Here is a 230,686-nt window from a genome sequence, read left to right as displayed (position 1 = left end):
CGAAGTCTACGAACACATTTACCTCAACGACCAGTTCTACTCGTGGCAGTGCCTCAAGGGCGTTGAGCAAGGCCTGTGCGACACCGATCGCTGCGACACCTACAAGATCGCCGATCAGTTGTACCTGTTCGTGTGGCGGGAAAAGATCATCCCGACCCTGGGCCTGGTGCTGATCGATCTGCAACAGCACCGCAGCGACGGCAAAATCTTCGGCTACGCTGGTGAATCCTTCGATGAGTTTTCCAACTTCCCGATCAGTTCCTACTGCCAGGTGCTCAATCGGACGGAGTACCCCGATGCCTGAATCACGCACCGTGGTGATCACCGGTGCCGGCACCGGCATCGGTGCGGCCTGTGCCCGCCTGTATGCCGCCGAAGGCGCCAATCTGGTGCTGATCGGTCGCCGTCGCGCGCCCCTGGAAGCACTCGCCAAGGACATCGGCGGCTTGGTACTGGTGGGTGATGCGGCCTGTCCAAACACCTGGGACGGCTTCGCCGAGCAGATTCGCACGCATTATGGCCGTCTCGACGTACTGCTGGCCTGTGCCGGTGGCCTGGGCATGGGCAGCGCCACCGAGACTCAGCCATCGGCCTGGGAAGCGGCCCTGCGCAGCAACCTCGACAGCGCCTTCTACAGCGCCCGGGCGTGTCTGCCACTGCTGCTGGAAAGCGCTGGCAACATCGTGCTGATCGCCTCCATCGCGTCATTGGCGGCAGGCCCGCACGTGTGCGGCTACACCACCGCCAAACATGCGTTGCTGGGTCTCAACCGCTCCCTGGCAAGGGATTACGGGCCTCACGGCGTACGGGTCAATGCGGTCTGCCCAGGTTGGGTCCGCACACCCATGGCCGATGAAGAAATGCAGGTGTTGATGCAGTTCCATGGCGAAACGTTGCAGCAGGCCTATGACCGGGTCTGCGTCGACGTGCCGTTGCGCAGGCCGGCCAGTGCGGAGGAAATCGCCAACGTCTGCCGCTTCCTGGCCTCGCCTGATGCGTCGATCATCACCGGAGCGACGCTGGTGGCTGATGGTGGCTCCAGCATCGTCGACGTGCCAACACTGGCCTACAGCCGGATGGAGGCCAGCGATGTCTGAGGATCTGGATTTCACCGGCCAGACCGTACTGGTCACGGGCGGCGCCCAGGGCATTGGCCGTGCCATCGTCGAAGCGTTTGCCTTGCGCGGGGCCCAGGTGGTCATCGCCGACGTGGGCCTGGCCCGGGCCGAGGCAGTGGCCGACGAATTGGCCGCCGTGGGCTGTCGGGTGCAAGCCGTAGGGGTTGACCTGGCCGACGCGACGGCGATCTTCGACATGATGGCTGTGCTGGAGCAACGCTTGGGCCGGCTGGATATCCTGGTGCACAACGCCGGGTATTTTCCGCTGACGCCGTTCGCCGAGATCACCCCGGCGATACTTGAACGAACGCTGGCGGTGAACCTGTCGGCGCTGTTCTGGCTGACCCAGGCGGCGCTGCCGATGTTCCGGCGCCAGGGCCGAGGCTGCGTGCTGGTGACCTCCTCGGTCACCGGCCCGCGGGTGGCGTATCCGGGGCTCAGCCACTACGCAGCCTCCAAGGCCGGGGTCAGTGGTTTCATTCGCAACGCCGCGCTTGAACTGGCGGCGGAGAATGTCCGCGTCAACGGGGTCGAACCGGGCATGATCGCCACGCCGGCCATGGCAAATCTGGGGGACGATGAGGTCAATCAGGACATCGCCCGCCGGGTGCCGCTGGGTCGACTGGGTCAACCGAGCGACATCGCTGGCGCCATGCTGTTCCTGGCATCGAGCCTGGCCGGCTATGTAACCGGGCAGACCTTGGTGGTCGACGGTGGTTCGACCTTGCCGGAGGTGTAAACCTACGGGAGCGGTGCCTAGCTGACGATGGTGGTGAATCTACCGCCGCCTTCGCGAGCAGGCCCGCTCCCACACTTTCCAATGTCATTCAAAAAAAATCATGCTCATCACAAATCCCTTTGTGGGAGCAGGCTTGCTCGCGAAAGCGGTGGTTCAGACTGCAAAGCTATTGGATATATCCACTCAAGCCACACCCTGCCCCACCTGCAAACGGCTGGAGCGAAACTCCTTGGGCGACAGCTCGAACTGCTTCTTGAATGAACGGCTGAAATGCGCCGAATCGGTGAAGCCCCATTTGTAGGCGATCGAGGTAATGGACTCGTCCCGCAGGAACGGGTTGCTCAGGTCATCGGCGCTGCGCTTGAGCCGGGCCCGCTGGATGTAGCGGCAAACGCTGTCGTCCTGCTCCTCGAACAAGCGATACAGATGCCGCACCGAAATATTCAACCGATTCGCCAGGCCCACCGGGGTGAGACCCGGCTGGGTGAGTGATTCGTCGATGACTTTCTGCACATAGCTACGCAAGTGACTGCCCTGCAAGGCCACCCCTTCGTCACAGCCATCGCTACCCTGTTCCAGGGCCGAGCCCAACAGCGAAACGAAGGCACTCTGCAAGGCTTCACCCTCACCCGTCACGCCCTCGCCGTCCGGTGTGCCCTTGCACAGTTGGTCCATCAACACATGCAACATCCGTCCACACGCCTTACGGGACGACACCTTGCCGAAGGTCTTGGTTTCCCCGCCCAGTTGCCGCGACACTTTCTGGCGAGACAAGGACAGCACCGCGTGCTCGATCAGGCCGAACGGGGTAATCTCAAGCGCCCCTACGGAATCCATCAGCAACAATTCACCGGGTGCCAACTGGATGCTCCGGCCGTTCTGGGTGATGCGGCAGTAGCCGCTGCGCTGACTGACCAGGAGGCAATCCTGGTCATCATCATGATCTGCGTTGGATGAGTGACGCTTGATGCTACCGGCGTTGGTCCGCAGATTCGCGAGGGCAAGGCCTCCCCGATGGACATTCGACACCTCACCAATGAACAGCGCGCGATTGAAGGCCAACTCGGTATCGAAGTGGCCGCAAGTCGCCCGCAGATCCCGGTTCCAGGTGTCCAGCCCGTCCTGCCCAACCTGTTGCATGCTCATGGCGTTCTCCGCAGTGGCTTTTTGTTTTTGTACGGCAATAGTTAACATGTTATCTATATGCGCGCAACAAGTACCTGATCGCCAGAGCAGTAGCAGGAATGATGCCAGGACAGCACAACAGAATCAGAGCGTTGCCAACACCCGCTGCAGGCCGCTCAAGGTCGCCAGCAAGACGCCGCGCTGTTCGCGGCTCAACGGGATATAGCGACGAAAGGCCGGCATGCGATTGACTACTTCGCTACCGCCCATGTGTTCCAGGCGCACGCACCACTGGTGCCCCTGCAGGTCAATGCGCAGCCGTTTGAAATCCAGCGTCATAAGGGCCTGATACAGCGCAGGATCCTTCTCCACAGCCGCCTGCACTCTGGCCGCCAGATCACTGCGCCCATCCCGCTGCCGGCAGCGAATGCCAGTGCGCCGCACAGCCCCGCCGTGGTGCAACTCCAGGTGTGCCGTGCCCTCTCGGGAAGCAGGCACGCGCAGCACGAACTCGGTCATCACCAGGTGCATCAGCAGCTGCGACTCGGTGCGCTCGACAATATCCAAGTGCAGGTTGCCGTCGTCGCTGACAGCCGTCGCCATCGCCGGGCCGGTGACCTCGAATCGCGCCAGTGCGAGGTTGCGTCGCAGGTGTTCCAGGGTTACCCCGGGCCGATAACCGGCCGGGGCGCGCTGGGTGCTGAACAACTCAGACAGTTTTTGCAGCAGGCTCGACAAACTCGTCCGCAGGTTGCCCTGGCTCATGGGAAAACTCCTTGGCCAATACGTCTTCCACTGACGCTGGCTTGAATGGATTGACCTTCTGTACCACCAGGGTCCAGAACAAGGCATACGCTGCGGTGCCACCGAGCATCACCGCGAATGGAATGTAGATGTCCGCCGGGTTCATGCCGGGCGGTGTGATGAACCACATGCCCAGGACAATGCCGACACTGGACACGATTTGTGGCAACGGGAACCACGGCGAGCGATAGGCCCGCCGCAGATCAGGACGACGAATGCGCAGGCTGACCACCGACACGGTCACCAGCAGGTAGGCAAAGCTCCAGGCACACACCGCAGCCAGCACCAGGTGCATGATGTTGTCGGTATTGCCGCCCAGCCACAACGCATGCAGGCAGGGAATCAGCATCGCCACCAGGATGCACAGCAGCGGCGTCTTGAAGCGCGGGTGCAGATACGTGAAAACCTTCGGCAACGCGCCATCCACCGCCATGCCGTAGAGAATCCGCGGCACGCCGGCCATCAAGGTATTGATGGTCGCCGCGCCCGCAAACAGAAAGCCGACGCCCAGCCACATCGGGCCGATATCGCCCATGACCTGTTGGGCGAACCGTGGAATCGCCATGGGTGTGTCCAGCAGATGCACGCCGCTGGTGGCATCGAGCAGCACGTTTTCCACCTGGCGCTTCATCGCCGCGCCGTAGATGAACATGCAGGTGGCGACGCTGAACAAGCCCAGCATCATGGCCCGGGGCATGGTCCGGGCGGAGTGACGCAGGTCCGGCGCCAGCGGCGTGACGAATTCGCAGCCGACAAACATGAACATGGCCATGCCCACCAGAGACAGCACCGTGACCAGATCGGTGCCCACCACAGACGCGCCGAACCAGCCCTCCAGCTCCACCGCCGGCGCGGCGATCAGGCCCAACACGCCGAACACCATCAAGGTGGTCCACATGCCGAACGTCAGGATGATTTCGGCCCGGCCGAACGCACTGACACCGAACGCATTGAGCACGCCAAAGACCACCACGAACCCCACGCCCAGCAACCAGGAGCCGCCTGCCGATTCGGCCAGGGTGTTGAGGTGTTCGAAATTCACCAGGGCCATGACACCAGCCAGGATGGTCTCGGCGGTGCCGGCAAACACATGGACAATCAGATAGGCCGACAAGGTACCGGTAATCGCGAAGAAGCGTCCCATGCCACAGTTGATGTAGTCATAGACCGAGCCGGTGGTAGGCAGAATCGACGCTGCCTCGGCAAACGTCGTCGCCTGGGCCAGCATCATTACTACGGCGATCAGCATCGCCACGGCAAAGGCGCTGCCGCCGATGCCAAAGCCCATGGTCGCGGTGAGAATCACGGGGCTCGCCATGATCAGGCCAATGGTGCTGGCCAACGCAGTGGGAAAACCCACCGAACCCCGGTTCAAGTGCTCGGTGAGCCTGTCATTGATCGACATGGTGCAAGATCCTCGAAAGCGGATTTTTAGTATGAATGCCACAGCCGTCCAGGAACCGGCGATCATGCCTTCCCCAACCGGTCCCTGATCGAAACGGCGTTGCGTGCAGCATTACTCTGCGCGCCCCCGCCCCGGGCGTCTTGCCCATGTCTGCCGCCGGTTTTGTTGCTGCCTGCCAACACCGCCACGCTGGCGGCCTGAGACAATTCCCTGGCAGGCAGGTGAAAGACTTCCCCAGGTGTCACTCCCCTTAATGCCCGCTCTGCTGTCCTATCACACTGGGGGAATCCATCATGGAGCACACACGTCGTCCACCTTTGCTGCACAACGCCATCGGCCTGGGCATCGCCCTACTGGTCGCCGATTCATCGGCCCAGGCCTATGAGCTTTACACCGACGAAGACACCACCGTCACCGGTAACTTCCTGGCGGTCTACGGGCTGTTCAACAGCCGCAAGAACTATGACGGCACCACCGGCGGTTCGAGCTGGCGCGAAGGCTTCATCAAGTATGGCCTGAGTATCGACCAGACACTCGGCGACCTGGGTAGCGTCTATGGGACGGCCAATCTGGTCAGCTCCGGCACCTGGGGCGATGGCGATGCGGCCGGCCTGAGCAACGGCTCCGAGCGCACCACCAAGTTCGATGAAGCCTTTGCCGGCTGGCGTTCGGGGGACCTGTTCCCGGCACTGGGCAAGGACGGCGTCGACCTGTCCTACGGCCGCCAAGTGATCACCCTCGGCGACGGTTTCATCATCAACGACGATGGCCTGAACCTGGGCAAAGGTGTGGCCGACGGCGAGCTCAACCGCGGCGGCGCCTACTATCTGGCGGCCCGTCATGCCTTCGACAAGACCGCCGTAGTACGCCTGGGCGGCAAGGACGGCGTGCATGGCAGCCTGATGTGGATCAAGTCCGACAACCCTGCCCAGGCCAATACCGAGATGGCCGCCAGCACCCTGGAATACACCACCGCGCCTGGCACCCTGGGGTTGACCTATATCCATGGCATCGATGTCGATGACCGCTACGCCAGTGACTTCCAGAAGCAGCGTGAAGGCATGGACATCTACAGCCTGCGCGGCGCCGGGAATGCCGGCATCGAAAATGCCCACTTCTCCTTCGAATACGCCTGGCAGGACAAGGATGCGGGCCCGGAAAAAGCCTGGTACGCCGAAGCCGGCTACACCTTCGCCGACCTGCCCTGGACGCCGGACCTGACCTATCGCTACAGCCGCTACTCCAAGGACTGGGACTCGATGTTCAACGGCCAGAACCGTGGTTATGGCACCTGGTTCCAGGGTGAAGTGGCGGGCAACTATGCCGGCCCGTTCAACAGCAATACCGCCATCCAGCACGTAGGCCTCAAACTCAAGCCGGCGGAAAGCGTGACCATCGGTGCGCTGTTCTTCGACTACCAGACCCTGCACACCCGTGAGGCGCTGAACCTCGACGCGCAGGAGCTGGACCTGTACGTGGAATGGGCGGTGAACGAACACCTGATCGTCACGCCGCTGCTGGGCCTGTACAAGCCAGAGAAGGATGCGGACAACGGTGGTAATCAGGTCGGCGGCAACGGCACCAACGTCTACAGTCAGTTGGTGGTGGCGGTTCCGTTCTGAACGTATCGGGAGCTGCCCCAACGGCAGTTCCCGGTCGGTCTATTGTCTGTGCTGATGCAGCATGGTCTGGATCTGATGGGTCGCCTGCCGGGTGCTTTGCGCCAGCTTGCGCACCTCATCGGCCACCACCGAAAAACCCCGCCCGACCTCACCGGCCCGGGCGGCTTCAATCGCGGCATTCAAGGCGAGCAGGTTGGTCTGGTCGGCGATGCCCTTGATCACCCCCACCACCGTGGCAATCTGAGCGTAGGTCACCTGGTTCTGTTCGAGCATGCGCTGATGGGTGGACTGGGCCGAGCGCTCGTCACTGATATCCCGTACCGCACCGATGACCCGGACCAGTTGCCCGTTTGGGTCGCGTACCGCCCGACCGCGCTCACGGCACCAGATGTAATCGCGGCTCTTGTGGCGCATGCGGTATTCGAAGACGTATTCGCCGCTGCCCTGGGGGCCGAGGATTTCCCGGTCGAAAATAGCCATGATCTTCGGCAGGTCGTCCGGGTGGGTGATACCAACCTGGGCATCCCAGCCGTCGGGCAAGTCGTCAGGCCCATAACCCAACAGCGAGCGGAACTGGCTGGAAAAACGCATGCCACTGGCCGGGTGCTGGAGATCACCGTTGACGACCGTGATATCCCAGCAGCCTTCAGTCAGGGTCGATTGCAGCAACTCCCAGATCTGCGCGTCCTGGCGTTGTCGCTGCACCTGCTGGTTGATTTCGTCCAAGCGAATTTCAAGCGCCTGCTCGCGCTCGCGGGTTTGCTCCAACTGCTGGCGTACCCCGTGCAGTTCGTGCTCACTTTGCTGCCATCGCAGGGTTTGCGCCTCCACTTGCGCTTCGGCCTGACGCAGGTGCGCAGCAGCGCTCGCCATCTGCCGCGCGTGCAGCTCAAGGAGGGGCCGCAGTTGCGGATACGCATCGAGCATCGGCGTGCCTTCCATTTCGCCGGCCAGCACGCGCTGCACCTGTACGGTCAACGCCAGTTTCTGTTTGTTGGTCTGGAGAAACATCGCCCGCCCCTATGCCATCAAGTCGAAACCCGGATCTGATCGCAAACCGGCCAGGCTGGCTTGTCCCTGCCTGCACAGGGCCTTGCTCCTGGCTGCCAACGCGCAGGCTGGCAGCCACAGACATACGACGCGGCAGGCACAGTCAAGCTGGACAGCTCTGCCGGCATTACTCTCGGGGCTTTCCCTTGTTCGCGATCAGGAAACCCTCATGAGCGATATTGCCCTGCTGCCTCAGGTTCAAGCCTTCCTCGATAGACATCACGCCCTGTTCATCGACGGTGGCTACGTCGAAAGCCAGGGCAGCCAGACACTGAACGTCGTCAACCCTGCCACCGGCCAGGTCATCGCCCAGGTCAGCGACGCCACTGCCGGCGATATCGATGTGGCGGTGCAATCGTCCCGTCGCGGCTTCAAGCAGTGGTCTCAAACCGCGCCGGCGGTGCGCGGTCATGTGCTGCTCAAGCTGGCGGACCTGTTGGAGCGCAACCGCGAAGAGCTGGCGCAGATCGAAACCTGCCAGTCGGGGAAGATCATCCACATCTCCCGAGCCTTCGAAGTCGACCAGGCCGCCCACTTCCTGCGCTATTACGCTGGCTGGGCGACCAAGATCAACGGCCAGACGATCACCCCATCGTTGCCCTCCTTCGCAGGCGAACGCTACACCGCCTTCACCTTGCGCGAACCGGTCGGGGTGGTGGTCGGTATCGTGCCGTGGAATTTTTCCACCATGATCGCCATCTGGAAACTGGCTTCAGCCCTGGTGACCGGTTGCAGCGTCATCATCAAGCCCAGCGAGTTCACCCCGCTGACCATCCTGCGCATCGCGGAACTGGCCATCGAGGCTGGCCTGCCTTCCGGTGCCCTGAATGTGCTGACCGGCGGCGGCCAGGTGGGCAAGGGGCTGATCGAGCATCCGGGCACCAACAAGGTTTCATTCACCGGCTCCATACCCACCGGCCTGGCAGTGGGCCAGGCGGCCATGGGCGCCGGGTTGACCCGTACGACCCTGGAACTGGGTGGGAAGAATGCAGCGGGCTTCCTGCCTGATATCGACCCCGAGGTCGCGGTCAACGGCATCATCGAGGCGGGCTTTCTGCATTCGGGACAGATCTGCGCGGCGGCGGAACGGTTCTTCGTCCATCGCTCGCAGATCGAGTCGATCATGGACAAACTGGCCCAGCGCCTGGGCAAACTCACCATCGGCTCACCCCTGGACGAACGCACCGAGTTCGGCCCGGTGACCAACCGCCAGCACCAGCACAAACTCGCGGAGTTCTTCGCCAAGGCCCGTGCGCAGAACAACACCATCGTCCACGGCGGCAAGCTGATCGATGGGCCGGGTTGCTACGTCGAGCCGACCATCATCCTCGCCAATCGCCGCGACGACAGCCTGCTCCACGAAGAAACCTTCGGCCCGGTCGCCACGTTCTTTCCTTACGACACCGAGGAGGAACTGCTGGAACTGATGAACGACACGCCCTACGGCCTGAGCGCCAGCCTCTGGACCAACGACCTGGGCCAGGCCCTGCGCATGGTTCCCGCCATCGAGGCTGGTACGGTATGGGTGAACATGCACACCTTGCTCGACCCGGCCGTGCCTTTTGGCGGCAGCAAGTCTTCCGGGATGGGCCGTGAGTTCGGCAGTGCATTCATCGACGACTACACCGAACTGAAGTCGGTGATGATCCGCTACTGAGTAACAAAGGGCTCTGGAGCAACACCCCAGGGCCCTCCCCCCCAAAAATCCCCCCTGTGGGAGCGAGCCCGCTCGCGATAGCGGAATGTCAGCCAACATTTATACCGCTGATACACCGCAATCGTGAGCAGGCTCGCTCCCACACTTTTACCGCCGGCAGGCGTTGACCGGTGGGACTCGGCCGCGCCATGGTTGGGCGCGCTCCAGTTGCGCGGCCAGGGCCAGCAACGTGTGTTCCTCGCCGAAACGACCGGCAAAATGCGCACCCATCGGCAGGCCATTGGCACTCCAGGACAATGGCACGGACATCGCCGGCTGGCCGCTGGCATTGAACAGCGCGGTGAACGGCGAATAGCTGTGGTAGCGCTCGATCAGTTGATCCAGGCTCATGCACACGTCCTGCAGATCCAGCTCGCCAATAGGCACCGGCTCACGGGTCAGGACCGGGGTCAGGATCACGTCGTAATCCTGCATGAACACCGCCAACTGCCGGCCGAGGGCATGAATCCAAGCCACCGCCGCGGCATACTGGGCGCCGCTGACGCTGCCCTTGTCCCGCAAGATGATCCGCGTGCGCACCTCCAGCTCTTCGGCCTGCACGGCGAACCCACGCATCTGGCCCAGCAGGTCGACATAGTGACGAGAGCTGGCGCCAATGATGGTGAACACGTGATCGAGAAACTCCAGCAGCCCCACCGGCAGGCTCACCGATTCGACGCGATGCCCCAAGGACTCGCACAACCGCGCGGCCTCGCCCACCGCCTGAAGGCTCTGTGGTGACGTAGGCCAAGGACCGAGCTGCTCGACCAGGGCTATGCGCAGCGGCTTGGGATCGGCCTGCACTGCCATTGCATACGGCAACGCCTGGATCGGCGCGGCGTAAGGCGCGCCCAGGTCCATCCCGGAGGTGGCATCCAGCAACGCCGCACTGTCACGCACCGACAAGGTGATCGCATGAGGCGTGCCCATCCCCGCCCAGCCCTCGCCCACTATTGGTCCCGACGGCATCAGGCCGCGGCTGGGCTTGAACCCGAACACACCACAGCAAGACGCCGGCACGCGTAATGAACCGCCACCGTCGTTGCCGTGGGCGAATGGCACCACGCGAGCTGCCACCAGTGCCGCCGCGCCTCCGCTGGAACCACCGGCACTGTGCTCGGTGCACCAAGGGTTGCGTGTGGCACCGAAGCGCGCGGACTCGGTGGAGTACGAAGTGCCGAACTCAGGCGAAGTACTGGTGCCCATCACCTGGCATCCGGCACGCCGCAAACGCGTCACGATTTCCGATTCGAAATCCGCACGAAAGTCGCCCAGTGCGCGAGAACCGTTGGTCATCGCCGCACCATGAACTGGCGAAAACAGATCTTTGATCAAGGTCGGCACCCCGGCCAGCAGGCCTTGGCCAACCTGTGGCGTGCACGCCGCCTGCCGGGCCGAATCGTACAAGCGCTCGGCCACCGCATTGAGCTGCGGCTCGACCCGCTCCAGGCGTTCGATGGCGGTTTCCAGCAATTCACCTGGCTGGACCTCGCCACGCCTGACCCATTCGGCCAGCGCCGTGGCATCTTCAATGTCCATCAAGTGGTGGATGTCTTGCATACCCATGTTTCAGATTCCTTGTGTCATGACGATTGGTGTGATCCGAAGGTGCTCGCCTGCCCCTGGCCCCGTGCCCGCAAGCCGGCAATGGCCCAGAGCAGCGCCAAGGCAAAACTGGTCAGGGCCAACCACTGGATGGCGTGACGCAGGTCACCGGCGAAGACAACCACCAAGGCCACCACCAGCGGACTGAGGAACTGGCCGATGTACAGGCACGAGGTGAACCCACCCAAGCCTCGGCCGCGGGTGCTGGCGGTCAACGCATTCATGACCGGCGCCATCACATTGGGCACCAGCAACCCGGCCCCCAGGCCCTGGATGAACACCGCCACCAGCACTTCGTTGTAGCTTTGCCCGCGCATCAACAGCCACAGCCCCAGGCCCATCAGGCCGAGCAGCAGCGCGTTGCAACCGGCGATGCCGAAGCGACGGCGCAGCAACGGCCACATCAGCGAACCACCCAAGGTCGCCAACAGGCTCAGCCCCGCCGCCAGGCCGATCATCGTGCTGGAGGTGACGCCCAGGCTGACCAACAGCGTGGGCGCCTGGATCGGCATGATGAACGTCAGGACCATGCCACCGAGGATCATCAGGTAGCCGACCAGCAGTTGCGGCACGGCGACCTTGGCCGGCCCCGACGCCTCGACATGCGGCTCGACCCTCTGCGGCTTCAAAACCGGTGGTTCCCAGAGCACCTTCATCATGGCTGGCACCAGCAACAATGGCAGCAAGTACAAGAGGAACGGCGCACGCCATGAGTGTTCCCCAAGCGCACCTCCCACCACGAAAAACAGCGCCCCCACCAGGCCGATGGTCACCACTTGCCGGTTGACGTAGCGCAGCCGCTCCTCACCGTGCCAATAGTCCGCGATCAACGTCGCGCAACAGGTCATCACCGCCGCTTCCATGCAACCGAACAACAGACGCACACCGACAATCGAGGGCAGGCTATCGAGCACGGCCGGCAGCGCGCCGAGCAAGGCATAGAGAATCGTCGCAAGCACCAGCAAGGCCTTGCGCCCGACCCTGTCGGCCAGCCAGCCGGCCAATGGCGCGCACAGGGCAATCGCCAGGGCCGGCCCGGTGACCGCCAACGGCACCAACAGATCGGCGCGTGGCTCCAGAGGCCCGAACTCAGCGCCCAACCTGGGCAGAACGGGCGTGACCATCACCGAGCCCATGATTGTCAGGCTGCTGCCCAGCATCAGCACCAGTCCTTCACGCCAACTGGCCTGGCGCGCCGGGATGGCCGCCGTTGAAACGGAACTTGATTGGTTCATGGCGAGCCCCTTCTAGAAACTGTGAGAAATGCGCAGCGCCGTGGTGTAGCCCTCTGCGCGGTTTCGCGCGTCGAGCTCCTTGTAGACATGCAGCCATACCGGTGGCATGCCAGGCTCGAAATAGCTCACCGCCGGCCCGACAGCCAGCACCCGGGCGCGATTGCCTGCTTCCAGGCCCGGCGCATCGTCATCGGTGAATTGCCGGTAGTAATAGCCACCCATGCCCACGGTCCACGGGCCGATGTGCTGGCCCACGGCGAACTCGTGGCGGTACTCGACGCCATTCTTGTAGTCGGTGGCGTGGTTGCGCGTGTTGATGTCGGCCTCAAAGCTTGAAGACACTTCGAAGCCACTGTCGGAGATGTAGGTGGCGTTGAGAATCGGCGAGAAGGTCCAGTGGTTCAGGCCCGGCGAGATCAAGCGATTCTTGTCGTAGTCGCCCGTGGGGGCCTGGATCTGGAACTGGGCATTGACGAACAGGTTCGGAGAAAGGGTCCACTGCAGGATCACCGGCAGCAACTGCATATCGGCCATGCGAAACGGATCGGCTTGCAGATCCAACGGACCGACAGGTGTCTGCACCTGTATCGAGGCATCCATCTGGAAGAACGGCACGACTGTGCCGAAACCATACTTGGCGCCCAGCACGGTGTAATCGGTCATGCGCATGTAGGCGACGCCGATGGACAAGACATCCAGGGAGAAATTGTTGTCCACGGATTTGCCGTGGCGATCCTTCTGCACATTGGCCGAATAGAACGCGGTACGCAGGCCGACGGTGCCAAAGGGCGTGGCCGGCGGCATCATGCCCGCGCCGAAATCATAGACCCCGACCGCCGTGGTCGGCGCACCGTTTTCGGTGCCATGAGCAGCGCTACAGAGACCGATCAGCCCCAAGGTCAGCCATGTACGGTGCCAGATGTTGGTTTTTTTATTTTGGTACATCGAATGCCCCTTCGACCATGTGGTGTTGGGGTCATCCTAGGGAGCCGCTCCGTCAGCGGTTATCCGTTTTCAGCACAGTTGAGTGCGACGCAAGGTTTGTGACGGGGTTTCGCCAAACAGGATCCGATAGTCAGCGGAAAACCGGCTCAAATGCCAGAACCCCCAGCGCGCCGCCACCTCTTGGACTCCCAGTGCCCGATCGCCATTGCGCAGTTCACGACGCACGGCATTGAGGCGCAACGCCCGTAAATAGGCCACGGGGTTGATCCCCAGTGTCTCCTGAAAGCAATACTGCAATTTGCGTCGGCTGGCACCGATGTGGTTGCACAGGTCGAGGATCGACAGCGGCTCATCGACGTGGGACAGGGCGTATTCCCGAGCCCGGTCGACCATGCGCTTGCGCGCCGTGGGGTTGAGCGGCGGCGCCTCATCCGGTGCCACCAGTTCCAGTATGTGCAGCATCACCGTGTCACGCAGGCCACGGCGGATCGACTCGTACCCCAGCAATGAGTCACCCCCCTGCTCGCCGCCCTCGAGCTCATCGAACAACGCCGCAAGCTCGGCAGGCAGCGTCGAGTTGCCAAGGCGGTAACACTTGGGAAGATCGGTAATTCGAAAGCGACTGCCTTGACGCTCCAGCACATGCTCCAAGGCCTGCTCCTCGATGGCGACACCGAGCAGATCGAGATGTTGAGGGGTGCGCAGCTCGGGCAAGTTATGCCCACAGGCGACCAACAGGCTGGGCTCGATAATCGGATGCCCGGAACAAAATACCGGCCCGTCCGCACTCAGCGGCACGCTGAAGGTGATGGCGCCCTCCCAGGCCATGCCCCGTTTGGTCAGTGCCTGATTAGAGCGGTCGCGTACCAGTTGCATCCAGTCCGAGCGGAACTCGATCAACTCGCCGTCGAAGCGTCCGGGGGTCAACTGGTCATAGCAAACCTGCCAGCCGCCCATGTTCCGGGCGTGCTCGTCGATGTCTGTGGTGCGGAACCGATTGATCGGCAGCGTCGGCAAAAGGTCCGACGAAACCACCGGCTGCGCCATGTTGGAGTTGTTCATTGACCCGACCTTTGGTGATTCCAGGGCTTACGGGTCAAAGCTCAGGCAAGTTCCATTCCGCCCCGTGGACCGGTCGTTCAATTGTGCCGAAAACGGATAATCGGCCAGGGCTCAACTGCCCGCGCCGGCATGGGCCTCTTCAAAGAAATAATCCTTCCAGCTGTCGGCCTTGTTTTTCAGCACGCCCAGTTCATGCAGTTTCTCGGCATAGATGTAGGTGCGTTGCGGGACGACGGTGAAGTCGATTTCAGGGTCGGTGACGATTTTCTCCACCAGCGACAGCGGCAACTTGGACTGCTCCACGCGGATGTAGGTCTGGGCAGCCGCCGGCTTGTCGGCCTGGATAATGCCTTGCGCCTCCACCAGCGCGTCGTAGAACGCCTTGTAGGTCTTGGGGTTTTCGTCGTGGAATTTTTCCGTGGTGTAGAGCACATTGAACGTCGCCGGCCCACCCAGCACATCGTAGGAACTGAGCACCTTGTGCACGTTGGGGCTTTGCAGTGCCTGGTACTGGAAGGGCGGACTGGAGAAGTGCGAATTGATTTCCGATTGGCCGGCGATCAACGCCGCCGTCGCATCCGGGTGCGGGAGGCTGACCGAGATATCGTCGAACTTCTTGAAGTGATCGTTCCCGAACACCTTGGCGGTTTCGATCTGCAACGTGCGCGACTGGAACCCGACACCCGCCGCCGGAACGGCGATCCGGTCCTTGTCGGTGAAGTCCTTGAGGCTCTTCACGTTCGGATTGTTGGTCAACAGATAATTGGGCATCGACCCCAGCGAGGCGATGGCCTTGACGTTCTGCTTGCCGCGGGTCCGATCCCAGATCGTCAGCATCGGCGGAACCCCCGCCGACACCACATCCAGGGCACCGGTCAGCAAGGCCTCGTTCATCGCCGTGGCACCGGAAATGCTGTTCCAATCCACCTTGATATCCAGGCCCTGGGCCTTGCCATGCTTCTCGATGAGCTGCTGGTCGCGCACCACATCGAGGATCAGGTAGCCGATACCGAATTGCTGGGCGATGCTGATCTTGCCTTCGGCGTGGGCCAAGGGATTGAGCAGCGCAGTGGCCGCCAGGGAAACCAACAAGGTGAGCGCAGAACGCTTGAAAGCCATGGTCTGGTGAACCTCACAGTAAGTTGAAAAGACTGAAGGTCACGACTTTAAAGCTATAAGAAAATTAATTTAAATACCTAGATTGCATAACAATAGCACCTAAATGTTCGCACCAGAGCCCATGCGTCTCGCACTCACCGGCGCGATCGCTTGATAGTCTTTGGAGACCTGCACCAAAGCGATACAGTAGCGGTGCCTGCTCCCCCAACCGTCCCGACGAATACCAAGCGCGAAGCAATCATGAACGAGATGACCCTGGATGTCGGGATCGCCACCGAGTCCATTTCCCAGCCGCGCACACTGGTGTTCCTGGCTTACCCACAGATGGGCCTGTTGGACCTGACCGGTGCCCAGACCGTTTTCTGGGCTGCCACCAAAGCCATGACCGAACGCGACCTGCCCGGCTACACAATGCACACCGCGAGCCTGGAAGGTGGGTTGATGCGAACTGCCGAAGGCTTGGTGGTAGATACCCGGGCCCTGCATGAGCTCGACGAAACGCTCATCGACACACTGATCGTGCCTGGCGCACCGGACATACGGCAGGCGATGATCGACTGTGTCGACCTGGTGCAGTGGCTACGCAAGGCCTCGGTCAAGGCCAGGCGCACCGCATCGGTATGCAGCGGCACCTTCCTCATGGCCCAGGCCGGCTTGCTGGACGGACGCCGGGCCGCCACCCACTGGGCCATGTGCGAGATGCTCAAGAGCGGTTTCCCGTCGATTGAAGTGGACCTCGACGCGATCTTCATCCAGCAGGACAGCGTATGGACCTCGGCCGGTGTCAGCGCCGGCATCGACATGGCCTTGGCATTGGTCGAAGCCGATTGCGGTCGCGACGTGGCCCTGCAGGTGGCCCGTGAGCTGGTGGTGTTTCTCAAGCGCCCCGGCGGACAGGCGCAGTTCAGCCAACTGCTGCAGTCGCAAATGCAGGACAGCGCCGGGTTCGACGAACTGCATGCCTGGATTACCGAACACCTGGACGACAACAACCTCACCGTCGAACGGCTGGCCCGCCAGGCCAGGATGAGCCCGCGCAATTTTGCCCGAGTCTACAAACGCCAGACCGGCCGAACCCCGGCCAAAGCCATCGAGATGTTCCGCTTGGAAGCCGCGCGTCGAATGCTGGAAGACTCCCAGCGCAACATCGACCAGATCGCCCGGTCCTGCGGTTTCGGTGACGAGGAACGAATGCGCCACACCTTCCAGCGCCACCTGTCGATTTCTCCTCGGGAGTATCGCCTGCGCTTTTCCCGCTAAGCGCGAATCCCTCGCGGCACCGTCCCGTCAGGCTACCTTCCTGGATCGCTTTGGCGGGTCAGCCTGCTCGGCCAGGAGCGCGCTGCACATGAACGCACTTCGGCATGAACCCAGGCTCCGTGGCGACCACCGACTTTTGTGGCAAAGGTGCTTTCTCGCGCGGGGCTGCGCGGCGGTCCCTCCTCTTCAGGACGGCTTGGCGGGATTTCAGGGTTTTATGTCCTACCTCAGGCAAAGCGGCGCTTCGTAAGATACGAACCGATGCTCTGTCCCCGCCAATCCAGAGCGAGACCATGTAAAAAACAAAAGGTCTGCCAACGTGCCCCTACCCTCCGCAGTGCTCAAGAACGTCTATGACAGCCTTCGATACAGCCCGAGCCAGAGCGGGCCTCGGCCGTCGATGGGAATCAGCACCCACCCACTGGTCAACGCACTCGGCTGGGTGGTGGGCCTGGTGGTGGCCTGCGGGATTATCATCATCAACTCCGAAACCCATTCCGACCTGGCTCCGACCCTGCTGTACATCACCTTGTTGTTGATGGCGGCCAACCTGTTCTCCATCAATCTGGTGATCACCGTCGCGCTGATGTGCATGTGCTTGCTCACCGCGATGTTCTTGTACAACGGCGGCTATCACCGCTGGGAATCGACCACCGGCTTCTTCCGCTGCCTGACCGCGTTGTCGGCTATCGCCTTCCTGGCGTTGCGCAGCAAGCAGGCTTCCGACAGCCTGCGGCACAACGAGGCTTACCTGACCGGCGCCCAGCGCCTGAGCCAGACCGGCAGCGTGGGCTTTCGCGGTGATCGACAAGCGTTGTCCTGGTCGGAGGAATCGGCACGGATTTTCGAGTACCCACCCAGCAAGACGCCGACGGTGTCGATGATGCTGGAGCGCACCCACCCTGAGGACCTGGAGTTGGCACGCGGGGTTTTCCAACAGGCCGCCGCCGGCGAACCGCAGATCGAGGTCAAGCTGCGGCTACTGATGCCTGATGGGCGCATCAAACACATCCACATGATCGCCAGCCCCCTGCTCGTCCAGCATGGTCGCTTCCAGTACCTCGGCGCACTCAGGGACATCACTGCCAGCAAGCAGGCCGAAGAAGCGTTGTTTCGCGCCCAGAGCCAACTGGCCCACGTCACGCGCTTGACCTCCCTGGGGGAAATGGCCGCCTCCATTGCCCACGAGGTCAACCAGCCACTGACGGCCATCACCAGCAGCGGCGAGGCCTGCCGCCGCTGGCTCAAACGTCCGGAACCCGATCTCGGGGAAGCCTTGGATTGCCTCGACCGAATCGTCGCCAACGGCTGTCGCGCCAGCGAAGTCATCAGCGGTATCAGGGCGCTGTCGCGCAAGTGCGACCCGTTGCGCCAGCCCGAGCGACTGGACGACATCGTCCGCGAGACCCTGAATCTGGTCCAGCAACAACTGGCTCATCATAGAGTCCGGACCAAGGTGGACCTGACAACGACCGACAGCCAGGTCAGCGCAGACCGGGTGCAACTGCAGCAAGTGATCATCAACCTGATCATCAATGCCTGTCACGCCATGGACGGGGTCAAGGTACACGAACGAACCCTGCACATACGCACCTGGACGGAGAATGACGAAGCGCTGCTGGAGGTGACCGACCACGGAATCGGCATTGCCCCCGAGGTACTGCCGTCTTTGTTCAATGCGTTTTTTACCACCAAGGAAAACGGCCTGGGCATGGGCCTTTCCATCTGCCGGTCCATCATCGACTTCCATGACGGCAGGATCTGGGCAACCAGCGAGGCCGGCCAAGGCACCTCGTTCCGGTTTGCGTTGCCGCAGCTCACTGGCACCGCTCTATCGGGGAGCGAGCAATGACCTCCCTGCAGTCCTCAAGCCCGGTCATCGACAGCGCCCCCATCGTCTACATCGTTGACGACGACGCACCGCTGCGCCAATCCCTCGGCAGCCTGCTGCGCTCCATCGGCCTGCAGGTCCATCTGTTCGGTTCGGTCGCCCAGTTCATGAACCATCCCAGGCCCGACCAGCCCAGTTGCCTGGTACTGGATGTGCGGCTGCAAGGCACCAGCGGCCTGGATTGCCAACGGGAGCTGGCCGCGGCCAACGTTCAACTGCCGATCGTGTTCATGACCGGTCACGGTGACATCGCCATGACCGTGCGGGCAATGAAGGCCGGAGCGGTGGATTTCCTCGCCAAACCGTTCCGCGAACAAGACCTGCTCGACGCCGTGACCGCCGCCCATCACCAGGACCGCCAGCGGCGCGAGTCCGAACGCGGCCATCAGCAAGTGCTTGGCCGCTACGCCACATTGACGCCCCGGGAGCAACAGGTCATGGCGCTGGCGGTGTCAGGCCTGATGAACAAGCAGATCGCCGGGGAGCTGGGTTTGAGTGAAATCACCGTAAAGATTCACCGCGGCCAGGCCATGCGCAAGATGTGCGCACGCTCGTTTGCCGATCTGGTACGCATGGCCCAGGTGCTGGAATAGCGTAAGCGTCTGGCTAATACAGTTCGATAGCCTCTTGCACTGGGCGGCCGCGCCCCGTCATCGAGCATTTCGGCACCTTTGTCGAGCGTTTCGGCACAGTAACCCGTCTTCGTTCAACCTAGACTCGAACTTCCTTAAGACCCAGATGGAGTCGCGATGAAATTCAGATTAATACCGCCCGCACTTTCCATGGCAGTGGCACTCAGTGGTTACGCTGCCGACTTCTCACTGACCAGCCGGGATATTGCCGACAACCGCCCGCTGACCAGTCGCGAAGTGTTCCAGGGCTTCGGTTGCGAAGGTGGCAACACGTCTCCTGAGCTTTCCTGGACAAACGCCCCCGCAGGTACCAAAAGCTACGCGATCACGGTCTACGATCCCGATGCACCGACCGGTAGCGGTTGGTGGCATTGGACAGTGGTTAACCTACCCACTTCTACCACCAGCTTGCCAAGAGGCGTGGGAGCGAACCTGCCTGCCGGCGCAGTACAAGGGCGAACCGATTATGGCCAGCCGGGATTTGGCGGGGCTTGCCCACCTGTAGGGGATAAACCCCATCGCTATCAATTCACCGTATGGGCATTGAAAGTAGATAAGCTACCACTCGACGGTGAAGCCAGTGGCGCCTTGGTCGGGTACATGCTCAATGCCAACGCCCTGGCCAAAGCGACCATTACTTCAACTTACGGACGTTAAGAACGATGCGCCCTTGTGACGGCATACAGCACCGGGAAAACATTATCGATGCGTGTGTCATACGGGCGCGACAGCCCCTTACCTTGCCAAGGGTGCCGGTGTTCGTGACCACCTTGTGTCGAGTGCGCCAGGGGGAAAAACTGTTGCAATGGGATGACCGGGAGATGCGCGCGGGGCCGCAACATCTGATTCTGATGCCGGCCGGACGCGAGCTTGGTATCTCAAACTTCCCCGGACCTCACGGTCACTACATCGCCGATGCGGTAACCTTTCCCACCTCGACACTGCGTAACTTCAGCAGCCGATATAGCCAGCAGATCATGAGCCGTCGCGGTGTGCTGAAGAGCGATCTATGCGTTCCTCTGGACAGGCACACAACACAGGCATGGGATCAGTTGTTGGTCTCTATCAATGCGAACTCCCCGGACGCATTACGCACGCTCTATGGGGAAGCGGTTCTTCTGAGCCTGTGCCTTAGTGGCCAGGTCGGACCTCTGCTGATGGGTCGCAACGATCCAATTTGCGAACGTGTGCAGCAGATAGTAATGGGCAGCCCGGAGAAAGACTGGACGGTTGCGAGCGTTGCACGACACCTTAACCTGGGTGAATCGACGTTGCGTCGCCAACTGGCGAATGAGGGGGACAGTTTCAGGGACATTCTGGAGAGCGTCCGACTGGCGGCAGCGTTGCAATGGTTGCAAACAACGTCTCGCCCTATTGGTGAAATTGCCGGTGCCTGCGGTTACGCCTCGGCCTCACGTTTTGCGGTGCGCTTTCGCTCACACTATGGCCTGTCACCACGTGAATTGCGGGCAACGATCTAAGCATTCCAGTGAGGTCCCCTCCTTATTGTTGCCCCAATTGTTGCTCCACGACGCCCTTGACCCTCGCACTCGCCATAACCTGGCCAACCGTCGATATCTCCGAGGGAGCAAGGCTGTGCGGGAGAATGGCGTAGCAAGCAATAGAAAGTTCATACACACGTATACTTGGCGGGACTATTGGACGGCGTATCTTGCGCTGATACGGGTGCCTTTATGGCGACCTGATATCACCCCCGGGTATCGACATGTCCAACACTGCAATTATTTCAATCATTGATGACGATGAGTCAGTTCGAATTGCACTGGATGGCTTGTTACGTTCCCACGGATATCGGGTTAGAACATACCCGGGCGCCTTGGACTTTTTATCTTCCTGCGAACTTGAAAACACCACGTGCCTGATATCGGATATTCAAATGCCTGGCATGACAGGCATTCAGATGTGCGATCGATTGTCGACCCTGGGCATTCATATCCCGATCATCTTCATCACCGGATACCCTGGTGTACCACCCCGTGTCAGCGCGGGTACGCCCCAGCCGGTGGCGTTTTTCCCGAAACCCTTCGACTGCGCTGAATTGATCGCCTGCATCGAATCGGTACTTGCCCGACCTTCCTGACTGCGTCGCGGCCTCATACCTTCGTATAGATATCCCCTACTCAGGCATAAACCTGACGACCTTATGTAGAAGTGTTAAACACCGCGCCCGCCAATAAGCTTCCCTGCAGCGAACCGAAACTGAATGCGCTCGATGACCATTCATTGCAGCCTGGCGTTTTTGGAGTACTTCGCGACGGTCACGCTGAAACAGTCAAACAATTCAACGTATCGATTTTGTCTTCGGGAGCTCATCATGAAACAACATATTCTGGTGGTTGGCGCAGGTTTCGGCGGGGTCTGGAGCGCATTGAGCGCGGCCCGGCTGTTGGACCAACACGATCGTCATGACGTGCAGATCAGCGTCCTGGCCCCCCAGGCTGAGCTGCGCATTCGTCCTCGCTTCTACGAGCCGGACGTTCACACCATGGCCGCGCCGCTGAGTGGTCTGTTCGAGGCGGTGGGGGTGAATTTCGTGCAGGGCTCGGCGAGCAGTATCGATGTCGACAATAAGCGGGTCAGCTACGTGGACGTATTCGGTACCCAGGGCACCCTGGGCTATGACCGCCTGGTGCTCGCGGCGGGCAGCCAGCTGGTTCGTCCCGACCTTGAGGGCATGATCGAGCATGCCTTCGACGTTGATGAAATCGAACAGGCCACCCGCCTCGAAGCCCATATCAAATCCCTGGAAAACCTGCCGGACAGCCCGGCCCGCAACACCGTGGTGGTGGCCGGCGGCGGCTTTACCGGAATCGAAACCGCCACCGAAATGCCTGCACGCCTGCGCACGGTCCTGGGTGAAGACGCGAACATCCGCGTCATCGTGGTGGATCGCGGGCCGCAGATCGGCGCAGCGTTGGGCGACGGCATTCGTCCGTCCATTGTCCAAGCCTCCGAGCACCTGGGGATCGAGTGGGTCCTCAACGCCTCGGTCGAATCGGTGGATGCCGGTGGCGTCACTCTGTCGAGCGGCCAGCGTATCGAGTCCCATACCGTGATCTGGACCGTGGGTTTCCGTGCCAGCCCGTTGACCCAGCATGTGCCGGGCACTCGTGATCGCCAGGGTCGCCTGCACGTCGACGGTCATTTGAAAGTGTTGGGACAAAACGACATATTCGCCGCCGGTGACGTGGCCTATGCCGCCACCGACACATTGGGCAATTACGCGGTGATGTCCTGCCAGCACGCCATCGCCCTGGGTCGCTATGCCGGCAACAACGTCGCGGCCGACTTGCTCGGCGTGGCGCCGATGGCCTACAGCCAACCCAAGTATGTGACCTGCCTGGACCTGGGTGCCTGGGGCGCGGTGTATACCGAAGGCTGGGACCGCCAGCTCAAGTTGGTCGGGCAGGAAGCCAAGGACCTCAAGACCCAGATCAACACCGTGTGGATCTACCCGCCCGCAGCTGATCGCGCGACCGCCCTGGCCGCCGCCGACCCGCTGATCCCGGTGGCCTGAGCCCGTTCCCGCCCCCGGCCAGTCCCTCCTTTCTGCGCCGGTCTTTCCCAGACGCCCGCCACTGATACTTGGGCAGGCGTTTTTTTTCAGGCGCTCGTCCCCAAGCCAGCCAGAATATCGTCACTGCCCAGCAAAATCCGTATCAATGCCCACCCCTTACTCCTTGTGCACAAGGTAAGGTAGGCAGAAACCATCCGGATCGAGGTGTGCCCGTGGCGTCCTATTCCTTGCGTCAGCTGAAATACTTCGTCACCACCGTCGAATGTGGCAGCGTCGCTGAAGCGTCCCGCAAGCTGTACATCGCCCAGCCGTCGATCGCCACCGCCATCAAGGGCTTGGAAGACAGTTTCGGCGTGCAGTTGCTCATTCGTCATCACGCCCAGGGGGTAACGTTGACGCCCGGCGGCGCGCGTTTCTATCGCAAGGCCCAGGAGCTGTTGCGCATGGCCCGGGAGTTCGAGCAGAACGCCCTGGCCGATAACGATGTGGTCAGCGGGCAGATCGACATCGGCTGCTTTGAAACGGTCGCCCCGCTTTACCTGCCACGGTTGATCGCCGGTTTCCGTGAGCGCTTTCCCGGGGTGGAAATCCGCGTGCAGGACGGCGAACAGCAGGAACTGGTGCAAGGCTTGACGGGTGGGCGTTTCGACCTGGCGATTTTCTATGAGCACGACCTGGACAGCACCATCGAGACCGAAGCATTGACCGCCCCACAGCGCCCCTACGCGTTGTTGCCGGCGGGGCACCGCTTTGCCAACCAGGCGCAAGTGTCGCTGCGCGACCTGGCGCTGGAGCCGATGATCCTGCTGGACGTGCAGCCCAGCCGGACTTACTTCGTGAGCATCTTCGAGGAGTTGGGCCTGACCCCGAACATTGTGTTCAGCTCGCCGTCCATCGAGATGGTGCGTGGCATGGTCGGCCAGGCGTTCGGCTTTGCGGTGCTGGTAACCCGGCCGCATTCCACCTGCACCTACGATGGCCAGCAAGTGGTCTGCGTCAATATCGCCGAAGACGTGACCGGCTCGGCGTTGGTGGCCGGTTGGCTCAAGCGCGCGCACCTGACCAAACCAGCGCAGTTATTCGTGGACTACTGCAAGGAACAGTTCAGGCAATGGCTGGCCTGAACTAGCCCTGCTAAACACTAACTCTTGTGGCGAGGGGATTAATCCCCGCTGGGCTGCGCAGCAGCCCCCAAACCCGTCAGCTCTATCTGCCTGACACTCTAAGTTTGTCGATATTTGGGGCCGCTTCGCGCCCCAGCGGGGATAAATCCCTCGCCACAGGTCCTTAACTTACAATTGATGGGACGTTCGGTGCCTAGCGAGCCGCCCAGGCGTTGAAGCGTTGCTCAAGCTCCTCGCCATGGTCGACCCAGAACTCGGCATCCACGGCCCGGGCTTCAGCCAGGTTGGCCTCGGCGGTGGGCAACTGTTCCTGTACCGCCGCCGGCAACAACGCGAGTGTCTTGCGGTGCACCGGCCCATAAGGGATGTTTTCCGAGAACACTTTCTGCGTCTGAGGCTGGCTGGCAAAGGCAATGAACTGCTCGGCCAAGGCCTTGTTCGGCGTGCCCTTGACCACGGCCCAGTACTCCGGGTCGTACAGGCTCTGCGGCCAGACAATGCTCAGCTTCATGCCTTCCTTTTGTGCCGACGCGATGCGCCCGTTATAGGCCGCACTCATCGCCACATCCCCCGCCACCAACCATTGCGCCGGTTGGGCGCCAGCTTCCCACCATTGGATGTTCGGCTTGATCTGGTCCAGCTTGGCGAAGGCCCGGGACACACCTTCCGGTGTGCTCAATACCTTGTACAAGTCCTGGGCCTTGACTCCATCGGCCAGCAAGGCGATTTCCAGGGTGTACTTGGCCCCTTTGCGCAAACCGCGTTTGCCCGGGTAATCGGCCACATTCCAAAAGTCCGCCCAGGATTTGGGCGCCTTGGCGAGCTTGCTCTGGTCATAGGCCAGGACCATCGACCAGACATAGGTGGCCACGCCACATTCGGTCAGTGCCCCCGGGACAAAATTCGCCGGGTCGCCCAGGGCCGTCTGGTCGAGCTTCTCAAACAAGCCCTCCTCACAACCACGCAGCAACTCGGGGCTTTCCACTTCAACCACATCCCAACTGGTGTGGCCGGCCGCGACCATGGCCTTGATCTTCGACAGTTCACCGTTGTATTCGCCGGCCACGATGTTTCCCGCACCGCTGGCGTTGAAGGGTTGGAAGTAGGCCTTGTCCTGGGCCTGCTTGGTGGCGCCGCCAAAGGAAATCACGGTCAAGCTCTGGGGCGCGGCCATGACGCTGGTACTCAACAACGCCAGTGCACACGCAATATTGCAACGCAAGGATCTGGACATGAAGCGGTTCCTCGAAATGCCGGCTCGCCCGCACGAGCCGGTGACGGGACTCAAAGGTGACCGTAAACACGGGCGGTATGGTCTACAGCAAAGGCTCTTGTCGGCCTGTTCGTTGTCGCCTGGCTGACCACCAGGAATCTCCGTCCATTGAAATCGTTCTCCTCAGGCACCCTTGCGGTCAGCAATCATTGGGTTCACAGAGATAGCTCGCCAGCCGATCCATCAAGCGATCGCAGGCGGCCATTTGTTCAACACTCACGTACTCATCGGGCTTGTGCCCCTGGTCCATGCTGCCGGGACCACAGACCACCGTCGGCACGCCGGCCTGGTGAAACAGGCCGCCTTCGGTGCCAAAGGCGACGGTGCCGAAAGCGTCGCTGCCGCACAGTCGCGCAACCAGTTGGGCGGCGGCGCTGTCAGGCGCGGTCGCCAGGCCCGGGTAGGCGGACAGCGCCTCAAAACGGATCGCGGTATCGCCTGCCACCGCCTGCATCGCCGGCAGCAGGGTCTGTTCGGCATATTCCTGCAATTGCTCGGCCACCACTTGCGGGGCGAAATCCGGCAAGGCGCGCACTTCGAAATCGAAGCGGCAATCGGCTGGAACGATGTTCAACGCCGTACCGCCCTGGATCACGCCGACCTGCACCGTCGAATAAGCCGGATCGAAGCGCGCGTCATGCAACGAGGGATCGGCCAGTGCTGCGCCGATCTCGCCCAACCGGCCAATCAGGCGCGCCGCCTGCTCGATGGCATTTACGCCGTAAGGTGCGTAGGCCGAATGACAGGCGGCCCCTTTGACGTGGCAACGCATCGCCAACTTGCCTTTATGCCCCAGTACCGGTTGGAGTTGGGTGGGTTCGCCAATCAGGCACAAGGCCGGTGGGGGAACTCGCCGAACCAACACGTCCAACAGGCTGTGAACGCCCAGGCAACCCACCTCTTCGTCATAGGAGAACGCCAGATGCACCGGGCGCCGAAGCGCGCTGGCGAGGAACACCGGCACCGCTGCCAGAACCGAAGCCAGATACCCCTTCATGTCCGCCGTACCACGCCCGAACAATTTGCCGTCCATCTCGCTCAGGCAGAACGGCTCGACCGTCCAGGCCTGTCCATCCACCGGCACCACGTCGGTATGCCCGGACAACACCACGCCATCGGGCACCGACGGGCCGATGCTCGCCAGCAGGTTGGCCTTGGTTCGCTCGGCGTTGTAGATCAGCTCGCTGTCCACACCCAGCCCCTGCAAGTAGTCGCGCACGAACTCGATCAAGGCCAGGTTCGACTCGCGGCTGACCGTGGCAAAACCCACCAACCGTTCGAGCAACGCGCGGCTACGCAGCTCACTCATCGCCCGGCACCCCATAACTCGGCGCCTGGGTCGGGTCGAGCGCACGGGTCAGGTAATCCTGCAGTTGCGGCTGATAGGCGAGCCAGAGTCTTTCCAGTTCGCCGATGGGATTTTCCTCGGCCCAATCCACCCGCAGATCGACGATGGGCCAGGTCAGGTCATCGACCACCGACAGCGCCGCCGAATGCACCGGCCCGGCTTCACCGCCCGCCGCCTGCCCGGCCTGCAACGCATTCATCAACCGTGCGGCAAGACAGCCACCGCTGTGCTCGAAGGCCACGACCATGGCCTCGATCACCCCGGCATTGGCCAACAGATTGCCGGCCGCCACGCATTGCTCACCGGCCACTGCGTTGTGGGTGCCCAGGGTATGCTCGCCGCTGAAAATCGCCGTGCGACCCTCGGCATCGAGCACCGCCACCTGGCGGTATTGGCTGTAGCCATTGCGTGCCAGGGTTCGCTCCAGTGCTGCCTGCGCCACCAGGCCGCCAGCCAGCTCATCAAGAATCTGCGGTCCCAGGGCCGGCAGGGTAATGTTCTGGCTCGACACCGCACCGACGCCCGCCCGCAACCACGGGCAACGGGCGCCGACGGCAATGCTCGAGGAACTGATGGCGATGCCCAACTGGCCGGTTTCGGCACAGCGCCCTACGATGGAGAAAGTCATGCTCCGCTCCTTATTCAGGGATCACCGCGATCACATCGATTTCCATCAGCCACTGCGGCTGGCCCAGGGCACTGACCACCAACCCGGTGGAGATCGGAAACACGCCCTTGAGCCACTTGCCGACCTCCTGGTACACCGGCTCGCGGTAACGCGGGTCGATCAGGTAAGTCGTGGTCTTGACGATATGGCTCAGGTCGCTGCCGGCTTCTTCCAGCAACTGCTTGACGTTGCGCATGGCTTGCTCGGCCTGGGCGCGTGGATCGCCAAGCCCCACCAGTTGGCCATCGAAATCGGTGCCAACCTGGCCGCGCACATAGACGGTGTTGCCGGCGCGCACGGCCTGGCACAAGTCGTTGTCCAGCGTCTGGTTCGGGTAGGTGTCCTTGGTGTTGAACATGCGAATACGTGTGTGGGTAGGCATCAACGGACTCCCGTGAGACTGGTTTGCGAACGATACGAATCGCTGTCCAGCGCCGAGGCCTGGCGCTGGGCAGCATCTTGGTAGGCGAGATAAATGCGTTGTTTCACGATGTGGTCGGCAATATGCCGGGCGTCATGCCAGACGCCCCAGATGAATGCCGAACCGCGCCGCGACAACCAGGGCAAGCCGACGAAATACAGGCCCGGCTCGCTGGAAACACCACGCTGATGCCGAGGCTTGCCATTGGCGCCGAGGGCGTCGACCTTCAGCCAGCTGTAATCCACCGAGTAGCCGGTGGCCCAGATGACGCTGGTTACGCCGGCGGCGACCAGATCCAGCTCCAGGATCGGCTGGGTCAGGCACTGCGGATCGGGCAGCAGGTCGCGGGCTTCCGGTTCAAGGGGCAGGTCCAGGCCGTTGCGGGCGATATAGGCATCAGCGGCATCCAGCAGTGCCAGGTAGTTTTCGTCGCCGCGGGCGATGTTTTCGGCAAGATTCGACTCAAAGGTCACCACACTGCCGTTGAACGACTTCGTCAGGCCCACCAGGGTGATGCCCTCTTGGGCCAACCGGCGAAAATCCACGGTATGGCCGCCACGGGCACCGCTCACCGCGATGGTGACGTGTTCTTTACCAGGCTGGACCGCCTCGGCGTCCCACTCGCCCAGCACCCCCAGCCACCAGCAGAAATCGCGGTTGCGGTAGGCCCGTGGCGGACGATCATGGGCCCCCACCGAGAGGTAGACCTGCTTGCCGGCGCGCTGCAACTCATCGGCGATCTGCACCCCCGACGATCCGGCGCCCACCACCAGCACCGCCCCCTCGGGCAACTGCTGCGGATTGCGATACTGCGCGGAGTGAATCTGGGTGACCGTCGCCATCTCAGATGCGATGGGCGGAATCACCGGTCGCTGGAATGGCCCGGTGGCAACGACCACATGGATGGCTTCGATCAGGCCCTCGGACGTTTCAATGGTGAACCCCGGGCGGCCGACATTGCGCTCGACTTTCCTCACCTCCACGCCGGTACGGATCGGCGCATTGAACTTGCGCGCATAGGCCTCGAAGTAATCGGCCACTTGATCCTTGGCGGCGAAGGCATCAGGGTCAAGCCCCTCGAATTCCAAGCCAGGAAAACGGTCATGCCAGGCCGGGCCGTTGGCGACCAGCGAATCCCAACGCGCAGTGCGCCAGGCCTCGGCAATCCGATTGCGCTCCACGACCAGGTGAGGCACACCTTGTCTGCTCAAGTGTTCACTCATGGCCACGCCGGCCTGGCCGGCGCCTATAACAAGCGTATCGATGCGTAGGGTTTCAACGGGCATGTCTGTGCACTTCCGGCAGAGGGTTGGTTCAGGCCGGCATGGCGCCGCCTCGGGTTCTGATTTTTTGTTCTGCGATTGCGACCATCGAAATGAGGTGTCGAGGCGATTGTGTTGGCAGGCGCGGATTTGCGAAACGAGGGTTTTTGTCGTTGCTAGGAAGGAAAAAAATGGGCTACTGCCCGAGCGTGATGATCACTGGGACAAGGCGAGTCACTGTGGCGAGGGGATTTATTCCCGCTGGGACGCGGAGCGGCCCTAATACCGACAACCCGGTGTGTCAGGCAGATTGAGTTGACTGCTTAGAAGGGCTGCTGCGCAGCCCAACGGGGATAAATCCCCTCGCCACAATATCCGGTGCGGCACAAAAATGTGCTTATCCAGCCACGACACCGCCCTGCAAAACGGCAGGAACGGACAAATGCTGATCGCATTGGCCGGCTCACTGTATCCGCGCCGGAAACGCCTTGAGCTCAAGCTTCTCCATCACCAACCCAATGAAGGCCGAAACCGCCAGCGGCAACTGTCGCCGGCTCGGATAGAGCACATTCAGGCCGAAGCCGATGCGTTGGTATTGTGGCAGCACACGCACCAGCCTTCCGGCTTCCAGGTCGAGGGCGCTCAGCGCCCCTGGCAACACGGCGATGCCCAGGCCGGCGACGGTCGCCCTGCGCAACGCTTGGGCGGTGTTGGCGTGGAACCGGCAGGCGATCTGCACGTGCTCCTCGATGCCGTCCGGGCCGACGAGTCGCCAGTCGGTCAAGCCACTGGGATGGGCGAAACTCACGCCGTCGTGGTGCGCCAGGTCCTGCAGCGAAACCGGAGCGCCGCGTGCGGCAATGTACGCGGGGCTGGCAACCATGCCGTCGCCGTCGTTCTGGAGCAGTTGACGACCGACATATCCCGAATCCTGCAATGGACCGCCGCGAAAAGCGACATCGATGCGATCGGCAATCAGGTCGACGCGGGCATCGCTGAGCACGAAATCGAGTTGCACCCGAGGATGCGCGGCTAAAAAGTCGGCCACCCATTCCATGGGGAAGAAGTCGAAAAAATCCGCCATCGCCGCGATGCGCACCAGGCCACTCGGCTCTTCGCTGCCCAGCATCAGTTCCTGCCCGGCATCCATCAGGCCATCCACCGCCTCCACGCAGCGCTCATAAAACCCCTGGCCCACATGGGTCAGCGTGAGTTTGCGAGTCGAGCGTTGCAGCAGTCGCGATTTTAACTGCGCCTCCAACTGCTGGACCCGCCGGCTGACGGTGTTGGAAGGCATGCCCAACCGCCTGGCGGCTTCGGCGAAGCTGCCACTGCGGACCACCTGGACAAACAGCGCAATGTCGTTGAGATCGAGCATGGCGGCGGCATTCCTTCGTTTATTGGATGAGTTCAATCCGATTGTATCGACTAATCAATCTATTGGCAGGCACTTATCCTCTCTCGCATCGGGCTCCCAAACGCTCAAGCATCCGAGGCTCACCATGAACAGCATCGTCAAAGCACCGCCACGCGCCATCGTCCACCGTACCTCCGGCAGCAGCCACGGGCCGATCACCCGGCTCATGAGCCCCGGCGACCTGGGCCAGCTCTGCAAGCCGTTCGTGTTTCTCGATCGCTTCGCATTCAACGCCGATGCCATGCAGAGGGGGTTCGGCATGCACCCTCATTCCGGGATCGCCACGCTGACCTACATGATCGAAGGCCAAGTGATCTACGAAGACACCACGGGCCAGTCAGGTACGTTGCCCAGCGGCGGCATGGAGTGGATGCAGGCCGGCAACGGTGTTTGGCACACCGCCCGGCCGGTCGGTGGCTCGCCGATCCAAGGTTTCCAGCTCTGGGTGGCGCTGCCGGCGGCAGAAGAAAATGCCCCGGCCCACAGCCTCTACCTGGCGCCCGCCGAGATCCCTCGGGAAGGTCCGGCGCTGGTACTGCTCGGCCAATACGGCGCAGCTCGCAGCCGCGTCGCCTCCCCAGCGGGCATGAACTACCTCGCCGTGCAGTTACAGGAAAACGAACGCTGGCGCTACACGCCACCGGCCGGGCACACCGTCGCCTGGCTGGCGGTCAACAGCGGCGGCCTCGACGCTGGCGGCAACGTCAATGCCGGAGAAATGGTGATATTCGAAGAGTCCGGCGCAGCCATCGACATCGTTGCCCGAGGCGCGACGTCCTTCGTGCTGGGCTCGGCAGTCAAACATCCCCACGACCTGGTGATGGGCTATTACTCCGTGCACACCAGCCAGGCCGCCCTGGAAAAAGGTGAGAACGAGATCCAGCGCATCGGCGCCCAGTTGCAACTGGAGGGCCGGTTGGCCTGACCGCCCCTCTATCCAACCCCTGCTCATACCTGACCCCTTAGAGGTGAATCATGACTGACATCGGTCTCGATCTTCTGTTGTCCCGTACTCAAGTCGGCAAGCTGTCCCTGAAAAACCGCATGGTCATGGCACCGATGACCCGCAGCCGCGCAGGAGCAGGCGATGCGGCCACGCCCCTGATGGCCGAGTACTACAGCCAACGCGCCAGTGCGGGCCTGATCATCAGCGAAGGCTCCCAGGTGTCGACCCAGGGCAAGGGTTACCTGCGTACGCCAGGGATCTTTACCCGCGAACAAATCGCCGGCTGGAAACAAGTGACCGACGCAGTGCATGCCCAGGGCGGACAGATCTTCCTGCAGCTCTGGCACGTAGGCCGTCTTTCCCATCCGCTGGTGCAGATCAACGGCGCCCTGCCCGTGGCCCCTTCGGCGATCAAGGCCGATGGCGAGATCTACACGCCCGAGGGCCTCAAGCCCTACGAACTGCCACGGGCATTGGAGCTCGATGAAATGCCAGGCGTGGTCGCCGACTTCCGCCAGGCTGCGACCAACGCGAAACTGGCCGGGTTCGACGGCGTGGAGATCCATGGCGCCAATGGCTACCTGATCGACCAGTTCCTGCGCGACGGCACCAACCAACGTACCGATGCCTACGGCGGCTCGATCGAAAACCGCGCGCGTTTGCTCAAGGAAGTCGTCGAATCGGTGATCGAAGTCTTCGGCGCCAGCCGTGTCGGCGTTCGCCTGTCGCCAATCTTCAGCTACTTCTCGATGAGCGACAGCAACCCACAGGCAACTTTTGAATACGTCGCCAGGATGCTCAGCCGTTATGGCCTGGCTTACCTGCACATCGTGGAACTGGGCGAAGGCCCGTTCGACTTCCAGGAACTCAAGCGCCGCTTCGGCGGGCCCTACATTGCCAACGGCGGCTACAGCGCCGAACGCGCAGCCGCTGCCATCAGCCGTGGTGAAGCAGACCTGGTAGCGTTCGGCACGCCGTTTCTGGCGAACCCGGACCTGGTGGAGCGTTTCAAACTGGGTAAGGCCCTGAACACCCCTGACGCAGCGACGTTCTACCAGGGTGACGAGCGGGGTTATACGGATTATCCGACCCTGGCCGACGTCCAGGACCGCTAAGCGCTGGCGCAGACAAAGCCCGCTCCCACAAGGAATCTGTGTCGAACACCCAACCTGGGACCGACACAAAACCAGTGTGGGAGCGGGCTTGCTCGCGAAAGCGGTGGGTCAGTTTGCAGTGATGTTGGCCATGCCGACGTCTTCGCGAGCAAGCCCGCTCCCACAGGATTTTGCGCGGCAGGTGCTGACTGCGGTCCCTGGCGGGTTCAGATGCTCTCAGGCACATCGATCTGCAGCGGCACCACCCGCTTCGGCGCCGGTCCGGGTGGCGAGGCTGTCGCAGCTTCGACCAGCGCATCGACAGCCTGCTCCGCCAGCGCCACGACCGGATGCGACAGCACGGCCTGAACCAGCCCGGTCTTCAACGCGTCACGCGTCAGTGGTGTCAGGTCATGACACACCACGATGGGCAAGCGAAGCTGTTGTTCCTTGAAGCCCCGCAAAGCCCGCAACACCCCCGCTATGCCGCCCCCGGCCACATAAAGCCCGACAAGATCAGGCTCTGCCGTGAGCAAGTCCAACGTGTTGCCGTAAGCGAATTCATCGTCTTCCAGCGTCAGGCGCGAGGCGAGCAGTTCCCATTCGCTGGAGTGATCCGCCAGATAACTGCGAAAGCTCAGCTCACACAACTCCTGGCACTGGAAACGCTGGCTGCTGAGCATGACGGCCGCAGGCCCGGGTTGGCCGGCAAGGCGGCTGACGAACCAGCCCGCCGTGCGCCCGGTCAGGCGATTGTCCAGGCCTGCGTAACCGGTACCGGCGGCGCTGGACAGCTCCGACAGCAGCGCCACCACCGCAACACCGGTCTCGCGCAACTGCGCAACCGCCTCCCGGACCCGGGGATGATCCACCGCCACCACGCCCAGGCCGTCCACTTGATCGCGTAAGGCCAGGATGCGTTGCGCCACGACGACCGGGTCGAGATCGTCCAGATAACCGATGACCACGCGAATCCGTGCTCGTGTGCAGGTCGCGGCGGCGTTCGACAACGCGTGGGCGAGCCCCTGGTAAAAAGGCACGCCGCTTTTCTGCAACAGGAAGCCCAGCCGCAAGGTCGGTCGGTCGTTGAGCACCCGCTGCTCGATAACGCCCTTGGCATGGAACCCCAACCGCGCAGCCGCCGCAGCGATGCGCTGGGCGGTGTCGGCGCGCACGTCGGCACGCAGGTTCAGCACCCGGTCGACGGTGGACAGGCTGACTCCGGCTTCTCGAGCGACATCGGCCATCGTGGGACGCAGTTTACGACGTGGTTTTTCTGACATGTTTTGACACCTCCGCGAGGCATCATGATGGGTTTTGACAGATTAAACCATCACCCCATGGCCCCCTCTGCGGCAACCCAATAGCATCAGGCCAAGCACATAAAAACAAACACAGCCGGAGTGCCCCATGACCATCCACATTTGCACCGCGCCTTGCTGCTGGGGCGTCGACGACGTCAAGAACCCTTTCCTGCCGCCGTGGCGCCGAGTGCTTGGCGAAGCGGCCGAGGCCGGCTATCGCGGCATCGAGCTGGGCCCCTACGGTTACCTGCCGCTCGACGCCGAAACCGTCAGTCCCGTCTTGTCCGAACTTGATCTGCATGTGGTCGCCGGGACGATCTTCGACGACCTCGTCAGCCCCGCCAACCTGCCCGAACTGCTGCGCCAGACCCATGACATCTGCACGCTGCTCAAACAGCTGCCGCCCATGGAACAGCAAACCGGCCAACGTCATGCAGGGCCCTACCTGGTGATCATCGATTGGGGCCACGAGGAGCGCGACTACGCCGCCGGCCACTCGGACCGCGCGCCACGCCTGGACGATGCACGCTGGAACACCATGATGACGCACATCCGCGCCATCGCCGACCTCGCCTGGCACACCTACGGCATCCGCGCCGTTATCCATCCCCACGCTGGCGGCTACATCGAGTTCGCCGATGAGCTGGCGCGCCTGGTGGACGACATTCCCGATGAAGTTGCCGGGCTGTGCCTGGACACCGGGCATCTCTACTACGCCGGCATGGATCCCCTCGCCTCGCTGCGCACCTACGCTCATCGCCTGGACTATCTGCACTTCAAGGACATCGACCCGGTGGTTTTCGACCAGGTGCTGAACGAACACATCCGTTTCTTCGCCGCCTGCGCCCGAGGCGTGATGTGCCCTATCGGGCGCGGTGTCATCGACTACCCAGCGCTGCACAGCCTCGTGCATGAATTGGGTTACCAGGGCTGCATCACCGTCGAACAGGAACGCGACCCGCGCAACGCCGGGACCAGCCTGGACGACGTAGCGGCCAGCCGCGCCTACCTGGCCCGAATCGGTTTCTGATCAGCACAAGGACAAAACCCATGATCAACGGCAGCAAAACCCTTACACGTCCCATCCGCTGGGCCATGGTCGGTGGCGGCGAACACAGCCAGATCGGCTACATCCACCGCTCGGCCGCCCTGCGCGACCGGAATTTCGAATTGGTCGCCGCAGCGCTGGATATCGACCCTGCGCGCGGCCGGACCTTTGGCGAGCAATTGGGCATCGACCCCGCGCGCTGCTATTCGGACTACCTGAGCCTGTTCGAACTGGAAGCGCAACGGGCCGATGGGATCGAGGCAGTGTCGATCGCCACACCCAACGGCACACACTACGCCATCACCCGGGCCGCCCTGGAAGCCGGGCTGCATGTGATCTGCGAAAAGCCACTGTGTTTCACCCTCGAACAGGCTGAGGCGCTGCGAACCCTGGCGCAAACCAAGGGCCGCATCGTCGGCCTGACCTACGGCTACGCCGGGCACCAGTTGGTCGAACAGGCCCGGGCGATGATCGCGGCGGGAGAACTGGGGGACGTGCGTATGGTGCACATGCAGTTCGCCCATGGTTTCCATAGTGCACCGGTCGAGGCGCAGAACCAGGCCACCCAGTGGCGCGTCGACCCGCGCCAGGCCGGTCCCAGCTACGTGCTGGGGGATGTCGGCACCCACCCGTTGTACCTGGCCAAAGTGATGCTGCCCGAGCTCAAGATCAAACGGCTGATGTGCAGCCGGCAAAGCTTCGTCGCCAGCCGCGCCCCGTTGGAGGACAACGCCTACACCTTGATGGAATACGAAGGCGGCGCCATGGGCATGGTCTGGTCCAGCGCGGTGAACGCCGGGTCCATGCACGGGCAGAAGATCCGCGTGATCGGCTCCCGGGCCAGCCTTGAATGGTGGGACGAACGGCCCAACCAACTGAGTTTCGAAATCCAGGGCCAACCAGCGCAGGTCCTGGAGCGCGGCATGGGCTACCTGCACCCCGACGCGCTGCAGGACGACCGCATCGGTGGCGGGCACCCCGAAGGGTTGTTCGAAGCCTGGTCCAATCTCTATCGCCGCTTCGCCTTGGCCATGGATGCGGCCAACCGTGGCGACAGCGAGGCACTGGCCGCCCTGCGCTACCCCGACATCAATGCCGGCGTGGAAGGCGTGCGCTGGGTCGAACGCTGCGTGGAATCAGCCAACCGGGATTCAACCTGGGTCGCCTATTGACCCCCGTGGCGAGGGGATAAATCCCCTCGCCACAGCAAGCTCCCTCGCCACGGTAATGAGCGTTTCCTAAGGAGAACAACAATGAAAATCGCCCTTGACCCCTACATGCACCGCCACCTGAGCCTGCCGGATCTGTGCCGCAAGACCGCCGAGCTTGGCTACGAATACCTGGAACTGTCGCCACGGGAAGACTTCCTGCCCTGGTGGGTACGCCCCCGCGCCCACAAGGAACGCATCGCCGAGTTCAAGAAAGCCCTGCGCGACCATAACCTGCAACTGGCCTCGCTGTTGCCGATGTATCGTTGGGCCAGCCCCCACGAAGACGAACGCCGGGCAGCGGTGAATTACTGGAAGGAAGCCATCCAGGTCGCGGTGGAGATGGGCTGCACGACCATGAATTCGGAGTTCGGTCGCGGGCCTTCACCGGATCGCGGGCACAAAGTCAGCTGCTGCGGTGGCGTGCATAGCCATGAGTCCAGCGAAGCGGCCTGGTGGCGCTCGATGGAGGAACTGGTGCCGATCCTGGAAAACGAGGGCGTCACGCTGAACGTCGAACCGCATCCGGAGGACTGGTGCGAAACCCTGCACCCGGCCCTCGACATGCTCAAGACCATCGGCTCGGACAACGTCAAGTTCCTTTACTGCACGCCGCACACCTTCTACTTCGGCGATGACATGAAGGCCATGATCGCCGAGGCCGGGTCGATGATCGCCCATGTCCACATCGCCGACACCTACAACCACAAGGCCTCCTCCGGCCTGCGCTACATCGTCAACCCACCTGGTGCCAAGGTCACCGTCCACCAGCACATGGACATGCACCAGGGCGAGATCGACTGGGACCTGTTCTTCAGCGAACTGGCCAAGACCGGCTTCGACGGCATCGTCACCGCCTGCGTGTTCGGCTGGGAAGAACGGGCGGATGACTCCGGGCGCTTCATGCGCAAGGAAATCCAGGCCTACGTCGACAAGTACTTCAGGTAGACGGGTTCATTCCAACAACCCGACCAGCCGCGGCTCGATCGCCTGTTCACTCACCTCAAGCAGCGCCAACGTCACCGGTAACTTGAACCGCCGCCGGCCGGCGCTGCCAGGGTTGAGATAAAGCCGCTCGCCACGCCATTCGATCAGCGGTTTATGGGAATGGCCGGTGATCACCAGCCTCACGCCCGGGTCGAGTGCTGCCGGCACATCCGCGAGGTCATGGACCAATAAGACCTGCCACCCCCCCAGGTCGAATTGCAGGCAGTCGGCAAGGTGCCCTGCCCACTCGGCCTCCAGGTCGTTGTTTCCGCGCACCACGTGCAGCTCGCCGATGGCAGCCAGGGCGTCGAGGATTTCCGGGCTGCCGATATCGCCGGCATGAATAATCCGCTCACAGCCTTGCAGCGCGGCAAGCGCTTCGGGGCGCAGCAGGCCGTGGGTATCGGAAATGACGCCAACTTTCATGAAACCTTTCTCCCCAATCGTGTGTCGCCGGTTATACCTGCCTCGCCGCAGCTAGCTAACGTGCTGAAATCGAATAAGATAGGCTTCGCATCAATAGTGCGCAGACCCGTCGTAAAAGGAAATGTTGATGCTCGGACGCAAACGGCCGGAGCCAAAGATCGAAAGCTCTGATGAAGCCTTTTCCCCCCAAGCAGTCCGGGCCGGAGCGGCATTGCGCCTGACCGTGAGCTTCATGCTGGTAGTCATCATCGCCTTCCTGGCCGTCGAAGGCTGGCGGACCTGGCGCGACTACCGCGCCGCTTTTGCGTCTGCCCGGGATTCGGTGACGAACCTGGCACGGGCGACGGCCCAGCACGCCGAAGATACCATTCGACAAGTGGATGTGGTCACCGCTGCCCTCGCCGAACGCGTAGAGGGCGACGGCCTGCAGAACCTGGACGTGCCGCGCATCCATAAGCTATTGGTGCAGCAGGCCGCGATCATGCCGCAACTGCACGGGTTGTTTATCTATGGCCCGGACGGTCAGTGGCTGGTAACGGACAAGGAAAACATTCCGGAGCCGGCGAACAATGCCGACCGCGACTACTTCCAGTATCACCGTACCCACGAAGACCGAAGCGTGCGCATCGGCACAGTGATCAAGAGTCGGTCCACCGACGACCTGATCATCCCTGTCTCCCGGCGCTTGAACAATCCCGACGGCTCGTTCGCCGGTGTGCTGCTCGGAACGGTCAAGGTCAGCTATTTCGTCGATTACTACGGTGACTTCAAGATCGATGACAAAGGGGCGCTGGTCCTGGCGACACGCAGCGGAACGATTCTGGTGCGCCGTCCTTTCGTCGCCTCGGTGATTGGCAAGAGCCTGGTCAATAGCGTGATCTTCAGGAACTACTTGCCCACGTCGAATCAGGGCATCGCGGAGGCCAGGGCCGTCGTCGACGATACCGAGCGGCTGTATGGCTATCGCGCCTTGACCACCTATCCGCTGGTGGTGGAAGCCGGCTTGTCCCGCGAATCGATCATCGCGCCCTGGCGCCGCGACTTGCTCAAGACCGGTCTGGTGCTGATTTTCCTGATCGCGGTACTGGTGGGCTTCGGGCTCATCGTATTGAGCCAACTGCGCTACCGCATGACCATGGAGAAGCAGATTCGCAGCGCCCACCAGGCCATGCGCGACATGGCGCTGACCGACAGCCTGACCGGGCTGGGCAACCGCAGGCGGCTGGACATCGCGTTGGCCGACGAGATTCGCCTGGCCAGGCGCCAGGGCTCTTCCTTGGCGCTGATCATGCTCGACGTCGATTACTTCAAACGTTTCAACGACCGGTACGGCCATGCCGCCGGCGATGATTGCCTGCGGGCGATTGCCGCCGCGATCGGGCAGACCATCAAAAGGCCGGCCGACCTGGCGGTCCGCTATGGCGGTGAAGAGTTCACCGTGTTGCTGCCAAACACCGACAGCGCCGGTGCCGCCAAGGTCGCCCAGCAAATCCTCGAAGCCGTCAGGGCCTTGAACATTGAACACGGCGATCATCCGTTGGGCCTGGTGACTGTCAGCGCGGGCGTCACCACCAGCCAGCCGAGCGGCGAGGACGTCACCCCGGCCATGCTGATCAAGGCTGCCGACGCCTTCTTGTACCTGGCCAAGAACACCGGGCGAAACCACTGGTGCAGCGCCGGCTCGACGCCGGAGTGAGCCCCGCGGGAGCGCCGCGCATCGGTCAGGATCGTGCAAACCCAAGTCCACAGGTGCCGACCAGTCGCCTGGCGGCTACAATGCTCGCTTCGTCCGTGACCAGCCTGATAAAAAATACATGTCCTTGCCCAAACATCATCTGGAATTGCTCAGCCCCGCCCGCGACGTGACCATCGCCCGCGAGGCCATCCTGCATGGCGCCGACGCCGTGTACATCGGTGGCCCGAGTTTCGGCGCGCGTCATAACGCCTGCAACGAGGTGGGCGATATTGCCCGGCTGGTGGAGTTCGCCCATCGCTACCACGCCCGGGTGTTCACCACGATCAACACCATCCTGCACGACAATGAACTGGAGCCGGCCCGCCAGCTGATCCACCAGTTGTACGATGCCGGCGTCGATGCGCTGATCGTCCAGGACCTGGGGGTGATGGAGCTGGATATCCCGCCCATCGAGCTGCACGCCAGCACCCAGACCGACATCCGCACCCTGGCACGGGCCAAGTTCCTCGACCAGGCCGGTTTCTCGCAACTGGTGCTGGCCCGCGAGTTGAACCTGCAGGAAATCCGCGCCATCGCCGACGAAACCGAAGCGGCCATCGAGTTCTTCATCCACGGCGCGCTGTGCGTGGCGTTTTCCGGCCAGTGCAACATCTCCCACGCCCAGAACGGCCGCAGCGCCAACCGTGGCGACTGCTCCCAGGCCTGTCGCCTGCCCTACACCCTCAAGGATGACCAGGGTCGGGTGGTCGCCTACGAAAAACACCTGCTGTCGATGAAGGACAACAACCAGAGCGCCAACATCCGCGCCCTGGTGGAAGCCGGCGTGCGTTCGTTCAAGATCGAAGGACGCTACAAGGACATGGGTTATGTGAAGAACATCACCGCCTATTACCGCCAGCGCCTGGACGACGTTCTCGAGGACCGCCCGGACCTGGCCCGCGCCTCCAGTGGCCGCACCGCACACTTCTTCGTGCCGGATCCGGACAAGACGTTCCATCGCGGCAGCACCGACTATTTCGTCAGCGAACGCAAGATCGACATCGGTGCCTTCGACTCCCCGACCTTTACCGGCGTGCCGGTGGGCGTGGTGGAGAAAGTCGGCAAGCGCGACCTGCAAGTGGTGACCTTCGACCCACTGTCCAACGGCGACGGCCTGAATGTGCTGGTCAAGCGCGAAGTGCTGGGGTTCCGGGCCAACATCGCCGAGCCCAAGGGCGAATTCGAAGAGGACGGCCAGAAACGCTATCGCTACCGCGTCGAGCCCAACGAGATGCCGGCCGGAATGTACCAATTGCGCCCCAACCATCCGCTGAGCCGCAACCTGGACCACAACTGGCAGCAAGCGCTGCTCAAGACTTCCTCCGAGCGCCGTGTGGGCCTGTCCTGGGTGGCGCGCCTGCGCGAAGACCGCCTGGAACTGACCGCCACCAGTGAGGAAGGCGTCAGCGCCAGCGTGGCCCTGGATGGACCGTTCGGCCTGGCCAACAAGCCGGAGCAAGCGCTGGAGCAGTTGCATGACCTGCTCGGGCAATTGGGCACCACTGAGTATCACGCCACCTCGACCAGGCTGGATGCGCCCCAGGTGTACTTCATTCCCAACTCGCAGCTCAAGGCATTGCGTCGTGAAGTCATCGAAGCCTTGACCGCCGCCCGCATCGAGGCCCACCCGCGCGGTGGCCGCAAGGCCGAGACCAGCCCGCCACCGGTGTACCCGGAGTCGCACCTGTCGTTCCTCGCCAACGTCTACAACCAGAAGGCCCGGGATTTCTATCACCGCCACGGCGTCAAGCTGATCGACGCCGCGTTCGAGGCCCATGAAGAGACCGGTGAAGTGCCGGTGATGATCACCAAGCACTGCCTGCGCTTCTCGTTCAACCTTTGCCCCAAGCAGGCCAAGGGCGTCACCGGCGTGCGCACCAAGGTCGCGCCAATGCAACTGATCCACGGTGATGAAGTACTGACGCTGAAGTTCGACTGCAAACCCTGCGAGATGCACGTGGTCGGCAAGATCAAGGGCCACATCCTTGACCTGCCGCTACCGGGCAGCACGGCGCAGCCCGTGGTCGGCTACATCAGCCCTGAAGACCTGCTCAAGACGATCCCCCGCGCACCGCATTGAGCAATGTGGGAGCTTGCTCCCACATTGGACTGAGGGTGTTCACTACACTTATGAACAGATCCCTTGTGGGAGCGAGCCTGCTCGCGATAGCAGTGGTCCAGCTTGTAGAGAAACTGACCGGACCACCGTCATCGCGAGCAGGCTCGCTCCCACAGGTCCAACATTCAACTCAGACCAGATGGGTGCCAGCTCTCCCACACTGTTTTTCATTTCTGCGCCGTTTTTGCCTCACTGTGCGACAGATTCCCCCGCAAGACTCCCCTACCCCGCACTCGCCTGTTAGGTTGTAAATGTTTGTGTCACAAATCAGACACTTAACCCCTACAGCCTGCAAAGGAATGCCCAGCAATGGACTTCTCGCTCAAACACCTGGCCATGGCCACCCTGATGCTGTCCAGCCTCGCATCGATGACCACGCCGGCCTTCGCCAACATCACCGCCCAACAAAGCGCGGCCATCGTCAAAACCTTCTCTGACACCTCAGTCACGGATTTCCGGCAGTTCCTGGCAAGCGTGGCCAAGAGCGACCTGGCCAAGACCGCCAACCTCGGCCCGGCCATCGATGCCTTCGTCGCTAACAAAACCCTTTCGGCGGAACAGCAGAACGAAATCCATCGCCTGCTGGGCCTCTATGCCCGAGTGAAGTACGGCAACGCAGCCACCGAGACGCTGAAGGAACTGGTCGCCATCCCGACCTTTCGCAAGGACGGCGTAGCCCAGCACGAGAACCCGGAGTTCCTCGAGATCGCCGCCAAGATCAAAAACCTGGCCGAGTCTTTCAACCTGAACTTCCGCAACGTCGATAACCGCGTCTATGAGATTTCCCTCGACGGCAGCGGCGACGAAGTCGTGGGCATTCACGCCCATGCCGATGTGGTGCCGGTGACGCCGGAAAACTGGGTGCTCAAGGACGGCACCCGTCTCGATCCGTTCAAGGTCACCCTGGTGGGCGACCGCATGTATGGCCGCGGCACCGAGGATGACAAGAACGGTATCGTCGTGGCGCTCTACGCCATGAAAATCATCAAGGAAGAGAAACTGCCGCTGGCGCGCAATTTCAAGCTGCTGGTCGACACCACCGAGGAAACCACTGGCGACGCGATCCCCTATTACTTCGAACGCAACCCGACGCCCAGCTACAACCTGGCGCTGGATGGCGGCTACCCCGTGATCATTGCCGAGAAAGGCTACGGTACCGTCATGGCGAACTTCACCCGGCGTGCCGCACAGGGCAAGGGAGCAGAAATTACCGCGCTGACGGGCGGTCTGGCGACCAATCAGATTCCGTCGACCTCCGTTGCCACCTTCGCCAGCGACAAGCCCGCCGAACTGGCCGCCAGCCTGCTCAAAGCCGCGACCGACTATGCCAAGCGTAACGGTGGCAACTTCGAAGTGAGCACCCAGGTCGTCGGCAAGGACGTCAAGCTGACCTTCACCGGCGTTTCCGCGCACTCCTCCGAACCCGAATCCGGCGTCAACCCGGTGGCGAGGATGCTGGACTTCATCAACAGCCTCGACGGCAAGGTCGCACTCAAGCACAACCACATCACCGACGCCGCTCGCTACGCCGCCGACAACTGGGGCCTGGACTACCTGGGTAGCAAACTGGGGATTGGCTTTTCCGATGCCTTCATGGGCCCGCTGACCGCGTCCCTGACCTACGTTGGCATGGATGAAAAAACCTTCAAGCTGGCGGTCAACCTGCGAGTGCCAGTCGGCAAGACCCCCGAGGCCCTCAAGACTGAAATTGCCGACAAGCTGACCGCCTGGAGCAAGAAGTCCCTCGTTGCGGTGGCCTTCGACTGTTCCGTTGACGCGCCGATGTACCGCAACCCCGAGGGTGAATGGGTCAAGGCCCTGTTGGCCGTCGCCACTGAGAATCTCGGCATGGAACACAAATACGGCACCTCCGCTGGCGCCACATCGGTCCACGACTTGCCCAACGGCGTGCAGTTCGGCCTGGCCATGCCCGACGTCAAGTACACCGGCCACAACGACAACGAGTTCAAGACGGTCGAGCAGTTCCTGTTGGACTTGCAGATCGTGACTGAGATGATGGGACGGATCGGGCAGTTGCCGAAGCTCTGATCGGCCCAGCACGGGACCGTTGTCAAGGTCTGTTGGTTTTCATTGTGGCGAGGGGATTTATCCCCGTTGGGCTGCGCAGCAGCCCCAGGATGTTGCGGTCGCTGCGCAACCGAACGGGAAAGTCCCCTCGCCACAGCTTTATTTCATTCCTTCAGGTGGGTTGCGCTTGGGTCAATGACCTTGGCGGTAATGTCCACCAGCTCCAGCCCCCAATCCCCATGCAGGTACCAGTCTTCCCCGATCATCTCGGCCGGGTGCATCGTGCGATCGGCACCGTTGCCACAGGCCAAGGCACTGGTCGGACAGTAACGATCACAGCCCCAGCAAATGCGCTCGGGATGCTTGGGACTGATGGGAAAGGGCTTTGCCATGACGACCCCTTGTGACCGATGGGTGTACCCGCACCCTAGCGCGTCGGGGCCCTGCCTCCCTTGATCCCGATCAAGAACAGCCGCACGACAGCGAACCGACGTTCGCCGATCAAAAATTCGCGCTGAAAATTGACAAGAATCATTATTATTCGCAGCAAAGCTTCCTAGACTCGGCCATCTCTAACGTCGTCCAGGAAGTCACCATGCGTACCCTTGCTCCGCTGTCTCTCGCCCTGCTGTTTCTCGCACCGCTGGCCCAGGCCAAGGAATACCCCATCGGCGAACCGCAAATGTGCCCGGGGCTGGAGGTCGGTGCGGTGTATCTGCAGCCGATTGAAATGGCACCGGCCGGGATGATGCGGGCCACGGCCGATTCCGACGTCCACCTGGAAGCCGACATCCGCGCCACGGCGGACAACAAGCAGGGCTTCCAGGAAGGCAGTTTCGTGCCCTATCTCAATGTGTCGTTCCAACTGAAGAAACAAGGCAACGACACCGAGCTCAAGGGTGACTTCCACGCCATGGTCGCCAACGACGGGCCGCACTATGGCGACAATGTCAAACTGCTCGGCCCTGGCAAATATCAACTGACCTTCACCGTCCTGCCACCTGGCGGCCACGGCTCCCTCGGTCGTCATACCGACAAGGAAACCGGCGTGGCACCCTGGTTCGACCGCTGCGAACTGCATTACGAATTCGTCTACGCCGGGATCGGTAAAAAAGGCGGGTACTGAGCATGGGCCGCTCCTTCTGCCCCCGGCACATCGCGGCTCATCGACGCCTGGCCTGGTTGACGCTGGCCGGCTTGATGCTGCCCTCGATCGCCCATGCCGAACTGCCGACCTACGAGTTGAGCATCCGCGACGGGCATTTCACGCCGCCGCAACTGGAAGTGCCAGCCGGGCAACGCTTCAAGATCGTGCTGAAGAACGTCGGCCAGGGCCCGGCGGAGTTCGAAAGCACGCCATTGCGCGTAGAGAAAGTGCTCTCGCCCGGCGTCACCACCTTCGTGGTGATCCACCCGTTGCGCCCGGGGCACTATCCGTTTTTCGATGAATTCAATCCGCAACTGCCCGAGGGCGGGATTCTCGCCCGGTAATCGGCCAGCAAGAGGCATTTGCATGACTCAATCGATGTTTATTGTCTGGCGCGAAAGCGTCGAGGCGTTGTTGGTGATCGGGATTCTCCAGGCCTGGGTCAGCCGGCAGCAACAAGCCAGCCAACTGCTGCGCTACGTATGGGCCGGCGCGGCGATGGGCTTGCTGCTTTCCGGCGTGCTGGCCGGGCTGATCCTGCTGGCCGGCGAAGCCATGAGCGGTACCGCCAATGAATGGTTCCAGGCGGCCTTGGCCCTGGTCGCCAGCCTGCTGATCGTGCAGATGGTAGGCTGGATGCACCGGAACGCGCGGACGCTCAAGCATGACCTGACGCGCCACGCCGACCAGCGCCTGAGCCGCCAGGGCGGCCTCGGGCTGTTGCTGCTGGCGTTACTCGCCGTGAGCCGCGAAGGCAGTGAAACCGTGGTTTTCCTGTACGGTGCCGGCGCGCGCCTGCAAGGGCCGCAACTGGGCCTGTTCGCCGTCGGTGCGCTGGCCGGGCTGGTACTGTCGTTGCTGACCGTCTCCTTGTTGCACAGCAGTCGCCGGTTCATCTCATGGCCGCGGTTCTTTGCCGTCAGCGAAGCGATCCTGCTGCTGTTGGGCGCGGCGTTGCTGGTCAGCGGTATCGAGCGGGTCGGCGGGCAACTGCTCGCGATGGATTGGCCCGAGGCGGTGTATCGCGGCATTGGCGACGCATTGTGGGACAGCAGCGCGATACTCGACGACGGTCATGGTTTCGGCGGGTTCCTGGCGGACTTCACCGGGTATCGGGCCAGCCCGAGCGCGATGACACTGCTGGTGTGGCTGGGCTATTGGGGCTTCGTCGCGGGCTGGCTGCGCCCACGCAAGGCGGAAAACCTGCCATGCCCGACCTGAACCCCTGGCTCCAGCGCCTGGGCGACGGCATGCGGCGCCACGGTGCAACCATTCGTGCCGTGCAATGGGCGGTGGTGCTGTTCTACGCGGTGCTGCTGGTGGTGCCGGCCCTGTCGGCGCTGCCCAGCAGCCAGGCGCGTCTGTTCGACAACCTCACGCTGCTGGCGCAGTTTCTGTTCTGGGGCCTATGGTGGCCGTTCGTGCTGCTGTCGATCGTGCTGTTCGGTCGCCTCTGGTGTGGCGTGCTGTGCCCGGAAGGCGCCCTGAGCGAATGGGCCAGCCACTACGGCAAGGGCCTCGGGGTGCCGCGCGGGTTGCGCTGGGCCGGCTGGCCGACCCTGGCGTTCTGCCTGACCACGGTCTACGGCCAGTTGATCAGCGTGTACGACTATGCCCAGGCGGCGCTGCTGATCCTGGGGGGCTCGACCGTCGCCGCAGTGATCGTCGGCCTGTTATTCGCCCGGGGCAAGCGGGTGTGGTGCCGTTACCTGTGCCCGGTCAGTGGTGTCTTTTCCCTGCTGGCTCGCTTGGCGCCGGTGCACTTCCAGGTGGACGAACAACGCTGGCTGGAGAACCCGCCGCCGCGTCGCCCTCCTCCCAATTGCGCACCGCTGCTGGACATCCGTCGCCTGCGCGGCGCCGCCGATTGCCACGCCTGTGGTCGCTGCAGCGGCCAGCGCGACGCGGTGCGGCTGATTGCCCGCTCCAGCAGCGAGGAAATCCTTCATTCGACGGCTAACACGCTTTCAGCCTGGGATGCTCGCTTGCTGCTGTTCGGTGTGATCGGCCTGGCCATGGGCGCCTTCCAGTGGACCGTCAGCCCTTGGTTCATTGACTTCAAGCAGAGCCTGGCCCAGTGGCTGGTCAGTCACGATTGGCTGTGGGCACTCCAGGACAACGCACCTTGGTGGCTGCTGACGCACTATCCGCAGCTCAATGACAGCTTCAGTTGGCTCGATGGTTTTTGCATTGTTGCGTACCTGGGCACGAGTGCGCTGCTGATAGGCACTTCGCTGATGCTGCTGATGCGTCTGGCGGCGCGACTCACGGGTGACAGCGCACAATATTGGCCCTTGGCCATCACCCTGACGCCCCTCGGCGGTGCAGGGTTGTTCCTCGGCTTGTCGGCCACCACGGTCAAGCTGCTGCGTTATGAAGGGCTGCTGCTGGAATGGGTACAGCCGGCTCGGGTTGGGTTGCTGGTGCTGGCGACCGCATGGAGCCTGTGGCTGGGCTGCAAACGCCTGGAGCAGATGACTGCATCACCGATTCAACGACTGCCAGCCATGGCCTGCCTGGTCCTGGCCAGCGGCTTGGTGGGCTATGGCTGGTGGTTGCAGTTCTGGGGTTGGTGATCGCCGCTCCAACACCTGGATTCAAAAAAAAACCTGTGGGAGCGAGCCTGCTCGCGATGACGTCGGCACATCCAACATCCCTGCAAGCTGACCCTCCGCCATCGCGAGCAGGCTCGCTCCCACATTGGATTTGTGTTGCCCACAACATTCAGACACAACACAAAACCCTGTGGGAACGGGCTTGCTCGCTCCCACAGGGGATTTGCGGTGAGGTCGATTGCCGTGAAGCCTGGCAGTGACTCGCCTACACCTTGAACCGCGCCACCGTCTCATGCAGCGAACCGGCCATCTGCGCCAAGTCCTGGCCAGCCGTATCGGTGTGGCGGGCGCCCAGCATGACCTGCTCGGACAGGTTGCGAATACCCATCAGGTTACGATCCACCTCTCGCGCCACCAGGGCCTGCTGTTCGGTGGCACTGGCGATCATCAGGTTGCGCTCGTTGATCTGCGAGATCGAGCGGGCGATTTCGTCCAGGGCATCGCCGGAACGCTGGGCGACTTGCAGCGTGACCTGCACCAGCTCGCTGTTGCTTTGCATGGAGCTCACCGCGTGCCCGCTGTCCAGGCGGATGTTGCCGATCATGCCCTCGATTTCCCGAGTCGAATCCTGGGTCCGATGAGCCAACGCGCGGACTTCATCGGCCACCACCGCAAAGCCACGCCCGGCATCGCCGGCACGGGCCGCTTCGATGGCGGCGTTCAGGGCCAGAAGATTGGTCTGCTCGGCGATGCTGCGGATCACATCCAGCACCGAACTGATGTCCTGGACCCGTCCGGCCAGTTGCTGGATTCGCCCGGAACTGTCCGTGACACCTTCGGCCAGCGCGGTAATGGAAACGACCGTTTCCTGGACCTGTTCACGACCGCGCTGGGCAGTTTGCTCGGATACTCGCGAAGCTTCACTGGTGCTCACGGCATTGCGCGCCACTTCATCCACCGCCGCGGTCATCTGGTTCACGGCCGCGGCAGCCTGTTCGATTTCCTGGCCTTGCAACTGCAAGGTGCTGCTGGTCTGGCTGCTCACGGCGCTCAGCTCCTCGGAGGAACTGGCCACTCGATCCACCGAGGCCGCGATATGCCGGACCATGCTGTTGAGACTCTGCTGCATGTCGTGCATGTTGCTCATCACGCTGTCATTGGCGCCGACACCCACGGGTACGCGGATCGTCAGGTCACCCTGGGCGATATGGCTGAGCACCCGCGCCGCGTCATCGGGCTCACCGCCCAGGGGACGGGTCACGCTGCGGGTCACCAGGATCGCGACAGTACTCACCAGGGCCAGGCAAGCCAGCACCATCGCCAGCATGTTGCGTCGCGCATCGTTGTAGCGCGCCTGTGCCTGGTGCTCACGCTCGACGAAGAGCTTGCCCTGCATCGCCATGATCCCTTCGAGACTCTTGTACACCTCGCGCTCCGCCGGGATCACTCCTTGCTTGAGCTGCGTCATCGCCTCCTCCGTCGCGCCCTGGCGGATCAACGCCTGCACCTGGACGAACGCCGCCACATAGGCCTCGCGACGTTTCTTCAGTTCGGCATACGCGGCCTTGCCTTCGGGCTGATCGAACAGCGGCTCCAGCGTGGCGAAGGCCTGGGTAATCCGTTGCCGGGTGGCGTCGATGGATTGCTGGACCTGCGCATTGTTCTTGTCGATCAGCAAGTCCCGGGTATTCCTGGCGTTATCGCGCACGCCCGTGGCGATCACCATGATCGGATCGATCTTCGGCCAATCCTGCCTGACGACCTGCTCGGCCTGGTCGCGCAACATCGCCAGGTCGCTCAAGGCGTAGAACGTCAAGGCGATCAAGGCCAGCGGTGCGATGGCGAAACCGAGCACGATACGTCGGGCGGTGGTGAGTCTGGTCATGTCAAATGCTCCCTGTTCAACTACCTGCCGGCTGGCAGCGCATTTGAAAACCTTGAAAAAAGAAGGGCCCGGTCATCCCGGGCCGCTGTCGGTCGCTCATTCCCGCGCTCGGTCAACTGCGTAACACGAACGAAGGAAACATCTCACGCAGCGCGGCCCACAGTTCAGGCTGCAAGCGGTGTGCCGAGACGCTGGAAAGATGCGGATCGAGCATCCGCGCGGTACGTACCAGCTGCACGGCAAACCGTGTGACGCCCCGTTCGCTCAAGCGCCGGGCGAGGGTCAACAGGCGCTCGGGGTCGAACAGGTGCCAGTGCACGGTGGTGCGGCATTCATAATCCACACCGCTGGCCAGCAGATGGTCGAGGCTGCGCCAGTTCGCGGCGCCGCTGCCTTCGACCCGGGTCACGTCCAGGGCATCTTCGGGCAAGGCCTTGATGTCGAACCCCACCCAATCGGCTTGCCCGACCACTTTGGCGAAGGCCGCCGGCTTGATGCCGGCGCTGTGCAGGCCGATGCGAAAGCCCATCTGCCGCACTTCCTCCATGGCCGGCGCCAGGCCGTCCTGCAAGGTCGGCTCGCCACCGCTGAACACCACGGCGTCGAGCAGATCCTGACGGCGTTGCAGGAACGCCAGCACCCGGCACCAATCCACCTCCTCGCTGCCGCGCGGCGGGATCAGTTGCGGGTTATGGCAGTAACGACAACGCCAGGCACAGCCCTGGCAAAACAGGACGCACGCCAGTTGGCCCGGATAATCGAGGGTGGTCAGGGGCACCATGCCCCCGACCCGTAGCACTCGACTCATGGACGTCCGGCCGCGCGTTCGGTGAAGTGCACCCGCTCGCGGTGCTCGGATTGCTTGCCCGGGTTGAAGGCCGCCACCGGGCGGTGATAACCCATCACTCGGGTCCAGACTTCGCAACGTTGGCGCTGTGCCTGCGGAAGAGATTGTGATGCGCTCATGGATGAAGCTCCTTGCGGTCGATGGATCGGGTCAGTGAACGCTGCCCTGGCGCTGTTGTTGCAGCAGCAAGGCCTCGTCGCATTTGGGGCAAAACTCGTGTTCGCCGGCCAGGTAGCCGTGCACCGGGCAGATGGAAAAGGTCGGCGTGATGGTCAGGTACGGCAGGCGGAAGCGCCCCAGGGCCTTGCGCACCAATTGCTTGCAGGCCTGCGTGGAGGAAATCTGCTCGGCCATGTACAGGTGCAACACGGTGCCGCCGGTGTATTTGCATTGCAGTTCGTCCTGCAGCTCCAGGGCTTCGAACGGATCCTCGGTGAAGCCCACCGGCAGTTGCGATGAGTTGGTGTAGTACGGTGCGAGCGGGCTGCCGGCCTGCAGGATATCCGGGTAGCGCTTGAGGTCTTCCTTGGCGAAACGGTAAGTGGTTCCTTCGGCGGGCGTGGCTTCCAGGTTGTAGAGGTGGCCGGTTTCTTCCTGGAAACGCAGCAGCGTGGCCCGTACGTGATCCAGCAGCTTCAGGGCGAATTCCCGGCCTTGTTCGGTGTGCAGGCCTTGCTGGTCATCGGTGAAATTGCGCAGCATTTCGTGCAGGCCATTCACACCGATGGTGGAGAAGTGATTGCGCAACGTGCCCAGGTAACGCTTGGTGTAGGGGTACAAACCGGCATCCATGTGATGCTGGATAACCTTGCGCTTGACCTCCAGGCTCTCTTTCGCCAATTCCATCAGGGCATCGATGCGTTGCAGCAATGCGCTGGTATTGCCTTTGTACAGGTAGCCCAGACGGGCACAGTTGATCGTCACCACGCCCAGGGAACCGGTCTGTTCCGCCGAGCCGAACAGGCCGCCGCCGCGCTTGAGCAGCTCGCGCACGTCCAGTTGCAAGCGGCAGCACATCGAGCGCACCTGGTTGGGTTGCATGTCCGAGTTGAGGAAGTTCTGGAAATACGGCAGGCCGTAGCGGGCGGTCATTTCGAACAGGCGGTCGGCGTTCTCGCTGTCCCAGGGGAAGTCATGGGTGATGTTGTAGGTCGGGATCGGGAAAGTGAACACCCGGCCTTTCGCATCGCCGGCCTGCATCACTTCGATGTAGGCGCGGTTGATCAGCTCCATTTCCGCTTGCAAGTCACCGTAGGCGAACGGCATTTCTTCGCCGCCAATCACCGGGATCTGTTCGCGCAGGTCCTGTGGGCAGACCCAGTCGAACGTGAGGTTGGTGAACGGGGTTTGCGTGCCCCAGCGCGACGGCACGTTGAGGTTGTAGATGAACTCCTGCAGCGATTGACGGACCTCGTCGTAGCTGAGTTGGTCCTTGCGCACATAGGGCGCCAGGTAGGTGTCGAATGAGCTGAACGCCTGGGCGCCGGCCCATTCGTTTTGCAGGGTGCCGAGGAAATTCACCATCTGCCCCAGGGCACTGCTCAGATGCTTGGGCGGCCCGGCCTCGACCCGCCCTGGCACGCCGTTGAGGCCTTCGTGCAACAGGGTGCGCAAGGACCAGCCGGCACAGTAGCCGGCGAGCATGTCCAGGTCGTGGATATGCAGGTCAGCCTCGCGATGCGCCTCACCGATGGCTTGGCTATAAACTTCGTCGAGCCAGTAGTTGGCGGTGACCTTGCCCGATACGTTGAGGATCAGCCCGCCGAGGGAATAGCCCTGGTTGGCGTTGGCCTGAACGCGCCAGTCTTCGCGATCCAGGTATTCGTTCATCGACGTGGCGACTTCCACCAACGTACGGCGATCCCGACGCAGGCGTCCGTGTTGCTCGCGATAGACGATGTAGGCCCGCATGGAGAGAAAGTAACCGGCGTCCATCAGCACTCGCTCGACCCGGTCCTGGATCTGCTCGACGTTCAACCGCGCCTGCCCTTCCAACCGCGCCAACACCGCCTTGAGCAACCCCTCGGCTTCGGCTTCGGCGTACTCGCCCGTGGCCTTGCCCGCAGCGATCAGCGCCTGGCGGATCTTGTCCGCGTCAAAGGCAACCACACTGCCATCGCGCTTATGCAAGCGGTTACATCCTACTGTGATCAACGTGCTCTGCATTTTGGCTCCAGACACTACATATAGGCTTTTTTAATTCTATAGACACAACATGCAGTGGAGAGTACGGCCAAAAGCCTGGGTTGCAATTGATCGATGTCAAGAATCGAGGGTGGGTCCGCAGAAAGTGCTGCCGCCCCTGCTGCCGCCATCGCGAGCAGGCTCGCTCCCACAGGGGATTTTCGGGGTACTCAGAAATTGCAGTCGCCTGAAAACCAATGTGGGAGCGAGCCTGCTCGCGATGGCGGCGGTACATTCACAGTTGCGGCGAGGCTCAGCCCCCACTCATGTTCATGAACCGCACGATCTGCACTTCCCCACCCGGATTGAAGTCATGGCGCAGTGGCTTGCCGCGCAGCGCCTGCTGCACCGCCTGGATCACCGGTTGGTCTTCCAGCGGATAACGCCGCAGCAAGCCGCGCAGGTCGAGGGAATCCTCTTGTCCCAGGCACAACAGCAAGCGCCCTTCGACAGTCATGCGGACACGGTTGCAACTGGCACAGAAGTTATGGGTGTTGGGTGAAATGAACCCGATCCGAGTATCCGGATGACGCTCCAGGCGCACATAGCGCGCCGGTCCGCCACTGCTCTCGGCGCTATCGAGCAGGCGATGATGCCGGGCAATCTCGGCCCGGACCTCATCGCTGGAACAGAACGACTCGCCCCGGGAACGCCCGACCTCTCCCAAGGGCATTTCCTCGATGAAGCTGATGTCGATGCGTTGATCGATGGCGTACTGCACCAGCGCCGGGACTTCATCGAAGTTGCGCCCTTTCATCACCACGCAGTTGAGTTTGATCCGTTCGAACCCGGCCACCTTCGCCGCTTCAATGCCAGCCAGCACCTGGTCCAGGTTGCCGTTGCGGGTGATCGCCCGAAAGCGTTCACCGTCCAGGCTGTCGAGGCTGATGTTCATGCGCTTGACCCCAGCCTCGACCAGCGGCTGGGCCAATCGCCCCAGCTGCGAGCCGTTGCTGGTCATCACCAGTTCCCGCAGGCCGGGCAATGCCGCAATGTCGCGACACAGCCCGACGATGCCTGGACGGATCAGCGGCTCGCCACCGGTCAGGCGGATTTTCTTCACCCCCAGGCCGACGAACAGCCGCGCCAGGCGCTGCAACTCCTCCAGGGTCAACACTTGCTGACGCGGCAGGAAGGTCATGTTTTTCGCCATGCAATACACACAACGAAAATCACAACGATCGGTCACCGACATCCGCAAATAATCGATCTGGCGCCCAAAACCGTCCTGCAACACCGCGTTCATGAAGATCTCCCGATTGAGCCAGTGCTCACTGCACCAGCGGCGAGTCGGCACCCTGAAGGTGAATGCCGCGAATATCCGCCGCACCGATCAGGGTTTGCAGATACTGCACCAGCGCCTTTTGCCAAACGCCCTGCTGCAACTGGGTACGAATCGCCGTCGCCACCGCCTCATAGGGCAACGGCTGGCCATCGATGCGCTGGTCGATGCTGATCACGTGCCAGCCGTAGCGACTTTCCAGCGGTTTGCTGGCCAGGCCCGCCGGCAGGGTGAACAACTGCCGCTCCAGCTCAGGCACGGTCTGGCCCTTGCTGATCTGCCCCAGCGAGCCACCCTGCTCCTTGGACGGACAGGCCGAATACTTCAGCGCCAGCTCGGCGAAACTGCCGGGGAACTGGTCCAGTCGTTCCAGCAGCAGCTCGGCCTGTACATGAGCCAGGCTGCGCGCCTCGGCATCGTCCGGGGCACATTCGAGCAGGATGTGCCGCACCGCCAGCAGCGGTGCGTTGTGAAAACGCGCCCGGTTGCTTTCGTAATAACGCAGGCAGGTGGCCTCGTCGCACTGCGGCACCTGCACCTCACGTTCGAGCAACAACCGCGTGGCTGCCTCTTCTTCGTTTTCACCGGCACCGACCTGCAACGCCAGGCCCAGTTCGGCGATACGTTGCTGGAGCAATTCGCGAATCACCAGGGCCCGAGCGGCCTGGTAGACCGCATCCTCGCGACTGTCAGCCGGGTGATATTGCAGCTCCTGGGCCATCGCCTGCGGGGTGATCGAGACCCCATTGACGCTGATGATCGGCCACTCCTGCTCACTGCTGGCAATCAACTGCGGCGCTTCATCCTCCGCCACCGGCCCAACCTGGGCCGGCTCGAACTGCACCGTCCCCGCCGGTTCGGTATCGACAACCGGCGCGATCACCGCTGCCGCTTTTGCCGAGGAACCGCAACCACCACTACCGCCGCCACCACCGCCACATCCGCATCCACTCGCCATGATCTTCTCCTCAAAACTTCTGCCGAACGATTTGATAACGACGTCCCAGGTACCAGACCGGCGCGCTGACGATATGGACCAGACGGGTGAACGGGAACAACACGAACAGGGTCAGGCCCAGCACCACATGGAGCTTGTAGATCAGGCTCACCGGTGCGATCGAGGTAGCGGCTTCAACCGGACGCAACAGCACAGTGTTCTGGGCCCAGTCGGCCAGCATCACCATCACCGAGCCATCCATATGGGCGGTGGACGCGACGATGGTCATCAGCCCCAGCACCAGTTGCACCAGCAACACCACCAGCACGAGGATGTCCGAAGTGTTGGACGTGGCACGTACCCGTGGGTCAGTCAGGCGACGGTTGAGCAGCATCACCAGGCCGATCAGGCCCAGCACGCCGAAGAAACCGCCGGAGACCATCGCCAGCAACTGCTTGTTCTCGGTGCTCAGCACATGGTGGTAGATCGCCGCCGGAGTCAGCAGGCCGACGAAATGCCCGGCCAGCACGAACAGCACGCCGATGTGGAACAGGTTGCTGGCGACGCGCATGCCGCGCTTGTTGAGCATCTGGCTCGAACCTGCCTTCCAGGTGTACTGGGACAGGTCGAACCGCGCCCAGCTACCGATCAGGCAAATCGCCAGGGCGATATAGGGGTAGACCCCGAACAACAACAGATCCCATTTAGACATTGCCCACCTCCCCGGCTGGCGCTGCGGCCAGCCCTTCATGCTGAAAATCCACCCAGTGCAGCGGTACCGCACTTTCGTCCCGCGCCTTGCCCGGCGCGCTTGGCATCGAGCTGCAACGGTCTTGCTGCTCGGCCTTCATGAAATCCACTGCCTCTTCTTCCCAGACCCTGTCCAGGGCTTCGAGGGAGTCGTCCCGTGGCTCGGCCTTGACCTGCTCACGCAGTTCGGCGACCGCGCCCTGGGGTTCGGCCCCGGAGATCTGCAACAAGGCCCGGAAGCAACTGGCGTAGGCGCTTTCACGCTCTTCCAGGCGCGCCGCGAGCAAGGCCAGCAGGTGCGCTACATCGGCCAGGCCCTCGCGGGCCTCGATGTCTTCGCGGGTGGAGAGATACTCCAGGTACAGCGGGATGTAGTCCGGCAGCTCCTTGACGCCGATGGCGAAACCGGCTTCCTCGTACTGGGCCATCATGTCGACCATGGCCTGGCCGCGGTCGCGGGACTCGCCGTGCACGTGTTCGAACAACAGCAGCGAGAGCGAACGGCCGCGGCCGAACAGCGCACCGTAGTGCTCCTGGCCGTCCATCAGGTCCTTGCCGCAGATCACCTCCAGCAATTCGAACAACCCGGCGCGCTGGTTGGGGCTGATTTCCCGTGCCTGAAGAATCGCTTGTTCCAGCTCATCCCGACCGGCCACCAGGGTCTCGGTCGGGTAATCGAGCAGCAACGAAATCACCTTGAGAATGCGCATGCTCATTCCTCCCACAACTGCACGGTTTTGATCACGTCGCGGCGGTTGGCCTTCTTGCCACCGAACATGTTGGTGTCGGAGCTGCCGCTGCAACCGCTGCCAAAGCTGAAACCGCAGCCGGAGCGCTCGGCGAACGCGTCGCTCATGGCGTCTTCGCGGTGAGCGCTTGGCACGACGAAACGGTCTTCGTAGTTGGCGATGGCCAGGTAGCGGTACATCTCTTCCACCTGGTTCACGCTCAAGCCAACGTCGGCCAGCACTTGCAGGTCCTGCACGCCGTCGACCTGCTCGGAACGCTTGTAGGCACGCATCGCCAGCAGACGCTTGAGGGCATGCTTGACCGGTTTCTCATCACCGGCGGTAAGCATGTTCGCCAGGTAACGCAGCGGAATGCGCAGGCTGTCGACATCCGGGATCACCCCGTTCATGCCCACGGTGCCAGCCGCGGCGGCGTTCTGGATCGGCGACAGTGGCGGCACGTACCAGACCATTGGCAAGGTGCGGTATTCCGGGTGCAGCGGCAGTGCGAGTTTCCAGTCAACGGCCATTTTGTAGACCGGCGAGCGTTGCGCCGAATCGATCACCGACTGCGGTACACCATCGGCCAGGGCCTGGCGAATCACCGCCGGGTCGTTCGGATCGAGGAAGATCTCCAGTTGTTTTTCGTACAAGTCCTGCTCATTGGCAGTGCTGGCCACTTCGCTGATGCGATCGGCGTCATACAGCAGCACGCCGAGGTAACGGATGCGGCCAACGCAGGTTTCAGCGCAGACGGTCGGCATACCCGCTTCGATGCGCGGGTAGCAGAAGATGCATTTTTCCGACTTGCCGCTCTTCCAGTTGAAGTAGATCTTCTTGTACGGGCAGCCGCTGATGCACATGCGCCAGCCGCGGCATTTCTCCTGGTCGATCAGGACAATACCGTCCTCCTCGCGCTTGTAGATCGCACCGCTTGGGCACGAGGCCGCGCACGCCGGGTTCAGGCAGTGCTCGCACAGGCGCGGCAGGTACATCATGAAGGTGTTTTCGTACTCGCCGTAGATGTCCGCCTGGATCTTGTCGAAGTTCTTGTCCTTGCGCCGCTTGGCGAATTCGGTGCCGAGGATTTCCTCCCAGTTCGGGCCCCACTCGATCTTCTCCATGCGTTTGCCGGACACCACCGAACGCGGCCGTGCAACGGGCTGGTGCTCGCCCAGCGGTGCGGTATGCAGGTGCTGGTAGTCGAAGTCGAACGGTTCGTAGTAGTCGTCCAGGCTCGGCAGGTCCGGGTTGGCGAAGATGTTCGCCAGCACGCGGAACTTGCCGCCGATGCGCGGGTTGATCGAACCGTCCGCGTTACGGACCCAGCCGCCCTTCCACTTGTCCTGGTTTTCCCACTCCTTGGGATAGCCGATGCCGGGCTTGGATTCGACGTTGTTGAACCAGGCGTATTCCATGCCTTCGCGACTGGTCCAGACGTTCTTGCAGGTAATCGAGCAAGTGTGGCAGCCGATGCATTTGTCCAGGTTCAGGACCATGCCGATTTGTGAGCGAATCTTCATCTCAGTTCTCCTCGATATCAGTCGGCAGTGGACGCGGCAGATCATCGCCACTGGAACCGTCGAGCCAATCGACCTTGGCCATCTTGCGTACCACGACGAATTCGTCGCGGTTGCAACCGACCGTGCCGTAATAGTTGAAGCCGTACGCCTGTTGGGCGTAGCCGCCAATCATGTGAGTGGGCTTGAGCACCACGCGGGTCACCGAGTTGTGGTGGCCGCCACGGGTCTTGGTGGTTTCCGAACCCGGCACGTTCACGATCCGTTCCTGGGCGTGGTACATCATCACCATGCCTTCCTTGACCCGCTGGCTGACCACCGCACGGGCGGTCAGCGCGCCGTTGGCGTTGAAGCATTCGATCCAGTCGTTGTCCTCGATGCCGGCGCGCTTGGCGTCGATTTCCGAGAGCCAGACAATCGGGCCGCCACGGCTGAGGGTGAGCATCAGCAGGTTGTCGGTGTAGGTACTGTGGATGCCCCACTTCTGGTGCGGAGTGATCCAGTTCAGGACGATCTCGGTCTGGCCATTGCTGCGCTTGCCTTTCACGCCAGCGATGGTGCGGGTGTTGACTGGCGGCCGATAACTCATCAGCTGCTCGCCGAACGCCTGCATCCACGGGTGATCCTGGTAGAACTGCTGGCGACCGGTGATGGTCCGCCATGGGATCGATTCATGGACGTTGGTGTAGCCGGCGTTGTAGCTCACGTGGTCGTCTTCCAGGCCGGACCAGGTCGGGCTGGAAATGATCTTGCGTGGCTGGGCCTGGATGTCACGGAAGCGAATCGCCTCGTGCTCCTTGGACACCGCCAGGTGGCTGTGGTCGATACCGGTGAATTCCGACAGCGCCGCCCAGGCTTTCACCGCGACGTGGCCGTTGGTTTCCGGGGCCAGGGACAGGATGACTTCGGCAGCGTCGATGGCGCTGTCGATTTTTGGCCGCCCTTGGCTGATGCCCGCCTCGACTTCCTTGTGGTTCAGTTCGCCGAGGAATTTCACTTCGGCCTCGGTGTTCCAGTTGATGCCCTTGCCGCCGTTGCCGAGTTTTTCCAGCATCGGGCCCAGGGAAGTGAACTGCTTGTAGATGTTCGGGTAGTCGCGCTCGACCACTTGCAGGTTCGGTGCGTTCTTGCCCGGTACCGGCGCCACACCGGCGCTTTTCCAGTCAGTGCCGCCAAACGGCTGGGCCAGTTCGCCGACGCTGTCGTGCATCAACGGCACGGTAACCAAGTCTTTTTCCACGCCCAGGTGGCCGACCGACATGGCGGAAAACGCCTTGGCGATGCCCTTGTAGATTTCCCAGTCCGAACGCGATTCCCAGGCCGGATCGATAGCCGCCGACAGAGGGTGAATGAACGGGTGCATGTCCGAGGTGTTCATGTCGTCTTTTTCGTACCAGGTGGCGGTCGGCAAGACGATGTCGGAATACACGCAGGTCGAGGACATGCGGAAGTCCAGGGTGGTCACCAGGTCGAGCTTGCCAATGGCGCCCTCATCGACCCATTCGGCTTCGGTAGGCTTGCAGTCGCCGACCTGGCCGATGTCTTCGTTCATCACGCCGTTCTTGGTGCCCAGCAGGTACTTGAGCATGTACTCGTGGCCCTTGCCCGAGGAGCCCAGCAGGTTGGAACGCCAGATGAACATGTTGCGCGGGAAGTTCACCGGGCTGTCCGGTTGCTCGCAGGCAAAGCGCAGGGAACCGTCCTGCAGCGACTTGACCACATAGTCCTTGGGCGCAAGGCCCGCGGCGGCGGCATCACGGCAGATGTGCAGCGGGTTGGTGTTGAGCTGCGGTGCGCTCGGCAACCAGCCGGCCCGTTCGGCGCGGATGTTGTAGTCCAGGGCGTGCTCAGGGAACTGCGACTTGTCGGCCAGGGGCGAGAGCACATCGTGCATGCTCATCTTCTCGTGGCGCCATTGCGAACTGTGGCCATAGAAGAAGCTGGTGCCGTTCATCTGCCGCGACGGACGGTTCCAGTCCAGGCCGAAGGCCAGGGGCAGCCAGCCGCATTGCGGACGGAGTTTTTCCTGGCCGACATAGTGGGCCCAGCCGCCGCCGGTCTGGCCGACGCAACCGCAGAGCATGAGCATGTTGATCAGCCCGCGGTAGTTCATGTCCATGTGGTACCAGTGGTTCATCGCCGCACCGACGATGATCATCGAGCGTCCACGGGTCTTGTCGGCGTTGTCGGCGAACTCACGGGCGATCTGGATCGCCTTCTCGCGGCTCACGCCGGTGATCTGCTCCTGCCAGGCCGGGGTGCCGGGCACCGAGGCGTCGTTATAGTCCTTGGCAACGTTGGCGCCGCCCAGGCCACGGTCGATGGCCAGGTTGGCCGCCGACAGGTCGAATACGGTGGCGACTTTCGCCACGCTGCCATCGGCCAGCACCACGCTGTGCACCGGCACCCGACGGAACTGCACCGCTTCACCGGCCACATGCTGGAAGTGCTCCTGGGCTTCACCGGCGAAGTATGGGAACGCCACCTCGGCGACGTCGCCGCCGATCAGGCTCAGCTTGAGGTCGATCTCACGCCCTTCGCCGCCTTCACGGGGCAGGATGTTCCACTTGCCCTTCTCACCCCAGCGATAGCCGATGGAGCCTTGGGGCGAAACCAGTTCGCCGGCGGCATCCAGGGCGATGGTTTTCCATTCCGGGTTGTTTTCCTGGCCGAGGTTGTCGGTCAGGTCGCTGGCCCGCAGGAAACGGTCCGGCTGGTAACCGGCGCCCGGCGCTGCGCCGAGCATCGGCTTGAGCATCACCAGCACCGGCAGGTCGGTGTAGCGCTTGGCGTATTCGGTGAAATAGGCGCTCGGCTTGTCCAGGTGGAATTCTTTGAAGATCACATGGTTGAAGGCCTGGGCCAGGGCGGCGTCGGTGCCCTGCTTGGGGTTGAGCCACAGGTCGGTGAGCTTGGCGACTTCCGAATAGTCCGGGGTGATCGCCACGGTCTTGGTGCCCTTGTAGCGCACCTCGGTGAAGAAGTGGGCGTCAGGGGTACGGGTTTGCGGAACGTTCGAGCCCCAGGCAATGATGTAGTTGGAGTTGTACCAGTCGGCCGATTCCGGCACGTCGGTCTGCTCACCCCAGACCATCGGCGAGGCCGGCGGCAAGTCGCAGTACCAGTCATAGAAGCTCAGGCACACGCCACCGATCAGCGACAGGTAACGCGAGCCGGCGGCATAGCTGACCATCGACATGGCCGGGATCGGCGAGAAGCCCACCACCCGGTCCGGACCGTGCTCCTTGATGGTATAGACGTTGGCCGCAGCGATGATCTCGTTGACTTCTTCCCAGTTGGAACGGATGAAACCGCCCATGCCACGCTTGCTCTTGTACGAGTCGGCCTTGGCTTTGTTCTCGACGATGCTGGCCCAGGCCTCAACAGGCGCCAGGGTCTGCCGGGCTTCACGCCACAGCTTGAGCAATGGCTTGCGGATCTTCGGGTACTTGAGCCGGTTGGCACTGTAGATGTACCAGCTGTAGCTGGCGCCGCGAGGGCAGCCACGTGGCTCGTGGTTGGGCAGGTCGTTACGGGTGCGCGGGTAGTCGGTCTGCTGGGTTTCCCAGGTGATCAGGCCGTTCTTGACGTAGATCTTCCACGAGCACGAACCGGTGCAGTTCACCCCATGGGTGGAACGCACGATCTTGTCGTACTGCCAGCGGGAGCGGTAGACGTTCTCCCAGTCCCGGGACTCCTTGCGGGTCTCGCCGTGACCATCGGAAAACTCGCCTTGCTTGCGGTTGAAAAACCGCAGTTGATCCAATAAATGACTCACAGTGTGTTCCTCTCAGGCTTGCTCCGCGGGGTCTGCGCCCCGCCCACGCAGGTTTAGGTTCGGCTTAGCAAGGTGTTGCGGCGCCCTTGCGGGCATACCACCACCAAGTCACCACGATGCAGCTCAGGTAGAAGCCGACGAACATGTAGAAGGCCATCTCCGGGCCGCCCGTCAGGGCCATCGAAGAGCCGAATGATTTAGGAATGAAGAACGCACCGAAGGCACCCATGGCCGAGCTGAAACCCAGCACCGCGGCCGACTCCTTGCCGGCGTTCTTGATCGCTTGCTCGCGCACCTCGGGCTTTTTCCCCAGGGCGGCTTTTTCATGCAGGGTGCGGAAGATCACCGGGATCATGCGGAAGGTCGAACCGTTGCCCACGCCCGTGGTGATGAACAGCAACATGAACATGCCCAGGAAGCCGTAGAAATTGCCGCCCTGGCCGCCTTGAGGCAGGAAGTGCAGGACCCCGAACACCATCGCGATCATCAGGACGAAGTTCCACAAAGTGACTTTCGCGCCGCCGAGCTTGTCCGCCAGCCAACCGCCCAACGGCCGTACCAGCGCACCCACCAGTGGCCCGAGGAAGGCGAATTTCAAGGCAATGACGTCCGGGAACGAGGTCTTGATCAGCAGTGGAAAGGCGGCGGAGAAGCCGATGAACGAACCGAAGGTTGCCAGGTACAACCAGCACATCAGCCAGTTGTGCTTGCGCTTGAAGATCACCGCCTGCTCGCTGAACGAAGCACGGGCGCTGGACAAATCGTTCATGCCGAACCACGCGATCAGGGTCACGGCGAGGATGAACGGCACCCAGATGAAACCGGCGTTCTGCAGCCACAGCGAGCTGCCGTCAGCCAACACCTGCGGCTGGCCGCCCATGAAGCCGAACACACCGAAGGAAATCACCAGCGGTACACAGAACTGCATCACCGACACGCCCAGGTTACCCAGCCCGGCGTTCAGGCCCAGGGCCGTACCCTGCTGGGACTTGGGATAGAAGAAGCTGATGTTGGACATGCTCGAGGCGAAGTTGCCGCCACCAAAACCGCAGAGCAGCGCGATCAGCACGAACACGCTGTAGGGCGTGGCCGGATCCTGCACGGCGAAGCCCATCCACAGTGCAGGTGCCAACAGCGACGCGGTGCTCAGGGCAGTCCAGCGCCGGCCGCCGAAAATCGGCACCATGAACGAATAGAAGATGCGCAAGGTCGCACCCGACAGCCCCGGCAATGCCGCCAACCAGAACAACTGGTCGGTGCTGAAGCTGAAGCCGATGGCGTTCAGGCGCACGATCACCGTGCTCCAGACCATCCACACCGCGAAGGCCAACAGCAGCGCCGGGATGGAAATCCACAGGTTGCGCCGGGCGGTCTGTTTGCCGCTGCGGCCCCAGAATGCGGGGTCTTCCGGGCGCCAGTCATGAATGACCGGGCCTTTTTCAGGCGTTTGCAGAACGGACATGTTCTTCTCCTTGGGCAATGCTGGAAAACGGGGATTGGCTGGCCGGCGACTGTTTACCCAGCAGCGGGCGCTTGCGCATTTCGCTGAAGTACATCCAGGTCAGGGAGACCCAGACCACGCCGTACATCAACATGAAGCAGGACGAGCGCACGCCGGTGAGGTCCACCAGGGCGCCGAACATGATCGGCAGCACGAACCCACCCAGGCCGCCGGCCAGGCCGACGATGCCGGACACTGCGCCCATGTTTTTCGGGTAGTCGTTGGCGATGTACTTGAACACCGAGGCCTTGCCGAACGCGAAGGCGATACCCATCACGAACAGCAGTACGGTGAACACCGTGGCGTTGAGGCCGATGTGAAAATCGACGATGCCGTTGACGGTCATCACTTGCAGTTGAGTCTGGGGATAGGACAGCAGGAACAGGCAGATCCAGCTGACCCACAACACCCACCAGGTCACGCTCTGGGCGCCCCAGCGGTCGGACATCCAGCCACCGACGGCTCGCAGCACACCACCGGGCAGGGAGAAACATGCCGCCAGCAACGCTGCGCTTTGCAGGCTGAAGCCGTATTCCTGCACGTAGTATTTGGTCATCCACAGGGCCAGGGCCACGTAGCCGCCGAACACGATCGAGTAGTACTGGCAGTAGCGCCACACAGCCGGCTCTTTCAGGGTTTTCAATTGCTCGCGCAACGTGGCGCCACCGGTGCCGCTGTGTTCCTTTTTCTCGCTGGTGAGGAACCAGAACAACAGCGCGGTGATGAACAGGATCGCGCTGAACACTTTTGGCACCAGGTGCCAGGAGCCGAAGGCGATCAACGCCGGGGCGAGGAACTTGGTCACCGCCGCCCCCGCATTGCCGGCACCGAAGACGCCCATGGCAAACCCCTGGTTCTGCTTGTCGAACCACTTGGCGACGTAGGCGATACCCACCGAGAACGAACCACCGGCCAGGCCGACGAACAGGCCCAGCACCAGGAACTGCCAGAAGGCCGTGGCGAGGGTAATCAGGTACAGCGGCAACACGCAGGCCAGCATCAGCAGGAAGAACACGATCCGTCCGCCAAAGCGGTCGGTCAAAATCCCCAGGGGTAGACGCACCAGCGAACCGGTCAGTACCGGCGTGGCGGCCAGCAGGCCAAACTGGGTTTCATTGAGGGCCAGCAGCTCCTTGATCGGAACGCCTAGCACAGCAAACATCATCCAGACCATGAAGCACACGGTGAAGGCCAGGGTACTCATCCCTAGTACCAGCCCTTGTTGCACTTGCGCTCGCATCACGATGCACTCCGTCAGTTCGATGAGCGCAGCCTAGTGATACGAACCCCGCAAAAACTTGACTTGGGTCAACGTGCCCCGGGGCGGTACAGGCCTATGCTTACCCCATCTACCTCCAAGGAGGTAGATCCCGATATTGATACAACCCTTTATTTATCAATATCTTGAACAAGTCTGCCGAGGCTTTTATGGAAATGGAGCGGCCGACAACTCTTTAGAGGTAGTGCGCCCGGGATCGGCTGCTACACCCCAGGTCCAGGGCGCCTCCTATGCTCGGTTCACAGTTTTGCCTCGCAGGCCCGCGTCGATGATGCGCTGGCTGCGCAGTTCCCTGCCCGCTCGCGCCGGGCTGGCGGTGATCCTGATCGCCATCCTCGCCCTGGCCAGTTCCTTGAGCGCCGGGTTGATCGCCTGGTTCAGCCAGGGCGACGCTGCCGCCATCAACACCGCCGGCTCCGTGCGCATGGAGACCTACCATCTGAGCTGGAAACTGGCGGCGGGGGCCAACGACGACATCCCGGCGATCATCGTCAGCCTGCAACAACGTCTCGACAGCCCGGCCCTGCGCGCCGTGCTGGAAGACGGGCCGACAACCTCCCTGCGCCAGAGCTACCAGAACCTTGTGCAACGCTGGAACCAGACCTTGCGCCCGGCCATCGAGCGCGGCGATTCGGCGTTTTTCCAAAGCAGCGCCAGCTCCTTCGTTGAGCAGTTGGACCAGTTCGTGACCCTGCTGCAACGCCAGAGCGAACACAAACAAGGCTGGCAACAGACGATCCAGGGCATGGCGCTGTTCAGCACCATGATCATCCTGCTGATCGGCCTGTATGAATTGCAGTACGGCGTGGTCACCCCCTTGCAGGAGTTGGTGGACGCCACCCAGCGCTTTCGCCGTGGCGAGTTCCAGGTGCGGGTCAATCACCAGTCCGAAGATGAACTGGGCCAGTTGGCGACCAGTTTCAACACCATGGCCGAGACCATCGAACAATCCCACCGCACCCTGGAAAACCAGGTCCAGCAAAAGACCCTGAACCTGCAACACGCCAACGCCGCCCTGGAGCTGCTGTACCAGAGCAGTCGCAGCCTGGCGACGCGACAGGCCAATGCCGAAGGGCTGGACGAGTTGATCCGACGCTTCCAGCAGCGCCTACCGGGCCTGCGCCTGACGCTGTGCCTGCAAGGGCAATTGCAGGCCCCGGCCAGGCATCTGCTGTCCCTGCATGGCGCCGACAGCCGCCAGGTCTGCGCCAGCAGCGATTGCGCCAGTTGCCATAAGCACAACGCTGCGCGCCCGCAGGCCTTCAGCATCAGTAACCAAGGCAATGAACTGGGTGAGCTCAAGGCGCATTTTGTCGACGGCCACACGGCGCAGCCCTGGGAAACCGCACTGATCCAAGCCTTGGCCAACCTGATCGGCACGTCGCTGTCCCTCAAGCGCCAGCGCGAACAGGATCATCGCCTGCTGCTGCTCGACGAACGCACGATCATCGCCCGCGAGCTCCACGATTCCCTGGCCCAGGCCCTGTCGTACATGAAGCTGCAAGTCAGCCGCATGCAGACCCTGATGCGTCGAGGCGAGCCGGTGCAGACCCTGGAAACCGTCACCGGTGAGCTGCGCGAAGGGCTGAACAATGCCTACCGCCAATTGCGCGAATTGCTGACCACCTTCCGCTTGCAGATCCACGACGACGGCCTGGTGGAGGAGCTCAAGGACACCGCCGAAGAATTCTCCAACCGTGGGGATTTCAAGGTGCACCTGTTCGTCGACAGCCTGGCTTTCGAGCTCTCGGCCAGCGAGCAGATCCACATTCTGCAGATCACCCGTGAAGCCCTGTCCAACTGCCTGCGCCATGCCCATGCCGAGAACGCCTGGCTCGAACTGCGCCAGGAAGGCGAGACGGTGCGGCTGTCAATCGAAGACGATGGCCGAGGCTTCAGTGGCGAAGTGGACCAGCGCGAACATCATGGCCTGAACATCATGAACGAACGGGCCCGCAGCCTGCGTGGCCAATTGCAGATTCTCTCCCGAACACCCCAGGGCACCCGTATCCAGGTGCATTTCCAACCGGAATTCCTGGGCCAACCCACCGAAGGCCTCGCAACATGAACGCCCCTCTGCGTCACACCCTGCTATTGGTCGACGATCACCCGATGATGCGTCGCGGGATCCGCCAGATGCTTGAGCTTGAAGACGACTTGCAGATCGTCGGCGAAGCCAACCACGGCGAAGAAGCCCTGGCCCTGATCGAGCCGCTCAAGCCCGACCTGGTGTTGCTGGACAACAACATGCCGCAGATGAACGGTATCGAGACCCTGCGTCGGCTGCGCGCCATGCATTACACCGGCAAGGTGCTGCTGTTCACCGTGTCCGATGCCGAGGACGACATCCGCGACGCCCTGCGCCTGGACGCCAACGGTTACCTGCTCAAGGACATGGAGCCCGAGTTGCTGATCCAGTACATCCGCGATGCCCTCAACGGCGCCCTGGTGATCAGCCCCGGCCTGACCCGCGTCATGGCCCAGGCCCTGCGCTCCCCGCCGCGCCAGGCCGATGTGGAGCTGACCGAGCGCGAACGCCAGGTGCTCAAGACCATCGCTGGCGGCTACAGCAACAAGGTCATCGGGCACAAGCTTGGGATCACTGAAGGCACGGTCAAGGTCCATGTGAAGAACCTGCTGCACAAGCTCGGCTTGCGTTCACGGGTCGAAGCGGCGGTGTGGGCGATGGAGCATCTGCGCGGGGCGGGCTAGCCCAGCCAACACATCCCCCTCCCTGTGGGAGCACAGCTTGCTCGCGAAGGCGGCGGCACATCCAACATCCCGGCAAGCTGATCCACCGCTTTCGCGAGCAAGCCCGCTCCCACAGGAGATTGGCAGTGAATACAAGATCCGGGAACACCCGAAAAAACTGTGGGAGCACAGCTTGCTCGCGATGGCGGCGGCACATTCACCCCCCCGGCAAGCTGCCCCACCGCTATCGCGAGCAAGCTTTGCTCCAACAAGGTTTGTGTCTTGAGCGGGGCTCATCCCTCTTCCGAGGTAGGCCTGCCGAGGCATAGGCCAGCGGCGTCTTGGGCCCTACCATGAGGGTACGCGGAGGTACGCCATGCTGACTCACCCTTCCATCGTTTTACTGTTGCGTCGTCACCACCTGTTCAGCCAATTGCCGGAGCGGATTTTCGAGGACGTGTGCAACCTCGCCGTCCTCAAGCGCCTGCCCTGCAACAGCACGCTCATGCATCAGGGCGACCCGGCCAAGCGGTTTTTCCTGCTGGTCAGTGGACAGATCAAGTTGTATCGGGTGACCGGCGAGGGCCAGGAAAACCTGGTGGAGATCATCCAGCCCGGCCAGACCTTCGCCGAGGCCCTGTTGTTCAGCCAGGCCCGTTGCTACCCGGTCAGCGCGTCGGCAATCAAGGACAGCGTGCTAGTGAGTGTCGAAGGCAACCATTACCGGAACGCCCTGGAGGACCAACCGAAGGTCTGCCTGGCGATCCTGGCGAGCATGAGCATCCATCTGCACCAACGCCTCAAGGATATCGACAACCTGACCCTGGCCAGTGCCAGTCGGCGGGTGATCAATTTCCTGTTGCAGGAGCGCGATCCGCGGGATGGTCAGGTGGTGTTGCAGGTGTCCAAGCGCCTGGTGGCTTCCAAGCTGGGGATCCAGCCGGAGACGTTTTCGCGGATTCTTCATCGGTTGGTGGATGGCGGCATGATCGCCATGGAGCGACGTAACATTCGCATCCTGGCCGAGGATGAGCTGGAGGCTTACCAGCAATAGTGGGCCCAGACCCAGTTCCCTTGTGGCGAGGGGATTTATCCCCGCTGGACTGCGAAGCAGTCCCAAGGCGATGTATCAGGCACATTGAATGGGGCCGCTTCGCGACCCAGCGGGGATAAATCCCCTCGCCACAAGAGCCAATGCAATCTGCCCTAACTTGCCGCCAGCCCCTTGCCCGCCCGCTCCAGATTGCGCCATAGCCACGGCGGCAAGACCTCCGGGTCGAGGCTGTCGATCAAGTTCTTCAACGCCAACCCCAGTTCGGTATCCCCCTCGATGACCAAGCGGCGACGGAAAAACAACGTGTCCGGATCCTCCTGACGACTGGCCAGCAACAGGAACTCACGCCAGTTGCCGCTGATGGTGACCTGGGCCTCGGCCCGCTCGGCGATGCGCAATCCATCCCGTGCCAGGGTCAGGTACCAACACAGCTTCAAGTCGGGCACCCGCAGGCACAACCAGCGCCCACGCAGCACATCGAATCCGCCATCGCGCACTGGCTCGGCCAGGCAACGGTTGAGCGCCTGTTGCAACGCCAGTCGCTGCACCACGAACGGCACCTTGCTCACCAGCGGCAACATGCGGTCGGCACCTTTGAGCACCCACTTCTTCGGACTCAACACAGGCCCGCCTCCTCTACCTTCAACATGCCGGCATGACCGTGCCAGTAACCGTTGCAACCGTCCACGAACAGTGGCGGCGCCTCGCCCTGGCGCACCTTGTCGAACGCCGTGACCACCTCGGCCATGCCCTGGGCGCGCGGGCTCAGGCGAAGCACGTCGGCACCGCAGGCCATCAGCGCGTTGTAATCGGCCAGCAGGTTCGTCACCTCGCCGGACATTGTCTGGATGCCGTTGAGGGTGAACAACTGCTGACCTTCCTGACTGCTCAACGCCAGCCCGTCGGGGTAGTTGATGCAACAGAACTGGCAGTCGTCCTTGGGCCGGTTTTCGGCCCGGGCGGTAAAGCAGCGCGCCGAGTACGCCAAGGGCAGATGGCCGTAGGCGAAGATCTCTACTTCGGGCACCTCGCGGTCCATGTCCCGCACCTGCTCCAGCACGTCGCCGATCAGCGCCGCCGAGCACTCCACGGGCGGCACCCAGCGGATCATGCCGCTGTCTTGCAATTGCGCCAGGGCGTGGCCGTTGTACAGGTTCAGCGCCGGGCCTGCGACAAAGGGCAGCTTGCGCTCGGCCATGAATTGCACCGCGCCCATGTCGTTGGCTTCCACCAGCAATTGGCCGTTGTCACACAGGCGGCGCAGCGAAGAAAGCTCCGAGGCCGCTTCGATCAGCGTCAGGCTCGATAACACAATCTGTGCCTGGCTGCAGGTTTGCAGCTCGCGCCCCAGGCCCAGCCATTGATCCAGGGAGAACGCCCGGCGTTTCGAACACACGGTTTCCCCCAGGTAAATCACGTCCAGCGGCAATGCCGACATCTCGGCATAGAAATTCCCCAGTTGCGCTTTGTCCCAATAAAACAGGACCGGTCCCAGGCTGAGTTTCATCTGGTCTCCCCTCATTGCCATGATCGATGGTAGGCACCCAGGGTGGTCTGGCTGCCTTCGGACAAACCCGCCAGCACCTGGCGCCATTCTTCCTGCACCCGGAACCGTTGCGGCGCGACCTGGTGGGCATCCAGCGCGGCGCGCCAGACCCGGGTCACTTGCTCAACGTAGGCCGGGCTGCGTTGGCGCCCCTCGATCTTCACTGCTTCGACACCGATGGCCGCCAGTTCCGGCAGCAGGTCGAGGGTATCGAGGCTGGTGGGTTCTTCCAGCGCATGGAAGCGCTTGCCGCCTACCAGGAAGCGGCCTTTGCACAAGGTCGGATAACCGGCCGGTTCTTCGGGGGTATAGCGGTCGATCAGCACCTCGCTCAGGCGTGCGCTGAGGCCTTGGGCGTCCTCGCTCCAGCGCACTGCCTTGGCCGGCGAACAGACGCCACAGAGGTTCGGCGACTCGCCGGTGATGTAGGAAGACAAGTGACAACGGCCCTCGGCCATGATGCACAAGCTGCCGAAACCAAAGACCTCGATCGGCACCGGACTGGCCGCCGCCACCTGCCGCACCTGGGCCAGGGACAGTACCCGTGGCAGCACGGCGCGGCGGATGTCATAGCGCTCGGCGTAAAAAGCCAGGGCCGCCGCGTGGGTCGCCGAGCCTTGGACCGACAGGTGCAGCGCCAGTTGTGGATGGCGCTGGCGGGCGTAACCGAGCACGCCGGGATCGGCAGCGATCAAGGCGTCCACGCCAAAATCGGCGGCGCGGTCCACCGCCCGTTGCCAGCGCTCCCAACCCTTGGGTTGCGGGTAGGTGTTGACCGCCACGTACAGTTTGCGTTGGTGTTGACGGATGTGCGCGACAGCGGCGTCGAACTGCTTGTCGTCCATGTTCAGCCCGGCGAAATGCCGGGCATTGGTGTCATCGCGAAAGCCGACATAGACGGCATCGGCGCCTTGGCGCACCGCCGCTTTGAGGGCAGGCAGATTCCCTGCCGGGCAAACCAGTTGCATGGGGCATCCTCGTGAGAAAACTAAGGGCGCCGCCAGTCTAGCCAGCCCTTCGCCGGCCACCTTGACGGCAATCAATTGCCATCAATGCATCAGGCTCGCGAACGGCAGATACATCACTTGGTCGTGCTTGTGCACTTGCGCCTGACACTCCACCACGGCCAAGCCATCGGCCCAGCACGCAGCCGCCAACATGGCCGAACTCTGCTGGGGATGCAGCTCGACACACAGCGAGCCATCGGCGCTCGACGTCAATTTCGCCCGCAGGTACTGCCGTCGTCGGTTGGGCTTCAACCAGTCGAACCCGGCCGGCAACTGCAACGCCGTGGGCAACACCTCATCCATGCCCTGGGCCCGGAACAGGAACGGCCGCACGACGATCAACGCGGTAATCAGCGCCGCCGAAGGGTTGCCCGGCAGCCCGATCCAGGGTTTGCCGGCCACCTCGCCAAAGGCCAGGGGTTTGCCCGGCTGGATCGCCAGACGCCACAGGTCAACGCTACCCAGCGCTTCGATGGCTTGCTTGAGATGATCTTCCTCACCCACCGACACACCGCCGGAGGTCAGCAGCAAGTCGCATTCGGTTGCCGCCAGGCTCAAGGCCTGGCGGCTGGCAAGCAGCTTGTCAGGCATGACGCCGTAGTCATGCACCTCCAGTCCCCAGCCGCGCAGCAGCGCCATGAGACTGTGGCGATTGCTGTTGTAGATCTGTCCTGGCGCCAGCGTTTGGCCGGGTTCGCGCAGTTCATCGCCACTGCTGAGCAGGCCCACCTGCAAGGGGCGATAGACCTCCACCCGGGCAATCCCGACACCGGCCAACAACCCCAGTTCCTGGGCGCGCAAGCGTTTCCCGGCCTGGAGCAAACGGTCCCCGCGCCGCATTTCCTCGCCTTCCTTGCGCACATGCTCTGCGCCATTGACCGGTGGCAACCAGACTCGCTCACCTTCCACCCGGCAATTTTCCTGGGGCACCACCGTGTCAGCCCCCGGCGGCAGCGGCGCGCCGGTAAAAATCCGCACCACCTGCCCGGCCTGTAATGGTTGACCCGGTGCCTCCCCGGCGGCAATGCGCCCGGCCAGGGTCAGATAACCGCCAGCGGCCGGCAAGTCGGCGGCCCGCAGGGCATAACCGTCCATGGCACTGTTGTCCCACGGCGGCAGGTTCATGGGACAGCGAACATCGGTCGCCAGCACGCGGCCCAAGGCCTGGTCCAGCGCCACCCGCTGCACCGGAGGCGGCAGCGGCGCCTGATCCAGCAAGTAGCGGATGGCTTCATCCACCGGCATCAGCGCGCCGCTGTCACAGGCGCTGCCACACCCGCCGCTGCTCATGAACGTGCCTCGCAAGGTTCCAGGGCAATACCTGGCTGCGGCTTGAGGTGGGGCGTGAAATTGCACGGGCCGGTGCGGCTGTCCAATTGCCCGACCAGGATCTGCTCCCAACCGGTCCGACAAGCCCTCGGCGAACCCGGCAAGCAGCACACCAGCACACCGTTGCTCATGCCCGCCAATGCCCGCGATTGCAGGGTGGACATGCCGATCTCGGCCAGCGACACCTGGCGGAACAGCTCGCCGAAACCGTCGACCTGTTTGTCCAGCAACGGCGCCACCGCTTGGGGCGTGTTGTCGCGCGAGGTGAAACCGGTGCCGCCGGTCATCAACACCACCTGCACCTTGGGGTCGGCGATCCACTGTGAGACCTGTGCACGGATCTGGTAGATATCGTCCTTCACCAGCCCGCGATCGACCAGTACGTGGCCGGCCGTTTGCAGCAAATCCGCAAGGGTCTGGCCGGAGGTGTCGGTGTCGAAACTGCGGGTATCGCTGATGGTGAGTACGGCGATGTTCAGTGGTTGAAAGAGGCGTTGCGTCAGATGGGCCATGATCAGCCGTCCTGTCAGAAAAAAGATGGCCCAGCCTGAACCGCAATCGTTGCCGGGCCTATTCCTCCTTGGAGGTACCTCCCTCGGCGTCAAGGCGCCAGACGCGTGCGCTGCCAGGCGCCGTCTTGCAGGCGATAGTCGAGACGATCATGCAAACGGTCGGCACGGCCCTGCCAGAACTCCAGTCGTTCCGGTCGCAGGCAATAGCCACCCCAATGCGCCGGACGCGGCACCGGTTGCCCGGCGAAGCATTGTTCGGTCTGCGCGAGCAAGGTTTCCAGCGCGGCCCGGTCTGCCAATGGTTGGCTTTGTGGCGACGCCCAGGCGCCGAGGCGACTGGCCACGGAGCGTGACTCGAAATAAGCATCCGACAACGCCGGATCGAGCTTGCTGACCGGCCCTTCGATGCGCACTTGCCGCTCCAGCCCCGGCCAGAAAAACGTCATGGCCGCCCAGGGATAGGCGGCCAGGTCCTGGCCCTTGCCGCTGTCGTAGTTACCGAAAAACGAGAAGCCTTCGCTACTGAAGCCCTTGAGCAACAAGATCCGGCAATGAGGCCGGCCCTGCTCGTCCACCGTCGCCAGGGCCATGCTGTTGGCTTCCACCGACGGGCTTTCGGTGTCGCGGGCCTGTTGCATCCACAATCCGAACAGAACCATCGGGTCGTCCGGTGCCTGGGCTTCATCCAGGCCATCGAGGGTGTACTGGCGGCGCATTTTGGCCAGGGAAAGGGGCATGACAGTGATCTCCACGCTGGATTTGCTCCAGTGTGGGTTCTGCGGCGGTGGCGGGCCTTGATCGTTGTCAATGGCAACTCTTGTAGTGAATGGGAGACCACCTTCGCGAGCAGGCTCGCTCCCACAGGGGGACTTGTGAACACCGCAGATCAACTGTGGGAGCGAGCCTGCTCGCGATGAAGGCGACTCGGTATGACAGATCCCCCCTACTTAAGCCCCAACCGCCGCGCCAGCTTATGCAGGTTGCTCGGGTCGACCTCCAACAGCCGCGCCGCCCCCGCCCAGTTCTGCCCGCAGCGCTCCAAGGCCCTGAGGATTGCCTGTCGCTGGCAACTATCGACGGCCTCGCTCAGGGGTTGCACGGGCGCCTCCAAGGCTTGCAGGGCCTGTTCCGGCATTGCTTGCGTCGTGCCGGCACTGGCATCGATATCGAGGTCCAGCACCTGCGGTTCCAAGGTCATGATCAAGCTGCGACTGGCGCCGTGGCTCAGTTGCTTCAACGCCGCGCGACTGATCACGTGTTCCAGCTCCCGCACGTTCCCCGGCCAGGAGTACGCCAGCAGTGCCTGTTCGGCCGCCGGCGACAGGCGCAAGCCGCGCAAACCCAGTCGCGTGCGATTCAGTTCGAGAAAGTGCCCGGCCAACATCAACACGTCGTGACCGCGCTCGCGCAGCGGCGGGATCGGCACCGGGTAGACCGAAAGCCGATGGTACAGATCGGCGCGAAACAGCCCGTCGCGAATGCTGTCGGGCAGATGCCGATTGGTGGCGGCGATGATCCGCACATCGACGTGCAGCGGCTTGTCCGCTCCCAGGCGCTGGATCTCGCCGTTCTGCAAGGTGCGCAGCAATTTGGCCTGCACGCTCAACGGCAATTCGCCGACCTCATCGAGAAACAACGTACCGCCATTGGCCGCGTCGAAACGCCCGGCGCGGTCGGTAGTCGCCCCGGAGAACGCGCCTTTGACGTGGCCGAACAACTCGCTTTCGGCCAGGGACTCGGGCAACGCTGCGCAATTGACCTGGACCAGCGGCTTGTGACCGCGCCGGGACAGGCGATGCAGGCGGCGGGCGAACAACTCCTTGCCCACGCCGGTCTCCCCCAGCAGCAGCACCGGCAGTTCGGAGTCGGCCAGCACATCCAACTCATTGAGCAATTGCTGCAAGCCCTCGCTGCGCCCGAGGATCTCACCCTCCTCCGCTGGCAAGCGCAGGTCGCTCTGGTCGCTGCGCGAGGCTCGCAGGCTACGGTTTTCCTGTTCCAGCCGAGTGACCCGCACCGCCGCCTCGATCTGCAACGTACAGCGCTTGAGTTCCTCCCGGGCGCGGCTGTCGAAGGTGCCGGCGTGCAACGCATCCAGGGTGATCGCGCCCCAGAGCCGGCCTTCCACGTACAGGCTCACGCCCATGCAATCGTGCACCGGCAGCGGTTCGCCGACGTGGTTGTCGAGCAAGCCGTCATAAGGATCCGGCAAACGGCTGTCCGGCTCGAACCAGGTCGGTTCGCGCGAAGCCATGATCGCCGCCAGGCGCGGGTGCTGGGCGATCACGAAGCGACGGCCCAGCGCCTCGTGGACCAGCCCTACGGTGGCCACGGGCCTGAGGCTGTCATCGTCCAGACGCAACAGGCCCACGGCGCCACTGTTGAAGTATTCGCGCAGGGTCTGCACCAGGCGCTGCAAGCGCACGGCATTGGGCAGCTCGACGATCAGGTCGGCGGCCAGGCTTTCACGCAGCATGGTAGTGATGACCCTCCAGGGTTCATTTGACCCTTCGCAGTCAGGGTGACAATCACCCTGGAGAAAATTTAGTGCTTCATTTTCAGTCAGTTACATCTGGCACGCGGGCTGCAAAGTTCGCTCATCTGTCCCTCCCCGGGATTCCACCCAAGGAAACATGATGAGCCTCGACCTGCTGGAACAAAGCCTTGGCCAACTGGCCTGCGACATTCCCGGTGCCACGCGCACCTTCCATCATTACAACCTCGACTTCTGCTGCGGCGGGCAAAAGTCCTTGCGCGAAGCCGCGCTGGGCAAAGGCCTGAACCCGCTGCTCATCGCCGATGCCTTGCGCACGCTGCAGGCCGCCGGCGAACTCGGCCATGACTGGCGCGACGAGCCCCAGGCCCTGCTGATCGCCCACATCCTGGAGCGCTACCATGCCCGCCATCGCGAACAACTGCCGGAACTGATCCGCCTGGCCCGGCGCGTCGAACAGGTCCACGGTGCGCGGCCCAACTGCCCGAACGGCCTGGCCGATCACCTGCAGGACATGTATCAGGAACTCGAAGGCCACATGCTCAAGGAAGAACAGGTGCTGTTCCCGATGCTGCAACAGGGCCTCGGCGAACGGGCCTCGGCGCCGATCCAGGTCCTGCGCTACGAACACGACCAGCACGGTGAAGCCCTGGAAACCCTGCTCGCCCTGACCGACCAGATCACCCCGCCCTCCAACGCCTGCAACACCTGGCGCGCCCTGTATCGCGGGCTGGTGGAGTTTCGCGATGACCTGATGCAGCACATTCACCTGGAAAACAATGTGTTGTTCGTCAATGCGATGAAGCCTGCCCGCTAACTCTCAAGCATTGCATACCCCCTGTGGGAGCGAGCCTGCTTCCACAAGGGATTTGTGATACTCACCCTTTTTGCAATCACCTCGGTTCAGTGTTGTTCTTTCTTGCTCAAAACTGCCAATAGAACATCGCCTTCGCCAACACCACGATCAGCACCATGTGCCCCAGGATACTGCGCCGCAACCAGCAGGCTCGGCTGGGCGTCAGGCGACCACTTTTGAGCCAGTACGCCAGCCACAAATAGTGACCGATGATACTCAGCGCCAGCAGGATCTTCAGGCTCAGCAGCAGGCCGAAGCTGCTGCTCAATGGCTGGCTCAATGCGCCGCGATGCTGCCAGGCCAGGGCCATGCCAGCGCCGTACAACACCAGCACCACACCGTGCAGCACATGTCGCGAGCGCTTGGCGATGGCCTGGTCGGCGGCGTCTTTGACGCCTTGGGCCAGGGGCCGGCGGGCGGCATGCCAGATAAAAACCTCGAAAAACAACGTGCCGATAAAAGCAATAGCCGCCAATAGATGAGTGATTAGCAAAACCCCATACATCATCGATCCCCTCGACTCATCCCGGATGCCCATCCACCCGGGCCTTCAACAGCATCGGCCCATAACGCCAGGCGTATAAACCGAACGCCAACGCCCAGCACACCCCTGCCAGCCACAGTCCGGCCAACGGCAACAGCAGCACCAGCAGCACGCGGCTCAGACAAGCCAGGTTCAACAGGATGAAGGCCAGGGTCATGCCCACCGGCGGTTCAAGGGGGCGCCCGGTATGGCCCAGGCTGACCCGGGCAATCATCGCCAGGATCAACCCGGCCATGGCACCGATGGTCAGGCTGTGCACCGCCAGGCTCGGGTTTACCGGCACGCCGAAGTGCCACAGCGCCATGCCCAGGCAGGCCACCGCCAGCCAAGCGTAGGCCAGGTGCAACGACCACAGCAGCGGCACCCGCCACAAATCCCGATCATGCCAACGCACCAGTCGAATCCCGTGCCCCACCGCCAACGCCGCGAACAACAGGCCGACCCAGGCACTGGCCGCCAGCGCCGGGCCGAAGGCATACAACAACGCCACCAGCGCCGAACCGGCCAACAGCAGGCGATCGAGCCAAGGCCAAGGGGCAACGCCCTCGACCCGACCGAGGCCGCGCTGGGTAAAGAACGGAATCACTCGCCCGCCGATCAACCCCATCATCGCCGCCACCAGCCACAGGCCGGTGAGCACGCTTTGGCGCTGCAAGCCCTCGTTGTGCTGGAGCAGGCCATACACGGACAAGCCATCGGCGGCGGCCAACAGCAGCAATACCAGCACAATCGGGTAATTGCGCTTCTGCCGCACGCGCCACAACGTCACGCCCATCAATACGGCGACCGCCAGGGCAAAACCCAGCTCCAGCAGCGCCAGCAACGGCCAGGACGCATCGATCAGCCAGGCCAGCCGCGCGCCCAGCCACAACAACGCCAGCGTTGCCAAGCGCTTGCCGCTGAGCCCCGGGGTTCCGGTCCAGGTCTGCACCGCCGTCAGCAGGAACCCGGCGATGATCGCCAGGCCGAAACCAAACAACAGTTCATGCCGGTGCCAGGCCAACCAGCCGCCGGCCGGCTGCCAGGCCGACAAGCACCCGGTAAACGCCGCGAGCCAAAAGGGAATGGCCAACAGCGCCAACACGCAACCGGCCAAAAAAAATGGCCGGAACGCCAGGCGCCACAGCGGCAAAATGGCCATGGCCTTGCGACGATCGAGCACTTGCATACACCACTCCTCAGCCTCACCCGGGATCTGGCCCGCCAGCGAGGTACGACAAATCAGGGTTCGAATGATCGGTTATCGACGCCGGCAGGCCTTGTCTCAGATCAAGCCAGCTCATCGACAACCTCCGTCTCGAACAGGCACTTGCAAGGGGCTTGCCGAACCGGGCCGAGCCGCCCAAGAAAACACCTCTGCCCCCCTGTGGGAGTGAGCTTGCTCGCGATGGCGGTGGGTCAGTCAGTATTGAGTTGTCTGGTCCACCGCCATCGCGAGCAAGTTCGCTCCCACAAGGATGGTAGCCGAGCAGGGTATTTATGACCCTTTAATGGTTGTTTTAACCCTATTGCATCGGGGTCATTTTTACCCTCTCGATCCCAGGGCCCCACGAATCAATGCCCCCAAGCCTGGCCCGGCTCTTGCTCAGGCACGGCATCACCTTTCTTGCCGGGGCTCTCCATGAAATCTGTCGTTCTGCCGCTTACCTGGTTCTTCGTGCTCTCCTGCGTCGTGGCGCTTGCCAGCGGCCTGTCCCTGAGCCTGGTCTGACCCCGACCTCACATTTGCCAAAACAAGGATCCATGCCATGGTGCTCCATCGCGTCTATCACCAGATTCTGCGCAGCCATCACCTGTTCGAGCCCTTGAACGAAGAGGAGCTCAACGAATTGATGAGTAACAGCCAACTGCTGAACATCGACAAGGGCGACCCGCTGTTCCGCCAGGGAGAACCGGCGCAGGCGTTTTACTTCGTGATTTCCGGCGCGGTGAAAATCTACCGGCTGACCCCGGACGGCCAGGAAAAAGTCTTCGAGGTGATCGGCGAGCGCCAGACCTTCGCCGAGGCGATGATGCTGATGGACACACCCAACTACGTCGCATCCGCCGAAGCCGTCGGCCCAACCCAGTTGTATCGGCTGTCCAATGCCACCTACATGCGTCTGCTGCAAAGCAACAGCCGGTTGACCTTCGCCCTGCTCGGCAAGCTCTGTGTGCGCCTGCACCAACGGGTCAACGAGATTGAAACCCTGTCGCTGAAAAATGCCACCCACCGGGTGGTGCGCTACCTGCTGACGCAACTGGTGCGCCTGCAAACCGTGGACAGCCAGTTCGAACTGCCGATGGCCAAGCAGTTGATCGCCGGGCACCTGTCGATCCAGCCGGAAACCTTTTCACGGATCATCCGCCGCCTGATCGACGAAAAGATCATCACCCAGGACGGTCGCCAGATCGCCATTCTCGATCGCCTGCGCCTGGAACAATTCGAATGAGCGCACAGTCCATCTGCCTGTATTGCCAACACGCCAACCCTGCCGAGGAAAACGAATGTCGCCAGTGCGGCATGCCCCTGCCGGCTGAAGCAGCGCAGGCCGGCGAGCGCCGGCTACGGCGCTTCGGTTGGTTCTGTGTGGGGCTGACGATCTTCTGCATCGTCATGTTCTTCTGGCTGCCCCGCGACATCGTCTGAACCCTCAATCCTGAGTCAACTGCCGATACAACTGCGGTAGGCGTAACGGCAGCTGCTCGGGCTGGCGAATCAAGGTGTAGCCGTTGGCCCCGAACATGTACGGCAGGTAATCCCCCGCTTCGCGATCGATGGTGATGCAGAACGGCGTCAGCCCTTGGCGCCGCGCCTCGAGCACCGCCTGGCGGGTGTCTTCCACGCCGTAGCGGCCTTCATAGAGGTCCAGGTCATTGGGCTTGCCATCACTGAGCAGCAACAACAATTTGCGCCGCCGTTTGCAGCCCTCCAGCCGTTGCGTGGCCTGGCGAATCGCCGCGCCCATGCGTGTGTAGTAACCCGGTTTCAGCCCCTGGATCCGCCCCCGGGTGTGATCGTCGTAACGCTGGTTGAAAGCCTTGAGTTCATGCATGCGGACCTGCTGGCGACGCAGGGAAGAGAACCCGTACAAGGCAAAATCGTCCCCCAGCACCGACAGGGTTTCGCCGAACAGCAACAGGCTGTCGCGAATCACATCGATCACCCGGTGCTCGTCATTGAGGTGGGCATCGGTGGACATCGACAAATCGGCCAGCAGCAGGCAGGCCAGATCACGGCGCGTCTGGCGCTGGTCCATGAACAACCCGCGTTCGCTGCTCTGGCCGTGCTGGCGCTCGACATGAAAATCCAGCCAGGCTTGCAGGTCCAGTTCCGAGCCTTGGGTTTGCTGGCGCAACCACTGGCGATCATTGCGCAAGTGCTCGAACTGACGACGCAGGCGCTGAGCCGGGCTTCGCAAGCGTGCGGGCAAAGGCTGGGGCTGACAATCGCGAGGGGTGAAGGTTTGCAGGCTGACGAAGTCGTCCTGCAGTCGTTGCTTGCGGTAGTCCCATTCCGGCAACAGGATGCCTGCGCCCAACGGGATGTCATCCACGTCGGCCGGCGGCAGGTCCAAATGCAGTTTCAAGCCGCCGCCCTTGCGCAAGCGGGTACGCGACAGGGTCAATTGGTCCAGGTCCTCGGCGACGCGAGCGGCGTCCGGGTCTTCGCTGTCATCTGCCCAGCGGTCCAGGTCCACGTGTTCGGTCCAACTAAACAGGTTCTCCAGGCGCACGATCAACAGCCCACCGTCGCGGGTGGTGTCGTCGATGCGTTCGGCGCGCTTGCGACCGCCCTGCTGTTCGCCGGGTGGTGTCGCCAGGTATTGCTCGGACTCCTCGAGGTTGGCGGCCTGGGGATTGGCCAGGTGTTGGGGTGGGTAGAGCCACAGCGGCAACGGCCAGGCCGCACGCTCGCTGCGGGGAAAATGTTCGATGCTGCCCGGTTCGCGCAAGGCTTGGCACAACGTACGCTCCAGGGCGGCTTCGGCGGGGTTGAGCGTGGCGGGATCGGGGCGCAGGGACAGGTGCGCGTCCACCAAGCGTCGGTAGCGAGGCCGCAGCGCCGGGTAGCGCTGCAACACCGCTTGGGTCCAGCGCTGATTGTCGCGCCCCCAGTGCCGCATCGGCCCCGATTGCGCGGCCAGCAACGCGAGCCAGCGATACAGTTCCTCGTTCAATTCGGTATCGGGAAACGCCGCCAGGCTCGCGGGCATCCGCAAGTTGTCACCATCGCAGCAGGCCAGGGGCACTTGCTTGCAGGTGCCGGCGATCTGCTGCAACAGGTTGCGACGCAGCAGCAGGTCGCGATCACTGACCGCTTCCACCCCCAGATGACGAGCGCCACCGGTGGCGCGAAACAGCACCTGCAGTGCGCGCTGCCGGGGTACCAGCTCGACCCGTGCCTCGGGAAAATCGGCACTGGCGCGGCGGGTGATGAAACGGTGCCAGACACTGCCGACCCACTCTTCCAGCTCAAGGGTGAATGCCATGGTTACTCTCCTCTTAAGCCGAACCTATTGTGACGAGGGGATTCATGTGGGAGCAAAGCTTGCTCGCGAAGCAGGCGCCTTGATCTCTGAAAGACCGCATCGCCCCCATCGCGGGCAAGCCTTGCTCCCACATAAATCCTCTCATCACAAATAAGTCCGGCTCAGTAGTCGTGGTGAGTTACGACGGCACCACCGCCGCCGGTGCACGCAGGGCCGCACGACCACGTTGACGGAAGCTGAACAGGTAGCAGAGCAACCCGGCCAGGAAGCCCACGCCGCTGACCAGTCGCGCCCAGAACAGCGGCTTCAAATGATCCATCGTGGCCATGAACGGCAAGGCACTGCCATCGGCCATCCAGCGCTGCAACCAGACCTGGACCACTCCGGCCGCGGTGAGGAACAAGGTGATCATCACCATCGACAAGGTCATCAACCAGAAGCCCCAGATCTCCAGGCGCTGCGAGCGTTCATCCGCCGCTTCACCCAAGCCCCGCAAGCGTGGCATGGCGTAACTGATCAGCGTCATCACGATCATTGCGTAGGCACCGTAGAAGGCCAGGTGACCATGGGCCGCGGTCAGTTGCGAACCGTGGGTGTAGTAGTTGACCGGTGCCAGGGTGTGCAGGAAACCCCAGACGCCCGCGCCGAAGAACGCGGTCACCGTGGTGCCCTTGGCCCACAACGTGGCCGCGCGGTTCGGGTGGTGCCGGCGGCGGTTTTTCACCATGCTGAAGGCGAAGACCACCATCGCCAGGAACGGCAGCGGCTCCATCGCCGAGAAGATCGAACCCACCCACAACCAGACCTCGGGCGCACCGATCCAGAAGAAGTGGTGACCGGTGCCGATGATCCCGGTGATCAGCGCCATGGCGATAATCACGTAGAGCCATTTTTCGACCACTTCGCGGTCCACGCCGGTGATCTTGATCAGGACGAAAGCGAGCATCGACCCCATGATCAGTTCCCAGACGCCTTCCACCCAAAGATGCACCACCCACCACCAGTAGAACTTGTCACGGGCGAGGTTTTCCGGGTTGTAGAAGGAGAACAGGAAGAACACCGCCAGGCCGATCAGGCCGGTCATCATCACCATGCTGACCGTGGTCTTGCGCCCTTTGAGCAAGGTCATGCCGATGTTATAGAGGAACCCCAGGCACACCACCACGATACCCATCTTGGTGATGGTCGGCTGCTCCAGGAATTCACGGCCCATGGTCGGCAGCAAGTCGTTGCCGGTGAACTTGGCCAGCGTCGCATAAGGCACCGAGAGGTAGCCCAGGATCGTCGCCACGCCAGCGGCGGCGAACACCCAGAACAGCAACAACGCCAGTTTCGGGCTGTGCAGTTCGCGATCGGCCTCCTCCGGTATCAGGTAATACGCCGCGCCCATGAAGCCGAACAGCAGCCAGACGATCAGCAGGTTGGTGTGGACCATGCGGGCCACGTTGAAAGGAATCAGCGGGAACAGGAAATCGCCGACCACGTATTGCAGGCCCATGATCAAACCGAACAGCACCTGCCCCAGGAACAACATCAGGGCAAATACGAAGTAGGGTTTGGCGACGGCCTGCGAGGCGAATTTCAGATGCGGATTAGCCATGCTCATCTCTCAGCCCTCCTTGTTTGGCGGCCAGCCATTGGTATTGATTTTCGAGCTCCACTTGAGGAACTCGGCGATGTCGTCGACTTCCTGCTCGCTCAGGTTGAACTGCGGCATGGCCCGACGACCCGGAACGTTCAGCGGCTGCATTTTCATCCAGGCCTGCAGGAACGGCTTGAAGGCCTCCTCGCCACCGCGCCGGTTGACCACGTTGCCCAGCTCCGGCGCAAAGTACGCGCCTTCGCCCAGCAGGGTATGGCAGCCGATGCAGTTGTTGCGCTCCCAGACGCCCTTGCCGCGTATCACCGATTCGGTCAATTGCGCCTGGTTGCTGCGTTCGGGAAAGGTCTGTTCCGTGTGGTAGGTCAGGGCCAGGAATATCAGGAAGAAGAACACGCTTCCCCCGAAGTAAATATTCCTGGCCATGCCTTTGGTGAAGGTATCTGACATGGTCACTTCCTCATTGCTTGGCGTGTTCATTCTAGGAAGCGCGGGGTCAGAAACCGCTTGATGGCGATCAAGAATCTCCGATGGTTTTGGTGGGTTTTTCCAACACCGCCAGAAAGGCAGGTGAGCTTCTGTGGCGAGAGGATTTATCCCCGCTGGGCTGCGAAGCAGTCCCAGGACAACTCTCTCGCTACATCTGACACACCGAGGAGCCGGCCATAGGGACTGCTCCGCAGTCCAGCGGGGATAAATCCCCTCGCCACAGGGTTTTGTGTTGGCAGGGTCAGATCGCGATGGAAATTACGATCCCTATAACGATCGCAAGCGCCGCCGCCCAACTCAACACCAACCGCCGCCACAACCGCGGCGCATGGCGCAGTTCCATGAAGCCGTCGGCGATCAGCCAGGCCTTGGTCACCGCGAGCGCCAGGATGGCGATGGACACCAGCCCGCTAGCCGCGACCTGAGCCAGGACGACAGTGCCGGTACTCAACACCGCCAACGCCATCCAGCAGGCAATCAAGACAGGGGAAGCGGACATGAGCACCTCCGCTCAATCAAGGATGTAGACCACCGGGAACAGCAGCACCCAGACCAGATCGACCATGTGCCAATACAACACGCCGGATTCCAGCCCGCTGTTGCGCTGCGCCCCATAGCGACGGCGCCGACAACCCTCGGCCAGCCAGGCGAGAATCACCATGCCCAGCAGCACATGAAGGAAATGAAACCCGGTAAGGATCCAGTACAAGGTGAAGAACGTGTTGTGCTCCATCCCCAGGCCGTTCGCCAGCAGATGGGCATACTCAGCGAGCTTGATCCCCACATAGCCGCAGGCGAGCAACAACGCCACACACAACAACAACGCACCTCGACGCGGCCGGTCCTGCCTGACCTGCTCCTGGGCCAGGGCGGCGAACAGGCCGGCGGTCAGCAGGCTGAGGGTCATCGCCAGGCCCGTGGAGCGGTCCAGCAACTGCCGGCCTTCGCTGAAGACCTGCGGGTGCAACGCCTGGGCGACGGTGAACGCCAGGATCAACAGCGCGAACACCGACAGCTCGGCGAGGATGAAAAACCACATCGCCAGGTCCCCGGGCAAGCGCCGGGGCAAGGCGATGGTTTCAGCCGAAGTGGACATCGACCACATCCATCAACGCGGCGACGGTCTGCGGGTCGTCGCTCAATGGCTCGGCCAGACAGGCCAGGCAGGCTTGGCGCGGGTCCATGCCGGAGCCGATCATGCGCGCGGCGAAGATCAGCAGACGCGTCGAGGCGACTTCCTCCAGATCATGCTGGTCGAGCCGGCGCAGTGCCTGCCCCAATCGCACCACCTGGGCCGCCAAGGCCATGTCCACGTTCGCTTCACGGGCGACGATGCGCTCTTCATCAGCCACCGCCGGATAACCGAAACGCATCGCCACGAAACGCTGGCGAGTGCTTGGCTTCATGCCTTTGAGCAGGTTCTGGTAACCCGGGTTATAGGACACCACCAACATGAAGGACGGCGGTGCCTGCAGTACTTCGCCCGTGCGCTCCAGGTACAACTGCCGACGATCATCGGCCAGGGGGTGCAAGACCACGGCCGTGTCCTGGCGCGCTTCGACCACCTCGTCCAGATAACAGATACCGCCCTCGCGCACCGCCCGGGTCAAGGGACCGTCCTGCCACCAGGTGCCCTGGGCGCCGATCAGGTGACGGCCCACCAGGTCGGCCGCGCTCAAGTCATCGTGGCAGGCAACGGTGTATAGCGGCAGTTTCAGGCGGTGGGCCATGTGCTGGACGAAACGGGTCTTGCCACAGCCGGTAGGGCCTTTGATCAGCACCGGCATGCCGTGATGCCAGGCCTGCTCGAACAGCGCCTGCTCGTTGTCCTGGGGTTGATAAAAGGGTTCGTCGGGGTGCTGCAAAGTGTGGATAGCGTTCATGGCAAGGCCTGATCAGACAACACGATTACGGGCCACGCTACGGTGCCCTGCGACAACCTGGCAAGGCTTGCGGCCGGCAAACTTGATCGCCGTCAAGCGGCTAACCACAGGCCTGGGCATAGCCTTGCAGCGCACCAAGAACCTGCGCGCCGAACGTCAATTACAGCGCAGCGCGGGTCACGCCTGAGGAGAAATGGAATGCTGATCAGCCACAAAAAATCGTGGGCCCTGCGGGTCACGGCGCTGTGTACAGCGCTGGCCGCCCCCCACGCCTTCGCCGACCAAACCACTGCGCCGGAGCAACCCCGCGTGGTCAAGACCGAAGGCGCGCCCGACCTGAGCCAGGCCGACTTCGACTCGGCCAAGGAAATCTACTTCCAGCGCTGCGCCGGGTGCCACGGCGTGCTACGCAAAGGCGCCACCGGCAAGCCGCTGACACCGGACATCACCCAGTCCCGCGGCCAGGCCTACCTGGAAGCGCTGATCACCTACGGTTCGGCCGCCGGCATGCCGAACTGGGGCACTTCCAACGCCCTGACCAAAGACCAGATCACGATAATGGCCAAGTTCATCCAGCATACCCCGCCGACACCGCCGGAATGGGGCATGGCCGAAACCCGCAAGACCTGGAAAGTGCTGGTCAAGCCCGAAGACCGGCCAACCAGGCAACTGAGCACCCTCAACCTGCAGAACCTGTTTTCGGTGACCCTGCGCGACGACGGCAAGATTGCCTTGATCGACGGCGACAGCAAGAAGATCGTCAAGCTGATCGACACCGGTTATGCGGTGCACATCTCGCGCATCTCGGCGTCGGGTCGCTACCTGTTGGTGATTGGCCGGGACGCCAAGATCGACATGATCGACCTGTGGCCGAAAGAGCCGACCAAGGTCGCGGAAATCAAGGTGGGCATCGAAGCCCGCTCGGTGGAAACCTCCAAGTTCAAAGGCTACGAAGACAAGTACACCATCGCCGGTTCGTACTGGCCGCCGCAGTTCACCATCATGGACGGCGAGACCCTGGAGCCCAAGCAGATCGTCTCGACTCGCGGCATGACCGTCGACACCCAGCAATACCATCCCGAACCTCGGGTCGCCGCCATCATCGCCTCCCACGAATGGCCGGAGTTCATCGTCAACGTCAAGGAAACCGGCAAGGTGATGCTGGTCAACTACCAGGACATCAAGAACCTCACCATCACCAGCATCGACGCCGCGCCGTTCCTGCATGACGGTGGTTGGGACAGCAGCCATCGCTATTTCATGACGGCCGCAAACAACTCCAACAAAGTCGCGGTGATCGACTCCAAGGAACGCAAGCTCACCGCCCTGGTGGACGTGGGCAAGACCCCGCACCCGGGACGCGGCGCCAACTTCAACCACCCACTCTACGGACCGGTCTGGGCCACCAGCCACCTGGGCGATGCCGGGGTCTCGCTGATCGGCACCGACCCGGTCAAACACCCGCAATACGCCTGGAAACAGGTCGGCTCGTTGCAGGGCCAGGGTGGCGGCTCGCTGTTCATCAAGACTCACCCCGCGTCCAACCACCTGTATGTCGACACCACCCTCAGCCCCGACGCCAAGCTCAGCCAGTCGGTGGCGGTGTTCGACATCAACAAGCTCGACGCCGGCTACACCGTGCTACCGATTGCCGAGTACGCCGGTATCAAGAAAGGCGCGCTGCGTGTGGTGCAGCCGGAATACAACAAGGCCGGCGACGAAGTCTGGTTCTCGGTCTGGAGTGGCCAGGAAGACGAGTCGGCGCTGGTGGTGATCGACGACAAGACCCTCAAGGTCAAGAACGTGATCAAGGACAAGCGCCTGATCACCCCTACCGGGAAATTCAACGTCTACAACACCCAACACGACATCTATTGAGCCCCATCAATAAGAGGAAAAACCATGAAGCCTATTCTGATTGCCTTGGCCTTGACTGCCGCCTACAGCCTGCCGGTGCTGGCACAAGACGGCCCGACGCTGTTCAAGAGCAAGCCCTGTGCAGCCTGCCACTCCATCGATACCAAAGTGGTTGGCCCGGCGCTCAAGGATGTGGCGGCGAAAAACGCCAGTGTCCCAGGGGCGCAAGACGTGCTCGCCAAACATATCAAGGAGGGTACGCAAGGCAACTGGGGAGCGATGCCGATGCCGGCCAACCCCGTGACCGAAGAAGAAGCCAAGATCCTCGCTGCGTGGGTCTTGACCCTTAAGTAACACTCAAGGAACACATCTATGTGGCGAGGGGATTTATCCCCGCTGGGCTGCGAAGCAGCCCCAAGAAGGGCAAAACCTATCTGCCTGGCACACCGCGATGTCAGGTTCTAGGGCTGCTTCGCACCCCAGCGGGGATAAATCCCCTCGCCACAGGGACACGCAAAAATTCAATCTCGGAGGACGTCATGGAACGACACAGCGCTGCAACCTTGCTGACCACCCTCCTCTCGGTGTTTTCCTCCTGCGTGCTGGCCGCTCCCGACAGCCAGCGCCAGGCCCAACTGCAACACCTGCTGGACCAGGATTGTGGCGCTTGCCACGGCCTGTACATGACCGGCGGCCTCGGCCCACCCCTGACCCTCGAAGCCCTGACCGGAAAATCCCGCGACAGCCTCATCGCCACCGTCACCCTCGGACGGCCCGGCAGCGCCATGCCCGGTTGGGCAGCGCTGCTTGCGCCCGACGACATTCGCTGGCTGGTGGACCGGCTCCTTCAAGGAAAACCCGCCTCATGATCCGTTCTCTATTGTCCCTCACCGCCATCGCCCTGCTGCTCTCGGCTTGCGCCCAGACACCACTGCGCGGCACCGGCGACCTGGGCGTGGTGGTGGAGCGCGCCAGCGGCAGCCTGCAAATCATCGAAAGCGATACCCGCACCGCCCTCGCACGCGTTGAAGGCCTGGGCGACCTCTCCCACGCTTCGGTGGTGTTCTCCCGCGACCAACGCTACGCCTATGTGTTCGGCCGCGATGGTGGCTTGAGCAAGGTCGACCTGCTCACCGCCCACATCGACCGACGCATCATCCAGGGCGGCAACAGCATCGGCGGCGCGATCAGCCAGGACGGTAAGCTGATCGCCGTCTCTAACTACGAGCCCGGCGGGGTCAAGGTGTTCGATGCCCAGACCCTGGAACAGGTCAGCGACATTCCGGCCACGCCGTTGCCTGACGGCAAGAAACGTTCGCGAGTGGTGGGTCTGGTGGACGCCCCCGGACAACGCTTCGTGTTCAGCCTGTTCGACACCGGCGAAATCTGGACCGCCGACTTCAGCCAGGGCCTCACTCCGCGCATCGAGCGTTTCACCGCCATCGGCCAACAACCCTATGACGCCCTGATCACCCCCGACGGGCGCTACTACATGGCTGGGCTGTTCGGTGAGGACGGCATGGCCCAACTCGACCTCTGGCATCCGGAACACGGCGTGAAACGGGTGCTGGGGCATTACGGGCGCGGCCAGGATCGGCTCCCGGTGTACAAGATGCCGCATCTGGAAGGCTGGGCCCTGGCCGACCAGCAGGCCTTCGTGCCTGCCGTCGGGCATCACCAGGTGTTGGTGATGAATGCCCGGGACTGGCAGCAGACCGACGCCATCGCCGTGGCCGGCCAACCGGTGTTTGTCACGGCGCGGCCGGACGGTCGCCAGCTATGGGTCAACTTCGCCTACCCGGATAACGACCGCGTCCAAGTCATCGACACCCAGACTCACGCCATCGTCGCAGACCTTCGACCGGGCCCGGCCGTGTTGCACATGGAGTTCACCGCCCGGGGTGACCAACTGTGGCTGTCCGCCCGGGACGGTGGCGAGGTACAGGTCTGGAACCCGTATCGGCTCGAACGCCTGGGCAGTCTGCCGGCCCTGAGCCCCAGCGGTATTTTCTTCAGCAGCCGTGCGCACAAGCCGGGGTATTGACCATGACATCCAGCTCACTGGCCCGGCGCCTGATCGACCAATTCCAGCATGGCCTGCCGTTGTGCGCCGAGCCCTATCGGGCCATGGCCGAGACCTTGGGCTGCAGCGAAGCCCAGGTCATCGACTGCCTGCAACACCTGCAAGTGGCCGGGACCTTGTCGCGGGTCGGCCCGGTGTTCGAACACACCCGGGCCGGGGCCAGCACCCTGGCTGCCCTGGCCGTGCCCGAAGACCGCTTGCACCAGGTGGCGGCACGCATCAGCCAATACCCGGAAGTCAATCACAACTATGCCCGGGAACATCGCTACAACCTGTGGTTCGTGCTGACCGGCCCCACCCGTGCCCACCTGGAAAACATCCTCCAGGAACTGGAACACGACACCGGTCTCACCCCGCTGGACCTGCCCATGCTGACCGCCTACCGCATCGACCTGGGCTTTGCCCTGGAGGCCACCCCATGAAAAACGCCCTGAGTGAGCAACAGTCACTGGAACTGCGCCGTCTGCTGGAAACCGGCCTGCCCCTGACCTCGCGGCCCTTCCAGGACCTGGCCGAGCAGATCGGGGCCAGCGAACAACAGGTGCTCGAGCAGATGCAGCACTGGCATGGACAGGGTCTGTTCCGCCGTGTCGGCCTGGTGGTCAACCATCGCGCCTTGGGATTTGCCGCCAACGCCATGCTGGTGCTGGACGTGCCCGACGCCTTGGTCGATGAAGTCGGCCGTCGCCTCGGTCAGGCCCCGGGCATCAGCCTTTGCTACCAACGCCCCCGGCGCCTGCCCCAGTGGCAATACAACCTGTTCTGCATGATCCACGGTCGCCAGCGTGACCGTGTCGAAGCCCAGGTCCAGGCGCTGCTGCAAGAGCATCTGCTGGACGACCTGCCCCACCAGTTGTTGTTCAGCACACACCTGTTCAAGCAATGCGGCGGACGTTTCGCCGCACCGGTCGGAGCGCGTATCGATGGATGACCTCGACCGTCGCCTGATCAATCGCCTGCAACTGGGCCTGCCGCTGGTCCGTCATCCTTGGCAGGCCCTGGCCCATGAACTGGACAGCAACGCTAGCGAATTGCTCGACCGCCTGCATGAGCTGCTCAACGACGGTGTACTCACCCGCTTCGGCCCGATGTTCGACATCGATCGCCTGGGTGGTGCGTTCACCCTGGCGGCGCTGGCGGTGCCCGAGCCGCGCTTCGAGGCCGTCGCCGAGCTGCTCGCGGACATGCCCGAGGTCGCCCACAACTACCGCCGCGAGCACGCCTGGAACATGTGGTTCGTGCTCGCCTGCCCCAGCGAACAGGCGATCAACGACAGCCTGCTGCGCATCGAACATCTGACCGGCCTGGTGCCGCTGAACCTGCCCAAAGAGGAGACCTACCATGTCGGCCTGTATTTCCCCGTCTGAGTCTTTGTGGCAAGCGCCACCACGGCTGGATGAAACGCCCCTGGCCCTGCGGCTGGTGGAACTGACCCAGGCCGGCCTGCCCTTGCTCGAAGACCCCTGGGCCTGGCTCGCCGAGCAGCTGGACTTGAGTGTGGAATCCACCCTCGACCTGCTCAAGCGCTTGCAGGCCGAAGGCGCGATCCGCCGCATCGCTGCCGTGCCCAATCACTATCGCCTGGGCTATCGCCACAACGGCATGACGGTCTGGGACGTGGCCGACAGCGACATCTCGCGCCTCGGCGCGTTGCTGGGTGCGCAGCCTTTCGTCAGCCACTGCTACCGACGCCCGCGCCGGCCCGGCTGGCGTTACAACCTGTTCGCCATGGTCCATGGCCGCAGCCGCGAAGAAATCGACAGCTACCGCGACCACCTGCGCTACCTGCTGGGGAACGCCTGTGCCGCCGACGACATGCTGGTAAGCAGCCGCATCCTGAAAAAAACCGGCCTACGCCTGTCGCCAAGCCTGGGCTGAACCCGCATGCCGATCGAAGGAGCGCTTTTATGTTGAGGATCAGCCACTACCTGCGGGCCCTGGCCGGGCAATGCCCCGCGCCACGGGTCGCGCCACCGGGCAGCCAGCGCCCGCCGGTGGTGATCTGGAACCTGCTCAGGCGCTGCAACCTGACCTGCAAGCACTGCTATGCGACCTCGGCCGACAGCGTGTTTCGCGATGAACTGGACACCGCGGCGGCGCTTCAGGTCATCGATGACCTGCATGATGCCGGGGTGCGCGTGCTGATCCTGTCCGGCGGCGAACCCCTGCTGCGCGACGATCTGTTCCAGCTCAGCGCCTACGCCCGTGGCAAGGGCTTTTTCCTCGCCCTGTCCACCAACGGCACGCTGATCGACGCGAACAATATCCAGCACATCAGCGAGGCACACTTCGACTACGTCGGCATCAGCATCGACGGTCTGGAAGCGACCCACGATGAATTCCGCCAGCTCAAGGGCAGTTTCGCCAGTTCCATGGCAGCCATCCGGCTCTGCCGCGAGCAAGGAATCCGGGTCGGGTTGCGCACCACCCTCACCCAGCAAAACCACGCCCAGTTGCCGCGCTTGCTGGACTTGATGAATGAGTACGACGTGCAGAAATTCTACCTGTCGCACCTCAACTACAGCGGCCGAGGCAAACGCAGTCGCAAGCTCGATGCCCAGCAGCAGATGAGCCGCGAGGCCATGACACTGATCTTCGAGCGGGCCTGGCACGACATCGAACAGGGCCGCGACAGTGACTTCGTCAGCGGCAACAACGACGCCGATGCGATCCTGTTGCTGCAATGGGTATCCCGTCGGCTACCGCAACACTACACCGCACTGGAACAGATGCTGCGGGCCTGGGGCGGCAACGCGTCGGGGAGCGGCATCGCCAACATCGACAATACCGGCGAGGTCCACCCCGACACGTACTGGTGGCAGCACTCGGTGGGCAATGTCCGCCGGACCCCGTTCAAGACGCTCTGGTCAGAACGCCCCGATGCCCTGCTGCTCAAGCTGCGTGAACATCCACGGGCGGTGGGTGGCCGCTGTGGGCAATGCCGTTGGCTGGCGATCTGCAACGGCAATACCCGCACCCGCGCCTGGGCCGACGGCGACCTCTGGGGCCAAGACCCCGGCTGCCACCTCAGCGATGACGAAATTGGCGTGCACGCGATTCCCTGCGTTGCGCAGCCCTGCGCCCAATAGCCCGACGGCGAACCTGATACCGAACCAAGGAAGTCCCATGCCTGCCTCCATCGTTTTGCCCGCTGCCCTGCAATCGCCCTTCAGACCGGGTGAAGTCGCCCTGGTCGGCGCCGGTCCCGGTGACCCGGGCCTGCTGACACTGCGCGCCTGGAGCCTGTTGATGCAGGCCGACGCGGTGGTCTACGACCGCTTGATCAGCTCGCAATTGCTCAGCCTGATCCCGCTGACCTGCGCCCGGCATTACGTCGGCAAGGCCGCCGGTTGCCACAGCCTGCCCCAGCCGCAGATCAACGAACTGCTGGCTGAGCTGGCCGACCAGGGACAACGGGTGGTACGGCTCAAGGGCGGCGATCCGTTCATCTTCGGTCGCGGCGCCGAGGAACTGGAGTATCTGCTGGCCCGAGGTGTCGATTGCCAAGTCGTGCCGGGCATCACCGCCGCAGCCGGTTGCAGTACCTATGCCGGCATTCCCTTGACCCACCGTGACCTGGTCAATTCCTGCCGATTCATCACCGGCCACCTGCAACGCGAAGGGGATTTGAACCTGCCTTGGCAAAGCCTGGCGGATGACAGCCAGACCCTGGTGTTCTACATGGGCTTGTCGAACCTCGGCACCATCGCCGCGCGGCTGATCGCGGCGGGCCTGGCGGCCGAGACTCCGGCGGCGCTGATCAGCAACGGCACGCGCCCCGACCAGCAGGTCCTGCGCGGCACCCTCCAGCAATTGCCGGAGATGGCCCTGGCGTGCGCCGAAGGCCTGCCGACCTTGACGGTGATCGGCAAGGTGGTCGGTTTGTTCGCCCATCAGCTATTGGAGCATCCGGCCCGCCTGCACCCGGCCATATCGCTCCAGCCTGGTATCGCGAGGGTGGCATCATGAGAATCGGCTGGCTTGCCCCGCTGTTGTGGATCGGTGTCGTCCCAGGCGCCACGGCGGCTGAACCGGACCTGGCCTTGGCCGAACAGACCTACCAGCAACATTGCCAGCAGTGCCACGGAGTGAATCGCATCGGCGCTGCCGGGCCGGCGCTGTTGCCCCAGAGCCTGAGCCGGATCAAGCCCGACGAGATCCGCCAGGTGATCGAGAATGGACGTCCGGCCAGCCAGATGGCGGCGTTCGGTGCGGTGCTGGAACCTGCGCAGATCGACGGTCTGACCCACTATCTCCAGCGTCCGCCCGCCGTCGAACCGACCTGGAGCGAGGACGACACTCGTCGCAGTCATCGCCTGGTGGTGGATGTCGCTACCCTGCCCGATAAACCCCAGCACCACGCCGACCCGCTGAACCTGTTCGTGGTGGTGGAGGCTGGCGATCATCACGTCAATATCGTCGACGGCGATCGCTTCGAAGTCCTGGCGCGCTTCGCCTCACACTTTGCGCTGCATGGCGGCCCCAAATTTTCTCCCGACGGGCGCTTTGTCTATTTCGCCTCTCGGGACGGCTGGATCAGCCTGTATGACCTGCATAACCTCAAGCTCATCGCCGAGGTACGGGCCGGGCTCAATACCCGCAACCTGGCGGTGAGCAAGGACGGTCGCTGGGTGCTGGTGGGCAACACCCTGCCCGGCAACCTGGTGGTGCTGGATGCCCGCGATCTGTCACTGGTCAAGACCCTTGCAACGGTGGGGCTGGACGGCCAGGCGTCGCGGGTCAGTGCGGTCTATACCGCGCCGCCGCGCAACAGTTTTATCGTGGCCTTGAAAGACGTGAAAGAGGTCTGGGAACTGTCCACCGGGCCGAACCCGGACTTTGTGCCCAGGCGTATCGAGGCCGAGGATTACCTGGACGATTTTTCCTTCTCGCCCGATTACCGGCAATTGCTCGCCACCTCGCGCAAGGCCCAGGGCGGACAGGTGATCGATCTCGACACCGGTCGGGTCGTCACTGACATCGCCTTGCCGGGCATGCCGCACCTGGGCTCGGGGACCTATTGGAAACGCAATGGGCATTGGGTGTTCGCCACGCCCAACATCAGCAAGGGGCTGATTTCGGTGATCGACTTCGACACCTGGAAAGTCATCAAGCAGATCCCCACGCTGGGGCCGGGCTTCTTCCTGCGCAGCCACGCCAACTCGCGCTACGCCTGGACCGATGTGTTCTTCGGCCCGGACAACGATGCCATCCACCTGATCGACAAACAGACCCTGGAAATCGCCCACACCCTGCGGCCCATACCCGGCAAAACCGCGGCCCACGTCGAGTTCACCCGTGACGGTCGCTACCTGCTAGTGAGCATCTGGGATACCGACGGCGCGCTGATCGTCTACGACAGCAACACCCTCGAGGAGATCAAGCGCCTGCCCATGAACAAACCTTCGGGCAAGTACAACGTCGGTAACAAGGTCGAGTTCGCCGAGGGGACGTCTCATTGAAAAAAAGGGGCTGATGCGCAGCCCCCGGGAGCAAACTTCTCCGCCACAAAAGACTGCGACGGTGTCCAGTTGGAATGACTACTGTGGCGAGGGGATTTATCTGTGAGAACAAAGGCCTGTGGGAGCAAGGCTTGCCCGCGATGAACGATAACGCGGTTCCACTGTTTGACTGCGGCGCGGCTATCGCGGGCAAGCCTTGCTCCCACTCCCCCTTTACCAGGTGAGCACCGCACCCACAGCAAAGGTGTCGGTGTCTTCGTTCTGGGCGCTGGTATCGTGGCCGTTGATTTCGAACTGGTTGTACTCGGCCACGAGCTTGAGGTTGTCGTTGATGTCGTGGAACAGCGCGATGCCACGGGTTTCGTAATCGGCGCCACTGCCCACCACGCCATTGCCGTCGTCATCGGTCTTGCCGTAGGACAGCGCCAGGCGGTTCTTGCCCAGCTTGTACGAGCCCTGCAACAGGTAGCCCTTGCTGTCGACATTGCGCAGGGTGGCTTCACCGGCGTTGTTGGTGAAGAACGGGTTGATGCCCTTGGCCTGGAACCCCGAACCGGTGAGCGACAACTCGCCCATCTTGGCCTGCACGCCATACCCCAGGCCCTTGGAAGTGACCGATTCGACGGTGGAATCGGTGTTGTCCGAGGTCTGGTAGCTGCCGTTGAGCCAGCTGTAGATCTTCGCCCCGCCCAGGTCGAACTGGTAGGTGATCTCGCTCTCGGTGCGCGGGTTTTCCTGGTAGGCCTTGCCGGTGGCGCTGTTGTCGTTGGTGTCCACCGGGTCCATGATCCCCACCGCCACTCGCAGCCCGTCCATCACTGGCGTGCGGTAGGTGATCTGCGAAGTCGGGAACGGGTACGGATAACCACTGCCGATGTTGCCGAACGACACGCCGCCGCCGTCCACCAACCCCAGGGTGTCGCTGACCTGGCCGTAACCGGCGAGCAGTTCGTCCAGCAGGATGTTGGAGCGGGCAAACAGGCCGAAGTCCTTGCCGATCAGCACCTCGCCCCACTCCGGATTGGCCACGGTGCCGTAGAACTGGCGCACGTCGATGGCAGTGTCGGTGCCGTTGGTTTCGCTGTCGTTGATGGTCACCCAGAACGAGGCCCGGGCACCGAGCTTGAGGTCATCGACCTGCTTGCCCATGTTGAAGCCCAGGTAGTTGGGCAAGAAGCCCATCTTGACTCGTGCCTGCCGACGGTCGTACTGCTCACCCGCGCGGTCCACGTCACTGTTGACGTAAAAGGCGTTGATGTAGCCGTCGGTGGAAAAGGTGGTCTGGTCCTTGTCGTACAGCATGATTTCGGCGTTGGCCCAAGGCATCAGGCCCAGGCTCGAAACGCCGGCGAGGACTGCAGGCAAAAAACGTTGGCGGGTATTTTTATTGTTGTGCATGGCGCGCTCCGCAACAGGGGACGGGATGTCGGAGGCGATTATCGAAAGGCGTCGGGGCGCGTCATACGCTGCCTTGGAGGCAATTGGCGGATGCTTTGGAAGCGCCGGCCTGGCGCGGCAGTTTGGGTGTAAGACGGCGAGGCTGGCGGGTGCGGTACTTTGGGTGTGGGCCGCGGGATGGCCGGGGAATGTAGGGGGGATCAATACCACCGACCTGTGGCGAGGGGGATCTGTGGGAGCAAGGCTTGCCCGCGATGAACGATAACGCGCTTTAACTGTTCGACCGCGGCGCGGCTATCGCGGGCAAGCCTTGCTCCCACAGATAAATCCCCTCGCCACAGGAGCTTGCTCCCGCTGACCTGCGCAGCAGGCCCCCCCGCCTTCGCCTCAGAACCTCGGCTTGACGGTCTTCCAGTCCGGCCGGTAGCGCTGCATCTGCCGCACATCGTCGCGCTGGCGGATGCCGCAACTGAGGAACTGGTCATGCAGCTTGCCCAGTTGATCCCGGTCCAACTCCAGACCAAGGCCCGGCGCCCGGGTGATCTTCACGCAGCCATCGACAATCGGCAGCTTGCCGCCCTTGACCACCTCCTCATCCGGCTCCTGCCACGGGTAATGGGTGTCGCAGGCGTAGTCCAGGTTCGGCACCGCCGCCGCCACGTGGGCCATGGCCATGAGGCTGATGCCCAGATGCGAATTCGAATGCATCGACACGCCCAGGCCGAAGGTACTGCACATCTTCGCCAAGGCCTGGGTGTCCCGCAGGCCGCCCCAGTAGTGGTGGTCAGCCAATACAATCTGCACGCTGTTCAACGCTACGCTACGGCGAAACTCGTCGAAATCGGTAACCACCATATTGGTCGCCAGCGCCAGCCCCGTGCGCTTGTGCAGTTCGGCCATGCCTTCCAGCCCTGGCGTTGGGTCTTCGTAGTACTGCAAGTCATCCCCCAGCAGTTCGGCCATGCGGATCGAAGTTTCCAGCGACCAGTTGCCGTTGGGGTCGATGCGCAGCGGATAGCCGGGAAACGCTTGTTTCAACGCCTTGATGCAGGCGACTTCATGCTCCGGATCAAGGGCACCGGCCTTGAGCTTGATGCTTTTGAAGCCATAGTCCTGGATCATCCGCCGGGCCTGGGCAACGATCTGCTGTTCGTCGAGCGCCTCGCCCCAACTGTCTGGCGGATACGGCGAATCGATGTGCTCGGCATACTTGAAAAACAGGTAGGCACTGAACGGAATCTCGTCGCGAATCGCGCCGCCGAGCAGGTCCACCAGCGGCACGTTCAGGTAGTGGGCCTGCAGGTCCAGGCAGGCCACTTCGAACGCCGAATAGGCATTGCTCACCGCCTTGCTCGCATGGGAACCCGGCGCCAGTTCGGCACCGGCCAGGCTCGGCGGTTTCTGCGCGGCGACGGTCGCCTGGACGATGGCCCGCAACTGGTTGAGATTGAACGGATCCAGGCCGATCAACTGGCTCTGCAACTGCTGCTGGATCGCCAGGGCCGGCGCATCGCCGTAGCTCTCCCCCAGGCCGATGTAACCGTTGTCGCTCTCGATCTCGATGATCGAGCGCAACGCGAACGGCTCATGGATGCCGCTGGCGTTGAGCAAAGGTGGGTCGCGAAAAGCGATGGGGGTGACAGTGACGCGTTTGATCTTCATACAGCGGCTCCCGATGGGCCAGGGTTCAAGGCTTGGGGTTTGTCCGAGGGCTCGGCTTCGGCAATGGTTCCGGGTCGACCGGCATCCGGGGTGTCACGCTTGGGCGCGGTGCGGGCGAAAAAGATCACCACGGCAGCGACGAGCGAGGTTATCGCCAGCCCATACAGGCCGCCCTCGATGGACCCGGTGGTTTGCTCCAGGAAACCGAAGGCCGTCGGCGCCACGAAGCCGCCGAGGTTGCCGATGGAGTTGATCAGGGCGATCACCGCCGCCGCGATGCGTGCATCCAGGTAGCCCTGGGGAATCGGCCAGAACAACGCCGACGCGGCCTTGAAACCGATCGCGGCAAAACAGATCGCCACGAAGGCAAAGATCGGTCCGCCCGTGGTGGACATGAACATGCCGAACGCAGCCACCACCAGCGTCACCGCAACCCAGGCCTGCTGGAACTTCCATTTGCCGGCCAGGGCGGCAAAGCCGTACATCGCGACGATGGAAATGATCCACGGAATGGAGTTGAGCAAACCGACCTGGAAGTCCCCCAGGTTGCCCATTTTCTTGATCATGCTCGGCAGCCAGAACGTGGCACCGTAGATGGTCAGGGCGATGGAAAAGTAGATGAAACAGAACAGCGCGATCTGCCGGTCGGCCAGCAACTTGAACATCGACGGCTTGACCACTTGGGCGGCTTCCCGGGCCCGTTGTTCCTCGGCGATGGCGGCGATCAATACGGTTTTTTCTTCAGCCGTCAGCCATTTGGCCTGGCTCGGATGCGATTGCAGCCAGAACCAGACAAACCCGCACAGCACGATGGAGGCGAAACCTTCGATCAGGAACATCCACTGCCAGCCATGCAGGCCCATCCCGCTGACGTGCAGCAGAGCGCCGGACACCGGGCCGGAAATCACCGAGGCGATGGCCGAGCCGCTCAGGAAGATCGCCATCGCCTTGCCCCGCTCGTTGGCGGGCAGCCATTGGGTAAAGTAGTAAATGATGCCGGGAAAGAACCCCGCCTCCGCCGCGCCGAGGATAAAGCGCAGTACATAAAAACTGGTCTCGCCGCGCACAAAGGCCATGGCCATGGCCGCTGCGCCCCAGGTGAACATGATGCGCGTCAGCCAGGCCCGGGCGCCGTAGCGTTGCAACAGCATGTTGGACGGCACTTCGAACAGCGCGTAGCCGACGAAGAACAGCCCGGCGCCGAGCCCGTAGGCCGCGGCACCAATGCCCAGGTCGGTTTCCAGGTGACTGCGCACGAAGCCGATGTTGACCCGGTCGATGTAGTTGACGATGAACATCACCACCACCAGCGGCAGGACATGACGTTTGACCTTGGCCGCTGCGCGCGCCAGGGTGCTGTCATGGGTGGAGTCCGTTACGTTATTCAAGGGGTGCCTCCCGATCATTGTTTTTGTGGGGAACGTGGCGATGATGGACGCGGTGGATTGTTCCCGTCTAATCTAACTTGGCACTTGATTGATACCTGGATTGAATCAATGTTTGAACTGGCCCAACTGCGCTGCTTTACCACTGTGGCGACCGAACTCAACTTCCGTCGCGCCGCCGAACGCCTGAACATGACCCAGCCACCGCTGAGCCGGCAGATCCAATTGCTGGAACATCACCTGGGGGTCGAACTGTTCACCCGCAGTACCCGCAGCGTGGCACTCACCGCCGCTGGCCGAGCGTTTTTCATCGAAGCGCAGAACCTGCTGGAGCAGGCACAACAAGCTGCCGTTGCCGCTAAGCGTTTCGCCCAGGGCGACATCGGCTCGGTCACCATCAGCTTCGTCGGTAGCGCGGTGTACGAGTTCTTGCCCAAGGTCATTGCCGAGGCACGGCTGAAACAGCCCCAGGTCAAAATCGTTTTGGCAGAGATGAACACTTACCAGCAGCACGAGGCCTTACGCGCCCGGCGCATCGACCTGGGCATCGTTCGCTCGCCCCTGCTGGAAACCGGCTACGCCACCGAATGCCTGGTGCGCGAGCCCTTCGTCCTGGCGGTGCCTGCCGGGCATCCGCTGGCCAATGCCGAGACCGTGGGCGTCCAGGACCTGGACGGTCAACCGTTCCTCATGTACTCCCATTCCGCCTACCCGCCCTTCAACGAACTGCTCACCGGCATGCTTCGCTCGGCCCGGGTCGCGCCACAATTCGTGCAATGGCTGGGGTCGTCGCTGACGATCCTGGCGCTGGTCAACGCCGGCATGGGCCTGGCGCTGGTGCCGCGATGCGCCACCAGCGTGGTGTTCAAGCAGGTGGTGTTTCGCGAGATCGACCTGGGTGAAGGGGTGCAGAGCGAGTTGCACCTGGTGTGGCGCGAGGACAACGACAACCCGGCGTTCACCATGTTGCTGGAGGGGATTCGGGGAGCGGTTCGGGAGGGACTTTAAGCGATACACAAAAGCTGTGGCATGTGAAACCCGTGGCGAGAGAGCTTGCTCCCTCGCCATATGACCAGCGCCCTTGAGCCATGTGTCTGATGGGTTTGCCAGCGCCCTATTCCAGTCCTTCCCTGCAAGTTGTACGATGACAGACGAGAGCGCAATCGCTCGCGTTCCTGATACCTACAACAACAAGGAAATCCCCATGAAAAAAGCGACATTGGTCATCAGCCTCTTGTGCCTGTTCAGCGGCTACGCAGCGGCGGCTACATCGCCTGAGCAGGAAGTGGCCCAGGCGGTCGACCATCTGACCCAAGCCATGCTGCACAAAGACATCCCACAACTCCAGGCATTGGCCGCTGAGAACCTGACCTACGGGCACTCCAGCGGCAACATCCAGGACAAGAAAGCCTTCATCGCCGACATCGAAACGGGCAAGAGCGCGTTCAAGACCCTGGAGATGCAGAACCAGAAAATCACCCTGTCAGGTGACGTGGCGCTGGTGCGCAATCACTTTTCGGCCCAGGCGCTCAAGGGCACAGAGGTGGTGCCGACGGAAATCGAGAACTTCCAGATCTGGCAGAAGCAGAAGAATGGCAAGTGGCTGCTGATCGGTCGCCAGGCGTTTCGGTTCTGACCTGAAAATCTATGTGGCGAGGGGATTTATCCCCTCGCCACAGGTCACCGTTACTTCAATCCGTCGCCCATTGCTCCCGGTACTGCAGCAGAAAATCCACAAAAGCACGCACCCGCTGCGGCACGTACCGGCCATGGGGATACAACAAGGTGAACGGCCGTGAACGCCCCGCGAAAGGCGCAAGCACCTCCACCAATTGCCCGTTGGCCAGCTCCTGCTCCACGATGAATTTATAGGTCTGGAACAAGCCCGCCCCATGCTTGGCCAGCGTCACGCCGCCGAGCACATCGTCCGAACAGCAATAACCCCCTTCGCCGAACACTTCCTTTTCCTTGCCCTCGACATTGAACAGCCAGGAAATCCGTCGCCCGCTGCTGGGCAATTCGAACTGGATACACTCGTGATCGTCCAGGTCTCCAAGGCTCTGTGGCGTGCCGACCTTGCGCAGATAATCCGGGGATGCGACCACCACCAGTTTCGCATCCTCCAGCAGCCGGGCGATCATCGACGAGTCGGGTTGGGCCCGTACCCGAATGGCGAGGTCATATCCCTCGGCGACGAAATCAATGTTTCGATTGCTCAGGTGCAGGTCCACAGTCACTTGCGGGTACAGCGCCCGAAAGGCCGGCAGCAACGGCAGGATGCGGTGATGACCGTAGGTGGTGGGCAGGCTGATACGCAGTTGCCCGGACGGCACCGATTGCGCCCCCATCATTTCCTGTTGCGCCTCCACCAGTTGCGTCAACGCCTGGCGGCATTGCTCGAAATAGGTCCTGCCGGCTTCGGTCAAGCGGATGCTGCGGGTGGTGCGCACGAAAAGTCGTGAACCCAGGCGCTCTTCCAGACGAAAGATCGAGCGGCTCACCGCCGCCGGAGTAACGCCCGCCAACTGCGCCGCGGCGGTGAAACTGCCGGCCTCCGCCGCCAGGCAGAATAGTTCTATGCTGCCCAGCTGCAGGTCTTCGAAATGACGTTTCATGATTGATTACACCGCGTATCAACTGAAGTTGCCAAAAGCCTGTTTATCAGCCTGCGGCGTATAAATACAGTGGTCCTTCAATGGCGCGGGAATACTCCTGCGCATTTCTCAGCAGCAGGAGTGCAACATGCCTTTCGTCAATGTGCGAATTACCCGAGACGGCGTCACCCGTGAACAAAAAGCCCAGGTGATTTCCGAAATCACCGAAACCCTCCAGCGCGTGCTGGGCAAGGACCCGCATTTGACCCATATCGTGATCGAGGAAGTCGACACCGATAACTGGGGATACGCGGGAATGACGACGACGGCGTATCGAAGTCTTCCCAAGGAATAACCCTCTGCCCTTCCGAGCCCGGTCCAATTGACCGGGCTTTCTATATCTATCACCCCAATAACTCTGTGGGAGCGAGCCTGCTCGCGATATCGGTGCGTCAGTCGACATTTGAGTCGGCTGATGTACCGCTATCGCGAGCAGGCTCGCTCCCACAGTGGCTTGCGTTGATCCAGTCATTGATTACATGGCGTATCAACTCAAGTACCAGAAGCCTTATTTATCAAACCCTGATGCACCAATACCCTGAACTCAACCACCGCCTCTACAGGCGTAGCGGTTCCACTCAATGTGATCAGGAGTCAATCATGAGCCTCAACAAAACCGTCATCATCACCGGCGCTTCCAGCGGGATCGGCCTGGGTTTGGTCAAGGCGTTCCTGGCCCGGGGGTACAACGTGGTGGGCAATGCCCGCTCCCCGGCCGGCCTGGACGCTGCCGCTGCCCAGCTCGGTCACCCGGCCGGTTTCATCGGCGTGGCCGGCGACATCGCTGACCCGGCCACTTCAGCCGCCCTCATCGCCCAAGCCGTCGAGGCGTTTGGTGCCGTTGACGGGCTGGTGAACAACGCCGGGTTCTTCCTGCCAAAACCCTTCGTCGAATACAGCCCCCAGGACCTGGACGCGCTGCTGGACACCAACCTCAAGGGGCTGGTCTACGCCAGCCAGGCCGCTGCCGCGCACATGATCGGGCGCCGGCAAGGCTTCATCATCAACATTTCGGCCGCCGTGGCGCTGCAACCGAACATCCAGGTGCCGGCGGCGCTGCCGGTGTTGATCAAGGGCGGCGTCAACCAGATGACCCGCGCCCTGGCCCTGGAATTGTCGCCTCACAACATCAAGGTCAACGCCGTCGCCCCCGGCATCATCGACACGCCCATGCATGACCCGGCGCACCGCGACTTCCTCGAAAACCTGGCCCCGGCCGGTCGCGTGGGCACCATCGAGGAAATTGCCGAAGCCGTGTTGTACCTGGCGGGCGCTGATTTCACGACCGGCGCGATACTGCCGGTGGACGGCGGCATGAGCAGCGGCAAGTGGTAAAAAGAAAAACCCCGGAGGCAGGACCTTCGGGGTTTTCATGACGCACTGGATTCAGAGCGTGTAGGAAATGCCGGCCTGCACGGTCCGCGGTGCGCCTGGGTAGGCATAGACGCCACCGAATGCACCCTCTTCGTAGTCGGCGTCGAACAGGTTCTTCAGGTCCAGGTTGAGGCGGATCCGCTCGTTGACCTTGTAGTAGCCGAGCAGGTCGACGACGGTGTAGCTGTCCATGGTAAAGGTGCTGGCCGCCGTATTGCCGGCCCGCTCATCGACGTACTTGACGCCCAGGCCCAGGCCGAGCCCCTTGAGGCCACTGTCCTGGAACTCATAGACGTTCAACAGGCTGAAGGAGTTCTTGGGCACGTTGAGCAAGCGGGTGCCGGTTGGGATATTGATGTCCTTGGTCACTTCGGCATCTACATACGCGTAGCCACCGATCACGCGCCATTCTGGCGTTAAATTGCCCGCCACATTCAAATCGAAACCACGGCTGCGCACTTCCCCGGCAGCCACGTTGAAGGTGGAATCCAGCGGATCGGGCGTGAGTACGTTGCGCTTTTCAATCTGGTAGATCGCCGCATCAACGCTCAACTGACGATCCAGCGCTTCCCACTTGACGCCCATTTCGTAGGACTTGCCCTCTTCCGGCTTAAACCCCTCACCCTGCCCCTGGCGACTGGCTCCGGTGTTGGGTTTGAACGAGCGCGCGGTGTTGGCGTAGAGCGCAACGGTATCGGTCAGATCGTAGATCACCCCCAGGCGTGGGGTGACAGCATTTTCAGTCTTGTCCCAGTTACGGCTACCGGGCCGAGCCTGAGGGACGAAGGATTCGTACTCATGCTCGAATCGCTCAAACCGCGCCCCAGCCAACACCTTCAGGCGCTCAGTCAACGCCACCTGATCCTGGACGAATACGCCAAACGTCTTGAGGTTTTCCTGGTCATCGGTGGGCGTACGCGTCAATGCCGGGCGCGGCTGGCCATACACCGGGTCGAAGATATCGATCGGGTAGGCACCGGCACCCGCGGCGGAACGCTGGATGATGGACTGGTAGTCGTAGTCTTCATACTCGATGCCCGTCAACAGCGTGTGCTCGAACCCGCCGGTGGAGAAATGCCCGGTGAGGTTAAGTTGGGTGTCCCGGTCGCTCCATTCCAATTTGCGGTAGTTGAAGTTGCGGCCCAGGGTGCGCCCGTCGGCGGCGATGCCGTTGCCTTCCACGGCATTGCCCTGCAAGGTGCCGTCGAGCCATTGGGTACCGCCGGCCAGCGTCCAGTCGTCGTTGAGCATGTGCTCGAAACGCACCTGCAGCATGTTGTTGTCGTTGTGCAGCTTGCCGGCGTCTTTTTCGCCGAAGAACGTATCGCGCGAGGCGGTGCCGCGCTGGCCGGCGTAATGGGTCAAGCCACGGTCCAGGGGCGCATTGTTGCGCATGAAATCACCTTCGAAAGTCAGGCGCGTGGTGTCGTTGACCTGCCAGGTCACCACTGGCGCGACGCCGTAGCGCTCGGTCTCGACGTGGTCGCGGAACGTGTCACCGCCCTCGCCGATCACGTTCAGGCGATAAGCCAGGCGCCCTTCTTCGTCCAATGGACCGGACGTATCGAGCGTACCGCGACGCATCCCCTGGTCGCTGAGCTGACTGCCCAGGGTCACCGTGCGCTCGGCCAACGGTTGTTTGGACACCACGTTGAAGGTACCGCCCGGGTCGCCACGGCCATAGAGCATGGTGGCCGGGCCGCGCAGGACTTCCAGACGCTCGATGGTGTTGGCGTCAGGCATGTTCGGGTAGCCACGGTTGATCGGGAAGCCGTTGCGGTAGAACTCCCCCGTGGTGAAGCCGCGCACGGTGAACGTGGTCAGGCCCTGGCCGCCGAAGTTGTTGGCCCGGCCTACCCCGCCAGCGTAATCGAGGGCGTCTTGCAGGCGCGTGGCGCTGAGGTCTTCGACCACGTCGCGGGACACTACGGAAATGGATTGCGGGGTTTCATGAATCGCCGTGTCGGTACGGGTGGCACTGGCTGAGCGGGTGGCGTGATAGCCCTTCACCGGGCCCTGTGCCGATTCATAGTCGGCAGCGCCGACGATATCCGTGGCTTGCAGCTCGAGGGTCGCGGGGTTGCCAGGGATTGGCTCTTCAGCCCAGGTGGAAACGGAATAAGCCTGGAGCACACACAGTGAAACGAGAATCCGACGCATCGACGCACAATCCTAATGAAAGAATACCGGCCCTTTTTTCGAGGCCGGCAAGAATGTGTCGCGAAAGATACAGGAACTCATTCTTATTTGATATTCACTCCCATTAACGCCGGTTTTATTTTGTTGCCTTCAAGTCCGCCATCGCGAGCAGGCTCGCTCCCACATTGGTTCAGGGCATTCACAAAAATCGCGTCCGCCACAAATCCCTGTGGGAGCGAGCCTGCTCGCGATGACGCCGGTAAATTCAACCCCGCTTCGCTGCAGACTCCGTCTCGACCCGCTGGAAAAACCTCTGCGCCCGAATGTCCTGGGTATACGCCACATTCAACCGCAACCAGTCGCAGTCCTCCCCCTGGGGCAGGAACGTCGAGCCCTGGGACAATTGGATTTGCAGTTCCCGGGCGATCTGATGCACCCGTTGTGCAGCCAGGCACCGCGGCCTGGCCCAGATGAACAGCCCTCCCGTCGGCTCGGCAAACACCTCCCAATGGGCCGGGTTCAGTTGGCGCAGCGTACTTGCCATCTGCTTGTTCAGACGCTGGCGCAAGCGCTGGATCAACTTGCGATAAGCGCCGTTGGCCAGCAACGTCGCCACCACGTTTTCCGCCAGCAGCGAACAACCGATGCCGGTAATCATCTTGACTTCGGCCAGGCGCTGGATGATGTCGGGATGGGCGACCACATAACCGACGCGCAGCGAACTGGACAGCGTCTTGGAAAAGCTCGCCAGGTAGATCACCCGGTCCAGGGCATCCAGGGAGGCCAGCCGTGAAGTCGGGCCATTCTGGAAATCGGCGTAGATGTCATCCTCGATGAGGCGAAAGTCGTGGGCCGTTGCCAGTTGCAGCAAACGATAGGCCACGCTTGGCGCCAGGCTGGTCCCGGTGGGGTTCTGGTACATGCTGTTGATGAAGAAATACGAGGGCTTATGCTCGCCGAGAAGCTGTTCCAGGCGAGCGATGTCCGGACCTTGCGCGGTTCTTGGCACCGCCAGGGTCTTGACCCCATGCAGCTTCAGCAGATTGAACAGGTTGTAGTAACCGGGGCTTTCCACCAGCACCAGGTCACCGGGCTTGAGCAGGGTTCGCACCAGCAGGTCGAGGCCTTGGCTGGCGCCTTGGGTCGTGATGATCTGCGCCGGGTCAACGTGAATGTCGATCAGACCCAGGCGCTTTTGAATGTGCAGGCGCAGATGCGGTGAGCCCAACGGGGTGCTGTAGTTGAACAACGCGTGGTTGTCGCTGCGTACCACCTGGCGGATCGCCTGGCCCAGGTCGGTGTCGTCGCGCCAGGCGTCGGGCAGCCAGCCACACCCCAGCTTGAGCTGCGTCGATTCATTGTCGAACAACCGCCACGGTGTGTTATCCGCTTCAGGTGCCGGCGCCACCGGCCGGGCCAACCGCTGCGCGACAAAAAAACCCGCGCCATGCCGGGACTCCAGTACCCCGCTGGCGACCAGTTGGTCATAGGCCTTGATCACGCTCGACAGACTCAGGCCATTTTCCCGGGCCAGTTGGCGAATGGACGGCATCCGTGCGCCGGGACGAATGCCATGGGCATTGATCCAGCCCATGAGGTGCGTCACGAGCTGCCGGATCACGGGCTCGGCAACGTTGCGATCAATCTTCAGGTCCACGGCGGGCACTCTTGGCCAAGTGTTCTCGTTTTTTCAGAAAACAGTTAAACACAAATGGCTGGCGTCTGTTCCTTGTTTGCGTTGTACCCGGACGTGATAGTCCCCGGGACTTCCTGCACACCTTTTAAGGAACCCCCTTGAACCCACAGCATCGACATTCCTGGGGACTGGCTTTCGGCCTTTGCCTGATCACCCTCGCGGTCAACCTGCAGGCGCCCCTGTACACCACCTACGCGCAGTTGTCCGGCTACGGGGCCGGCGCCACGGCGGTGGCGTTTTCCGGTTATGTGCTGGGCGTCCTGCCCGTCTTGCTGGCATTCGGCGGGCTGGCCGACCGGGTAGGACGCAAGCCGTTGATCCTGGTCGCGCTGGGGTTGTCGATGCTGGCGACGCTGGTGACCCTGCTCTGGCCAAGCCTGGAAGCCCTGGGCGTGGCACGCCTGATGATGGGGATCGGCACGGGACTGGCCTCGGCCACGTCGACCGCCTATATGACCGAGCTCATGGCAACCGGCGACCCCCGCTCGCCAGCCAACCGGGTCACCGCCAGCACCTCCCTGGGGTTTGGCCTGGGCGCGGCGTTGACCAGTCTTTTCCTGTTCGTCCATCACAGCGCCACGCCCGGCAGCTTCTGGTTGCAGCTGATGTTGGCGGCCATGGCGATCGGCGTGGTCTGGCGGCTACCGGATCCGGCGCGAAAAATCCAAGACGCACCGCTGCTGCGCCTGCCGTTGTTTCCCGCCGGCAGCCTGCCCTATAGCTTTTCCATGCTGTTGGCCTGGGCGACCTCGGGCCTGGTCATCGCCATATTGCCCTCGGTGCTGGCGACCCACGATTTGCAGCGTTGGTCTGGCTTGTCGACTTTCACGGTCATCAGTTGCGGCTTGCTGTTCCAGCCCTGGGTTCGGCGCATGCAACCAGCCAGGGCTACGGGCTTGGGATTGCTGATCCTGCCGTTGAGCTACGCGTTGCTGGCCTGGGGGGCAAGTGTCGGTTCCTTGGCCGCCGTATTGCTTGGCGCGCTGGGCGCCAGCAGTGCGTGCTATGGCTTTCTGTACCTGGGCGGGCTGTCAGCCGTCACCGCCATGGCCGGCGTGGAAAAGGCCCGGGTCAGCGCCGGATTCTTCCTGTTCGCCTATGTCGGGTTCAGCATCCCGGTGGTGGTGACCGGGCTGCTGGCTGACGCTTTTGGCGCTGACGTGGCGTTGATCGTGTTCGGCCTGGCGCTGCTGGCTGGGGCGTCTGTCACTGGATGGCGTATCGTGCGAACAGAAGCTTATGTGACTCGCCTGTCCCACTGCTGAATACAAAACCTTGTGGCGAGGGGATTTATCCCCGTTGGGCTGCGCAGCAGCCCCAAGATGAGCGGTTCCTATCTGCCTGACACACCGCAATATCAGGTTTTAGGGCTGCTGCGCAGCCCAGCGGGGATAAATCCCCTCGCCACAGTTTCGTACCCTTGGCTGCTTCATCGCCTGCTTCAAGGACCACCCCGGCAAAGTCGTATACCATATCCCCACCTAAGCCGAACGACCCGCCGCCGTGACTTTATCCAAGTTCAACCTGCCCGACCTGGGCAACACCCCCTCCACTTCGGAAATCATCACCCGCCACCTGCGCGATGCCATCGTGGCTGGGCATTTCGCCGAGGACGAGCCGATTCGCCAGGACGACATCGCCCGCCAGTTCAACGTCAGCAAGATCCCCGTGCGCGAAGCCCTCAAGCGCCTGGAGGCCGAGGGCCTGGTGATGTTCCAGCGCAATCGCGGGGCGATGGTCACGCGCATTTCCGAGGCGGAGCTGGCGCAGATGTTCGAAGTGCGGATGTTGCTGGAGGACAAGGCGTTGCGCCTGGCGATTCCCAACATGACCGAAGAGACCTTCGCCCGGGCCGAGAGCATCTGCCGTGAATTCATCGGTGAAGATGACGTGGGACGTTGGGCCGAACTGAACTGGCAACTGCATGCCTGTCTCTACGAACCGGCCCAACGGCCGTTCCTGGTGAGCTTGATCCGTTCGGTCCACGACAAGTTGGAGCGCTATCTGCGCATGCAAATGAGCCTCTCCGCCGGCAAGGAGCGCGCCGACCACGAGCATCGGGAAATCCTCGACGCCTGCCGTGCCGGTGATGTCGAACGGGCGGTGAAGCTGCTGGACGAACACATCGCCGGGGTCTGCAAGACGCTGTTCGAGTTCCTGCCTTCCAGCCATTGAGCCCGGCCGAAATCCCGAGTCGATGATCGACTCGGGATTCTTGAGGGCCTATACATATGTACCGCAGCGACTGTCCGACACCGCCCTAGAATCAGGGGCCTTCGTTATCTGAGACAGACACTTGCTTTCAACCATGACACCTCCATTCGACACCTTCATCGACAGCCTTTCTGTTACAGCTTCCATAAAGAATCAAAACTGGGCAGGCACGGACGACAGCATCTATATCTCGATGGGCCCCCTGGGCCAGATGCAGTTGTTCTGTGAAGCCCCCAGGGTGGGGCAACTCATCCACGTGGATATCGACATTGCCCGGATGTTCGGCCGACCGCGTATCTCGCTCGGGGAAATTGACGGACTGGCCCTCTACCAGGTGCCCGTCGCACACCCGATCGCTTCTGATGACTGGGCGCTGGAATCGGTGCTGATCAAAGCCAATGACATCTACGCCAATACCTCATTCAAACGCATCAACAAATGGCTGAGGAACCCATCCGCGCACTTGCAATTCGTATGGTCAGGACATGTTCATTTCTCCGACTGGAAGAATTCCGACCATAGATCCATCGATCTCAACGCCCAGACCTATCCGATCAGGTGGATGCCCTTTATCGGCGACCTGATGCATTGGCGCTGTTATGACCCGTCGAAAATAGACGGCGTAGGTCAGTTGATCGGGATGTGGGACGGCAAGTTGATTGGCAATCAACTGAAGACACACACCAGTGAGCTGCTCGCCCCCAACGACCAGTCCAATAGTTACACATGGGTCTACACACCCGAACACGCCATTATCTATAAGCGCTGGGAACATAGCGACCGGGCCAACTATGTAAGGCATAGCCAGCTCGGCAGCGGCAGGCCGGTCATGTGCGCCGGGGAGTTCAGGGTCACCGAACATCACATGGACCATGTGATCGCCATGGTCAACGATGCTTCCGGGCATTACAGGCCCGACGGCGGCGCCTGCCTGCGGTATGTCGCCGAGAAGTTCGATGCCCTGGGAATCAATACCGAGCACATCGAATGGCGATGGCAAGATACGAACGCCTGAGCAGGCTCCCTTGGCTGTTGCCGCGCTGTGCCGATTTCGTCATCAGCGGCAGATAAATCCATCAAGCCGTCACCCCCCGGCGCGGGCCACGCTTGCGTTCACTCATCTGAACGGACGTGGCCCCCCATGAAACGCATCACCGTGATCGACTCCCATACCGGCGGCGAACCGACCCGACTGGTCATCGACGGTTTTCCTGACCTGGGCCAGGGCAGCATGGCCGAGCGCAGGCAGCGTCTGGCCGAGCAGCACGATGCCTGGCGCACGGCCTGCGTGCTGGAACCGCGCGGTAGCGATGTGCTGGTGGGGGCGCTGCTCTGTGAGCCGGTGGACCCGAGCGCCTGTGCCGGCGTGATCTTCTTCAACAACAGCGGCTACCTGGGCATGTGCGGCCACGGCACCATCGGCCTGGTGGCGTCGCTGGCCCACCTGGGCAGGATCGGCCCCGGCGTGCACAGCATCGAAACCCCGGTGGGCACGGTGCAGGCAACCTTGCATGAGGATCGCTCGGTCAGTGTGCGCAACGTGCCGGCCTACCGTTACCGCAAGGCACTGGCCCTGGAGGTGCCCGGCATCGGCCAGGTGGTGGGCGATGTGGCCTGGGGTGGCAACTGGTTTTTCCTGGTCGCCGAGCATGGCCAGCGCGTGGCCGGCGATAACCTCGACGCGTTGACCGCCTATACCTATGCCGTGCAGCAAGCCTTGGAGCAGCAGGGTTTTCGCGGCGAAGACGGCGGCCTGATCGACCACGTCGAACTGTTCGCCGACGACCCGCAAGCCGACAGCCGCAACTTCGTACTCTGCCCGGGCAAGGCCTATGACCGCTCCCCATGCGGCACCGGCACCAGCGCCAAACTGGCCTGCCTGGCCGCCGATGGAAAACTGCAACCCGGCCAGATCTGGCGCCAGGCCAGTGTCATTGGCAGCGAGTTCGAGGGTTCCTATGAACGCTCGGGCGAGCGCATCGTGCCGACCATTCGTGGCCGTGCCTACATCAGTGCCGAGACCACGCTGGTCATCGAAGCGGATGACCCATTCGCCTGGGGCATTCGTCCGTGAGCGAGGGCCAGGTCGCCGACGTGATCATCATCGGTGCCGGTATCATCGGCGCCGCCTGCGCCCGGACATTGGCCCAACGCGGTTTGAAAGTCCTGGTGCTCGACGCTGGTTGGCACGGCGCGACGGCGGCCGGCATGGGCCACCTGCTGGTGCTGGATGACAACCCGGCGGAACTGGCCCTCAGTCAATATTCCCTGCAACGCTGGCGCGAACTGGCCCCGGCCCTGCCCGAGGCCTGCGCCTGGCGCAACAACGGCACCCTGTGGCTGGCGGCCAATGCCGAAGAAATGGCAGTGGCCCACAGTAAATATCTGAATCTGCTGGCTCATGGCGAAGTCTGCGAACTGATCGGTCGCGCCGCCCTGCACCAGCGCGAACCCCAATTACGCGAAGGTTTGGAAGGTGGGCTGCTGATCAAGGGTGACGGCATCCTGTACGCCCCGGCAGCCGCGCGCTGGATGCTGGATGCGCCCAATATTCGCCAGCAGCGCGCCCGGGTCAGCGAAGTCGACGGCCAGCGCGTGCGCCTTGACGACGGCCGCTGGTTGAGTGCCGAAGCGGTGGTCCTGGCCAATGGCATCCAGGCCACCGAGCTGTGCCCGGAGCTGCCCATTGAAGCGAAAAAAGGTCACCTGCTGATCACTGATCGCTACCCCGCCACCGTCACTCACACACTGGTGGAACTGGGCTATGTCACCAGCGCCCACAACGCCAGCGGGCCATCGGTGGCGTGCAATATCCAGCCGCGTCCGACCGGGCAATTGTTCATCGGCGCCTCGCGGCAGTTCGGCACCGTCGACCCACAGGTGGAAAGCTGGATGCTGGCGAAGATGCTCAAACGCGCCGTCGAATATATGCCGGGGCTGGCGCAGCTCAACGGCATTCGTGCCTGGACCGGTTTTCGCGCGGCCAGCCCTGACGGCCTGCCCTTGGTGGGCCAACATCCGCAGCGCAAGGGCCTGTGGCTGGCAGTCGGTCACGAAGGCCTGGGCGTCACGACGGCGCCCGCGACGGCCGATTTGCTGGTCGCCCAACTGTTCAACGAAACCTCGCCGCTTGCCCCTCAAGCTTACCTGCCACAGCGTTTCTTCGGAGAACCGGCCCATGCCTGACTTATTCCTGGACGGTCGCCCGCTATCAGTCGCCGATGGCACCAGCGTCGCGGCGGCATTGGCCTTGGGGGCGGACGGGTGCAGTCGTACCTCGGTCAGCGGCCAGCGCCGTGCGCCTTTGTGCGGCATGGGCATCTGCCAGGAATGCCGAGTGCTGATCGATGGCCGTCGACGCCTGGCCTGCCAAACCCTCTGCCACGACGGCATGCAGGTGCAGACCCGACCATGAACGAAACCACCGACCTGTTGATCATCGGTGCCGGCCCCGCCGGCATGGCCGCCGCCCTTGCCGCGGCAAGCAGCGGTGCGCGCATTGTGCTGCTGGACGACAACCCGTTGCCGGGTGGGCAGATCTGGCGCGATGGTCCCCAGGCCAACCTGCCCAGCGCAGCCCGGCGCCTGCGCGATCAACTGCAAACCTGCGCCAATGTACGCTGCCATGCCGGCGCTCGCGTGATCGCCTGCGCGGCGGACAAAACCTTGTTGGTGGAAGATGCCGAGCGCGGCTGGCGGATCAGCTATGACCGCTTGATCCTCTGCACCGGTGCCCGGGAATTGCTGCTGCCCTTCCCCGGCTGGACGTTGCCCGGAGTGACCGGAGCCGGCGGCTTGCAGGCGCTGGTCAAGGGCGGCCTGCCGGTGCGCGGCGAACGGCTGGTGATCGCTGGCAGCGGCCCCTTGCTACTGGCCAGCGCCGCCACGGCGAAACATCAAGGTGCGCAGTTGGTGCGCATCGCCGAGCAAGCCAGTCGCACCGCCGTCGCCGGTTTCGCTGCACAATTGCCCCGCTGGCCGGGCAAGTTTTTCCAGTCGTTCGGTTTGTTCGACCGGCACTACCGCACCGACACCTATGCGGTGGAAGCACTCGGGCGGGAGCGACTCGAGGGCGTGCGCCTGCTGCAACAGGGCAAGACGCTTGAACTGGCTTGCGATCGGCTGGCCTGTGGCTTCGGGCTGATTCCCAACACTCAGCTCGGCCAGGCCCTGGGCTGCGCGGTTGAAGACCAGGCCCTGGCCGTTGACGCCTGGCAAGCCACCACCCGCGTCGGACATTACGCCGCCGGTGAATGCACCGGTTTTGGTGGCAGCGAACTGGCGTTGGTGGAAGGTGCCATCGCCGGCCACGCCGCCGTCGGCAATACTGCGGCGGCCCAGCGTCTGTGGCCCCAACGCACACGCTGGCAGGGTTTCGCCCAGGCATTGAACAAAGCCTTCACCCTCGGTCCACAGCTCAAGACCCTGGCCCGCGCCGACACCCTGGTCTGCCGCTGCGAAGACGTGCCGTATGGCGAACTGGTCGGCCATGAAAACTGGCGCGAAGCGAAACTGGCCAGCCGCTGCGGCATGGGCGCATGCCAAGGCCGAGTGTGCGGCGCCGCCCTGGAACATCTGCTCGGCTGGACACCGCCCGCCCCACGCCCGCCGTTCAGCCCGGCGCGGATCGAAACCTTGCTGGCCCTGGAACAAGCCCCACCCACCTGAGCCCGACACACATCCCACTCAGACCTGTACTCACCACAAACTCCCAGTGGGAGCGAGCTTGCTCGCGATAGCGGTGGGCCTGCTTGCATCGATGTTGGATGTACTGACGCCATCGCGAGCAGGCTCGCTCCCACAGGGATTTGAGGTGAACTTCAACTTTGCGGCACCGCAGGCCCCCATGTGGGAGCGAGCCTGCTCGCGATAGCGGCGTGACAGGCAGCGCATTTTCGATTGACACTGCGCCATCGCTTCCACAAAAAAGACGACGCCGGCCATGTACCCCTCGCTCACTTCCCTCGCACCCTGTGACCTGGACACCCTGTTGCGCAGCCTGCAACCCATCGCCCCACTGCTGGACACCCTCGCGGACGTGGTGTTTTTCATCAAGGACAAGCAGGCCCGCTACGCCTTCGTCAACCAGACCCTGGCCCGGCGCTGCGGCTTCAAGCACAGCACGGACTTGCTCGGCCTCACCGCCGAACAGGTGTTCCCCGAACGCTTCGGCCCGTTGTACACCGAGCAGGATCGCCGGGTGCTGGCCAGCGGCCGGGAGTTGGCCGACCAGCTCGAATTGCATCTGTATTACGGCAACCAGCCCGTGTGGTGCCTGACCCACAAGCTCGCCCTGCATGACCCAAACGGCCAGATCGTCGGCCTGGCCGGCATTTCCCGTGACCTGCAACTGCCCCAGTCGAGCCACCCAGCCTTCCAGAAACTGGCAGCGGTGGATGCTCATATCAAAAACCACTTCGCCCGCCCCATCAGCCTGACGGAATTGACGACCATCGCCGGGTTGTCGGTGGCGCAGTTGGAGCGGCACTGCAAGCGGATTTTCCAACTCACACCCCGGCAGATGATTCACAAGGCACGCCTGGAAGAAGCCTCGCGGCTGTTACTCGACAAGAACCTGCCGATCACTGAGATCGCCCTGCGTTGCGGCTACACCGACCACAGCGCCTTCAGCCGTCAGTTCCGTGCCCTGACCAGCCTGTCGCCCAGTCAATATCGCGAGAGTCAGCACTGACGCCTGTTCCCTGATGGGGCGTCGGCCCCCATGGTTGCTCCCATCTGTAACACACAGACCTGGCGCCGGCCCCTGCCCGAAGTGTTAGCGCAAGACCTGAAAGCCTCTAGATCAGCTCTCCAATAGCATTACGGCGACGCGACCGCAAACAGGCATGCCGATTGCTTATCTAATATCGTATACGAAATCCTCAATACGATATCTCACCGCATTTATTCGACAGCGAGGCATTTATGAAAAACCCTGCATTGGCCGTAGCCCTCAGCGTTGTCCTCACCCCGCTTTTCATTGCCCCCGCCCACGCCGACAAACTCGACGACATCATCAGCTCGGGCAAGCTGCGTTGCGCCGTGACCCTGGACTTCCCACCCATGGGCTTTCGCGATGAAAGCAATAAACCGGCGGGATTCGACGTGGACTATTGTCACGATCTGGCGAAAGTCCTCGGTGTGGACGCCGAAGTGGTGGAAACCCCGTTCTCCGACCGAATCCCCGCGCTGCTGTCGAGCCGCGCCGATGTCATTGTCGCCTCCACGTCTGACACCTTGGAGCGAGCCAAGACCGTCGGCCTGACCGTGCCCTACTTCGCCTTCCAAATGGTCGTGCTGACCCGCGACAACACCGGCATCAACAGCTACGCCGACCTCAAGGGCAAGGCCCTGGGTAACACCAGCAGCACCTACGAAGCCATCGCCCTGGAGAAGGATCAGAAGAGCTGGGGCAGCGGCAGTTTCCGCGCCTACCAATCGCAGAACGACACCCTGCTGGCGGTCGCCCAAGGGCACATAGACGCGACCGTGGTCACCAACACCGTGGCGGCCGCGACCATCAAGTCGGGCAAGTACAAAGGCCTGAAGATCGCCGGCGATGCGCCCTATGTCATCGACTACGTGTCCCTGGGCGCCAAGCGCAGCGAGTACGGCCTGCTCAACTACCTCAACCTGTTCGTCAACCAGCAGGTGCGCACCGGGCGGTACAAGGAGCTGTTCGTCAAATGGGTCGGCACCGACATCCCGCCGGCCAACCTGACTGTTCCCCAGGTCTACTATTGAGGATCGGCGCATGCCAAGCACGCCTGTCCGTATGAAAGGCCGCAGTCTGGTGGGGGGCGCCGCCGAGGGCGCCCTGCTGTTCGCCGAAGTCGGCCTGAGTTTCTGGGGCGGGGTCGATCCGGCCAGTGGCGAGGTCATCGATCGGCATCACCCGTTGAGCGGTGAACGCCTGGCCGGGCGCGTATTGGCGATTCCCAGCGGACGCGGCTCCTGCACCGGCAGCAGCGTCTTGATGGAGTTGATCAGCAACGGCCATGCACCTGCGGCCCTGGTGCTGGCCGAAGCCGATGAAATCCTGACCCTGGGCGTGCTGGTGGCGCAGGTGATTTTCCAACGCTCGTTGCCGGTGTTGTGCGTGGGGCACGAGGCTTTCAACAGGTTGCGCGGCCAGGGCTTTGTCCGCCTCGAGGGCGACGTCCTGACGCTGTCTGGCCGCCATCCCAACGACGGCTGGCAGGGTGCGGACGCCTGCCGGCAGCCGCCCGCTCCCTCGACCCTGAACCTGACCGAACAGGACCAAGCGTTGCTCGACGGCACCCACGGCAAGGCGGCCCAAGTGGCAATGCAGATTGTGCTGCGCATGGCCGAGATCCAGGGTGCCACGCAACTGCTAAACGTGACCCAGGCCCACATCGACGGCTGCATCTACACCGGCCCGGCCAGCCTGCGCTTTGCCGAACAACTGGTGCAGTGGGGCGCGAAAGTCCGCGTGCCCACCACCCTCAATTCCATCTCCGTGGACCAGCGTCGCTGGCGTGAACTGGGCGTCGATCCGGCCCTGGGCGAGCCGGCCAGTGCCCTGGGCGACGCCTACATGGCGATGGGCGCGCAACTGAGTTTCACCTGCGCGCCCTACCTGCTGGACACCGCGCCCAAGGCCGGTGAACAAATCGTCTGGGCCGAATCCAATGCGGTGGTCTACGCCAACAGCGTGCTGGGCGCGCGCACGCAGAAGTACCCGGACTTCCTCGATATCTGCATTGCCCTGTGCGGACGGGCGCCGTTGACTGGCTGTCATCTCGACGACCAGCGCAAGGCTGGGTTGATCGTCGACGTGCCGGCGCTGGGCAACGTGGACGACAGTTTCTATCCGCTGCTGGGCTACCACATCGGCGGCCTGGCGGGCCGGCGCATCCCGCTGATACGCGGCCTGGAACACGCTGCGCCAACCCTGGACGACCTCAAGGCCTTCGGCGCCGCGTTCGCCACCACCAGCGCCGCGCCGTTGTTCCACATTGCCGGGGTGACGCCGGAAGCCCTCGACCCTGCCAATGTCATGGAGAACGACGTCACCTTGCCGCAGGAAAGCGTCGATGTCGCCGGCCTGCTTGCCAGTTGGCGCGAGCTCAACAGCGCCCGGGACAACTGGGTGGACGTGGTGTCCCTGGGCAATCCGCATTTCTCCCTCAGCGAATTCGCCGCCCTCGCGACCTTGTGCGCGGGCCGGGTCAAGCATCCGTATGTGGTGCTGGCGATTACCTGCGGTCGAGCGGTGCTGGAGCAGGCGCGCAAGGCCGGATACCTGACCGCCATCGAGGCTTTCGGCGCGGTCCTGGTGACCGACACCTGCTGGTGCATGTTGGGCGAACCGGTGATCCCACCCCACGCCACCACGCTGATGACCAACTCCGGCAAATACGCCCACTACGCGCCCGGCCTGGTCGGTCGCGGCGTGCACTTTGCCGCCCTCGCCGAATGCGTCGAGGCCGCGTGCAGCGCCGCGACCAGCGGCCAGCCGCCAATATGGCTGCAACCCACTGCCCGCAGGGGGAGCCCGACCCATGTTTGATGACTACAGCTTCCAATGGCGTCCGGCCCTACGCGCCCTGCCCGACATGCTCGCCGGGGCCTGGGTGACCTTCGAGACCGCTGCGCTGTCGATGATTTTCGGCGTGCTGATCGCCCTGGTCCTGACCGTGATGCGCCAGGCCAGGCAGCCCTTGTTGCGTGGGGTGGGCAATGGCTGGGTGTCCATCGCCCGCAATACCCCCTCGCTATTCCAGATCTACATCCTCTACTTCGGCCTCGGCTCCCTCGGGCTGCACGTCAGTTCCTGGCTGGCCTTGCTGGCCGGGATCACCTTCAACAATGCCGGTTACCTGGCGGAAAACTTTCGCGGCGGCCTCAAGGCCGTGCCGAGTACGCAAATGCGCGCCGCCCGCTCCCTGGGCATGAGCGCCTTCCAGGCCTACCGGATGATCATCGTCCCGCAACTGTTGCGCATCGTCTTCTATCCGTTGACCAACCAGATGGTCTGGGCGGTGCTGATGACGTCCCTGGGCGTGGTCGTCGGCCTGAACAACGACCTCACTGGCGTCACCCAGGAATACAACGTCAAGACCTTCCGCACCTTCGAATACTTCGCCCTCGCGGCGGTGCTGTATTACCTGATCGCCAAGCTGATCGTCGGGCTGGCCCGGCTGTTGTCCTGGCGCTTGTTTCGTTATTGAGGAGGGCTGTCATGTTGTCTACAAGCCTCACCGTTAACGACCTGTTGTTCTTGCTCAATGGGGCCTGGGTCACGTTGCAACTGACCGCCTGGTCGATCCTGCTGGGCACCCTGGCCGGGCTGCTGTTCGGCCTGTTGCGGGCCCTGTTGCCGCGGGTCAGCCTGCCCCTGGCCTGGGTGCTGGACGTGTTTCGCAGCGTGCCACTGCTGATCCAGTTCGTGCTGTTCAACTCCCTCAAGAGCATCGTCGGCCTGAACCTCAGCGCCTTCGCGGTGGGCTGCATCGTGCTCGGGGTCTACGCCGCCGCGTACTTCACCGAAATCGTCCGCGGTGGGGTGCTGGCAGTGCCGCTGAGCACGCGCCGAGCCAGCCGTTCCCTGGGCCTGAGTTACTTGCAGGACTTGCGTTTCATTGTCCTGCCGATTGCCACGCGAGTGGCCTTTCCCGGCTGGCTGAATCTGGTGCTGGGCGTGATGAAAGACACCGCGCTGGTGATGTGGATCGGCATCGTCGAATTGCTCCGTGCTTCGCAAACCATTGTCACGCGCATTCAGGAACCCCTGTTGGTGCTGTGCATCGCGGGGCTCATTTACTACGTCATGAGCCTGGTGGTCTCCCGCCTCGGCGCACGTCTGGAAAGAAGGTGGCAGGAAAATGATTGAGATCGAAAACGTGCACAAGTCTTTCGGCGCCCTGGAAGTGGTCAAGGGTGTGAGCCTGACGGTGGACAAGGGCGAAGTGGTGTCGATCATCGGCGGTTCCGGTTCTGGCAAGTCGACCCTGCTGATGTGCATCAACGGTCTGGAGCCGATCCAGAAAGGCAGCATCCGCGTGGACGGCATCGAGGTCCATGACCGCGCCACCGACCTCAATCGCCTGCGGCAGAAGATCGGCATCGTGTTCCAGCAATGGAATGCCTTCCCCCACCTGACCGTGCTGGAAAACGTGATGCTGGCGCCGCGCAAGGTCCTGGGCAAAAGCCAGCGGGAGGCCGAGGCACTGGCGGTGCAACAGCTTGAACACGTGGGCCTGGGAGACAAACTCAAGGCCTTTCCCGGCAAGCTTTCCGGCGGGCAGCAACAACGCATGGCCATCGCCCGGGCCCTGGCGATGTCGCCGGACTACATGCTGTTCGACGAAGCCACCTCGGCCCTCGACCCACAACTGGTGGGAGAAGTGCTGGACACCATGCGCATGCTCGCCGAAGACGGCATGACCATGGTGCTGGTGACCCACGAGATCCGTTTCGCCCGGGACGTCTCCGACCGCGTGGCGTTCTTCTGCAATGGCCGGGTCCATGAGATCGGGCCGCCGGACCAGGTGATTGGCAATCCGGTGCAGCCGGAGACGGCGGCTTTCCTCAAGTCGGTGAAATAGCGGATGGCCTCATCGCGAGCAGGCTCGCTCCCACACTGTTTTTGTGTACGCCACAGAACCCTGTGGGAGCGGGCTTGCTCGCGATGAGGCCCTACAAGACAACACAAGGATTTGACTCATGCGCTCATCGAAAATCATCCATGTAGTGAGCTGTCACGCCGAAGGCGAAGTCGGCGACGTGATCGTCGGCGGCGTTGCCCCACCGCCCGGCGCCACGGTGTGGGAACAGTCCCGCTGGATCGCCCAGGACCAGACCTTGCGCAACTTCGTTCTCAACGAGCCCCGTGGCGGCGTATTCCGCCACGTCAATCTGCTGGTGCCGGCCAAGGACCCACGGGCGCAAATGGCCTGGATCATTATGGAGCCGGCCGACACCCCGCCGATGTCCGGCTCCAACTCGTTGTGCGTCGCCACCGTGCTGCTGGACAGCGGCATCCTGCCGATGACCGAGCCCCAGACTCGCTTGGTGCTTGAGGCACCGGGCGGCCTGATCGAAGCCGTGGCCGACTGCCGCGACGGCAAAGTGCAGCGAGTGGAGGTCAAGAACGTACCCTCCTTCGCCGACCGCCTCGATGCGTGGATCGAAGTCGAGGGCCTGGGCTCGTTGCAGGTGGACACGGCGTACGGCGGCGACAGTTTTGTGATTGTCGACGCCCAGCGCCTGGGCTTCGCCATCCGTCCAGACGAGGCCGCCGAGCTGGTGGCCGTGGGCTTGAAAATCACTCGGGCCGCCAATGAACAACTGGGCTTTGTCCATCCGTTGAACCCCGACTGGTCGCACATCTCGTTCTGCCAGATCGCCGCGCCCATCGTCCAGGAGAACGGCATCGCCACCGGCGCCAACGCGGTGGTGATCCAGCCGGGCAAGATCGACCGCTCCCCCACCGGCACCGGCTGCTCGGCGCGCATGGCGGTGTTGCACGCCAAGGGTTTGATGCAGGTCGGCGAACGGTTCATCGGCCGCTCGATCATCGGCTCCGAATTCCACTGCCGCATCGATTCGCTGGCCGACGTGGCCGGACGCCCGGCGATTTATCCGTGCATCGCCGGGCGCGCGTGGATCACCGGCACCCATCAGCTGTTGCTCGACCCGGCCGATCCGTGGCCGCAGGGCTATCGGCTTTCGGATACCTGGCCTGGCGCATGACTTTCACACACAACCCTGTGGCGAGGGGATTTATCCCCGCTGGGCTGCGAAGCAGCCCCCCTGGGTTCTACTGACACACCGAGTTGCCTGTATCAGGGCCGCTTTGCGGCCCAACGGGGATAAATCCCCTCGCCACATACCCTAACCGGAGACAACCCATGAGCAAACGCATCAACTGGAGCGGCGTCTTCCCTGCCGTCACCACCCAATTCAACGATGACTTTTCCATCAACCTGGAAAAAACCCACCAAGTGATTTCCAACGTCATTCGTGATGGCGTTTCCGGCCTGGTGGTCTGCGGATCGGTGGGGGAAAACACTTCCCTGAGCGCCGAGGAAAAGATCGCCGTGACCGAGGTCGCGGTGGACGCCTCCCGTGGCCGCGTACCGGTGATTTGCGGCGTGGCCGAGTTCACCAGCGTGCAAGCGGCCAAGGTCGCCAATGCGGTGCGCAAGGTGGGGGTCGACGGAGTGATGCTGATGCCGGCGCTGGTCTACGGCTCCAAGCCGTTCGAGACCGCCGAGCATTTCCGCTACGTCGCTCGGCATGCCGACGTGCCGTTGATGGTCTACAACAACCCGCCGATCTATAAGAATGACGTGACCCCGGACATCCTGATTTCCCTGGCCGATTGCGACAACGTCGTGTGCTTCAAGGACTCCTCCGGCGACACCCGGCGCTTTATCGACGTACGCAATGAGGTCGGCGACCGTTTTGTGTTGTTTGCAGGTCTCGACGACGTGGTCCTGGAAAGCCTCGCCGTGGGTGCCGAAGGCTGGGTCTCGGGGATGTCCAACGTATTCCCGAAAGAAGGCGAGACCATTTTCCGCCTGGCCCGCGCCGGGCGCTTTGCCGAAGCGATGCCGATCTACGAATGGCTGATGCCGATCCTGCACCTGGACGCCCGCGCCGACCTGGTGCAATGCATCAAGCTGTGCGAGGCCATCGCCGGTCGTGGCAGCGCCCTCACCCGCCCGCCGCGCCTGGCCCTGCCGGAAGCGGACCGGCTGTTTGTGGAGCAGATCATGGCCAAGGCTTTGGCGAATCGGCCGGTGTTGCCGGATGTGGGGCTTTAAGACTTCCCCCTGAAGCAAGGGCATCCTGTGTGGGGGCGGGCTTGCTCGCGAAAGCGGTCTGTCTGATATGACTATGCTGCATGTGCCGCCGTCTTCGCGAGCAAGCCCGCTCCCACAGGATTGGTGGTGAATACCAAATCGTGAACACACGCAATAAAACTGTGGGAGCGGGCTTGCTCGCGATAGCGGTCTGTCTGAGTCGACTATGCTGGATGTGCCGCCATCATCGCGAGCAAGCTCGCTCCCACAGAGATTCAAGGTGTCCCATGAACTATTTCCTGGCCCAGGCCCTGAACAATCAGTGGGCCAATCACCGACTGCTCACTGCCTGCGCGCAGTTGAGCGAAGCCGAATACGCGGCGCCGCGCACGGGGTTCTTCCCGTCCATACAAGGCACGCTCTGCCATATTCTGGAAGTGGACCGCTATTACCTGACCGCTCTGGAAGGTGACCGGGACGGCCAGATCAAGGACTTTTCCGAAACATTGGCATTTGCCCAACTGAATGAAAGCCAAACCCGAACCGACCGGCAACTGCTGGCATTGTGCGAAAGCCTGCGAGAAAGAGACCTCGCCCGCTGCGTTGAGCTGGTACGCGTGGACGGCGTGGTGCGTGAGCGGATCGACCGGCTGTTGCTGCACCTGTTCGAACACCAGATCCACCACCGTGGCCAAGTCCACGGGATGCTCAGTGGCACCGGTATCAAGCCGCCGCAACTCGATGAATTTTTCCTCGATTGCGACCGCCCGTTCCGGCAACAGGAAGAACGACAACTGCAGCTCAACGAAGGGCATGTCTGGCGAGATTATCGGCCTGACTGAAGCGACACACTGTAAAAAAAAGGCGATGGCCGCTGCCGGCCATCGCCAAATCGCCCACCCGGGCGCTCTCAGTCAGGTCCGTGCGGGAGACACGATGATTTTCACGTTGTGCTCCTTGTTGTTGACCAGCTCCTCGAAGCCCTGGCCAACGATCTGCTCCAGCTGGATACGTCCGGTCACCAGTGGCGAGATATCCAGGCGTCCATCGGCGATGAAGGCGATCACATCGGCAAACTCGCCGTTGTAGGCCAACGCGCCGAGCACCTGCTTCTCGGTGGACACCAGGTCGAAGAAATTGAATTCACTGGGCTCCTCGAAGATTCCCACCAACACACATTTGCCGGCCTTGCGGATCAGGTCGATGGCCAGTTTGGCGGTGTGCTTGTTGCCGATGCACTCAAAGCTGACATCGGCTCCCAGGCCACCAGTCAGGCGACGGACTTCGGCCAGGGCGTCGCACTCCTTCGGATCGATCACGTGGCTGGCCCCGACTTCCAGGGCCTTGGCCTTGCGTGCGCCGGACATCTCCAGGGCGATCACCTGGGCCGCGCCAGCGGCCTTGGCGCACATGATGGTGCACAGCCCGATCGTACCGGCGCCAACCACCACCACGTTCTGGCCCAACAGGCTGCCGGCCTTCTTCACCGCGTGCATGCCCACCGCCAGCGGCTCGATCAACGCACCAGCCTCGGCCGGAAAGTCGGCGGGGAGTTTGTAGAGCAGGTTGGCCGGCACATTGACCAGTTCGGCAAACGCACCGTTGTTCATCAGCCCGGTGAACGCCAGGTTCTCACAGATGTTGTACAGCCCGTGGGTGCAGTAATAGCAGGTGCCGCAGTGTTGGCAGGCATCAGCGGCCACCGGCTCACCGACGCTGAAACCTTCGACGCCGGCCCCCAGTTCGACGATCTCGCCGCAGAACTCATGACCGAGGATGCACTGGCCCTTGATCCCGGTCAGCGGGTGCGGCGCGTCCACCGGGATGAACACCGGCCCGGCCACGTATTCATGCAGGTCGGAGCCGCAGATGCCGCACCATTGCACACGGATCTGCACCCAACCGGCGGGCGGCGAGACCGGCAGTGGCACGTCTTCGACGCGGATGTCGTTGCGGCCATGCCAGACGGCGGCGCGCATGCTGCGGGTAGGCTTGATTGAAACGTTCATGACGTTGCCTCCAGGATTGTGTAGGGGCGACGAATCATTTCGCCGCCCGCTTGATCAGTGCTGCTCAATGAACCCAAGGATCAGCCGGTTGACCTGCTCGGCCGCTTCCATTTGCACCATGTGGCCCTGGCCAGGCAGCACTTCGACCTGGGCACTCAACCCTTCGCTGTGGGCCACCGGAATAATTGCGTCGTCGCTGCCCCAGATCACCAGGGTCGGTACGTGGCCGGCCTGCACCACTTCACGCAAGTCCACCTGCTGGCGGCTGTCGGCGAACAGCGTCGCGAACAGTTGCCGCAGAGCCGCGTCCACTCCCTCCAGGCGCTTGTACTTGAGCATGTCGTCGAGCATCTGGCGGTTGACCAGCTCGGCATTGGAGAACAGTTGCACCAGTTGCGGCTTGAGAGCGTTGCGGTTGGCCGCTTCGACAAACCCTTTCAGGTAGCTGCCATTGATCTGCGCACCCAGCCCGGCGCTGCCGATCAGGGTCAGCGAACGTACTCGCTGAGGCGTCAGGCGCGCGGCGTTCAGCGACACCGCCCCACCCATGGAATGCCCCACCAGATGCGCCGCGTTGATGTCCAGGTGGTCGAGCAAGGCCAATACCACGCCGCTCAGTTCGTCCAGGTCGCCGCGTTGCAGTGTCTTGGCGGATTCGCCATGACCCGGCAGGTCCAGGGCGATCACCCGCCTCCCGGCCGCCAACGCCTCGTGGTTGAACAGCCAGTTGTTCAGGTCGCCGCCGAAACCATGCACCAGCACCAACGGCGTGCCGCCCTCGCCACGCTCGAAATAGCGGATGACCCGGCCGTCCAACTCGACTTTCTGCGGTTTCGGCCCGCTGTCTTCGGCGGCGACATCGCCCGGCACAAAACTGGCCTGGAACTGCTCGATGACTGCATCGATCTCGGCGTCACTGGCTTCGCCCTCAACGACAATCCCGAGCAAGGCGCCGACCGCCAAGGTTTCGTCCTGCCGGGCAATCTGCCGGCGCAGGATTCCGGAAAACGGCGCTTCGACGCTGCTGGAAATCTTGTCGGTTTCCACGTCCATCACTTCATCACCCTTGGTGATGGCCTGGCCCTCCTCCTTGAGCCAGGCATCGACCCGGCCCTCGGTCATCGACAGGCCCCACTTGGGCATGGTCAGGGTATGAATCTGGCTCATCAGCGCTTGCTCCACTCGATCACGTTGAGCACGGCTTGTTCGATCTTCGCCGCGTCAGGGATGTACAGGTCTTCCAGCGAATCGGAGAACGGCACCGGCGTGTGTGGCGCGGTGACCATTTCAATCGGGGCCTTGAGCGCACCGAAGGCTTTTTGCGCCACCAGCGCCGAAACATCGGTGGCCATGGAGCAACGTGGGTTGGCCTCGTCGATCACCACCAGGCGCCCGGTCTTCTCGACGCTTTCGAGGATGCTGTCCTCGTCCATCGGGCTGGTGGTGCGCAAGTCGATGACTTCGCAATCGATACCACGCCCAGCCAGGCTACGGGCGGCGTCCATCGCGGTGTTGACCATGCGCCCGTACGACACCAGGGTCACGTCCTTGCCATCGCGCAGGAAATTGGCCTCGCCGAAGGGAATGGTGTAGAGCTCTTCCGGCACTTCGCCCTGCATGCTGTAGAGCAACTTGTGTTCACAGAAGATCACCGGATCGTTGTCGCGGATCGCCTGGATCAGCAAGCCCTTGGCATCGTAAGGCGATGACGGGCACACGACTTTCAGCCCCGGAATGTGCGTCCACAAGGACGTGAGCATCTGTGAATGCTGGGCGGCGGCGCGCAGGCCGGCGCCGACCATGGTGCGGATCACCAGCGGCGTGGAAGCCTTGCCGCCGAACATGTAGCGAAACTTCGCCGCCTGGTTGAGGATCTGGTCCAGGCAGCACCCGGCGAAGTCGACGAACATCAGTTCGCACACCGGACGCACGCCGCAGGTGGCGGCTCCCACAGCCGCGCCGACGTAACCGATTTCCGACAGCGGCGTGTCGAGCACGCGGCCGGGGAACTGATCGTAAAGGCCCTTGGTGACGCCGAGCACGCCGCCCCAGGCATCGTTTTCACCGGGGGCGCCGGCACCGCCGGCCACGTCCTCGCCCATGATGAAAACGCTGGAGTCGCGGCGCATTTCCTGGGCCAGGGCCTCGTTGATTGCCTGCTGATAGCTGATTTTTCTCGCCATGATGGGATTCTCTATTCTTGTTTTATAAAGGGCGTTCAGGGATAGGAGACGTAGACGTCAGTGAGCAGGTCCGCCGCGGTGGGCTTGGGATCGGACTTGGCCTTGTACACGGCGTTTTCGATCAGTTGCTCCACTTCCTTATCGATCTGGTCCAACTGCTCGGCCGACAGCAGTCCCGCCCGGGTGGTGCGCTCACGGAACTGCATCAGGCAGTCCTGGTTCTCACGGAAATGCTTGACCTCATCGGGGGCCCGGTAGGTTTGGGCGTCACCCTCGAAGTGGCCGTAGTAGCGCGTCAGCTTGACCTCGATCAGCGACGGCCCTTCCCCGGCACGGGCGCGTTCGACAGCAGCTCCGGCGGCTTCGTGCACGGCGAAGAAGTCAAAGCCATCCACCGTCACCCCAGGCATGCCGAACCCGGCGGCGCGGTCGGCGATGTGATCGCAGGCCACCGACCAATTGGAAGCGGTGGCTTCGGCGTAGCCGTTGTTCTCGGCGATGAACAGGCACGGCAGGTTCCACACCGAGGCCATGTTCATGGCTTCGAACACCGCGCCCTCGTTGGAGCCGCCGTCACCGAAGAACACCACGGCGACGCTGTCGGTGCCCTTGAGCCGGGCCGCCAGGGCAGCGCCGACCACCAGGGGCGCGCCGGCACCGACGATGCCGTTGGCGCCGAGCATGCCTTTCTCGAAATCGGCGATGTGCATCGAGCCGCCCTTGCCTTGGCAGACGCCGGTTTTCTTGCCGTAGATCTCGGCCATCATCCCGTAGACATCCACGCCTTTGGCAATGCAATGACCGTGGCCACGGTGGTTGGAGGCGATGCAATCGTCATCGCCCAGGTGGGCCATGACGCCGGCGGCCGACGCTTCTTCGCCGGCATACAAGTGGACGAAACCGGGAATCTCGCCGGTGGCGAACTCCACGTGCAGACGCTCTTCGAAAGCGCGGATGGTGCGCATCACCTGGTAGGCGTGCAGCAGTTGATCGTGGGTGAGCGGTGTCGACATTTTTATTCTCCCGAGGTGTCTTCTTGAAGATTCAGAGGGTGTTGCGGGTGTTCGCGGCCAATGGCCAACAGGCGCTGTTGCGCGGCGTAGGCCAGCACCGCGTTGACGTCGATGCTCAGCGGGCCGCCGGCATCGAGGGTGACCGTGGGCCGGTCATGGACGTTGAATTCGATTTCCCGCTCGCCATCCAGGGCCAGGGTGCCGCTGGAGAGCGACAGGCCGTGGGCGACGCCGGGTTCCAAAGGTCCGGCGGCGAGCACGCCACAGCCCTGCAACAGACCGGGGGCCAGTGGCACCAGCAGCGCCTCGGGCGATTGCGGGTCCAGGCGCATCCAGGCCCCACCCGGTGCCTGGCGTGACACCGGGAACCACAGGCCACACAACGCCGACAGGCCGATGGATTGCGGCTCGGCGAAGGTCACGAACACTTCGGCCAGATCCTGTGCCCGGCTGATGGCCCGGGCGCCGACAAAGCGCAGCGGCGACACGGCGACGTCCACCAGGGCAACTTCGCGCAAGCCACGGCCGGCATCGCAGACCAGCAGGCGCTTGTTGCGCCGCAGACCGATCTGCGTGGGTATCCGGCCACTGGCGTACAACCCGCCGGCCAGTCCGGCGCTGGTGGCCTCGCGCAATTCAGGAAAGGCGTTATTGGTGCCGGTGGACAGAGTCAGCAACGGGATGTCTCCCACTTCGGCGGCCACCGCCTTGTGGGTGCCATCGCCGCCGAGCACGGCGATCAGCGCCACCTCGCGTTCGGCCATCAGACGCGCGGCCCGACGAGTGTCTTCGACGGTCTGGCGCAGGGTCAGGTCGAGGAACTCCAGGGCCGGCCAATGGCTGCTGCGGGCCTGACGACTGTGACTGTTTTTCAGCACGGCGGCGGCCATGCCGATCATGTCGGTGGGCATCAGCACCTGCTCGATGCCGGTGGCGCCGAACGCGGCCAGCAGGCGTTGGATCACCGAGACCTTGTCGGTACTGGAAAACAGCCCGGCGTTGGCGGTCAGGCGCCGCACGTCACGGCCCGATGCGGGGTTGGCGATGATGCCCACGGTCAGTGGCCGGCGACTCATGGCGCCACCGTGGCGGGGACAGGCGAACGGTCTGGGCAGCCAGACCCTGGGCAGGAAAACATAGGCACCTCGTTGTTATTATTGGATGCCCCGTCGAGCGGGTTGCAGAGGTAGAGCAAGGGCGGTGCCAGTAACGAAAAAAGTCTTCGAAAAGCCCGGACCAGAGCGGTCCAATCGGTTTGTTCAATGCAGCGGAGCGAGCCCTGGTGAGACGCTCCATGTCAGGTTGCACGAGGCTTCGGCGAGACCCTGAGACGTGGCGTCTCACACGGGCCGAACAACCGGTCGAGCTTGTCTGTACCCGGCGAACGGCGCTTAATGTGCGCACAACGATAAGAAGCTGAATCGGAGGCCCCTATGCTTTCCGCTCACTCCCGGGCGCACGTGGATTGCGTCAGTCGCGTGGTGAAAAACGCGAACCAATTGCCACAGCTGCCCGTCCCGGACCTGATCCTCGATTCCTGGCGCCGGTCCCTGGAGCAACATCATCTGGACCCCGGTTCGTTGCAGGGGCCGCGCATCCTGTCCCAGGACGTGCTCAAGCAATGCCGCGAACGCTCCGAGCTGTTCCTCAATATCGCCAGCGAAGAAGTCGCCCGCCTGCATGGCCGAGTGCGCGATGCCGACTACTGCGTGCTACTGACCGATGCCCAGGGCCAGACCATCGACTACCGGGTGGAGACCACGATCCGCAACGACTGCCGCAAGGCCGGCTTGTACCTGGGCACCTGTTGGTCGGAGGGCGAAGAAGGCACCTGTGGCGTGGCGGCGGTGCTCACCGCCAAGGCCCCGGTGACGGTGCACAAGCGCGACCATTTCCGCGCGGCGTTCATTGGCCTGACCTGCTCCGCCGCGCCGGTGTTCGACCCCCAGGGTGAATTGCTCGGGGTATTGGACGTCTCGGCGGTGCGCTCGCCGGACGATCGACGCTCGCAGCACCTGATCCGGCAAATGGTGGTACAGAGCGCCCGGGAAATCGAACAGGCGTTTTTCATGAGCAGCGCCCAGGGCTACTGGGTGCTGCGGGCCCATCGCAACCCCGGCTACGTCGACAGCCAGCCGGACTTCCTGTTCGCCTGGGACGACGACGGCTGCCTGCAAGCCCTGAACCCCGCCGCCCGCCAGTACCTGCTGCAACATTACGGGCAGTTGCCGCAACACATCGGCCAGGTGTTCGACCAGCAACTGCTGCACCGTGCCCGGGACGAAAGCCTCTGCCCGCTCGACCACGCCATGCATGGCCGCTTGAGCGCGCCACGCCATCGGGCCAGTGTGCGTCCGCGGGTCGCGCTGAACCCGTCCGAGATCGACCCGCGCCTGGCCGACAGCCTGCGCCTGGCGGTGCGGGTCAAGGATCGCAACCTGCCGGTGCTGATCCAGGGCGAAACCGGTTCCGGCAAGGAAGTCTTCGCCCGCCAGTTGCACCAGGCCAGCCAGCGCCGTGATCGTCCATTCGTAGCCTTGAACTGCGCCGCCATTCCCGAAAGCCTGATCGAGAGCGAATTGTTCGGCTACGTCGCCGGCGCTTTCACCGGCGCCTCGGCCAAAGGCATGCAGGGCCTGTTACAGCAGGCCGATGGCGGCACCTTGTTCCTGGACGAAATCGGCGACATGCCGCTGGCCTTGCAGACCCGCCTGCTGCGGGTACTGGCCGAGGGTGAAGTGGCGCCGCTGGGGGCGTCGCGCCGCAAGGCCGTGGACATCCAGGTGATCTGCGCCACCCACCGCGACCTGGAGACCCTGGTGGCCGCCGGCGAGTTTCGCGAGGACCTGTATTTCCGCCTGGGCGGCGCACGCTTCCAACTGCCACCGTTGCGCGAGCGCAGCGACCGGCTGGCGCTGATCAATCGGATTCTTGCCGAGGAGTCAGCGCTGTGCGGAGAAACGGTGCAATTGAGCGGCGCAGCCCTGGAATGCCTGCTCGGTTACCACTGGCCGGGCAATGTCCGCCAGTTGCGCCATGTGCTGCGCTATGCCTGCGCGGTGTGCGAAGCTGGTGTGATCCAGCTCAGCCACCTGCCCGAGTCAATGCACGGGACAGACTCCACCGATCATGGGCCGGAGCCAAGTGCCAGCCCGGAACGCCAGGCGTTGCTCGATGCGTTGGTGCGTCATCGCTGGAAACCCACCGCCGCCGCCCGGGCCCTGGGCATTTCCCGGGCGACCCTGTATCGACGGGTGCACCAGCATGGCATCGAAATGCCTGGCCGCAGCCCGGCCTGAGAACCTATCGTCGTGCCAGTTCGTGACGGACACATTGTTCGTAGTAAGTCTGCTTGACCGCGACCGGCTTGAGGCGCGAGGCGCTGTTGTAGGTCTGCTCGGTAATGCCCAGGGCGGTCATGCGCATCCAGGGCCGGGGAAACTTGCGCACTTGCAGCTTCTTGCGCGCGCCGTACAGGCTGACGCCGGAAAGCTTTGACGCCTGGGCCCCCGCCGCGATGTCCGCCCCCCAGCGACACACCGACTGCTGGTTTTGCGTCAGCGCCCGGGCCTGGGCCTCAAGCGAGACGGCGGCCAGGAGAAACGTCGCTACGACCCACATAGAAATACGCATAGGTTTGTCGCCCAACTTTCTGAAATGAAAGAAGTTTGACTTCATACAAATGAGCAAGGGGCCAGCACTGCGACACAATTGCTTGTGATAAAACCCTCACCACAAGCAGGCTCCCTCGCCACGGTTCATTAGCCCGCCTTCGCTTCCTGCAACAACTGCTGGATCACCTGCTCCTGCTCGTCATAACGTCCCTCGCCAAAGTGGCTGTAGCGCACCTGCCCCTTGGCATCGATGAAGTAATGGGCCGGCCAATACTGGTTGTCGAAGGCGCGCCAGATCGCATACTGGTTGTCGATCGCCACCGGGTAATGGATGTCCAGTTTGCGCACCTGCTCGCGCACGTTGTCGATGATCTTCTCGTAGCCGTATTCCGGGGTATGGACGCCGATCACCACCAGCCCGTCCTTTTCATACTTCTTCGCCCAACCGTTCACATAGGGCAAGGTGTGTTGGCAGTTGATGCAGTCATAGGTCCAGAAATCCACCAGCACCACCTTGCCCCGCAGTGACTCGCTGCTCAATGGCGGCGAGTTCAACCACTGCACCGCACCGTCCAACGCGGGCATGGTGCCCTGGGATTGCAGGGTCGGCATGGAACTCGCCCCGGCCTTGCTCACCACATAGTCGATGGCCTTGGGCACGTTTTCCAGCAAGCTTTTTTCCAAGGTGGCCGACTGTTGAGACGAAGTCGCCGCCAACAACCGGTCATCCGTCCCGGTACCAATCGCCACGGCTGCCAGCAACACCACCACTCCCGTTCCCCGACGCAGCCAGGTGGTGATTGGCAGCGAGAGCTTCAGGCGACCGACCAGGCCACGCCCGGCCAGGATCAGCGTGCCCAGGGACAAGGCGCTGCCCAGGCCATAGGCGAGCAACAACAAGCTGGTTTGTGCGCTGGCACCTTGCAGCATGGCGCCGGTCAGGATCACCCCGAGTATCGGGCCGGCGCACGGAGCCCAGAGCAGCCCGGTGGCTACCCCGATCAACACTGACGCCACAGGTCCGGCCATGCGCCCGGCACCGGCGTCCAGGCGATTGCCCAGGCTGACCAGCGGCCGCGCCAGCCAGGTTCCGACCCGGCTGAAGATCAGCGACAAGGCGAACACCACCATCACTGCCAAGGCAACTTGCCGGCCGACGCTGCTGGCGCGCAGTACCCACTCGCTGCTGACCACCGCCAGGCTGGAGACCAGAGCAAACGTCAGCACCATGCCGCCGAGGGTCAGTAGTACCGAGCCGCGAGAGCGATCGGCCCGGGCGAACAGAAACGGCACCACCGGAAGAATACAAGGGCTGAGGATCGTCAGGATCCCGCCGAGGAAAGCGATCAGAAGCATGGCAATACCTCACTATAAAAGGCCGACGCAAACCCTGTGGCGAGGGAGCTTGCTCCCGCTGGGCTGCGAAGCGGCCCCCCCGGGTCTATCTGATACACCGAGTTTTGAGACTTTGGGGGTCGCTTCGCGACCCAGCGGGGATAAATCCCCTCGCCACAAAAGCTCGCAGGCATGGCTGACAGGCTGTTCTCAGTTCTGGTTGCTGCAGTTATCGGAAAGCTTGCGATAGTTCAGCGCTTGCTTGTGGCCTACGGAGTCCAGATAGGTCATGTGGGCGTTGACCACACCGCAGGTCGGCTGGGCGTCTTCACTAAGGGAGAGCACTTTCTGGATGTCCAGGTGGGTGCCGTAGGTGTAGGTTTGCGCCGGCACGTTGCTTTCGGCCCGGGCCGACAGCGTGCAAATATTCAGTGCGGCGAAGAGGCAGGCGGCGTAGATGGCTTTGGTGTTCATGGCGATTCCTCGATTCAATGGGTGTTTATCTGCCGAGGCCTGTTGTGTCGCCTCGATGGGTGCCATTGAATGCCCCGCAGGTATCACGCCTGTATCGAGCCAGGGGGCTTTTTGCATCGCTGTGTATCCACCGCGCGCCAGATACACTGCAATACAAACCGTCGCGAGCCGGGCCGGCCGGCGTCTGTAGACTGATCACAACGAAACGCCGAGGGGGCTGAACACCATGGATCATGTCGATCACGTGTTGATAGTGGATGACGATCGCGAGATCAGAGAGCTGGTTGGCAATTACCTGAAAAAGAACGGCCTGCGCACCACCGTGGTTGCCGATGGCCGGCAGATGCGCGCCTTCCTGGAAACCACCCCGGTGGACCTGATCGTGCTGGACATCATGATGCCCGGCGATGATGGCCTGGTGCTGTGTCGGGAACTGCGTGCCGGCAAGCACAAGGCCACGCCGGTGCTGATGCTCACCGCCCGCAACGACGAGACCGACCGCATCATCGGCCTGGAGATGGGCGCCGACGATTACCTGGTCAAGCCCTTCGCCGCCCGCGAGCTGCTGGCGCGCATCAATGCCGTGCTGCGCCGCACCCGCATGCTGCCGCCCAATCTGGTGGTCACCGAAAGCGGTCGCCTGCTGGCGTTCGGGCGCTGGCGCCTGGACACCACCGCCCGCCACCTGCTGGACACTGACGGCACCATGGTGGCCTTGAGTGGTGCCGAGTATCGTTTGCTGCGGGTGTTTCTCGACCATCCGCAACGGGTGCTCAACCGCGACCAATTGCTTAACCTGACCCAGGGCCGGGACGCCGACCTGTTCGATCGTTCCATCGACCTGCTGGTCAGCCGCCTGCGCCAGCGTCTGTTGGACGATGCCCGGGAGCCGGCCTACATCAAGACCGTGCGCAGCGAAGGCTACGTGTTCTCGCTGCCTGTGGAGATCCTCGAGGCATCGGTATGAGCCTGTCGCTGCGCTGGCCGCGGACGCTCGCCTCCCGGCTGTCGCTGATCTTCCTGATCGGCCTGATCCTGGCCCAGGGCCTGTCCTTCGGCGTCCAGTACTACGAGCGCTACCAGAGCGCCAGGTCGACCATGCTCGGCAACCTGGAAACCGACGTCTCGACCTCCGTCGCCATTCTCGATCGCCTGCCTGCCGCCGAGCGCCCGGCCTGGCTGCCGAAACTCGCCCGACGCAACTACGGCTACCTGCTCGATGAAGGCCAGCCCGGCCAACCGATGGACTTGGCCGACGCGCCGATCTCGGTCAGTTCGATCCAGGAAGCCATCGGCCAGGCCTATGGCCTGACCTTCCAACAGATCCCCGGGCCGCAAATGCACTATCAGGCGCACTTGCGCCTGAGAGACGGCAGCCCGCTGACCATCGACGTACGCCCGGCGATGACGCCCCTCTCTCCCTGGCTGCCGATGGTGTTGCTGGGGCAGTTGGCGCTGCTGATCGGCTGCACCTGGCTGGCCGTGCGCATCGCCGTCGGTCCCCTGACCCGGCTGGCCCAGGCGGTGGAAACCCTCGACCCGAACGCCCATAGCGTGCGCCTGGACGAAAAAGGCCCGACCGAAGTAGTGCATGCGGCCAAGGCCTTCAATGCCATGCAGGACCGCATCGCCGCCTACCTCAAGGAGCGCATGCAGTTGCTGGCAGCGATTTCCCATGACTTGCAGACGCCCATCACGCGCATGAAATTGCGCGCCGAATTCATGGACGAAGGGATCGAACGGGACAAATTGTGGAGCGATTTGAGCGAAATGGAACACCTGGTGCGTGAAGGCGTGGCCTATGCCCGTAGCATTCACGGCGCCACCGAGGCCAGCTGCCGGATCAGCCTGGATGCGTTTCTCGACAGCCTGGTGTTCGACTATCAGGACACCGGCAAGGACGTGCAATTGTCCGGGAAAAACGCCGCCGTGATCGACACCCGCCCCCATGCCCTGCGCCGGGTGTTGGTCAATCTGGTGGACAACGCCCTGAAATTCGCCGGCGCGGCGCAGATCCAGGTGCAACTGGCCGGCAACGGACAATTGGCGATCCAGGTGCTGGACCGTGGCCCCGGGCTCAACGAGCAGGAGCTGGCCGAGGTGCTCAAGCCGTTCTACCGGGTAGAGAGCTCGCGCAACCGGGAAACCGGCGGCACCGGCCTGGGCTTGGCCATCGCCCAGCAATTGGCGATCGCGATGGGCGGCTCACTGACCCTGAGCAACCGCGACGGCGGCGGCCTCTGCGCCGAGTTGCGCCTGAACCGCGACGGTCTCTCCCGGGCGTAGGTCCAACTGTGGGAGCGGGCTTGCTCGCGAAAGCGGTGTGTCTGGCAGTATCAATGTTGAATATGCAGCCGTCTTCGCGAGCAAGCCCGCTCCCACAATGTTCCGAGGCGCTACAAATATTGATGCCTTACCCAGTCTCCCTGTGGGAGCGAGCCTGCTCGCGATGGCGGTGTGTCAGCCAATACCTGTTCGACTGAGCTGACGCCATCGCGAGCGGGCTCGCTCCCACAGGGGTTGAGTATTTAATTGGATGCGGGTTTGTATGCCAGTGTGTCTGCGGCTAACCGGCATACACAACCTTGCACAGTCCTGCATTGCGGACACACCCCACTTACACCGGCTTGAAAGACTCCCTCGTATCCCCGGCGACTATCACGACCGGGCCTCGACATCCAAGGAGCCTTTACATGCCGACCACAACCGCATCCCCTTTTCGCTACCAAGGCTGGTCACTGTTCAGCCTGCTCGCCGCCCTGGTGCTGTTGATGACCGGGGTGATCCTGCTGCTCAACCCGGACCTGACCGAAGGCGTGCGCAGTGCCATTCGCGCCACGGCTCGCTCGTCCTTCATCTTGTTCCTGCTGGCCTTCACCGCCTCGGCATTCGCGGTGCTGGTGCCCTCGCCCCTGAGCCGCTCGCTGGTGCGTGAACGACGCTTCATCGGGCTGGCGTTCGCGTTTTCCCATCTGGTCCATGCCGTGCTGATCTACAGCTACGGCCAGCTCAATCCCGAGTTCTGGCCCGGCCGCACCACCCTTGGCAACGTGCCAGGCACCGTAGGCTACGTGTTCATCCTGTTGCTGGCCCTGACCTCATTCAAAAGCACCACGCGCCTGATCGGTTTCAAGGCCTGGAAGCGCCTGCATGTCACCGGTATGTGGGTACTGGCGGCGATCTTTGCCTATTCCAATTTCAAACGCATCCCCATGAGCGCCTGGTATGTGCTGCCCTTCGGCCTGATCTGCGCCGCCACCGCCATCCGTCTGGTAGGCAAGCTGGCCCAAGCCAACAAACGCCTCTACACCCCGCAACGTGCGGCCTGAGCCCTGGGAGATCATCATGTCTGCAAGAAGCCTGAAAACCCTGCCCATCCAGCTCGATCACGCCGGAGCATGGCTCGCGCCGCTGGGCCTGCGTCTGTTCCTGGCCTGGGAGTTCTTCGAATCCGGCCTGGAGAAATGGAACGGCACGAACTGGTTCGCCGAAATCCAGTCCGCCTTCCCTTTCCCCTTCAACCATGTACCGGCCCATTGGAACTGGGAACTGTCGATGTGGGCCGAGCTGGTCTGTGCCATCGCCCTGTTGATCGGCCTGGGCACCCGCCTGTCGGCGCTGGTGTTGATCATCGTCACCGTGGTGGCGACCGCTGCCGTGCATTGGCCGGCGGACTGGTCGAGCCTGAGCGAACTGGCCCAGGGCTATGCGATCACCAATAAAGGCCATGGCAACTTCAAGCTGCCGTTGATCTACCTGGTGGCGTTGTTGCCGTTGGTGTTGCAGGGGGCGGGGAAGTTGAGTGTGGATGCGGTGCTCATGACTGGGCTGCGCCGCAGATAAGACATCATGCCCATCACTGTGGGAGCGAGCCTGCTCGCGATAGCGGAGTTCCAGTCAATGCAACATTGCTGATCTACCGCCATCGCGAGCAGGCTCGCTCCCACAAGGATTTCGATTATTACAGTTTTGCCCCGACAACCCCTTCTTCCTGCATCCGCCGCAGCAGCGCCACGGCGTTGTCCATGAAATCGAATGTACTCACGCCAGCCTCCCGCGCCAACGCCAGCAACTGCGCCCTTCCTGCCAATTCGGGGTATTGCTCGATTCGCTGCAAAAGGCGCCAGGCCAAGGGGCTGAGCTCGGAAAAACGCACGTCAAGCCCGGGCGTACGCCGCACCAGCAACAAGGTTGGCTGGGGCGCTGGCGTCAAGGGTTGGTAATCCGGCGCCAGGCGATGCACCGGCCATTGATACGCCAGCGGCCAGGCCAGAGGCGAAAGCTGCAAGGGCCGGTCGAACAGCGCCGCCTCGTCATGATGGCTCGACAAGGCCTGGGCCGGCGATTGCAGCAGTGCCATTTCAACCCACTCGTAGTGCGCCAGCTCGGCCATGAACGGCGGTTCCTCCGGTACCTGGCTGGCGGCGAGATAGGCCACGAACTCCTGGGCAATTTCACCGAACCTGGGCGTGGCACAGCGATGCTCACGCAAGAAACGCCGCACGCAGGCACGCCACTTGTCCTGTCCCAATATGCTCACCAGCACCGGAAAGGTGCCACTGAGCAGCGAGCGCAGGTTCTCGAAGATCAGGTCGCGGTATACCCGCGCCCGCGCCGCATCCATGCCCGCCGGGACTGGGCAGCGCTCAGGATCGCGCAGGTAACGGGTCAACGCCTGTTGCTGTTGGTGTAGCGTCTGCCGGGCTTCAGTCATGGGGCACCGCCTGCCGTGTGACGGCCTGGTGTTGCAACTGGCGAATCGTCTGCAACTCAGCCACCAGCGCGGCATAAGGCGGGAAGTTGAAATCCCGCTCAAGCAAGGTCGGCTGCACGCCGAAACGGGCGTAGGCCTGCTCCAGCAGTGCCCAGACCACCGGCTTGACCGGCGCGCCATGGCTGTCGATTTTAAATGTGTCGGACTCGTCGTAGTGCCCGGCCACATGCATCGCCACCACGCATCCCGGTTCAAGGCCCCGCAGGAATGCCAGGGGGTCGAAACCGTGATTGATCGAGTTGACGTAGACATTGTTGACGTCCAGCAGCAGGTCGCAGTCGGCTTCGCGTAGCACCGCTCGGGTGAATTCCAGCTCGCTCATGTCGTGTTGGGGTGCGGCGTAATAGGAGACGTTTTCCACCGCCAGGCGCCGCCCCAGCACATCCTGCGCCTGACGGATCCGTGCCGCCACGTGACGCACCGCTTCCTCGGTAAAGGGCAGCGGCAACAGGTCGTACAAATGCCCTTCATCGCCGCAGTAGCTCAAATGCTCGCTGTACAACGGTACGTTGAAACGATCCAGGAAACCGCGCACCTGTGCAAGAAACGCCAAGTCCAGCGGCGCTGGCCCACCCAGGGACAACGACAGGCCATGGCACGACAATGGATAGCGCTCGGCCAGCCAATGCAAGGCGGCGCCATGGGCGCCGCCGATTCCGATCCAGTTTTCCGGGGCGACTTCGAGAAAGTCGAAATCCCCTGCCGGCGCCTCGCGCAGTTCATCGAGCAAGGCCCGGCGCAGGCCGAGGCCTGCAGAGGGTTGAGGTAAATTCAACATGACACATCTCCTTGGAAAGCAAGAGATGGGGAGCCACAACTGATTAATGCCAGGCAACACAAACCTGTGGCGAGGGGATTTATCCCCGCTGGGCTGCGCAGCAGCCCCAATGCAGCAGACTCAATCTTCCTGGCATCCCGAGTTGGCAGGTTTCAGGGCTGCTTCGCAGCCCAGCGGGGCGGTGCGACGTTTCGCTAAATCCCCTCGCCACAACAGCAGAGCTCGATTCAATGTCCTCAATCGGCCCCCCTAAGAGTGAAGTCAGGACTCGATAGCCGCCCCACACTTGCCTTCGCCACATTTGCCTTCCGCGGTCTTCGCCTGGGCCGACAGGTATTGCTTGGCTTCCGGCAACGAGATACCGCCGTCGTGGTTGGCGTCGATCTTGTCGAATTCAGCGGCGCGCTCCGGCGCTGCGGCGATGAACTCGTCGCGCGAGACCTTGCCATCGTGGTTGGTATCGGTCTTGGCGAACTTGTCCTCGCCACACTTGCCTTCGGCGGGTTTCTTCACGGTATCGGCCGCCGCCAGGGTGTAGCCCTGGGCCAGGTCGTTCATGGTCAAGGCTGAAGCCGCCGTGGAGAGACCGAGGCCGCCGACCAGGGCCAGGCCGAGTGCAAGGGACGAATTTCGGGAGAAGTTGAGCATGGGGTAGTCCTCGAACGATCAATACGCCAGTCACCCGCACCGAGGCTCGGTGCCGGCTGGCTGGCGTAGTTAATCGCCGGGGTGTATCCGGCCTGTGTCGCCGCTCCGGGTCTTCCTCAAGCCGATGTATCCGGGCCCGCGCGGTACACACTGCGATACACGCCTGCCCGGCCTGAGGCCCCTGATGTTGAAAAAATCGAAACCTTGGCAGGCCTGCACCGGTCAAGTCCTGTATGAACGTCAACCGCTGCAGGTCGCGCCAAGCGACCGAGGCCCGAAACGAGGGACAGACATGAGCATGACCGTCGGTGATTTTCTGGTGGAACGTCTTTATGAATGGGGAGTTCGCCGCATCTATGGCTATCCGGGCGATGGCATCAACGGCGTCTTTGGCGCCTTGAACCGCGCCCAGGGAAAAATCCGCTTCATCCAGGCTCGCCACGAGGAAATGGCCGCGTTCATGGCCTGTGCCCACGCCAAGTTCACCGGCGAGTTGGGGGTCTGCATCGCCACCTCCGGGCCTGGCGCGTCCCACTTGGTGACCGGTCTCTACGACGCGCGGATGGACCACATGCCAGTGCTCGCCATCAGCGGTCAGCAGGCTCGCGCCGCGCTGGGCGGGCACTACCAGCAGGAACTGGACCTGGTCAGCCTGTTCAAGGATGTGGCCGGGGCGTTCGTGCAGCAAGCCAGCGTGCCCGCCCAGGTGCGTCACCTGCTGGACCGCGCCGTGCGCACGGCGGTGGGCGAACGCCGGGTCACGGCGCTGATCCTGCCGAACGATCTCCAGGACATGGAATACACCGCGCCACCTCACAAGCACGGGACGGTTCATTCCGGCGTCGGCTACCGCAAGCCCAGCATCGTTCCCTACGAAGAGGACCTGCGCAAAGCCGCCGAGGTCCTCAATGCCGGCAAGAAGGTCGCCATCCTGGTCGGTGCCGGAGCGCTGCACGCCACCGACGAGGTGATCGCCATCGCCGAGAAGCTTGGCGCCGGCGTGGCCAAGGCGCTGCTGGGCAAGGCCGCCGTGCCGGATGACCTGCCCTGGGTCACCGGCACCATCGGCCTGCTCGGCACTGAGCCCAGTGACAACCTCATGGCCGGCTGCGACACGCTGCTGATGATCGGCTCAGGCTTCCCCTACGCCGAATTCCTGCCCCCTGAAGGCCAGGCCCGAGGCGTGCAGATCGACATTCAGGCAGACATGCTCAGCCTGCGCTATCCCATGGAAGTCAACCTGCACGGCGACAGCGTCGATACCTTGCGTGCCCTGCTGCCGTTGATCGAAGAAAAAACCGACCATGCCTGGCGCAAGAAAATCGAGCATTGGCGGGAACGCTGGGACCGGACCCTGGAAAAACGCGCCCGGGTATCCGCCAAGCCGATCAATCCGCAGCGGGTCACCTTCGAACTGTCGCCGCGGTTGCCGGACGACGCCATCATCACTTGCGATTCCGGGTCCTGCGCCAATTGGTTCGCCCGCGACCTGCAGATCCGTCGCGGCATGATGTGTTCGCTGTCCGGTGGCCTGGCGTCGATGGGGGCGGCCGTGCCCTATGCCATCGCGGCGAAACTCTGCCATCCAGAGCGGCCGGTGATCGCCCTGGTGGGCGATGGCGCCATGCAGATGAACAACATGGCCGAGCTGATCACTGTCGCCAAATACTGGCGCACCTGGACTAACGGCACCTGGATATGCGCAGTGTTCAACAATCGGGATTTGAACCAGGTCACCTGGGAGCAGCGGGTCATGGAGGGCGATCCGAAATTCGCCGCCTCCCAGGACATCCCCGACGTGCCCTACCACCTGTTCGCCGAATCCATTGGCCTGAAGGGCATCCTGGTGCTGCATGAGGACGACGTGGCCACGGCCTGGGAAACCGCGCTGGCGGCGGACCGTCCGGTGCTGATCGAGTTTCGCACCGACCCCGACGTGCCACCGCTGCCGCCGCACATCAAGCTGGAACAGGCGAAGAAGTTTGCCTCGACCCTGCTCCAGGGCGACCCGAACGAGCGAGGCATCGTGGTCGAGACCGCCAAGCAGGTCCTGAGCAGCCTGCTGCCGGGCCATCACACCGATAAAAAGTGAGGCGTGACGCAATGCCAACGGTCGAGTTGCATCGTCGCTATGAACGAGCCCTGCTGTTGGCTTTCTGCGTGCTGTGGGGATGGATGGCCATCGCGCCGATAAAACGCAGCGACTGGCTGGCGGAGAACCTGCTGGTCATTGCGTTGTTGGTTATCCTGGTGATCGCTCATCGGCGCTTCAGTTTCTCCCGGCTGTCCGCCACGCTGTTGTTCGTGTTCCTCTGCATCCATGAAGTGGGGGCCCACTACACCTATGCCAAGGTGCCTTACAACCAGTGGTGGCAGGCCATGACAGGGGGCCAGTCGCTTGATCAGCTCATGGGTTTCCAGCGCAACCAATTCGATCGGCTGGTGCACTTCAGCTACGGGCTGCTGCTGGCCTATCCGTTGCGCGAGGTTTTACTGCGGGTTGCACCAGCAACGGGGTTCAGGGGCTATTTACTGGCCTGGAGCCTGATCCTCGCGTCGTCGGCCATTTACGAGATCATCGAGTGGTTGGGCGGTGCCTATATCGGCGGCGACACCGCCAAGGCCTTTGTCGGCGCCCAACAAGACCCGTGGGACTCCCAAAAGGACATGGCCTTGGCCGCGCTTGCCGCATTCATTGCCCTGCTGGCTGCCGCCGGGGTCAATTACCTGCGCCAACGGGATATCGCCCTCGAATGGGCTTCACGCTTCAAGGCCCGCACATGACGAAGACGACAGCCTGTCGGGCCTTTCATTAACACGACTAAGTAAATCAGCCCTCCCGCCGATATAAGACAAGTGCGGGTGAAATCGCTTTTTGGCTGATGACTTACTTTTATGATTGAAGATGCTGGCAACGCCTCGACTGTCCTTTCCCCGGGCTCGCCAACCCGAAGCTTCACCCGTCGCACGTTCCCGGCCATCATGCTCCTGCTGTTTGTCATGTCTGCACTGGCGATCGCCGTGCTGCTCAACATCACCGGCGCCCAGGACCGGCGCGCCCGTGAACAGAGCCTGTTTTTCGCCCAGCGGGCCATCGAGGGGATCCGCACCGGCATCGGCCGGGACCTGAGCGACTATTCCAAGTGGAGCGACGCCTACCGGCACCTGCATGTCAAGGTCGACAAGGAATGGGCCTATGACCAGGAAAACGTCGGCAGCAGCGTGTATTCGCTCTACGGTTACCAGGCAGTGTTTGTCATTTCTCCGACCGGCAAGACCGTCTATTCGGTGATCGATGGCCAGATGAGTGATGTCGATGCCGATACCTGGTTGACAGGCGACCTGCGCGCCCTGTGGAACAAAGCCAGCACCGCGGAAAATCACGACGAAGTGGTCGTCGAGATGCTGCATCACCAGGACGCCCCGGCGTTCGTCGCCGCGTCCGCCATCACCACCGGCACGGACAACAGCGTGGCGCAAGTCCCCGGCCCACCCAGCCTGATGCTCTTCGTCAAAGTGCTTGATCCCGCCGCCCTGCAAAACCTGGCGCGGGACTTCGCCCTGCCCGATGCTCATATCGCCAGGACACCGGGCCCGGACGATACCGCCCAGTTGCTGCTCAACAACCTGACCCAGGAAGCCCTGGCCTGGCGGCCGCAAACCCCGGGCCAGGATCTGCGCAAGATCCTCCTGCCCCTGCTGGCCCTGGCGTTGCTGGTGCTGGGGATTCTGGCGCTGGCCGTTCTGCGCCATGCCCTGGCCATGCTCCGCGCCCAGGAACGCCAATACGCCAGCCTGCTGGCCCACCGCAAGGCATTGGAACGCAGTGAAGAGCGTTTCCGGGACATTGCCGAAGTGTCCTCCGACTGGTTGTGGGAGGTCGATTCGACCGGGACGCTGACTTACCTGTCGGAGCGCTTTGAACAAGTGACCGGGTTCAGCCCTACGCAATGGCTGGGCAAACCCCTGCACCGGCTGCTTCACCCCCATGGCGGCTCGATCTCGATTGCCCAATGGCTGCTCGGCGGTGCCAACAGCCTCTCCTCGACGCCACTGTTGTGCGAGTACACCGCGCGCAACCAGCGCATCCGCACCTGCAAACTCTCGGTACGGGCCATCGAAGCCGGCACCCTGGGCTTTCGCGGCACCGCCACCGACATCACCGACGAGTTGCGGGCGCTGGCCCAGATCAAGCACCTTTCCCTGCATGATCCACTGACCGGGCTGGCGAACCGAAACCGCCTGTTCGATTGCCTGCGCGAACACCTGGGCCACCCCGATCACCCGCCCCTGGCGTTGCTGAACCTGGACATGGACCGATTCAAGCCGGTCAACGACTCCCTGGGTCATGCCGTGGGCGATAAAGTGCTCAAGGAAGTGGCGCATATCCTCCAGCAAAACGTACGCGACACTGATCTGGTAGCACGCCTGGGCGGTGATGAATTTGTCATTATCATGCCCGATCCGGGCGATACCGACGCTCTCGATCAAGTCTGTGAACGACTGATCGATTGCATGCAACGGCCCATGCACCTGGACGGTAATACGCTGTACCTGGGAGTGAGCATCGGTGTCGCCTGGTCACAGCCCGGTGACGAACGTACCGATGAACTGTTGCGCCGCGCCGATATCGCCTTGTATGCGGCCAAGGCCGCCGGCCGCAATACCTGGCGCGTGTATGTGGAGGCCATGGGCAACCTGGCCCGCGACCGCCGGCGGTACGAACAGCAACTGCGCGACGCAATGCAGCGGGATCAACTGGAACTGCGTTACCTGCCTCGCTTCGATGTCAGCGCCGAGCAGTTGCATGGCTTCGAAGCCCAGACGTTCTGGCACCATCCGGAAAAAGGTGAGCTGGGTGGAGCCGACTTCATACCGGTGGCCGAGACATCGGGCCAGCTTGAAGAATTGGGTACGTGGATGTTGATCAACGTTTGTGAAGAAGCCGCCTCCTGGCCGAGCGCCGTCAATGTCTCCATCGCGGTTTCACCCCGCTGGTTCAACAGCACCTTCTTGCTCAACCAGGTGCAAGAGGCCCTCGAAGCGAGTGGCCTGGCGCCTCACCGACTGACCCTGGAAGTGGCCGAAGGGGTCCTGCTGGCCGACCACAAGACCGTCGCCAGCACCCTCCATGCGCTCAAGGACCTTGGCGTGCGGATCAACATCGATAAATTCGGCACCAGCATCGCCTCCCTTCGCGAGGTACTGGACCAACCGTTCGATGGCATCCGCTTCGATCGCAACATCCTGACGCAGCTGGGCCTGGAGGACGACAAGGAAGGCGTCCTGGCGATGATCCGGTTGAGCCGCAGCGTAGGGCTCATGGTCACCGCCGAAGGCATCGAAAACGCCCGGCAATTCAGCCAACTGCGCAACGTAGCCTGCGACCATGTCCAGGGCCCCTACTTCGGCGCGGCATTGGCCCGCTCGGAAATGGCCTCGTTCTTCACCACGCCACGGTGGCTGTAACCCACTCCCCACCGCTATCGCGAGCAGGCTCGCTCCCACAATGGGCCTGTATCGGACCCAAAACCTGAGGTCACCCAATGACCCTGTGGGAGCGGGCTTGCTCGCGAAGGCAATGGACCTGCTGGCATATATGTTGGCTGTGCCAACGTCTTCGCGAGCAAGCCCGCTCCCACAATAGGCCCGGCGGTGCATGCAAAACTCATGAACACCTCAAGCCCCCTGTGGGAGCGAGCCTGCTCGCGAAGGCAATGGACCTGCTGGCATATATGTTGGCTGTGCCAACGTCTTCGCGAGCAAGCCCGCTCCCACAATAGGCCCGGCGGTGCATGCAAAACTCATGAACACCTCAAGCTCCCTGTGGGAGCGAGCCTGCTCGCGATGACGCCGGCACAGCCACCCTCGCTGCAAGCTCAATCCCCTTACAAGCTCAACCGCCCCCGCTCTTCCTCAGTCAACCGCTGGCGGTTCTGCTCGTCCAACGGCCCTGCGCCCAATACCTGCACCGGGCTGGCCGGATCGTAGGCGCGAGGCGCCTCGCGGCTGGCACCGTCGCGTGAGGGGGCCAGTTGCTCGGAGCCAAAACTCACCACCTGCACGGTGAACACCGAGGCCTGGTTCTGCCGTGCTGCGTTCTGTTGCTGACGGGCCACGTCTTCAGCCGCCTGCGTCGCCGAGGACGCCGCCGAACTGGCCGAGGTGATGGCCCCGGTGTTCACCGTGGCCGCCAGCGGCACGCCGGTGGATTTGCCCTGGGTCTGGATGTTGGCCGCGTTCACCACGGTCAACGCCGCGATGTTGACGTTGCCCGACACCCGGATCCCCGCCTCGCCCGCATCGATGGTGCCCAACGGCGCGATCAGGTCGATATCCCCCGGTGCCACTTCGGCAATCGGGTTGAGGGTGGCGATACCCGCGCCGGTACTCGGCACCGATGGCGACAGGGTCACGTTGCCCCAGGTGTCGTACAAGCGCTTGGGCGGCGTGTACACCACGGTGGTCTTCGAGCCGCGACCGGCGTTGATGTCGCCCTGGGCCGACCAGCCGAGGATCGAACCGCCGAAGGTGGTCATGATCCGACTCTGCCCCAGCAGGATGCTGTTCTGCGCGTACAACTGGATATCGCCCTCGCCCTGGGTGATGACCCCGGCGGTGGACGGCGGCGCATTGCCCTCGATGCCGAAGGTCTGCCCGCCACCCGGGGTGAGCATCTGGATACTGCCACCAAAATCGGTGTGCACACCCGCGCCGCCAAACATCGTGATGTCGCCCTTGTAGGTGATCGCGTTGCCCGCCACATCCTTGCTCGGGAACAACAAGTCGATAGCCTCCCGCCCGCGCAAGTAGCTGCCCTGGCGCACGCCACCGGCTTCGTTGTACTCCCGGCCAGCGGCCTTGAGTTCGGCGAAGTACACATCGCGGGCAAACACCCGCTGCTGCTCCGCCGGCAATGCCGCGAAGAAGCTGCGGGCCTGCTCGGTGTCGCCGCTGAAGCCGAAGCGTTTCTCCAGCCAATCCACCAACTCGGCCTCGTAGGTCTTGGCGACCTTGCCGTCCTGGTTCGCCAGGGGCACACCGGCCAAGGCCTGGTTGGCCGGGTCCAGGTACGCCTTGACGAAGCGCTGGTAATCCGCGCCGTTGAGGCCCGCGCCGGCTTGCAGCACCAGGCTCGCGCCAGGGCGCGAATCTCCCGGCACCACGGCGCCGAGGCTGGTGATGCTGACCTTGTCGTCCATCAGGATATTGCGCCCGGCAGTGATCTCCAGCAGACCGGGGCCGGCGACATTGAAGTTGCTGTAGAGGATGTCGCGCCCGGCTGAGACGATGGAGATATCGGTGGCGTTGTTGTGGATGAAGAGGTTGCCGGTGCTGGTGTACTCCCCCGTGACCGACTCACCACCCCGGCCGCCACTCAGCGGTGTACCGCTGCTGACGATGTCCCGTCCGGCCATCATTCGCACAGAACCTGTGCCTTCGTAATAAGTCTGTCCGAGTCGGCTGTCGTTCGTGGTGGTAAACGTCATCGCCCGTCCGCTATTGACGGCCAGCAAGTCGCCCTTGATCGCATAGAAACGAGCTGGATCGGAGTTGAGGGCCCACTCGCTGGAGGCGCTGCTATTGTCAAAGGCAAACAAAGGCAACCGACTTGCGTCTGGAGGCACACGATTAGCATCGGCAGAGAGGTTGCTGACCACCACACTGCCATTGACAAGCCCCATGAAGGCCGGTCGCAGCGGTGTGGCCATGGCCGCAGCCGAGGCCCCGGAACGACTGACCGTCAGGTCGCCGCCATAGATGGAGTCGCCGGCCAGGAACTGCAGCTCGCTGTTGATGCCAGGTGCGAGTAGCAGCGCCCTGCGATAACTGCCATCGTAACCTGCGGTACCAAAAGCCTTGGCCTGGCCGTAATAGAGGCTGCCACTGGCGGCCACCGCCCGCAGGATGGAGGGATAGACCACCGCCAGGTCGGTTTCGATCTCTGACACCAGGGGCGTCATGTTGCCCCCCGACGACCAAAGGTCCACTGCCGTATTGGCCGTCCACAGCGTAAACCAGCTCACACCCGATCCATTGACCTCGCCATTCTTGAAGGGCGAAACGCTCATCATCGGCGCCCTGCCCGGGTCGACAACCTCCTGCACCACCAGGTCGCCCAGGGTCGACAGATTGAACGTGGCGTCGCCTGGCATCAGGGTCAGGCCACTGGTTGCTTGGCCGCGTGTGGAGCGGAAGGAATCGTAAGCCCGCGTTTCCCCCGGGGACTGATCCGTGCCTTGATTACCGTAGCGCAGGTCGATTCGCCCGATGGCGCTGCTGTCGAGTTGCGCATGGCCACGCAGATTGATCACTGCGCCACTCAGACGCCCGTCCGTGAGCCGGCTATCAGCATTCAGGACGCCCCCCACCCGCAGCCTCAGGTCACCACCGCCAGTCAATTGCAGGCTGCCATCAGCCCCTACACGCCCGGTGCTGCCCACCGCCAACAGCAGCCCCTGGCTACGAGGGTTGATGTTTGAGTTGAAGTCGCTACCGGCGAGTCGGTTCAATACGCCCGCGTCCCCCTTCACCTGTACATCCAGATCACCGCCGCCCAGAGTCCCGAACCCGGTGAAAGCGGCCATTTGATCAGCGCCCCCCGGCACGGTCGACGCGGTATAACTGCCGAAGTTGATCCACCAGGCGGTCGGCTGGCTGTTCGCTGAATCACCATTGCCCTGGCGCCAGAGCCAATTGCCCACGTTGGTCGAGTCCTGGCCCGTATCGGCGGGATTTGGACGCCCGACGGCATTGGCAGGCGCGGTCAGGTTACCGCTGAGGTCGCCGCCGACCTTGAGCAACAGATTGCCGCCCGCGTCCGGGTACCAGGCGCGATAGAGACTTTCGGTGCCGCCATCGACCAGCTTTTCGTGACTGCCATCCTCGTCGTTGAGCACCTTGCCGTTGGCGCCCAGGGCCTTGGGCTGGTTGTAGGGATCGCCCGGGAACGTCGGTACCGACGAGGTGCCGGCGGTGTAGATGCCGAACAACGAATCCATGCGCAGGCTGCCACCGCTGAGCAATTCCAGGTCGCCGATGCCGGTGCGAATGACGCTCGGACGGACACTGCCGGCAACCGCCTCATACTCCACGTCTGCGGGGGCACAGACACTCGGCGCCGCGTCGCAGAGTGACTGAACCGAATCAAACTGGAAAAACTGCGCGGCGGCCTGGCTGATCAGCTCGCCGGCCTTGACCTCAAAGCCGGACCCTGCCAATTCCTCCTCCGCGGCCTTGGTCCATCTGTAAGAAGCTTCAAGCGCGCAGATACCAGCGAAATCCGCACAGAAGGCGTCAACCGAGTCGTAACCGAAATTACTTATGATTTCCAGGTCGACGGACTGCCCAAGCTCTACCGTGAACCCTGCGGCCGCCAGTTCAGAGACCGCTAGTTCGGTCCACCGATAGGTGCCCTTGGCCGGCACGGGTTTACCGAACATGCCGTAATGGCTATCGGCAAGACGCAAGTCGCCTTGTACCGGGTCGGGCTGGACGATCCGGCTGTCCGCCGCCGTCGTATCGGCTCCAGCCACCAATCGCAGCGACCAGGATTGCGAACCCTCGGCGAGCATCGGGGCAATGGCCCACAAGCGACCGTCGCTGCCCGCGATCTCTGGGCGCAACTGCACCGACTCAACGCCATTGGGCAACTTCACATCGGTGCCGGACGGGATCAGCGAGCCACGGTTCAGCGCTAGGCTGCCGTCCAGCCTGAGGATATTGCTCTGGACATTGCCCGCGTTTGCCACGTTGGGCAGCGCAACGCCCTTGGGCCAGGTGAAACCGCGCAATGCGGCGGCGCCACTCAATACGCTGCCGGCGCCCAACTGCGAGCCGGCTTCGAGGGTCTGGGCCCGGCTCAACAAAGTACCCGCGGCAAACAGCAGGTTGCCGGAGGCGTCGTGCACCGCAGCCGCCAATACCGTGCCGGCCGGCAGTTCCAAGGGTTGTTCCAGGATCGCCGCCACTGGCAACCGGGTGCCGGCCGCCAGGGTCACGTTTTTGATGGGTAAGTCGTAGTTGAGCGTGGTGCCCGCCGGGAACGCCGTACCGTCGGCCAGGGTCACGCCGGCACCGGGGACGACGATGTCGCCACCGGTGAAATCGATGCCAGGCAGCAACACCCAGCCCTTGTCATCCTGGGTGGCCGGCGGTGGCGCAAAACCGTCGTTGATGCTGCCATAGATGCTCAGGTCACCACCGGCGCGCAGGGTCAACGCGCCGGCCTCGCCGGAGCCGTACACGGCGGTTTGCCGGGTGTGCGGGTTGACACTGGCGTAGCGATAACCGGACAGGTCCAGGTCACCCTGCACCACCAGGTCGCCGTCGGACGTGGCGCTGACAATCTCGACGCCGGGCCGCAGGTGGAACGCATCGGCGTAACGGGCGTTGTTCAGGCCGGCGAGTTTGCGTTGCATCAAATCGCTGTTGGCCAGCGCCGCGTTGATGAAGGCGAGGCTGTCCTGATGCTTGCCATCCAGGTAGGCCTGGTCGATGACCTGATAAGGCCGGCCACTGGCCGCAGGATCGCTGCCAAAGGCTGCATCGTTGTATTGCCACATGCCATTGACGGCGATGGACCGCGCGCCCTGGATATCCAGGTTTCCGCTGGCGTCGATGGCAATGTCGCCGTGGATGGCATCTGGCCCGGCGCGCCGGGCATTGAGTTCCAGGGTGCCGCGAGCGCGACCGTCATGTTGCCCCGCAGGCGCCGCAGTGCCATGGCGCAGATCGATGCGCGCGCCGTCGGCCAATGTCAGCACGCCGCCCCGGGAGGTCAGGTCGACCATGGCGCGGTTCGGTGAGTCGATGATCTTGCCGTAGCTGTCCACCCGCAGGCGGTTGCCATGGGCGTCGAGCATCGCGTTGCCGCCCAGGGTCAGGGACCGTCCGGCGGCGAGTCGGATGCTGCCGACCCGTTCGCCGCTGGCGTCTACCTTGCCACTGACCAACAGGTTTCCGTTATCGACCGACACGCTGATGGTTGAGGCCTTGAGTTCGTTGCCGATCACCAGGTCACCCTGCTTGAGCTGGAAGCCACGGGAACCGAACACCTGTCCGTCATTCAATCGTTGATTCAAGGCCGCGAACTGCTCGCTGAGGTCGCCGTTGCCGCCCAGGCGCTGGGCCTGGATTTCCACGCCGCCGGCCAGGTACGGCATGGCGGTGCCCCCGGCGTCATATTCGCCCGTGCTGCTGCCAAGGATTCGCCCTTGCAAATCAACGATCCCGGCGGACTCGTCCAGGGCCACGGCACTGAGCCGGCCAGCCTGGTTGTTGCGGGCCGAGAGGTCAATGCTTGAACCATCCGCCTGGCGGATGTTGCCGTTCTGGCTTTGCAGGATCACCTCGCCACCAGCGCTGTAGCGCGTCACATCGTTGAAGGTGACGGCGCGGCCCGCCACGTCGATCAGTGCCTCATCGGCCAGGGTCAGGTCATCCGTCGCGCTGAGGGTAAGCTTGCCGCTGGGCAACACCACCGCACTAGCCAGGTTGAGGCTCGCACCTTTGATGGACAGCTCGCCGCCAAGCCCGGAGACAGTGCCCGGCTTGGCGGCTGTACCCGTTACATTGACCGCGCCGCCTGCGGTGATGCGGTTGACCGAGCCGGCTTCACCGGTCAGCAATGGGGTGAGGATATTCAGGTTGCCGCCACTGTAGGCGTAACCTGTTTTAGCGTCATAGGCTCCCTGGCGCTGATACACCGCCAGGCTGCCCTTGTGGTTGGCGGTCAGGCGTTCGCTGGCGCTGAGATTGACGTTGGCGAACCCGAGTGCCAGACGATCCAGGGTAGTGACCGAGCTAGGCTGGGCGAATTCACCGTAGCCGAATTCGATGCGCTGGGCCTGGATGTCCAGGCGACCGGCGCCGGTGCCAGCCCCGCCGGCGATCACCGAACCCGGCGCATCGACGCCACCGTTCCAGATCAGGTTGGCGGTACGGATGGTCGCCACGTCACTGGCGTTGCCGGCGCCATAGATGGCCGGGGTGCTGAGCATCAGGTTACTCAGGCGCGACTTGCCGGTTGTCGGATCATAGGTGTCAAGGCTGACGGTGCCGTAGAAATTCAACGCCTCGCGGGCCGACAGCTCCAGGGTTTCCAGGGCCGGTGCGCCATATTCGGTATCGCCACGCAACAGGCGATCGAGCACGGTCTGGCTCAGGGTCAGACCCGCTGGCAAGACCTGGCGCGTCGCCGCATCGCTGAGTGCCTGGGCAGTGCCGACGTTGATGTTGCTCAGGGCCAGGGTCAGGTGGCGGGTGCCGTAGCGCACTTGGTCGTCCAGTTCCAGGCTGCTGCCCGAGGCGGCGACGATGCTGCCTTCGGAGTGGATCTTCGTCACGCCTGTGCAGGGTGTCAGGCTGCAACCGCCAATATTGACCGTACCCGTGGAGCCCGACTGCGGAGCCAACACGTTGAGCAAGCCGTTGGAAGCCGCCAGCATGTTGTAATTCTGGTTCCTCACATTGAGGTTATAGATAAAGCCATCACGGGCATCGTACGCAGCCTTGCCTTGCCCGAGAGTGTTGATGGCGGCGCCTTGCTCCACCAACAGCTCGCCGCCGTCGGTCAGCAGAAAAACCTCCGGTGCCGCCAGAGTCGCACCTTCACGCAACGTCACACTGCGGGAGACCCTTTGCGGCGTGATGTAGTTACCCCCTTGGCCATAAAGAATTGAAAACTGGCCGCCGATCACTTGGCGCGAGGCGTTCAACGCATTGAGGCTTCCGGCATTGAGGGTCACACCTTCGAAACCGACCGTGGCCCCGCGTCCGTCAGCAACGACCTCCAGCGCGCTACCGGTGCCCCCCACCACTGCAACGGTACCGCCGTATCCACCCGTCTGAGGCGCGAACTTGCCAATCCCCTTGAAGGAGAAAGCCTGGTCCCCTGCGCCCCTGGCCAGGTTCAGCTTCAAAGTCTTGGCATCCACTGGCAATAAAGCCCTGGGGACACCCAGGCGTCCGGCGTCGGCCAGGGCAAACTGGGCGTAGCTGGTTTCGTTGTATTGCGAGTAGAGGCGAAGCACCTCTCCCGACGTCAGGATGACCTGGCTGGACAAACTGTTGCGCTGCCCGGTATTAGCCACCGACAGTACCCCAGCGGTGGTCCAGGAGCCGTTGCGCATCTGCTGCGCAGCCGTTGTCACCCCCTGGCCCGCCAGGCCATTGACCTCGACCCGGAACGCTCCCGGCAACAGGGCGTAGGTGGAGGGCATCAAGGTATAGGTACCCGCGGCCAATCCCGGAACGCCGGCACCAATGGTAATTTGCTGGCCTATCCTGGGGTCCACAGCGCCGCCTTCGGGGGCGACTGGCGCATAGGGGCTCTGGTTGCCCGGCACGATGGCGTAGACCGGGTTGCTGGATAGGCCCGGCAAGGTAAACCCGCCATTCGCGCCGATTTGCACCAGCGGATTGAAACGCGCGTCGGTGGAACCGCCTCGGCCAGAGATAAACCCGGCGCCGAGCAAATCACCACCACCCGAGAGGTCGAGTACCGAGCCTTCCTGAGCAACCACCGACTGCCCCCCAAGAATCACGCCGACATTGAGGTCACCATTGTCGGAAGGCACCGCGCCTTGCCCCAGCAAAACCACTTTCTTGCCTGCGTACTGGTAGCTCTGTCCATCGACAGTACCGCCATAAGGCAGGATCAGCCCCAGGCCGCTGACGGAGGTCAAACTGTCCGGCAACAAGTTCAACCGGGCGGATATGCCCGCCGAACTATCATTTGTACCGACTTCAAGCAGCCCAAGCGGGGCCCGTACGACACCACCTTGTTCGATCTTTGCGCTGCCCAATTGCAAGCGACCGAACACCGAATAAGGTACCTGGGGGACGACCTGGGTGGTGCGGCCGATCACCAAGCTGCGCGTCGGATCGTACAGGGGGATGTTGTTAACGGGATCGCGCCCCCAGCCATACCCTGCCAAAACACGAGCGCCTACGCCGGTCGCCGGATACAGTTGGGCGGCCTGCAAAATCATGTCCGCAGGCGTCACCAGTTGAGTTGTGAAACCTTCGGGCAACCCTTCGCCCGAGAACCCGGCCAGGAATCGCACGTCCCCCCGACTGCTTAATTGAACCTGGTCAAAACCGGAGCGTTCCAACTCGACGGTGCTGCCGTCGGCCTGCCGCACGGTCCCCTTGCTACTGAACGTCACGTTACCCTGCACATCCAGCAGGTCTGCGCCGACAGAAAACACGGCCTTGTTCGTCTGCAACGATACGCCGCCATCGACCACCGGTCGGACGTAGTTATCCTTGTTTAGAAGGTTGGCCGCGGGACCCGACAGCAGTACATGGGAAGCATTGAGTTGAGCCCGGGCATTTGGCGCGGCTGCACCCGTTACAAAACTGCGGGCATACAGGCTCAGGCTTTGGCCAAGGGACAGCGACACGTCACCCTCGATGCTCAACAGCCCGTTGCTCAACAGCGCCAGGCTGTCGAAGCCACCCGACTGGACCTGATCAACACCCAAGCGCCCGTGGCCGTAGACCAACGAGTCCGCCGCTGTCTCGGCATTACCTTCCAGCAGGCTCGCAGGCGCGGTCTGTCCCAGCACCAGCTCACGCACCTTCATCACTCGGTCGCTGGCTGCGCTCTTCACGTAGTAAGGCGTTTCCAGTGCCACCGACAACTTGCCGCCCGCCGCCCCTGCCCCACCCGAACGAGCGCTGAAATCACCATCCAGATACAACCCATTGGCCGATGCCAGGGAAATACTGCCGCCATTGCTCGCCACCGCCGTGCGTCCCTGGCCGGGAACATCCAGCACGGCCTGGCTGCCATCCGCTTGCAGACGCGCCCCCTCGCGCACCACCACAAACAATTCGGATGCGGAAGCCGATCCCTTCGCTGCATCGATCTGGCCGCCGATGACAATCTGCCCGCCATCACGCACCAGGCCATAGGTCTGACCGCGCATATCCTGGGCGGTCACGGCCCGACTGGAGACGTCGATCAGCGCCTGCTCGCCCAGCCAGATGGAGCGACCGTGACCCTGAGCGTTGACGGCTTCACCCTCCGTACCTGTGACGCTCAACCCGGTGAGGCTGACCCGCCCACCCCACGCATTAAGGGTACCGCTGGCAGTCAACTGACCGATGCTGCGCACATCGATGCCCTGGCCCGGATCGACGCTGATCACGCTGCCCTTGCCCAGGTTCAACACCGTGCTCGCCATGTCGGCCGCGCTGGAGTTCGCGGTACCGGCAGTGAGGCTCAGGCTTGCGCCGCGACGCTGGGTCAGGACGCCTTTGATCGCATCTTCCTGGTAAAGCCGCGGCGTCCAGCGCTGCAACGCATCGGCCGGTTCCGCGCCGCTGCCGGTGCTCAACGCCTGCTCGCCAAAACGGTACACCGGCATCGTCACATCGACGCGGGTGCCGTCGGCCACGGTCAGGCCTTGGTTGCCGGTGATGTCATAGGCTGAGAAACCTTTGTCGAAGAAGTCGCCGCCCAGTTGCAAGGTGCCGGGTTCGACGGGCGCACTGCTGTTGCCGATCAGCACTTTGTTGGCCGCCAGTTTCAAGGTCCCGCCACCGTTCACTCCGCTGCCGCGCAGCTCACCACCGAGGCTCAAGTCGCCGCTGTCTGGCGACGTACTGGTAACCGCCGTCAGGGTCAAATCACCGCCCTTGCCGCCGCGGGTCTTGCCATCGGCCATGACTGCGGCACCGGAGCTGACGTCGATCAGGCTGCCCTGGCGCACATCGATGTTGTCGCTGCGCACGGACACGGTGCCGCCGTTGATGAATGGCAGACCTTGGCGGTCGTTGCCGTCGAGCAGCAGATTGCTCCATCGTCCGGCGGCGTTCAGCTTGACGCCTTCTCCTAATGTGACCACCGCCCGCTGTCCCGTGGCAGGTGAAAGCGTGACGTCTCCAATCTGGAAATTATCGCTCCTGACCTGTTTGAGGATGTTACCCAATACAATGCGACCACTGCGGGCCGTCAGGTCGGCGTTCACCTCGACCTGCGGGGTATAAAGCGTGATATCGCCGCCGTCGGCTACCTTGAGTGCACCGTCGACCTTGATGCCTTCGGCAGCCGCCACCTTGACCGCGCCGAGCTGGAAGCCATTGAGCAGTTCGTTATCCAGCACCAACTTGCCTTGCCGGTCGCTGCCGACCGCCGAGGTCAGGTCCAGGCCGGCGGCAATCTTGTCGGTCACCTTGCCGACGGTGACCTGATCGAAGGTGGGGTTCAAACCACTGTTGATCACGCCGCTGGTCTTGTCATAGATCGGTGTGTAGCTGCCCACCCACAACTGCGCCCGGCGGGCCACGGCGTTTTGTGATTGCTGGTAGCCGTCGAGATTGAGGTTCGGCGCCTGGGTCTGGCGTTCGCCCTGATAGACCTCACCGACAATCTGGCCTTCCAGCACCGCGTTGCGGGTCGACACCACCAGTTTGCCGGCATCGCGGCCGACGGTGTAGCCGGCTTCGAAGCGCTCGCGTGGGGCGATCATTGGGTTGTAGTAGTAATCGGTCTGGCCCCAGCGTTGGCTGTGGTCTTCGTAGCCTTTGTAGATGCCGGTGTAGAGGATGTCCCCCGGCGCCTTCGACAACTCATACAAACGCCCATCGGCGCCCTTGAGCCAGGACTGGCGCAAGTAGCCGCTCTGCACATCCAAGGTGCCGCCAGACAGGTTCAACTGCGCTGCCTGCTGGGTCACCACGTCGTCGCCAGTGAACGTCAGGGTACCGCCTTGTGCTGCCCATTCGCCGACACTGTGCCCGCGGGTGCCCAGGTAACCGCCAACCTCCAACAATCCACCCGCCGTGTACCAACGGTCAGTGGCGTAGCCGTTGGTGCCTGCCGGCACGTAGATCAAGTCACGCACGTCCACCCAGACATCGTTGTTGGTCAGTTTGCCGCCGCCGCGGTTCACCGGTGCGTCGCGCTGCTCGTTGCCCTGGACATTGACCTTGATGGAGTTGGATTCCATCGCCACCTTGACGCCGATGGCGCCGGACACATCGATCACCGCGCCATCGCGCACCAGGCTGCGCCCGGCGGCGCTGACCGCCACTTGGCCGCCGGTCGCCAGGGTGATGGAACCGTTCTGGAAGTCGACGCTGCCGCCGCTGACGATCTCGACCCGCGACTGATCGGTGCGGTCCACCACGCTGCTGAGGTTGTTGAACTGACCGGTGATCAGGTTGTTCGGCGTGCCATCCAGGCCGGCCGGTCCGGCACTGCGCTGGCTATCCAGGGCGCTGCCGCCCGCGGCGTCGAGCAGCACCGCCGTGGCGCTGCCCTGCCCCAGGGTCACGCTGCCGGTGCGGTCGCTGAAGGCGTTGAGCAGGTGCACGGTGCCGCGGGTGTCTACTGAACTGGTGGCGACAACCACGCCGTTCTGCTCGACCCGGTGCCCGGTAAGGGTGATGTCGCCGGTACTGGCCTGAATCAGGCCGTTGTTGATCACCGTGCCGGCGCTGCTGCCCGGATTGAGTGAAGTCGCGACCTCGTTGCCACGGGTGGTGGAACGCAGGTTGCCGCTGGTGCCCTGGCCCCGCCGGATATAAAAACTGTCGCCCGCCGCCAGGGTGGTCTGGCCCTTGGCGGTGATGATGGAGCCGGCGTTCTCCACTTCGCTACCCAGCAGCAAGGCATAGCCGCCCCCGGCCGTGGAAGTGGCGGCACGGTGGGTTTCGATCAGTGCGCCCTGCTGCACTTCGACCTTGCCCGCCGCGTCAGTGAAGGTCGGTTGGCTGCCGGTGACATCGACGTACAAGCCGCGCTGGCTGAATTGCTCATCGCTGATGTTGGCCGCCACCGCCGCCAGGTTGCGCACGTTGACCTGGCTGCTGCCGCTGAAAAGGATGCCGTTGCGGTTGACCAGCATCACCGTGCCATTGCCCTTGATCTGGCCCTGGATCTGGCTCGGTCGCGCCTGCGGGTCGTTGACCCGGTTGAGCACGGCCCAATCCGCTTGCTGCTGGAAATCCACCGTGGTGTTGCGCCCGACGTTGAAGGTTTCCCAGTTGAGAATCGCCTTGTCGGCGGTCTGCTCGATCTTCACCGTGGTCTTGCCACCGGCCTGGGTCTGCTGCGGTCCCTTGGCGTTGAGCCAGCCCTGGGTCAGGCTGTTGTCGACCTTGAGCCCGCCCTCGCCCAAGCCGTCGGGCACGGTCTGCACCTGCCCGAACGCGGCTTGCCTTCCAGCAGCCTGCGCTGCTTGCTGGGCCGCGATGGCCGCCACGGTGTTATTCAGATTGGTCAGCGAACGCTGCAACTGCGCATTGGCCCGTTGCTGCTGCGCCAAGGGTGGCGGCATGCCGGGCTGCGCCGTCGTAGGCCGCCCCGCGCCACCGGCCTGGGACGCGCCCTTGGCGGCAAACCAGGCCGAACTGAACACCGTGGCCGCGTGGGCATTGCCGGCCACCATCAGCAGGGCAATGGCCTGGGCCAGCGGCTTGAGCCGCAACATCGACAACTCGCCATCGCGATGTGGAGCATTCAGGTTCGTCTGGGGTTTGCAGCGCAGCATCCTACTCATCCTTTCGGGTTCGCTCTAAGGGGCGCAACGCAGTGCTATCAAGCTGCCAGCGTTGGTTATAGGGGATAGGCGGTTACAGCCGCTCGGGACCGAACGGATGTCATGAAAATTTCATGTGGCTGTGTTGGTACGGGTTGACGCAAAAAAATCAGCAACGGCTTTCGCCGTTGCTGATCGGTATTGCGGGTCGCTCAAGCCTGGGCTTACAACGGACGACCGATGGCGTTGCAGACGCTGGTGTTGCCGATGCTCAGACCGCTGGAAGCCGTGACGAAGGAATCACGAATCGCGGTTTTCCAAGCCGAAGGCAGCGGCACGAAACGGTTGGCGGTGATGGCCGAATCGTTGTTGGTCAACGAACCGTAGTGGCGGCTGAAGAAGTTGCGAACCTGGGTGGTCTGGGTCGCATCGGCGTAGCACTGGCTGAAGATCACGTTGGTGAAGCCCAGGATCGGGTAGCCGGTGGATGGGTAAGCCACCACGCTAGGGTCGCTTGGGTTGGTGGTAGCGGCGAACACCGGTACCCAGGCGTTCGGGTTGGAGCGGTTGGCAACTGCCGGTACCGCAACAGCAGCGATGGCGGCCGATACGTTGGCTGGGGCTGGGGAAACACCGGCAACGCGGGCTACTTTGGTGGCGTCATCCAGACCGGCCAGGGTGGTAGCGGCGTAGTCCGGGCTCATGTAGGTGATGCGGCCTTGGGCAGCGTTCACCGCAGTCATCACAGCCTGGCTACCAGTGGCGGAAACGGCGCCGGCTGGCAGGCCGCCGCTGTAGCTGGAAGCGAAGTTGGTGGTGATGGCGAAGGTGCCGGTTTCAGCGCACTTGGCGTTCAGGAAACGGGTGAACAGCTCGGTGGTACCGCTGCTCTCCGCACGGTAGACCACGGTGATTGCGCCAGTACGACCCGAACCTGTGATCTGGCTCCAGTCGGTCAAGCGGCCAGAGAACACGCCGCACAGTTGGTTGACGCTCAGGTCGACGTTGGCGGTGCCAGTCTTGTTGAACGGAATGGCAACCGAAGTGGCAACCGAAGGCACCTGGATCAATGGACCCCAGGCGGCACCGTGGGCGCTGACGTAGGTGCTCAGTTCGGTGGCGCTGAGCTTGGAGTCGCTACCGGCCCAGTGCACGTTCTTGTTGGTGGTGCCTGGCACGAACTTGGTGTAGTCGTTGGTCAGGAAAGCCGACTTGCCGGCGCCGCTGCCCACGCCGATGTAAGGGGCGAAACCGGCAGTCAGTACGCCGGAAGTCTGGTACAGCGGCTGAGGCAAGGTAGCACCACCGCCATTGACATCAGCCATGGCGGCCTGAGCGGCGCAGAGGCCGGCGAGGGTCAGGGATACCGCGAGAACGTTGCGCTTAAACATGAAGAATCTCCTTTCATCGTGTTCGTACGTAGGTTGGGTGACGCGTGCTTGCCGTCATGGCGCTCGGTCCTGTGCCGGTGGCGATGGGGTGAGGCCATGGGTTAGAAATTCGCAGTTTCCGGTGACAGATAAAGGAAAAAACCTCGGGAGCTGAGGGCTGTTTTCAAGGCATTTTTCTCGGGTGTTCCAGGGCTCTGGACTGGGGTTTCGAGCTGGTTTGGCGGTCGAGCCCGGTAAGGGGGCAGTGAAGGTCGCGGCGGGTGGTCGCCTGGCGAGCGAACATGACAGAACGAGGAACCCGAGTTTGGCGCGGGCGAGGCTCGGGAGATGTCCCCGCACCGCAAAAATAACGGGCTGGTTTCTGCTGTTGTGGCGAGGGGATTTATCCCCGCTGGGCTGCGCAGCAGACCCAAATCCTGACACCTCGGTGTGGCAGGTTGATCGCATTCAATATGATTGGGGTTGCTTCGCAACCCAACGGGGATAAATCCCCTCGCCACAAGGTTCCGGCCCGCCCAAAAGGTGTGTGGGTTTATTGCACCAACTGGTTGATCTCGATAATCGGCAACAACACCGCCATGACGATCACCAACACCACGCCGCCCATGACCACGATCATCAACGGCTCCAGCAGCGCGGTCATGCCCATGGCGCGGCGTTCGATGTCGCGGGACAGGGTTTGCGCGGCGCGTTCGAGCATCGGTGGCAGGCAGCCGGTTTTCTCGCCACTGGCGATCAGGTGGATCAGCACCGGCGGGAAGACTTTTTCCACCCGCAACGCTGCGGCCAGGCTGACCCCTTCGCGGACCTTGGCCGTGGCATCGCTGACACTCCGGCTCAGGCGGTCGTTGGACAGGGTTTGGCGCGCCGCCTCCAGGGCCCGCAGCAACGGCACCCCGGCGCCGCCGAGAATCGCCAGGGTCGAGGCAAAGCGCGCGGTATTGAGGCCCAGCACGAAACGCCCGATCAGCGGCAGGCGCAACACCTTTGCGTGCCAACTCAAGCGTGCCTGCGGGTTGCGCAAATACATCCGCCAACCCCAGAACCCACCGGCCAAAATGCCGAAACACAGCCAGCCCCAGGCACGGATGAAGTCACTGGCGGTCAGCATCGCCAAGGTCAATCCGGGCAAGTCCTGTCGGGCCTGGGAGAACGCGCTGACCACCTGCGGCACGACGTAGCTGAGGAGGAAAATCACAATGGCGATCGACACCAGCCCCACTACACCCGGATAGATGAACGCCGTAAGAATCTTGCCCCGCAGGTTGTTGCGCTCTTCGATGTAATCCGCCAGCCGCTCCATGACCTGAGCCAGATCGCCGGACTCCTCTCCGGCGGCAATCAACGCCCGGTAGATTTCCGGAAAATCCCGTGGCCGCGCAGCCAAGGCTTCGGCCAGACGCATGCCGCTGCGCACATCGGCACGCACTGCGCTGAGGGTCTGGGCGATGTGCTTGCGCTCGGCCTGCTCCACCGTGGCGCTCAACGCCGCCTCCAACGGCAGGCTCGCCCCCAGCAGGCTCGCCAGTTGCCGGGTGGCCCAGGCCAGGTCGTTGTCCGATAGCTTGGCGCTGAATAGTCCACCGCCATTGGCCTGCGTCGTGTTGCGCTCCAGCTGCACCTGCAACGCGGTCAATCCGCGACTGCGCAACAGGTTGAAAGCGGCTCCCTGGCTGTCGGCTTCCAAGTGTCCGGATTCGATCTTGCCCTGGGCGTCGGCGGCCTCGAAACGGTAGCGATTCATCAGGCGTCCCGTGTCACGCGCAGGATTTCTTCAGGGGCGGTGGCGCCGCTACGCACCCAGCGTTCACCGTCCTCGCGCATGCTCAACATGCCGGCCTGGCGGGCGGCGACACGCAGGGCCTGCTCCCCTGCCCCCTGGTGGATCAGCGTGCGGATGTCGTCGTCGATGCAGAACAATTCGTGGATGCCGGTGCGCCCGCTGTAGCCGGTCTGGTTACAGCTCGGGCAGCCCACCGGACGCCACGTGCCAGGCGTGGCCGGATCGGGCTGTTTGCACTGCGGGCAGAGCCTGCGGACCAGGCGCTGGGCCAGTACGCCGAGCATCGACGAGGCCAGCAGGAACGGCTCGACACCCATGTCGACCAGGCGGTTGATGGCCGACACCGCATCGTTAGTGTGCAGCGTGGCCAACACCAGGTGACCGGTGAGGGAGGCCTGCACGGCGATTTGCGCGGTCTCCAGGTCGCGGATTTCACCGATCATGATGATGTCCGGGTCCTGGCGCAGGATCGCGCGCAGGGCCAGGGCGAAAGTCATGTCGATCTTGGCGTTGACCTGGATCTGGCTGATACCCGGCAGGTCGTACTCCACCGGGTCTTCCACGGTGAGGATGTTGTGCACGCTGGCGTCCAGCCGGGCCAGGGCGGCGTAGAGGCTGGTGGTCTTGCCGCTGCCGGTGGGGCCGGTGACCAGTACGATGCCGTGGGGCTGGCGAATCAGGTGATCGAGCTTGGCCAGCACGTCCGGGTCCATGCCCAGGGTTTCCAGTTGCAGGCGGCCGGCCTGCTTATCCAGCAACCGCATCACCACCCGCTCGCCATGGCCGGTGGGCACCGTCGAAACCCGGATGTCGATCGGCCGGCCAGCTACGCGCAAGGCGATGCGGCCGTCCTGGGGCAGGCGCTTTTCGGCGATGTCGAGCTGGGCCATGATCTTGATCCGCGACACCAGCGCGCCGTGCAGGGCCTTGCGTGGCGAAACCACGTCGCGCAGGGTGCCGTCGACCCGATAGCGCACCACCGAATGGCTTTCGTAGGGTTCGATGTGAATGTCGCTGGCCTCGTCCCGCGCGGCCTGGGTCAGCAAGGCGTTGATCATGCGGATCACTGGCGCGCCGTCCTGGGTGTCCAGCAGGTCGGTGATCTCGGGGATGTCCTGCATCAGCCGGTCGAGATCCACTTCGTTTTCCGCCGCGCCCACCACGGCGGCGGCGCTGCCGGTGTCGGCGTAGGCCGTGTTGAGCAACCCGTCGAGTTCCTCGTCACGCACTCGCTCCAGGCGTACCTCGCCGAACTGGCGGCGTACTTCACTGATGGACCAACCCGGGGTGGAGGGACATACCATTAGCACCGCGCCTTCATCGGACTGGCGCAGCACCAGGCGTTGGGCCTTGGCCCAGGCGTATGGGAGGGTGTTCATGGGAACAAACTCCGACCACTTGGCCATACACAAAATCTGTGGCGAGGGGATTTATCCCCGCTGGACTGCGCAGCAGGCCCAAAAAATCCAACAACATTTACCTGATATACCTTGGTGTCAGATTGGGGCCTGCTGCGCAGTCCAGCGGGGATAAATCCCCTCGCCACAAATGCAGTGTTTCCAGGGCTGGTGTCCATCAGCGAGTGCCTCCTTCAATCGGCACCGCCTTGATCACCGCCCTGGGTGTCTGCAAGCCAACCGGCGCAGCCCCCGGGATCGCCCGGGCCGAGGCTGGCAGTTGCGGCGCCTGCATGTCTGGCAACGCCCAACTGCGTTCCGGTTGCAGCAGGCCCTGGGCGCGGCGCATGAAGTCGTAGCGGTTGAGGGTGATGCCGCGTCCCGCCGCCGTGTCGCGGATGATGTAGGGCCGCAGGAACACCATCAGGTTGGTCTTGGTGATCTGTCGCCGCTCGTTGCGAAACAGCGCGCCAATTCCAGGGATCGTCGACAACCACGGCACTGCGTCATTGCTCTGGCTGTAGCCATCCTGCAGCAACCCGCCGAGGACCATGATCTGCCCATCGTCCAACAGGATGCTGGTGTCGATCGCACGTTTGTTGGTGACAATCCCCGTGGTGCTCGAGGCGCGGTTGTCGACGCTGCTGACCTCTTGATAGATATCGAGCTTGACCGTCCCGCCTTCGGAAATCTGCGGCCGGACATTGAGCTTCAAACCCACCTCCTCGCGGGTCACGGTCTGGAACGGGTTGTTGCTGGTGCCACCGCCGCCGGTGACGTAGCTGCCACTGACGAAGGGAATGGTCTGGCCGACGAAAATGCTCGCCGCTTCGTTGTCCAGGGTCAGCAGGTTCGGCGTCGACAGCACGTTGGTGCCGCCCTTGCTCTTCAGCGCCCGGGCCAGGACCTTGAGGTCGAGGATCTTGCCGATGCCGGGAATGTCCACGGTGCCGTTGACTACCCCCAGGTTGAGGCCTTGGGGCAATACATCGATGCTGCTCTTGCCGTTGAGGTTGAGCCCGGTACCACCAAGGTTGACCCCACCGATCACCCCGCTGCCACCCAGGTTGCCGGTCTGCCATTGCACGCCAAACTCGCTGGCGTCGTCCTCGCCGACCTCGACGATCAGGCTTTCGATCACTACCTGGGCACGTCGCTGATCCAGCAGGTCGATGACTTCCCGCAGGTTGCGGTACAGCGGGTCCGGCGCCGAGATCAACAAGGTGTTGGTGGTGGCGTCGGCCTGGATGGTCACGCCGCCAGCACTGAAGGCGGTGCCCTGCTCGTTGTTCGTCGAAGCCGGGGTGTTGCCGGTGCTGCCCTGGGCGTAGCCGCTACCACTGGTCGACGCACTGCCGCTGGTGGTGGTGCTATTGGTGCCATCGCCACTGCTGCCCTGCCCGCTCTGGCCATTGGTGTTGCCACCCATGCCACTGAGCACCGAGCGCGAGTTGTCGTTGCCCTCGCCTTCGCTTTCCCCGGTGAGCAAGCCGCGCAGGGCCTGGGCCAGTTTGCCGGCCTGGGCGTTGCGCAGGTACACCACATGCAGGTTGCTCGGGTTGTTCTGGGCGTTATCGAGCTTGTAGATCAGGTTGCGCGCCAGCTCCGTACGCTCGGGGCTCCCCGCGCGAATGATGATGGCGTTGGAGCGCGGGTCGCCAATCACATTGATCTTCTGGGTCTGGTCGCCGCCCTGGGTTTCCAGCAGGTCGGAAACCATCTGCGCGATGTCCACGGCGATGCCGTTGTGGATCGGCACCACGTCGGTGTCGATGGCGCTCGGGGTGTCGATGCCTTCTATGAGCTGCGCCACCCGCGACAGGTTCTCGGCGTAATCGGTGACGACAATCGTGTTGTTGCCCGGGTAGGCATTGATCGGGTTGTTCGGCGACACGATCGGGCGCAGCACCGGGATCAGGTTCACCGCGTTTTCGTATTGCAGGCGGAAGGTGCGGGTCAGCATGCCGTTGCCGGCCGGTTTGTCGGCGCTGTAGATCGGCCCACCCAACAGCTTGGCATCGGCCTCTGGCACCACTTGGGCGACGCCGCCGACATCCACCACGCTGAAGCCTTGCATGCGCAGCGCCGCCAGCAACATGTCATAGGCCTGGTGGGCCGGGACCTGGCCTTCGGACACCAGCGTCAGGTTGCCCTTGACCCGCGGGTCCACCAGGAACTGTTGACCGGTGGAGCGAGACAAGGCCCGCACCACTGCCTGGATATCCGCCTCGACGAAATTCAGCGTCACCGGTTGGTCACCCAGGGGCGTACGCACCGGAGCACTGCTGCGCGGCTCTCGGGCACGGGCGGTGAGATCGACCTGATGCCGCACCGCTGGCTTGCGTTCACGCAGGTCCTGGGCCCGTTGGCGATCCAGCAGTGCATCGCCACTGCGTTGAGTACTGCCCAGCGGAATGCCCAGTTCACTGTCCACCAGCAACGGTGGCTGCGACACGGGCGGCGAGCTGTTGCATGCACTCAGCGCCAGCAATAACAACGGTGCAGCCTTGCGCCAATGACGTGGGTATCTGGCCCCTTTCATGAAGCTTCCTTAGCGCCTTGCGCCTGATTCATGCGAACGGTTCCGGACAGTGTGCCGGCGGTGTTGTCGGGGTTAGCGAGGTGGTCGGAATCGGTCGGGGTACGCTGCAAGCGGGCCTCGATCACTTCCAGGGAGAATTGCCGGGGGTTGCCCAATAGCCAACTGATCACAGCCTCGGCGGGGGCCTTGTCGAACGTGAGCTGCCAGGCATTGGGGAGCCCGGTGCCGAGCGTTTGCAGTTGGTAGTGCTGGCTCAAGCCACCGGCTTCCAGGCTCTGGCGCAAGGCGGCTTCGAGGGGCTGGCCTGGTGCAGGCCCAGCGACGTCACGCAACAGCACTTCGAGGGCTTCGGCCTGTGAACGCAGCTTCGGAGTTTCGGCTTGCCAATAGGCGATGCTCTTGAGCGGCGGCTGGATCAGTGCGAGCCAGCCCAGGCAACCGCCCAACACCAACGCAGCCAGGGCCACGGCGGCTTGTTCACGCCCGGCAAGCCCCTGCCAGAACGTGCGCAAACGCGTGCGAACGGTTTGCCAGCGCCCCCACGCCAGCGCCAGGGAGTGCTTATTCATCATCGGCGTCCGGGGTTTCGTCGGGGGAGTCCTGGCTGCCCTGGCCGGCCGTTGCCACCCGCAGGGTCCAGCCCTGATCGATGGCAACGACGTCGATGCCGGCCTGGGCCAGGGGAATTTTCCAATCCTCTTCGGCAGTGGTTTTCTGCGCCTCGGCCACGACATTCAGGCGCAATTCACCGTTCTCGAACACCAGTGCCTGGACATTGCCGCTCATGAACGGCATGGCACTGCCCGCCTGTTGCACCAGGCTGGAGAAGCGTTGGGCCGGGTCACTCGCCGCACCGCCCTGGCGCGCAGCGACTTGCTGGCGCGCCTGCTGCAGTGGGTTGAGGATCACCGGCAACTCGGGAAACGCCTGCTTCACCCGTTGGCTCATCTGCGTCTTGAGCCGTTGGCCTTGGGCCGCTTCGCGGGCGGCGTAGAGGTTCAGCCCGACCACCCAGACCGCCAGCGCTGTCGCGCAGATCGCCGCCGCCCGGCCCCAACCACCGCGCTCGACTGCATTGCGTGAAAGACCGGCATGCAAGCCCCAGCCCGGCGCCGGACCGGTCCAGCGCTGGGTGTCGGCCAAGGTGCTGATCGCAGGTTGCGGCGGCGCCCCTGCGACCCAATGCAGCCCGGCCCCAATTTCCAGCAGCCATTCATCCAGCGCCTCTTCCTGCAACGGTTGCACCACGGCGTGTTGGAGATCATGGCGCACCAGCAGGTGGCCGTCCTCGATACAGGCCACCGGACCCGACAGCACCGGCAAGGCGTAGGCCGCCGGATAGAGACCGCGCAGCTTCATGCCGGCCTGGTGCACAAGCCGGCCCAGGTGGGCGAGCGACTCACGGTCCAGCCAGGCGATTTGTACCTGCCCGTCGGCCCCACGCGGACTATGCGCCACTTGCATCTGCTCACTGGCACCAAGCATCAGGGCCTGGGCCGCGCACGTCACCGCCGCGGTGATCTTGGCCGCTGGCAACAGCGGCAATTCCAGGCGGGTCAGCAAACTGTCGCGGGGATGAAGGAAGCATTCCACGGAAATATTCTTAGCGCCCTGGCCCAATGCCCGCAGGCTGCTGCGGCCCTGTTCGCGGACCTGGCCCTGGCGATCCAGCCAGGCAAATACCACCTCGCTGTCGAGATCCAGGCTGCCCAGCGGCGCCAGGGCGATGCGCAAACGCGTCATACGCCCACCCTTGACCAGATCACCTGGGGCAAGCGGTCCTCGGTGCGTTGCAGCAAAGCCTCCAGTTCAATCCGCCGCTGACCGCTGCGCGCCTGTCCCCGCAGGCGGAACCAGTCGCTGGTGATGCCGACCTTGACGCTGGCGGTATCCAGTTCCGGCATGCGCAGGCGATTGACGAAATCCCCGCGATTGATAAACCAGTGGCCGCCGTCACGCTCCCGGACCAGTGCTTCGGCCCGTTGCAGCGACAACCCCGGCACGTAGGCGGCCAGCACCGGCGCACTGGCGGTGTTGCCATTGAGCCAGGTGTTGGTCGGCAGGACCGTCACGTAAGGCGCCAGTGTTTCCAGTAACCGTGTGGTGACGCCCTTGACGCTGCGCAGGTCTTGCAAGGTGCGCAGCATCGGGCGCGTCGGCGCCAGCGCCCTGTTGGCGGCCTGGGGCGAGGTATCCCGGCCGCTGTCGAAGGTATTGCCCTTTGGCGCTTGTTCCGCCCGCTGCGAATTCAACAGGCGCGGATAAGCCTCGACGACCCTCTCAACGATGCGCTTGCGGACTATCGCGGTAACACCAAGCTGCTCGCACAAGCGTTCGAAGGCGCGCACTTGTTCTTCATCCACCTGCTCATTGGCGACGAGGTTGCGCAGGTTGAACTTGCCTTGCTCATCTTCCAGCTGGCCTTCGAACGGCGTATCGATCAGGCCTGAGCCCGGCATCACGATGGGTTTCGCCCAGGGTTGACCGAAGCGCGTCAGCGGATCGCGCTGGCGGGCGTCCCAGAGCAACTGGCGACTCAGTTGCAGGCCGCCCTGCAACCGCGCCGTCCCCTGGACGCGCAACTGCTCGGCCTCCAGGCTGCGGGTGAACAGGGTCTGGCGGGTCAGCATGCCACCGGCGATGACCGCCACCACGGCGGCAATCAGCAAGGCACTGATGACCGCCATGCCGCGCTGCTTCGCCGCGAAGGACGAATCCGTTCGCATCACGGCCCTTACAACTGCCAGGAGCCAATGTCGGCATTCACGCCATCGCCGTCAGGCTGGCCGTCGGCCCCCAGGGAAAAGATATCGACTTCGCCGTTGGCGCCGGGGTTGAGATAGTTGTAGGGACGGCCCCAGGGGTCATTGGGTAGGCGTTCGAGATAGGAACGCCAGGTGCCGTTTTTTGCATCGGCCGGCTTTTCCACCAGCACCTTGAGGCCCTGGTTCATGCTCGGGTAACTGCCGTGGTCCAGGCGATAGAGCTTCAAGGCTTGCATCAGGCCGCCAATGTCCTGTTTCGCCGCCGTTGCCCGGGCCTGGTCGGGGCGATCGAGGACCTTGGGTACCACCATCGCCGCCAGGATGCCGAGGATGACCACCACGACCATGATCTCGATCAGGGTGAAACCCAACTGCCCGCGAGGGCCTTGGGAACGGGCGTTGTAACGGGCGATCTGCATCTCGACGGTCCTTCGCTGGATTCGATTCGAGGCGCAGTGTTGCAAGAAAATATGTCAGTGATATTGAAATTGCTCAGGAGCTTGCGTCGTCAATCGGTCATGAACGCCGGCTAGCCTTGAAGGCTGCCCTCGCCCTCGAGCCCGCGCCATGCCACGCCCCGCTCCGCAAGCCGGCTTCACCCTGATCGAAGTGCTGGTGGCCCTGGCGATCATCGCCGTGGCCATGTCGGCGGCGGTGCGCGTGGCGGCAGTGATGACCCAGAGCAACGGCCTGCTGCGCGACAAATCCATCGCCCTGCTGGCCGCGCGCAGCCAACTGGCACAGTTGCGCCTGGAAGGACGTTTTGCCCAAGGCTCGACCGTCTTCGAATGCGATCAGGGCCGGTTGCTGCTGCGTTGCGAACAGAACCTGCGCCCGGCGGAAAATGGCCGGATGTTGCGGGTTGAGCTGAGCGTATCCGACCGTAGTCGCGAAGCGCCGCCCTTGGCTCGGTTGGAGACGTTGGTTAGCCGAGAGAAATAAAGGCAAACACAACCACCTGTGGCGAGGGGATTTAGCGAAACGTCGCACCAGCCCCGCTGGGCTGCGCAGCAGCCCCCTCAAAAAATGGACGCAATCAGCCTGACACACCAAGGTGCCAGACACAGGGGCTGCTGCGCAGCCCAGCGGGGATAAATCCCCTCGCCACAAGGATTTCAGCGGATCAGGGAAGGCAAACTCACTGAATCCGGCAACCGGGCCAGGACCAGTCGGGTCTGCTCGTTACCCCGCTCGATCACCACCGCCTGTGCTTCGATCGCCACCAACCGTACCCCTTGGGCCACGCGTTCACCGACCAGGAAACTGCGCGGCGGTCCGTCGTTGAGGCTGAGGATTGCCACGGGCGCGCGAGTGCCGGCCATCACGCCACTGACCTTGATGTCCACCGGCGCCGGCTGGTTGGAGAACCATTGCAGCGCCGGATTATCGGAACGCTCGGCCAGGCGTTGCGGGGCGACATCCGGCGTGCGCGACTCGGCTGATGTCAGCAGCAGCGAAGACCAGGTCGCCACCCCGGCCAACGCCGCCAACAGACCCACCGCCTGAACGATTTGCGCCGGGGACACACGCTCGATGAACGCCATGGCCTGAATCTCCTTTTTGATTCCAACTAGTAGCGTACGCGCCAATTCTCTCCGTTTTATTTCACATCCCTATCATCTTCACCGTGCAGGATGACTCTCACGCAAAGGAGCGCCCATGAACCCCGGCAAGCAACGCGGTTTCACCCTGATCGAACTGATGGTGGTGCTGGTGATCATCGGCATTGCCAGCGCCGCCGTGAGCCTGAGCATCAAGCCGGATCCGTTGAAGTTGCTGCGTCAGGATGGCGAACGGCTGGTGCAGCTATTGCAACTGGCCCAGACCGAAGCACGCACCGACGGGCGGCCGATTACCTGGCGCTGGGACGCCAAGGGTTTTGGCTTCAGTCGTCGCGCCGATCAGGGCGCCGGGGTGGATCGCTTCAAGGACGACCCGCAACTGCATCCACGGCACTGGCAGAGCCCATCGATGGAGGTTCGCGTGGAACCCAGGCAGCGGGTCGTGCTGAATGCCGAATGGATCGGCGAACCCTTGCAGATCCGCCTCTCAGACGGCCTGAACAGTCTCACTGTGCAACGCAGTGCCGCCGGGCGGGTGCAACTCCAATGAGCACGCGGCAGACGGGTTTCACCTTGCTGGAAGTGATGGTGGCGATCCTGCTGATGGCGGTGGTCAGCCTGATCGCCTGGCGCGGGCTGGACAGCGTGACCCGTGCCGACAGCCACTTGCAGGCCAGTACCGAACAGACCGAGGCCTTGCTGCGAGTGCTGAACCAACTGGAACGCGACGTCGCCCTGCGCGCCAGCATCGAGCTGAGTGAACCGGTAAAACCCGGCGTCGACGACCAGCCCTCGACCGCCCCGCCCGCCCTCACTGTGCGCAGCACTGAAGGCCGCGGGTTTCGCCTGGATGTGATCCGCGTGGCGGCAGCCCGGGAAGGCGAGTTGCAACGGGTACGCTGGTGGCTCAAAGGCGACACGCTTTACCGCGCCCAGGGCCAGGCCCGCGATCGCTACCCACTGCCAGCACCCGGCCCGGGCGTGGCCGTGCTCAGTGACGTCAGCGACGCCGGGCTGCGGTTCTGGGATACGGAAAAAGGTTGGCGCAAGCTCAGCGGCAACCGCCAGGAAAACCCGATGGGCATCGAAATCAGTTTGAGTCGACAGACACCCCAGGGTGTCGAGAAGTATCGGCAGGTGCTAGGGCCGCTGGAGTAAGCCAAACAACACAGTCCCTTGTGGGAGCGAGCCTGCTCGCGATAGCGGTGGGTCTGTTGCAGTGAGGTCGGATGTGCCGGCCCCATCGCGAGCAGGCTCGCTCCCACAGGGTTATTGGATGACCTCAATATTTCGGCACAACACAGGCCCTCTGTGGGAGCGAGCCTGCTCGCGATGAGGCCCGCCCAGGCGCCGCCGGCCTCAGCTCAGCACCACCACCCCACCTGGCAATTCCGTGCATTTGGCGCCATAGGCATCGCGGATCAACAGCGCCACGCCCGCCAGTTGGTCGAGGCGAAACCGCGCCTGGACCTTGCGCTGACCCAGTTCGCGATTGAGCAGCAGCAACATACCGGGCCGATAGCGATTGATTTCATCGATGACGCTGGCCAGGGTCGCGTCGTTGAACACCAGCACCTGCTCGCGCCAGGCGACGGCCGCCGACACATCGGCACGCTTGGGAGCGCCCACCCGGCCAGGGTCGTAAGTCAGCTGCATACCCGGTTCCAAGCGAAACCGCTGGCCTTGTACCTCGACCTGCACCACGCCCTCCAGGCAGGTGGCGCAGACGCTCTGGTCGGTGTAGCGGATGTTGAAGCGTGCCCGGGCGGCGCTGATCCAGCCGGTGCCGGCCTGGACGCTGACCACCTGCGCACTACGTCCCTGCACTTCAATCTCGCCACTGAACAATTGCAACCCTTGGCCGCCATCGGTCAGCGGGCGACGGCTGAGACGGGTCTGGGTGTTGAGCTCCAGGCTGACGCCCTCGGCCAACTCTACCCGGCGCTGCTCACCCACCTCAGTGATGTAATCGGCCCCCAGCCCGGAAACACCGCCGGGCACCGTGGCGCGGATCAACAGGAAACCGGCCGACGCCGCGATTGCGCCGCCCAGCAACGCCCGCCGCCCGAAATGCCGGGGTGCCTGCAATGCCGCTGCGGCGGGTTGCAGCCCATGCCATAGTGCCTTGGCCTGTTCGAAGGCCTGCGCGTGTTCGGGGCTTTGCCCGCACCACAGGCGCAAGGCCCGGGCATCGGCCACGGTGGCGCGTCCCGAGGTCAGCAGGATCAGCCAGTCTCGGGCCTCGCTGGCCAATCGGGCCTGGGGCGTGGCGTCAGGGGAAGCGATGCTGAAGATGTTCAAGCGCACACACACTCACGAAAGGGTCGGGTCTCTACTCTCAAGACGGTTTTCCCGCGCCGGGACCGAACCGCTGAATGACTTTTCTTTCCAGGCGCAGGGCGCAGTGCCCCAGCGCAGCCTTGATTTCCTTCTCCACCATGCGGGTGGAGATACCAAAGCGCTGGGAGATTTCCAGGTGCGGCGCCTCTTCCAGGCGTGCAGCGATAAAGATCCTGCGACGGCGCGCCGGCAGTTCGTACAAGGCCTTGAGCAGGATCTGCAACTCCTTCTGCCCACCCACCACCCGGGCCGGGTCCAGCGCTTCATCAGAGACCTGCAGCAGTTCCTCGATTTCATCGCCAGTGAGCAGGCGCGCGTCGGCCTGTCGACGGTCGGCGGCGATGTTCAGGGCCATGCGATACAAATAAGCGTTGGGCTGGGCGATCTCCTGCGTATCGACCATGCGATCGACCCGCAGATAGGTTTCATGCAACACATCGTTGGCCAGCTCTTCGGAGCCCAGACGCCTGCGCAGGCGCACCTTGAAATCCTCATAAGAGGTGAGGAACAACTTCACCAACGGGCTGCGACCGGAGTCTTTCATCGCCCGGACACCCCTTCCCCTGCTATGCATTCCATGCTTCTTCCTGATGAGTCGGGTAACAAAAGCAGGGTCACCGGCTGGCGCAACGAACTGGGCGCCGGGCGGTCGATCCTGAGGTTTTGCAAGCTGTTGACCAAAGCCCTGTCCCGCATCAGATCGCCCGTGGAACTGACCAGGCGGCTGTGCTGGACCACTCCGTCCCGGCCGATCCACACTTGCAGCACCGCCCGGAAACTGCCCGGGCGGGTCAACGGCGAACGACACAAGTTGCGCTGGATGACCGCCTGGATGGCTGCCGCGTAGTTGCTGTCACTCAGGCCCGGAGTAACACCGGGAGGCAGCGGCACTTCGCGGACCCGCACCGGCTGCAACGTGAACGCATCCGCCCGGGCATAGTGCGCCGCCAGTCCGGTGCCGCTGAGCAACACCCGCAACCCTTCCGAGGGTGTGAACTGCCCCTGGACCCCCAGCGTATGGCTCTGGCTCGACAACTGGTGGTCCACCAGCACCGCCATGCCCGTCGCACGGCTGAACTGCTCCAGCGCCGTGGTCAGTTCCTGGGGTGCGATGTCCAGGTCCACCAGGCCGACCGCCTGGATCGGCGCGGCCAACAGGCACAACAACACCATCAGCCAGCGCAAGGGCGCCCTGGTCAATCCACGCCCGCGTCCGCCCCCGGCTCTGCCCTGCTGCACGACTGACGTATCCGTTGAAAACCGTCATCCTGAGGGGTGTTTATGAATGTCGTATGACACCTGATACAAATCCTCAAGGCCGCACTAGACTGATGCCCAGACAACGAACCGTCCGCTGCGGCGGGCCAGGAGGTCGTGATGAAACAGTGGATGACGATGACGGCAGGCCTCGGCCTGCTCATGGCCCTGCCCTGGGCCCAGGGCGAAGAAGCCCCGGCGTGTATCGAGGTGACTGTCGGTGGCTACAAGACCCCGGACTACAACTGCCTGAGCCGGCAGATGGGCAACGACCCGCAGGCCGCGACAACCGCCCAGCGGGCCCAGGACGCCATGAATGTGCCGATCGACGAACGCGCGCCGAACAGCGTCGGCCTGGCGACCCCGGCGGCCACCGGCGTACGCATGGGCAATACCTTTGGCACCTCGGTCAAGCCGCAAAGGCCATCGGCTCCGGCTAACAACTCACCACTGCCAAAGTGACGACACTGCTTTTGTGGCGAGGGGATTTATCCCCGTTGGGGCGCGCAGCGGCCCCAAAGCATACAACTCAATCCTTCTGAAACACCGAGATGCAGGCGTTTAGGGCTGCTAACAGCCCAACGGGGATAAATCCCCTCGCCACATAAGCAGCTCGCCCCAGGAACACACTTTGGAGCTTGCTCCAGGCAAATCAACCACCCGGACTCTGGCGAAAACTCACCGCCAGTCGATTCCAGCTGTTGATGGTGCTGATCGCCAGGGTCAGGTCCACCAGTTCTTCTTCACTGAACTCGGCTCGTGCCTGGGCATAGACCTCATCCGGCACCTGGCTCTGAGCCAACAATGTCACCGCCTCGGTCCAGGCCAGGGCGGCGCGCTCGCGGGCCGTGAAAAAGCCGCTGTCACGCCATACCGCCACCGCGTAGAGCCGCCGCTCGGTCTCGCCCTGGCGGCGCGCCTCCACCGAGTGCATGTCGGTGCAGAAGGCGCAGCCATTGAGTTGCGAAGCGCGGATCTTGATCAGGTGCAACAGCGCCGGTTCGATACTCAGGCGACTGGTCAGGGCTTCCAGGCCGATCATGGCCCTCATCGCCCCGGGGGATGCGGTGTAGTAATCCAGACGCGGGCTCATGGCGGGTTCCGTGGCGTTCGAGACCCTCACGGTAGGCCGTGGGACCGGTCAATGACAGGTCCAATTCGCCGAAAAACCCGGGGACAAGTCCAATGGGCGGGATTTTCTCCACGCAACTTCTACGCGGCCGCACAATGCGGGTAACCTTGCGCCTTTGACGCTGGCCGCCACACAATCGCCCAGGAGCTCGCGGGTATGGAACTTCATGTTGTCATCAACGGCCGCAAGGACCTCTCGGGCCAGTTGTATCAACAGTTGCGCAGCGCCATCGAGAGCGGTCGCCTGGCGGCCGGCACACAACTGCCGCCCAGCCGCTTGCTGGCCGAGCAACTGGGTGTCTCGCGCAAGACCGTCTCCGACACCTACGCCCAACTGACCTACGAAAACTTCCTCACCGGCATCATCGGCAAAGGCACCTACGTCAACGCACGACCGGCCAGGATCGTGCGCAAACAGAGCCACCACGAGCTGGCCGGTGCCGACGTCGTCGAAGCCTGGCGCACCATGCCGGACCTGATGCGCCATCCGACTCTCGAAGGTGCGTTGCGCTACGATTTCATCGGCGGCGCCACCGGCAAGGGTCAGTTTCCGCTGGACGACTGGCGGCGCTGCACCGCCCACGCACTGCGCCAGATCGCCAGTGCCAAAGGCTTCTATAGCCAGCCCGAAGGCCTGCCGGCGCTGCGCAATGCCATTGCCCGGCACATCGCGTTTTCCCGCGGGGTCAATTGCCAGGATGACGATGTGGTGGTGTGCAACGGCGCGCAGCAGGCCCTGGACCTGATCTCGCGGGTGTTGACCCGTCCCGGCAGTCTGGTGGCCATGGAAGATCCGGGCTATCCGCCGGCTCGGTTGCTGTTCGGCTCCCAGGGCGCCACGGTGGCCGGGGTGCCGGTGGACGAGCAAGGCTTGCGCGTGGACCTGATCCCTGACGGCACGCGGCTGATTTATGTGACGCCCTCCCACCAGTTTCCCTTGGGCATGCCCATGAGCCAGGCCCGCCGCGAGGCCTTGCTGGCGCGGGCCTATGAGCTGGGGGCGATCATCATCGAGGACGACTACGACAGCGAGTTTCGCTACGAAGGCCGGCCCGCCGATTCGTTGCAGAGCATGGATGAACGCGGCATCGTCGCGTACGTCGGCACCTTCTCCAAGACCTTGTTACCGGAACTGCGGCTCGGCTATGCGATCCTGCCGCCAGCGATCCTCGAAGCGGTGATCCTGGCCAAGCGCCTCACCGACCAGCACACCTCCACCCTGCCCCAGTGGGCACTGGCGAAGTTCATCGCCGAGGGCTGCCTGCTCAAGCACATTCGCCGCTGCCACACCCTGTATGCTGGCCGCCGCGAGCGAATCCTGGCACGCATGGCCGGGGACTTGTCACCCTGGTTCGAAGCCGTGCCCACCACGGCGGGCTTTCACATGGCGGTGTTGTGCAAGGTTCCGGTGGACCTGGCGCTGGTGATCGAGCTGGCGAAAAAAGCCGAAGTCGGGCTCTACAGTCTCGAGGGCTTCTTCAATGACGCCCCCGTGCGACCGGGCCTATTCTTTGGCTTCGGCGCTATCGAAACCCTGGACATCGACATCGCCCTGGACCGCTTGCGCGACATTCTGCAGCAGGTGGCCTAAAGATTGGACTGGGCATTTATCCGCCCATTGGCTGTTTGAGCCTGGCGCCGCCAGGCCTATCCTGCACGGGTGTGACTGATGTTGAGCAAACCCGTCCGACTTGATTCAGGAGCCTGAACAATGTCTCGCCAAGTGATCAATACCGTACAGGTGCAAGCCGCCGCCGGTCGCTCGGAAGAACTGGGCCGACAATTGCAGCAAATCGTCGAGACCTTGCGTGCACAGCCGGGGTGCGATGCGTACATGGTCGACCGTTGCCCCGAGGATAGCGACCGCTGGAACGTCAGCGCCCGCTGGCAATCGGAAGCGGCCATGCAGGCCCACTTCAACTGCCCGGAAGTGCAGGGCTTCATCAGCCTGATCGACAATCGCCTGGCTCGCAGCGTGGACTTCAATAGTTTTCCGATTGTCTGAGATTCGCAGCTTCATTCCTGACTAGCCAAGTTGTGGCGAGGGGATTTATCCCCGCTGGGCTGCGCAGCAGTCCCAAAATCTTCATATCGGCGATGGATCTGGCGAGTGCTGCGCACTCGAGCGGGGATAAATCCCCTCACCACAAAAAGCTCGCCCGCTCACATCCATTTGTAGCCCAGCCAATTGGTCTACCCACCTTCCGAAAGATTGGACGTTTGCTCGCTCCACCTGGGGGCTTAGGGTGAATCCATCGCCGCGACAGCGCGAAATCACTCGAAACCACACAGGCCATACCTTCATGAAAACACTTTGTCTGATCGCCGCCCTCAGCCTGCTGCCCATTACCCAGACCTACGCCCACGAAGCGGCGCCTTCGGAGAAGGTCACGGTGTTGCAGGAACAATTGCTGAAAAACGTTCCCGGTAAAAAAACCATGATGCTGACCGTCGACTATGCCCCCGGCCAGTCGTCCATCGCCCACAAACATGAGGGCACGGCCATGGCCTATGTGCTCGAAGGCGCCATCACCTCCCAGGTCAAGGGCGAACCGGCAAAGACCTACAAGGCCGGGGAGTTCTGGTATGAAGCGGCGGGGTCCGAGCACCTGGTGTCGAAGAATGCCAGCGCGAGCCAACCGGCCAAGTTATTGGTGTTCATGGTGATGGGGGAGGATGAGGCGGTGTTGATACCGCTGAAGAACTGATCAGCCACTGTGGGAGCGAGCCTGCTCGCGATGGCGGCAGCAAGTCCAACCTCTATGTAACTGAACGACCGCTATCGCGAGCAGGCTCGCTCCCACAAGGACTGAGTCTGCTGATGGACCGGAGTCAAAGCAAAAAAAGCCCCGCATCTCTCAATGCGGGGCTTTTTCATTCAACGCCGGATCAGTTGGGCGTCTTGACCGTCTGACCACTCATTGCCACGTCCAGCAGTTCGCGGTTGGCGACCGCGTACATGGCGTAGTCGGTGGCGCTGGCGGCACGAATGTCCACCAGCATGGCACGCCAGCGTTCGACCATATCGTGATGCTGCTCGAGCCACAGTGCCAGGCGGGTTTCCACGTCCTGGGCGCCATCGCCCTCTTGCAGGACCGAGATGGTGATCGCCCGTTGCTGCCAGTCGACGTCATCGCGGAACGCTTCGCGGGCCAGTGCCTGCCAGTTGTTTTCCACCGGCAAGGCGCTGATCTGTTGCAGGTACCAGGTGATGTCCAGGGCACTGCCCACGGCGAAGTAAGCCTTGGCCACATCGGCGGCGTTCTGTCCGGTGACGTCGGACGCCTCGATGATCGGCAACAAGGTGTACAGGTGCGTGGTGCCGGCAACCATGCGCGCCAGCAACTCCGGCACGCCGGCGGCGACATAGGCCTGGTAGCGGGTCTGCCAGCCTTCGCGGGTCGGACCTTCCAGCAATTCGTCGAGCTTGAGGCCCAACGCCGCCAGGTGCGGACCGAAGTGCGCGACGTCACGGGCAGCGTTCTGCTCGTTGCGACGGCTGCGCAGGAACCAGCGCGTGGCGCGACGCCCCAGGCGCATCAGCTCATCCATCAGCTCCAGTTGCACGTCGGCGGAAACCTGGTGGTCCAGGGCTTCGATCTGGCGGAACCAGTGCGGGAGATGGAAGATGTCGCGCACGATCACATAAGCGCCCGCCACGTTCGCCGGGCTCATGCCCGTAGACTCCTTGAGCCGTTGAACGAAGGTGATGCCCATGTGGTTGACCAGGTCGTTGGCGATCTGGGTGCTGACGATCTCGCGTTTCAGGCGGTGGCGACGCATGGCTTCGGAGAACTTGCTCACCAGCGTCGGCGGGAACGCGGTCTCCATGTCACGGGTCAGGTAATCGTCGTCCGGTACCAGGGAGTTGAGCAGCGCTTCCTTGAGGTCGATCTTGCTGTAGGAGATCAGCACCGACAGTTCGGCACGGGTCAGGCCATGGCCCGCCGCGACACGTTCGCTCAGCTGTTCTTCAGTCGGCAGGAACTCGATGGCACGATCCAGCTTGCCCCGGGCTTCCAGGTCGTTCATCAGGCGCTTGTATTCGGCGATCCGCACGAAGGCGCGGCGCGCCGCCAGGGACAGGGCCTGGGTCTGCTTGTAGTTGTTGCCCAACACCAGGCCACCGACTTCGTCGGTCATGCTCGCCAGCAACTGGTTGCGTTGCTTGTCGGTCATGTCACCGGCCTGCACCACTTCGTTGAGCAGGATCTTGATGTTCACTTCGTGGTCGGAGCAGTCCACGCCACCGGCGTTGTCGATGAAGTCGGTATTGGTGGCGCCGCCATGCAGGCCGAACTCGACGCGACCCAGTTGGGTCATGCCCAGGTTGCCGCCCTCGCCCACGACCTTGCAGCGCAGTTCGTTGCCGTTCACCCGCAGCGCATCGTTGGCCTTGTCGCCGACATCGGCGTGGCTTTCGGTGCTGGCCTTGACGTAGGTGCCGATACCGCCGTTCCACAACAGGTCCACCGGCGCCTTGAGCAAGGCGTTGAGCAGCTCGGTCGGGGTCAGCTTGTCAGCCTTGATGTCGAAGCGCTCTTTCATCTGTGGCGAGATGGCGATGCTCTTCGCGCTGCGCGAGAAGATGCCGCCGCCTTCGGACATGATGCTGGTGTCGTAGTCCGTCCAGGCCGAACGCGGCAGGTCGAACAGGCGCTTGCGCTCGGCGAAGCTGCTGGCAGGCTCCGGATTCGGGTCGATGAAGATGTGCAGGTGGTTGAAGGCCGCGACCAACTGCAGCTTGTCGGACATCAACAAGCCGTTGCCGAACACGTCGCCGGCCATGTCGCCGACGCCCACCACGGTGATGCTGTCTTCCTGGACATTGATGCCGCGCTCGCGGAAGTGACGCTGCACGCCCACCCACGCGCCCTTGGCGGTGATACCCATTTTCTTGTGGTCGTAGCCGGCCGAACCGCCGGAGGCGAACGCATCGCCCAGCCAGAAGCCGTAGTCGATGGCGATGCCGTTGGCGATGTCGGAGAAGGTCGCAGTGCCCTTGTCCGCCGCCACCACCAGGTACGGGTCATCGTCGTCATGGCGCACGACGTTGGCCGGCGGTACCAGCGCGCCGTCCTTGAGGTTGTCGGTGATGTCCAACAGACCCGAGATGAAGATGCGGTAGCAGGCGATACCCTCGGCCGCGATCTCGTCCCGGCTGCCGCCCAGCGGCAGGCGACGGGGCAGGAAACCGCCCTTGGCGCCCACCGGCACGATCACCGAGTTCTTCACTTGCTGGGCTTTTACCAGGCCAAGCACTTCGGTGCGGTAGTCTTCTTCACGGTCAGACCAGCGCAGGCCACCGCGGGCAACGTTGCCGAAGCGCAGGTGCACGCCTTCGACCCGTGGCGAGTAGACGAAGATCTCGAACTTGGGCACCGGTTTCGGCAGTTCCGGGATCAGGTGCGGGTTGAACTTGAAGCTGAAGTAGGACTTGTTCTGGCCGTGGGCGTCGGTCTGGTAGAAGTTGGTCCGCAGGGTGGCCTTGATCAGGTCCAGGTAACGACGCAGGATGCGGTCTTCGTTGAGCACCTGGACGTCGTCCAGCGCCGAGAGGATCGCTTGTTCCAGGCGCAGTTGCTTGTCTTCCAGGTCATCGCCACTGAGTTTGCGCGCCAGGTAGAAGCGGGTCTTGAACAACCGGGTCAATTCGCGAGCGATGTCGGTGTGGTTGTTCAGGGTACTGGCGATGTAACCCAGGTCGAAGCCCAGGCGGATCTGCTTCAGGTAACGGGCGTAGGCTCGCAGCAGGGCCACGTCGCGCCATGGCAGGCCGGCGGTCAGCACCAGGCGGTTGAACGCATCGTTCTCGGCATCGCCACGCACGATGTGGACGAAGGCGTCCTGCAAGGTGTCGTTGAGTTGCTGGATGTCCAGGTCCAGGCCTTCGGCGGCGGTGAATGCGAAGTCATGAATCCAGAACTCGCGGCCATTGGTGTGGCGCAGGCGGTACGGGAATTCGCCCAGCACGCGCAGGCCGAGGTTCTCCAGGATCGGCAGCACGTCGGACAACGCCAGTGGCGTGTCGGCGTGGTACAGCTTGCAGTGCAGCTCACGCTGGCCGGATACCTGGCCCAGCGGCTGGTAGAAGCTCATCACCAGCGGATTTTTTTCGCTCAGACTCAGCAGGTGCTGCATGTCGACCACGGCCGAGTGCGCGGCAAAACGCTCACGGTAGCCGGCCGGGAAGCCTTTCGGGAAATCCGACAGCACGTTGGTGCCCTGGGCTTCGCCGAAGCTTTCGATCACCAGGCTGGCGTAGTCATCCTTCCAACTGCGGCAGGCCTGTACGACTTCTTTTTCCAGCAGCAACGGGTCGATGTCGATGCGGTTCTTCGGGTCCACCCGCAGGATCAACTGCACGCGGGCCAGCACGGATTCGGAGAAGAAGGTCCAGAATTCGCAGTCCGAGGCCTTCAGGCGATCCATCAGCACTTGCTGGATCTTCTGGCGCACTTCGGTGGAATAGATGTCACGTGGCACGTAAGCCAGGCAGTAGCAGAAACGGCCATACGGGTCTTTGCGCAGGAACACACGGATCTTGTTGCGTTCCTGGATCTGCACGATCGACATGACGGTGCTGAACAGCTCGTCCACCGGGGTCTGGAACAGGTCGTCACGGGGCAGCACTTCGACCACTTGGGCCAGTTCCTTGCCCAGGTGCGCCTTGGCCTGGAAGCCGGAGCGACGCTCGATTTCCGCGACCTTGCGGCGGATGTACGGGATGACCCGCACGCTCTCGCCATACACCGAAGAGGTGTACAGGCCCATGAAGCGGCATTCCTTGATGACCTTGCCGCTGGCGTCGATTTCGCGGATCGACACGTAGTCCGGGTAGGCCGGACGGTGTACGCGGCTCGGGTGCGCGGCCTTGGCGAACGACAGCAGGGTCGGTTCGCGCAGGTAGGCGACGGCGTAGTCTTCGATGCGCAGGTCTTCGGCGGTCAGGCCGGCGCGCAGCAATTTGGTCAGGCCGAGGAACGACTCGGGGTTGTACTCGATGTGACCGCCGTCGGCCTCATCGCGCACCACGAACTCTTCGTAGCCGAGGAAGGTGAAGTGGTTGCCCACCAGCCATTCCAGGAAGCTCTTGATCTCGCTCTTTTCATCAGCGTCGATGGCGTAGGCGCTGCTGTCCAGGCTGTCGAGGATTTCCTGGACCTTGGCTTTCATCGGTTCGAAATCGGCCACGGCCACGCGCACTTCGCCCAGCACTTGCTCGAGTTCCTTGCTCAGGACGTTGAGTTCGGCGGCGTTGGCGCAACGGTCGATCTCCAGGTACATCAACGACTCTTGCAGGATGCCGTCGCCCTGGGTGCCTTTTGGCAGGATTTCCAGCAACTCGCCCTTGCTGCCGCGACGCACGCTCAGCACGGTGGTTTGCAGGGTATGGATGCTGTAGCCGCGACGGTTCAGCTCGGTGCGGACCGAGTCAACCAGGAACGGCAAGTCGTGATGCAGCACTTCCACGGCCGTGTGGGTCGACTGCCAGCCATGGCGCTCGTAATCGGGGTTGTAGACGCGCACCTGCGGTTGCGTGTGATCGAAGCGCTCAAGCAGGCGCCAGGCAGACAGGGTGCAGCCGGCAAGGTCGGACAACCGGCGTTGGGTAAGTTCATCGAGGGAAATGATGCCGAAGAATTGTTCAGCGAACAGCGCCACTTGTGGCAGTGCCTGTTCACTGATGTGCTGCGCCAGTGCCGCTTGCAGTTGGTGCTGGAAGTCGGCTTTGCTGGCTGCGGTGAAGAACGCCATCTGTGGTACTCCGCTTGGGCTTGTTATTGATTGAAGCGTCGCGTGCAACCCCACCCCTGCGGGGCTGTCGGCCATCCCGTTCCTGATTCTCGGGCAGAGGAAACAGGATGACAGGTGGGTGAAGCTGGACGGGACCTGCAGGTCACATCCTTTTCCATGTAATTTCATGTCATGGACACCTGCAAAACACACCCTGGGGTGGCCTTTGCAGGTGCACATCCGTTGCGCAGCTTAACGAGTGCGACAACCTGCCTGCTTGCAGCGCTGCGACATATTCGGTCATCGGCTAGCGGTACGCCTCGAACAACCCTAGCAGCCTGAGGGATAAACGGCACCTGGCGGCGTGAAATCGCCCGGGATCCAGCTAACCCAGCAGAAATTCTCCCGGGCTGGCAAAATCCCCTTTTCGTACCCGCAGGGCTCATCGAGCCAGGAGCCATCACCATGCAAATGACCACCGCCCTTCTGATCGCCAACCCGTGCGACGACGAAGAAGACAACATGGCCATGCTCTGCTGCCACAGCGCCCAGGGCGAAATGTTTCTCATGACCCGCTACCCCGATGAAGACGAACTGGAGATCGCTCTCGACGGCGAGCCTTCGACATTGGATGGCGTGAAGGTGACCCTCAGCCCAACCCTGCTGAAGATCGAAATCGCCGCGGCGGACGCCGATGCGTTGAATGGGGATGATGTGCTGGAGATCACCCACGACACCGATGTGGCGGATTTGGCGGAAGTGGAATTGACGTTGCAGAACATTCTCAAGGGGACGGGTACCTATATAAGCCTGCTCTGACTCCCAAGGCGACCGCTCCCCTGTGGCGAGGGGATTTATCCCCGCTGGGCTGCGCAGCAGCCCTAAAGCAGTTAATTCAATCTTCCTGGCACACCGAGTTGCCTGGTTCGGGGGCCGCTTCGCAGCCCAACGGGGATAAATCCCCTCGCCACAGGATCAGCGCGCCAGCTCTTATTCGTCTTTCTGCACGAGATTGCCATCGGCGTCATAGACCAGATACTCGTCACTGTTACTCGGATCCCTCACGTAGTAACGGGCCTCATTGCCGTTATCCGGCACCTTCATGCTGGTGTAGGATCCCAGTTCCTTGGTCACCTTGTTGTCCTGGCTGATCAAGACCAGCCCGGAACCACCACCGGCCGGGATGGCCGCGGCGTAACGGGTCTGGAACGCGCTGATCTGGTCGTAATCCAGCGGGACCCGCAATCTGCCCGCCAGGTCGATGGCACCGTAGCTACCCTCGCGTCCCACCACCGCCATGCCATTGGAAAACGGCGTCACCTCGTCATACGGCAACTTGATGGGTAGCCGCTCACCCTGGCGATCGATAAAAGCGAATTTCCTGCTTTTAGCGTCCTGCACCAGCAGCGGTTGTTGCCCGACAAACCGGCCTATCACGTTGTCACCCTGCAGGTTGATCCGTTTACCGTCCAGGTCGAAAACGTTCTGACGACTCCGGTCGGCAGAGCTGGCATAGAGCAAACCCTCGCTGTACTCGATGCCTGAGAACTGCGCCGGCAGGATTTCCTTGCCGTCCAGGGTATAGGCGCCGTAGAGGCCTTCCATGACATCGGTTCGTTTGCCGAGACGGGCGATGAATACGTTGCCAGTCACGGTGGGGTTGACGAATTTCATCGGCAATACGAAACGATGCCCCTTGGCATCGTAGAGCCCATAAGGTCCGTTGGTTTCCCGCTCCACCAACAGCAGGCCATTGCTCAACGCCTCGGTGATGTATTCGAACGGCAGGTCCACAAGCTTGTTGCTGCCGGCAGGAAAATAGGCGAGTTGGCTGCGCAACGCCTGCCACTCCGAATCCGGGTCGCTGGACTTTTCCGGGGAAAACAACGTGTAGGTATCGGCCATCTGGCTATCTTGCACCTGCACCCAACGGGGCTTGATCAACCACTGGCCGGCCTGGTCGATGAAGCCGTAGCGCTCGGCGTTCCGGTCCAGGGCGATGTAACGCGTTTGTGCTGCAAGGACGTTGTCGACCTGGGTGAACTCCACGGAGTTGTCTTCCATCGGATCGAGCACATGAATGACGATACGTTGTGGGGTGGCCTCGAATTGATAGTCGACCTCGGTGTTTTTCAACGGCCCCACCTGAGCGGCCAGCGCCTCGGTCAGGCGCTCCAGTTGCTGTTGTACCGCCTGGCCGGTCTTGAGCTGCTCGAGATCGTCCTTGGTCTGGAGCAGCGCGTTGTAATAACCCTGCAACGCCGCGATATCGCCATCGGAGGGAAACGCCCGGGAGTTGTTACCGTGGCTGTAGAGCGCCCTGCCCGCATCATCCAGCCCCTGCACCACGAAGGTCGACAATTTCGGTGTACTCAACCGCACGGACGCGCTGTCATCACCCAGGGCAGTGAGCTGGAAGGACTGGCCGTCGTTCAGGGTCACTTTCGGGTGATCCTTGTCCAGCACCACTTTCTTGAACGCCGGATAGCTGCGATAAGCGACCGTCAGGCCGAGACTCGCCAAGGGTTTGTTGACTGAGAGCGGGAAAGTGTCATGGGACGAGATCACGTCGTCGGACTCGACCTTGGGCGGCGCCTTGAGATCGGCGAAGGTTTTTTCGCTGCCATCGCGAAACCGCAGGCGCTGCGGCAGGTACTGCTCGGCCGTCGGCTCATCCGGCGTAGCGGCGCGCTTCCAGAGCGGATCGAGGCTGCTGGTGTCGAGCCTCACTTCGGAACCGTCGGCGAATAACCTCTGGGCAAAACGCAGGCCCTGGATCGACGCCAGTTCAGCTTTCAGTTGCGCACTGGTGAATGGGACAAACAGCGGCTCGTACTGCAACGGCTGCTCGTGGGCCGGCTCGGTCGTCTCAATACTCAGGCTCAATTGCGCGTCACTGAGCAGCTCCAGGGAGCGGAGGGTTTCACCGGTGTCCTGAATCAAATAATTGAGGCGTTTCTCCACCTCGGGCAGTGCCAGCGTGCCGATGTCTTCCATGCCCCCTTCATTCAGTTGCTCGGCGGCGAAACCTTCATCCACCGGCGCGCCGCTGTGGCGAAACAGGTAATAGGACGCACAGCCCACCACCAACAAGGTCACGCTCAGTATCGACAGCAATCTCACGCGAGGCTGGGAAAAATTCATGGAGGCTTCGGTCGTCAAAGGGGTTGGGGAAGGCAGGCAGCTAACCACACGGCCTTACGCGCTGCAAATCGCCTGGAGGGCTTGTTCTGTTACTTCGGCCTGGCGACCTGCCTGGATCGTCGCCATTGTCTGGCTGAAGTGAACCGCCGTCGGTCGTACCTCTGACACGTCGCCCTTGACGTCCGATTGGGTTCTGGTGTTTCCTGAAACCGGTTTCAGAACCACTAATAAATCCAATAAGCAGGTTTCAATCCGTGAACTCATTCTCCGCCGCCCAGCGCAGCCGCGTGACCATGCTCGACGTCGCCGAACGCGCTGGTGTCTCCAAGGCCAGCGTCTCGCGCTTCATTGGCGAGGACCGCGCCCTGCTCTCCGAGGCCATCGCCCGGCGCATCGAGCAGGCGATCAGCGAGCTGGGCTACCGCCCGAACCAGATGGCCCGAGGCCTCAAGCGCGGGCGTACACGCCTGATCGGCATGCTGGTGGCCGATATCCGCAACCCTTATTCAATTGCCGTGATGCATGGCGTGGAAACCGCCTGCCGGCGCCATGGCTATAGCCTGGTGGTGTGCAACACCGACCGCGATGACGAGCAGGAACGCCAGCACCTGGCGTTGTTGCGCGCCTACAACATCGAAGGGCTGATCGTAAACACCCTGGGGCATCACCGCGACGAACTGTTTGAACTGCGCAGCGAAATGCCTCTGGTGCTGGTGGATCGCAAGGTCGATCGGCTCGACAGCGATCTGGTCGGCCTCGATAACCCGGCCGCCATCGAGATGGCCCTCGATCACCTTGAACAACGGGGCTACCGTGATCTGTTGCTGGTGACCGAGCCGTTCGATGGCACCAGTTCGCGAATCGAGCGGGTCGAGAGTTTCAAGGCCGGCATCGAGCGACGCCCGGCCCTGAGCGGCGCCGTGGTGGAAACCTGCGACCAATTGAGCGCACGCATCAAGGCCTTCCTGGACCAGCCAGGCCAAGGCCCCAAGGCGCTGTTCTGTGCCAATGGCATTGCCGCGCTGGCCGCCACGACGATACTGCGCGACCTGGGTTGCCACTTGTTCGACGACGTGGGCCTGATCGCCCTCGACGATCTGGACTGGTACCCGCTGGTGGGCAGCGGCATCACCGCCCTGGCCCAACCGACGGCCGAGATCGGCGCCAGCGCGTTCGAGTGTTTGCTCAAGCGTTTGCGCGGCGATAACGGGCCGGTGCGAACCCTGGATTTTGCGGCGCGGCTGATCGAGCGTGGGTCGACGCGGGGAAATGGTCGGTGATCAGGCCCTATCGCGAGCAGGCTCGCTCCCACACTGGATCTGCGCCACTGGAAGTCCCCTGTGGGAGCGAGCCTGCTCGCGATAGGGCCCTCAGGCACGACCTTTTTTTTGGACAAAACTGAAACCGGTTTCAGAGGTATAAAAACAATGCACAACCCACCCGTCTCCATCAGCCTTTCCAGCTACGGCGCCGACCTGGTGCGGCAACACGGCCAAGGCAGTTTCATTGACCTGCTGGCCGCCGCCGGTGCCTCGCGCATTGAATGGCGCGAAGAATTGCTCACCACCGAACAGCCCGCCGAGCTGGCCGCTCGCGCCCGCGCCCAGGGACTGCAGAGTATTTTCTCGTCGCCGCTGGAGCTGTGGCTCGCCGGCCAGGCCAGGCCCAACCCCGCCCTGGCCGTTGCCCTGCAACGCTGCGAAGCGTTCGGCTCGGCGTGGCTGAAAGTCTCTCTCGGGCATTTCACCGACTCCAATGACCTGTCGGCACTGGCCCACGTACTCGCCACGAGCCCGGTGCAGTTGCTGGTGGAAAACGACCAGACCTTGCAGGGTGGACGGATCGAACCGTTGCAACGTTTTTTCACCGCCGTAGAGCAGCAAACATTGCCCATCGGCATGACCTTCGACATCGGCAACTGGCAATGGCAGGACCAATCGGCCGCCGTGGCCGCCCGGCAGCTCGGACGGTATGTGGCTTATGTGCATTGCAAGGCCGTGGCCCGGCGCGCCGACGGCAAACTGATCGCGGTGCCCCCGGGGATGGCAGACCTGCATCTGTGGGAACAACTGCTCAAACACATGCCCGCCGGTGTAATGCGCGCCGCCGAATACCCGTTGCAAGGCGATGACTTGCTGCAATTGACCGCTGGCCATGTCGCCACCCTTGCCCACCTCGGGCAATCGCGCCGGGAGCCTGCCCATGCCTGAGTTCGATGTGTTGTCGTTCGGCGAAACCATGGCGATGCTGGTGGCCAACCAGTGCGGTGACCTGGCCAGTGTCGAGCAGTTCCACAAGCGCATCGCCGGGGCCGACAGCAACGTGGCCATCGGTCTGTCGCGACTGGGCTTCAAGGTGGCGTGGCTGAGCCGGGTCGGTGCTGACTCCCTGGGACGCTTCGTGGTGCAGACGCTGGAAAACGAAGGCCTGGATTGCCGCCACGTGGCGGTCGATACAGCCCACCCCACCGGGTTCCAGTTCAAATCCCGTAGCGATGATGGCAGCGACCCGCAAGTCGAGTATTTCCGTCGCGGCTCGGCGGCCAGTCATCTGTCGGTCGAAGCCATCGCGCCCGCGCTGCTTGAAGCCCGCCACTTGCACGCCACCGGCATCGTCCCGGCGCTGTCGGTCACGGCCCGTGAGATGTCCTTTGAATTGATGATGCGGATGCGCGAGGCCGGCCGCAGCCTGTCCTTCGATCCCAACCTGCGACCGAGCCTGTGGGCCAGCGAGTCGATGATGATTCGCGAAATCAATCGCCTCGCCGCCCTCGCCCACTGGGTCTTGCCGGGGCTCGGCGAAGGCCGCTTGCTGACCGGTTTCGACGACCCGGCCGACATTGCCGCGTTCTATCTGGACCAAGGTGCCGAAATCGTCGTGATCAAGCTCGGCGCGGATGGCGCCTATTACCGCACACAGCTTGACCAGGGCGTTGTCGCCGGCGTGCCAGTGGCCCAGGTGGTGGACACCGTGGGCGCTGGCGATGGCTTCGCGGTCGGCCTGATCAGTGCGCTGCTCGAAGGCCGCGCCATCACCCAAGCCGTGCAGCGCGCCAACTGGATTGGCAGCCGCGCGGTGCAGAACCGCGGGGACATGGAGGGGTTGCCGACCCGCATTGAATTATCGACTGAATTTGAAACAGCCCATCGCGAGCAGGCTCGTTCCCACAGCGGTTGACGTTAACCCTGTGGGAGCGAGCCTGCTCGCAATAGAGCCACCGCAACACACACCTGCTGCAACAAAAACAACAAGCTCAGGAGTCACAGACATGCAAACGCTCAACCTCGCCACCCGCCGCTGGTGGTACATCATGCCCATTGTGTTCATCACCTACAGCCTGGCCTATCTGGACCGGGCCAACTATGGATTTGCCGCGGCCTCGGGCATGGCCAAGGACCTGATGATCACCCCGGGTCTATCGTCGCTGCTGGGTGCACTGTTTTTCCTCGGCTATTTTTTCTTCCAGGTCCCGGGGGCGATCTACGCGCAGAAACACAGCGTGAAGAAGCTGATCTTCGTCAGCCTGATCCTCTGGGGCTCGCTGGCGACGCTGACGGGCGTGGTCTCCAACGCGTACTGGTTGATCGTGATCCGCTTCATGCTCGGCGTGGTCGAAGCTGCCGTGATGCCGGCCATGCTGGTGTATCTGTGCCACTGGTTCACCCGGGCCGAACGCTCGCGCGCCAACACCTTCCTGATCCTCGGCAACCCGGTAACCATGCTGTGGATGTCGGTGGTCTCGGGTTATCTGGTGCAGCAATTCGACTGGCGCTGGATGTTCATCATCGAAGGCCTGCCGGCCGTGCTGTGGGCCTTTGTCTGGTGGCGCCTGGCCGATGATCGTCCGGCCCAGGCCAAGTGGCTCAGCGACCAGGAAAAGCAGGACCTGGAAAGCGCCCTGGCGGCCGAACAGGTCGGCATCAAGGCGGTGAAAAACTACGCCGAGGCCTTCCGCTCGCCCAAGGTCATCATCCTGGCGCTGCAGTTTTTCTGCTGGAGCATCGGGGTCTACGGGTTCGTGCTGTGGTTGCCGTCGATCCTCAAGGCTGGCCTGCAGATGAACATGGTCGAGGCTGGGTGGCTGTCATCCTTGCCTTACCTGGCGGCGGTGATCGGCATGCTGGCGGTGTCCTGGGCGTCGGACAAGGCGCAGAAGCGCAAGCGTTTTGTCTGGCCGCCGCTGCTGATCGCCTCCGTCGCGTTCTACGCCTCCTACCTGCTGGGGGCCGAGCATTTCTGGTGGTCCTATGGCTTGCTGGTGGTCGCCGGCGCTTGCATGTATGCGCCATACGGTCCGTTCTTCGCCATCGTTCCGGAAATCCTCCCGGCCAATGTCGCTGGCGGTGCCATGGCGTTGATCAACAGCATGGGCGCGCTGGGTTCGTTCGGCGGCTCGTACCTGGTGGGCTACCTCAACGGCACCACCGGCTCCCCCGGCATGTCCTTCCTGCTGATGAGCGGCGCGTTGCTGCTGTCAGTGGTGCTGACCCTCGCTCTCAAGCCCGGCGCCAGTGACCGGACCGAATCGAAAACCGCGACGCCGCAATCGGCCCCCGCCCACTCCTGAATCGAGACCCCCATGAAAAAGCACGTGGTGTTGTACAAAGCGCTCTCGGCGCAACTGATGGATCGCCTGCAAGCGCAGGCCCAGGTCACTCTCATCGAGCGTCTCGATGAGCAAGGCCTGGCCCAACTGCGCGACGCCTTGCCTGGTGCCCACGGCCTGCTGGGAGCCAGCCTGAAGCTGGATGCGCCACTGCTGGACCTGGCGCCGAACCTGCAAGCCATCGCCAGCGTCTCGGTGGGGGTCGACAACTACGACATCGACTATCTGACCGAACGCAGGATCCTGCTCACCAATACCCCGGACGTGCTGACCGAAACCACTGCGGACACCGGCTTCGCCCTGATCCTGGCAACAGCTCGACGGGTGGTGGAACTGGCCAACCTGGTTCGCGCCGGGCAGTGGCAACAGAGCATCGGCCCCAAGCATTTTGGCAGCGATGTCCACGGCAAGACCCTGGGCATCATCGGCATGGGCCGCATCGGCGAAGCCTTGGCCCAGCGCGGACATTTTGGCTTTGGCATGCCGGTGATCTACCACAGCCATTCACCCAAACCCGCGGTAGAACAGCGTTTCGGCGCACGTTACTGCAGCCTCGAAACGCTGTTGCGCCAGGCGGATTTCATTTGCCTGACCTTGCCCTTGACCGCCGAGACCCAAGGGCTGATCGGGGCACAAGCCTTTGCACGGATGCGCCCCGAGAGCATCTTCATCAATATCTCCCGGGGCAAGGTGGTGGACGAAGCGGCACTGATCGACGCCCTGCGCAACGGACAGATCCGTGGCGCGGGGCTGGATGTCTTCGAGCGCGAACCCTTGAGTGCGGACTCGCCGTTGTTGCAGATGGACAACGTGGTGGCAACGCCGCACATGGGCTCGGCCACCCACGAGACACGGGAGGCGATGGCGCGCTGTGCGGTGGACAACCTGTTGGCGGCATTGGCGGGGGAGCGGCCGGTGAATCTGGTGAATGCGGGGGCGTGGGTAGGCTGAGCAATCATCCGAGCACAGCAGCGCTTCTGTGGCGAGGGAGCTTGCTCCCGTTCGGCTGCGCAGCAGTCGCAGGCCCGGCGGGCGCGGTGTGTATGGGGAACCGCGCCGGCTCGGTTTGGGGCTGCTGCACAGCCCAGCGGGAGCAAGCTCCCTCGCCACGGGGGCTATGTCGGCTGACAGGTTTCGATGTTGTCCAGTGCACGGTTCGCCAGCAGGCTGCCCAGTTCGATCAGTTGCTGAATACCCAGGAGGAAATGCCGGCGTGAACCGTCCAGGTCGAAAGCCAGATCATTGGCCATGGCATTTGCCGAAGCCAGGGTTTCGCTGAGGTTGGCAAGCAAGCTTTCGGTGTCGATGTCTTTGTTGACGGCGAAGAGTTGGCCGGGGGCAGGTTCTGCTTCGGGTTTGCCCGGTTTGGGGTTTAGGTAATGGTCGAGGACTCGGTCGGTGACTTCGTCGTGTTTTTGGGACTTGGTTTTTGGGCGCAGTGAGGTCGGATCGGTGTCCGGGGGATTGGGGGTAGCTTTGAACATAAGTAGAACCTCATGTGGGATAGGAGGAACCACCACCTCGCTACCAAACGAGGGTGGCGGCCATACGAAGGTTGGTAGACCGGCCCACATGAACTCCGGCGCGCTCGAGAGCGCCCTACGCATGGCCACCATCAAACAAATGCTGAGATGCATTTGTAACAAGTGACGCTTGCGTCATGTGGAGAGCCGGGCTACCAAACCCGATCGCTGATTCATCAGCGACCCGGAAACGATAGAACCTGCCTCCCAAGCGCACAAGCCGGCGGATTCTGGCGTAGTTGTAGGCAATGGCGCAAGACCACGTAGCCTGTTCCAGAGCACTCCTACGTCCGGATAAACACCCCCCCATTTTGTGTGCTTTGCAACTCAAGCGGGAGCAAGCTCCCCCCACAATGATTCCAAGCCGATCACAATTCACACGGCCGATCAAAATCCCGTTAGTCGCCAACCCCCGCCATGCATTAAAGTAACGCCCCCAGCCCCGGCGTTATCCGAACGCCTGGGCCACCCTTTCCAGGAACAGTCATCGATGGAACATCGTGAAGCGCTGCTGGCGCTGCGAACCTTTCTTTCAACGCAGATTCTCGGCCAGGAAAAACTCATCGAGCGCCTGCTCATCGCCCTGCTCGCCGACGGCCACATGCTGGTGGAAGGCGCGCCTGGGCTGGCCAAGACCAAGGCCATCAAAGAGCTGGCCGAGGGCATCGAAGCGCAGTTCCATCGCATCCAGTTCACCCCCGACCTGCTGCCCGCCGATATCACCGGCACGGAAATCTATCGCCCGGAAACCGGCAGCTTCGTGTTCCAGCAAGGGCCGATCTTTCACAACCTGGTGCTGGCGGACGAAATCAACCGCGCCCCGGCCAAGGTCCAGTCGGCCTTGCTCGAAGCCATGGCCGAGCGCCAGGTCAGCGTCGGGCGCAGCACCTATGAACTGTCACCGCTGTTCCTGGTAATGGCCACGCAGAACCCGATCGAGCAGGAAGGTACCTACCCGCTGCCCGAAGCCCAGCTCGACCGCTTCCTGATGCACGTCAAGATCGGCTTTCCCGATGCCACGGTGGAACGCCGCATCCTCCAGCAGGCCCGGGGTGAAGCGCTGAACGGCGAGACCAAGCCCGAACGCCGCGTGAGCCAGCAGGCGATTTTCTCCGCGCGCAAGGAAATCCTCGGCTTGTACATGGCCGACGCCGTGGAGGAGTACCTGGTGCAACTGATCATGGCCACCCGCAACCCGGCCAAGTTCGATCCGGAAATGGCCGAGTGGATCGCCTACGGCGCCAGCCCACGGGGCTCCATTGCCCTTGACCGCTGCGCCCGTGCCCATGCCTGGCTGGCCGGACGCGACTTTGTCAGCCCGGAAGATATCCAGGCCGTGCTGTTCGACGTGCTGCGCCATCGCATCATCCTGTCGTTCGAAGCCGAAGCCGCCGGCATCGACCAGGACCGGGTCGTGCAGCGGATTCTCGACGTCGTCGCTGTCGCTTGAGCATGAGTCATGAATAACCCACTGACGTCCGCACCGGGCATCCGCGTCAGCCTTTCGGAGCTGATCGAGATGCGCCATCGCGTGCGCGAGGTGCAATTGTTCTCGACACCCGGCCAGCGCAGCCCGCTGATCGGCCTGCACCATTCCAAGCTGCGCGGGCGCGGGGTGGATTTCGACCAGGTGCGGGTCTACCAGGCCGGCGACGATGTGCGCACCATTGACTGGCGCGTCACCGCCCGAACCCAGGAACCCCACACCAAACTGTTCCACGAAGAACGCGAGCGGCCGATCTTCATCATGATCGAGCAAAGCCACCGGCTGTTCTTCGGCTCGGGACTGATGTTCAAGTCGGTGCTCGCCGCCCAGGCCGCCAGCCTGATCGGCTGGGCCGCGCTGGGACACAACGACCGGGTCGGCGGCCTGGTGTTCGGCAATAACACCCATTACGAGGTCAAGCCGCGGCGCAGCAAACAGAGCCTGTTGCAATTGCTCAATCGGCTGGTGCGGGTCAATCAGTCACTGCACACCGAGGGCGAGCCGGACCGCGACTCGTTCGGCATCGCCCTGCGCCGGGCCCGGGAAGTGCTGCGGCCCGGCAGCCTGGTGATCGTGATTTGCGACGAGCGCGCATTGTCCGACAGCGCCGAGCAGCAACTGAGCCTGCTGTCGCGCCATTGCGACCTGCTGCTGTTGCCGCTGTCGGACCCACTGGATCATGCCCTGCCCGCCGCCGGCCTGTTGCGTTTCGCCCAACGCGGTTCACAGTTGGAGCTCGACACCCTGAATTTCGAACTGCGCCAGGCCTATCGCGCCCAGGCCGAGGCGCGCCAGGAGCGCTGGGAACTGCTGACGCAGAAACTGCGGGTCCTGATGATGCCCCTGAGCACCCAGGGCGACATGGTCGAACAACTGCGCGAATACCTGAACCCCAAGCGGGCCGGGAAAAGCCGATGAGCAACCTGGATCAATTGCAGCCGCTGATAGCGCCGCCCCCCATTGGGTTCTGGCCGCCCGCGCCGGGCTGGTGGTTGCTGCTGGTGGTATTGCCGTTGCTGGGTCTGGGGCTGTGGCAATTGCGCCGGTTCATTCCCGCCAAGCGCGCCACCGCCCGTAGCGAGCAACCCCTGGACCCGTTGCGCCTGGCCGCCCTGGCCGAACTCGCCCGGCTGCCCAAGCCCTACGACGGCGCACCGGCCGGTGCCTGGCTGCAACAGCTCAACGGGCTGCTCAAGCGCCTGTGTCGCAACCATTATCCCTACAGCCAGAGCCACACCCTCAACGGGCGTAAATGGCTGGCCTTCCTGGATAACCGTTGCCCGGCCGCCGGCCTGACGCGCTGGATGGTACTGGTGGAAGGCGCCTACAAGCCCGAATGCAAGCTCGACGACAAAGCCATCGCCGGCCTGACCCAGGCGGTGGAAATCTGGATTCGCAAACATGTTTGAGTTCGCCTGGCCATGGGTGTTCGCCCTGTTGCCGCTGCCCTGGCTGATGCGCCTGGTGCTGCCGGCGGCCGACAGTGGCGAGCCGGCGCTCAAGGTCAGCTTCCTCGGCGACCTGGAAGGCCTGGTGGGCCGTCGAGCCCGGGCCAATCTGCCGACCTGGCGGCAACAGGCGCCCTTCATCCTGCTCTGGCTGCTGTTACTGATCGCCGCTGCCCGGCCGCAGTGGTTGGGGGAACCGTTGCCCATTGCCGCCAGCGGCCGCGACCTGTTGGTGGCGGTGGATGTCTCGGGCTCCATGGACTTCCCCGACATGCAGTGGAAAGACGAAGAAGTCAGTCGCCTCGCACTGGTCCAGCATATGCTCGGGGATTTTCTCGAAGGGCGCGAAGGTGACCGGGTCGGCCTGATCCTGTTCGGCAGCCAGGCCTACTTGCAGGCACCGCTGACCTTCGACCGGCGCACCGTGCGCCATTGGCTCGATGAGGCACGCATCGGCATCGCTGGCAAGAATACCGCCATCGGCGACGCCATCGGCCTGGCCCTCAAGCGCCTGCGCCAGCGGCCGGCCCACAGTCGCGTATTGATCCTGGTTACCGACGGTGCCAACAACGGCGGCGAAATCGACCCGCTGACCGCCGCGCGACTGGCCGCCGACGAAGGTGTGAAAATCTATCCGATCGGCATCGGTGCCGACCCGGAACAAAGCGGCACGGCGGGCTTTCTGGGCGTCAACCCGAGCCTGGACCTCGACGAACCAACCCTCAAAGACATTGCCCAGGCCACGGGCGGTCGCTATTTTCGGGCCCAGGACGGTGAGCAATTGCTGGCGATCAAGACCACCCTCGACCAGCTCGAACCGGTGACCCAGCAACCGACCCAGGCCCGCCCGGCCCTGGCGCTGTATCACTGGCCCCTGACCGTTGCGCTGCTGTTGAGCATGTTGCTGGTGGCCCGGGCGCGCTGGCCGGACAATCCGTTGCAACGCCTGTTCAACCAGCCGCTGTTCCAGCCGGCCCAACACACCGAGTGGCGCCAACGGCTCAAACGCCTGCGCTTGCGGAGGCGTCGATGATCGCCCTCTGGCCACACTGGCTGCGCCCCTGGTTCGTGTTGCTGCTGCCGTTGCTGGGCTGGTTGCTCTGGCAACTGTGGCATCGACAGAAACGGGTGGGTCGCTGGCAGATGATCTTGCCGCCTGCCTTCCATGCCGTGCTGCTCAGCGGTGGCAGTGGCCGTGAAAGCCGGTTGCCGTGGATTGCCCTGGGACTGGGCTGGCTGTTGATCGTGCTGGCGTTGCTGGGGCCGAGCTGGGCGCGGGTCGAACAGACCAGCCAGAAACCCGCCGACCCGCTGGTGGTGGTACTGGAACTGACCCCGGAAATGCTCGCCACCGATGTCCCGCCCACGCGCCTGGAACAAGCCCGGCGCAAGGTCCTGGACCTGCTGCACAACCGCAGCGATGCCCAGACCGCGATCATCGTCTATGCCGGCAGCGCCCACACGCTGGTGCCGCTGTCCGACGACCTGTCCACCAGCGCCAACCTGCTCGAAGCCCTCGCCCCGTCGATCATGCCCCAGGGCGGTCATCGCGCCGACCTGGCGGTCCACAAGGCCATGGCCCTGCTGGATCAGGGTGAGCTCGGCCACGGCCGGATCCTGCTGATCGGCTCGTCGCTGAACGAGCAGGAACGCGAAGGCATTCGCCAGGTGCTCGATGGTTCCGCCACGCAATGGTTGATGCTGGGTATCGGTACCCGGGAAGGCGCACCGGTGGCCCAGGAAGATGGCAGTTACCTCAAGGATGCCCAGGGTGCGATCCTGGTGCCACGCCTGGACAGCCCGGGCCTCAAGGCCTTCGCCAACGAGTTGGACGGTCGCTACCGGCCGGCGCGGCTGGACGACAGCGACCTGCGCGGCCTGGGCCTGCTGGACGGCCCTCGCCATCTGCGCAGCGACGGACAGACGTTGCGCCTGGACACCTGGGCCGACCAGGGCTATTGGCTGCTCCTGCCCCTGTTGCTGCTGGCCGCCTGCGCCGGGCGGCGAGGCTGGCTGTTCTGCCTGCCGCTGCTGTTCGTGTTGCCGCAAACCGGCCACGCCTTCGAATTCCAGGACCTGTGGCTGCGCGCCGACCAACAGGGCCAGCACTTACTCAAGCAAAAACGCCCCGCCGAGGCCGCCGCGCATTTCGAGGACAGCCAGTGGCAAGGCGTTGCCCTGTACGAAGCCGGCCAATACAGCGAAGCCGCCCGGCGCTTCGCCGAAGGCAACGACGCCCGCGCGCACTACAATCGTGGCAACGCCCTGGCCCGCAGCGGTGAGCTGGAAGCGGCACTGGATGCCTACGAACAAGCCCTGGAGTTGCAACCCGACCTGCGTCCTGCCCAGACCAACAAGGCCCTGGTACAGAGCCTGCTGAACGAGCAGACACCACCGACGCAAGAACCCAAGCCCAGCGAAAACGCGGAGCCGGGCCCCGCCGAGCAAGCGCCGGATACCGATTCAACCAGCCAGTCTTCCGAACCGGGACAACCCTCCTCCGAGGCAACCGCGACGCCAGACGAAGCCCAGCCTCCACGGACGGCCCAACCGCCCACCGCCCAGGATGTACCGGGCAGCGAGCTGCCGGACGAGCAGACCACCACCCCGCCGCTGCGCCCCGCCGCTGGCCAGCGCAATGACGAAGAACAACGCCAGGCCCTGGAACAATGGCTGCGCCAGATCCCGGACAATCCTGGCGAGCTGCTCAGGCGTAAATTCTGGTACGAACAGCAAAGCCATCAGGCCCAGGGAAAAAACCCATGACCCGCTTCACCGCCTACCTCCTTGTCTTGCTGCTCTGGGCCTCTGGAACCCAGGCAGCACAGTTGACTGCCAGTGTGGATCGCAGCCGCCTGAACTCCGGGGAAACGGTGGAGCTGACCCTGGAATCCAACGATGCCACGTTGTTCGGCAAACCCGATCTCGCCCCGCTCCAGGCCCTGTTCGATGTGCGCGGCACCCGCCAGGTCAACCAGTTGACGACCCTCGACGGTGAGAACCGCGCCACTACCCGCTGGATCATCACGCTGCTGCCGCGCCAGAGCGGCACCGTGATCATTCCCCCGCTGCAACTGGGCGAAGTGGCCAGCCAGCCGATCACCTTGCAAGTGATCGAAAGCGAAACCCGCAACGCATCGGGGACCCTGGCGCCGGTGTTCATCGAGGCCAGTCTCGACCAGACCCACGTGTATGTGCAGGCCCAGGCGATCCTGACCCTGCGCATCTACCATTCGGTGTCGCTGTACGACGACAGTAGCCTGACGCCGTTGCACATCCCCGATGCTCGCACCGAACAACTGGGCGAATCGCGCACCTATGAAAAAGTCATCAACGATGTGCGCCACGGCGTGATCGAACTGCGCTACGGCATCTACCCGCAGCGCAGCGGCGAACTGACGATTCCGTCCCAGACCTTCAGCGCCACCCTGGTCGAGCCGGTGGCCCAGGACGCAGTGCCTTCGGGGCCGAAACCCGGCCAACTGATGCGCGTCAGCTCCGAACAACTGCGGCTGACCGTCGACCCCAAGCCGGCCAGCTACCCAGCCGATGTGCCCTGGCTGCCAGCACGCAGCCTGTCCTTGAGTGAGAGCTGGAGCCCCGAACCGACCCACAGCCAGGTCGGCGATTCCCTGACGCGCAGCCTGACCCTGGAAGCCGAAGGCCTGGCCAGCGCCCAGTTGCCGCCCCTGCCGGCCACCGAGATCAATGGTTTGCGGCGCTATCCGGACCAACCGGTACTCAGCAGCCGCAGCAGTGAACGCGGGCTGGTGGGCAGCCGCGAAGACCGCGAGGCGCTGGTGCCCAACCGCAGCGGCACCATCGAATTGCCGCCGGTGGAAGTGGTCTGGTGGAACACCCTGGAAGACCACCTGGACCGCACCAGTCTCCCGGCGCGGACCCTGCAAGTGGCGAACAATCCGAGTCTGATGGTGGATACGCCGGCGGGCACGGCGCAGATCGTGACAACGGTCGACAACGAGACCCTGTGGTATTGGCAACTGAGCACCGTCATCCTGGCCTGCACGACGCTGCTCGGCTTCGGCTTGTGGTGGCGCGCCCGTTGGCAGCCGGCCATCCTGCGCTCGACCCAGGCCGGGCCGAGTCCGCGCACTCTGCTGGACGACCTCAAGCGCGCCTGCCTGGCCAACGATCCCCACGCCACCCGCCAGGCTCTGGACGCCTGGGCCCGGCAGCAACCGGAAACCCTGGCCGACATGGCGGCGCGGTTCGTGCCGCTGTCCGACGCCCTCGACGGCCTCAACGGCGCGCTCTACAGCGAAACCGGCCAGCATTGGCAAGGCGAAGACCTGTGGCGGGCCATTCGCACCATCCCGCCCACCGAAGGGGCTCTGGATTCGGCGGGCGATTCGGGATTGCCGCCGCTTTACCCCAAGTAACCCACGATTTTCGGGAGATAGCGCTTTTGTGGCGAGGGGATTTATCCCCGCTGGGCTGCGAAGCGGCCCCAAAGCTACCAAGCCGGTGTGTCAGGTTGTCCCTTTGAGGGGCTGCTGCGCAGCCCAGCGGGGATAAATCCCCTCGCCACAAGCATCGGTGTCAGATCATCTGGAAGTTGCACGGGTCCTCTGCCCGGTTTCCCAGTAAACTCTCCTTCTTTTAGCCGCCCTTCTCTTCACCGCGGCCATCATCTGTTTTCTGGAGTTTGCCTTGCGTCTGTTTCACACCTCCGACTGGCACCTGGGGCAAAACCTGCACGGTCAGGAACGCGACTTCGAACACGGCTGTTTCCTCGACTGGCTGTTGCGTCAACTGGCCAGTGAAAAACCTGACGTGCTGCTGATCGCCGGGGATATCTTCGACACCGTCAACCCACCGGTCAAAGCCCAGGAGCGGCTCTACGATTTCATCGTCAGCGCCCATGAACAAAACGCCAACCTGACCATCGTGATGATCGCCGGCAACCATGACTCCGGCTCGCGGATCGAGTTGCCGGCGCCGCTGATGCGCCGCTTGCGCACCCACGCCCTGGGCCGGGTGTTGTGGCTGGACGACGGCCAATTGGACGTCGAACGCCTGCTGCTGCCATTGCCCGACGCCAAGGGCAAGGTCAAGGCGTGGTGCCTGGCCCTGCCGTTCCTGCGCCCCGCCGAAGTCACCGGCGCGCAACTGGGCGATGACTACCTGCGCGGTATCGGCCAGGTCCATGAATGGCTGATCGCCGCTGCCAACGGCAAACGCAAGAAAGGCCAGGCGCTGATCGCCATCAGTCACGCACACATGGCCGGTGGTTCGGTGTCCGAGGACTCCGAACGCAGCCTGATCATCGGCAATGCCGAAGCCCTGCCCGCCAGCCTGTTCGGCCCGAGCATCAGCTACGTTGCCCTTGGCCACTTGCACAAGCCGCAAAAGGTCAACGGTGAAGAGCGCATCCGCTACAGCGGCTCGCCGATTCCACTGTCGTTCTCGGAGATCGGCTATCAGCATCAGATCCTCGACATCACCCTGGACGGCGCAACCCTGGTCAAGGTCGAACCCCGGCTGATTCCCCGGGCGGTCAACCTGCAACGCCTGGGTCCGGCACCGCTGGCCGAGATCCTGGTGCAACTCAAGGACCTGCCGGACATCGACCTGCTGGCCGACGTCCAGCGCCAGCCCTGGCTGGAGGTCCGGGTACGCCTCGACGAGCCGCAGCCAGACCTGCGTCATCAGGTGGAAACCGCGCTGCAAGGCAAGGCCGTGCGGCTGGTGCGGATCGCCGCCGAGTACGCCGGCAACGCTGGCAGCGGCAGTGCCGACGACGGCGCGGCGCTGATCGAGCTCGATCAACTCAGCCCGCAGGAACTGTTCAGCCGTGCCTGGCAGGACACCTACGGCAACGAAGTGGACGAACAGACCCTCAAGGATTTTGCCGTGCTGTTGCAAGACGTGCAGATGGAGAGCGAGCAACCATGAAGATTCTCGCGATCCGCCTCAAGAACCTCGCCTCCCTGGCCGGGCCTTTCGAAATCGATTTCACTGCAGAACCCTTGGCCAGTGCCGGTTTGTTCGCCATTACCGGCCCCACGGGCGCCGGCAAGAGCACCCTGCTCGACGCCTTGTGCCTGGCGCTGTTCGGCGCCGTGCCGCGCCTCAATAACACCGGGCGCGACGCCAAGGTGCCGGACGTCGATGGAGAAATCGCCACCGGCGATCCGCGCACGCTGTTGCGCCGTGGCACGGGCGATGGCTATGCCGAAGTGGATTTTCGCGGCATCGACGGGCGTCGCTATCGGGCCCGCTGGGAAGCCAATCGCGCCCGGGAAAAGGCCGGCGGCAAGTTGCAAGCCAGCCGCCAGAGCCTGCGAGACCTGGACAACGATCAACTGCTGGCGAGCCAGAAAGGCGAATACAAGGCCCAGCTCGAAGCCGCCCTGGGCCTGAACTTCGAACAGTTCACCCGCGCCGTGCTGCTGGCCCAAAGCGAGTTCAGCGCCTTTCTCAAGGCCGATGACAACGACCGCAGCGAACTGCTGGAAAAGCTCACCGACACCGCCCTGTACACCCGCCTCGGCCGGCGCGCCTTCGACAAGGCCAAGCAAGCCAAGGAAACCCACAAGCAGTTGCAGGACCAGGCCACTGGCGTCACCCCGCTGCCCCCTGAGGCCCGGGCCGAGCTGGACCAGCGCTTCAACGACGCCCAGCAGCAACTCAAGGCCCAGCAGGCACAACTCAAGCAGTTGGAGCTGCAACTCACCTGGCTCAAGGACCTGCGCCAGTTGCAGGACGAACAGACCAGCGCCGCCGAACAACTGCACCAGGCCCAAGCCGATTGGGACGCCCTGGCCGACGAACGCCTGAAACTGACCCGCCTGGAACAACTGGCGCCCCAGCGACATCAGTTCATTCGCCAGACGGAACTGACCCGCCAGCTCGAACCGTTGGCGGTGCAGATCCAGCAGCTCACCCAGCAGCAGATCGACCTGCAGGCCCAGCAGACCACGCTGGAGAAGGACCTGGCCAATGCGCAACTGGCACTGACCACCGCTCGCCAGCACAGCAGCGACAGTGTCCCGTTGCTGCGTCAGGCCTTCGACGAGCAAAGTACCCTCGCCCGCCTCGCCAGGGACGTCAGCCAGGGCGCCGAGCGCCAGGAACAGGCGCAACAAGCTTGCAGCGAAGGCCAACGCACGATTGACAGCCTGCTCGAACAGCAAAGGCTGGTGGCCGAGCGCTTGCAGCGTATCGCCGGCGAACTTGAACAAAGCACGCACCTGGCACCGCTGAGCGATGCCTGGAACGCCTATCGCGATCGCCTCCAACAACTGATGCTGATCGGCAATCGCTTGAACAAGGGCCAGGCCGAACTCACCGCACTGGAACAAAGCGCCGCGCGCGCCGTCGAGGCGCTGGCAAACCAGCGACAAAACCTCGAAGTGCTCTACAAAGAAGCCGGCGCTGAACCGGACGCGGTGGCCGAACAGATCCAGTTGCTCGGCAACCTGCTGCAAGACAACCGCAAGCAATTGCGCGCCTTCGAAGACCTGACCCGACTGTGGGCCACTCAGCAAGAGTTGGACAAACGCGGGGCCGAGCTTGAGCAGCGCCAGCAACGAGCGCTGCAGGAACGTGACCGGTTGGTGCGTGAAGGCGGCGAAGCCAAGGCCGAACTGACCATTGCCGAACAGACCCTGACCGTCACCCGGGAACTGCTGGAACGTCAACGCCTGGCCCGCAGTGAAAGCGTCGAGCAACTGCGCGCGCAGTTGCAGGACGAGCAACCGTGCCCAGTGTGCGGCAGCGTCGAGCATCCTTACCATCAGCCCGAAGCCCTGCTGCAAAGCCTCGGGCGCTTCGATGAAACCGAAGAGGCCAACGCCCGCAAGGCCGTCGACCTGCTCAATGAAAAAGTCATCGACCTGCGGGCCCAATACAGTGGCGTCATCGCCCAACTCAAGGAGCTCAAGCAGCAGCAGGAACAACTCGCCGCCCAGCAACAAAGCCTGGCGCCCAGCCTTGAAGCCCACCCGCTGTCGACGCAATTGCTGGCCCAGGATTCGAACAAACGCGACGCCTGGCTCGCGCAGCAGAACAGCCAGTTGCACCAGCACATCAACCAGGACGAACAACGGCAAACCGCCCTGCTGACCCTGCAACAGGACGCCGCGCGCCTGGCGCAGCAACTGCGCAATGCCGAAACGGCCAGCCAGCAGGCATCACAGCAGTTGAGCAACCAGCAGCAGGAACTGGCCCGTGATCGCCAGCGCCTGGACGATGAGTTGCATCACTTCAGCGCCTTGTTGCCAGCCGACACATTGCAGGCCTTGCGCACCGAGCCCGCCGCCACCTTCATGCAGCTCGACCAGCAGATCGCCCAACGCCTGGAGCAATTGGAACAGCAGCGCGACGAACTCGGCGAACAGCTTCAGCGCCAGCAAACCCTGGAGAAGGAACAGGACCGCCAGCAGACCCGCGTGCAGCAATTGGAGTCGGCGCAGCAGCAGTTCAAGGCCCTGACCGAACAACATCACGTCTGCCAGGAAAAACTCACACACCTGTTGGGCTCACACGCCAGCGCCGAACAGTGGCAGCAACAACTCGATCAGGCCCTGGAACAGGCTCGTCTTGGCGAAGCAGCGGCCAATCAACAGCTGCAGCAATTGCGCAACAACCTCGTGCAACTGGCCGCCGAACTCAAGGCCCGGCAGGAACAGGCCCAGTCCCTGGACAGCGAACTGCAGGCGCTGGCAACGGGCATCGCGCAATGGCGCACGACCCATCCCGAACTGGACGACGCTTCCCTGGAGGCCCTGCTCAGCCTCGACGAACAGCACGTCAGCCAGTTGCGCCAACACTTGCTCAACAGCGAGAAAGCCATCGAACAGGCCCGCGTACTGCTCACCGAACGCGAGCAGCGCCTGCAAAGCCACCAGGCCCAGCACAACGGCAACCTGGCGCCCGACCAACTCGCCCAGGCCCTCGCCGACTTGCAGGTCCAGTTCGCCGCCAGTGAGCAGCGTTGCGCCGAATTGCGCGCCGAACAGGCCGAGGACCAGCGCCGGCAGAACGCCAACCAGGCCCTGGCCCAGCAGATCGAACAGGCCTATGGCGAATACCAGCGCTGGGCGCGACTCGATGCCCTGATCGGCTCGGCCACCGGCGACCGCTTCCGCAAGCTGGCCCAGGCCTACAACCTCGATTTGCTGGTGCACCACGCCAACGCCCAACTGCGGCAATTGGTGCGCCGCTACCGGCTCAAGCGCGGCGGCAGCATGCTCGGGCTGCTGGTGATGGACACGGAAATGGGCGATGAACTGCGCTCGGTGCATTCGTTGTCCGGCGGCGAGACTTTCCTGGTCTCCCTCGCCCTGGCGTTGGGCCTGGCCTCGATGGCGTCCAGCACACTGAAGATCGAATCGCTGTTCATCGACGAAGGCTTCGGCAGCCTCGACCCCGAATCCCTGCAACTGGCGATGGATGCCCTCGACGGGTTGCAGGCTCAGGGGCGCAAGGTCGCGGTGATTTCCCATGTGCAGGAAATGCATGAGCGGATCCCGGTACAGATCCAGGTCCGGCGCCAGGGCAACGGCTTGAGCACGGTGGAGGTGACATGAGCCACGCCACGCTCTATTCCTTTCGCCGCTGCCCCTACGCGATGCGGGCGCGCATGGCGTTGCGCTACAGTGCGGTGAAGCTTGCGATGGTCGAAGTCAGCTTGAAGGCCAAGCCCGCCGAGATGCTCGCACTCTCCAGCAAGGGCACGGTGCCGGTGCTGCAGGTCGATGGCCGGGTGATCGATGAAAGCCTGGAAATCATGCGCTGGGCCTTGGCGCAGCAGGACCCGGATAATTGGAGATTGCTCGGTGAACCCGAAGGCCAGGCGTTGACGGCAGCGTTGATCGAGGAAAACGACCAGGTCTTCAAGCTGCATCTGAACCGCTACAAATACCCTGAGCGCCATCCTGAACACTCGGTGGAGCACTATCGGGCCGAGGGCGAGGTCTTTCTGCGCCGGCTGGAAGCATTGCTTGAAACCCGGCCATTCCTGGCGGCGGATCACCAGAGCCTGGCCGACGTGGCGCTGTTGCCGTTCGTGCGCCAGTTCGCCCATGTCGACCGTGAATGGTTCGCCCAGGCGCCCTACCCTCATCTACGGCAATGGCTGCGGCATCTTCTGGAGTCCGAGCTGTTCGTGGCGATCATGGCCAAGTAACTGCCTGCACACAGCCCTGTGGCGAGGGGATTTATCCCCGCTGGGCTGCGCAGCAGCCCCTCAAAGTGACAACCTGATCAACCTGACACACCGGGTTGGTAGCTTTGGGGCCGCTTCGCGACCCAACGGGGATAAATCCCCTCGCCACAAAGGCCATCCTGCGAATTGACTTATTCAGTCGCTGAGCAAGCTCAACAATCGCTCACGAGCCACTTCCAACTCGCCGGAATCCGGCTGGGCGGCTGAAACAATTGGAGTCGAGTAGAGAAACAGCAGCATCACTGCCAGACGCATCGCCATGGTGTCGATCCTTATCGGTAAAGGAGTCAATTTATCAGCGTCAAATTTAAACACATGGCCAAGTGATATTACAGCAGCATTTCTTCAGAAACGGCGAAGCCTGCGATCTTTTCTCTCCAACTGAACGTCAGTGAAGATGAAAAGATCGCAGGCTTCTGTCGTTGCGCGCTATTTCAGTGTTGGGTCTTGTGGTCCAGCGCCGCATAGAAATTGGCGCTCTGTTGCAGGTATTTCTCGGTGTAGCTCTGGGTGCGGTTTCTTTTGTCGCTGATCTCGATGTTGGCACTGGCGGGCAGCGCCACGGTGGCGGAGATAGCGGAAGCAGCGATCACAGAGAAGAGATTCAGGTTCATGGCGATAGTCCTCGGATTCAGTTGGCTAGCTTGCCCGGTTGGGCCGTGAAGCAAACTTACGCGCCGAGGCGTCTCGTCTTGAAATGCTTTGTAGTACTAGCGAATATCAGTCTCGTTGATACAACGGCGCAGGCCCCGAAAATCGCGGCCTGCGGTCTATTGACGGACGATGAACTTCAGGTCGCTGGGGGCATCCATCGCCACTTTCTGCACGGTTTTACCCAGCAAGCCGGTCTTCGGATCGCGCTCGAGCACCACGATCTGGTTGCTCTTCTGATTGGCGATCAGCAGGAATTTCCCACTCGGGTCGAGGCTGAACTCGCGCGGATGGTCACCTTCCACGGAACGGCGCTGAAGTTCTTTCAGCGTGCCCGCCGCCGGGTCGATGGCGAACACCAACACTTCGTTGGTGGTACCGCGATTGCTGACATACAGGTACTTGCCATCCTGCGAGGCATGCAGCGCGGCTGCCGCCCTGCCCGGCTGAGGTTTGCCAGCCGCCAGGTCGACCAATTGGCGCTGGGTCAAGCGTCCGTCCTGGTAATCGAACACGGCCACTTGCGCGCTCATTTCCATGGTCAACCAGGCGTGCTTGGCGTCAGCGCTGAACAGCAGGTGACGCGGGCCACTGCCGGGCGGCAACTGCACGAAGGCAGGGTCGGCGGCGGTCAGCGGCAGCTCAGGGTTGGCCTTGGGGTCGTAGCGGTAGATAAACACCTTGTCCGCCCCCAGGTCGTTGGCGAATACGTACTTGCCATCGGGCGAAGACACCGCCGCATGCACATGGGCCGACATCTGCCGCTCGGGATTGACCCGGCTCGGCTGATGACTGCTCAACTGCACCGGGGGCGACAGCTTGCCGTCGGCGGCCACCGGCAACACCGCCAGGGTGCCACCCGGGTCTTCCACCACCGAGTAGTTGCTGACCAGCAAGTGCCGGCCATCACCGCTGAGACTGGAATGGGTCGGCTCGTTGCCCAGGGACTGCACCTGATTGATCAGGCTCAGTTCATGGGTCTTCGGGTCGATGGTGTAGCTGCTGACCTTGCCCACCGGGTCTTTCTGTCCTGGTCCGTTTTCGTTGACCACGAACAGCCGGGTCATGTCCTTGGAAAGGGTCAGCCACGAAGGGTTGTCGGTCTTGATCACTTGCAACGGCTTGGCCTCGAGCTGGCCGGTGCGGCTGTCGAACTGCAGGCGGTAGATGCCCTGGCTCTGGCCGGCGGTGTAGGAACCCACCAGCAGTTGATGACGCTCGTTGGTATCGGCCTGAACACCCATGGCGCCCAAGCTGCCGGCTATCAATAGCGGCCAGAAACTACGCATCTTCATGTTCCTCGTCCTCATCGTCGTGGCCGCTGGTTGCTTCCACGCACTCCAGGCGGTGGTCGCCTGAATCGCTGGTGATGATCCAGTGATTCTCGGCTTCGTCGAGCGTCGCGGCCTTCATCTGCTTCGGCGTGAAACGCCAGTGCTCGCGGGTGCGGCCGTTCATGCACTCGACGTGCAATTGCTCCTGCTCGTCGAGGTAAAAATCGAACGCGTGCAACCTGTCGATAATCAGCATGTCGCAGGATTCGAGGGCAAGCAGGAGGGGGGCAGTTACGGCAGTCATGGTGATCAGTCGGTCATTGGGAAAGTTGCCATGATAACCCAATGTGGCAGTGGGCCTTGGGCCATAAGGTTCGAAAGCACTTTCGCCTGCCAGATCGCCATCGCGAGCAGGCTCGCTCCCACACTTGGATTTGCAGCGAACACAAACTCTGTATCCACTAGAGATCCCTTGTGGGAGCGAGCCCGCTCGCGATGGCGGCAGCCCGGTCAACCTCAATCCAGCTGCCTCACCGCAATCGTCAGAGCGCCTCGCGCCCCGGCACCCCATCCACCAACCGCAGGATCCCCAACGGATTGGCATTTTTCAGCGGCTCGGGCAACAGGCTGTCCGGATAGTTCTGGAAGCACACCGGACGCAGGAAACGATCGATTGCCAAAGTCCCCACCGAAGTACCACGGGCATCCGACGTCGCCGGGTAAGGCCCGCCGTGCACCATCGAATCACACACTTCCACCCCGGTCGGATAACCATTGAGCAGGATGCGACCGACCTTCTGTTCCAGCAACGGCGTCAATTCGCTGAACCGTTCGAAATCCGCCGGCTCGCCAATCATCGTTGCGGTCAGTTGACCGTGCAGGCCATTCAGCGCGGCGCTCAGTTGCGCCTGGTCGGCGACTTCGACAAACACCGTGGTCGGGCCGAACACTTCTTCCTGCAGCGCCTCGTCACCGTCGATCAGCAGGCTGGCGCCGGCCTTGAACAGCTGCGGCTGAGCCTGGTTACCCTGCTGCTCGCGTCCGGCCAGGTGTTCGATGCCCGGGTGAGCCAGCAGCTTCTGCAGGCCCTTGCCGTAGCTTTGCAGCGTGCCGGCGTTGAGCATGGTCTGGGGTGCCTGGTCGCCGATCAACGCAGCCACCTGTTGAGTGAAAGCGCTGAACTGCGGCGAACGAATACCGATCACCAAGCCAGGGTTGGTACAGAACTGACCGCAGCCCTGCACCACCGAGGCAGTCAGGTCGCGAGCGATACTTTCGGCACGGGTCTCCAGCGCTTGCGGCAGCACGATCACCGGGTTGATGCTCGACATTTCGGCAAACACCGGAATCGGCTGTGGCCGCGCGGCCGCCATGTCGCACAGGGCACGCCCGCCCTTGAGGGAGCCGGTGAAGCCCACGGCCTGGATGGCCGGATGCTTGACCAGCCATTCGCCGACGCCACCGCCGTAGATCATGTTGAACACACCGGCCGGCATCGCGGTCTTTTCCGCCGCACGGATAATTGCATCGGCCACGTACTCGGCGGTCGCCATGTGCCCGCTATGGGCCTTGAATACCACCGGGCAACCGGCGGCCAGGGCCGACGCCGTGTCGCCACCGGCCGTGGAGAACGCCAGGGGGAAGTTGCTGGCGCCGAACACCGCCACCGGCCCCAGGCCAATGCGGTACTGACGCAGGTCTGGACGGGGCAACGGCGTGCGCTCCGGCAAGGCCCGGTCGATGCGCGCACCGTAGAAATCGCCACGGCGCAAGACCTTGGCGAACAGGCGCATCTGGCCGCTGGTGCGACCGCGCTCGCCCTGGATCCGCGCCGCCGGCAATGCGGTTTCACGGCAGACTACGGCGACGAACTCATCGCCCAGGGCATCCAGCTCATCGGCAATGGCTTCGAGGAACTCGGCGCGGCGCACTGCGCTCAGGCTGCGATAGGCCGGATAAGCAGCGGCAGCGGCCTTGGCGGCGGCGTCGACTTCTTCTGCCGTGGCCTGGATGAAATCATGGGGCAAGGCTTCGCCGGTGCTGGCGTCGATGCTCTGCAGGCGAGTCTGGCCGGCCGCGCTGCGCGCCCCGCCGATGTAGTTGTGGCCAAGGATCTGGTTCATCGCAAGTCTCCTTTAAAGTGTGCCGATAGTACCCGGGTTGAACACCGCGTCCACCGGGGCAATGCCGTTGACCAGCGGCGCGCCGAACTCAGCCTGGCTGATTTCGAACACATCCCCCGGCTGCGTGCGGATGCCGTCGGCGAACGACAGCGTCGCGGTGCCAAAGAAATGAACGTGCACATCCCCCGGGCGCAGGAACTGACTGTACTTGAAGTGATGGAACTCCAGGTTTTCCAGGCTATGGCACATGTTCGCCTCGCCGCTGAGGAATTCGTTCTGCCATAGCACTTCGCCGTTGCGCAGGATACGACTGGTCCCGGACAAATGTTGAGGCAGTTCACCCACGCGAAGTTCCGGGCCAAAACTGCAACTGCGCAATTTCGAATGGGCCAGGTACAGGTAATTCTTGCGCTCCATCACGTGATCGGAAAACTCGTTGCCCACGGCAAAGCCCAGGCGATACGGCTTGCCGTCGTGGCCGATGACATACAGGCCGCTGATTTCCGGCTCCTCGCCCGCGTCTTCGGCGAACGGCGGCAGCGGGAACGGATGACCCGGACGGACCACAATACTGCCGTCGCCCTTGTAGAACCATTCCGGCTGCACGCCCGCCTGCCCGGCCTCGGGTTTGCCGCCCTCCACGCCCCACTTGAAGATGCGCATGGTGTCGGTCATGGCCGCTTCGTCGCCGGCCTGCTGGTGCATCTTGTCCCGGGCCGAGGCACTGCCCAGGTGAGTCAGGCCGGTGCCGCTGACCAGCAGGTGCGCCGGGTCCGGGTGATCCAGTGGTGGCAGGACGCGCAGCTCTTCGAGCAATTGCGCGTAGTCATGACCGGCCCCCAGACCCAGGCTGTTGACCTGCTGCTCAAGCTTCACACCAGCCTCGATGGCCGCCAGCGCCAGGTCGCGCACGCTCCCGGCGCCCTGCACTTCCCGCACTTGCTCGCCGTCGACCACACCGACACGGCGCTCGCCGTTAGGCAATTCGAACTGAACTAGACGCATGGATTTTCTCCTTGTAAACAAAACTTGAATTCGGTGCGGTCCCCTGTGGGAGCGAGCCTGCTCGCGATGCGATCTCACAGTCGATATCATGGGTGAATGTAATACCGCTATCGCGAGCAGGCTCGCTCCCACAGTTTGATCGGGGTCGACCCGCAAATTTATGTACGCGTAGCCCCCCGGGCGCTGGCCGCGAACTGATCCGCCGGCAGCACATGCTTGCGCTCCAGCAACCGATACACCACGCCGGTCAACACCAGGCCAAAGACCATCACGCCCGACAGGAAATACAGCCCGGAAGCCAGGTTGCCGGTGTATTCCTTCAGCGCGCCGATCACGAACGGCCCGATGTAACCACCCAGGTTGCCCACCGAGTTGATCAGCGCGATACCCGCCGCCGCACTGGCGCCGGCAAAGAATCGCCCGGGCAAGGTCCAGAACACCGCCGTGCAGGAAAACAGCGCGAACGCCACCAGGCACAGCGCCGCCAATTGCAACACCGGCACCGACAACCAGGCGCTGAGGAACAGGCCGATGGCGCCCAGCACGTACAACACGGCCAGGTGACCGTAGCGGTCGTTCAGGCGGTCGGAACTGCGGGGAATGATCAACAGGCCGATGATGCCGAAGATGTACGGCACCGAGGACACGAAGCCGGTCACCAGATCACTGCCGCCGAACTGCTTGATCAGCGTTGGCAGCCACAAGCCCAGGCCGTAAATGCTCAAGGTCACCGGCAGATAGAACAGTGCCAGCAGCAAGACACGCTTGTCTTTCAAGGCGTGCAGCGGGTTGCCATGGCGAGTCTGGCCGTATTCCTGCAAGTCTTTTTTCAGTTCACCGGTCAGCCAATCTTTCTCGGCCTGGTCCATCCATTTCACTTGTTGCGGACCATCCGGCAAGTAGCGCAGCACTGGCCAGGTCAACAGCACCGCTGGCAGGCCGATGACGATGAACAGCCACTGCCAGCCGTGCAGGCCAAGAATGCCGTCCATGCCCAGCAAGCCACCGGACACCGGGCCGGTGATCATCATTGCGATGGGTTGGGAAAGAATGAACAGGCCCAGGATCTTGCCGCGATGGCGCACCGGGAACCACTGGGTGATGTAGTACAGCACGCCCGGGAAGAACCCGGCTTCGGCCGCGCCCAGCAAAAAGCGCATCACATAGAAGCTATGCGGGCCCTGCACGAACGCCATGCCGATGGTGATGGCACCCCAGGTGATCATGATCCGGGCAAACCAGCGGCGGGCACCGAAGCGTTCGAGCATCAGGTTGCTGGGGATCTCCAGCAGGAAATAACCGATGAAAAACAGCCCTGCACCCAGGCCGTAGGCGGCATCGCCAATACCGATGTCAGCGCCCATGTGCAGCTTGGCAAAGCCCACGGCGGAGCGGTCTACATAGGCGATCAGGTATAGCAGGATCAGGAAGGGAATCAGTTTCAGCGTGATGCGACGAATAAGCCGCAATTCCTGGCTCATGGGACCGGTCTCCGATTGTTGTTGTTATGGAACCTCGGGGGATTTCTCTCGCCAATGACAGCCAGGACAATCCCTCCGTTGAATCGGACTATATAGTAATACTATTTACCCAACAACACTTCCAAACCGTGCAAATTGCGCTTATGTTACGCTTCAGCTCGAACAATATAGTCATACAATAAGAGAATCGATCATGTCTGATAAGAAACCCTCCCTGCGCTCGGCCCAATGGTTTGGCACCGCCGACAAAAACGGCTTCATGTACCGCAGCTGGATGAAAAATCAGGGCATCGCCGACCATCAGTTCCATGGCAAGCCAATCATCGGCATCTGCAACACCTGGTCGGAGCTGACACCGTGCAACGCGCACTTCCGGCAAATCGCCGAGCACGTCAAGCGCGGCGTGATCGAGGCCGGGGGTTTCCCGGTGGAATTCCCGGTGTTCTCCAACGGCGAATCGAACCTGCGCCCCACTGCCATGCTGACCCGCAACCTGGCGAGCATGGACGTGGAAGAAGCGATCCGTGGCAACCCGATTGACGGCGTGGTGTTGCTCACCGGTTGCGACAAGACCACTCCAGCCCTGCTGATGGGCGCCGCCAGTTGCGACGTACCGGCCATCGTCGTCACCGGCGGGCCGATGCTCAATGGCAAGCACAAGGGCCAGGACATCGGTTCAGGCACGGTGGTCTGGCAACTGAGCGAGCAGGTCAAGGCTGGCACCATCACCATCGACGATTTCCTCGCGGCCGAGGGCGGCATGTCTCGCTCGGCCGGTACCTGCAACACCATGGGCACCGCCTCGACCATGGCCTGCATGGCCGAAGCCCTCGGCACGTCCCTGCCGCACAACGCGGCCATTCCAGCGGTGGACGCGCGCCGTTACGTGCTGGCCCATATGTCCGGCATGCGCGCCGTCGAAATGGTCCGTGAAGACTTGAAGCTGTCGAAAATCCTGACCAAGGAAGCCTTCGAAAACGCCATCCGCGTCAACGCCGCTATCGGCGGCTCGACCAACGCGGTGATCCACCTCAAGGCCATTGCCGGGCGCATCGGCGTGCAACTGGAGTTGGACGACTGGACCCGCATCGGCCGTGGCATGCCGACCATCGTCGACCTGCAGCCGTCCGGGCGCTTCCTGATGGAGGAGTTCTACTACGCCGGCGGTTTGCCCGCCGTGCTGCGTCGTCTCGGTGAAGCGAACCTGATCCCCCATCCGAACGCCCTGACCGTCAACGGCAAGAGCCTCGGCGAGAACACCAAGGACGCACCGATCTACGGCCAGGACGAAGTCATCCGCACCCTGGACAACCCGATCCGCGCTGATGGCGGCATCTGCGTGCTGCGCGGCAATCTGGCACCACTGGGCGCGGTGCTCAAGCCGTCCGCCGCGACACCGGAGCTGATGCAGCATCGCGGCCGCGCGGTGGTGTTCGAGAACTTCGACGAGTACAAGGCGCGGATCAATGACCCGGAACTGGATGTAGACGCCAGCTCGATCCTGGTGATGAAGAACTGCGGGCCCAAGGGGTATCCGGGCATGGCCGAAGTCGGCAACATGGGCCTGCCGGCCAAGCTGCTGGCCCAGGGCGTGACCGACATGGTGCGGATTTCCGACGCACGCATGAGCGGCACCGCCTACGGCACCGTGGTGCTGCACGTGGCACCGGAAGCCGCCGCCGGCGGACCTCTGGCCGCGGTGAAGGAAGGTGACTGGATCGAGCTCGATTGCGCCAGCGGCCGTCTGCACCTGGACATCCCGGACGCCGAACTGGCCGCGCGCCTGGCCGACCTGCCGCCACCGCAGAACCTGTTGGTGGGCGGCTATCGCCAGTTGTACATCGACCATGTGCTGCAAGCGGACCAGGGTTGTGACTTCGACTTCCTGGTCGGCTGCCGCGGCGCCGAGGTGCCGCGCCACTCCCACTGACACACCAGTTCCCCTGTGGGAGCGAGCCTGCTCGCGATTGCAATGGATCAGCCGGCATCAATGTTGACTGATCCACCGCTATCGCGAGCAGGCTCGCTCCCACAATGGGTTCGGGCCTATACAAAATCGCACTAGCGACCCGCCCTCACCGCGCCTGCTATCATGCGCAGCATCCCCTTCGTACAGGATCGCGCCATCCCCCATGGATTACCGTAAACCCTCCGACCGCAAAAGCATGCACGCGCGCATCGTCCAGGAACTGGGCATGCAGATCGTCTCCGGGCGTTTCAAACCGGATGACAAACTACCCGCCGAAGCCTTGTTGTGCGAAGAGTATGCGGTCAGTCGCCCGGTGCTGCGCGAAGCCACGCGGGTACTGGTCGCCAAAGGCCTGGTGTATTCGCGCCCGCGCGTGGGCACGGTGGTCAAGGCGCGGCGGGAGTGGCACATGCTCGACCCGGATGTCCTGCACTGGCTGATGCAGAGCAGCCCGCAGAATGAATTCTTCAACCTGCTCACCAGCGTGCGCAGCATCATCGAACCGGCCGCCGCTGCCCTCGCCGCACAATTCGCCGACGAGGCCGACATCGCCGCCATCCGCGAGGCCTACCAGCGCATGGAAGCGGCACCGACCCCCGAGGCCGTGCTGCAACCGGACCTGGACTTCCACAGCCGCATCGCCGACGCCACTCACAACGATCTGCTCGCCAACCTGTGCAACATGCTGTCGGTGGCCATCGCCGAAGCGCTCAAGCACTCCAACCAGCGGCCCAACCTGCACGAGTTGGCGATGCCGCGGCACAAGGCGATTCTCACCGCCATCGAGAACCGCGACGCCCTCGGCGCCCGCCATGCCACCCTGGTGCAACTGGACGACGCCCGTAGCGCGCTGAATGTGGTGCTGGGCGCCGATCCCGACTGATTCCACGCTCGGGCCCGGTGGCGGGCCTGGCACAGATTTCATCCGCTACGGCGGTATCTATGTACCGCCCGCACGGGTTCCAGAGGTCGATACTTTTCCAGGCGTCATTTTCAACGCCTCATGAAAAGGATTTTGCATGACCTCACTCTCCCCGGTAGACAGCCCTTTGTCGCTTGCACAAAGCGTCAGCCTGCAATTCGCCAGCCGCCCGACCTTCGAAGAAGTCGCGCAACGCATGCTCGAGCAAGCCATCAAGGAAAAATATCCCTCGCTGACCTTCGACCTGTCCAAGACCCGTTTGGCGACGCCGGATCCCGCCTCTCGCGGCTTTACGCTGCAACCGTTCATGCCCCGCGTCCTCGATTATCTGGCGTTGGGCAGCCCGCTGGATTTCACGGAACGCGGTGGGCGTCGCTGCTTTCTGTCCGACACACCGCCCCGCGAGCTCTCACCGCAAGACGGCAAGCTGGACATCAAGGTCATCGAGAAACTGCTGCTCGAACTGCCCTGGACCGTACCGATCGGGCTGGCGGATGCGCTGACCCGCTATTGGAACGCCGGAGTCGACACGAACAATAACACCAGCCGCTGGCGCTGGCTCAGCGATGCCCTCAAGAACACGCTGTCTATCCGTAGCCTGCAACAAACCGGCCTCACTGACCCAGCGCGCGAGGCCCTGGACCAGATCGTGCGCTGGCCGGAGCGCGAGCAGCGCTTTCGCCGCAACAACCCGTCCCCCGTCTACGCCTACAGCCTGGAAACCAAAGTCACCCGAGACGGCTCCAGCAGCGTGCTGACCGGCAGCGAAATACTGCTGACCTACTGCAAAAATGGCGCGACCGTCTTCCTGCTGTGCAGTCCGGGCGGCGCCGTGCAGTCCTTTGCATCCCTGGAGGCGTTCAATAGCCATTGGGGCGCACGGATTGCCAGCCGCTACGTCGTCGACACCCTGACGTGCCAACGCAACGAGATCAGCGGCAATGCTTTCGACACCCAGGCGGCCATGCTGCTGGAGCAACAACTGGCCGACCTGAACGCGGTGCAGCTGCCCTCGCGGATTGGCCTGCAAGACCTGTCGACGCTCTATCAAGAGCTGAGCGATCCCACTCGTTATCTGCTTGACGCACCGCAACTGACGCCTGAAACGGCGGCACGGATCGAGCCGTTGCTGCCCGACTGGCTGAAACAAGCCTCCATCGTCGATCAAACGAAATTCCAGCACTACAGCCTGACACTGGCCAGCGCGAAAAAACGCCACCAGGGCCGCACCTTTCTCAGCGATATCGAGGACATCAAGGCCTTTGCCGCCGCCGCCCTGCTCAAGCAGATGCAGCAAACCAACGACAGCCACTCGGACAAGGCGCAAGCCAGCCAATACCAGCCCGACGATGTGGAACTGACTTTCAGCGTGGCGGCCGGTTATCCCGGGACCAGCGGGATCATCGAGAAAAGGAAGATGAGCCTGACCGAACTGGCCATCGCCAACCTCGTCGCCCGACCGAGTGCAAACCTGGTTCTCAGCCATCGCCTGGGCCTGACGCTGCCCAGCTGGTTGACGCCGGATTTCATCACTCGCAAGAACGGACTGATCGAACAGGTCGACATTGGCACGACCTATCCTCGCTACCTGCAACAACGCCTGCTGGACGATGTGCCTCAAGCCCAGGAACGCCAGCGGCTGTTTGCCGAACAGATCCCGGCGCAGTTGCCACTTGAAGCACTCAAGCAAATGCTCAACCACGAAAACGGCGTGACCCGCCAAGGCCTGGGCCTGGTTGAAGCCCTGCTCAACCCCGACGCTAGCAGTCAACAGGTCGGCGGCCAGTCGGTGGTCATCCGCCACCTGGCCTTCCTGCGCAAACCCGAGGCCCACCCCGACACCGTGAGCAACATGTTCATCATTGAGCCGGAAGACGTCAAAACCGGCCCTCACCTGCTGTATCGCCCCCTTTATGCGCCTTCGTTGCAAGAGTTTCCGACGCGCCAGGCGCTGTTACAGGCCATCGCCGCACCGGGAGATTTGCAGAAAAGCATCCTGACCTGGCTACCCGACGCCGCGCGCCCGATCTATGCCAATGGCGGCTTCCAGGAGCCGCACATCGTGCGTTTTTTCCAAGGCGACGAATTCAATCTCCCGGAAAAGCCCGCCCCGGCAACGCTCGCCATCGACAGCGTCAATGATGAGCTAGGACAGTTCCTGCGCAACGGCGAGCTGATGCAATATCTTTACGGCAGCAATGCGCGAGCCCTGGTCAGCCAGGCCGATCGCGATTCGGTCTCCAACAGCGAAAGCCGCTGGGCCGTGCTGCTGGAAGGCGGCAGCCTGTTGTTCAATACGCTGCTGATGCCCTTGCTGCGCGGCCCGGTCATGGCCACCTTCTGGCTGTGGAGCCTGATGGCCAGTGCCAGCCGGGATATTCCGGCCCTGAGCAGCGAAGACTCGGTGACCCGGGAACTCGCCGCCGTCGATCTGCTGCTCAACCTCGGTATGCTGGTGCACCAGTTCCCCGCCATCAGCGCGCCGCCTCATGCGCCGCTGCCCGAAGCCCTCAAGGAACAAGCGATGCGCGCCCCTGCGCCGCGCCCCATTCCCGAGCGGTGGCCCGCCCCGGCCCCGCCAAGGATTCTTGAAGGGGCCGTGGGCTTGCCGGGCGCACACTTCGCCGACGCCAGCAGGCAGTTGGATCTCAGCTTCGCCAGCACCCGCCAACGCCTGACAGCGGAGCAACGCACCCGAATACAACGCTTACAGGTACCGCGCCCGGCATCCCTGCCTGAACCGATCAAATATGGCCCCTACACAGGCTTGTACGTGATCCAGAATAAATGGCATGGCCTGGTTGAAGGCATGTTGTATCGAGTCAGTCCAGAGTCAGACGGCAGTGCGACGATCGTCGACCCGCAGGCTCCGCGAGACCCGGCAAAAAATGGCCCGGTGTTGCAATCGGACAACCAAGGCAACTGGTCCATGGATTTGCGCCTGCGTCTGCGGGGAGGGATGCCACCCAAACGCCTGGCCGAGATGCGCCGCCTCAAAACCCAACGAGCGGCTGAATTGGGCCAATACCTGAAGGACTACTACGCAACGGAAGCCGATCAGCAACGAGCCCTGGATATCGCCCAGGAAATCATGACCCGAACCCAGGCAGGCAACTTTACCGAGGCGCAACGCGCGGATAAGCGGGCGCGATTCTACAAGTTGCTCCAGGAGCAGACTGACGGCTATTTGAGGCTGCTGGACAATGTATCCGAATACGCCAGCCTCGATATGCAGCTACCCTCCGGCATCGTTCCTGCCTTGATGGAAAATGTGATCAACAACGCCCGCAAGGCTTTCCTGATCAGCGAGTTCGATTTAACCGCCCTGGATGCCGCCTATAGCCAATTCACGCAAAACAGATCGGCCCTGGAAACAAATGTCGTCCACAATCTCGCGGAGTACTTCAACTACCTCGACGCGTTGAGTGACATCAATGATCGCTCGATCCATTGGCTGGGACTCAGGGATCGTTACCTGGACGCGCTGTTGAACCTGGATGCCGCGGGCGCGCAAGCATTCGAGCGTCTGACCCGGGACCGCCCCTTGGGGGAACGCACGGTGTTGGCCACCAAGGCCTTGCAATTACCTACCCTGGCGGCGCTGATATTCAAGGATCCCGACTCCGATCTTCCCGACAGCCTGCACAAGGTTACTCAGCTCTTGATGGAACAGGCCCGCTCCCAGTCCGACCTGAGCACTTACGAGCTGCCCCCATCAGAACAGCTTGAGGTCCTGGAGAGCCTGGTCGAGCACTATGGCGCGGCCCTCGATACTATGCAGGGCATGAAAGCCCTCAACGCCGGTGAAATGGACACGTCCTATTTCGGCAGGCTGTTCAGGCTGGTGGAGGGCCTGTACGAGGACGCCTCCACGAAGTTGGCCGCCGAGATCAAACCCGAACCGCAACCGCGCATACGCCCGCCCAAACGCAGCAGGACGCCTTCCGGACGCCCGCAGAAAAAAGTGATCAAGACACGCAAGAGCGGCGTGTTGATCGGTGACTTGAAGCCGGCCGGCACATCGCTGCCGATCGATGTCGTCGAGCTGCGCGCCGAAGTCGACGACAGGTTGCTCGCCACCTACTCGCAACACGACGACGTATGGGACATCGTCGAGGTACAACGGCCGGCCCCGACGCCCCGCACAAGGTCGGTCAAAACGATCAAGGCCGAGGCACGAAAACTGCTCGGGCAATTGGAAAACGGGCTGTTGAACACTGAACGCTATAAAACCCAATGCCGCTTTCCTCAGGAAATCGAGGAGATCATGAACAATGAGGCGGGTCGCTACCGCAGACTCTCCGAAGAACTCGAAAGAGCCTTCACGGGCTCGACAAGCCCGCGCACGGCAGCCGAGCAAAAATTGCTCGATGAACTTGCAAACGCCGTATCCCGCTTGACCACGCGAGGCAGTGAACTGCGCACCGAGTTGAGCCTGAAATTGCCGCCCACCAACAGCAACCTTCAGTACCTGTTCGAAAAAAACCTGATCCAAGTCGCGCGGCTCGGCGACCGCACGGCCTTGAAGGGGGAGCGCAAGGATTTCCTCCAGGAATACGCCATCAATGACCGTGACGGGTGGCCGCTCTGGTACGCGCATTTTCATTACGAAGCAGCCGACACACCAAAAGCGGACTACAGCGTCGCGCATTTGAAAACCAAGGAGCAACGCCGGGAGCATTACCATTCAATGCTGGCCAAGGCGAAAAGCCCTTATGCAGTGGTGAATGTGCATCGCGGCCAGATTGGCCGGCCATTGGCGCAGAGCAAGTTCTTGCCTTTGGCGCCTTGATCTTCCCTCCCGACGAGGCCCGGCATAACCCGCATTCGCCAGGGTGGTATTTATTTACCGCCCTCGCGAGAACGGGATGTCGATACTTCCCTCGTCGTCACTCCCGGCGGCCATGAACTTATGAAAAGGATTTCATATGACCGCAGCCACTCCGGCCAACACTCCCTCCGCGCTTGTACAAAGCGTCAGCCTGCAATTCGCCAGCCTCCCGACCTTCGAAGAAGTCGCGCAACGCATGCTCGAGCAAGCCATCAAGGAAAAATATCCCTCGCTGACCTTCGACCTGTCCAAGACCCGTTTGGCAACGCCGGATCCCGCCTCTCGCGGCTTTACACTGCAACCCTTCATGCCCCGCGTCCTCGATTACCTGGCGTTGGGCAGCCCGCTGGACTTCACGGAACGCGGCGGGCGTCGCTGCTTTCTGTCCGACACACCGCCCCGCGAGCTCTCACCGCAAGACGGCAAGCTGGACATCAAGGTCATCGAGAAACTGCTGCTCGAACTGCCCTGGACCGTACCGATCGGGCTGGCGGATGCGCTGACCCGCTATTGGAACGCCGGAGTCGACACGGGCAATGACATCAGCCGCTGGCGCTGGCTCAGCGATGCCCTCAAGAACACGCTGTCTATCCGCAACCTGCAACAACCCGGCCTCACTGACCAGGCGCGCGAAGCCCTGGACCAGATCGTCCGCTGGCCGGAGCGTGATCAGCGCCTGCGACGCAACAGCCTGTCCCCGGTCTACGCCTACAGCCTGGAGACCAGGCTCATCCGAGACGGCTCCAGCAGCGTGCTGATCGGCAACGAAATCCTCCTGACCCACGCCACAAAAGGCGCGACCGCCTTCCTGCTATGCAGCCCTGGCGGCGCCGTGCAGTCGTTTGCATCCCTGGAGGCGTTCAACAGCCATTGGGGCGCACTGATCGCCAGCCGGTACGTGGTCGACACGCTCACCTGTCAACGCAACGAGATCAGTGGCAATGTCTTCGACACCCAGGCAGTCATGCTGCTGGAGCAGCAACTGGCCGACCTGAACGCAGTGCAGTTGCCCTCGCGAATCGGCCTGCAAGACCTGTCGACGCTCTATCAAGAGCTGAGCGATCCCGCTCGTTATCTGCTTGACGCACCGCAGTTGACGCCTGAAACGGCGGCACGGATCGAGCCGTTGCTGCCCGACTGGCTGAAACAAGCCTCCATCGTCGATCAAACGAAATTCCAGCACTACAGCCTGACACTGGCCAGCGCGAAAAAACGCCACCAGGGCCGCACCTTTCTCAGCGACATCGAGGACATCAAGACCTTTGCCGCCGACGCCCTGTTCAAGCAGATGCAATCAACCAACGACAGCGACCCGGACAAGGCTCAAACCAGCCAATACCAGCCCGACGATGTGGAGCTGACCTTCACCGTCGCCGCCGGTTATCCCGGAACTAGCGGGATCATCGAAAAAAGAACGATGAGCCTGACCGAGCTGGCCATCAACAACCTCATCGCCCGACCGAGTGCAAACCTGGTCCTCGGTCATCGCCAGGGCCTGCCCCTTCCCACGTGGCTGACACCGGACTTCATTACGCGCAAGGGTGGACTGATCGAACAGGTCGACATTGGCACGACCTATCCTCGCTACCTGCAACAACGCCTGCTGGACGATTTGCCCCAGGCCCAGGAACGCCAGCGAATATTTGCCGAGCAGATCCCGGCCCAACTGGTCCTTGAAGCCCTCCAGCAAATGCTCAACAACGAAAACGGCGTGACCCGCCAAGGCCTGGACCTGGTTGAAGCGCTCCTCAACCCCGACGCAAATAGCCAACAGCTCAGCGGCCAGTCGGTGGTCATCCGCCACCTGGCCTTCCTGCGCAAGCCCGAGGCCCACCCCGACATCGTGAGCAACATGTTCATCATTGAGCCGGAGGATGTCCAAACCGGACCGCACCTGCTGTATCGCCCGCTTTACGCGCCCTCGTTGCAGGAGTTTCCGACGCGCCAGGCGCTGTTGCAGGCCATCGCCACAGCGGGGGATCTGCAGAAAAGCATCCTGACCTGGCTGCCCGACGCCGCGCGCCCAATCTATGCCAATGGCGGCTTCCAGGAGCCGCACATCGTGCGGTTTTTCCAAGGCGACGAATTCAATTTCCCAGAAAAGCCCGCCCCCGCAACGCTCGCCGTCGACGGCGTCAACGATGAGCTAGCACAGTTCCTGCGCAACGGCGAGCTGATGCAATATCTTTACGGCAGCAATGCGCGAGCCCTGGTCAGCCAGGCCGATCACGACTCGGTCTCCAACAGCGAAAGCCGCTGGGCCGTGCTGCTGGAAGGCGGCAGCCTGCTGTTCAATACGCTGCTGATGCCCTTGCTGCGTGGCCCGGTAATGGCGACGTTCTGGCTGTGGAGCCTGATGGGCAGTGCCAGTCATGATATTCCGGCCCTGAGCAGCGAAGACCCGGTGACCCGTGAACTGGCCGCCGTCGACCTACTGCTCAACCTCGGCATGCTGGTGCACCAGTTTCCCGCCATCAGCGCGCCTTCTCGTACGCCGCTGCCCGAAACCCTCAAGGAACAGGCAATGCGCGCCCCTGCACCGCGCGTCATCCCTGAGCAGTGGCCGGCGCCGATGCCGCCCAGGATTCTGGAAGGGCCGGTGGGCTTGCCCGGCGAACACCCGCAGGGCGCTCTGGACCTCAGTTTCGCCAGCGCCAGGCAGCGCCTGACGCTGGAGCAACATAACCGGCTGCAGAGGCTACAGGTGCCACGCCCCACTTCAATGCCCGAGCCGATCAAATATGGTCCTTACACAGGCTTGTACGTGATCCAGAACAAATGGCACGCACTGGTGGAAGACAAACTGTATCGGATCAGTCCGGAGCCGGACGGCAACACGGTGATCGTCGACCCGCAGGCTCCGCGAGACCCGGCAAAAAATGGTCCGGTGTTGAAATCGGACAACCAAGGCAACTGGTCCATGGATCTAGGGCTGCGTCTGCGCGGCGGCATGCCCCCGAAGCGGGTGGCAGAACTGCGCAAGCTCAGGGCCCAGCGGGGGATGGAACTGACCCAGGAGCTGGGAAATTATCATGCACAGGAAGCCGATAAGCTAAAGGCCGTGCAAGTTGCCCAGGAAGTCTTGAGCAGAACTCAGGAAGGCGATTTTACCGAGGAACAACGTGCGGCAAAACGTGCGCAGTTTTATGAACTGCTCCAGGACCAGACTGACGATTATCTGCGGCTGCTGAGCAAAGCAACGGAATATGCCAGCCTTGACATGACGTTGCCCCCGGAAATGCTTCGCGCCCTGATGGAAAACGTGATCAACAACGCCCGCAAGGCCTTTCTTGTCGTCGAGTTGGATTTAGTGGCCCTGGACGCCGCCAATATCCATTTCATGAAAAATGGGCCGGCGTTGAAGGAGGCTGTCGCCGACAACCCCGCAGGCTACTTTGCGTACCTCGACGCAATAAGCGTCATCAACGATCGTACTATTTATTGGCTGGAGCTCGAGGAGCGGCACCTGGACGCACTATTGAACCTGGACGCCGAAGGCGCGCAGATATTCGAGCGGCTGACCAAGAACCGTCCCCAGGAAGAAAGATCGGCGCTGGCCACCAAGGCCGTGCAGTTACCCATACTCGCCGCCCTGCTGGTCAAAAACCCCGACTCCGACCTTCCCGCCAGCCTGCATAATTTCATCAAGCTCTTGCTGGAACAGGTGCGCTCCCACTCCGACCTGGGAACATATGACCTGCCCCCTTCGGAGCGGCTTGAAGTGCTGGAAAGTCTGACCGAAAACTATGGTGCCTCCCTTGATGCCTTGCTGGGTATCAAGGCACTCAATGCCAGCGACATTGACCCGTCTTATTTCGACAGGCTGTTCAAGCTGATCGAACGTCTCTATGACGACGTTTCCAAGACATTGTCCGCCGAGCTCAAACCTGCGCCGCAGCCGCGCAAGCGAGCGCCAAAACGCACCAAAACGGCGAGCGGGCGTCCGCAAAAAAAGGTGATCAAAACCCGGAAGGGCGGCGTCTTGATTGGTGATCTGAAACCCGCCGGCACCTCCCTGCCGATTGAAGTCGTCGAGCTACGCTCCGAAGTCGATGACGAGTTGCTCGCCACGTACTCACAACACGACGACGTCTGGGACATCGTCGAAGTACAACGACCGGCCCCAACGCCCCGCACAAGGTCGGTCAAAGCGATCAAGGGCGATGCGCGTAAGCTGCTGGATCAACTGGAGAACAGTTTGCTGAGCGCCGAGCGATATAAAACCCAATGCCGCTTTCCTCAGGAAATCGAGGAAATCATGAACAATGAGGCGAGTCGCTACCGCAAACGCTGCGAAGAACTCGAAAGAGCCTTCACCGCCTCGACAAAACCGCGCACAGCAGCGGATCAGACCTTGATCGATGAGCTGTCAAACGCAGCTTCCCGCCTGACCACCCGGGGCAGTGAACTGCGCACCGAACTGAGCCTGAAGTTGCCGCCCACCGACAGCAATCTGCGCTACCTGTTCGAAAAGAACCTGATCCAAGTCGCACGGCTCGGCGAACGCAAAGCCTTGAAAGGCGAACGCAAGGATTTCCTTCAGGAATACGCCATCAACGACCGCGACGGTTGGCCGCTCTGGTACGCGCATTTTCATTATGAAGCGACCGACACGCCGAAAGCGGATTTCAGCGTCGCGCATTTGAAAACCAAGGAGCAACGCCGGGAGCACTACCACTCGATGCTGGCCAAGGCGAAAAGCCCTTATGCAGTGGTGAATGTGCATCGAGGGCAGATCGGCCGGCCATTGGCGCAGAGCAAGTTCTTGCCGTTGGCGCCTTGATCACTGCGCAAGGAAGCCCAAGGTAACCCCTGTGGCGAGGGGATTTACCCCCTCACCACAGTTGAGTGTGCACTTCAGGCAAGGGGTCAGTGCGCAAACAACGAATTACCCTTCTGCCCCGCCAGCTTCTCCGGCTTGATCAGGAACCGTGCCAGCGCCGGCAGCAGCCACAGCGCACCGAACATGTTCCACAGCAGCATGAATGTCAGCATCAAGCCCATGTCGGCCTGGAACTTGATGGCCGAGAAGATCCAGGTGCACACACCGATGGCCAGGCACAGGCCGGTGAACAATACGGCCTTACCGGTGGACTTCAGCGTCTGGTAGTAGGCCTCCTGCAACGGTAATCCGGCACGCAGGAAGCTCTCCAGGCGGCTGTAGATGTAAATCCCGTAGTCCACGCCAATCCCGACGCCAAGGGCCACCACCGGCAAGGTCGCGACCTTCACGCCAATGCCCATGAAGGCCATCAGGGCGTTACCCAGCACCGAGGTCAGTACCAGCGGCAGCACGATGCACAGCGTCGCCGCCCAGGAGCGGAAGGTGATCATGCACATGGTCGCCACGCAGATGTACACCAGGATCAGGATGGTCAGTTCCGACGCCTTGATCACTTCGTTGGTGGCCGCCTCGATGCCAGCGTTACCGGCGGCGAGGATGAACTCCAGGCCATCACGATTGTTGTCCTTGGCGAAGTCCTGCACCGCCTTCACCGCACGGTCCAGGGTCTCGGCCTTGTGGTCGTTGAGGAACACCAGCACCGGCGCCAGGGAGCAACTGTTGTTGTACAGGCCATCGGCCCGGGCGATGGAGTTGTTCAGCACGTCAGGGTTGCGCGACAGTGTTTCCCATTTCAGGTTGCCCTCGTTCATGCCCTTGATCATCTGCTTGGACACGGTCACCAGGGAAATCGCCGATTGCACGCCCTCGGTGTTCTGCATCTTCCACATCAGCTCGTCGATGGGGGCCATGGCTTCATAGCGCGAGCAGCCTTCGGCCTTGGTCTTGACCATCACCACCAGTACATCGGAGCTGGTGGAGTAATTGCTGATGATGAAGTTGTTGTCCTGGTTGTAGCGCGAATCCGGACGCAATTCCGGCGCGCCCTGATCGAGATCGCCGATCTTCAGGTTCTGGCTATACCAGAGGCCACCGCCAAAGGCGATCACCGCCAAGGCAATGGACACCGGCGCGACCTTGGCACTGGCGAAGTTCGACAGCATGCGCCAGAACGGATGCTCGCGGGTCGCGTCTTTCTTGCTGCGCTCGACCGCGCGCTTGCTGATGCCGACATAGGAAATCGCCACCGGCAGCAGGATCAGGTTGGTGAACACGATCACCGCCACGCCAATGGAGGCGCCGATGGCCAGTTCGCGGATCACACCGATGTCGATGATCAGCAAGGTGATGAAGCCGACGGCGTCCGCCAGGATCGCGATCATCCCCGGCAGGAACAACTGCCGGAAAGTTCGCCGCGCCGCGGTCAGGGCGTTGTCCGCCTCGCTGGACTGCAAGGCGATGCCGTTGATTTTCTGCACGCCGTGGGAAATACCGATGGCGAAGATCAGGAACGGCACCAGCATCGAGTACGGATCGAGGCCGAAACCGGCGGCGTGCATCAACCCCAGTTGCCAGACCACCGCCACCAGGGTGGTGCTCAACACCGCCACGGTGCTGCGCATGCAGTTGGTGAACCAGTACAGCAGGATCAAGGTGATGACGAAGGCCACGCCGAAGAACAGCACCACCATGACCAGGCCGTCGATCAAGTCGCCGACTTTCTTGGCGAAGCCGACGATATGAATCTGCACATTCGGGTTCTGCGCTTCGAACTTGTTGCGGATCTTGTCTTCAAGCTCGTGGGAAAACTTCCGGTAGTCGAGGGCGAGCAATTTGCCCTGGTCCTGCGGATCCGGATAGGACTCCAGCAGTGGGATGTCGATGATGCTCGACTTGAAATCGTTGGCCACCAGCCGCCCGACCTGGCCGGACTTGAGTACGTTGTTGCGCAAAAGGTCGAGGCTGTCGGCCGAGCCGTTATAGCTCTGCGGGATGACCTCGCCACCGGCGAAGCCCTCCTCCGTCACTTCGGTCCAGCGCACGCTCGGGCTCCACAACGACTTGAGCCCGGAACGGTCGACGCCGGAGATGTAGAAGACCTCGTCGTGGATCTGGCGCAGGGTCTCCATGTATTCCTTGGAGAAGATGTCACCGTTGGTGGCTTCCACGGAAATGCGCACCGTGTTGCCCAGGTTCGCCAGGTCGTTGCGGTGTTCGAGCATCTTCTGGATGAAGGGGTGCTCGAGGGGGATCATTTTTTCGAAGCTGGTGGATGGCCGGATCAGCGTGGCCTGCCAGAACAGGAAAATGCTGACCAACAGGCAAATGACGATCACTGCCGGGCGGTTGTTGAAAATCAGGCGCTCGAGGAACGTCGCCTTGTCTTGGTGATGACTGCTCATGGGTTGCGCCTTCTTGTTTTTGTGCCCTTCTTGCAGGCCTGACTCATTTGCTCAGTTCAGCGCCAGTGGACGTGGTGGCACGAACGCCGCCTTGCCCCGCCAGGATCAGGTTGCCGTTGCCTGCCGCCGTGACGGCTGCCACGGAAATCCGGTCCGGACGGTTGAACACGCTGAAGGTCACGCCGTCGTCGGTACTGCGCACCACGCTGCCGCCGTTGCCGACGATCACGATGGAACCGTCCGCCAACAGCGTGGCACCTGACAGGCCGAACTCCAGGGCACCCCGAGCAGCCTTGAGTTCGACCTGTTCCCAGGTACCGCCAAAGTCCGTGGAGCGATAAAGGTTGCCGCGCAAGCCGTAGGCCAGCAGCGTCGAAGGTTGGGCGGTGCCGATGACCCCGAATAGCGAGCCTTCGTAAGGGCCTTCGACCTTTTCCCAGGTCTGCCCCCAGTCGGCGGAGCGGAACATGCTGCCGGCCTCGCCGACAATGAACAGCCCGGCATCTTTCACCGCGGCGATGGCATTGAGGTGGTACTGGTCTTCGTTATCGAGGCGATCGCTGACACTTTCCCAGTGCTGGCCGCCGTCAATGGTTTCCAGCAGCGCGCCGTAGGCGCCCACGGCGAAACCGTGACTGGCATCCTTGAACCAGACATCCAGTAGCGGCGCCTCACGGGTCAGGTCTTCGAATTGCTTGGTCCAGGTGCTGCCACCGTCATCGCTGGCGAGGATCTGCGCGTCGTGCCCCACAGCCCAGCCGTGTTTGTCATCGACGAAAAATACCGCGGTAAGCAGTTGGCGAGTCGGCACCTTGGCCTGGGTCCAGGACTTGCCCTGGTCGTCCGAATAGACAATGTGACCCCGATCACCGACCGCCACCAGGCGCTGGCCGGCGTGGACCACATCGAGCATCAGGGTTTTGCTGGCCTTGGCCGATTCGACGGAATAGATGACATCGGACGTCGACGCCGCGACAGCCATCACCGGTGCCGATAACACCGCAGAGCCCAGCAGCGAGAGCGCCGAAGCCAGCAACGCGACTCTGCGCAGCATCGGCGGCCGGCTGCGGCCCACAGCCATGACAGGCTCATTCATAGACCTTTCCCCCATTATTATTGTTATGGCTTGGTACGTTGCCAGTCTTGGAGCATAGTCCTGAAACCTGCAATCTAGAGCCACTTCGGAAGCTGACCTATCCTATCGGGCTTTCGAAAGGTCTGACAATCGACGCCACGTTATCTTTTGTTAACCGGGGGGGTTGGCGCTGGGGGGTGAATGGCGGGGTATTCGGTGGGGTGATGGCTGAGTAGCTATAGCGGTGAAGCATCTGGCGCTATCGCGAGCAGGCTCGCTCCCACAATGGATCTCTGCTGAGCACAAAATATGTGTTCACTGAAGACCTACTGTGGGAGCGAGCCTGCTCGCGATGAAGGCACCGCGGTCCGCCAGGCAGACCGCGGCATCAAGGTCACGCCAGGCTCTTGCTCACCACCTCGAACACATCGGCGGAAAGCGCGCCGGAGGCCAGGATGCGTTCCAGCTCGGCTTTCATCAGTGCCTGGCGGGCGCTGTCGTATTTGCGCCAGCGGGTCAGCGGGGCCAGTTGCCGCGAGGCGATCTGCGGGTTGAAACCGTTGAGTTGGATCACCAGGTCCGCCAGGAAGCGATAACCAGAACCGTCGGCGGCGTGGAAGTTGATCAGGTTCTGTCCGGCGAACGCACCGATCAGCGCCCGCACCTTGTTCGGGTTCTTGATGTTGAATGCCGGGTGCTCCATCAATGCCTTGACCCGCGCCAGGCCACCCGGCAGCGGGCTGCCGGCCTGGACACTGAACCATTGGTCCATGACCAGCGGGTTGCCCTTGAAGTTTTCCGCGAACACTTCCAAGGCCTTGGCCTTCTCGGCCTCGAACGGCGAGTTGACCAGCACTGCCAGCGCCGTGAGGCGCTCAGTCATATTGTCAGCCGTGTCGAACTGCTCCAGGGTCGCGCTCAGCACCTCGGGCTTGTCGGTAAGCATCAGGTACGACAATGCGATGTTCTGCAATGCGCGACGGGCGAAATGCTCGGCCTCGGCCACATATGGCGTGCGTTTCGACAGGTCGCGGTTGGCTTCATAGCGCAACCACAAGGCTTCGAACAGGTTCTCGGCCAATTGCTGGCGGGCGAACTCGCGAGCGGCATGGATCGCCTCGACATCGGCCACTTCGCTGATTTCCGTCAGATACGCTTCGCTCGGCAGCGAGAGCATTTCCGCGACCATGGCCTGATCCAGGGATTCGTCCGACAGCACCGTGCGCAAGGCGCTGACCAGACGCGGATCCAACGACAGGCTGGTGCCCTGCTGATGCTGGGCGATCAGTTCTTGCAACACCTGCACCGACAATTGCTGGCCGGCATCCCAGCGGTTGAAACCGTCGCTGTCGTGCTGCATCAGGAACATCAGCTGGTCGCGGTTGTACGGGAAGCTCAGTTTCACCGGTGCCGAGAAACCGCGCAGCAACGATGGCAAAGGTTGTTCGGCGATGTCGACAAAGGTGAAGGTCTGCTCGGCTTCGGTCACCGAGATCACCCGGGAGGTGCCGCTCGCAGCGGCTTCACCGGCCAGGCGCAAAGGTATTTCGGTGCCCTTGCTGTCCAGCAACCCCAGTTCGACGGGAATCACGAACGGCAGTTTTTCCTGCTTGTCCGGGGTCGGCGGGCAGCTCTGGCTGAAGGTCAGGCTGTAGGTCTTGGCCGTGGCGTCGTAGGACTCGCTCACCGCCAGCCGTGGCGTACCGGCCTGGCTGTACCAACGCTTGAACTGGCTCAGGTCGACGCCGTTGGCATCTTCCATGGCCTTGATGAAGTCATCGCAGGTCACGGCCTGGCCATCATGGCGTTCGAAGTACAGATCGCTGCCCTTGCGGAAGCCCTCAGGCCCCAGCAGGGTGTGGATCATGCCGACCACTTCCGAGCCCTTTTCGTACACGGTCAGGGTGTAGAAGTTGGAGATCTCGATGAAGCTGTCCGGCCGCACCGGGTGGGCCATGGGGCCAGCATCCTCGGCGAACTGGTGGGTGCGCAGGTAAGCCACGTCCTGGATACGCTTGACGGTGGCGGAATTCATGTCGGCCGAGAACCCGGCATCGCGGAACACCGTGAAACCTTCCTTGAGCGACAGCTGGAACCAGTCGCGGCAGGTCACGCGGTTGCCCGACCAGTTGTGGAAATATTCATGGGCGACGATCGCCTCGACCCGCTGGTGCGCGGCATCGGTGGCGGTCTCGGCGCGGGCCAGCACGGCGCTGGAGTTGAAGATATTGAGGCCCTTGTTCTCCATGGCGCCCATGTTGAAATCGTTGACCGCAACGATCATGAAGATGTCCAGGTCGTATTCACGCCCATACACTTCTTCGTCCCAGCGCATCGACTTCTTCAGGCTGGTCATGGCGTGCTGGCATTTGTCGATGTTTTCCGGCTCGACATAGATGCGCAGGGCCACGGTGCGCTCGCTCATGGTGGTGAAGGTGTCTTCGACGCACCACAAATCACCGGCCACCAGGGCAAACAGGTAGGCAGGCTTCTTGAACGGGTCTTCCCAGGTCGCCCAATGGCGGCCGTCTTCGCCAGGACCGCTGGCAACCGGGTTGCCGTTGGACAGCAGCACCGGATAGCTGTGCTGCTCGGCCACTACCGTGGTGGTGAACTTGCTCATCACGTCCGGGCGGTCGAGGTAATAGGTGATCTTGCGGAAACCTTCGGCCTCGCACTGGGTGCAGAACATGCTGCCGGATTTGTACAGGCCTTCCAGGGCGGTGTTGGTTTCCGGGTGGATCCTGACGGTGGTGTCGACCGTGAAGGCCTGGGCCTTGGGCTGCAGGGTCAGGTGACTGTCGTCCAACTGGTATTCGCCCTGCCCCAGGTCGGCGTCGTCGAGCTTGAGCGAGACCAGTTCCAGATGCTGGCCATCGAGCACCAGGGGCGGCAGCCCGGCCCCACGCTCAGGGTTGCGGCGCATCACCAGTTGCGCATGGACCAGGCTGTGGTCCTCGAACAACTCGAAGGTCAGGTGCGTCTCATCGATCAGGTATTCGGGGGCCTGATAGTCCTTCAGATAGATCATCTTCGGTTGTTCGGTGCGCATGGGTCGAGTCCCTCTACTGATGTACGGCGAGCTGGTAGGCCGTGTATTTACGAATGTTGATCACGCCGGTGTCGAAAATCAGGTACTGGCCCTTGATCCCCAGCAGCGTGCCTTCGGCGATCGGGTTCTTGTCCAGGTTGAAACTGACGATCTTGGCCGGGTATTGCTCCACCGGATAACGGATCTCGATAGGCTCGACGTCCGCGATGGTCTGGATCGCCTGTAAGCCAAATCGTTCCTGCAAGCCTTGCAATCCCTGGGCGCAGCTTTCGAACAGCGAGTCACGGATCGCAGGCAGGTCCACCGCCACAGCGTCGCCCTTGAGCAAGGCGCGCCAGTTGGTTTTGTCCGCCACCTGGCTGCGGAACAGGTCTTCGACAAACCCCGATTGCTGACGGGTGGCGACCCGCAGGATCGGCAGCGCCTGGCTGGCGCCCTGGTCGAGCCAACGGGTCGGCAATTGCGTGGCGCGGGTGATGCCGACTTTCACGCCCGAGGAATTGGCCAGGTAGACCACATGATCGGTCATGCAGAACTGCTCGCCCCAAGCCGGATCGCGGCAGGTGCCCGCTTCGAAATGGCAGCGTTCGGGGCTCATGATGCACATGTCGCACTGGGCCAGCTTGGTCATGCAAGGGTAGCAATAACCCTGGCTGAAGCTGGTCTTGGTCCGGCGCCCGCAATGGGTGCAGTGGATCGCACCGAGAAACTCCAGGCGTACCGTGCTACCAATCAACGGGTTGACCGGCACCTCGGTATCGCCCAGGCGAAAGGCGTATTGAACGGTCGACCCGTCAAGGCGCGCCGACATCTTGCTGATTGCACCGCGGCCAATCTCGATCAATGGATGGCGTCCGACTTGAACAGGATATTCGGGACGGTGGTCGCCTTCGACTGGCACTCCTGCGGGCCCATGTAGCCGGTACGCTCTTCTTCAGGCAAGTTCTGGATCTCCCAGGCGATCATCGCTTGCAGCGACAACTCGCGCTGCTCGGCGGTGAGCTTGTTGCCATCGGCCCATTTACCGATTTCCACCGCCAGTTTCAGGCTTTGGTAGATGTCAGGGGTGATGTTCTCGATCATTTCTGCAAAAGACGACATGTTAAGCAATCTCCAATAATGTCGCGGGTTCCAAGGCAAAGCACGACTGACCGCCGTGTGGGCACTCGCGGTTTAGAATTCCCTGGACAGCTTGACCTGGGCCAGCTCTTTTTCCAGGGAGTGCCTGAATATCTGTGGCGCGGCAAAGGTGTACGCGGCAAACCCCAGCCATAGCCAATCAATCACCTGGGCCACCTGCGGGTAACCCTGGGCCGTCAGGGTGATGACCACCACCCGATAGACCACGAACATGAGCAACAACACCACGATGGCGCGACTGGCGCTGCGCTCGCTCATCCAACTGTTGAATCGCCACCATGTTCCCAGAAACAGACTGCTGCGAGCCTTGACTGCGGTCAGCAAGTGCAATGCGGCTCGGTCATTGGCGTTTTCCTGCAAAGCCCAGATGGCATGCTCGCGCGCGCCCTCGACGTCACCTTCGCGCAATAGCAGGTGTCCGAGCACCACCACGGCCCCGGTATGTCCAGGCTCGGCCTGCAAGGCCTGGCGGGCGAACTGATGTGCTTGCCCCCACTGGCCGCTGGCACGATAAAACTGAGCCATGGCCACCAGGTTGGACGCATCGTCGGGGGCCAGTTCCAGGGCTTTTTCCAACGGTTCGCGGCTTTGTTCCAGGCGGCCGGTCAACTGGTAAAGGTCGGCCAGCGTGCGGTAGTTGATCGGATTGAGCGGCTCCATATCCAGCAACTGGGTCAAGTGTTCCTGGGCCAGCTTGAATTTGCGCAGGGCAATGGCAACCTGGGCGGCAGCGTAATGGGCCAGCGGCAACTGTGCATCGGCCAGCAGCGCCAACTGCACCTCGCGCCTGGCGGCATGCACGCGGCGCAGATTGATCAGGCACACCGCCAGCAACGCATGGGCTTCGGCCGAGTCCGGATCGCTCGCCAGCAGTTGGCGCAGCGCGTCGATGGCACCGTCGTAATGGTCGGCCTGCAAGCGTTGATACGCCAGTTGCAGCAGATAATCGGTATTCATCAGCTCACCACCAGATACCAGAGAGTGGCAGGCACCCACTTGATGACCATGCCCTTGAGCACGAACGCGCCAATCAACACCACTGGCAAACCGAAGCGGTTCAGCACGCCCCCGTAGTACTGGTAGATCTCGATGGTCGCGTTCTGCTGCATGAACAGCAGATAACCGATGGCAAGCTTCCACACCACCAAAGTCAACAAGGCGTACTGAATCTGCGCCTGGCTTTGGATGTACCCCGCCTCCACCAGTTGCAACAACCCCAAACCGATGAGCAGGCTGCCCACCAGGCAAAGGCCGGCCAGCAGCCATTCACGCACGCGGGTCGGGCTGCCCACCGCGATGGCGTTGAAGACAAACCACGGCAGGCCAAGCCAGGCGCCCCCCAGCATCAGCCCCAGCAGCGGCCAGAAAGGCGAGACGGCCCACTTGGCCAGGGCGCCCGGACGTGGCTCGTCCTCAATGCGATAACCACCGTACTGCGCCATCAGCGACCCTTCCCGTGTTTGTCGAGGAAG

At 62.7% G+C, this 230,686-nt stretch carries 189 protein-coding genes and 2 pseudogenes (2 of these 191 running past the window's edge); 96 read left to right on the top strand and 95 right to left on the bottom strand.

Going from position 1 to position 230,686, the window contains the following annotated elements; translation table 11 throughout:
- The 3 genes in view from AC30D9_RS19920 to AC30D9_RS19910 are tightly spaced (each overlapping or abutting the next) and all read left to right on the top strand, a layout consistent with a single transcriptional unit that may run on beyond the window.
- Positions 1-304, top strand: partial view of a molybdenum cofactor biosynthesis F family protein gene (locus AC30D9_RS19920; protein ID WP_490144681.1) — the final stretch only. Its footprint begins 518 nt before the window's first position; 304 of the gene's 822 nt are visible here — the last part of the coding sequence; its start codon lies off the left edge, out of view; it ends in the stop codon at positions 302-304.
- Positions 297-1,097 (top strand): SDR family NAD(P)-dependent oxidoreductase, encoded by an 801-nt coding sequence (locus AC30D9_RS19915; RefSeq protein WP_490144680.1) that lies wholly within the window; start codon positions 297-299, stop codon positions 1,095-1,097. Before AC30D9_RS19920 ends, AC30D9_RS19915 begins: the two co-directional genes overlap by 8 nt.
- The gene (locus AC30D9_RS19910) at positions 1,090-1,857 is read left to right on the top strand and encodes an SDR family oxidoreductase (RefSeq protein ID WP_490144679.1); all 768 of its coding nucleotides are present in this window, start codon (positions 1,090-1,092) and stop codon (positions 1,855-1,857) included. Before AC30D9_RS19915 ends, AC30D9_RS19910 begins: the two co-directional genes overlap by 8 nt.
- Before the next feature lie 183 nt (positions 1,858-2,040).
- Here AC30D9_RS19910 and feaR read toward each other — a convergent pair whose 3' ends face one another.
- The 3 genes from feaR to AC30D9_RS19895 form a co-directional block, all read right to left on the bottom strand.
- Entirely contained in the window at positions 2,041-3,003 is a 963-nt protein-coding gene (gene feaR, locus AC30D9_RS19905) for a transcriptional regulator FeaR (RefSeq protein WP_490144678.1), read from the bottom strand.
- 123 nt (positions 3,004-3,126) lie between these two features.
- Entirely contained in the window at positions 3,127-3,747 is a 621-nt protein-coding gene (locus tag AC30D9_RS19900) for a DUF3156 family protein (protein WP_490144677.1), read from the bottom strand.
- Positions 3,692-5,191 carry an APC family permease gene (locus AC30D9_RS19895; protein WP_490144676.1) on the bottom strand — a complete coding sequence of 500 codons (1,500 nt, stop codon included), beginning with the start codon at positions 5,189-5,191 and terminating at the stop codon, positions 3,692-3,694. The genes AC30D9_RS19900 and AC30D9_RS19895 overlap by 56 nt, the downstream gene beginning before the upstream one ends.
- Before the next feature lie 293 nt (positions 5,192-5,484).
- On the opposite strand from AC30D9_RS19895, the gene AC30D9_RS19890 reads away from it, so the two are divergent.
- On the top strand, positions 5,485-6,813 hold the full coding sequence (locus AC30D9_RS19890; RefSeq protein WP_490144675.1) for an alginate export family protein: 1,329 nt from the start codon (positions 5,485-5,487) through the stop codon (positions 6,811-6,813).
- A 42-nt stretch (positions 6,814-6,855) separates the two neighbouring features.
- On the opposite strand, the pseudogene AC30D9_RS19885 reads toward AC30D9_RS19890, so the two are convergent.
- Positions 6,856-7,125: pseudogene (locus tag AC30D9_RS19885) on the bottom strand (methyl-accepting chemotaxis protein); the annotation flags it as partial.
- Positions 7,114-7,404, bottom strand: a pseudogene (locus tag AC30D9_RS19880) (PAS domain-containing protein); the annotation flags it as partial. The pseudogenes AC30D9_RS19885 and AC30D9_RS19880, both read right to left, overlap by 12 nt.
- A 628-nt stretch (positions 7,405-8,032) precedes the next feature.
- Between AC30D9_RS19880 and AC30D9_RS19875 the strand changes: the two are divergent.
- A complete protein-coding gene (locus AC30D9_RS19875) occupies positions 8,033-9,520 on the top strand; it encodes an aldehyde dehydrogenase family protein (protein WP_490144674.1) in 1,488 nt (495 codons plus the stop codon).
- Between the two features lie 147 nt (positions 9,521-9,667).
- On the opposite strand, the gene AC30D9_RS19870 is transcribed toward AC30D9_RS19875, so the two are convergent.
- From AC30D9_RS19870 to AC30D9_RS19850, 5 genes are all read right to left on the bottom strand, one after another.
- Positions 9,668-11,125, bottom strand: a complete 1,458-nt coding sequence (locus tag AC30D9_RS19870) for an amidase (RefSeq protein WP_490144673.1) — start codon at positions 11,123-11,125, stop codon at positions 9,668-9,670.
- Between the two features lie 17 nt (positions 11,126-11,142).
- A complete protein-coding gene (locus AC30D9_RS19865; RefSeq protein ID WP_490144672.1) occupies positions 11,143-12,399 on the bottom strand; it encodes an MFS transporter in 1,257 nt (418 codons plus the stop codon).
- Between the two features lie 12 nt (positions 12,400-12,411).
- Positions 12,412-13,344 carry a SphA family protein gene (locus tag AC30D9_RS19860; protein WP_307570861.1) on the bottom strand — a complete coding sequence of 311 codons (933 nt, stop codon included), beginning with the start codon at positions 13,342-13,344 and terminating at the stop codon, positions 12,412-12,414.
- Between the two features lie 69 nt (positions 13,345-13,413).
- Entirely contained in the window at positions 13,414-14,406 is a 993-nt protein-coding gene (locus AC30D9_RS19855) for a helix-turn-helix domain-containing protein (protein ID WP_490144671.1), read from the bottom strand.
- A 111-nt stretch (positions 14,407-14,517) separates the two neighbouring features.
- Positions 14,518-15,525, bottom strand: a complete 1,008-nt coding sequence (locus AC30D9_RS19850; RefSeq protein WP_109756097.1) for an ABC transporter substrate-binding protein — start codon at positions 15,523-15,525, stop codon at positions 14,518-14,520.
- Positions 15,526-15,774: 249 nt separating this feature from the next.
- On the opposite strand from AC30D9_RS19850, the gene AC30D9_RS19845 reads away from it, so the two are divergent.
- The 8 genes from AC30D9_RS19845 to AC30D9_RS19810 all read left to right on the top strand — a co-directional run bounded on the left by AC30D9_RS19845 (position 15,775) and on the right by AC30D9_RS19810 (position 23,970).
- On the top strand, positions 15,775-16,785 hold the full coding sequence (locus tag AC30D9_RS19845; protein ID WP_490144704.1) for a GlxA family transcriptional regulator: 1,011 nt from the start codon (positions 15,775-15,777) through the stop codon (positions 16,783-16,785).
- A 400-nt stretch (positions 16,786-17,185) separates the two neighbouring features.
- Positions 17,186-18,637 carry a sensor histidine kinase gene (locus tag AC30D9_RS19840; protein ID WP_490144703.1) on the top strand — a complete coding sequence of 484 codons (1,452 nt, stop codon included), beginning with the start codon at positions 17,186-17,188 and terminating at the stop codon, positions 18,635-18,637.
- Entirely contained in the window at positions 18,634-19,269 is a 636-nt protein-coding gene (locus AC30D9_RS19835; protein WP_490144670.1) for a response regulator transcription factor, read from the top strand. Before AC30D9_RS19840 ends, AC30D9_RS19835 begins: the two co-directional genes overlap by 4 nt.
- 156 nt (positions 19,270-19,425) lie before the next feature.
- The gene (locus tag AC30D9_RS19830) at positions 19,426-19,965 is read left to right on the top strand and encodes a kinase inhibitor (protein ID WP_134924144.1); all 540 of its coding nucleotides are present in this window, start codon (positions 19,426-19,428) and stop codon (positions 19,963-19,965) included.
- 5 nt (positions 19,966-19,970) lie between these two features.
- A complete protein-coding gene (locus AC30D9_RS19825) occupies positions 19,971-20,789 on the top strand; it encodes a helix-turn-helix transcriptional regulator (RefSeq protein WP_134924143.1) in 819 nt (272 codons plus the stop codon).
- Positions 20,790-21,034: 245 nt separating this feature from the next.
- Positions 21,035-21,409: a response regulator transcription factor gene (locus tag AC30D9_RS19820; protein ID WP_307570868.1), complete on the top strand. Its 375-nt coding sequence runs from the start codon at positions 21,035-21,037 to the stop codon at positions 21,407-21,409.
- A gap of 234 nt (positions 21,410-21,643) precedes the next feature.
- A complete protein-coding gene (locus AC30D9_RS19815) occupies positions 21,644-22,846 on the top strand; it encodes an NAD(P)/FAD-dependent oxidoreductase (protein WP_490144669.1) in 1,203 nt (400 codons plus the stop codon).
- Positions 22,847-23,058: 212 nt separating this feature from the next.
- Positions 23,059-23,970 carry a LysR substrate-binding domain-containing protein gene (locus AC30D9_RS19810; RefSeq protein ID WP_134924140.1) on the top strand — a complete coding sequence of 304 codons (912 nt, stop codon included), beginning with the start codon at positions 23,059-23,061 and terminating at the stop codon, positions 23,968-23,970.
- A gap of 193 nt (positions 23,971-24,163) precedes the next feature.
- On the opposite strand, the gene AC30D9_RS19805 is transcribed toward AC30D9_RS19810, so the two are convergent.
- From AC30D9_RS19805 to AC30D9_RS19780, 6 genes are all read right to left on the bottom strand, one after another.
- A complete protein-coding gene (locus AC30D9_RS19805; protein WP_239548743.1) occupies positions 24,164-25,144 on the bottom strand; it encodes an ABC transporter substrate-binding protein in 981 nt (326 codons plus the stop codon).
- A 238-nt stretch (positions 25,145-25,382) separates the two neighbouring features.
- Complete coding sequence (gene argE, locus AC30D9_RS19800; protein WP_490144668.1) at positions 25,383-26,552, bottom strand: acetylornithine deacetylase; 1,170 nt, start codon at positions 26,550-26,552, stop codon at positions 25,383-25,385.
- Positions 26,545-27,219: a DUF1028 domain-containing protein gene (locus tag AC30D9_RS19795; RefSeq protein WP_134924137.1), complete on the bottom strand. Its 675-nt coding sequence runs from the start codon at positions 27,217-27,219 to the stop codon at positions 26,545-26,547. The genes argE and AC30D9_RS19795 overlap by 8 nt, the downstream gene beginning before the upstream one ends.
- A 10-nt stretch (positions 27,220-27,229) precedes the next feature.
- Positions 27,230-27,640 carry a RidA family protein gene (locus AC30D9_RS19790; protein ID WP_003182257.1) on the bottom strand — a complete coding sequence of 137 codons (411 nt, stop codon included), beginning with the start codon at positions 27,638-27,640 and terminating at the stop codon, positions 27,230-27,232.
- Positions 27,640-28,965, bottom strand: coding sequence for a flavin-containing monooxygenase (locus AC30D9_RS19785; RefSeq protein WP_490144667.1), 1,326 nt, complete (start codon positions 28,963-28,965; stop codon positions 27,640-27,642). The genes AC30D9_RS19790 and AC30D9_RS19785 overlap by 1 nt, the downstream gene beginning before the upstream one ends.
- A 439-nt stretch (positions 28,966-29,404) precedes the next feature.
- A complete protein-coding gene (locus AC30D9_RS19780) occupies positions 29,405-30,319 on the bottom strand; it encodes a LysR family transcriptional regulator (RefSeq protein WP_307570873.1) in 915 nt (304 codons plus the stop codon).
- A gap of 124 nt (positions 30,320-30,443) precedes the next feature.
- Between AC30D9_RS19780 and AC30D9_RS19775 the strand changes: the two genes are divergently transcribed.
- Both AC30D9_RS19775 and AC30D9_RS19770 read left to right on the top strand, forming a co-directional pair.
- A complete protein-coding gene (locus AC30D9_RS19775; protein ID WP_490144666.1) occupies positions 30,444-31,283 on the top strand; it encodes a pirin family protein in 840 nt (279 codons plus the stop codon).
- A 50-nt stretch (positions 31,284-31,333) separates the two neighbouring features.
- Positions 31,334-32,419, top strand: a complete 1,086-nt coding sequence (locus tag AC30D9_RS19770; RefSeq protein ID WP_490144665.1) for an alkene reductase — start codon at positions 31,334-31,336, stop codon at positions 32,417-32,419.
- A gap of 206 nt (positions 32,420-32,625) precedes the next feature.
- On the opposite strand, the gene AC30D9_RS19765 is transcribed toward AC30D9_RS19770, so the two are convergent.
- Positions 32,626-33,681 carry a LacI family DNA-binding transcriptional regulator gene (locus AC30D9_RS19765; protein ID WP_490144664.1) on the bottom strand — a complete coding sequence of 352 codons (1,056 nt, stop codon included), beginning with the start codon at positions 33,679-33,681 and terminating at the stop codon, positions 32,626-32,628.
- Positions 33,682-33,808: 127 nt separating this feature from the next.
- Between AC30D9_RS19765 and AC30D9_RS19760 the strand changes: the two genes are divergently transcribed.
- The 3 genes from AC30D9_RS19760 to AC30D9_RS19750 all read left to right on the top strand — a co-directional run bounded on the left by AC30D9_RS19760 (position 33,809) and on the right by AC30D9_RS19750 (position 36,906).
- Positions 33,809-34,732 (top strand): TIM barrel protein, encoded by a 924-nt coding sequence (locus tag AC30D9_RS19760; protein WP_490144663.1) that lies wholly within the window; start codon positions 33,809-33,811, stop codon positions 34,730-34,732.
- A gap of 20 nt (positions 34,733-34,752) precedes the next feature.
- The gene (locus tag AC30D9_RS19755) at positions 34,753-35,922 is read left to right on the top strand and encodes a Gfo/Idh/MocA family protein (protein WP_307570879.1); all 1,170 of its coding nucleotides are present in this window, start codon (positions 34,753-34,755) and stop codon (positions 35,920-35,922) included.
- 81 nt (positions 35,923-36,003) lie between these two features.
- Complete coding sequence (locus tag AC30D9_RS19750; RefSeq protein ID WP_490144662.1) at positions 36,004-36,906, top strand: sugar phosphate isomerase/epimerase family protein; 903 nt, start codon at positions 36,004-36,006, stop codon at positions 36,904-36,906.
- A 6-nt stretch (positions 36,907-36,912) separates the two neighbouring features.
- Here AC30D9_RS19750 and AC30D9_RS19745 read toward each other — a convergent pair whose 3' ends face one another.
- Complete coding sequence (locus AC30D9_RS19745) at positions 36,913-37,371, bottom strand: metallophosphoesterase family protein (protein ID WP_109756110.1); 459 nt, start codon at positions 37,369-37,371, stop codon at positions 36,913-36,915.
- A gap of 127 nt (positions 37,372-37,498) precedes the next feature.
- Between AC30D9_RS19745 and AC30D9_RS19740 the strand changes: the two genes are divergently transcribed.
- From AC30D9_RS19740 to AC30D9_RS19730, 3 genes are all read left to right on the top strand, one after another.
- Positions 37,499-39,067 (top strand): sensor domain-containing diguanylate cyclase, encoded by a 1,569-nt coding sequence (locus AC30D9_RS19740; RefSeq protein WP_490144661.1) that lies wholly within the window; start codon positions 37,499-37,501, stop codon positions 39,065-39,067.
- Between the two features lie 118 nt (positions 39,068-39,185).
- Positions 39,186-41,186, top strand: coding sequence for a peptidase U32 family protein (locus tag AC30D9_RS19735; RefSeq protein WP_490144660.1), 2,001 nt, complete (start codon positions 39,186-39,188; stop codon positions 41,184-41,186).
- 348 nt (positions 41,187-41,534) lie between these two features.
- On the top strand, positions 41,535-43,274 hold the full coding sequence (locus AC30D9_RS19730; RefSeq protein WP_490144659.1) for a dipeptidase: 1,740 nt from the start codon (positions 41,535-41,537) through the stop codon (positions 43,272-43,274).
- Between the two features lie 143 nt (positions 43,275-43,417).
- On the opposite strand, the gene AC30D9_RS19725 is transcribed toward AC30D9_RS19730, so the two are convergent.
- Positions 43,418-43,645 carry a DUF3079 domain-containing protein gene (locus tag AC30D9_RS19725; protein ID WP_028237016.1) on the bottom strand — a complete coding sequence of 76 codons (228 nt, stop codon included), beginning with the start codon at positions 43,643-43,645 and terminating at the stop codon, positions 43,418-43,420.
- Positions 43,646-43,848: 203 nt separating this feature from the next.
- Between AC30D9_RS19725 and AC30D9_RS19720 the strand changes: the two genes are divergently transcribed.
- From AC30D9_RS19720 to AC30D9_RS19705, 4 genes are read left to right on the top strand one after another with little or no spacing between them, the layout of a single operon-like run.
- Positions 43,849-44,379 (top strand): iron transporter, encoded by a 531-nt coding sequence (locus AC30D9_RS19720; RefSeq protein WP_109756115.1) that lies wholly within the window; start codon positions 43,849-43,851, stop codon positions 44,377-44,379.
- A gap of 2 nt (positions 44,380-44,381) precedes the next feature.
- Positions 44,382-44,744 (top strand): cupredoxin domain-containing protein, encoded by a 363-nt coding sequence (locus tag AC30D9_RS19715; RefSeq protein WP_490144658.1) that lies wholly within the window; start codon positions 44,382-44,384, stop codon positions 44,742-44,744.
- Positions 44,745-44,766: 22 nt separating this feature from the next.
- Complete coding sequence (locus tag AC30D9_RS19710) at positions 44,767-45,621, top strand: FTR1 family iron permease (protein WP_490144657.1); 855 nt, start codon at positions 44,767-44,769, stop codon at positions 45,619-45,621.
- Positions 45,609-46,976, top strand: a complete 1,368-nt coding sequence (locus tag AC30D9_RS19705) for a 4Fe-4S binding protein (RefSeq protein WP_490144656.1) — start codon at positions 45,609-45,611, stop codon at positions 46,974-46,976. Before AC30D9_RS19710 ends, AC30D9_RS19705 begins: the two co-directional genes overlap by 13 nt.
- Positions 46,977-47,220: 244 nt before the next feature.
- Here the strand turns inward: AC30D9_RS19705 and AC30D9_RS19700 are convergent, their stop codons facing one another.
- The 12 genes from AC30D9_RS19700 to AC30D9_RS19645 all read right to left on the bottom strand — a co-directional run bounded on the left by AC30D9_RS19700 (position 47,221) and on the right by AC30D9_RS19645 (position 63,607).
- The gene (locus tag AC30D9_RS19700; RefSeq protein WP_116832275.1) at positions 47,221-48,840 is read right to left on the bottom strand and encodes a methyl-accepting chemotaxis protein; all 1,620 of its coding nucleotides are present in this window, start codon (positions 48,838-48,840) and stop codon (positions 47,221-47,223) included.
- A 112-nt stretch (positions 48,841-48,952) separates the two neighbouring features.
- Entirely contained in the window at positions 48,953-49,648 is a 696-nt protein-coding gene (locus tag AC30D9_RS19695) for an anaerobic ribonucleoside-triphosphate reductase activating protein (protein ID WP_232199924.1), read from the bottom strand.
- On the bottom strand, positions 49,645-49,806 hold the full coding sequence (nrdD, locus tag AC30D9_RS19690; RefSeq protein ID WP_109756121.1) for an anaerobic ribonucleoside-triphosphate reductase: 162 nt from the start codon (positions 49,804-49,806) through the stop codon (positions 49,645-49,647). Before nrdD ends, AC30D9_RS19695 begins: the two co-directional genes overlap by 4 nt.
- A 31-nt stretch (positions 49,807-49,837) precedes the next feature.
- Entirely contained in the window at positions 49,838-51,853 is a 2,016-nt protein-coding gene (locus AC30D9_RS19685) for a ribonucleoside triphosphate reductase (protein ID WP_109756122.1), read from the bottom strand.
- A gap of 271 nt (positions 51,854-52,124) precedes the next feature.
- Positions 52,125-53,117 carry a GTP 3',8-cyclase MoaA gene (gene moaA, locus AC30D9_RS19680; RefSeq protein ID WP_163853860.1) on the bottom strand — a complete coding sequence of 331 codons (993 nt, stop codon included), beginning with the start codon at positions 53,115-53,117 and terminating at the stop codon, positions 52,125-52,127.
- A 25-nt stretch (positions 53,118-53,142) separates the two neighbouring features.
- Positions 53,143-54,111: a peptidylprolyl isomerase gene (locus tag AC30D9_RS19675; RefSeq protein ID WP_249016419.1), complete on the bottom strand. Its 969-nt coding sequence runs from the start codon at positions 54,109-54,111 to the stop codon at positions 53,143-53,145.
- A 10-nt stretch (positions 54,112-54,121) separates the two neighbouring features.
- Complete coding sequence (gene narI / locus AC30D9_RS19670) at positions 54,122-54,802, bottom strand: respiratory nitrate reductase subunit gamma (protein ID WP_490144655.1); 681 nt, start codon at positions 54,800-54,802, stop codon at positions 54,122-54,124.
- Complete coding sequence (gene narJ / locus AC30D9_RS19665) at positions 54,795-55,550, bottom strand: nitrate reductase molybdenum cofactor assembly chaperone (RefSeq protein ID WP_109756126.1); 756 nt, start codon at positions 55,548-55,550, stop codon at positions 54,795-54,797. The genes narI and narJ overlap by 8 nt, the downstream gene beginning before the upstream one ends.
- Positions 55,551-55,552: 2 nt before the next feature.
- Positions 55,553-57,091 (bottom strand): nitrate reductase subunit beta, encoded by a 1,539-nt coding sequence (gene narH, locus AC30D9_RS19660; RefSeq protein WP_490144654.1) that lies wholly within the window; start codon positions 57,089-57,091, stop codon positions 55,553-55,555.
- Between the two features lies 1 nt (position 57,092).
- Positions 57,093-60,866, bottom strand: coding sequence for a nitrate reductase subunit alpha (locus AC30D9_RS19655; RefSeq protein ID WP_490144653.1), 3,774 nt, complete (start codon positions 60,864-60,866; stop codon positions 57,093-57,095).
- 64 nt (positions 60,867-60,930) lie between these two features.
- Positions 60,931-62,328 (bottom strand): NarK family nitrate/nitrite MFS transporter, encoded by a 1,398-nt coding sequence (locus AC30D9_RS19650; protein WP_490144652.1) that lies wholly within the window; start codon positions 62,326-62,328, stop codon positions 60,931-60,933.
- Positions 62,306-63,607: an MFS transporter gene (locus tag AC30D9_RS19645; protein WP_490144702.1), complete on the bottom strand. Its 1,302-nt coding sequence runs from the start codon at positions 63,605-63,607 to the stop codon at positions 62,306-62,308. Before AC30D9_RS19645 ends, AC30D9_RS19650 begins: the two co-directional genes overlap by 23 nt.
- 307 nt (positions 63,608-63,914) lie before the next feature.
- On the opposite strand from AC30D9_RS19645, the gene AC30D9_RS19640 reads away from it, so the two are divergent.
- The 3 genes from AC30D9_RS19640 (at position 63,915) to AC30D9_RS19630 (ending at position 67,391) form a co-directional block, all read left to right on the top strand.
- Positions 63,915-65,714: a HAMP domain-containing protein gene (locus AC30D9_RS19640; protein WP_490144651.1), complete on the top strand. Its 1,800-nt coding sequence runs from the start codon at positions 63,915-63,917 to the stop codon at positions 65,712-65,714.
- Positions 65,711-66,358 carry a two-component system response regulator NarL gene (narL, locus tag AC30D9_RS19635; RefSeq protein ID WP_490144650.1) on the top strand — a complete coding sequence of 216 codons (648 nt, stop codon included), beginning with the start codon at positions 65,711-65,713 and terminating at the stop codon, positions 66,356-66,358. The genes AC30D9_RS19640 and narL overlap by 4 nt, the downstream gene beginning before the upstream one ends.
- A gap of 355 nt (positions 66,359-66,713) precedes the next feature.
- Positions 66,714-67,391, top strand: coding sequence for a Crp/Fnr family transcriptional regulator (locus AC30D9_RS19630; RefSeq protein WP_134924110.1), 678 nt, complete (start codon positions 66,714-66,716; stop codon positions 67,389-67,391).
- Positions 67,392-67,543: 152 nt separating this feature from the next.
- Here AC30D9_RS19630 and ubiT read toward each other — a convergent pair whose 3' ends face one another.
- The 7 genes from ubiT to norR all read right to left on the bottom strand — a co-directional run bounded on the left by ubiT (position 67,544) and on the right by norR (position 74,261).
- Positions 67,544-68,014 carry a ubiquinone anaerobic biosynthesis accessory factor UbiT gene (ubiT, locus tag AC30D9_RS19625; protein ID WP_134924109.1) on the bottom strand — a complete coding sequence of 157 codons (471 nt, stop codon included), beginning with the start codon at positions 68,012-68,014 and terminating at the stop codon, positions 67,544-67,546.
- The gene (locus tag AC30D9_RS19620) at positions 68,008-68,898 is read right to left on the bottom strand and encodes a U32 family peptidase (protein WP_307570898.1); all 891 of its coding nucleotides are present in this window, start codon (positions 68,896-68,898) and stop codon (positions 68,008-68,010) included. Before AC30D9_RS19620 ends, ubiT begins: the two co-directional genes overlap by 7 nt.
- Positions 68,899-68,909: 11 nt before the next feature.
- A complete protein-coding gene (ubiU, locus tag AC30D9_RS19615; protein WP_109756135.1) occupies positions 68,910-69,905 on the bottom strand; it encodes a ubiquinone anaerobic biosynthesis protein UbiU in 996 nt (331 codons plus the stop codon).
- An 81-nt stretch (positions 69,906-69,986) separates the two neighbouring features.
- Positions 69,987-71,234 carry a molybdopterin molybdotransferase MoeA gene (locus tag AC30D9_RS19610; protein WP_490144649.1) on the bottom strand — a complete coding sequence of 416 codons (1,248 nt, stop codon included), beginning with the start codon at positions 71,232-71,234 and terminating at the stop codon, positions 69,987-69,989.
- The gene (gene moaB / locus AC30D9_RS19605) at positions 71,231-71,785 is read right to left on the bottom strand and encodes a molybdenum cofactor biosynthesis protein B (RefSeq protein ID WP_490144648.1); all 555 of its coding nucleotides are present in this window, start codon (positions 71,783-71,785) and stop codon (positions 71,231-71,233) included. The genes AC30D9_RS19610 and moaB overlap by 4 nt, the downstream gene beginning before the upstream one ends.
- Positions 71,786-71,874: 89 nt before the next feature.
- Positions 71,875-72,522 carry a pyridoxamine 5'-phosphate oxidase gene (gene pdxH, locus AC30D9_RS19600; RefSeq protein ID WP_490144647.1) on the bottom strand — a complete coding sequence of 216 codons (648 nt, stop codon included), beginning with the start codon at positions 72,520-72,522 and terminating at the stop codon, positions 71,875-71,877.
- 206 nt (positions 72,523-72,728) lie between these two features.
- Complete coding sequence (gene norR, locus AC30D9_RS19595) at positions 72,729-74,261, bottom strand: nitric oxide reductase transcriptional regulator NorR (protein ID WP_490144646.1); 1,533 nt, start codon at positions 74,259-74,261, stop codon at positions 72,729-72,731.
- Positions 74,262-74,421: 160 nt separating this feature from the next.
- Here norR and ytfE point away from each other — a divergent pair, with 160 nt between their 5' ends.
- On the top strand, positions 74,422-75,096 hold the full coding sequence (gene ytfE / locus AC30D9_RS19590) for an iron-sulfur cluster repair protein YtfE (protein ID WP_490144645.1): 675 nt from the start codon (positions 74,422-74,424) through the stop codon (positions 75,094-75,096).
- 106 nt (positions 75,097-75,202) lie between these two features.
- Here ytfE and AC30D9_RS19585 read toward each other — a convergent pair whose 3' ends face one another.
- Together AC30D9_RS19585 and AC30D9_RS19580 are read right to left on the bottom strand one after the other, a co-directional pair.
- Complete coding sequence (locus tag AC30D9_RS19585) at positions 75,203-75,640, bottom strand: hypothetical protein (protein WP_490144701.1); 438 nt, start codon at positions 75,638-75,640, stop codon at positions 75,203-75,205.
- A gap of 16 nt (positions 75,641-75,656) precedes the next feature.
- The gene (locus AC30D9_RS19580; protein WP_490144644.1) at positions 75,657-76,847 is read right to left on the bottom strand and encodes an NnrS family protein; all 1,191 of its coding nucleotides are present in this window, start codon (positions 76,845-76,847) and stop codon (positions 75,657-75,659) included.
- Between the two features lie 580 nt (positions 76,848-77,427).
- On the opposite strand from AC30D9_RS19580, the gene AC30D9_RS19575 reads away from it, so the two are divergent.
- Positions 77,428-78,111, top strand: a complete 684-nt coding sequence (locus AC30D9_RS19575; RefSeq protein WP_490144643.1) for a Crp/Fnr family transcriptional regulator — start codon at positions 77,428-77,430, stop codon at positions 78,109-78,111.
- Complete coding sequence (locus tag AC30D9_RS19570; protein WP_307570906.1) at positions 78,108-78,308, top strand: protein DnrP; 201 nt, start codon at positions 78,108-78,110, stop codon at positions 78,306-78,308. Before AC30D9_RS19575 ends, AC30D9_RS19570 begins: the two co-directional genes overlap by 4 nt.
- Positions 78,309-78,312: 4 nt before the next feature.
- Here AC30D9_RS19570 and AC30D9_RS19565 read toward each other — a convergent pair whose 3' ends face one another.
- The 6 genes from AC30D9_RS19565 to AC30D9_RS19540 all read right to left on the bottom strand — a co-directional run bounded on the left by AC30D9_RS19565 (position 78,313) and on the right by AC30D9_RS19540 (position 84,123).
- Positions 78,313-80,151, bottom strand: a complete 1,839-nt coding sequence (locus AC30D9_RS19565) for a nitric oxide reductase activation protein NorD (protein WP_490144642.1) — start codon at positions 80,149-80,151, stop codon at positions 78,313-78,315.
- A 178-nt stretch (positions 80,152-80,329) separates the two neighbouring features.
- A complete protein-coding gene (locus AC30D9_RS19560; RefSeq protein WP_014339161.1) occupies positions 80,330-81,757 on the bottom strand; it encodes a cbb3-type cytochrome c oxidase subunit I in 1,428 nt (475 codons plus the stop codon).
- A 3-nt stretch (positions 81,758-81,760) separates the two neighbouring features.
- The gene (locus AC30D9_RS19555) at positions 81,761-82,201 is read right to left on the bottom strand and encodes a c-type cytochrome (RefSeq protein WP_134924098.1); all 441 of its coding nucleotides are present in this window, start codon (positions 82,199-82,201) and stop codon (positions 81,761-81,763) included.
- Positions 82,202-82,481: 280 nt separating this feature from the next.
- The gene (locus AC30D9_RS19550; RefSeq protein WP_490144641.1) at positions 82,482-82,739 is read right to left on the bottom strand and encodes a cytochrome C oxidase subunit IV family protein; all 258 of its coding nucleotides are present in this window, start codon (positions 82,737-82,739) and stop codon (positions 82,482-82,484) included.
- Between the two features lie 12 nt (positions 82,740-82,751).
- On the bottom strand, positions 82,752-83,336 hold the full coding sequence (locus AC30D9_RS19545) for a cytochrome c oxidase subunit 3 family protein (protein WP_490144640.1): 585 nt from the start codon (positions 83,334-83,336) through the stop codon (positions 82,752-82,754).
- Positions 83,320-84,123: a CbbQ/NirQ/NorQ/GpvN family protein gene (locus AC30D9_RS19540; RefSeq protein WP_134924094.1), complete on the bottom strand. Its 804-nt coding sequence runs from the start codon at positions 84,121-84,123 to the stop codon at positions 83,320-83,322. The genes AC30D9_RS19545 and AC30D9_RS19540 overlap by 17 nt, the downstream gene beginning before the upstream one ends.
- Positions 84,124-84,321: 198 nt before the next feature.
- Between AC30D9_RS19540 and AC30D9_RS19535 the strand changes: the two genes are divergently transcribed.
- The 11 genes from AC30D9_RS19535 to AC30D9_RS19485 all read left to right on the top strand — a co-directional run bounded on the left by AC30D9_RS19535 (position 84,322) and on the right by AC30D9_RS19485 (position 93,525).
- On the top strand, positions 84,322-86,001 hold the full coding sequence (locus AC30D9_RS19535) for a cytochrome D1 domain-containing protein (RefSeq protein ID WP_490144639.1): 1,680 nt from the start codon (positions 84,322-84,324) through the stop codon (positions 85,999-86,001).
- Positions 86,002-86,025: 24 nt separating this feature from the next.
- Positions 86,026-86,334: a c-type cytochrome gene (locus AC30D9_RS19530; protein ID WP_490144638.1), complete on the top strand. Its 309-nt coding sequence runs from the start codon at positions 86,026-86,028 to the stop codon at positions 86,332-86,334.
- Positions 86,335-86,519: 185 nt separating this feature from the next.
- Entirely contained in the window at positions 86,520-86,849 is a 330-nt protein-coding gene (locus AC30D9_RS19525; protein ID WP_490144637.1) for a c-type cytochrome, read from the top strand.
- Complete coding sequence (locus AC30D9_RS19520) at positions 86,846-88,024, top strand: cytochrome D1 domain-containing protein (protein WP_490144636.1); 1,179 nt, start codon at positions 86,846-86,848, stop codon at positions 88,022-88,024. The genes AC30D9_RS19525 and AC30D9_RS19520 overlap by 4 nt, the downstream gene beginning before the upstream one ends.
- A 2-nt stretch (positions 88,025-88,026) precedes the next feature.
- Entirely contained in the window at positions 88,027-88,485 is a 459-nt protein-coding gene (locus AC30D9_RS19515; RefSeq protein ID WP_109756155.1) for an Lrp/AsnC family transcriptional regulator, read from the top strand.
- Positions 88,482-88,994: a siroheme decarboxylase subunit beta gene (gene ahbB / locus AC30D9_RS19510; protein WP_490144635.1), complete on the top strand. Its 513-nt coding sequence runs from the start codon at positions 88,482-88,484 to the stop codon at positions 88,992-88,994. Before AC30D9_RS19515 ends, ahbB (AC30D9_RS19510) begins: the two co-directional genes overlap by 4 nt.
- Complete coding sequence (locus AC30D9_RS19505; RefSeq protein WP_490144634.1) at positions 88,987-89,430, top strand: Lrp/AsnC family transcriptional regulator; 444 nt, start codon at positions 88,987-88,989, stop codon at positions 89,428-89,430. The genes ahbB (AC30D9_RS19510) and AC30D9_RS19505 overlap by 8 nt, the downstream gene beginning before the upstream one ends.
- The gene (gene ahbB / locus AC30D9_RS19500; RefSeq protein WP_490144633.1) at positions 89,405-89,941 is read left to right on the top strand and encodes a siroheme decarboxylase subunit beta; all 537 of its coding nucleotides are present in this window, start codon (positions 89,405-89,407) and stop codon (positions 89,939-89,941) included. Before AC30D9_RS19505 ends, ahbB (AC30D9_RS19500) begins: the two co-directional genes overlap by 26 nt.
- A gap of 29 nt (positions 89,942-89,970) precedes the next feature.
- Positions 89,971-91,152: a heme d1 biosynthesis radical SAM protein NirJ gene (gene nirJ / locus AC30D9_RS19495; RefSeq protein WP_490144632.1), complete on the top strand. Its 1,182-nt coding sequence runs from the start codon at positions 89,971-89,973 to the stop codon at positions 91,150-91,152.
- A gap of 37 nt (positions 91,153-91,189) precedes the next feature.
- Positions 91,190-92,032, top strand: coding sequence for a uroporphyrinogen-III C-methyltransferase (cobA, locus tag AC30D9_RS19490; RefSeq protein ID WP_490144631.1), 843 nt, complete (start codon positions 91,190-91,192; stop codon positions 92,030-92,032).
- A complete protein-coding gene (locus AC30D9_RS19485; RefSeq protein ID WP_490144630.1) occupies positions 92,029-93,525 on the top strand; it encodes a cytochrome D1 domain-containing protein in 1,497 nt (498 codons plus the stop codon). The genes cobA and AC30D9_RS19485 overlap by 4 nt, the downstream gene beginning before the upstream one ends.
- 213 nt (positions 93,526-93,738) lie before the next feature.
- Here the strand turns inward: AC30D9_RS19485 and AC30D9_RS19480 are convergent, their stop codons facing one another.
- From AC30D9_RS19480 to AC30D9_RS19470, 3 genes are all read right to left on the bottom strand, one after another.
- Positions 93,739-94,923, bottom strand: coding sequence for a porin (locus AC30D9_RS19480; protein WP_490144629.1), 1,185 nt, complete (start codon positions 94,921-94,923; stop codon positions 93,739-93,741).
- A 387-nt stretch (positions 94,924-95,310) separates the two neighbouring features.
- Positions 95,311-96,585 carry a glucarate dehydratase family protein gene (locus AC30D9_RS19475; RefSeq protein WP_490144628.1) on the bottom strand — a complete coding sequence of 425 codons (1,275 nt, stop codon included), beginning with the start codon at positions 96,583-96,585 and terminating at the stop codon, positions 95,311-95,313.
- Positions 96,582-97,991, bottom strand: a complete 1,410-nt coding sequence (locus AC30D9_RS19470; RefSeq protein WP_490144627.1) for an MFS transporter — start codon at positions 97,989-97,991, stop codon at positions 96,582-96,584. Before AC30D9_RS19470 ends, AC30D9_RS19475 begins: the two co-directional genes overlap by 4 nt.
- 90 nt (positions 97,992-98,081) lie before the next feature.
- Here AC30D9_RS19470 and AC30D9_RS19465 point away from each other — a divergent pair, with 90 nt between their 5' ends.
- Both AC30D9_RS19465 and AC30D9_RS19460 read left to right on the top strand, forming a co-directional pair.
- Positions 98,082-98,978, top strand: coding sequence for a LysR family transcriptional regulator (locus AC30D9_RS19465; RefSeq protein ID WP_134924080.1), 897 nt, complete (start codon positions 98,082-98,084; stop codon positions 98,976-98,978).
- Between the two features lie 196 nt (positions 98,979-99,174).
- Complete coding sequence (locus AC30D9_RS19460) at positions 99,175-99,606, top strand: nuclear transport factor 2 family protein (protein WP_307570925.1); 432 nt, start codon at positions 99,175-99,177, stop codon at positions 99,604-99,606.
- A gap of 55 nt (positions 99,607-99,661) precedes the next feature.
- Here the strand turns inward: AC30D9_RS19460 and AC30D9_RS19455 are convergent, their stop codons facing one another.
- Positions 99,662-100,585 carry a LysR family transcriptional regulator gene (locus AC30D9_RS19455; RefSeq protein ID WP_307570926.1) on the bottom strand — a complete coding sequence of 308 codons (924 nt, stop codon included), beginning with the start codon at positions 100,583-100,585 and terminating at the stop codon, positions 99,662-99,664.
- Between the two features lie 127 nt (positions 100,586-100,712).
- Here AC30D9_RS19455 and AC30D9_RS19450 point away from each other — a divergent pair, with 127 nt between their 5' ends.
- On the top strand, positions 100,713-100,919 hold the full coding sequence (locus tag AC30D9_RS19450) for a tautomerase family protein (protein WP_013693518.1): 207 nt from the start codon (positions 100,713-100,715) through the stop codon (positions 100,917-100,919).
- A 305-nt stretch (positions 100,920-101,224) separates the two neighbouring features.
- Positions 101,225-101,959, top strand: coding sequence for an SDR family NAD(P)-dependent oxidoreductase (locus AC30D9_RS19445; protein ID WP_490144626.1), 735 nt, complete (start codon positions 101,225-101,227; stop codon positions 101,957-101,959).
- Positions 101,960-102,010: 51 nt separating this feature from the next.
- Here the strand turns inward: AC30D9_RS19445 and AC30D9_RS19440 are convergent, their stop codons facing one another.
- Together AC30D9_RS19440 and AC30D9_RS19435 are read right to left on the bottom strand one after the other, a co-directional pair.
- Entirely contained in the window at positions 102,011-104,158 is a 2,148-nt protein-coding gene (locus AC30D9_RS19440; protein ID WP_490144625.1) for a TonB-dependent siderophore receptor, read from the bottom strand.
- A 244-nt stretch (positions 104,159-104,402) separates the two neighbouring features.
- Positions 104,403-105,794 (bottom strand): aminotransferase-like domain-containing protein, encoded by a 1,392-nt coding sequence (locus AC30D9_RS19435; protein ID WP_490144624.1) that lies wholly within the window; start codon positions 105,792-105,794, stop codon positions 104,403-104,405.
- A 137-nt stretch (positions 105,795-105,931) separates the two neighbouring features.
- Between AC30D9_RS19435 and AC30D9_RS19430 the strand changes: the two genes are divergently transcribed.
- The 16 genes from AC30D9_RS19430 to AC30D9_RS19355 all read left to right on the top strand — a co-directional run bounded on the left by AC30D9_RS19430 (position 105,932) and on the right by AC30D9_RS19355 (position 121,662).
- Positions 105,932-107,098 (top strand): MFS transporter, encoded by a 1,167-nt coding sequence (locus AC30D9_RS19430; protein WP_490144623.1) that lies wholly within the window; start codon positions 105,932-105,934, stop codon positions 107,096-107,098.
- Between the two features lie 238 nt (positions 107,099-107,336).
- Positions 107,337-108,008: a GntR family transcriptional regulator gene (locus tag AC30D9_RS19425; RefSeq protein ID WP_134924071.1), complete on the top strand. Its 672-nt coding sequence runs from the start codon at positions 107,337-107,339 to the stop codon at positions 108,006-108,008.
- Between the two features lie 133 nt (positions 108,009-108,141).
- Positions 108,142-109,062, top strand: a complete 921-nt coding sequence (locus AC30D9_RS19420; RefSeq protein ID WP_307570931.1) for a hypothetical protein — start codon at positions 108,142-108,144, stop codon at positions 109,060-109,062.
- Positions 109,063-109,188: 126 nt separating this feature from the next.
- Positions 109,189-110,121 (top strand): 4-hydroxyproline epimerase, encoded by a 933-nt coding sequence (locus tag AC30D9_RS19415; protein ID WP_307570932.1) that lies wholly within the window; start codon positions 109,189-109,191, stop codon positions 110,119-110,121.
- The gene (locus AC30D9_RS19410) at positions 110,118-111,233 is read left to right on the top strand and encodes an NAD(P)/FAD-dependent oxidoreductase (protein WP_490144622.1); all 1,116 of its coding nucleotides are present in this window, start codon (positions 110,118-110,120) and stop codon (positions 111,231-111,233) included. The genes AC30D9_RS19415 and AC30D9_RS19410 overlap by 4 nt, the downstream gene beginning before the upstream one ends.
- The gene (locus AC30D9_RS19405) at positions 111,226-111,462 is read left to right on the top strand and encodes a 2Fe-2S iron-sulfur cluster-binding protein (protein ID WP_134924067.1); all 237 of its coding nucleotides are present in this window, start codon (positions 111,226-111,228) and stop codon (positions 111,460-111,462) included. The genes AC30D9_RS19410 and AC30D9_RS19405 overlap by 8 nt, the downstream gene beginning before the upstream one ends.
- A complete protein-coding gene (locus tag AC30D9_RS19400) occupies positions 111,459-112,715 on the top strand; it encodes an FAD-dependent oxidoreductase (RefSeq protein ID WP_490144621.1) in 1,257 nt (418 codons plus the stop codon). Before AC30D9_RS19405 ends, AC30D9_RS19400 begins: the two co-directional genes overlap by 4 nt.
- Positions 112,716-112,989: 274 nt before the next feature.
- On the top strand, positions 112,990-113,739 hold the full coding sequence (locus AC30D9_RS19395; RefSeq protein WP_490144620.1) for an AraC family transcriptional regulator: 750 nt from the start codon (positions 112,990-112,992) through the stop codon (positions 113,737-113,739).
- A gap of 233 nt (positions 113,740-113,972) precedes the next feature.
- On the top strand, positions 113,973-114,791 hold the full coding sequence (locus AC30D9_RS19390) for an ABC transporter substrate-binding protein (RefSeq protein WP_134924064.1): 819 nt from the start codon (positions 113,973-113,975) through the stop codon (positions 114,789-114,791).
- A gap of 10 nt (positions 114,792-114,801) precedes the next feature.
- The gene (lhpI, locus tag AC30D9_RS19385; protein ID WP_490144619.1) at positions 114,802-116,580 is read left to right on the top strand and encodes a cis-3-hydroxy-L-proline dehydratase; all 1,779 of its coding nucleotides are present in this window, start codon (positions 114,802-114,804) and stop codon (positions 116,578-116,580) included.
- Complete coding sequence (locus AC30D9_RS19380; RefSeq protein ID WP_134924062.1) at positions 116,573-117,241, top strand: amino acid ABC transporter permease; 669 nt, start codon at positions 116,573-116,575, stop codon at positions 117,239-117,241. The genes lhpI and AC30D9_RS19380 overlap by 8 nt, the downstream gene beginning before the upstream one ends.
- An 11-nt stretch (positions 117,242-117,252) precedes the next feature.
- Positions 117,253-117,903, top strand: coding sequence for an amino acid ABC transporter permease (locus AC30D9_RS19375; RefSeq protein WP_490144618.1), 651 nt, complete (start codon positions 117,253-117,255; stop codon positions 117,901-117,903).
- The gene (locus AC30D9_RS19370) at positions 117,896-118,618 is read left to right on the top strand and encodes an amino acid ABC transporter ATP-binding protein (RefSeq protein WP_134924060.1); all 723 of its coding nucleotides are present in this window, start codon (positions 117,896-117,898) and stop codon (positions 118,616-118,618) included. Before AC30D9_RS19375 ends, AC30D9_RS19370 begins: the two co-directional genes overlap by 8 nt.
- Positions 118,619-118,736: 118 nt before the next feature.
- Complete coding sequence (locus tag AC30D9_RS19365) at positions 118,737-119,765, top strand: trans-3-hydroxy-L-proline dehydratase (protein WP_490144617.1); 1,029 nt, start codon at positions 118,737-118,739, stop codon at positions 119,763-119,765.
- Positions 119,766-119,923: 158 nt separating this feature from the next.
- Positions 119,924-120,841: a dihydrodipicolinate synthase family protein gene (locus AC30D9_RS19360; protein WP_307570939.1), complete on the top strand. Its 918-nt coding sequence runs from the start codon at positions 119,924-119,926 to the stop codon at positions 120,839-120,841.
- 266 nt (positions 120,842-121,107) lie between these two features.
- Positions 121,108-121,662, top strand: coding sequence for a DinB family protein (locus AC30D9_RS19355; RefSeq protein WP_134924057.1), 555 nt, complete (start codon positions 121,108-121,110; stop codon positions 121,660-121,662).
- A gap of 72 nt (positions 121,663-121,734) precedes the next feature.
- On the opposite strand, the gene AC30D9_RS19350 is transcribed toward AC30D9_RS19355, so the two are convergent.
- From AC30D9_RS19350 to AC30D9_RS19330, 5 genes are all read right to left on the bottom strand, one after another.
- Positions 121,735-122,799, bottom strand: coding sequence for a 2,3-butanediol dehydrogenase (locus AC30D9_RS19350; protein WP_307571621.1), 1,065 nt, complete (start codon positions 122,797-122,799; stop codon positions 121,735-121,737).
- Between the two features lie 84 nt (positions 122,800-122,883).
- The gene (locus AC30D9_RS19345) at positions 122,884-123,996 is read right to left on the bottom strand and encodes an acetoin dehydrogenase dihydrolipoyllysine-residue acetyltransferase subunit (RefSeq protein ID WP_490144616.1); all 1,113 of its coding nucleotides are present in this window, start codon (positions 123,994-123,996) and stop codon (positions 122,884-122,886) included.
- Complete coding sequence (locus AC30D9_RS19340; RefSeq protein ID WP_109756188.1) at positions 123,996-125,012, bottom strand: alpha-ketoacid dehydrogenase subunit beta; 1,017 nt, start codon at positions 125,010-125,012, stop codon at positions 123,996-123,998. Before AC30D9_RS19340 ends, AC30D9_RS19345 begins: the two co-directional genes overlap by 1 nt.
- A gap of 35 nt (positions 125,013-125,047) precedes the next feature.
- Entirely contained in the window at positions 125,048-126,025 is a 978-nt protein-coding gene (locus tag AC30D9_RS19335; RefSeq protein WP_109756189.1) for a thiamine pyrophosphate-dependent dehydrogenase E1 component subunit alpha, read from the bottom strand.
- Positions 126,026-126,027: 2 nt separating this feature from the next.
- On the bottom strand, positions 126,028-127,101 hold the full coding sequence (locus tag AC30D9_RS19330; protein WP_109756190.1) for an ATP-NAD kinase family protein: 1,074 nt from the start codon (positions 127,099-127,101) through the stop codon (positions 126,028-126,030).
- A 357-nt stretch (positions 127,102-127,458) separates the two neighbouring features.
- Between AC30D9_RS19330 and AC30D9_RS19325 the strand changes: the two genes are divergently transcribed.
- Positions 127,459-129,324: a sigma-54-dependent Fis family transcriptional regulator gene (locus AC30D9_RS19325; RefSeq protein WP_490144615.1), complete on the top strand. Its 1,866-nt coding sequence runs from the start codon at positions 127,459-127,461 to the stop codon at positions 129,322-129,324.
- 4 nt (positions 129,325-129,328) lie between these two features.
- Here the strand turns inward: AC30D9_RS19325 and AC30D9_RS19320 are convergent, their stop codons facing one another.
- The 3 genes from AC30D9_RS19320 to AC30D9_RS19310 form a co-directional block, all read right to left on the bottom strand.
- Entirely contained in the window at positions 129,329-129,658 is a 330-nt protein-coding gene (locus AC30D9_RS19320; RefSeq protein ID WP_134924052.1) for a hypothetical protein, read from the bottom strand.
- A 128-nt stretch (positions 129,659-129,786) separates the two neighbouring features.
- Positions 129,787-130,995, bottom strand: coding sequence for a cytochrome c biogenesis protein DipZ (locus AC30D9_RS19315; protein WP_307570944.1), 1,209 nt, complete (start codon positions 130,993-130,995; stop codon positions 129,787-129,789).
- Between the two features lie 189 nt (positions 130,996-131,184).
- Positions 131,185-131,448 (bottom strand): DUF2790 domain-containing protein, encoded by a 264-nt coding sequence (locus AC30D9_RS19310; RefSeq protein ID WP_134924050.1) that lies wholly within the window; start codon positions 131,446-131,448, stop codon positions 131,185-131,187.
- Positions 131,449-131,674: 226 nt separating this feature from the next.
- On the opposite strand from AC30D9_RS19310, the gene AC30D9_RS19305 reads away from it, so the two are divergent.
- The 4 genes from AC30D9_RS19305 to AC30D9_RS19290 all read left to right on the top strand — a co-directional run bounded on the left by AC30D9_RS19305 (position 131,675) and on the right by AC30D9_RS19290 (position 135,291).
- The gene (locus AC30D9_RS19305; protein WP_003202589.1) at positions 131,675-132,415 is read left to right on the top strand and encodes a response regulator; all 741 of its coding nucleotides are present in this window, start codon (positions 131,675-131,677) and stop codon (positions 132,413-132,415) included.
- Complete coding sequence (locus AC30D9_RS19300) at positions 132,412-133,734, top strand: ATP-binding protein (RefSeq protein ID WP_134924049.1); 1,323 nt, start codon at positions 132,412-132,414, stop codon at positions 133,732-133,734. Before AC30D9_RS19305 ends, AC30D9_RS19300 begins: the two co-directional genes overlap by 4 nt.
- A 407-nt stretch (positions 133,735-134,141) precedes the next feature.
- Positions 134,142-134,777, top strand: coding sequence for a ferric reductase-like transmembrane domain-containing protein (locus AC30D9_RS19295; RefSeq protein ID WP_490144614.1), 636 nt, complete (start codon positions 134,142-134,144; stop codon positions 134,775-134,777).
- Positions 134,778-134,793: 16 nt separating this feature from the next.
- Positions 134,794-135,291, top strand: a complete 498-nt coding sequence (locus AC30D9_RS19290; protein WP_134924047.1) for an HvfX family Cu-binding RiPP maturation protein — start codon at positions 134,794-134,796, stop codon at positions 135,289-135,291.
- 118 nt (positions 135,292-135,409) lie between these two features.
- Here AC30D9_RS19290 and AC30D9_RS19285 read toward each other — a convergent pair whose 3' ends face one another.
- The 3 genes from AC30D9_RS19285 to AC30D9_RS19275 form a co-directional block, all read right to left on the bottom strand.
- Entirely contained in the window at positions 135,410-136,162 is a 753-nt protein-coding gene (locus AC30D9_RS19285) for an HvfC family RiPP maturation protein (RefSeq protein ID WP_490144613.1), read from the bottom strand.
- Complete coding sequence (locus AC30D9_RS19280; RefSeq protein ID WP_490144612.1) at positions 136,155-137,000, bottom strand: HvfB family MNIO-type RiPP peptide maturase; 846 nt, start codon at positions 136,998-137,000, stop codon at positions 136,155-136,157. Before AC30D9_RS19280 ends, AC30D9_RS19285 begins: the two co-directional genes overlap by 8 nt.
- A 261-nt stretch (positions 137,001-137,261) precedes the next feature.
- A complete protein-coding gene (locus AC30D9_RS19275) occupies positions 137,262-137,648 on the bottom strand; it encodes an EF-hand domain-containing protein (RefSeq protein ID WP_116832219.1) in 387 nt (128 codons plus the stop codon).
- Between the two features lie 292 nt (positions 137,649-137,940).
- Between AC30D9_RS19275 and AC30D9_RS19270 the strand changes: the two genes are divergently transcribed.
- From AC30D9_RS19270 to AC30D9_RS19260, 3 genes are all read left to right on the top strand, one after another.
- The gene (locus AC30D9_RS19270; protein WP_307570949.1) at positions 137,941-139,740 is read left to right on the top strand and encodes a thiamine pyrophosphate-requiring protein; all 1,800 of its coding nucleotides are present in this window, start codon (positions 137,941-137,943) and stop codon (positions 139,738-139,740) included.
- An 11-nt stretch (positions 139,741-139,751) separates the two neighbouring features.
- Positions 139,752-140,432 (top strand): DUF2238 domain-containing protein, encoded by a 681-nt coding sequence (locus AC30D9_RS19265; protein WP_490144611.1) that lies wholly within the window; start codon positions 139,752-139,754, stop codon positions 140,430-140,432.
- Between the two features lie 111 nt (positions 140,433-140,543).
- Complete coding sequence (locus tag AC30D9_RS19260) at positions 140,544-143,117, top strand: bifunctional diguanylate cyclase/phosphodiesterase (RefSeq protein ID WP_490144610.1); 2,574 nt, start codon at positions 140,544-140,546, stop codon at positions 143,115-143,117.
- A 419-nt stretch (positions 143,118-143,536) separates the two neighbouring features.
- Here AC30D9_RS19260 and AC30D9_RS19255 read toward each other — a convergent pair whose 3' ends face one another.
- The 9 genes from AC30D9_RS19255 to gspG form a co-directional block, all read right to left on the bottom strand.
- On the bottom strand, positions 143,537-156,154 hold the full coding sequence (locus AC30D9_RS19255) for a filamentous hemagglutinin family protein (RefSeq protein WP_490144609.1): 12,618 nt from the start codon (positions 156,152-156,154) through the stop codon (positions 143,537-143,539).
- Between the two features lie 212 nt (positions 156,155-156,366).
- Positions 156,367-157,533, bottom strand: a complete 1,167-nt coding sequence (locus AC30D9_RS19250; protein ID WP_134924041.1) for a substrate-binding domain-containing protein — start codon at positions 157,531-157,533, stop codon at positions 156,367-156,369.
- 532 nt (positions 157,534-158,065) lie between these two features.
- Positions 158,066-159,277 carry a type II secretion system inner membrane protein GspF gene (gene gspF, locus AC30D9_RS19245; RefSeq protein WP_490144608.1) on the bottom strand — a complete coding sequence of 404 codons (1,212 nt, stop codon included), beginning with the start codon at positions 159,275-159,277 and terminating at the stop codon, positions 158,066-158,068.
- The gene (gspE, locus tag AC30D9_RS19240; RefSeq protein WP_134924039.1) at positions 159,277-160,695 is read right to left on the bottom strand and encodes a type II secretion system ATPase GspE; all 1,419 of its coding nucleotides are present in this window, start codon (positions 160,693-160,695) and stop codon (positions 159,277-159,279) included. Before gspE ends, gspF begins: the two co-directional genes overlap by 1 nt.
- A gap of 196 nt (positions 160,696-160,891) precedes the next feature.
- Complete coding sequence (gene gspD, locus AC30D9_RS19235; protein WP_490144607.1) at positions 160,892-163,255, bottom strand: type II secretion system secretin GspD; 2,364 nt, start codon at positions 163,253-163,255, stop codon at positions 160,892-160,894.
- Complete coding sequence (locus tag AC30D9_RS19230) at positions 163,252-163,824, bottom strand: type II secretion system protein M (protein ID WP_490144606.1); 573 nt, start codon at positions 163,822-163,824, stop codon at positions 163,252-163,254. Before AC30D9_RS19230 ends, gspD begins: the two co-directional genes overlap by 4 nt.
- Positions 163,817-164,998, bottom strand: coding sequence for a type II secretion system protein GspL (gene gspL / locus AC30D9_RS19225; RefSeq protein ID WP_490144605.1), 1,182 nt, complete (start codon positions 164,996-164,998; stop codon positions 163,817-163,819). Before gspL ends, AC30D9_RS19230 begins: the two co-directional genes overlap by 8 nt.
- On the bottom strand, positions 164,995-165,981 hold the full coding sequence (gspK, locus tag AC30D9_RS19220) for a type II secretion system minor pseudopilin GspK (protein ID WP_490144604.1): 987 nt from the start codon (positions 165,979-165,981) through the stop codon (positions 164,995-164,997). Before gspK ends, gspL begins: the two co-directional genes overlap by 4 nt.
- 8 nt (positions 165,982-165,989) lie before the next feature.
- On the bottom strand, positions 165,990-166,439 hold the full coding sequence (gene gspG, locus AC30D9_RS19215) for a type II secretion system major pseudopilin GspG (protein WP_122566419.1): 450 nt from the start codon (positions 166,437-166,439) through the stop codon (positions 165,990-165,992).
- Positions 166,440-166,587: 148 nt separating this feature from the next.
- Between gspG and gspI the strand changes: the two genes are divergently transcribed.
- Entirely contained in the window at positions 166,588-166,962 is a 375-nt protein-coding gene (gene gspI / locus AC30D9_RS19210; RefSeq protein ID WP_307570960.1) for a type II secretion system minor pseudopilin GspI, read from the top strand.
- A 173-nt stretch (positions 166,963-167,135) separates the two neighbouring features.
- Here the strand turns inward: gspI and AC30D9_RS19205 are convergent, their stop codons facing one another.
- The gene (locus AC30D9_RS19205; protein ID WP_490144603.1) at positions 167,136-167,564 is read right to left on the bottom strand and encodes a type II secretion system protein N; all 429 of its coding nucleotides are present in this window, start codon (positions 167,562-167,564) and stop codon (positions 167,136-167,138) included.
- A 115-nt stretch (positions 167,565-167,679) separates the two neighbouring features.
- On the opposite strand from AC30D9_RS19205, the gene gspH reads away from it, so the two are divergent.
- Positions 167,680-168,132 (top strand): type II secretion system minor pseudopilin GspH, encoded by a 453-nt coding sequence (gene gspH, locus AC30D9_RS19200; protein ID WP_134924032.1) that lies wholly within the window; start codon positions 167,680-167,682, stop codon positions 168,130-168,132.
- Positions 168,129-168,740: a type II secretion system protein GspJ gene (locus tag AC30D9_RS19195; RefSeq protein ID WP_490144602.1), complete on the top strand. Its 612-nt coding sequence runs from the start codon at positions 168,129-168,131 to the stop codon at positions 168,738-168,740. The genes gspH and AC30D9_RS19195 overlap by 4 nt, the downstream gene beginning before the upstream one ends.
- A gap of 201 nt (positions 168,741-168,941) precedes the next feature.
- On the opposite strand, the gene AC30D9_RS19190 is transcribed toward AC30D9_RS19195, so the two are convergent.
- From AC30D9_RS19190 to AC30D9_RS19180, 3 genes are read right to left on the bottom strand one after another with little or no spacing between them, the layout of a single operon-like run.
- Positions 168,942-169,883 (bottom strand): FecR family protein, encoded by a 942-nt coding sequence (locus AC30D9_RS19190; protein WP_490144700.1) that lies wholly within the window; start codon positions 169,881-169,883, stop codon positions 168,942-168,944.
- A gap of 37 nt (positions 169,884-169,920) precedes the next feature.
- The gene (locus tag AC30D9_RS19185; protein WP_134924030.1) at positions 169,921-170,466 is read right to left on the bottom strand and encodes a sigma-70 family RNA polymerase sigma factor; all 546 of its coding nucleotides are present in this window, start codon (positions 170,464-170,466) and stop codon (positions 169,921-169,923) included.
- Entirely contained in the window at positions 170,463-171,095 is a 633-nt protein-coding gene (locus AC30D9_RS19180) for a secretin and TonB N-terminal domain-containing protein (RefSeq protein ID WP_490144699.1), read from the bottom strand. The genes AC30D9_RS19185 and AC30D9_RS19180 overlap by 4 nt, the downstream gene beginning before the upstream one ends.
- Before the next feature lie 204 nt (positions 171,096-171,299).
- Between AC30D9_RS19180 and AC30D9_RS19175 the strand changes: the two genes are divergently transcribed.
- Positions 171,300-171,641, top strand: coding sequence for a hypothetical protein (locus AC30D9_RS19175; protein ID WP_490144601.1), 342 nt, complete (start codon positions 171,300-171,302; stop codon positions 171,639-171,641).
- A gap of 190 nt (positions 171,642-171,831) precedes the next feature.
- Here AC30D9_RS19175 and AC30D9_RS19170 read toward each other — a convergent pair whose 3' ends face one another.
- A complete protein-coding gene (locus AC30D9_RS19170) occupies positions 171,832-172,272 on the bottom strand; it encodes a carboxymuconolactone decarboxylase family protein (protein ID WP_134924028.1) in 441 nt (146 codons plus the stop codon).
- Positions 172,273-172,467: 195 nt separating this feature from the next.
- Here AC30D9_RS19170 and pdxR point away from each other — a divergent pair, with 195 nt between their 5' ends.
- From pdxR to AC30D9_RS19155, 3 genes are all read left to right on the top strand, one after another.
- Positions 172,468-173,901 carry a MocR-like pyridoxine biosynthesis transcription factor PdxR gene (gene pdxR / locus AC30D9_RS19165; RefSeq protein WP_490144600.1) on the top strand — a complete coding sequence of 478 codons (1,434 nt, stop codon included), beginning with the start codon at positions 172,468-172,470 and terminating at the stop codon, positions 173,899-173,901.
- Positions 173,902-174,021: 120 nt separating this feature from the next.
- Complete coding sequence (locus AC30D9_RS19160) at positions 174,022-174,315, top strand: putative quinol monooxygenase (protein WP_134924026.1); 294 nt, start codon at positions 174,022-174,024, stop codon at positions 174,313-174,315.
- 298 nt (positions 174,316-174,613) lie between these two features.
- On the top strand, positions 174,614-175,018 hold the full coding sequence (locus tag AC30D9_RS19155) for a cupin domain-containing protein (protein ID WP_134924025.1): 405 nt from the start codon (positions 174,614-174,616) through the stop codon (positions 175,016-175,018).
- A 181-nt stretch (positions 175,019-175,199) separates the two neighbouring features.
- Here the strand turns inward: AC30D9_RS19155 and AC30D9_RS19150 are convergent, their stop codons facing one another.
- Positions 175,200-180,068, bottom strand: a complete 4,869-nt coding sequence (locus tag AC30D9_RS19150; protein WP_134924024.1) for an NAD-glutamate dehydrogenase — start codon at positions 180,066-180,068, stop codon at positions 175,200-175,202.
- Between the two features lie 444 nt (positions 180,069-180,512).
- Here AC30D9_RS19150 and AC30D9_RS19145 point away from each other — a divergent pair, with 444 nt between their 5' ends.
- Entirely contained in the window at positions 180,513-180,866 is a 354-nt protein-coding gene (locus tag AC30D9_RS19145; RefSeq protein ID WP_307570966.1) for a hypothetical protein, read from the top strand.
- Positions 180,867-181,037: 171 nt separating this feature from the next.
- On the opposite strand, the gene AC30D9_RS19140 is transcribed toward AC30D9_RS19145, so the two are convergent.
- Positions 181,038-183,191, bottom strand: a complete 2,154-nt coding sequence (locus AC30D9_RS19140) for a WG repeat-containing protein (RefSeq protein WP_307570967.1) — start codon at positions 183,189-183,191, stop codon at positions 181,038-181,040.
- Positions 183,192-183,445: 254 nt separating this feature from the next.
- Between AC30D9_RS19140 and AC30D9_RS19135 the strand changes: the two genes are divergently transcribed.
- The 5 genes from AC30D9_RS19135 (at position 183,446) to AC30D9_RS19115 (ending at position 188,748) form a co-directional block, all read left to right on the top strand.
- A complete protein-coding gene (locus AC30D9_RS19135) occupies positions 183,446-184,471 on the top strand; it encodes a LacI family DNA-binding transcriptional regulator (RefSeq protein WP_307570968.1) in 1,026 nt (341 codons plus the stop codon).
- Between the two features lie 147 nt (positions 184,472-184,618).
- Positions 184,619-185,401 carry a sugar phosphate isomerase/epimerase family protein gene (locus AC30D9_RS19130; protein WP_490144599.1) on the top strand — a complete coding sequence of 261 codons (783 nt, stop codon included), beginning with the start codon at positions 184,619-184,621 and terminating at the stop codon, positions 185,399-185,401.
- Positions 185,394-186,368 (top strand): sugar kinase, encoded by a 975-nt coding sequence (locus AC30D9_RS19125; RefSeq protein WP_490144598.1) that lies wholly within the window; start codon positions 185,394-185,396, stop codon positions 186,366-186,368. The genes AC30D9_RS19130 and AC30D9_RS19125 overlap by 8 nt, the downstream gene beginning before the upstream one ends.
- Before the next feature lie 91 nt (positions 186,369-186,459).
- Positions 186,460-187,758 (top strand): MFS transporter, encoded by a 1,299-nt coding sequence (locus AC30D9_RS19120; protein WP_490144597.1) that lies wholly within the window; start codon positions 186,460-186,462, stop codon positions 187,756-187,758.
- 12 nt (positions 187,759-187,770) lie between these two features.
- Positions 187,771-188,748: a 2-hydroxyacid dehydrogenase gene (locus AC30D9_RS19115; RefSeq protein WP_307570973.1), complete on the top strand. Its 978-nt coding sequence runs from the start codon at positions 187,771-187,773 to the stop codon at positions 188,746-188,748.
- 164 nt (positions 188,749-188,912) lie between these two features.
- Here AC30D9_RS19115 and AC30D9_RS19110 read toward each other — a convergent pair whose 3' ends face one another.
- Entirely contained in the window at positions 188,913-189,281 is a 369-nt protein-coding gene (locus AC30D9_RS19110) for a DUF6124 family protein (protein WP_490144596.1), read from the bottom strand.
- A 529-nt stretch (positions 189,282-189,810) separates the two neighbouring features.
- Between AC30D9_RS19110 and AC30D9_RS19105 the strand changes: the two genes are divergently transcribed.
- The 9 genes from AC30D9_RS19105 to AC30D9_RS19065 all read left to right on the top strand — a co-directional run bounded on the left by AC30D9_RS19105 (position 189,811) and on the right by AC30D9_RS19065 (position 202,407).
- Positions 189,811-190,770: an AAA family ATPase gene (locus AC30D9_RS19105; RefSeq protein ID WP_109756072.1), complete on the top strand. Its 960-nt coding sequence runs from the start codon at positions 189,811-189,813 to the stop codon at positions 190,768-190,770.
- A gap of 9 nt (positions 190,771-190,779) precedes the next feature.
- Positions 190,780-191,724 carry a DUF58 domain-containing protein gene (locus AC30D9_RS19100; protein WP_134924017.1) on the top strand — a complete coding sequence of 315 codons (945 nt, stop codon included), beginning with the start codon at positions 190,780-190,782 and terminating at the stop codon, positions 191,722-191,724.
- A complete protein-coding gene (locus AC30D9_RS19095; RefSeq protein ID WP_490144595.1) occupies positions 191,721-192,215 on the top strand; it encodes a DUF4381 domain-containing protein in 495 nt (164 codons plus the stop codon). The genes AC30D9_RS19100 and AC30D9_RS19095 overlap by 4 nt, the downstream gene beginning before the upstream one ends.
- The gene (locus AC30D9_RS19090) at positions 192,208-193,287 is read left to right on the top strand and encodes a vWA domain-containing protein (RefSeq protein WP_490144594.1); all 1,080 of its coding nucleotides are present in this window, start codon (positions 192,208-192,210) and stop codon (positions 193,285-193,287) included. The genes AC30D9_RS19095 and AC30D9_RS19090 overlap by 8 nt, the downstream gene beginning before the upstream one ends.
- On the top strand, positions 193,284-195,020 hold the full coding sequence (locus AC30D9_RS19085) for a tetratricopeptide repeat protein (RefSeq protein ID WP_307570978.1): 1,737 nt from the start codon (positions 193,284-193,286) through the stop codon (positions 195,018-195,020). Before AC30D9_RS19090 ends, AC30D9_RS19085 begins: the two co-directional genes overlap by 4 nt.
- Positions 195,017-196,654, top strand: a complete 1,638-nt coding sequence (locus tag AC30D9_RS19080; RefSeq protein ID WP_490144593.1) for a BatD family protein — start codon at positions 195,017-195,019, stop codon at positions 196,652-196,654. The genes AC30D9_RS19085 and AC30D9_RS19080 overlap by 4 nt, the downstream gene beginning before the upstream one ends.
- A gap of 271 nt (positions 196,655-196,925) precedes the next feature.
- On the top strand, positions 196,926-198,170 hold the full coding sequence (locus AC30D9_RS19075) for an exonuclease SbcCD subunit D C-terminal domain-containing protein (protein ID WP_490144592.1): 1,245 nt from the start codon (positions 196,926-196,928) through the stop codon (positions 198,168-198,170).
- Positions 198,167-201,808, top strand: a complete 3,642-nt coding sequence (locus AC30D9_RS19070; protein WP_490144591.1) for an AAA family ATPase — start codon at positions 198,167-198,169, stop codon at positions 201,806-201,808. The genes AC30D9_RS19075 and AC30D9_RS19070 overlap by 4 nt, the downstream gene beginning before the upstream one ends.
- Positions 201,805-202,407 carry a glutathione S-transferase gene (locus AC30D9_RS19065; RefSeq protein WP_307570982.1) on the top strand — a complete coding sequence of 201 codons (603 nt, stop codon included), beginning with the start codon at positions 201,805-201,807 and terminating at the stop codon, positions 202,405-202,407. The genes AC30D9_RS19070 and AC30D9_RS19065 overlap by 4 nt, the downstream gene beginning before the upstream one ends.
- Positions 202,408-202,581: 174 nt before the next feature.
- Here AC30D9_RS19065 and AC30D9_RS19060 read toward each other — a convergent pair whose 3' ends face one another.
- From AC30D9_RS19060 to AC30D9_RS19030, 7 genes are all read right to left on the bottom strand, one after another.
- Positions 202,582-202,707: a hypothetical protein gene (locus AC30D9_RS19060; protein WP_003180680.1), complete on the bottom strand. Its 126-nt coding sequence runs from the start codon at positions 202,705-202,707 to the stop codon at positions 202,582-202,584.
- A gap of 173 nt (positions 202,708-202,880) precedes the next feature.
- Positions 202,881-203,060 carry a hypothetical protein gene (locus tag AC30D9_RS19055; protein ID WP_109756063.1) on the bottom strand — a complete coding sequence of 60 codons (180 nt, stop codon included), beginning with the start codon at positions 203,058-203,060 and terminating at the stop codon, positions 202,881-202,883.
- 156 nt (positions 203,061-203,216) lie between these two features.
- Complete coding sequence (locus tag AC30D9_RS19050; protein WP_490144590.1) at positions 203,217-204,392, bottom strand: lactonase family protein; 1,176 nt, start codon at positions 204,390-204,392, stop codon at positions 203,217-203,219.
- Positions 204,379-204,675, bottom strand: coding sequence for a DUF5629 family protein (locus AC30D9_RS19045; protein WP_167659315.1), 297 nt, complete (start codon positions 204,673-204,675; stop codon positions 204,379-204,381). Before AC30D9_RS19045 ends, AC30D9_RS19050 begins: the two co-directional genes overlap by 14 nt.
- A 238-nt stretch (positions 204,676-204,913) precedes the next feature.
- Positions 204,914-206,494 (bottom strand): aldehyde dehydrogenase (NADP(+)), encoded by a 1,581-nt coding sequence (locus tag AC30D9_RS19040; RefSeq protein ID WP_490144589.1) that lies wholly within the window; start codon positions 206,492-206,494, stop codon positions 204,914-204,916.
- 12 nt (positions 206,495-206,506) lie between these two features.
- The gene (araD1, locus tag AC30D9_RS19035) at positions 206,507-207,499 is read right to left on the bottom strand and encodes an AraD1 family protein (protein WP_490144588.1); all 993 of its coding nucleotides are present in this window, start codon (positions 207,497-207,499) and stop codon (positions 206,507-206,509) included.
- Positions 207,500-207,657: 158 nt separating this feature from the next.
- Positions 207,658-208,980 (bottom strand): MFS transporter, encoded by a 1,323-nt coding sequence (locus AC30D9_RS19030; RefSeq protein WP_092474104.1) that lies wholly within the window; start codon positions 208,978-208,980, stop codon positions 207,658-207,660.
- Positions 208,981-209,173: 193 nt separating this feature from the next.
- Here AC30D9_RS19030 and AC30D9_RS19025 point away from each other — a divergent pair, with 193 nt between their 5' ends.
- The 4 genes from AC30D9_RS19025 (at position 209,174) to AC30D9_RS19010 (ending at position 221,485) form a co-directional block, all read left to right on the top strand.
- Positions 209,174-210,910 (top strand): IlvD/Edd family dehydratase, encoded by a 1,737-nt coding sequence (locus tag AC30D9_RS19025; RefSeq protein ID WP_307570985.1) that lies wholly within the window; start codon positions 209,174-209,176, stop codon positions 210,908-210,910.
- 202 nt (positions 210,911-211,112) lie between these two features.
- Positions 211,113-211,832: a FadR/GntR family transcriptional regulator gene (locus tag AC30D9_RS19020; protein ID WP_134924004.1), complete on the top strand. Its 720-nt coding sequence runs from the start codon at positions 211,113-211,115 to the stop codon at positions 211,830-211,832.
- A gap of 136 nt (positions 211,833-211,968) precedes the next feature.
- The gene (locus AC30D9_RS19015) at positions 211,969-216,663 is read left to right on the top strand and encodes a dermonecrotic toxin domain-containing protein (protein WP_490144587.1); all 4,695 of its coding nucleotides are present in this window, start codon (positions 211,969-211,971) and stop codon (positions 216,661-216,663) included.
- Positions 216,664-216,799: 136 nt separating this feature from the next.
- Positions 216,800-221,485 carry a dermonecrotic toxin domain-containing protein gene (locus AC30D9_RS19010; protein ID WP_490144586.1) on the top strand — a complete coding sequence of 1,562 codons (4,686 nt, stop codon included), beginning with the start codon at positions 216,800-216,802 and terminating at the stop codon, positions 221,483-221,485.
- 86 nt (positions 221,486-221,571) lie between these two features.
- On the opposite strand, the gene AC30D9_RS19005 is transcribed toward AC30D9_RS19010, so the two are convergent.
- The 8 genes from AC30D9_RS19005 to AC30D9_RS18970 form a co-directional block, all read right to left on the bottom strand.
- Complete coding sequence (locus tag AC30D9_RS19005; protein WP_134924001.1) at positions 221,572-223,947, bottom strand: efflux RND transporter permease subunit; 2,376 nt, start codon at positions 223,945-223,947, stop codon at positions 221,572-221,574.
- 43 nt (positions 223,948-223,990) lie between these two features.
- Positions 223,991-225,043 carry a WD40/YVTN/BNR-like repeat-containing protein gene (locus AC30D9_RS19000; protein ID WP_490144585.1) on the bottom strand — a complete coding sequence of 351 codons (1,053 nt, stop codon included), beginning with the start codon at positions 225,041-225,043 and terminating at the stop codon, positions 223,991-223,993.
- A gap of 373 nt (positions 225,044-225,416) precedes the next feature.
- Positions 225,417-228,074: an aminopeptidase N gene (gene pepN, locus AC30D9_RS18995; RefSeq protein WP_490144584.1), complete on the bottom strand. Its 2,658-nt coding sequence runs from the start codon at positions 228,072-228,074 to the stop codon at positions 225,417-225,419.
- A gap of 13 nt (positions 228,075-228,087) precedes the next feature.
- Complete coding sequence (locus AC30D9_RS18990) at positions 228,088-228,918, bottom strand: DUF2797 domain-containing protein (protein ID WP_307570989.1); 831 nt, start codon at positions 228,916-228,918, stop codon at positions 228,088-228,090.
- Positions 228,915-229,175 carry a YeaC family protein gene (locus AC30D9_RS18985; RefSeq protein ID WP_134923997.1) on the bottom strand — a complete coding sequence of 87 codons (261 nt, stop codon included), beginning with the start codon at positions 229,173-229,175 and terminating at the stop codon, positions 228,915-228,917. Before AC30D9_RS18985 ends, AC30D9_RS18990 begins: the two co-directional genes overlap by 4 nt.
- A gap of 72 nt (positions 229,176-229,247) precedes the next feature.
- Complete coding sequence (locus tag AC30D9_RS18980) at positions 229,248-230,171, bottom strand: tetratricopeptide repeat protein (protein WP_134923996.1); 924 nt, start codon at positions 230,169-230,171, stop codon at positions 229,248-229,250.
- Positions 230,171-230,656: a hypothetical protein gene (locus AC30D9_RS18975; protein WP_109756048.1), complete on the bottom strand. Its 486-nt coding sequence runs from the start codon at positions 230,654-230,656 to the stop codon at positions 230,171-230,173. The genes AC30D9_RS18980 and AC30D9_RS18975 overlap by 1 nt, the downstream gene beginning before the upstream one ends.
- Positions 230,656-230,686, bottom strand: partial view of an ATP-binding protein gene (locus AC30D9_RS18970; RefSeq protein ID WP_134923994.1) — the end only. The gene runs 1,319 nt beyond the window's last position; 31 of the gene's 1,350 nt are visible here — the last part of the coding sequence; the start codon falls outside the window, past its right edge; it ends in the stop codon at positions 230,656-230,658. Before AC30D9_RS18970 ends, AC30D9_RS18975 begins: the two co-directional genes overlap by 1 nt.

The sequence above is a fragment of the Pseudomonas sp. DF11 genome (assembly GCF_058148565.1).
Note: the sequence above shows the minus strand (reverse complement) of the source record. Positions and strands in the feature narration are given on the sequence as shown.

Excerpts from the sequence above, each read along its gene's own strand:
- AC30D9_RS19725 (WP_028237016.1), bottom strand. The coding sequence starts at position 43,645 with ATGGCAAAGCCCTTTCCCATCAGTCCCAAGCATCCCGAGCGCATTTGC.
- ubiU (WP_109756135.1), bottom strand. The coding sequence starts at position 69,905 with ATGCAACTGGTTTGCCCGGCAGGGAATCTGCCTGCCCTCAAAGCGGCG.
- AC30D9_RS19125 (WP_490144598.1), top strand. The coding sequence starts at position 185,394 with ATGCCTGAGTTCGATGTGTTGTCGTTCGGCGAAACCATGGCGATGCTG.
- AC30D9_RS19090 (WP_490144594.1), top strand. The coding sequence starts at position 192,208 with ATGTTTGAGTTCGCCTGGCCATGGGTGTTCGCCCTGTTGCCGCTGCCC.
- AC30D9_RS19115 (WP_307570973.1), top strand. The coding sequence starts at position 187,771 with ATGAAAAAGCACGTGGTGTTGTACAAAGCGCTCTCGGCGCAACTGATG.
- AC30D9_RS19820 (WP_307570868.1), top strand. The coding sequence starts at position 21,035 with ATGTCCAACACTGCAATTATTTCAATCATTGATGACGATGAGTCAGTT.
- AC30D9_RS19045 (WP_167659315.1), bottom strand. The coding sequence starts at position 204,675 with ATGACTGCCGTAACTGCCCCCCTCCTGCTTGCCCTCGAATCCTGCGAC.
- moaB (WP_490144648.1), bottom strand. The coding sequence starts at position 71,785 with ATGGCCCATCTGACGCAACGCCTCTTTCAACCACTGAACATCGCCGTA.
- AC30D9_RS19095 (WP_490144595.1), top strand. The coding sequence starts at position 191,721 with ATGAGCAACCTGGATCAATTGCAGCCGCTGATAGCGCCGCCCCCCATT.
- AC30D9_RS19335 (WP_109756189.1), bottom strand. The coding sequence starts at position 126,025 with ATGTCGACACCGCTCACCCACGATCAACTGCTGCACGCCTACCAGGTG.
- gspG (WP_122566419.1), bottom strand. The coding sequence starts at position 166,439 with ATGCAGATCGCCCGTTACAACGCCCGTTCCCAAGGCCCTCGCGGGCAG.
- AC30D9_RS19400 (WP_490144621.1), top strand. The coding sequence starts at position 111,459 with ATGAACGAAACCACCGACCTGTTGATCATCGGTGCCGGCCCCGCCGGC.
- AC30D9_RS19455 (WP_307570926.1), bottom strand. The coding sequence starts at position 100,585 with ATGAAACGTCATTTCGAAGACCTGCAGCTGGGCAGCATAGAACTATTC.
- AC30D9_RS19870 (WP_490144673.1), bottom strand. The coding sequence starts at position 11,125 with ATGGGTATGCAAGACATCCACCACTTGATGGACATTGAAGATGCCACG.
- AC30D9_RS19110 (WP_490144596.1), bottom strand. The coding sequence starts at position 189,281 with ATGTTCAAAGCTACCCCCAATCCCCCGGACACCGATCCGACCTCACTG.
- AC30D9_RS19750 (WP_490144662.1), top strand. The coding sequence starts at position 36,004 with ATGAAAATCGCCCTTGACCCCTACATGCACCGCCACCTGAGCCTGCCG.
- AC30D9_RS19560 (WP_014339161.1), bottom strand. The coding sequence starts at position 81,757 with ATGAGCATGGCTAATCCGCATCTGAAATTCGCCTCGCAGGCCGTCGCC.
- AC30D9_RS19900 (WP_490144677.1), bottom strand. The coding sequence starts at position 3,747 with ATGAGCCAGGGCAACCTGCGGACGAGTTTGTCGAGCCTGCTGCAAAAA.
- AC30D9_RS19805 (WP_239548743.1), bottom strand. The coding sequence starts at position 25,144 with ATGGCCGCGCCCCAGAGCTTGACCGTGATTTCCTTTGGCGGCGCCACC.
- AC30D9_RS19760 (WP_490144663.1), top strand. The coding sequence starts at position 33,809 with ATGACCATCCACATTTGCACCGCGCCTTGCTGCTGGGGCGTCGACGAC.
- norR (WP_490144646.1), bottom strand. The coding sequence starts at position 74,261 with ATGCTGCGTGAAAGCCTGGCCGCCGACCTGATCGTCGAGCTGCCCAAT.
- AC30D9_RS19555 (WP_134924098.1), bottom strand. The coding sequence starts at position 82,201 with ATGTCAGATACCTTCACCAAAGGCATGGCCAGGAATATTTACTTCGGG.
- AC30D9_RS19375 (WP_490144618.1), top strand. The coding sequence starts at position 117,253 with ATGTTGTCTACAAGCCTCACCGTTAACGACCTGTTGTTCTTGCTCAAT.
- AC30D9_RS19550 (WP_490144641.1), bottom strand. The coding sequence starts at position 82,739 with ATGTCCGCTTCCCCTGTCTTGATTGCCTGCTGGATGGCGTTGGCGGTG.
- narJ (WP_109756126.1), bottom strand. The coding sequence starts at position 55,550 with ATGCGCATTCTCAAGGTGATTTCGTTGCTGCTCGATTACCCGACCGAG.
- AC30D9_RS19735 (WP_490144660.1), top strand. The coding sequence starts at position 39,186 with ATGTCCTTGCCCAAACATCATCTGGAATTGCTCAGCCCCGCCCGCGAC.
- AC30D9_RS19280 (WP_490144612.1), bottom strand. The coding sequence starts at position 137,000 with ATGTTGAATTTACCTCAACCCTCTGCAGGCCTCGGCCTGCGCCGGGCC.
- ytfE (WP_490144645.1), top strand. The coding sequence starts at position 74,422 with ATGAGCCTCGACCTGCTGGAACAAAGCCTTGGCCAACTGGCCTGCGAC.
- AC30D9_RS19345 (WP_490144616.1), bottom strand. The coding sequence starts at position 123,996 with ATGAGCCAGATTCATACCCTGACCATGCCCAAGTGGGGCCTGTCGATG.
- AC30D9_RS19740 (WP_490144661.1), top strand. The coding sequence starts at position 37,499 with ATGCTCGGACGCAAACGGCCGGAGCCAAAGATCGAAAGCTCTGATGAA.
- AC30D9_RS19320 (WP_134924052.1), bottom strand. The coding sequence starts at position 129,658 with ATGCGTATTTCTATGTGGGTCGTAGCGACGTTTCTCCTGGCCGCCGTC.
- AC30D9_RS19390 (WP_134924064.1), top strand. The coding sequence starts at position 113,973 with ATGAAAAACCCTGCATTGGCCGTAGCCCTCAGCGTTGTCCTCACCCCG.
- AC30D9_RS19285 (WP_490144613.1), bottom strand. The coding sequence starts at position 136,162 with ATGACTGAAGCCCGGCAGACGCTACACCAACAGCAACAGGCGTTGACC.
- AC30D9_RS19875 (WP_490144674.1), top strand. The coding sequence starts at position 8,033 with ATGAGCGATATTGCCCTGCTGCCTCAGGTTCAAGCCTTCCTCGATAGA.
- AC30D9_RS19230 (WP_490144606.1), bottom strand. The coding sequence starts at position 163,824 with ATGAATAAGCACTCCCTGGCGCTGGCGTGGGGGCGCTGGCAAACCGTT.
- AC30D9_RS19840 (WP_490144703.1), top strand. The coding sequence starts at position 17,186 with ATGGGAATCAGCACCCACCCACTGGTCAACGCACTCGGCTGGGTGGTG.
- AC30D9_RS19255 (WP_490144609.1), bottom strand. The coding sequence starts at position 156,154 with ATGCTGCGCTGCAAACCCCAGACGAACCTGAATGCTCCACATCGCGAT.
- AC30D9_RS19290 (WP_134924047.1), top strand. The coding sequence starts at position 134,794 with ATGTCTGCAAGAAGCCTGAAAACCCTGCCCATCCAGCTCGATCACGCC.
- AC30D9_RS19340 (WP_109756188.1), bottom strand. The coding sequence starts at position 125,012 with ATGGCGAGAAAAATCAGCTATCAGCAGGCAATCAACGAGGCCCTGGCC.
- AC30D9_RS19020 (WP_134924004.1), top strand. The coding sequence starts at position 211,113 with ATGGATTACCGTAAACCCTCCGACCGCAAAAGCATGCACGCGCGCATC.
- ahbB (WP_490144633.1), top strand. The coding sequence starts at position 89,405 with ATGTCGGCCTGTATTTCCCCGTCTGAGTCTTTGTGGCAAGCGCCACCA.
- AC30D9_RS19450 (WP_013693518.1), top strand. The coding sequence starts at position 100,713 with ATGCCTTTCGTCAATGTGCGAATTACCCGAGACGGCGTCACCCGTGAA.
- AC30D9_RS18975 (WP_109756048.1), bottom strand. The coding sequence starts at position 230,656 with ATGGCGCAGTACGGTGGTTATCGCATTGAGGACGAGCCACGTCCGGGC.
- AC30D9_RS19730 (WP_490144659.1), top strand. The coding sequence starts at position 41,535 with ATGGACTTCTCGCTCAAACACCTGGCCATGGCCACCCTGATGCTGTCC.
- AC30D9_RS19250 (WP_134924041.1), bottom strand. The coding sequence starts at position 157,533 with ATGTTTAAGCGCAACGTTCTCGCGGTATCCCTGACCCTCGCCGGCCTC.
- lhpI (WP_490144619.1), top strand. The coding sequence starts at position 114,802 with ATGCCAAGCACGCCTGTCCGTATGAAAGGCCGCAGTCTGGTGGGGGGC.
- AC30D9_RS18985 (WP_134923997.1), bottom strand. The coding sequence starts at position 229,175 with ATGTCGTCTTTTGCAGAAATGATCGAGAACATCACCCCTGACATCTAC.
- AC30D9_RS19515 (WP_109756155.1), top strand. The coding sequence starts at position 88,027 with ATGACATCCAGCTCACTGGCCCGGCGCCTGATCGACCAATTCCAGCAT.
- AC30D9_RS19585 (WP_490144701.1), bottom strand. The coding sequence starts at position 75,640 with ATGTATGGGGTTTTGCTAATCACTCATCTATTGGCGGCTATTGCTTTT.
- AC30D9_RS19610 (WP_490144649.1), bottom strand. The coding sequence starts at position 71,234 with ATGAGCAGCGGCGGGTGTGGCAGCGCCTGTGACAGCGGCGCGCTGATG.
- AC30D9_RS19300 (WP_134924049.1), top strand. The coding sequence starts at position 132,412 with ATGAGCCTGTCGCTGCGCTGGCCGCGGACGCTCGCCTCCCGGCTGTCG.
- AC30D9_RS19695 (WP_232199924.1), bottom strand. The coding sequence starts at position 49,648 with ATGAGTCGAGTGCTACGGGTCGGGGGCATGGTGCCCCTGACCACCCTC.
- AC30D9_RS19350 (WP_307571621.1), bottom strand. The coding sequence starts at position 122,799 with ATGCGCGCCGCCGTCTGGCATGGCCGCAACGACATCCGCGTCGAAGAC.
- AC30D9_RS19100 (WP_134924017.1), top strand. The coding sequence starts at position 190,780 with ATGAATAACCCACTGACGTCCGCACCGGGCATCCGCGTCAGCCTTTCG.
- AC30D9_RS19895 (WP_490144676.1), bottom strand. The coding sequence starts at position 5,191 with ATGTCGATCAATGACAGGCTCACCGAGCACTTGAACCGGGGTTCGGTG.
- nirJ (WP_490144632.1), top strand. The coding sequence starts at position 89,971 with ATGTTGAGGATCAGCCACTACCTGCGGGCCCTGGCCGGGCAATGCCCC.
- AC30D9_RS19770 (WP_490144665.1), top strand. The coding sequence starts at position 31,334 with ATGACTGACATCGGTCTCGATCTTCTGTTGTCCCGTACTCAAGTCGGC.
- AC30D9_RS19785 (WP_490144667.1), bottom strand. The coding sequence starts at position 28,965 with ATGCCCGTTGAAACCCTACGCATCGATACGCTTGTTATAGGCGCCGGC.
- AC30D9_RS19445 (WP_490144626.1), top strand. The coding sequence starts at position 101,225 with ATGAGCCTCAACAAAACCGTCATCATCACCGGCGCTTCCAGCGGGATC.
- feaR (WP_490144678.1), bottom strand. The coding sequence starts at position 3,003 with ATGAGCATGCAACAGGTTGGGCAGGACGGGCTGGACACCTGGAACCGG.
- AC30D9_RS19085 (WP_307570978.1), top strand. The coding sequence starts at position 193,284 with ATGATCGCCCTCTGGCCACACTGGCTGCGCCCCTGGTTCGTGTTGCTG.
- AC30D9_RS19260 (WP_490144610.1), top strand. The coding sequence starts at position 140,544 with ATGATTGAAGATGCTGGCAACGCCTCGACTGTCCTTTCCCCGGGCTCG.
- ahbB (WP_490144635.1), top strand. The coding sequence starts at position 88,482 with ATGAAAAACGCCCTGAGTGAGCAACAGTCACTGGAACTGCGCCGTCTG.
- AC30D9_RS19380 (WP_134924062.1), top strand. The coding sequence starts at position 116,573 with ATGTTTGATGACTACAGCTTCCAATGGCGTCCGGCCCTACGCGCCCTG.
- gspF (WP_490144608.1), bottom strand. The coding sequence starts at position 159,277 with ATGAATCGCTACCGTTTCGAGGCCGCCGACGCCCAGGGCAAGATCGAA.
- AC30D9_RS19055 (WP_109756063.1), bottom strand. The coding sequence starts at position 203,060 with ATGAACCTGAATCTCTTCTCTGTGATCGCTGCTTCCGCTATCTCCGCC.
- AC30D9_RS19015 (WP_490144587.1), top strand. The coding sequence starts at position 211,969 with ATGACCTCACTCTCCCCGGTAGACAGCCCTTTGTCGCTTGCACAAAGC.
- AC30D9_RS19170 (WP_134924028.1), bottom strand. The coding sequence starts at position 172,272 with ATGAGCCCGCGTCTGGATTACTACACCGCATCCCCCGGGGCGATGAGG.
- AC30D9_RS19145 (WP_307570966.1), top strand. The coding sequence starts at position 180,513 with ATGCAAATGACCACCGCCCTTCTGATCGCCAACCCGTGCGACGACGAA.
- AC30D9_RS19175 (WP_490144601.1), top strand. The coding sequence starts at position 171,300 with ATGAAACAGTGGATGACGATGACGGCAGGCCTCGGCCTGCTCATGGCC.
- AC30D9_RS19715 (WP_490144658.1), top strand. The coding sequence starts at position 44,382 with ATGGGCCGCTCCTTCTGCCCCCGGCACATCGCGGCTCATCGACGCCTG.
- AC30D9_RS19180 (WP_490144699.1), bottom strand. The coding sequence starts at position 171,095 with ATGGTGTTGTTGTGCCTGTTGGCCGCGCCGATCCAGGCGGTCGGCCTG.
- pepN (WP_490144584.1), bottom strand. The coding sequence starts at position 228,074 with ATGCGCACCGAACAACCGAAGATGATCTATCTGAAGGACTATCAGGCC.
- AC30D9_RS19505 (WP_490144634.1), top strand. The coding sequence starts at position 88,987 with ATGGATGACCTCGACCGTCGCCTGATCAATCGCCTGCAACTGGGCCTG.
- AC30D9_RS19185 (WP_134924030.1), bottom strand. The coding sequence starts at position 170,466 with ATGAAAGACTCCGGTCGCAGCCCGTTGGTGAAGTTGTTCCTCACCTCT.
- AC30D9_RS19745 (WP_109756110.1), bottom strand. The coding sequence starts at position 37,371 with ATGAAAGTTGGCGTCATTTCCGATACCCACGGCCTGCTGCGCCCCGAA.
- AC30D9_RS19720 (WP_109756115.1), top strand. The coding sequence starts at position 43,849 with ATGCGTACCCTTGCTCCGCTGTCTCTCGCCCTGCTGTTTCTCGCACCG.
- AC30D9_RS19365 (WP_490144617.1), top strand. The coding sequence starts at position 118,737 with ATGCGCTCATCGAAAATCATCCATGTAGTGAGCTGTCACGCCGAAGGC.
- AC30D9_RS19485 (WP_490144630.1), top strand. The coding sequence starts at position 92,029 with ATGAGAATCGGCTGGCTTGCCCCGCTGTTGTGGATCGGTGTCGTCCCA.
- AC30D9_RS19000 (WP_490144585.1), bottom strand. The coding sequence starts at position 225,043 with ATGAATGAGCCTGTCATGGCTGTGGGCCGCAGCCGGCCGCCGATGCTG.
- AC30D9_RS19395 (WP_490144620.1), top strand. The coding sequence starts at position 112,990 with ATGTACCCCTCGCTCACTTCCCTCGCACCCTGTGACCTGGACACCCTG.
- nrdD (WP_109756121.1), bottom strand. The coding sequence starts at position 49,806 with ATGAGCGCATCACAATCTCTTCCGCAGGCACAGCGCCAACGTTGCGAA.
- AC30D9_RS19795 (WP_134924137.1), bottom strand. The coding sequence starts at position 27,219 with ATGACTTTCTCCATCGTAGGGCGCTGTGCCGAAACCGGCCAGTTGGGC.
- moaA (WP_163853860.1), bottom strand. The coding sequence starts at position 53,117 with ATGAACGCGGTGTTGCAGGACGGTTTTGGGCGCCAGATCGATTATTTG.
- AC30D9_RS19545 (WP_490144640.1), bottom strand. The coding sequence starts at position 83,336 with ATGTCCACTTCGGCTGAAACCATCGCCTTGCCCCGGCGCTTGCCCGGG.
- AC30D9_RS19830 (WP_134924144.1), top strand. The coding sequence starts at position 19,426 with ATGAAATTCAGATTAATACCGCCCGCACTTTCCATGGCAGTGGCACTC.
- AC30D9_RS19265 (WP_490144611.1), top strand. The coding sequence starts at position 139,752 with ATGCCAACGGTCGAGTTGCATCGTCGCTATGAACGAGCCCTGCTGTTG.
- AC30D9_RS19755 (WP_307570879.1), top strand. The coding sequence starts at position 34,753 with ATGATCAACGGCAGCAAAACCCTTACACGTCCCATCCGCTGGGCCATG.
- AC30D9_RS19315 (WP_307570944.1), bottom strand. The coding sequence starts at position 130,995 with ATGCTTCTGATCGCTTTCCTCGGCGGGATCCTGACGATCCTCAGCCCT.
- AC30D9_RS19305 (WP_003202589.1), top strand. The coding sequence starts at position 131,675 with ATGGATCATGTCGATCACGTGTTGATAGTGGATGACGATCGCGAGATC.
- AC30D9_RS19295 (WP_490144614.1), top strand. The coding sequence starts at position 134,142 with ATGCCGACCACAACCGCATCCCCTTTTCGCTACCAAGGCTGGTCACTG.
- AC30D9_RS19540 (WP_134924094.1), bottom strand. The coding sequence starts at position 84,123 with ATGAACGCTATCCACACTTTGCAGCACCCCGACGAACCCTTTTATCAA.
- AC30D9_RS19005 (WP_134924001.1), bottom strand. The coding sequence starts at position 223,947 with ATGAGCAGTCATCACCAAGACAAGGCGACGTTCCTCGAGCGCCTGATT.
- AC30D9_RS19570 (WP_307570906.1), top strand. The coding sequence starts at position 78,108 with ATGAGCGCACAGTCCATCTGCCTGTATTGCCAACACGCCAACCCTGCC.
- AC30D9_RS19685 (WP_109756122.1), bottom strand. The coding sequence starts at position 51,853 with ATGCAGAGCACGTTGATCACAGTAGGATGTAACCGCTTGCATAAGCGC.
- narI (WP_490144655.1), bottom strand. The coding sequence starts at position 54,802 with ATGTCTAAATGGGATCTGTTGTTGTTCGGGGTCTACCCCTATATCGCC.
- AC30D9_RS19575 (WP_490144643.1), top strand. The coding sequence starts at position 77,428 with ATGGTGCTCCATCGCGTCTATCACCAGATTCTGCGCAGCCATCACCTG.
- AC30D9_RS19845 (WP_490144704.1), top strand. The coding sequence starts at position 15,775 with ATGACCCTGGATGTCGGGATCGCCACCGAGTCCATTTCCCAGCCGCGC.
- AC30D9_RS19120 (WP_490144597.1), top strand. The coding sequence starts at position 186,460 with ATGCAAACGCTCAACCTCGCCACCCGCCGCTGGTGGTACATCATGCCC.
- AC30D9_RS19780 (WP_307570873.1), bottom strand. The coding sequence starts at position 30,319 with ATGCTCGATCTCAACGACATTGCGCTGTTTGTCCAGGTGGTCCGCAGT.
- gspD (WP_490144607.1), bottom strand. The coding sequence starts at position 163,255 with ATGAAAGGGGCCAGATACCCACGTCATTGGCGCAAGGCTGCACCGTTG.
- AC30D9_RS19105 (WP_109756072.1), top strand. The coding sequence starts at position 189,811 with ATGGAACATCGTGAAGCGCTGCTGGCGCTGCGAACCTTTCTTTCAACG.
- AC30D9_RS19915 (WP_490144680.1), top strand. The coding sequence starts at position 297 with ATGCCTGAATCACGCACCGTGGTGATCACCGGTGCCGGCACCGGCATC.
- AC30D9_RS19080 (WP_490144593.1), top strand. The coding sequence starts at position 195,017 with ATGACCCGCTTCACCGCCTACCTCCTTGTCTTGCTGCTCTGGGCCTCT.
- AC30D9_RS19865 (WP_490144672.1), bottom strand. The coding sequence starts at position 12,399 with ATGAACCAATCAAGTTCCGTTTCAACGGCGGCCATCCCGGCGCGCCAG.
- AC30D9_RS19025 (WP_307570985.1), top strand. The coding sequence starts at position 209,174 with ATGTCTGATAAGAAACCCTCCCTGCGCTCGGCCCAATGGTTTGGCACC.
- AC30D9_RS19270 (WP_307570949.1), top strand. The coding sequence starts at position 137,941 with ATGAGCATGACCGTCGGTGATTTTCTGGTGGAACGTCTTTATGAATGG.
- AC30D9_RS18980 (WP_134923996.1), bottom strand. The coding sequence starts at position 230,171 with ATGAATACCGATTATCTGCTGCAACTGGCGTATCAACGCTTGCAGGCC.
- AC30D9_RS19370 (WP_134924060.1), top strand. The coding sequence starts at position 117,896 with ATGATTGAGATCGAAAACGTGCACAAGTCTTTCGGCGCCCTGGAAGTG.
- AC30D9_RS19275 (WP_116832219.1), bottom strand. The coding sequence starts at position 137,648 with ATGCTCAACTTCTCCCGAAATTCGTCCCTTGCACTCGGCCTGGCCCTG.
- AC30D9_RS19815 (WP_490144669.1), top strand. The coding sequence starts at position 21,644 with ATGAAACAACATATTCTGGTGGTTGGCGCAGGTTTCGGCGGGGTCTGG.
- AC30D9_RS19790 (WP_003182257.1), bottom strand. The coding sequence starts at position 27,640 with ATGCCTACCCACACACGTATTCGCATGTTCAACACCAAGGACACCTAC.
- AC30D9_RS19060 (WP_003180680.1), bottom strand. The coding sequence starts at position 202,707 with ATGGCGATGCGTCTGGCAGTGATGCTGCTGTTTCTCTACTCGACTCCA.
- AC30D9_RS19415 (WP_307570932.1), top strand. The coding sequence starts at position 109,189 with ATGAAACGCATCACCGTGATCGACTCCCATACCGGCGGCGAACCGACC.
- AC30D9_RS19040 (WP_490144589.1), bottom strand. The coding sequence starts at position 206,494 with ATGAACCAGATCCTTGGCCACAACTACATCGGCGGGGCGCGCAGCGCG.
- AC30D9_RS19195 (WP_490144602.1), top strand. The coding sequence starts at position 168,129 with ATGAGCACGCGGCAGACGGGTTTCACCTTGCTGGAAGTGATGGTGGCG.
- AC30D9_RS19050 (WP_490144590.1), bottom strand. The coding sequence starts at position 204,392 with ATGAAGATGCGTAGTTTCTGGCCGCTATTGATAGCCGGCAGCTTGGGC.
- AC30D9_RS19910 (WP_490144679.1), top strand. The coding sequence starts at position 1,090 with ATGTCTGAGGATCTGGATTTCACCGGCCAGACCGTACTGGTCACGGGC.
- AC30D9_RS19890 (WP_490144675.1), top strand. The coding sequence starts at position 5,485 with ATGGAGCACACACGTCGTCCACCTTTGCTGCACAACGCCATCGGCCTG.
- gspI (WP_307570960.1), top strand. The coding sequence starts at position 166,588 with ATGCCACGCCCCGCTCCGCAAGCCGGCTTCACCCTGATCGAAGTGCTG.
- AC30D9_RS19065 (WP_307570982.1), top strand. The coding sequence starts at position 201,805 with ATGAGCCACGCCACGCTCTATTCCTTTCGCCGCTGCCCCTACGCGATG.
- AC30D9_RS19480 (WP_490144629.1), bottom strand. The coding sequence starts at position 94,923 with ATGCACAACAATAAAAATACCCGCCAACGTTTTTTGCCTGCAGTCCTC.
- AC30D9_RS19520 (WP_490144636.1), top strand. The coding sequence starts at position 86,846 with ATGATCCGTTCTCTATTGTCCCTCACCGCCATCGCCCTGCTGCTCTCG.
- narH (WP_490144654.1), bottom strand. The coding sequence starts at position 57,091 with ATGAAGATTCGCTCACAAATCGGCATGGTCCTGAACCTGGACAAATGC.
- AC30D9_RS19705 (WP_490144656.1), top strand. The coding sequence starts at position 45,609 with ATGCCCGACCTGAACCCCTGGCTCCAGCGCCTGGGCGACGGCATGCGG.
- AC30D9_RS19355 (WP_134924057.1), top strand. The coding sequence starts at position 121,108 with ATGAACTATTTCCTGGCCCAGGCCCTGAACAATCAGTGGGCCAATCAC.
- AC30D9_RS19310 (WP_134924050.1), bottom strand. The coding sequence starts at position 131,448 with ATGAACACCAAAGCCATCTACGCCGCCTGCCTCTTCGCCGCACTGAAT.
- AC30D9_RS19565 (WP_490144642.1), bottom strand. The coding sequence starts at position 80,151 with ATGGCATTCACCCTTGAGCTGGAAGAGTGGGTCGGCAGTGTCTGGCAC.
- AC30D9_RS19530 (WP_490144638.1), top strand. The coding sequence starts at position 86,026 with ATGAAGCCTATTCTGATTGCCTTGGCCTTGACTGCCGCCTACAGCCTG.
- AC30D9_RS19420 (WP_307570931.1), top strand. The coding sequence starts at position 108,142 with ATGACACCTCCATTCGACACCTTCATCGACAGCCTTTCTGTTACAGCT.
- AC30D9_RS19130 (WP_490144599.1), top strand. The coding sequence starts at position 184,619 with ATGCACAACCCACCCGTCTCCATCAGCCTTTCCAGCTACGGCGCCGAC.
- gspK (WP_490144604.1), bottom strand. The coding sequence starts at position 165,981 with ATGCGAACGGATTCGTCCTTCGCGGCGAAGCAGCGCGGCATGGCGGTC.
- narL (WP_490144650.1), top strand. The coding sequence starts at position 65,711 with ATGAACGCCCCTCTGCGTCACACCCTGCTATTGGTCGACGATCACCCG.
- AC30D9_RS19675 (WP_249016419.1), bottom strand. The coding sequence starts at position 54,111 with ATGGCGAGTGGATGCGGATGTGGCGGTGGTGGCGGCGGTAGTGGTGGT.
- AC30D9_RS19640 (WP_490144651.1), top strand. The coding sequence starts at position 63,915 with ATGATGCGCTGGCTGCGCAGTTCCCTGCCCGCTCGCGCCGGGCTGGCG.
- AC30D9_RS19205 (WP_490144603.1), bottom strand. The coding sequence starts at position 167,564 with ATGGCGTTCATCGAGCGTGTGTCCCCGGCGCAAATCGTTCAGGCGGTG.
- argE (WP_490144668.1), bottom strand. The coding sequence starts at position 26,552 with ATGAGTGAGCTGCGTAGCCGCGCGTTGCTCGAACGGTTGGTGGGTTTT.
- AC30D9_RS19710 (WP_490144657.1), top strand. The coding sequence starts at position 44,767 with ATGACTCAATCGATGTTTATTGTCTGGCGCGAAAGCGTCGAGGCGTTG.
- gspH (WP_134924032.1), top strand. The coding sequence starts at position 167,680 with ATGAACCCCGGCAAGCAACGCGGTTTCACCCTGATCGAACTGATGGTG.
- AC30D9_RS19775 (WP_490144666.1), top strand. The coding sequence starts at position 30,444 with ATGAACAGCATCGTCAAAGCACCGCCACGCGCCATCGTCCACCGTACC.
- gspL (WP_490144605.1), bottom strand. The coding sequence starts at position 164,998 with ATGACGCGTTTGCGCATCGCCCTGGCGCCGCTGGGCAGCCTGGATCTC.
- pdxR (WP_490144600.1), top strand. The coding sequence starts at position 172,468 with ATGGAACTTCATGTTGTCATCAACGGCCGCAAGGACCTCTCGGGCCAG.
- AC30D9_RS19140 (WP_307570967.1), bottom strand. The coding sequence starts at position 183,191 with ATGAATTTTTCCCAGCCTCGCGTGAGATTGCTGTCGATACTGAGCGTG.
- AC30D9_RS19360 (WP_307570939.1), top strand. The coding sequence starts at position 119,924 with ATGAGCAAACGCATCAACTGGAGCGGCGTCTTCCCTGCCGTCACCACC.
- pdxH (WP_490144647.1), bottom strand. The coding sequence starts at position 72,522 with ATGCCCCTTTCCCTGGCCAAAATGCGCCGCCAGTACACCCTCGATGGC.
- AC30D9_RS19325 (WP_490144615.1), top strand. The coding sequence starts at position 127,459 with ATGCTTTCCGCTCACTCCCGGGCGCACGTGGATTGCGTCAGTCGCGTG.
- AC30D9_RS19330 (WP_109756190.1), bottom strand. The coding sequence starts at position 127,101 with ATGAGTCGCCGGCCACTGACCGTGGGCATCATCGCCAACCCCGCATCG.
- AC30D9_RS19160 (WP_134924026.1), top strand. The coding sequence starts at position 174,022 with ATGTCTCGCCAAGTGATCAATACCGTACAGGTGCAAGCCGCCGCCGGT.
- AC30D9_RS19835 (WP_490144670.1), top strand. The coding sequence starts at position 18,634 with ATGACCTCCCTGCAGTCCTCAAGCCCGGTCATCGACAGCGCCCCCATC.
- AC30D9_RS19010 (WP_490144586.1), top strand. The coding sequence starts at position 216,800 with ATGACCGCAGCCACTCCGGCCAACACTCCCTCCGCGCTTGTACAAAGC.
- AC30D9_RS19645 (WP_490144702.1), bottom strand. The coding sequence starts at position 63,607 with ATGCGAGCGCAAGTGCAACAAGGGCTGGTACTAGGGATGAGTACCCTG.
- AC30D9_RS19860 (WP_307570861.1), bottom strand. The coding sequence starts at position 13,344 with ATGTACCAAAATAAAAAAACCAACATCTGGCACCGTACATGGCTGACC.
- AC30D9_RS19460 (WP_307570925.1), top strand. The coding sequence starts at position 99,175 with ATGAAAAAAGCGACATTGGTCATCAGCCTCTTGTGCCTGTTCAGCGGC.
- AC30D9_RS19535 (WP_490144639.1), top strand. The coding sequence starts at position 84,322 with ATGCTGATCAGCCACAAAAAATCGTGGGCCCTGCGGGTCACGGCGCTG.
- AC30D9_RS19475 (WP_490144628.1), bottom strand. The coding sequence starts at position 96,585 with ATGAAGATCAAACGCGTCACTGTCACCCCCATCGCTTTTCGCGACCCA.
- AC30D9_RS19700 (WP_116832275.1), bottom strand. The coding sequence starts at position 48,840 with ATGACCAGACTCACCACCGCCCGACGTATCGTGCTCGGTTTCGCCATC.
- AC30D9_RS19470 (WP_490144627.1), bottom strand. The coding sequence starts at position 97,991 with ATGATCGGGAGGCACCCCTTGAATAACGTAACGGACTCCACCCATGAC.
- AC30D9_RS19765 (WP_490144664.1), bottom strand. The coding sequence starts at position 33,681 with ATGTCAGAAAAACCACGTCGTAAACTGCGTCCCACGATGGCCGATGTC.
- AC30D9_RS19630 (WP_134924110.1), top strand. The coding sequence starts at position 66,714 with ATGCTGACTCACCCTTCCATCGTTTTACTGTTGCGTCGTCACCACCTG.
- AC30D9_RS19650 (WP_490144652.1), bottom strand. The coding sequence starts at position 62,328 with ATGTCCGTTCTGCAAACGCCTGAAAAAGGCCCGGTCATTCATGACTGG.
- AC30D9_RS19440 (WP_490144625.1), bottom strand. The coding sequence starts at position 104,158 with ATGCGTCGGATTCTCGTTTCACTGTGTGTGCTCCAGGCTTATTCCGTT.
- AC30D9_RS19620 (WP_307570898.1), bottom strand. The coding sequence starts at position 68,898 with ATGAAACTCAGCCTGGGACCGGTCCTGTTTTATTGGGACAAAGCGCAA.
- cobA (WP_490144631.1), top strand. The coding sequence starts at position 91,190 with ATGCCTGCCTCCATCGTTTTGCCCGCTGCCCTGCAATCGCCCTTCAGA.
- AC30D9_RS19150 (WP_134924024.1), bottom strand. The coding sequence starts at position 180,068 with ATGGCGTTCTTCACCGCAGCCAGCAAAGCCGACTTCCAGCACCAACTG.
- AC30D9_RS19465 (WP_134924080.1), top strand. The coding sequence starts at position 98,082 with ATGTTTGAACTGGCCCAACTGCGCTGCTTTACCACTGTGGCGACCGAA.
- AC30D9_RS19030 (WP_092474104.1), bottom strand. The coding sequence starts at position 208,980 with ATGAGCCAGGAATTGCGGCTTATTCGTCGCATCACGCTGAAACTGATT.
- AC30D9_RS19525 (WP_490144637.1), top strand. The coding sequence starts at position 86,520 with ATGGAACGACACAGCGCTGCAACCTTGCTGACCACCCTCCTCTCGGTG.
- AC30D9_RS19580 (WP_490144644.1), bottom strand. The coding sequence starts at position 76,847 with ATGCAAGTGCTCGATCGTCGCAAGGCCATGGCCATTTTGCCGCTGTGG.
- araD1 (WP_490144588.1), bottom strand. The coding sequence starts at position 207,499 with ATGCGTCTAGTTCAGTTCGAATTGCCTAACGGCGAGCGCCGTGTCGGT.
- AC30D9_RS19405 (WP_134924067.1), top strand. The coding sequence starts at position 111,226 with ATGCCTGACTTATTCCTGGACGGTCGCCCGCTATCAGTCGCCGATGGC.
- AC30D9_RS19825 (WP_134924143.1), top strand. The coding sequence starts at position 19,971 with ATGCGCCCTTGTGACGGCATACAGCACCGGGAAAACATTATCGATGCG.
- AC30D9_RS19155 (WP_134924025.1), top strand. The coding sequence starts at position 174,614 with ATGAAAACACTTTGTCTGATCGCCGCCCTCAGCCTGCTGCCCATTACC.
- AC30D9_RS19850 (WP_109756097.1), bottom strand. The coding sequence starts at position 15,525 with ATGGCTTTCAAGCGTTCTGCGCTCACCTTGTTGGTTTCCCTGGCGGCC.
- AC30D9_RS19070 (WP_490144591.1), top strand. The coding sequence starts at position 198,167 with ATGAAGATTCTCGCGATCCGCCTCAAGAACCTCGCCTCCCTGGCCGGG.
- gspE (WP_134924039.1), bottom strand. The coding sequence starts at position 160,695 with ATGAACACCCTCCCATACGCCTGGGCCAAGGCCCAACGCCTGGTGCTG.
- AC30D9_RS19855 (WP_490144671.1), bottom strand. The coding sequence starts at position 14,406 with ATGAACAACTCCAACATGGCGCAGCCGGTGGTTTCGTCGGACCTTTTG.